Source organism: Flavobacterium sp. AG291 (assembly GCF_003350375.1).
GTDB lineage: Bacteria > Bacteroidota > Bacteroidia > Flavobacteriales > Flavobacteriaceae > Flavobacterium > Flavobacterium suzhouense.
In genome coordinates this window covers 57,672-288,357 of the sequence record NZ_QQAR01000002.1, presented here as the reverse complement: position 1 = coordinate 288,357, position 230,686 = coordinate 57,672, and the positions used below count along the sequence as shown (strand labels likewise).

At 35.5% G+C, this 230,686-nt stretch carries 216 protein-coding genes, 3 tRNA genes and 2 other RNA genes (2 of these 221 only partly in view); 109 read left to right on the top strand and 112 right to left on the bottom strand.

What is annotated here, in order from left to right:
* The 3 genes in view from DEU42_RS03365 to DEU42_RS03355 are tightly spaced (at most 30 nt apart) and all read left to right on the top strand, a layout consistent with a single transcriptional unit that may run on beyond the window.
* Window positions 1-261: the 3' end of a zinc ribbon domain-containing protein gene (locus DEU42_RS03365; protein WP_114756858.1), read on the top strand. The gene continues 906 nt to the left of window position 1, outside the view; only the last 261 of its 1,167 coding nucleotides appear in the window; its start codon lies beyond the left edge, outside the window; it ends in the stop codon at window positions 259-261.
* 4 nt (window positions 262-265) lie between these two features.
* Window positions 266-997: a hypothetical protein gene (locus DEU42_RS03360; protein WP_114756857.1), complete on the top strand. Its 732-nt coding sequence runs from the start codon at window positions 266-268 to the stop codon at window positions 995-997.
* Window positions 998-1,027: 30 nt separating this feature from the next.
* Window positions 1,028-1,198, top strand: coding sequence for a YodC family protein (locus DEU42_RS03355; RefSeq protein ID WP_114756856.1), 171 nt, complete (start codon window positions 1,028-1,030; stop codon window positions 1,196-1,198).
* A 136-nt stretch (window positions 1,199-1,334) separates the two neighbouring features.
* Here DEU42_RS03355 and DEU42_RS03350 read toward each other — a convergent pair whose 3' ends face one another.
* The 3 genes from DEU42_RS03350 to recG all read right to left on the bottom strand — a co-directional run bounded on the left by DEU42_RS03350 (window position 1,335) and on the right by recG (window position 4,871).
* Complete coding sequence (locus DEU42_RS03350) at window positions 1,335-2,126, bottom strand: glucose 1-dehydrogenase (RefSeq protein ID WP_114756855.1); 792 nt, start codon at window positions 2,124-2,126, stop codon at window positions 1,335-1,337.
* Between the two features lie 172 nt (window positions 2,127-2,298).
* Window positions 2,299-2,586 (bottom strand): hypothetical protein, encoded by a 288-nt coding sequence (locus DEU42_RS03345; protein WP_114756854.1) that lies wholly within the window; start codon window positions 2,584-2,586, stop codon window positions 2,299-2,301.
* Between the two features lie 185 nt (window positions 2,587-2,771).
* On the bottom strand, window positions 2,772-4,871 hold the full coding sequence (gene recG, locus DEU42_RS03340; protein WP_114756853.1) for an ATP-dependent DNA helicase RecG: 2,100 nt from the start codon (window positions 4,869-4,871) through the stop codon (window positions 2,772-2,774).
* Between the two features lie 158 nt (window positions 4,872-5,029).
* Here recG and DEU42_RS03335 point away from each other — a divergent pair, with 158 nt between their 5' ends.
* Window positions 5,030-5,260 (top strand): hypothetical protein, encoded by a 231-nt coding sequence (locus tag DEU42_RS03335; protein WP_114756852.1) that lies wholly within the window; start codon window positions 5,030-5,032, stop codon window positions 5,258-5,260.
* A gap of 33 nt (window positions 5,261-5,293) precedes the next feature.
* On the opposite strand, the gene DEU42_RS03330 is transcribed toward DEU42_RS03335, so the two are convergent.
* Window positions 5,294-5,479: a hypothetical protein gene (locus tag DEU42_RS03330; RefSeq protein WP_147278049.1), complete on the bottom strand. Its 186-nt coding sequence runs from the start codon at window positions 5,477-5,479 to the stop codon at window positions 5,294-5,296.
* Window positions 5,480-5,949: 470 nt separating this feature from the next.
* Between DEU42_RS03330 and DEU42_RS03320 the strand changes: the two genes are divergently transcribed.
* The 6 genes from DEU42_RS03320 to DEU42_RS03295 all read left to right on the top strand — a co-directional run bounded on the left by DEU42_RS03320 (window position 5,950) and on the right by DEU42_RS03295 (window position 10,834).
* Window positions 5,950-6,450 (top strand): DUF6934 family protein, encoded by a 501-nt coding sequence (locus tag DEU42_RS03320; protein WP_114756849.1) that lies wholly within the window; start codon window positions 5,950-5,952, stop codon window positions 6,448-6,450.
* A 124-nt stretch (window positions 6,451-6,574) separates the two neighbouring features.
* On the top strand, window positions 6,575-7,426 hold the full coding sequence (locus DEU42_RS03315; RefSeq protein WP_114756848.1) for an STAS domain-containing protein: 852 nt from the start codon (window positions 6,575-6,577) through the stop codon (window positions 7,424-7,426).
* Window positions 7,427-7,430: 4 nt separating this feature from the next.
* Entirely contained in the window at window positions 7,431-7,832 is a 402-nt protein-coding gene (locus tag DEU42_RS03310; RefSeq protein WP_114756847.1) for an STAS domain-containing protein, read from the top strand.
* Complete coding sequence (locus DEU42_RS03305) at window positions 7,810-8,226, top strand: anti-sigma regulatory factor (protein WP_114756846.1); 417 nt, start codon at window positions 7,810-7,812, stop codon at window positions 8,224-8,226. The genes DEU42_RS03310 and DEU42_RS03305 overlap by 23 nt, the downstream gene beginning before the upstream one ends.
* Window positions 8,219-9,235 carry a SpoIIE family protein phosphatase gene (locus DEU42_RS03300; RefSeq protein WP_114756845.1) on the top strand — a complete coding sequence of 339 codons (1,017 nt, stop codon included), beginning with the start codon at window positions 8,219-8,221 and terminating at the stop codon, window positions 9,233-9,235. Before DEU42_RS03305 ends, DEU42_RS03300 begins: the two co-directional genes overlap by 8 nt.
* Window positions 9,236-10,834, top strand: coding sequence for an ATP-binding protein (locus DEU42_RS03295; RefSeq protein WP_114756844.1), 1,599 nt, complete (start codon window positions 9,236-9,238; stop codon window positions 10,832-10,834).
* Between the two features lie 13 nt (window positions 10,835-10,847).
* Here DEU42_RS03295 and DEU42_RS03290 read toward each other — a convergent pair whose 3' ends face one another.
* Window positions 10,848-12,626 (bottom strand): mechanosensitive ion channel family protein, encoded by a 1,779-nt coding sequence (locus DEU42_RS03290; protein ID WP_114756843.1) that lies wholly within the window; start codon window positions 12,624-12,626, stop codon window positions 10,848-10,850.
* 141 nt (window positions 12,627-12,767) lie between these two features.
* On the opposite strand from DEU42_RS03290, the gene DEU42_RS03285 reads away from it, so the two are divergent.
* Window positions 12,768-14,837 carry a M1 family metallopeptidase gene (locus DEU42_RS03285; protein WP_114756842.1) on the top strand — a complete coding sequence of 690 codons (2,070 nt, stop codon included), beginning with the start codon at window positions 12,768-12,770 and terminating at the stop codon, window positions 14,835-14,837.
* A 177-nt stretch (window positions 14,838-15,014) separates the two neighbouring features.
* Here DEU42_RS03285 and DEU42_RS03280 read toward each other — a convergent pair whose 3' ends face one another.
* From DEU42_RS03280 to DEU42_RS03270, 3 genes are all read right to left on the bottom strand, one after another.
* A complete protein-coding gene (locus DEU42_RS03280; protein WP_114756841.1) occupies window positions 15,015-15,707 on the bottom strand; it encodes a diphthine--ammonia ligase in 693 nt (230 codons plus the stop codon).
* A gap of 15 nt (window positions 15,708-15,722) precedes the next feature.
* Window positions 15,723-16,235 (bottom strand): hypothetical protein, encoded by a 513-nt coding sequence (locus DEU42_RS03275; RefSeq protein ID WP_114756840.1) that lies wholly within the window; start codon window positions 16,233-16,235, stop codon window positions 15,723-15,725.
* Between the two features lie 101 nt (window positions 16,236-16,336).
* Entirely contained in the window at window positions 16,337-16,864 is a 528-nt protein-coding gene (locus DEU42_RS03270) for a hypothetical protein (RefSeq protein ID WP_114756839.1), read from the bottom strand.
* Between the two features lie 140 nt (window positions 16,865-17,004).
* On the opposite strand from DEU42_RS03270, the gene DEU42_RS03265 reads away from it, so the two are divergent.
* From DEU42_RS03265 to DEU42_RS03230, 8 genes are all read left to right on the top strand, one after another.
* The gene (locus DEU42_RS03265) at window positions 17,005-17,412 is read left to right on the top strand and encodes a DUF2809 domain-containing protein (RefSeq protein WP_114756838.1); all 408 of its coding nucleotides are present in this window, start codon (window positions 17,005-17,007) and stop codon (window positions 17,410-17,412) included.
* A gap of 31 nt (window positions 17,413-17,443) precedes the next feature.
* Entirely contained in the window at window positions 17,444-19,786 is a 2,343-nt protein-coding gene (locus tag DEU42_RS03260) for an ATP-dependent helicase (protein ID WP_233506608.1), read from the top strand.
* Window positions 19,787-19,929: 143 nt separating this feature from the next.
* A complete protein-coding gene (locus DEU42_RS03255) occupies window positions 19,930-20,601 on the top strand; it encodes a MarR family winged helix-turn-helix transcriptional regulator (RefSeq protein ID WP_114756837.1) in 672 nt (223 codons plus the stop codon).
* A gap of 4 nt (window positions 20,602-20,605) precedes the next feature.
* Window positions 20,606-22,099: a phytoene desaturase family protein gene (locus DEU42_RS03250; protein ID WP_114756836.1), complete on the top strand. Its 1,494-nt coding sequence runs from the start codon at window positions 20,606-20,608 to the stop codon at window positions 22,097-22,099.
* Entirely contained in the window at window positions 22,083-22,919 is an 837-nt protein-coding gene (locus DEU42_RS03245) for a phytoene/squalene synthase family protein (protein WP_114756835.1), read from the top strand. The genes DEU42_RS03250 and DEU42_RS03245 overlap by 17 nt, the downstream gene beginning before the upstream one ends.
* Before the next feature lie 113 nt (window positions 22,920-23,032).
* Window positions 23,033-23,365, top strand: coding sequence for a hypothetical protein (locus DEU42_RS03240; protein ID WP_233506607.1), 333 nt, complete (start codon window positions 23,033-23,035; stop codon window positions 23,363-23,365).
* Window positions 23,362-23,823, top strand: coding sequence for a sterol desaturase family protein (locus DEU42_RS03235; protein ID WP_233506606.1), 462 nt, complete (start codon window positions 23,362-23,364; stop codon window positions 23,821-23,823). The genes DEU42_RS03240 and DEU42_RS03235 overlap by 4 nt, the downstream gene beginning before the upstream one ends.
* Complete coding sequence (locus DEU42_RS03230; protein WP_114756833.1) at window positions 23,820-24,539, top strand: lycopene cyclase domain-containing protein; 720 nt, start codon at window positions 23,820-23,822, stop codon at window positions 24,537-24,539. Before DEU42_RS03235 ends, DEU42_RS03230 begins: the two co-directional genes overlap by 4 nt.
* On the opposite strand, the gene DEU42_RS17415 is transcribed toward DEU42_RS03230, so the two are convergent.
* From DEU42_RS17415 to DEU42_RS03210, 3 genes are all read right to left on the bottom strand, one after another.
* Entirely contained in the window at window positions 24,536-25,198 is a 663-nt protein-coding gene (locus DEU42_RS17415; protein WP_158537849.1) for a hypothetical protein, read from the bottom strand. The genes DEU42_RS03230 and DEU42_RS17415 overlap by 4 nt on opposite strands.
* A gap of 214 nt (window positions 25,199-25,412) precedes the next feature.
* On the bottom strand, window positions 25,413-26,231 hold the full coding sequence (kdsA, locus tag DEU42_RS03215) for a 3-deoxy-8-phosphooctulonate synthase (protein ID WP_114756830.1): 819 nt from the start codon (window positions 26,229-26,231) through the stop codon (window positions 25,413-25,415).
* Window positions 26,232-26,302: 71 nt separating this feature from the next.
* The gene (locus DEU42_RS03210; protein WP_114756829.1) at window positions 26,303-26,767 is read right to left on the bottom strand and encodes a 2-dehydro-3-deoxyphosphooctonate aldolase; all 465 of its coding nucleotides are present in this window, start codon (window positions 26,765-26,767) and stop codon (window positions 26,303-26,305) included.
* A gap of 157 nt (window positions 26,768-26,924) precedes the next feature.
* Between DEU42_RS03210 and DEU42_RS03205 the strand changes: the two genes are divergently transcribed.
* A complete protein-coding gene (locus DEU42_RS03205) occupies window positions 26,925-27,488 on the top strand; it encodes a YeeE/YedE family protein (protein ID WP_114756828.1) in 564 nt (187 codons plus the stop codon).
* 9 nt (window positions 27,489-27,497) lie between these two features.
* Window positions 27,498-27,911: a DUF6691 family protein gene (locus tag DEU42_RS03200; RefSeq protein ID WP_114756827.1), complete on the top strand. Its 414-nt coding sequence runs from the start codon at window positions 27,498-27,500 to the stop codon at window positions 27,909-27,911.
* A 74-nt stretch (window positions 27,912-27,985) separates the two neighbouring features.
* Here DEU42_RS03200 and DEU42_RS03195 read toward each other — a convergent pair whose 3' ends face one another.
* The 4 genes from DEU42_RS03195 to DEU42_RS03180 are packed head-to-tail and all read right to left on the bottom strand — an operon-like array spanning window position 27,986 to window position 32,155.
* Entirely contained in the window at window positions 27,986-28,633 is a 648-nt protein-coding gene (locus DEU42_RS03195; protein ID WP_114756826.1) for an alpha/beta hydrolase, read from the bottom strand.
* A 3-nt stretch (window positions 28,634-28,636) separates the two neighbouring features.
* The gene (locus tag DEU42_RS03190; RefSeq protein ID WP_114756825.1) at window positions 28,637-28,981 is read right to left on the bottom strand and encodes a hypothetical protein; all 345 of its coding nucleotides are present in this window, start codon (window positions 28,979-28,981) and stop codon (window positions 28,637-28,639) included.
* Window positions 28,974-30,227 (bottom strand): dihydroorotase, encoded by a 1,254-nt coding sequence (locus DEU42_RS03185; RefSeq protein ID WP_114756824.1) that lies wholly within the window; start codon window positions 30,225-30,227, stop codon window positions 28,974-28,976. Before DEU42_RS03185 ends, DEU42_RS03190 begins: the two co-directional genes overlap by 8 nt.
* A complete protein-coding gene (locus tag DEU42_RS03180) occupies window positions 30,224-32,155 on the bottom strand; it encodes a vWA domain-containing protein (RefSeq protein ID WP_114756971.1) in 1,932 nt (643 codons plus the stop codon). Before DEU42_RS03180 ends, DEU42_RS03185 begins: the two co-directional genes overlap by 4 nt.
* A 118-nt stretch (window positions 32,156-32,273) precedes the next feature.
* Here DEU42_RS03180 and DEU42_RS03175 point away from each other — a divergent pair, with 118 nt between their 5' ends.
* Window positions 32,274-33,380, top strand: a complete 1,107-nt coding sequence (locus DEU42_RS03175) for a lactonase family protein (protein WP_233506605.1) — start codon at window positions 32,274-32,276, stop codon at window positions 33,378-33,380.
* Between the two features lie 59 nt (window positions 33,381-33,439).
* Here DEU42_RS03175 and DEU42_RS03170 read toward each other — a convergent pair whose 3' ends face one another.
* Together DEU42_RS03170 and DEU42_RS03165 are read right to left on the bottom strand one after the other, a co-directional pair.
* The gene (locus DEU42_RS03170) at window positions 33,440-33,769 is read right to left on the bottom strand and encodes a YegP family protein (protein ID WP_114756823.1); all 330 of its coding nucleotides are present in this window, start codon (window positions 33,767-33,769) and stop codon (window positions 33,440-33,442) included.
* Between the two features lie 152 nt (window positions 33,770-33,921).
* A complete protein-coding gene (locus DEU42_RS03165; protein WP_114756822.1) occupies window positions 33,922-35,268 on the bottom strand; it encodes a DEAD/DEAH box helicase in 1,347 nt (448 codons plus the stop codon).
* Window positions 35,269-35,410: 142 nt separating this feature from the next.
* On the opposite strand from DEU42_RS03165, the gene DEU42_RS03160 reads away from it, so the two are divergent.
* Both DEU42_RS03160 and DEU42_RS03155 read left to right on the top strand, forming a co-directional pair.
* Window positions 35,411-35,665, top strand: coding sequence for a hypothetical protein (locus DEU42_RS03160; protein ID WP_114756821.1), 255 nt, complete (start codon window positions 35,411-35,413; stop codon window positions 35,663-35,665).
* A gap of 113 nt (window positions 35,666-35,778) precedes the next feature.
* Window positions 35,779-36,045: a hypothetical protein gene (locus DEU42_RS03155; protein WP_114756820.1), complete on the top strand. Its 267-nt coding sequence runs from the start codon at window positions 35,779-35,781 to the stop codon at window positions 36,043-36,045.
* Between the two features lie 481 nt (window positions 36,046-36,526).
* Here the strand turns inward: DEU42_RS03155 and DEU42_RS03145 are convergent, their stop codons facing one another.
* Window positions 36,527-37,513: a hypothetical protein gene (locus DEU42_RS03145; RefSeq protein ID WP_114756818.1), complete on the bottom strand. Its 987-nt coding sequence runs from the start codon at window positions 37,511-37,513 to the stop codon at window positions 36,527-36,529.
* A 110-nt stretch (window positions 37,514-37,623) separates the two neighbouring features.
* Between DEU42_RS03145 and DEU42_RS03140 the strand changes: the two genes are divergently transcribed.
* Entirely contained in the window at window positions 37,624-38,751 is a 1,128-nt protein-coding gene (locus DEU42_RS03140) for a cysteine desulfurase family protein (protein WP_114756817.1), read from the top strand.
* Window positions 38,752-38,797: 46 nt separating this feature from the next.
* Here the strand turns inward: DEU42_RS03140 and DEU42_RS03135 are convergent, their stop codons facing one another.
* The 5 genes from DEU42_RS03135 to truA form a co-directional block, all read right to left on the bottom strand.
* A complete protein-coding gene (locus DEU42_RS03135; protein WP_114756816.1) occupies window positions 38,798-39,490 on the bottom strand; it encodes an OmpW/AlkL family protein in 693 nt (230 codons plus the stop codon).
* A 190-nt stretch (window positions 39,491-39,680) separates the two neighbouring features.
* The gene (locus tag DEU42_RS03130) at window positions 39,681-40,208 is read right to left on the bottom strand and encodes a nuclear transport factor 2 family protein (protein WP_114756815.1); all 528 of its coding nucleotides are present in this window, start codon (window positions 40,206-40,208) and stop codon (window positions 39,681-39,683) included.
* Between the two features lie 130 nt (window positions 40,209-40,338).
* Window positions 40,339-41,727, bottom strand: coding sequence for a dihydrolipoyl dehydrogenase (gene lpdA / locus DEU42_RS03125; protein WP_114756814.1), 1,389 nt, complete (start codon window positions 41,725-41,727; stop codon window positions 40,339-40,341).
* A 192-nt stretch (window positions 41,728-41,919) separates the two neighbouring features.
* Complete coding sequence (locus DEU42_RS03120; RefSeq protein ID WP_114756813.1) at window positions 41,920-43,674, bottom strand: ABC transporter ATP-binding protein; 1,755 nt, start codon at window positions 43,672-43,674, stop codon at window positions 41,920-41,922.
* Between the two features lie 9 nt (window positions 43,675-43,683).
* The gene (truA, locus tag DEU42_RS03115; protein WP_114756812.1) at window positions 43,684-44,418 is read right to left on the bottom strand and encodes a tRNA pseudouridine(38-40) synthase TruA; all 735 of its coding nucleotides are present in this window, start codon (window positions 44,416-44,418) and stop codon (window positions 43,684-43,686) included.
* A 157-nt stretch (window positions 44,419-44,575) separates the two neighbouring features.
* On the opposite strand from truA, the gene DEU42_RS03110 reads away from it, so the two are divergent.
* Complete coding sequence (locus tag DEU42_RS03110) at window positions 44,576-45,070, top strand: metallophosphoesterase family protein (protein WP_114756811.1); 495 nt, start codon at window positions 44,576-44,578, stop codon at window positions 45,068-45,070.
* A 178-nt stretch (window positions 45,071-45,248) separates the two neighbouring features.
* Here DEU42_RS03110 and DEU42_RS03105 read toward each other — a convergent pair whose 3' ends face one another.
* Complete coding sequence (locus tag DEU42_RS03105) at window positions 45,249-45,671, bottom strand: DUF4293 domain-containing protein (protein WP_114756810.1); 423 nt, start codon at window positions 45,669-45,671, stop codon at window positions 45,249-45,251.
* A gap of 190 nt (window positions 45,672-45,861) precedes the next feature.
* Here DEU42_RS03105 and rho point away from each other — a divergent pair, with 190 nt between their 5' ends.
* Window positions 45,862-47,718 (top strand): transcription termination factor Rho, encoded by a 1,857-nt coding sequence (rho, locus tag DEU42_RS03100; protein ID WP_114756809.1) that lies wholly within the window; start codon window positions 45,862-45,864, stop codon window positions 47,716-47,718.
* 99 nt (window positions 47,719-47,817) lie between these two features.
* The gene (locus DEU42_RS03095) at window positions 47,818-48,924 is read left to right on the top strand and encodes a serine hydrolase domain-containing protein (RefSeq protein ID WP_114756808.1); all 1,107 of its coding nucleotides are present in this window, start codon (window positions 47,818-47,820) and stop codon (window positions 48,922-48,924) included.
* A gap of 53 nt (window positions 48,925-48,977) precedes the next feature.
* On the opposite strand, the gene DEU42_RS03090 is transcribed toward DEU42_RS03095, so the two are convergent.
* The 3 genes from DEU42_RS03090 to DEU42_RS03080 all read right to left on the bottom strand — a co-directional run bounded on the left by DEU42_RS03090 (window position 48,978) and on the right by DEU42_RS03080 (window position 52,269).
* Entirely contained in the window at window positions 48,978-49,943 is a 966-nt protein-coding gene (locus DEU42_RS03090) for a D-2-hydroxyacid dehydrogenase (RefSeq protein WP_114756807.1), read from the bottom strand.
* A gap of 118 nt (window positions 49,944-50,061) precedes the next feature.
* A complete protein-coding gene (gene serC, locus DEU42_RS03085; protein ID WP_114756806.1) occupies window positions 50,062-51,132 on the bottom strand; it encodes a 3-phosphoserine/phosphohydroxythreonine transaminase in 1,071 nt (356 codons plus the stop codon).
* A 78-nt stretch (window positions 51,133-51,210) separates the two neighbouring features.
* The gene (locus tag DEU42_RS03080; RefSeq protein WP_114756805.1) at window positions 51,211-52,269 is read right to left on the bottom strand and encodes an acyl-CoA reductase; all 1,059 of its coding nucleotides are present in this window, start codon (window positions 52,267-52,269) and stop codon (window positions 51,211-51,213) included.
* Between the two features lie 71 nt (window positions 52,270-52,340).
* Here DEU42_RS03080 and DEU42_RS03075 point away from each other — a divergent pair, with 71 nt between their 5' ends.
* Window positions 52,341-52,694: a 4Fe-4S dicluster domain-containing protein gene (locus DEU42_RS03075; protein ID WP_114756804.1), complete on the top strand. Its 354-nt coding sequence runs from the start codon at window positions 52,341-52,343 to the stop codon at window positions 52,692-52,694.
* Window positions 52,695-53,206: 512 nt separating this feature from the next.
* On the opposite strand, the gene DEU42_RS03065 is transcribed toward DEU42_RS03075, so the two are convergent.
* Window positions 53,207-53,734: a hypothetical protein gene (locus DEU42_RS03065; RefSeq protein WP_114756802.1), complete on the bottom strand. Its 528-nt coding sequence runs from the start codon at window positions 53,732-53,734 to the stop codon at window positions 53,207-53,209.
* Between the two features lie 194 nt (window positions 53,735-53,928).
* Between DEU42_RS03065 and ychF the strand changes: the two genes are divergently transcribed.
* Window positions 53,929-55,023 (top strand): redox-regulated ATPase YchF, encoded by a 1,095-nt coding sequence (gene ychF / locus DEU42_RS03060; protein ID WP_114756801.1) that lies wholly within the window; start codon window positions 53,929-53,931, stop codon window positions 55,021-55,023.
* A gap of 67 nt (window positions 55,024-55,090) precedes the next feature.
* Here ychF and DEU42_RS03055 read toward each other — a convergent pair whose 3' ends face one another.
* Window positions 55,091-56,119 carry a tetratricopeptide repeat protein gene (locus DEU42_RS03055; protein ID WP_114756800.1) on the bottom strand — a complete coding sequence of 343 codons (1,029 nt, stop codon included), beginning with the start codon at window positions 56,117-56,119 and terminating at the stop codon, window positions 55,091-55,093.
* 109 nt (window positions 56,120-56,228) lie between these two features.
* Between DEU42_RS03055 and DEU42_RS03050 the strand changes: the two genes are divergently transcribed.
* The 5 genes from DEU42_RS03050 to DEU42_RS03030 all read left to right on the top strand — a co-directional run bounded on the left by DEU42_RS03050 (window position 56,229) and on the right by DEU42_RS03030 (window position 63,254).
* Entirely contained in the window at window positions 56,229-56,768 is a 540-nt protein-coding gene (locus DEU42_RS03050) for an NADPH-dependent FMN reductase (RefSeq protein ID WP_114756799.1), read from the top strand.
* Complete coding sequence (locus DEU42_RS03045) at window positions 56,752-57,435, top strand: TIGR02117 family protein (RefSeq protein ID WP_114756798.1); 684 nt, start codon at window positions 56,752-56,754, stop codon at window positions 57,433-57,435. Before DEU42_RS03050 ends, DEU42_RS03045 begins: the two co-directional genes overlap by 17 nt.
* A gap of 110 nt (window positions 57,436-57,545) precedes the next feature.
* Window positions 57,546-58,523: a transglutaminase domain-containing protein gene (locus DEU42_RS03040; protein WP_114756797.1), complete on the top strand. Its 978-nt coding sequence runs from the start codon at window positions 57,546-57,548 to the stop codon at window positions 58,521-58,523.
* A gap of 124 nt (window positions 58,524-58,647) precedes the next feature.
* Window positions 58,648-60,501, top strand: coding sequence for a DNA topoisomerase IV subunit B (locus DEU42_RS03035; RefSeq protein ID WP_114756796.1), 1,854 nt, complete (start codon window positions 58,648-58,650; stop codon window positions 60,499-60,501).
* A 92-nt stretch (window positions 60,502-60,593) separates the two neighbouring features.
* Window positions 60,594-63,254, top strand: coding sequence for a DNA gyrase/topoisomerase IV subunit A (locus DEU42_RS03030; RefSeq protein ID WP_114756795.1), 2,661 nt, complete (start codon window positions 60,594-60,596; stop codon window positions 63,252-63,254).
* Between the two features lie 83 nt (window positions 63,255-63,337).
* On the opposite strand, the gene DEU42_RS03025 is transcribed toward DEU42_RS03030, so the two are convergent.
* The 3 genes from DEU42_RS03025 to DEU42_RS03015 all read right to left on the bottom strand — a co-directional run bounded on the left by DEU42_RS03025 (window position 63,338) and on the right by DEU42_RS03015 (window position 65,703).
* The gene (locus DEU42_RS03025) at window positions 63,338-64,183 is read right to left on the bottom strand and encodes a flagellar motor protein MotB (protein WP_114756794.1); all 846 of its coding nucleotides are present in this window, start codon (window positions 64,181-64,183) and stop codon (window positions 63,338-63,340) included.
* A 63-nt stretch (window positions 64,184-64,246) separates the two neighbouring features.
* Complete coding sequence (locus DEU42_RS03020) at window positions 64,247-65,254, bottom strand: glycosyltransferase family 2 protein (RefSeq protein WP_114756793.1); 1,008 nt, start codon at window positions 65,252-65,254, stop codon at window positions 64,247-64,249.
* Entirely contained in the window at window positions 65,251-65,703 is a 453-nt protein-coding gene (locus DEU42_RS03015; protein WP_114756792.1) for a type I restriction enzyme HsdR N-terminal domain-containing protein, read from the bottom strand. The genes DEU42_RS03020 and DEU42_RS03015 overlap by 4 nt, the downstream gene beginning before the upstream one ends.
* Window positions 65,704-65,756: 53 nt before the next feature.
* Between DEU42_RS03015 and holA the strand changes: the two genes are divergently transcribed.
* Genes holA through ettA form a run of 3 tightly spaced genes read left to right on the top strand, consistent with a single transcriptional unit; the run spans window position 65,757 to window position 68,713 of the window.
* Entirely contained in the window at window positions 65,757-66,761 is a 1,005-nt protein-coding gene (gene holA, locus DEU42_RS03010) for a DNA polymerase III subunit delta (protein ID WP_114756791.1), read from the top strand.
* A 52-nt stretch (window positions 66,762-66,813) separates the two neighbouring features.
* The gene (locus DEU42_RS03005; RefSeq protein ID WP_169519004.1) at window positions 66,814-66,990 is read left to right on the top strand and encodes a CAL67264 family membrane protein; all 177 of its coding nucleotides are present in this window, start codon (window positions 66,814-66,816) and stop codon (window positions 66,988-66,990) included.
* A gap of 31 nt (window positions 66,991-67,021) precedes the next feature.
* On the top strand, window positions 67,022-68,713 hold the full coding sequence (gene ettA / locus DEU42_RS03000) for an energy-dependent translational throttle protein EttA (protein WP_114756789.1): 1,692 nt from the start codon (window positions 67,022-67,024) through the stop codon (window positions 68,711-68,713).
* A gap of 104 nt (window positions 68,714-68,817) precedes the next feature.
* Here ettA and DEU42_RS02995 read toward each other — a convergent pair whose 3' ends face one another.
* Entirely contained in the window at window positions 68,818-70,068 is a 1,251-nt protein-coding gene (locus DEU42_RS02995; protein WP_114756788.1) for an OmpA family protein, read from the bottom strand.
* 94 nt (window positions 70,069-70,162) lie between these two features.
* Between DEU42_RS02995 and DEU42_RS02990 the strand changes: the two genes are divergently transcribed.
* Window positions 70,163-71,524: an NAD-dependent succinate-semialdehyde dehydrogenase gene (locus DEU42_RS02990; protein WP_199509041.1), complete on the top strand. Its 1,362-nt coding sequence runs from the start codon at window positions 70,163-70,165 to the stop codon at window positions 71,522-71,524.
* Window positions 71,525-71,582: 58 nt separating this feature from the next.
* On the opposite strand, the gene DEU42_RS02985 is transcribed toward DEU42_RS02990, so the two are convergent.
* The 4 genes from DEU42_RS02985 to uvrA form a co-directional block, all read right to left on the bottom strand.
* A complete protein-coding gene (locus DEU42_RS02985; protein WP_114756787.1) occupies window positions 71,583-73,988 on the bottom strand; it encodes a thiamine pyrophosphate-dependent enzyme in 2,406 nt (801 codons plus the stop codon).
* Between the two features lie 179 nt (window positions 73,989-74,167).
* Entirely contained in the window at window positions 74,168-77,002 is a 2,835-nt protein-coding gene (locus DEU42_RS02980; RefSeq protein ID WP_317047560.1) for an aminopeptidase, read from the bottom strand.
* A gap of 95 nt (window positions 77,003-77,097) precedes the next feature.
* On the bottom strand, window positions 77,098-77,820 hold the full coding sequence (locus DEU42_RS02975; RefSeq protein WP_114756785.1) for a TIGR00730 family Rossman fold protein: 723 nt from the start codon (window positions 77,818-77,820) through the stop codon (window positions 77,098-77,100).
* A 36-nt stretch (window positions 77,821-77,856) separates the two neighbouring features.
* A complete protein-coding gene (gene uvrA / locus DEU42_RS02970) occupies window positions 77,857-80,688 on the bottom strand; it encodes an excinuclease ABC subunit UvrA (RefSeq protein WP_114756784.1) in 2,832 nt (943 codons plus the stop codon).
* A gap of 121 nt (window positions 80,689-80,809) precedes the next feature.
* Between uvrA and DEU42_RS02965 the strand changes: the two genes are divergently transcribed.
* The 3 genes from DEU42_RS02965 to DEU42_RS02955 all read left to right on the top strand — a co-directional run bounded on the left by DEU42_RS02965 (window position 80,810) and on the right by DEU42_RS02955 (window position 83,816).
* Window positions 80,810-81,466: a hypothetical protein gene (locus tag DEU42_RS02965; RefSeq protein WP_114756783.1), complete on the top strand. Its 657-nt coding sequence runs from the start codon at window positions 80,810-80,812 to the stop codon at window positions 81,464-81,466.
* A 74-nt stretch (window positions 81,467-81,540) separates the two neighbouring features.
* A complete protein-coding gene (locus tag DEU42_RS02960; RefSeq protein WP_114756782.1) occupies window positions 81,541-82,017 on the top strand; it encodes a GyrI-like domain-containing protein in 477 nt (158 codons plus the stop codon).
* Between the two features lie 176 nt (window positions 82,018-82,193).
* Window positions 82,194-83,816 carry an ABC-F family ATP-binding cassette domain-containing protein gene (locus DEU42_RS02955; protein ID WP_114756781.1) on the top strand — a complete coding sequence of 541 codons (1,623 nt, stop codon included), beginning with the start codon at window positions 82,194-82,196 and terminating at the stop codon, window positions 83,814-83,816.
* Window positions 83,817-83,873: 57 nt separating this feature from the next.
* Here DEU42_RS02955 and DEU42_RS17500 read toward each other — a convergent pair whose 3' ends face one another.
* Together DEU42_RS17500 and DEU42_RS02950 are read right to left on the bottom strand one after the other, a co-directional pair.
* Window positions 83,874-84,044, bottom strand: coding sequence for a hypothetical protein (locus DEU42_RS17500; protein ID WP_199509040.1), 171 nt, complete (start codon window positions 84,042-84,044; stop codon window positions 83,874-83,876).
* Window positions 84,045-84,121: 77 nt separating this feature from the next.
* Complete coding sequence (locus DEU42_RS02950) at window positions 84,122-87,727, bottom strand: leucine-rich repeat domain-containing protein (protein WP_114756780.1); 3,606 nt, start codon at window positions 87,725-87,727, stop codon at window positions 84,122-84,124.
* 120 nt (window positions 87,728-87,847) lie between these two features.
* Between DEU42_RS02950 and pyrR the strand changes: the two genes are divergently transcribed.
* The 8 genes from pyrR (at window position 87,848) to DEU42_RS02910 (ending at window position 95,123) form a co-directional block, all read left to right on the top strand.
* The gene (gene pyrR, locus DEU42_RS02945) at window positions 87,848-88,381 is read left to right on the top strand and encodes a bifunctional pyr operon transcriptional regulator/uracil phosphoribosyltransferase PyrR (protein ID WP_114756779.1); all 534 of its coding nucleotides are present in this window, start codon (window positions 87,848-87,850) and stop codon (window positions 88,379-88,381) included.
* Between the two features lie 24 nt (window positions 88,382-88,405).
* The gene (locus DEU42_RS02940; protein WP_114756778.1) at window positions 88,406-89,335 is read left to right on the top strand and encodes an aspartate carbamoyltransferase catalytic subunit; all 930 of its coding nucleotides are present in this window, start codon (window positions 88,406-88,408) and stop codon (window positions 89,333-89,335) included.
* Window positions 89,336-89,463: 128 nt separating this feature from the next.
* Entirely contained in the window at window positions 89,464-89,796 is a 333-nt protein-coding gene (locus DEU42_RS02935) for a ribonuclease Z (RefSeq protein WP_114756777.1), read from the top strand.
* A 57-nt stretch (window positions 89,797-89,853) separates the two neighbouring features.
* Window positions 89,854-90,762, top strand: coding sequence for a ribonuclease Z (locus DEU42_RS02930; RefSeq protein ID WP_114756776.1), 909 nt, complete (start codon window positions 89,854-89,856; stop codon window positions 90,760-90,762).
* 92 nt (window positions 90,763-90,854) lie between these two features.
* On the top strand, window positions 90,855-91,499 hold the full coding sequence (gene pdxH, locus DEU42_RS02925) for a pyridoxamine 5'-phosphate oxidase (protein ID WP_114756775.1): 645 nt from the start codon (window positions 90,855-90,857) through the stop codon (window positions 91,497-91,499).
* A gap of 98 nt (window positions 91,500-91,597) precedes the next feature.
* Window positions 91,598-92,119 (top strand): SixA phosphatase family protein, encoded by a 522-nt coding sequence (locus DEU42_RS02920; protein WP_114756774.1) that lies wholly within the window; start codon window positions 91,598-91,600, stop codon window positions 92,117-92,119.
* Entirely contained in the window at window positions 92,085-94,196 is a 2,112-nt protein-coding gene (gene ppk1, locus DEU42_RS02915) for a polyphosphate kinase 1 (RefSeq protein ID WP_114756773.1), read from the top strand. Before DEU42_RS02920 ends, ppk1 begins: the two co-directional genes overlap by 35 nt.
* Window positions 94,197-94,232: 36 nt before the next feature.
* On the top strand, window positions 94,233-95,123 hold the full coding sequence (locus tag DEU42_RS02910; protein WP_114756772.1) for a Ppx/GppA phosphatase family protein: 891 nt from the start codon (window positions 94,233-94,235) through the stop codon (window positions 95,121-95,123).
* 21 nt (window positions 95,124-95,144) lie between these two features.
* Here DEU42_RS02910 and DEU42_RS02905 read toward each other — a convergent pair whose 3' ends face one another.
* From DEU42_RS02905 to DEU42_RS02875, 7 genes are all read right to left on the bottom strand, one after another.
* On the bottom strand, window positions 95,145-96,038 hold the full coding sequence (locus tag DEU42_RS02905) for a bestrophin family protein (protein WP_114756771.1): 894 nt from the start codon (window positions 96,036-96,038) through the stop codon (window positions 95,145-95,147).
* Window positions 96,039-96,108: 70 nt separating this feature from the next.
* Window positions 96,109-96,711 carry a hypothetical protein gene (locus DEU42_RS02900; RefSeq protein WP_114756770.1) on the bottom strand — a complete coding sequence of 201 codons (603 nt, stop codon included), beginning with the start codon at window positions 96,709-96,711 and terminating at the stop codon, window positions 96,109-96,111.
* A gap of 3 nt (window positions 96,712-96,714) precedes the next feature.
* Complete coding sequence (locus tag DEU42_RS02895) at window positions 96,715-97,452, bottom strand: DNA polymerase III subunit gamma/tau (protein WP_233506604.1); 738 nt, start codon at window positions 97,450-97,452, stop codon at window positions 96,715-96,717.
* Window positions 97,389-98,474, bottom strand: coding sequence for a DNA polymerase III subunit gamma/tau (dnaX, locus tag DEU42_RS02890; protein ID WP_114756769.1), 1,086 nt, complete (start codon window positions 98,472-98,474; stop codon window positions 97,389-97,391). Before dnaX ends, DEU42_RS02895 begins: the two co-directional genes overlap by 64 nt.
* Before the next feature lie 50 nt (window positions 98,475-98,524).
* Complete coding sequence (locus DEU42_RS02885; RefSeq protein ID WP_158537847.1) at window positions 98,525-99,769, bottom strand: T9SS type A sorting domain-containing protein; 1,245 nt, start codon at window positions 99,767-99,769, stop codon at window positions 98,525-98,527.
* A 44-nt stretch (window positions 99,770-99,813) separates the two neighbouring features.
* Complete coding sequence (locus tag DEU42_RS02880; protein WP_114756768.1) at window positions 99,814-100,884, bottom strand: DNA topoisomerase IB; 1,071 nt, start codon at window positions 100,882-100,884, stop codon at window positions 99,814-99,816.
* Window positions 100,885-100,892: 8 nt separating this feature from the next.
* Complete coding sequence (locus tag DEU42_RS02875) at window positions 100,893-101,198, bottom strand: hypothetical protein (RefSeq protein ID WP_114756767.1); 306 nt, start codon at window positions 101,196-101,198, stop codon at window positions 100,893-100,895.
* A 175-nt stretch (window positions 101,199-101,373) separates the two neighbouring features.
* On the opposite strand from DEU42_RS02875, the gene rnpB reads away from it, so the two are divergent.
* An RNA gene (rnpB, locus tag DEU42_RS02870) (RNase P RNA component class A) lies at window positions 101,374-101,696 on the top strand.
* 8 nt (window positions 101,697-101,704) lie between these two features.
* On the opposite strand, the gene DEU42_RS02865 is transcribed toward rnpB, so the two are convergent.
* Genes DEU42_RS02865 through DEU42_RS02855 form a run of 3 tightly spaced genes read right to left on the bottom strand, consistent with a single transcriptional unit; the run spans window position 101,705 to window position 103,677 of the window.
* Window positions 101,705-102,250 (bottom strand): DUF3575 domain-containing protein, encoded by a 546-nt coding sequence (locus tag DEU42_RS02865; RefSeq protein WP_114756766.1) that lies wholly within the window; start codon window positions 102,248-102,250, stop codon window positions 101,705-101,707.
* Window positions 102,251-102,292: 42 nt separating this feature from the next.
* Complete coding sequence (gene rsmD / locus DEU42_RS02860) at window positions 102,293-102,877, bottom strand: 16S rRNA (guanine(966)-N(2))-methyltransferase RsmD (RefSeq protein ID WP_114756765.1); 585 nt, start codon at window positions 102,875-102,877, stop codon at window positions 102,293-102,295.
* The gene (locus DEU42_RS02855; RefSeq protein WP_114756764.1) at window positions 102,874-103,677 is read right to left on the bottom strand and encodes a DUF3822 family protein; all 804 of its coding nucleotides are present in this window, start codon (window positions 103,675-103,677) and stop codon (window positions 102,874-102,876) included. The genes rsmD and DEU42_RS02855 overlap by 4 nt, the downstream gene beginning before the upstream one ends.
* A 109-nt stretch (window positions 103,678-103,786) precedes the next feature.
* On the opposite strand from DEU42_RS02855, the gene DEU42_RS02850 reads away from it, so the two are divergent.
* Together DEU42_RS02850 and kdsB are read left to right on the top strand one after the other, a co-directional pair.
* Window positions 103,787-105,208: an ATP-dependent RecD-like DNA helicase gene (locus DEU42_RS02850; protein WP_114756763.1), complete on the top strand. Its 1,422-nt coding sequence runs from the start codon at window positions 103,787-103,789 to the stop codon at window positions 105,206-105,208.
* A 161-nt stretch (window positions 105,209-105,369) separates the two neighbouring features.
* On the top strand, window positions 105,370-106,095 hold the full coding sequence (kdsB, locus tag DEU42_RS02845) for a 3-deoxy-manno-octulosonate cytidylyltransferase (protein ID WP_114756762.1): 726 nt from the start codon (window positions 105,370-105,372) through the stop codon (window positions 106,093-106,095).
* Between the two features lie 62 nt (window positions 106,096-106,157).
* Here the strand turns inward: kdsB and DEU42_RS02840 are convergent, their stop codons facing one another.
* The gene (locus tag DEU42_RS02840) at window positions 106,158-106,820 is read right to left on the bottom strand and encodes a spermidine synthase (RefSeq protein WP_114756761.1); all 663 of its coding nucleotides are present in this window, start codon (window positions 106,818-106,820) and stop codon (window positions 106,158-106,160) included.
* Window positions 106,813-107,547 (bottom strand): phytanoyl-CoA dioxygenase family protein, encoded by a 735-nt coding sequence (locus tag DEU42_RS02835; RefSeq protein WP_114756760.1) that lies wholly within the window; start codon window positions 107,545-107,547, stop codon window positions 106,813-106,815. The genes DEU42_RS02840 and DEU42_RS02835 overlap by 8 nt, the downstream gene beginning before the upstream one ends.
* Before the next feature lie 63 nt (window positions 107,548-107,610).
* Between DEU42_RS02835 and DEU42_RS02830 the strand changes: the two genes are divergently transcribed.
* A complete protein-coding gene (locus tag DEU42_RS02830) occupies window positions 107,611-108,162 on the top strand; it encodes a 1-acyl-sn-glycerol-3-phosphate acyltransferase (protein ID WP_199509039.1) in 552 nt (183 codons plus the stop codon).
* A 206-nt stretch (window positions 108,163-108,368) separates the two neighbouring features.
* Here the strand turns inward: DEU42_RS02830 and DEU42_RS02825 are convergent, their stop codons facing one another.
* The gene (locus DEU42_RS02825) at window positions 108,369-108,860 is read right to left on the bottom strand and encodes a helix-turn-helix domain-containing protein (protein ID WP_114756758.1); all 492 of its coding nucleotides are present in this window, start codon (window positions 108,858-108,860) and stop codon (window positions 108,369-108,371) included.
* Window positions 108,861-109,128: 268 nt separating this feature from the next.
* Here DEU42_RS02825 and DEU42_RS02820 point away from each other — a divergent pair, with 268 nt between their 5' ends.
* From DEU42_RS02820 to DEU42_RS02805, 4 genes are all read left to right on the top strand, one after another.
* Window positions 109,129-110,286, top strand: a complete 1,158-nt coding sequence (locus DEU42_RS02820) for a M14 metallopeptidase family protein (protein WP_114756757.1) — start codon at window positions 109,129-109,131, stop codon at window positions 110,284-110,286.
* An 88-nt stretch (window positions 110,287-110,374) separates the two neighbouring features.
* Window positions 110,375-110,854 (top strand): Lrp/AsnC family transcriptional regulator, encoded by a 480-nt coding sequence (locus DEU42_RS02815; RefSeq protein ID WP_026300077.1) that lies wholly within the window; start codon window positions 110,375-110,377, stop codon window positions 110,852-110,854.
* 83 nt (window positions 110,855-110,937) lie between these two features.
* Window positions 110,938-113,514 (top strand): phosphoenolpyruvate carboxylase, encoded by a 2,577-nt coding sequence (locus DEU42_RS02810; protein WP_114756756.1) that lies wholly within the window; start codon window positions 110,938-110,940, stop codon window positions 113,512-113,514.
* Window positions 113,515-113,517: 3 nt separating this feature from the next.
* The gene (locus tag DEU42_RS02805) at window positions 113,518-114,036 is read left to right on the top strand and encodes a DinB family protein (RefSeq protein WP_114756755.1); all 519 of its coding nucleotides are present in this window, start codon (window positions 113,518-113,520) and stop codon (window positions 114,034-114,036) included.
* A 26-nt stretch (window positions 114,037-114,062) separates the two neighbouring features.
* Here DEU42_RS02805 and DEU42_RS02800 read toward each other — a convergent pair whose 3' ends face one another.
* From DEU42_RS02800 to aroB, 5 genes are all read right to left on the bottom strand, one after another.
* Window positions 114,063-114,542 (bottom strand): hypothetical protein, encoded by a 480-nt coding sequence (locus tag DEU42_RS02800; RefSeq protein ID WP_114756754.1) that lies wholly within the window; start codon window positions 114,540-114,542, stop codon window positions 114,063-114,065.
* 87 nt (window positions 114,543-114,629) lie between these two features.
* Window positions 114,630-115,106, bottom strand: coding sequence for a DNA primase (locus DEU42_RS02795; protein WP_199509038.1), 477 nt, complete (start codon window positions 115,104-115,106; stop codon window positions 114,630-114,632).
* A gap of 7 nt (window positions 115,107-115,113) precedes the next feature.
* Window positions 115,114-116,085 carry a deoxyhypusine synthase family protein gene (locus tag DEU42_RS02790; RefSeq protein ID WP_114756753.1) on the bottom strand — a complete coding sequence of 324 codons (972 nt, stop codon included), beginning with the start codon at window positions 116,083-116,085 and terminating at the stop codon, window positions 115,114-115,116.
* A 25-nt stretch (window positions 116,086-116,110) separates the two neighbouring features.
* A complete protein-coding gene (locus DEU42_RS02785; protein ID WP_114756752.1) occupies window positions 116,111-117,517 on the bottom strand; it encodes an arginine decarboxylase in 1,407 nt (468 codons plus the stop codon).
* Window positions 117,518-117,815: 298 nt separating this feature from the next.
* The gene (gene aroB / locus DEU42_RS02780; RefSeq protein WP_114756751.1) at window positions 117,816-118,883 is read right to left on the bottom strand and encodes a 3-dehydroquinate synthase; all 1,068 of its coding nucleotides are present in this window, start codon (window positions 118,881-118,883) and stop codon (window positions 117,816-117,818) included.
* Between the two features lie 89 nt (window positions 118,884-118,972).
* Here aroB and DEU42_RS02775 point away from each other — a divergent pair, with 89 nt between their 5' ends.
* From DEU42_RS02775 to DEU42_RS02765, 3 genes are all read left to right on the top strand, one after another.
* Entirely contained in the window at window positions 118,973-120,145 is a 1,173-nt protein-coding gene (locus DEU42_RS02775) for a proline dehydrogenase family protein (RefSeq protein ID WP_114756750.1), read from the top strand.
* Window positions 120,146-120,157: 12 nt separating this feature from the next.
* Window positions 120,158-120,535 (top strand): DUF4258 domain-containing protein, encoded by a 378-nt coding sequence (locus DEU42_RS02770; protein ID WP_114756749.1) that lies wholly within the window; start codon window positions 120,158-120,160, stop codon window positions 120,533-120,535.
* A 94-nt stretch (window positions 120,536-120,629) separates the two neighbouring features.
* A tRNA-Val gene (locus DEU42_RS02765) sits at window positions 120,630-120,707 on the top strand.
* Window positions 120,708-121,217: 510 nt separating this feature from the next.
* On the opposite strand, the gene DEU42_RS02760 is transcribed toward DEU42_RS02765, so the two are convergent.
* Together DEU42_RS02760 and ssrA are read right to left on the bottom strand one after the other, a co-directional pair.
* Window positions 121,218-122,294: a two-component regulator propeller domain-containing protein gene (locus tag DEU42_RS02760; RefSeq protein ID WP_114756748.1), complete on the bottom strand. Its 1,077-nt coding sequence runs from the start codon at window positions 122,292-122,294 to the stop codon at window positions 121,218-121,220.
* 436 nt (window positions 122,295-122,730) lie between these two features.
* Window positions 122,731-123,132, bottom strand: a transfer-messenger RNA (tmRNA) gene (gene ssrA / locus DEU42_RS02755).
* Between the two features lie 207 nt (window positions 123,133-123,339).
* Between ssrA and DEU42_RS02750 the strand changes: the two genes are divergently transcribed.
* From DEU42_RS02750 to DEU42_RS02705, 10 genes are all read left to right on the top strand, one after another.
* Window positions 123,340-124,560 carry an NAD(P)-dependent oxidoreductase gene (locus DEU42_RS02750; protein WP_114756747.1) on the top strand — a complete coding sequence of 407 codons (1,221 nt, stop codon included), beginning with the start codon at window positions 123,340-123,342 and terminating at the stop codon, window positions 124,558-124,560.
* A 96-nt stretch (window positions 124,561-124,656) separates the two neighbouring features.
* Window positions 124,657-127,359, top strand: a complete 2,703-nt coding sequence (locus DEU42_RS02745; RefSeq protein WP_233506603.1) for a histidine kinase — start codon at window positions 124,657-124,659, stop codon at window positions 127,357-127,359.
* A 241-nt stretch (window positions 127,360-127,600) separates the two neighbouring features.
* Entirely contained in the window at window positions 127,601-130,426 is a 2,826-nt protein-coding gene (locus DEU42_RS02740; protein ID WP_114756745.1) for a SusC/RagA family TonB-linked outer membrane protein, read from the top strand.
* 24 nt (window positions 130,427-130,450) lie between these two features.
* Entirely contained in the window at window positions 130,451-131,905 is a 1,455-nt protein-coding gene (locus DEU42_RS02735; RefSeq protein ID WP_114756967.1) for a RagB/SusD family nutrient uptake outer membrane protein, read from the top strand.
* 30 nt (window positions 131,906-131,935) lie between these two features.
* The gene (locus DEU42_RS02730) at window positions 131,936-132,862 is read left to right on the top strand and encodes a LamG-like jellyroll fold domain-containing protein (RefSeq protein ID WP_114756744.1); all 927 of its coding nucleotides are present in this window, start codon (window positions 131,936-131,938) and stop codon (window positions 132,860-132,862) included.
* A 165-nt stretch (window positions 132,863-133,027) separates the two neighbouring features.
* Entirely contained in the window at window positions 133,028-134,371 is a 1,344-nt protein-coding gene (locus DEU42_RS02725) for a glucoamylase family protein (protein ID WP_114756743.1), read from the top strand.
* 33 nt (window positions 134,372-134,404) lie between these two features.
* Window positions 134,405-136,642, top strand: a complete 2,238-nt coding sequence (gene bglX / locus DEU42_RS02720) for a beta-glucosidase BglX (RefSeq protein ID WP_114756742.1) — start codon at window positions 134,405-134,407, stop codon at window positions 136,640-136,642.
* 268 nt (window positions 136,643-136,910) lie between these two features.
* On the top strand, window positions 136,911-138,668 hold the full coding sequence (locus tag DEU42_RS02715; RefSeq protein WP_114756741.1) for a family 43 glycosylhydrolase: 1,758 nt from the start codon (window positions 136,911-136,913) through the stop codon (window positions 138,666-138,668).
* A 57-nt stretch (window positions 138,669-138,725) separates the two neighbouring features.
* Window positions 138,726-140,162, top strand: coding sequence for an MFS transporter (locus DEU42_RS02710; protein ID WP_114756740.1), 1,437 nt, complete (start codon window positions 138,726-138,728; stop codon window positions 140,160-140,162).
* A gap of 113 nt (window positions 140,163-140,275) precedes the next feature.
* Window positions 140,276-140,677, top strand: a complete 402-nt coding sequence (locus DEU42_RS02705) for a hypothetical protein (RefSeq protein ID WP_114756739.1) — start codon at window positions 140,276-140,278, stop codon at window positions 140,675-140,677.
* Between the two features lie 86 nt (window positions 140,678-140,763).
* On the opposite strand, the gene creD is transcribed toward DEU42_RS02705, so the two are convergent.
* The 5 genes from creD to DEU42_RS02685 all read right to left on the bottom strand — a co-directional run bounded on the left by creD (window position 140,764) and on the right by DEU42_RS02685 (window position 144,746).
* On the bottom strand, window positions 140,764-142,131 hold the full coding sequence (creD, locus tag DEU42_RS02700) for a cell envelope integrity protein CreD (protein ID WP_114756738.1): 1,368 nt from the start codon (window positions 142,129-142,131) through the stop codon (window positions 140,764-140,766).
* A 582-nt stretch (window positions 142,132-142,713) separates the two neighbouring features.
* On the bottom strand, window positions 142,714-142,839 hold the full coding sequence (locus DEU42_RS17720; RefSeq protein ID WP_255418235.1) for a hypothetical protein: 126 nt from the start codon (window positions 142,837-142,839) through the stop codon (window positions 142,714-142,716).
* A gap of 2 nt (window positions 142,840-142,841) precedes the next feature.
* Window positions 142,842-143,267, bottom strand: a complete 426-nt coding sequence (locus DEU42_RS02695) for a hypothetical protein (protein ID WP_114756737.1) — start codon at window positions 143,265-143,267, stop codon at window positions 142,842-142,844.
* Window positions 143,268-143,303: 36 nt separating this feature from the next.
* On the bottom strand, window positions 143,304-143,969 hold the full coding sequence (locus DEU42_RS02690) for a DUF1361 domain-containing protein (protein ID WP_114756736.1): 666 nt from the start codon (window positions 143,967-143,969) through the stop codon (window positions 143,304-143,306).
* A 315-nt stretch (window positions 143,970-144,284) separates the two neighbouring features.
* Window positions 144,285-144,746, bottom strand: a complete 462-nt coding sequence (locus tag DEU42_RS02685; RefSeq protein WP_114756735.1) for a hypothetical protein — start codon at window positions 144,744-144,746, stop codon at window positions 144,285-144,287.
* A gap of 169 nt (window positions 144,747-144,915) precedes the next feature.
* On the opposite strand from DEU42_RS02685, the gene DEU42_RS02680 reads away from it, so the two are divergent.
* The gene (locus tag DEU42_RS02680; RefSeq protein WP_114756734.1) at window positions 144,916-145,536 is read left to right on the top strand and encodes an L-threonylcarbamoyladenylate synthase; all 621 of its coding nucleotides are present in this window, start codon (window positions 144,916-144,918) and stop codon (window positions 145,534-145,536) included.
* Window positions 145,537-145,659: 123 nt separating this feature from the next.
* On the opposite strand, the gene DEU42_RS02675 is transcribed toward DEU42_RS02680, so the two are convergent.
* Window positions 145,660-145,744 (bottom strand) — tRNA-Ser (locus DEU42_RS02675).
* A gap of 592 nt (window positions 145,745-146,336) precedes the next feature.
* On the opposite strand from DEU42_RS02675, the gene DEU42_RS02670 reads away from it, so the two are divergent.
* Genes DEU42_RS02670 through DEU42_RS02655 form a run of 4 tightly spaced genes read left to right on the top strand, consistent with a single transcriptional unit; the run spans window position 146,337 to window position 155,350 of the window.
* Window positions 146,337-147,950: a T9SS type A sorting domain-containing protein gene (locus DEU42_RS02670; RefSeq protein WP_114756733.1), complete on the top strand. Its 1,614-nt coding sequence runs from the start codon at window positions 146,337-146,339 to the stop codon at window positions 147,948-147,950.
* A gap of 11 nt (window positions 147,951-147,961) precedes the next feature.
* Window positions 147,962-151,447 (top strand): hypothetical protein, encoded by a 3,486-nt coding sequence (locus tag DEU42_RS02665; RefSeq protein WP_147278048.1) that lies wholly within the window; start codon window positions 147,962-147,964, stop codon window positions 151,445-151,447.
* Between the two features lie 10 nt (window positions 151,448-151,457).
* Entirely contained in the window at window positions 151,458-154,994 is a 3,537-nt protein-coding gene (locus tag DEU42_RS02660; RefSeq protein WP_158537846.1) for a DUF6443 domain-containing protein, read from the top strand.
* A 2-nt stretch (window positions 154,995-154,996) separates the two neighbouring features.
* Complete coding sequence (locus tag DEU42_RS02655) at window positions 154,997-155,350, top strand: hypothetical protein (RefSeq protein WP_114756730.1); 354 nt, start codon at window positions 154,997-154,999, stop codon at window positions 155,348-155,350.
* Between the two features lie 422 nt (window positions 155,351-155,772).
* Here DEU42_RS02655 and DEU42_RS02650 read toward each other — a convergent pair whose 3' ends face one another.
* Window positions 155,773-156,159 carry a hypothetical protein gene (locus tag DEU42_RS02650; protein WP_114756729.1) on the bottom strand — a complete coding sequence of 129 codons (387 nt, stop codon included), beginning with the start codon at window positions 156,157-156,159 and terminating at the stop codon, window positions 155,773-155,775.
* Between the two features lie 55 nt (window positions 156,160-156,214).
* On the bottom strand, window positions 156,215-157,090 hold the full coding sequence (locus tag DEU42_RS02645) for a hypothetical protein (RefSeq protein WP_114756728.1): 876 nt from the start codon (window positions 157,088-157,090) through the stop codon (window positions 156,215-156,217).
* Between the two features lie 334 nt (window positions 157,091-157,424).
* Here DEU42_RS02645 and DEU42_RS02640 point away from each other — a divergent pair, with 334 nt between their 5' ends.
* The 9 genes from DEU42_RS02640 (at window position 157,425) to DEU42_RS02600 (ending at window position 164,057) form a co-directional block, all read left to right on the top strand.
* Window positions 157,425-157,622, top strand: a complete 198-nt coding sequence (locus DEU42_RS02640) for a hypothetical protein (RefSeq protein WP_147278047.1) — start codon at window positions 157,425-157,427, stop codon at window positions 157,620-157,622.
* Between the two features lie 23 nt (window positions 157,623-157,645).
* Window positions 157,646-159,382: a tetratricopeptide repeat-containing sensor histidine kinase gene (locus DEU42_RS02635; protein WP_114756726.1), complete on the top strand. Its 1,737-nt coding sequence runs from the start codon at window positions 157,646-157,648 to the stop codon at window positions 159,380-159,382.
* A 3-nt stretch (window positions 159,383-159,385) separates the two neighbouring features.
* On the top strand, window positions 159,386-160,051 hold the full coding sequence (locus tag DEU42_RS02630) for a response regulator transcription factor (RefSeq protein ID WP_114756725.1): 666 nt from the start codon (window positions 159,386-159,388) through the stop codon (window positions 160,049-160,051).
* A 147-nt stretch (window positions 160,052-160,198) separates the two neighbouring features.
* Window positions 160,199-160,369: a hypothetical protein gene (locus tag DEU42_RS17495; protein WP_199509037.1), complete on the top strand. Its 171-nt coding sequence runs from the start codon at window positions 160,199-160,201 to the stop codon at window positions 160,367-160,369.
* 75 nt (window positions 160,370-160,444) lie between these two features.
* Complete coding sequence (locus tag DEU42_RS02625; RefSeq protein WP_114756724.1) at window positions 160,445-160,675, top strand: hypothetical protein; 231 nt, start codon at window positions 160,445-160,447, stop codon at window positions 160,673-160,675.
* Complete coding sequence (gene yidD / locus DEU42_RS02620; protein ID WP_114756723.1) at window positions 160,672-160,956, top strand: membrane protein insertion efficiency factor YidD; 285 nt, start codon at window positions 160,672-160,674, stop codon at window positions 160,954-160,956. Before DEU42_RS02625 ends, yidD begins: the two co-directional genes overlap by 4 nt.
* A gap of 26 nt (window positions 160,957-160,982) precedes the next feature.
* The gene (locus DEU42_RS02615; protein ID WP_114756722.1) at window positions 160,983-161,183 is read left to right on the top strand and encodes a hypothetical protein; all 201 of its coding nucleotides are present in this window, start codon (window positions 160,983-160,985) and stop codon (window positions 161,181-161,183) included.
* 248 nt (window positions 161,184-161,431) lie between these two features.
* Window positions 161,432-162,955: a DUF6804 family protein gene (locus tag DEU42_RS02605; protein ID WP_147278046.1), complete on the top strand. Its 1,524-nt coding sequence runs from the start codon at window positions 161,432-161,434 to the stop codon at window positions 162,953-162,955.
* Entirely contained in the window at window positions 162,942-164,057 is a 1,116-nt protein-coding gene (locus DEU42_RS02600; protein ID WP_114756719.1) for a hypothetical protein, read from the top strand. Before DEU42_RS02605 ends, DEU42_RS02600 begins: the two co-directional genes overlap by 14 nt.
* Window positions 164,058-164,513: 456 nt before the next feature.
* On the opposite strand, the gene DEU42_RS02595 is transcribed toward DEU42_RS02600, so the two are convergent.
* Together DEU42_RS02595 and DEU42_RS02590 are read right to left on the bottom strand one after the other, a co-directional pair.
* The gene (locus DEU42_RS02595; protein WP_114756718.1) at window positions 164,514-167,009 is read right to left on the bottom strand and encodes a DEAD/DEAH box helicase; all 2,496 of its coding nucleotides are present in this window, start codon (window positions 167,007-167,009) and stop codon (window positions 164,514-164,516) included.
* Window positions 167,006-167,920, bottom strand: a complete 915-nt coding sequence (locus tag DEU42_RS02590; RefSeq protein ID WP_114756717.1) for a DUF1837 domain-containing protein — start codon at window positions 167,918-167,920, stop codon at window positions 167,006-167,008. Before DEU42_RS02590 ends, DEU42_RS02595 begins: the two co-directional genes overlap by 4 nt.
* Before the next feature lie 346 nt (window positions 167,921-168,266).
* Between DEU42_RS02590 and DEU42_RS02585 the strand changes: the two genes are divergently transcribed.
* The 8 genes from DEU42_RS02585 (at window position 168,267) to DEU42_RS02550 (ending at window position 179,116) form a co-directional block, all read left to right on the top strand.
* Window positions 168,267-169,169 (top strand): BRCT domain-containing protein, encoded by a 903-nt coding sequence (locus DEU42_RS02585; RefSeq protein WP_114756716.1) that lies wholly within the window; start codon window positions 168,267-168,269, stop codon window positions 169,167-169,169.
* Between the two features lie 15 nt (window positions 169,170-169,184).
* Window positions 169,185-171,122 carry a tellurite resistance TerB C-terminal domain-containing protein gene (locus tag DEU42_RS02580; RefSeq protein ID WP_233506602.1) on the top strand — a complete coding sequence of 646 codons (1,938 nt, stop codon included), beginning with the start codon at window positions 169,185-169,187 and terminating at the stop codon, window positions 171,120-171,122.
* Entirely contained in the window at window positions 171,119-172,432 is a 1,314-nt protein-coding gene (locus DEU42_RS02575) for an ATP-binding protein (RefSeq protein ID WP_114756715.1), read from the top strand. The genes DEU42_RS02580 and DEU42_RS02575 overlap by 4 nt, the downstream gene beginning before the upstream one ends.
* On the top strand, window positions 172,432-174,555 hold the full coding sequence (locus tag DEU42_RS02570) for a DEAD/DEAH box helicase (protein WP_114756714.1): 2,124 nt from the start codon (window positions 172,432-172,434) through the stop codon (window positions 174,553-174,555). Before DEU42_RS02575 ends, DEU42_RS02570 begins: the two co-directional genes overlap by 1 nt.
* A 4-nt stretch (window positions 174,556-174,559) precedes the next feature.
* Complete coding sequence (locus DEU42_RS02565) at window positions 174,560-175,762, top strand: hypothetical protein (protein WP_114756713.1); 1,203 nt, start codon at window positions 174,560-174,562, stop codon at window positions 175,760-175,762.
* Window positions 175,763-175,794: 32 nt separating this feature from the next.
* The gene (locus DEU42_RS02560; protein ID WP_114756712.1) at window positions 175,795-177,294 is read left to right on the top strand and encodes a hypothetical protein; all 1,500 of its coding nucleotides are present in this window, start codon (window positions 175,795-175,797) and stop codon (window positions 177,292-177,294) included.
* A 33-nt stretch (window positions 177,295-177,327) separates the two neighbouring features.
* A complete protein-coding gene (locus DEU42_RS02555; RefSeq protein ID WP_114756711.1) occupies window positions 177,328-178,050 on the top strand; it encodes a hypothetical protein in 723 nt (240 codons plus the stop codon).
* Between the two features lie 553 nt (window positions 178,051-178,603).
* Entirely contained in the window at window positions 178,604-179,116 is a 513-nt protein-coding gene (locus DEU42_RS02550; protein WP_158537845.1) for a calcium-binding EGF-like domain-containing protein, read from the top strand.
* 230 nt (window positions 179,117-179,346) lie between these two features.
* Here the strand turns inward: DEU42_RS02550 and DEU42_RS02545 are convergent, their stop codons facing one another.
* From DEU42_RS02545 to DEU42_RS02465, 17 genes are all read right to left on the bottom strand, one after another.
* The gene (locus DEU42_RS02545; RefSeq protein ID WP_114756709.1) at window positions 179,347-179,700 is read right to left on the bottom strand and encodes a hypothetical protein; all 354 of its coding nucleotides are present in this window, start codon (window positions 179,698-179,700) and stop codon (window positions 179,347-179,349) included.
* Window positions 179,701-179,706: 6 nt separating this feature from the next.
* Complete coding sequence (locus DEU42_RS02540) at window positions 179,707-179,991, bottom strand: helix-turn-helix domain-containing protein (RefSeq protein ID WP_114756708.1); 285 nt, start codon at window positions 179,989-179,991, stop codon at window positions 179,707-179,709.
* Between the two features lie 70 nt (window positions 179,992-180,061).
* Window positions 180,062-180,985, bottom strand: a complete 924-nt coding sequence (locus DEU42_RS02535) for a hypothetical protein (protein ID WP_114756707.1) — start codon at window positions 180,983-180,985, stop codon at window positions 180,062-180,064.
* Window positions 180,986-181,023: 38 nt separating this feature from the next.
* Entirely contained in the window at window positions 181,024-182,244 is a 1,221-nt protein-coding gene (locus DEU42_RS02530; protein WP_114756706.1) for a site-specific integrase, read from the bottom strand.
* A 248-nt stretch (window positions 182,245-182,492) separates the two neighbouring features.
* Window positions 182,493-182,580: transfer RNA gene (locus DEU42_RS02525), tRNA-Ser, on the bottom strand.
* Window positions 182,581-182,729: 149 nt separating this feature from the next.
* Entirely contained in the window at window positions 182,730-183,866 is a 1,137-nt protein-coding gene (ribB, locus tag DEU42_RS02520; RefSeq protein WP_114756705.1) for a 3,4-dihydroxy-2-butanone-4-phosphate synthase, read from the bottom strand.
* Window positions 183,866-185,326 (bottom strand): LptF/LptG family permease, encoded by a 1,461-nt coding sequence (locus DEU42_RS02515; protein WP_114756704.1) that lies wholly within the window; start codon window positions 185,324-185,326, stop codon window positions 183,866-183,868. Before DEU42_RS02515 ends, ribB begins: the two co-directional genes overlap by 1 nt.
* Window positions 185,327-185,332: 6 nt before the next feature.
* Complete coding sequence (locus DEU42_RS02510; RefSeq protein WP_114756703.1) at window positions 185,333-186,004, bottom strand: LolA family protein; 672 nt, start codon at window positions 186,002-186,004, stop codon at window positions 185,333-185,335.
* Window positions 185,985-188,495, bottom strand: a complete 2,511-nt coding sequence (locus tag DEU42_RS02505; protein ID WP_114756702.1) for a DNA translocase FtsK — start codon at window positions 188,493-188,495, stop codon at window positions 185,985-185,987. The genes DEU42_RS02510 and DEU42_RS02505 overlap by 20 nt, the downstream gene beginning before the upstream one ends.
* Before the next feature lie 37 nt (window positions 188,496-188,532).
* The gene (locus DEU42_RS02500) at window positions 188,533-188,907 is read right to left on the bottom strand and encodes a diacylglycerol kinase family protein (RefSeq protein ID WP_114756701.1); all 375 of its coding nucleotides are present in this window, start codon (window positions 188,905-188,907) and stop codon (window positions 188,533-188,535) included.
* 15 nt (window positions 188,908-188,922) lie between these two features.
* Entirely contained in the window at window positions 188,923-189,420 is a 498-nt protein-coding gene (gene tpx, locus DEU42_RS02495; RefSeq protein WP_114756965.1) for a thiol peroxidase, read from the bottom strand.
* Window positions 189,421-189,545: 125 nt separating this feature from the next.
* A complete protein-coding gene (locus DEU42_RS02490; protein ID WP_114756700.1) occupies window positions 189,546-190,304 on the bottom strand; it encodes a heavy-metal-associated domain-containing protein in 759 nt (252 codons plus the stop codon).
* An 88-nt stretch (window positions 190,305-190,392) separates the two neighbouring features.
* A complete protein-coding gene (locus DEU42_RS02485) occupies window positions 190,393-190,953 on the bottom strand; it encodes a helix-turn-helix domain-containing protein (RefSeq protein WP_114756699.1) in 561 nt (186 codons plus the stop codon).
* An 89-nt stretch (window positions 190,954-191,042) separates the two neighbouring features.
* The gene (locus DEU42_RS02480; protein ID WP_114756698.1) at window positions 191,043-192,707 is read right to left on the bottom strand and encodes a hypothetical protein; all 1,665 of its coding nucleotides are present in this window, start codon (window positions 192,705-192,707) and stop codon (window positions 191,043-191,045) included.
* 142 nt (window positions 192,708-192,849) lie between these two features.
* The gene (locus DEU42_RS02475; protein WP_114756697.1) at window positions 192,850-193,110 is read right to left on the bottom strand and encodes a DUF6952 family protein; all 261 of its coding nucleotides are present in this window, start codon (window positions 193,108-193,110) and stop codon (window positions 192,850-192,852) included.
* On the bottom strand, window positions 193,091-193,405 hold the full coding sequence (locus tag DEU42_RS02470) for a thioredoxin family protein (protein WP_114756696.1): 315 nt from the start codon (window positions 193,403-193,405) through the stop codon (window positions 193,091-193,093). The genes DEU42_RS02475 and DEU42_RS02470 overlap by 20 nt, the downstream gene beginning before the upstream one ends.
* Window positions 193,406-193,420: 15 nt before the next feature.
* On the bottom strand, window positions 193,421-194,059 hold the full coding sequence (locus tag DEU42_RS02465) for a peroxiredoxin (protein ID WP_114756695.1): 639 nt from the start codon (window positions 194,057-194,059) through the stop codon (window positions 193,421-193,423).
* Window positions 194,060-194,289: 230 nt separating this feature from the next.
* Between DEU42_RS02465 and DEU42_RS02460 the strand changes: the two genes are divergently transcribed.
* Window positions 194,290-195,984, top strand: coding sequence for an amino acid permease (locus tag DEU42_RS02460; protein ID WP_114756694.1), 1,695 nt, complete (start codon window positions 194,290-194,292; stop codon window positions 195,982-195,984).
* Here the strand turns inward: DEU42_RS02460 and DEU42_RS02455 are convergent, their stop codons facing one another.
* Both DEU42_RS02455 and DEU42_RS02450 read right to left on the bottom strand, forming a co-directional pair.
* Window positions 195,985-196,749 carry a TIGR02757 family protein gene (locus tag DEU42_RS02455; RefSeq protein ID WP_114756964.1) on the bottom strand — a complete coding sequence of 255 codons (765 nt, stop codon included), beginning with the start codon at window positions 196,747-196,749 and terminating at the stop codon, window positions 195,985-195,987. It lies immediately after the preceding gene.
* A gap of 66 nt (window positions 196,750-196,815) precedes the next feature.
* Window positions 196,816-197,484: an ABC transporter ATP-binding protein gene (locus DEU42_RS02450; RefSeq protein ID WP_114756693.1), complete on the bottom strand. Its 669-nt coding sequence runs from the start codon at window positions 197,482-197,484 to the stop codon at window positions 196,816-196,818.
* A 243-nt stretch (window positions 197,485-197,727) separates the two neighbouring features.
* On the opposite strand from DEU42_RS02450, the gene msrA reads away from it, so the two are divergent.
* The gene (gene msrA / locus DEU42_RS02445; protein ID WP_114756963.1) at window positions 197,728-198,273 is read left to right on the top strand and encodes a peptide-methionine (S)-S-oxide reductase MsrA; all 546 of its coding nucleotides are present in this window, start codon (window positions 197,728-197,730) and stop codon (window positions 198,271-198,273) included.
* 32 nt (window positions 198,274-198,305) lie between these two features.
* On the opposite strand, the gene DEU42_RS02440 is transcribed toward msrA, so the two are convergent.
* From DEU42_RS02440 to DEU42_RS02420, 6 genes are all read right to left on the bottom strand, one after another.
* Window positions 198,306-198,626 (bottom strand): DUF6787 family protein, encoded by a 321-nt coding sequence (locus DEU42_RS02440; RefSeq protein WP_114756962.1) that lies wholly within the window; start codon window positions 198,624-198,626, stop codon window positions 198,306-198,308.
* A 94-nt stretch (window positions 198,627-198,720) separates the two neighbouring features.
* Complete coding sequence (locus tag DEU42_RS02435) at window positions 198,721-199,155, bottom strand: DUF6146 family protein (RefSeq protein ID WP_114756961.1); 435 nt, start codon at window positions 199,153-199,155, stop codon at window positions 198,721-198,723.
* An 81-nt stretch (window positions 199,156-199,236) separates the two neighbouring features.
* The gene (locus DEU42_RS02430) at window positions 199,237-199,515 is read right to left on the bottom strand and encodes a YtxH domain-containing protein (protein ID WP_114756692.1); all 279 of its coding nucleotides are present in this window, start codon (window positions 199,513-199,515) and stop codon (window positions 199,237-199,239) included.
* 257 nt (window positions 199,516-199,772) lie between these two features.
* On the bottom strand, window positions 199,773-199,949 hold the full coding sequence (locus tag DEU42_RS17410; RefSeq protein ID WP_158537844.1) for a hypothetical protein: 177 nt from the start codon (window positions 199,947-199,949) through the stop codon (window positions 199,773-199,775).
* A gap of 180 nt (window positions 199,950-200,129) precedes the next feature.
* Window positions 200,130-200,672 (bottom strand): GNAT family N-acetyltransferase, encoded by a 543-nt coding sequence (locus DEU42_RS02425; RefSeq protein ID WP_114756691.1) that lies wholly within the window; start codon window positions 200,670-200,672, stop codon window positions 200,130-200,132.
* Between the two features lie 60 nt (window positions 200,673-200,732).
* Window positions 200,733-201,020 carry a VOC family protein gene (locus tag DEU42_RS02420; protein WP_233506601.1) on the bottom strand — a complete coding sequence of 96 codons (288 nt, stop codon included), beginning with the start codon at window positions 201,018-201,020 and terminating at the stop codon, window positions 200,733-200,735.
* A gap of 133 nt (window positions 201,021-201,153) precedes the next feature.
* Here DEU42_RS02420 and fabG point away from each other — a divergent pair, with 133 nt between their 5' ends.
* From fabG to DEU42_RS02400, 4 genes are all read left to right on the top strand, one after another.
* Window positions 201,154-201,900: a 3-oxoacyl-[acyl-carrier-protein] reductase gene (gene fabG, locus DEU42_RS02415; protein WP_114756690.1), complete on the top strand. Its 747-nt coding sequence runs from the start codon at window positions 201,154-201,156 to the stop codon at window positions 201,898-201,900.
* Between the two features lie 42 nt (window positions 201,901-201,942).
* Window positions 201,943-203,970, top strand: coding sequence for a hypothetical protein (locus DEU42_RS02410; RefSeq protein WP_114756689.1), 2,028 nt, complete (start codon window positions 201,943-201,945; stop codon window positions 203,968-203,970).
* 71 nt (window positions 203,971-204,041) lie between these two features.
* Window positions 204,042-204,473, top strand: coding sequence for an META domain-containing protein (locus tag DEU42_RS02405; RefSeq protein ID WP_114756688.1), 432 nt, complete (start codon window positions 204,042-204,044; stop codon window positions 204,471-204,473).
* A complete protein-coding gene (locus tag DEU42_RS02400; RefSeq protein ID WP_114756687.1) occupies window positions 204,473-205,141 on the top strand; it encodes a DUF2461 domain-containing protein in 669 nt (222 codons plus the stop codon). The genes DEU42_RS02405 and DEU42_RS02400 overlap by 1 nt, the downstream gene beginning before the upstream one ends.
* 15 nt (window positions 205,142-205,156) lie before the next feature.
* On the opposite strand, the gene DEU42_RS02395 is transcribed toward DEU42_RS02400, so the two are convergent.
* Window positions 205,157-206,533, bottom strand: coding sequence for an FAD-dependent oxidoreductase (locus DEU42_RS02395; RefSeq protein ID WP_233506600.1), 1,377 nt, complete (start codon window positions 206,531-206,533; stop codon window positions 205,157-205,159).
* Window positions 206,534-206,585: 52 nt separating this feature from the next.
* Complete coding sequence (locus tag DEU42_RS02390) at window positions 206,586-206,960, bottom strand: PH domain-containing protein (RefSeq protein ID WP_199509035.1); 375 nt, start codon at window positions 206,958-206,960, stop codon at window positions 206,586-206,588.
* Window positions 206,961-207,105: 145 nt separating this feature from the next.
* Between DEU42_RS02390 and DEU42_RS02385 the strand changes: the two genes are divergently transcribed.
* From DEU42_RS02385 to DEU42_RS02375, 3 genes are read left to right on the top strand one after another with little or no spacing between them, the layout of a single operon-like run.
* Window positions 207,106-207,471 carry a cation transporter gene (locus tag DEU42_RS02385; protein WP_114756685.1) on the top strand — a complete coding sequence of 122 codons (366 nt, stop codon included), beginning with the start codon at window positions 207,106-207,108 and terminating at the stop codon, window positions 207,469-207,471.
* A gap of 42 nt (window positions 207,472-207,513) precedes the next feature.
* Window positions 207,514-209,049: a YifB family Mg chelatase-like AAA ATPase gene (locus tag DEU42_RS02380; RefSeq protein ID WP_114756684.1), complete on the top strand. Its 1,536-nt coding sequence runs from the start codon at window positions 207,514-207,516 to the stop codon at window positions 209,047-209,049.
* Between the two features lie 21 nt (window positions 209,050-209,070).
* A complete protein-coding gene (locus DEU42_RS02375) occupies window positions 209,071-209,298 on the top strand; it encodes a hypothetical protein (protein WP_114756683.1) in 228 nt (75 codons plus the stop codon).
* A 12-nt stretch (window positions 209,299-209,310) separates the two neighbouring features.
* Here the strand turns inward: DEU42_RS02375 and DEU42_RS02370 are convergent, their stop codons facing one another.
* The 4 genes from DEU42_RS02370 to panB form a co-directional block, all read right to left on the bottom strand.
* Window positions 209,311-210,168: a neutral zinc metallopeptidase gene (locus tag DEU42_RS02370; RefSeq protein ID WP_114756682.1), complete on the bottom strand. Its 858-nt coding sequence runs from the start codon at window positions 210,166-210,168 to the stop codon at window positions 209,311-209,313.
* A 126-nt stretch (window positions 210,169-210,294) separates the two neighbouring features.
* On the bottom strand, window positions 210,295-211,668 hold the full coding sequence (locus tag DEU42_RS02365) for a DUF5723 family protein (protein ID WP_114756681.1): 1,374 nt from the start codon (window positions 211,666-211,668) through the stop codon (window positions 210,295-210,297).
* A gap of 183 nt (window positions 211,669-211,851) precedes the next feature.
* Complete coding sequence (locus DEU42_RS02360; RefSeq protein WP_114756680.1) at window positions 211,852-212,541, bottom strand: RluA family pseudouridine synthase; 690 nt, start codon at window positions 212,539-212,541, stop codon at window positions 211,852-211,854.
* A 2-nt stretch (window positions 212,542-212,543) separates the two neighbouring features.
* Entirely contained in the window at window positions 212,544-213,362 is an 819-nt protein-coding gene (gene panB, locus DEU42_RS02355; protein ID WP_114756679.1) for a 3-methyl-2-oxobutanoate hydroxymethyltransferase, read from the bottom strand.
* A gap of 123 nt (window positions 213,363-213,485) precedes the next feature.
* Between panB and DEU42_RS02350 the strand changes: the two genes are divergently transcribed.
* Entirely contained in the window at window positions 213,486-213,914 is a 429-nt protein-coding gene (locus DEU42_RS02350) for a nuclear transport factor 2 family protein (protein WP_114756678.1), read from the top strand.
* Between the two features lie 47 nt (window positions 213,915-213,961).
* Here the strand turns inward: DEU42_RS02350 and DEU42_RS02345 are convergent, their stop codons facing one another.
* From DEU42_RS02345 to DEU42_RS02325, 5 genes are all read right to left on the bottom strand, one after another.
* On the bottom strand, window positions 213,962-215,389 hold the full coding sequence (locus DEU42_RS02345; protein WP_114756677.1) for an L-serine ammonia-lyase: 1,428 nt from the start codon (window positions 215,387-215,389) through the stop codon (window positions 213,962-213,964).
* Window positions 215,390-215,661: 272 nt separating this feature from the next.
* Window positions 215,662-216,129: an acyl-CoA thioesterase gene (locus tag DEU42_RS02340; protein WP_114756676.1), complete on the bottom strand. Its 468-nt coding sequence runs from the start codon at window positions 216,127-216,129 to the stop codon at window positions 215,662-215,664.
* 61 nt (window positions 216,130-216,190) lie between these two features.
* Window positions 216,191-216,778 carry a Crp/Fnr family transcriptional regulator gene (locus DEU42_RS02335; RefSeq protein WP_114756675.1) on the bottom strand — a complete coding sequence of 196 codons (588 nt, stop codon included), beginning with the start codon at window positions 216,776-216,778 and terminating at the stop codon, window positions 216,191-216,193.
* A 46-nt stretch (window positions 216,779-216,824) separates the two neighbouring features.
* Complete coding sequence (locus tag DEU42_RS02330; protein WP_114756674.1) at window positions 216,825-218,042, bottom strand: RsmB/NOP family class I SAM-dependent RNA methyltransferase; 1,218 nt, start codon at window positions 218,040-218,042, stop codon at window positions 216,825-216,827.
* Window positions 218,043-218,106: 64 nt separating this feature from the next.
* Window positions 218,107-218,979 (bottom strand): AraC family transcriptional regulator, encoded by an 873-nt coding sequence (locus DEU42_RS02325; protein ID WP_114756673.1) that lies wholly within the window; start codon window positions 218,977-218,979, stop codon window positions 218,107-218,109.
* 92 nt (window positions 218,980-219,071) lie between these two features.
* Here DEU42_RS02325 and DEU42_RS02320 point away from each other — a divergent pair, with 92 nt between their 5' ends.
* Entirely contained in the window at window positions 219,072-219,434 is a 363-nt protein-coding gene (locus DEU42_RS02320) for a DUF983 domain-containing protein (protein ID WP_114756672.1), read from the top strand.
* Window positions 219,435-219,613: 179 nt separating this feature from the next.
* Window positions 219,614-220,663: a WD40/YVTN/BNR-like repeat-containing protein gene (locus DEU42_RS02315; RefSeq protein ID WP_114756671.1), complete on the top strand. Its 1,050-nt coding sequence runs from the start codon at window positions 219,614-219,616 to the stop codon at window positions 220,661-220,663.
* 195 nt (window positions 220,664-220,858) lie between these two features.
* On the opposite strand, the gene DEU42_RS02310 is transcribed toward DEU42_RS02315, so the two are convergent.
* The 3 genes from DEU42_RS02310 to DEU42_RS02300 are packed head-to-tail and all read right to left on the bottom strand — an operon-like array spanning window position 220,859 to window position 222,290.
* Window positions 220,859-221,299 (bottom strand): sensor of ECF-type sigma factor, encoded by a 441-nt coding sequence (locus DEU42_RS02310; RefSeq protein ID WP_114756670.1) that lies wholly within the window; start codon window positions 221,297-221,299, stop codon window positions 220,859-220,861.
* 4 nt (window positions 221,300-221,303) lie between these two features.
* Window positions 221,304-221,717 (bottom strand): hypothetical protein, encoded by a 414-nt coding sequence (locus DEU42_RS02305; protein WP_114756669.1) that lies wholly within the window; start codon window positions 221,715-221,717, stop codon window positions 221,304-221,306.
* Window positions 221,718-221,747: 30 nt separating this feature from the next.
* Complete coding sequence (locus DEU42_RS02300) at window positions 221,748-222,290, bottom strand: RNA polymerase sigma factor (protein ID WP_114756668.1); 543 nt, start codon at window positions 222,288-222,290, stop codon at window positions 221,748-221,750.
* 203 nt (window positions 222,291-222,493) lie between these two features.
* Between DEU42_RS02300 and DEU42_RS02295 the strand changes: the two genes are divergently transcribed.
* From DEU42_RS02295 to DEU42_RS02285, 3 genes are read left to right on the top strand one after another with little or no spacing between them, the layout of a single operon-like run.
* The gene (locus DEU42_RS02295) at window positions 222,494-223,150 is read left to right on the top strand and encodes an HAD family hydrolase (protein ID WP_114756667.1); all 657 of its coding nucleotides are present in this window, start codon (window positions 222,494-222,496) and stop codon (window positions 223,148-223,150) included.
* Entirely contained in the window at window positions 223,150-223,806 is a 657-nt protein-coding gene (locus DEU42_RS02290) for an HAD family hydrolase (protein ID WP_114756666.1), read from the top strand. The genes DEU42_RS02295 and DEU42_RS02290 overlap by 1 nt, the downstream gene beginning before the upstream one ends.
* A 58-nt stretch (window positions 223,807-223,864) precedes the next feature.
* Window positions 223,865-224,554, top strand: coding sequence for an aspartyl/asparaginyl beta-hydroxylase domain-containing protein (locus DEU42_RS02285; protein ID WP_114756665.1), 690 nt, complete (start codon window positions 223,865-223,867; stop codon window positions 224,552-224,554).
* Here the strand turns inward: DEU42_RS02285 and DEU42_RS02280 are convergent.
* Genes DEU42_RS02280 through DEU42_RS02270 form a run of 3 tightly spaced genes read right to left on the bottom strand, consistent with a single transcriptional unit; the run spans window position 224,551 to window position 228,072 of the window.
* The gene (locus tag DEU42_RS02280; RefSeq protein WP_114756664.1) at window positions 224,551-226,257 is read right to left on the bottom strand and encodes a carbamoyltransferase C-terminal domain-containing protein; all 1,707 of its coding nucleotides are present in this window, start codon (window positions 226,255-226,257) and stop codon (window positions 224,551-224,553) included. The two genes, DEU42_RS02285 and DEU42_RS02280, sit on opposite strands and share 4 nt — an antisense overlap.
* A 59-nt stretch (window positions 226,258-226,316) precedes the next feature.
* A complete protein-coding gene (locus DEU42_RS02275; protein ID WP_114756663.1) occupies window positions 226,317-227,600 on the bottom strand; it encodes a cryptochrome/photolyase family protein in 1,284 nt (427 codons plus the stop codon).
* 10 nt (window positions 227,601-227,610) lie between these two features.
* Window positions 227,611-228,072 carry an SRPBCC family protein gene (locus tag DEU42_RS02270; RefSeq protein WP_114756662.1) on the bottom strand — a complete coding sequence of 154 codons (462 nt, stop codon included), beginning with the start codon at window positions 228,070-228,072 and terminating at the stop codon, window positions 227,611-227,613.
* 147 nt (window positions 228,073-228,219) lie between these two features.
* On the opposite strand from DEU42_RS02270, the gene DEU42_RS02265 reads away from it, so the two are divergent.
* Entirely contained in the window at window positions 228,220-229,074 is an 855-nt protein-coding gene (locus DEU42_RS02265) for a DUF2911 domain-containing protein (RefSeq protein WP_114756661.1), read from the top strand.
* Window positions 229,075-229,138: 64 nt separating this feature from the next.
* Here DEU42_RS02265 and DEU42_RS02260 read toward each other — a convergent pair whose 3' ends face one another.
* Window positions 229,139-230,686 carry the 3' portion of a sodium:solute symporter gene (locus tag DEU42_RS02260; protein ID WP_114756660.1) on the bottom strand. The gene runs 159 nt beyond the window's last position, so 1,548 of the gene's 1,707 nt are visible here — the last part of the coding sequence; its start codon lies off the right edge, out of view; the stop codon is at window positions 229,139-229,141.

Here is a 230,686-nt window from a genome sequence, read left to right as displayed (position 1 = left end):
TATTCTGCAAAATTTACAATGAATAGCGATTCAGAAAAAACATTAGTTTTTATGTCTTATTTGCAAAATATTTTAAAGATACAACCAATTACTTATGATCATCTTTATACTTGTTATGATGAACTTAAAAATAAAATACCAGAAAATATGAAAAGCTGTGTAAGTAATGCACAAGTAAAAGGTTGGGTGAAATATGATAAAGTTTTAGGTTGGATAGTTTCTACAAAAGGTATAAATAAACTTAGAAATTGGAATAACTAAAGATATGTCTATAGAACAGTTTGTTGATAAAATTGAAAACTTTGATAAAATAACGATAAGTGCTAAAATAGATTATTTTATTTATTACCACACAATTATTAAAGGAATTAATGGGGTGAAAAGTAAAGATATTGAAGGTTATTATGATGCTCTCCGTATGCCAAAATATTCTAACATAGCTCAGTATTTAGCAATCAACTCTAAAAAATCAAAGAATAAATTACCAAAATATGTTCTGCAGCAAGGATTATATTATTTAGAGAGAATTCGAAAAAACGAAATTGATATAGAAGTTAATGCACCAAAAATAATTACTCCTTCATCTGATTTATTCCCTTTAGAGCTTGTTGAAAATACTAGGGGATATATAACAAAAGTTGCGAGTCAAGCAATTATTTGCTATGATTTACAACAATATGATGCATCTCTTGTGATGATAAGGAAATTACTTGAAACTTTGGTTATTGAAATTTTTGAGAAATATAATGTCTCTGACGAGATAAAAGATTCCGATGGTAATTTTTATATGTTAAGTGCTCTTATAGATGCTTTGTTATCACATAAAAATTGGAATCTCGGAAGGACAACCAAGCAATATTTTCCTCATATTAAAAAATTAGCAGATACAAGTGCGCATAATCGAAGATTTGTAGCAAAGAAACCTGATATCGATAAATATAAAAGTGAGCTTAGAATGATAATAGAAGAGTTGGTTCATTTGGCTGACTTTAAATAAAAATATAGTTAAAAATTAAATTTTATAATTATGAGTTTTAAAATTGGTGATGTAGTGCGACTGAAATCAGGAAGCCCAAGAATGTCTGTTTCTGAAATAAATAGTGGAAATTCCTATGTAAAAGTTGAATGGTATGAAGATGGTAAAATCAATGCATATGCCTTTCATGCTGACCAATTAAAATTAGATGAAGACAAATAGTATTTCAGATTGCCACGTCGTTCCTCCTCGCAATAACAGTTACAAGAAACTTTACAACTTTAAAAACTTCAACATTTCCATATAAAACAAAACCCCAAAGATAATCTCCGGGGTTTATACTTTATTAGTGTTGCTGTTATGAGTTACCGTACAGGTTAGACTCCCCACCATCTATGGCTATGGTTTGGCCGTTTACGTACTGGCAGTCGTCGCTAAGCAAAAAGGCAACGAGTTTACCTACTTCTTCCGGTTTACCCAGGCGTCGGGTAGGGTTGCGCTGTGCATATTCTTTTTCGGCAGCGGCAGGGTCTTGTGGGTTTACCTGCTTAAAGGCACCTGCCACCATTGGGGTCAAGATCGCTCCCGGCGCAATGGCATTGGTAAAAATATTGTCTTTTCCGTACTCAATCGCGGCATTTTTTGTCATACCGGATACGGCATGCTTACTCGCTACATACGGCATTTGGTTTACAACCCCTCTAATACCACCTACCGAGGCTACATTCACAATCTTTCCGCCGCCGTTTTTCTGCATCGCAGGGATAACATAGCGCAGCCCGTAATAAACACCCATAAGGTTAATGTCAATCACTTTTTTAAATACGTCAATATCATACTCCGTGATAGGCGCCTGTTTTCCTTCTATACCGGCATTATTGTAAAATCCGTCTATTTGTCCAAACTCGGCAATGGTTTTGTCAACGTAGTTTTTTACGGCCTCCTCGTTAGAAACGTCAGCCACTATAGTAAGTATTTTTGCGTTGGGCGCAGTTGAAAGTATCTCTTCTTTAGCTTTGCTTAAAGCTTCTTCGTTATAATCTACAAGGGTAAGGTTTGCCCCACGATCAGCAACAACTTTAGCTGCTGCAAGGCCTAATCCCATACCTGCACCGGTAATAATTACCGTTTTTCCATTAAATGTACTCATGATGTGTAATTTTGTTTTTACTAAAATTACGAACCACAAAATGCTGTAAGGGTTAACGCTTTGTTAATTAACTGAATAATTGATTTACCTGCATCGTCTCTATAATTTGGCATAAAATAATGAAGCGTTACAAGAAATTCACTACGAATTTTGTTGTGTTTTTTAGGCGGGATTAATTCTTCAGCAGTGAAGTATCAACCGTTTTTACGATGGCTTCAAAATCAGCCATAAGAGAGGTGCGAATGGTAATGCTTTTAGGGTTGGCAATATAACGGTCGCTGTTATAGTTCCATAAGTACATGGCGTCTTCAATGGCGTTCTTATCGTTAGATGACATCGGCAGGTGGGTCAGCTCGATGTAAATAAGGTTACGCATATGCGTTAAATTCTTTGGGTCCTTCTCATTTAGGAACTCCTGTATCATTTTTTTCAGTTGTTCCTTCTTTTCAGTTTTTGTCATGACGCACAGCTTTAGCTATGTAAGGTACGACAATAAAGCCACCGTTGGGGTAAATGTTTAAAGTTTAACTAATTTGTTGTCAGTATTTTGTATGATATTACTTCGTCAGTTCGGCTTTCAGCTTTGGCTGAACTGTGGATATGAGTAAGCAACTCTAAACCCCAAACCCGTAACCCGAAATAGCTTTAGCTAATGTAGTTCCAGATATTCTTCTTCTTGCTCATTTCAAGAAAAGCATTGCGTAGGGCAGTATGCTCAGGTTTTGCCAGGGCGGCATCGTCCTTAAGTATCTTAATGGCATACTGTCGTGCCAACTGCAGTATGTCGCGGTCTTTCACGAGGTCGGCAATCTGAAGGTTCAGGACACCGCTTTGCTGCGTACCCATAATGTCGCCGGGGCCTCGTAGTTTTAGGTCAACCTCAGAGATCTCAAAGCCGTCGTTGGTACGGCACATGGTTTCCATACGTATCTTGCTATCGTTGCTCAGTTTCTGGCCTGTCATGAGTATGCAGTAGCTTTGCTCGGCACCACGGCCCACGCGTCCGCGTAACTGGTGCAACTGCGAAAGCCCGAAACGCTCAGCACTCTCTATGATCATCACGCTGGCATTGGGTACGTTTACACCCACCTCTATAACGGTAGTAGCTACCATAATGTTGGTTTTACCTTTAGCGAAGCGTTCCATTTCGCTGTCCTTTTCGGCAGGTTTCATTTTTCCGTGAACGATGCTCACGCTGTATTGCGGCAATGGGAAGTCGCGCGAAATGCTCTCGTAACCGTCCATCAGGTCTTTGTAGTCCATTTTCTCGCTTTCCTGTATCAACGGGTAAACGATGTATATCTGACGGCCTTTGGCGATTTCCTCGCGCAGGAACGCCCAAACCTTAAGTCGGTTGCTGTCGTAGCGGTGTACGGTCTGTATGGGTTTACGTCCCGGAGGCAGCTCATCGATAACCGAGATATCCAGATCGCCATACAGGCTCATAGCCAACGTACGCGGAATAGGAGTGGCGGTCATCACCAGCACGTGCGGCGGAATCTCATTTTTATGCCACAGCTTACTGCGCTGCTCCACACCAAAACGGTGCTGCTCGTCAATAATGGCAAGCCCAAGGTTCTTAAATTGCACCTTGTCTTCGAGTAGGGCATGGGTACCTATGATGATATGCAATTCCCCTGATTCAAGCTGTTCATGGATGATTTTTCTTTCTGAAGTTTTAGTTGAACCGGTCAGTATCTTTATATTGATTCCTAATGGTGTAGCCAACTCACTTAGTCCTAAAAAATGCTGATTAGCGAGGATCTCGGTAGGTGCCATCAAACACGCCTGAAAACCATTATCCAGCGCCAGTAGCATACTCATCATAGCGACAATTGTCTTCCCTGAGCCTACATCTCCCTGCAATAGCCTGTTCATCTGCGCGGGTTGTCCCATATCGTGGCGTATCTCTTTGAGAACGCGTTTTTGGGCTCCGGTTAGGCTAAATGGCAGGTGGTTATTGTAAAAGTCGTTAAAGTAGGAGCCAACCTTATCAAAGGCGTGGCCTTTTATCTTATGCCTACGGATGATGTTCTTGGTAATCAGCTGTAGTTGTATAAAGAACAGCTCTTCAAACTTCAGCCTGAACTGTGCCCTTGCCAGCAAGTCCTGGCTCTTAGGGAAATGTATGTTGAAAAGGGCAGCGTTCTTAGGAATTAGTTGTAGTTCGTTTACAAGGTGTGCAGGCAACGGTTCGCTGAACAACGCCTGTGTCTCGATAAATAGCTGCTGCATGATCTTGTTCACGACCTTGTTAGTAATTCCCCGCTGTATCAGTTTCTCGGTAGAAGGGTAGATGGGCTGCATAGCACTACGAAGGCTTTGTTCGTGTTCGGTTAGGAGTTCCATCTCAGGGTGCGCCATGTTGAACACGCCATTAAATGCACTTGCCTTGCCAAACACCACATACGGCACATTGATCTTCAGGTTCTCACGAATCCATTTCTGACCCTGAAACCAAACCAGTTCCATTTCGCCGGTACCATCAGTAAAGGTGGCTACAAGGCGGGTTCGTTTCTCCCCAACGGATTTAAGGTTAATCACTTTCCCCACAACCTGAACCTCACTGTTGCTGTTTAGCAGCTCCTGGATCTTGTAGTAGCGCGTACGGTCTATGTATCGGTTCGGGTAAAGCTTTATGAGGTCGCCATATTTATGTATGCCCAACTCTTTCCGAAGCAGCTCACCGCGCGCCGGACCCACACCTTTCAGGTATTCTATGGGAGTTTCGAGTAGGTTGTTCATTCAGGCTTATAGATTGAAGTACGAAGGTAATAAAGCGCCGGTAACTTACCAAAAGTATAAGAAGCGGTATTTTGCAAATACAATTCTATGTTAATATCCGTGTTATTGAGCAATTAAAAAGTATATTTATATAATAAATATTTAATTTTCAATACATTATGGATTTAGGTGGATTGGTACAGCAATTGGGTTACCCAATAACAATAAATACTGTAAAAAGATATTCAGATAGTATAAAGGCTGTAGAATGTGTACAGGGTATCTTAAAAGAAATCAAACAGAATTCAATTGTGATAGAACAATATTTTTCTGTATTTGATTATAGTGCTGATACATCAGCCGGAAAAATGAGGGAGTTTGTCAACGATGAGTTTGATCTCATTAATTAATAGATAATGCGGCGATATGCCGCATTATTAAATTTAATAGGGTGAAGCGTTAGCAATCAGCACCTTTACCTTTTCAAGGGTAAGTTCGGTTAGAATTTCCCTGTTTTGCAGGTATATAATAGTTTTTTTGTTTCTAATGTCTTCTGAAACACTGATGATAAAATCAATGTTTATGCTATGCAAAAGGTTGTTTTCTTTTATTTCAATGAATTTACTCATAATTACTTTTTTTATAATGTTAATGGTTTTCAATCGGCAATTAGCATACTATCCTAAAAAAAGATATCAGGTATTTTACTATTAACCCGCTTGATTATTGCTGATGGTTTATAATTGAGAGCAATCCCTATAACGCACATAAAAAACAGGGTAATCAGGCTGGAAAATAAAATCCAGTCGCCTAAATTACCAATACTTAAAACATTAATGATAATAAAAAAACTAATAATGAGAGCACCAGTAACTGATGCAGAAAACAAGAATAATTTCATGATAAATACTTTTTAATTAAAATTCTGCGAAAACATTTTTCAATAAGAGTATGTTATCTCCCGGTAGTTTTTTGGTATAAAATCCTGAATAAGAAACTATCTAATAAGCTTCAGGATGATAAAGGTATGGTAATTAAAGTTATAAGCGTGGCATTTTGTGATGGATGGGCTGCAATTTAACAGAATAATTTTGAAACTATGGAAGGATCTCAATATGAACTCTCTTCTAACGGGGACTTTACCGTCTTTGAATTTACCAGTGACGGTAAGAGCGGTAGCATATATAAAATTGTGAAATATTCTAAAACGCTAAATGAGAATGTGTATAACCTTGGTCTTGGGGATATTATCTTTAATGATGATACTACTGTTGAAGTAGACGATATTAACCTAAGTAATAATAGCGATTGGAATAAGGTTATCAATACGGTAGTATACTCGGTTTATATCTTTAGTTCGGTCTATCCTAAAGCCTATGTACTTTTTGGGAGCAATAACACGGTCAAGATGCGTCTTTACCGTATGTTTCTTTCCCGTAATCTTATCGAGATTACCAAAAACTTCGTGGTGTATGGTGCTGTACATAATGCAGAGGGTAAGCTTGTTAATGTTCCGTTCACCACATCGCAGGATGTTGAAGGGTATTTTGTGAAGAGAATTAATTTGAACAAAAATTATAATGTAATAAGTTATAAGTAAATATGTATTAAAAGTAACATTTGTGAAATCTAAAGGGGTATCTTTGTTAGAATATGTATCCCCTAAATTGAGGTCAACTCTTATTAAAACATCAGTTAGCTAATTTTAGAAACGATTAATACTAATGGAAGATAAATCAGTAAAAATTTTGAAAGAAAAAAAAGATGCCATTCTTGAACTTTGGGTTTCAAAACAAATGGCTCAGGACAGTTATTTTAACGCAGACGACCAAAAGGAAGATTCTGAAGATTTCGTCAGTGCTTTTTTAAGCGCGTTAAATGATACTAATATTAATGACCAGGATGCAAGGTCGTTTGAAAAAGTTCATGATGTACTCATGGGTATTTCTGTTTCAAGGGCTAAACGAGGTTTTACACCAAGGGAAACAGGAGTTTATATGTTTACATTCAAGGAAGCTCTTTTAGAAACGCTTTCAAAAGAAATTACTGATCCGGTAAGACTTTATGAAGATAGCTTAAAAGTAAGCAAGATCATAGATAATATGGCCATACTTACATTTGAAGCTTTTATCAGGGGACGCGAAGATGTAATATCAAGGCAAACGGATGAGATTACTGAAATTTCTACTCCCGTTATCCGTGTGTGGGATGGCGTTGTTGCTCTGCCAATAATTGGTACGCTTGACAGTGCGAGGACTCAGGTAGTAATGGAGAATCTGCTTCAACAAATTGTGGAGACGGGAAGTACCATTGCTATTCTTGATATTTCAGGTGTGCCGGCGGTTGATTCACTAGTGGCTCAACATCTTATTAAGACCGTAAGTGCAACGAGATTGTTGGGTGCTGAATGTATCATCAGCGGTATCAGGCCGGAAATTGCACAAATCGTTGTACATTTAGGTATAGATCTTTCTAATATCATAACAAAATCTACCTTGGCAAGTGCGCTTCAAACCGCATTTAATATGCTACAGCTTGAAGTGAATAAAAAGAAAGGAAATTTTATAAACAGCTAGATTAATGGAGAGAATTCCTATTTTAAAAATGGGTGATTTTTTATTAGTCACCATACAGGTAGATTTATACGATCAGCTAGCCGAAAATCTGGAGAGCGATCTTGTAAATGCTGTAAAAAAAAATAACTCTAAAGGAGTTCTTATTGACATTTCCTCGGTTTCAATCATTGATTCTTTTATGGGGCGTATACTTGGTAATATAGGTATTATGTCCCGAATTATGGGGGCTCAGTCCGTTATTGTAGGTATGCAGCCTGCAGTAGCAATGACTTTGGTAGAACTAGGGCTTACGCTTACGGGTGTTTCTACTGCGCTTAATGTTGAAAAAGGAATGGAACTTTTGCGTTCAAAAATTTTATTAAGTGAAGGCCAAAGTTATTATGATGAGAACAACAACACTGAATAAACTCGATTTTGTTATAGTTCGCGAACAGGATGTTGTTCCCTTCCGGAATAAGGTCAAAGAGGAAGCAGTAAAAATAGGTATGGGTATACTGAACCAGACCAAACTTATTACTGCTGCCAGCGAGTTAGTGCGAAACCTGCTAAAATATGGCGGTGGAGGTACTGTTGAGATAGAGTCTGTAACCAATGGTCGTGAAAATGGAATTTTATTGAGATTTTCCGATAAAGGCCCTGGTATAAAGGATATAGACCTGGCCATGAAAGATGGATACAGTACAGGCAAAAGTCTGGGGTTAGGCCTGCCCGGAACAAAAAGGCTTGTAAATGAATTTGATATTAAATCAGCTGAAGGTGAAGGAACCACAGTGACAATAATAAAATGGAAGAATGGCTGATAAAGTCTTATTGAACTACAAAATAGATGACAGGAGTTATGTGTCTTATGTGAAAAGAGAAATACATACTCTTGTGGTTGGCGAGGGATTTAGTTCACAGAAAGTAGGAGAAATTGATATTGTAGTTTCGGAATTAACATCCAATCTTGTAAAATTTGCAGAAGAAGGTGAGCTTTTATACAGGGTAAGTTCTGATGAAAACGGCCCTTTTTTTGAAATATATTGTATTGATAATGGTAAGGGGATTTCTAATCTTGCCAGGATGCGACAGGACGGAATATCTACGTCAGATACCCTTGGACAAGGACTTGGTGCAATTGAGCGCTTAAGCCATACATCAAGTGTTTTTACAAATAAAGGGTGGGGGACATTAGTGCATAGTAAAATATATGCAAAAGATTTCAATCCTTCCGCCTTAAAAAAAAACATAGATATTGGTGCAGTACAGGTGTGTTGTCCCGGAGAGAAAGTGTGTGGTGATGGCTATGCCGTTAAAAGATTTGGTAATGGATATCAGTTTTTTATGGGAGATGGGCTGGGGCACGGTATAAATGCACACGAAGCTGCTGAAGAAGCAATTAAAGCATTTAAGGATTGTAAAGAACAGAGTCCGTCAGAAGTATTAAGGTATATTAATCAACAGGTTAAAAAAACACGCGGGCTTGTTGCAACGGTAGTATATTTAGATTTTGAGGCAAAAAAATGGATGTTATGCGGTATAGGTAATATATCCACAAGTATTTATACAGGATTATCAGCCAGGAATTATACACCTTACAATGGTATAATAGGGCATAACATTCCCCGGACTATTAATGATTCTGTACAAGATCTTGAAAAGTACCAGACGCTTATAATGCATTCCGATGGCTTGCGTACAAGATGGAATCTTTCCGAGTTAGCGGGAATCTTAAAATTTGATCCTAATGTAATAGCTGCTGTACTTTATAAAGATAATGCACGACACAATGATGACATGACAGTATTTGCTGCCAAAATAAATCTATAAATGGAAGAAATAGTACGTATAAATCTCGATAATGAAATGGATCTGATCATGGCGCATAAACGCACCATGAAGCTGGCAGAATTGTGCGGACTAATGCTTTCGGCTCAAACGAGGTTTGCTACTGCTGTTTCTGAAATTGCAAGATGTTCCATTGCTTACGGAGAAAACTCTAATCTTAAATTAGGAATTACTTTTTTAAGTGGAGGAAAGAAGGAAATTACGGCTGTAATAACTGATGGGGTTGATCTTGAAAAATGCAACCCTGAGGCTTATGCCTATGCCTCCCGTTTATCAAAGGAAATTGTAAAAAGGCATCATAATGGGGTTTATGAGATACTGCTAAATCTTAAAATTCCTTTTTCAGGTATAATTTCTCCTGTTAGAATAGCCTCTTTTATTGACTATTTTAAAAAAGAAATATCATTTTCTCCTTATGATGAGCTTCGTAAAAAGAACATACAACTGATTGAGCTTTCAGAAAAACTCAGCGAAAGCGAATCTAAATACAGGCAACTTACAGATACACTGCCGTTATTGGTGTTTTCGGTTACTGCAACGGGCGCAGTTACATTATCCAACAAAAGAGTTAATGAGGTTTTTGGTTCAGGTTTCAATAGCTTTACGCAAACTTCCATAGCTACTGTTTTTCATCCCGATGATATTGCAATGATGAGTAATGCATGGGATACTGTGAAACGAAGAGGTAGCAGTTTTTCAGGACAGGCCAGAATAAGCAGTAAAGATGAATACCTTTGGCACCTTATTTCCATAGTACCTGATAATAATGAAAACGGAGATGTTTTTGGTTACATTATATCGATGGTTAATATCCATGCCCAAAAACTTGTTGAAGAAACATTAAAAGACAATAAAGAGTTAAGGCAGGCACAGGAAAATCTTAAAACTTCAAATGCCGAATTGTCCAAAAAGAATAAGGAACTGGAACAGTTTGCTTATATAGCAAGCCATGATCTTCAGGAACCTTTACGTAAAATACGAAACTTCACCTCTTTAGCTGAGCGTAACCTGTCTGAAGAAGAGAAAGAGAAACTGTATTTTAATAAAATTAATTCTTCTGCCGAACGTATGTCGCGCCTTATAACCGATGTACTTAATTATTCTAAGCTTTCTGTTGATGACAGAAGCTTTTCTGCAGTCGACCTCAATGTTGTACTAAACGAGGTTATAGGTGATTTTGAATTTCAGATTGAAGAAAAAAATGCTGCTATTACAGTAGCAGAACTTCCTGTTATACAGGGTATACCTATACAGTTAAGCCAGTTGTTTTATAACCTTATAGGCAATTCACTAAAATTTGTTGAGGGCAAGCCAAAGGTTGTTATAAACTATGATAAAGTTGAAAAAAAACAACAATTTTTTCATAAAATAGCTGTGATTGATAACGGTATAGGTATAGAAGAAAAACACCTTTCTAAAATATTTACCATCTTTAAAAGGCTTCATCACCAGAGTGAATATGAAGGTACGGGCATCGGTCTGGCTTTATGTGAAAAGATCATCGAAAATCACCACGGTAGTATCGAGATTTCAAGTATTCCAAATCAAGGCACTACCATAGATGTTTATTTGCCTGTTTAAGTATATCTAATATTTATAATTCGTTCTCTTCGCTCGGTTTCACTACACTCCCTTCTTCGGGATATCTTATACTTCCTTTGATTTCCGCGACGTGTTTTGGATCAAATTTAGGGAGTTGGAGTTCGCCTTTTTCTTTCCATTGTTTTACGGTGTCTTCGGCCTGAGAGGTTTTTTCGGCAGAATTGCCTGAGTCTTTTGCAAAATAAATAGTTTGAGAAGGGTAGGCGAGTCCTGTACCGCTTTTATCAATGATATCTAAAATACGAAGCAAAAGATCTTCCTGTACTTCCTGAGAATCGTCAAAGTTGTTGGCTTCAATATATGAAGTAACCTCAACTTTCATGGCATCGGCTGTAATTCCTGTAAAGCGTACGATTGGGGGGGTATTTAAGATTCCGGGGTGAGAATACAGTAATGCTCTAATTTCAACTAACAGAAATCGTAATTGGTCCGGTGTGGTTTCCATCCTGAATGTAAGAACAGGATTGAACAAAAAACGATCACGATGGGCCATGTTCTCTATTTTACTGGCAGCAAGTTCGCCATTAGGAATGGTTACTATCGTTCTGGCGGCTGTTCGTAGTGTTGTTGAGCGCATCCCAATACTTTCTACTGTTCCTTTGATATCACCTACCTTGCAAAGATCGCCTACCCTTAAAGGCTGGTCGGCAATAAGCGAAACGCTGCCCACAAAGTTTTCCATGGTTTTTTGTGCCCCCAATGCTAATGCGATACCCCCAATTCCCAATGCTGCAAGTCCTGCAGTAACGTCAACGCCTATTGCACCTAATATGGCAATGATTCCGGCAATTACTATTGCGGCTTTGGTTGTACGCCTTAGGAAGAGTATTACAGATATGGCAGAGATACGCCCTCTTTCGGTCATTCTCCTTTTAGTATAAATACTCAGAAGATCGGCAAGTCTCCATAGCAGCATCAAAAACGATACGATGGCTATGGTAACGATAATTACACTAAAACGCTGGCGGACTATAATTGAAATTCCCATACGTTGTGTTGCACTTATAAAAATCCATACCGCAAGGTATAAGCGTACAGGCAGGTTGAATGCTTCTATAATTGCGGTTATCTTTTCGGTACGGGCTTTTGGCCATACTAATGTCAGGATAAAACTAATTAGTGAAACAATACCCCAGGCAACCATATAGCATAGTAATGTCATTACCACAACCACAAGCCAGTGACCAACCGGAACTCCGCCAAGCTTACGTTCTTTTAATGTAGTGGGTAAAATCCTGTCTAAAAAGGTGTCATCGTCAATAGTGGCGTTGGCAATGGCACTAACGGTTTCATCGGAGAATAACCAAAGCGCCGGTTTATCGTCTTCAGATTGGTTTTCTATGTAAATATTGATAACTGTATTGTTGGTAGTAATGGTTCCTACTTTGTCAATTCCGGGAGGTAGGTCGTCATCGGTTTTGCCGCTTTCTTTATTGCTTATGGATGATGTTACTTCCATGTCGCCTCTCTGATCCAGTAAGCGCTGAAATGCCTGTGCTATACGAATCCTTTCTTTTTCTTTCCTGTAGGAACGCCTGCTTAATACCAGATACTGACTTGCCCTGACATATTTTTCTTCTGAAATCGCTTTTATAAAACCGTTTACGGTGCCCTGTGGCGTACGTCTGCCTAATGAGTCCGGTTCAGTTTTAGGGGTTTCCTCAGTTTGCGATTTTGTAGCACTCAATAACTGGGCTGCAGTATTATAGGGTAGCAGGCTCAGTATTAATAAAGCGATAAAGTATATTGTTCTTTGCAGGTAAGGTCTCATAAGGATGTAATAAGGGTGCAATAGCTATAAATTTATGAAAATATAACGGTCATGATAAAGTTTTTAACGAGAAGTTGAGAAAATAAAGCATTGTCTATGCTTTGCCAATTGTGTAGCTTTGTATAAATATCATTCCCTTATATGAGATACTTTCTTTTACTGCTGACTACTGCCCTAACCTTCGCACAGCAAACCAAAAAGGTTGATTTTATTACTGCTGATGCTTATTTGTCTTTTGATGTTCCCCTTAAGAAAGTTATGGGTAGGGTTGTTTATTCCTTTGAAGTCATAGATAAAAAAACGGATACCATTTTTATTGATGCGAAGAATATGCAGTTCAGCGATGTGAAGATCAATGGAAAGAAGGCAGGTTGGGTTAGCTCAGCGAAAACCTTAAAATTATATAAAGGGTTTAAAAAGGGAAAAAATACGGTTGAATTTAATTATACGGCACTACCAAAGCAGACACTATATTTTGTGAAAGATGGTCAGGATGTACAGTTATGGACCCAGGGTCAGGGCAAGTATACCAGTCACTGGCTGCCAAGCTTTGATGATGTAAACGAAAAGGTTATTTTTAATATATCTGCTTCATTTGATAAAAATTATACTGTATTATCTAATGGAGAACTTAAAGATAAAGCTATCAAAGGAAATGACCAGCAATGGAGTTATAAAATGGAAAAACCCATGAGTAGCTATCTTGTTATGCTGGCTATTGGCAAGTACAGAAAATGGCAGATGGGAACTGCTTCTAAAACTCCTTTGGAATTTTACCTGAGAGAACAGGACAGCAGTATGTTTGCAACCACATACCGTTACAGTTGGGATATTTTTGATTTTTTTGAGAGGGAGATAGGTTTTAAATATCCATGGAAAGTTTATAGACAGGTTCCTGTGCTTGACTTTTTATATGCCGGTATGGAGAATACAACCTCAACCATCTTCGCACAGGACTTTGTGGTAGATTCCATAGGGTTTAATGATCGTACTTATACCAATGTAAATGCCCACGAATTGGCCCATCAGTGGTTTGGCGATATTGTTACTGCCGAAAGTGGTAAACATCACTGGCTACAGGAAGGTTTTGCGACTTATTATGCACTATTGGCAGAACAGAAGCTTTTTGGGGATGATCATTTCAATTACGAAATGTACCAGATGGCAGAGCGTTTACAGCAGGTAGCAAAGACTGATACTATTCCGGTTATGAATGAGAAAGCAAGCAGCTTGTCTTTTTATCAAAAAGGCGCATGGGCACTACATGTATTGCGAGAAGGTGTAGGGTATGAGAATTTCCAAAAAGCAGTAAAGAGCTATCTCGAAAAATATGCTTTTAGCAATGTAAATACCGATGAGTTTCTGGCTGAAGTGAATAAGATAAGCGACTATGACACGAACAACTGGAAGAAACGCTGGCTTGAAACCGGAGGCTTTGAAGTACACGAGGCAATAGAGTTGCTTAAAAAGAATGAGTCAATGGCATTATATTTTGAACTGGGGGAATTGATGGACAACACCTTTGAGCAAAAGAAAGAAACATTTATGCAGTTGCTCAGGTCAAATGCATATTATGCTTTGAAGGAAGAGGCAATATACCAGACGGCTGAAGTACCTTTTGAACAGAAAGCTGATTTTGTCCGCCTTGCGATGCAAAGTAAGGATTTAAGGATTCGTCAGGCGGTAGCACGAACAGTTACCAGTTTTCCGGCAAGTTTTACTGATGAATACAAAACCTTTCTTTATGACGAATCTTACATTACCCGTGAGATTGCGATTAATGTATTGTGTAAAAACTTTCCAGACCGTAAGGCTGAGTTTTTAGAGGTAGGTAAAGACTGGGTTGGCTTTAACGATAAGAACCTGCGTATATTATGGCTTACTCTCGCTTATACAGCTAAGGATTACCGTACGCAGGAAAAAGAAAGTTTTTATGGTGAACTCCTCAGATATGCTGCTCCTGAATATGAAAGTACTGTACGTACGAATGCATTGGCAAACCTGATATATATTGGCAAACCTGATACTGTAATGTTGCAAAACCTTGTAAATGCAACCTTGCACCACAAATGGCAGTTTGTGAAATTTGGTAAGGATAACATCCGTAAGCTGTTGAAGAAAGAAGGGTATCGTCAGCAATTTGAAAACTTATTGCCATCATTACCTGAAGCTGAAAAGAAAAGTCTTGAAAAGTTATTAGCGGAGAAGTAGTTATTTAAGCCTCGGAGAGGTGGAATATTTATAGAGGATAATTGTAAACAATTTTAAAAGCTCCGGAGGAGCGGCATAATAATATGTCGCTCCTCCGGAGCTTTTATAGTATAAAAAGAATATAAACTATAAATATGTCGCTTCTCCGAAGCTATTATAAAGCCTTACAAATATGATTTAAGGCAACAAATCACAAAACCATAATTGCGATTTGAAGCCATTAGTGTGATATTCTTTCATTATAACCTCACCTTTAGTAAACTGTACGGGCTGTTTAAAGTAAGGCCCGTCAAAGCAAAAGGTATGAAACTCGCCATTCTCTCCGCATATATCAACATTTTCCGGCAGATCATTAATAAAATCATGGTCTACAAGACGGCCAACAAATGAGCTGTCGAGCTTGCTGCCATCTACACAAACGGTAATGGCTTTAAAACCGAAATCTATGAAATTTGTAAGTAATTCTTTTGTGTCTTTTTGCCATAGCGGAAAAATAGTTTTAATACCGTAAGGTTCTAATTGTTTTTCGCGGTACGTTTTCAGGTCTTCAAGAAATATATCACCAAAGGCAGTACACTCATAGCCATCAGCTAATAATTCGGAAACTGTTTCTTTCATTAGCGCTTCATACTCGGCATTGGTAGGATGGGGAGGAAGTTGGATAATTTTTGCAGGAATGCCAAGGGCTTCTGTCTGTTTTTGTAAAAGTTCCTTGCGAAGTCCATGCATGCTCACCCTGTCATATTCTGAACTTATGGATGTGAATAGACACTCAATGCTGTAATTTTTATCCTGTAGCAGGTAATGTAGTGCCAGCGCACTGTCTTTACCGCTGCTCCAGTTGAAATAGGTTTTTAAAGTATTTGGCATTATGGTCACGCTAGATTATGAAGCAGTATATTTTATTTTTTTTCCGTTATTATATGTGCAACTATGCTTAACATTGTTTTTATCGATACTATAAATGGTGCCATGTTTCTTTCCGTTAAAATATTCGCAATGATATATAAGCTTATCTCCCAGGTATTGCTCTTCAAGTGTTTTTTTGCCATTCAGGTCAAAATCAGTAATGGTTTTTAAAGGGTAGTCGGAGCTTGATGCAAAGATGATATGTCTTTTCTTAATATTATTTTCATAATATAATGTTTCGTCAGAGACTATTTTTTCATCTGTATTATAATACAAAGTATATTTAGTTATATATCCATTTGTATATTCTTTTTCAAAGACAAGATGACCGTTATTTTTTCTATATTCTGCTATACCTGTAAAAATCGTATTGTTGCTTTCTTTATAAGCAATTTCTTTAGAAATGTAAATTTCTGAAGTTTTTATTCTTTCCTGTACCTGGCTGAAAACGGTTGTCAAAAGAAAGATGATTACGTAAAATAATTTCATTTATAATTGACTGTGTTACGTAGTTATATACCCAACAAACATAAATAAAAAAGCACTTGCTATGGCAAATGCTTCTAAATATCGAATGATCTAATAATCTGTTACTCGCTCCAAAGGCCTGATACCTCATTCTTAAGGTGAGCAATGGCAACACTGCTTGGACTTTGCTTGTCGAAAAGATTTTTTAATAGTGTTTCGCGCAGTTCCTGTGCTGTTGCGATTGCAGGATCGGCAGTCGTTTTTCGTACCATCTGTATGGTAGCATTCTTGGCAGTAGTAACAATGTCCCAACTTTCGGAAGAGATATAAATCTGCTGTGAAAGGTTATGTTCGTATTCTACCTCAATTTGTGACACAAGATACTCTTCATAATCGTGTTTGTTTGACGACTGAGGAGTTATTCTTATCAATATCTTCGCAGGGTTTATCCTTTCAAGGAATAAAGTAAGTCTTTCATAAGCCTGCAGGCGAAGCGGTAGAGCATTCTTTTGTGCTTCTTTGTGTATCAGGTAACGGCGACGGCCTTCTTCGTTACGGGTATGCATGCTAAAAAAGTAGTAAGCAACTCCTCCTGTTATAAGTGCCGGAAGGGTATAAAAAGCAAGTTCAATAATTTTGTCTGAGCTCATAGGTTTATAGTAATGTGTTTTTGGTATAACGTTACAATAGGGTTTCAAATTGCAGAAGCGAAAATAAGGAAATAAGTTTTTTCCGTAAGTGTGCAATTCAAATAATTTGCAATTATATTTGAGGCTAAACATGCCCAACCATGAAAAACAAAAGGATTATATTTTTAATCGTCAGTTTTCTGACTATAGTAACGGGTCTCTTTGTAAGGCTTAAAAAGCATTGGTTTCCTGATATTCTGAATCTTTATCTGGGCGATATATTGTATGCATTTATGATGTTTTATATCGTCAGTTTTTGCGTGCCTCATAAAAATATAAAAGCAAGAGCAGTTGCAGCATTGCTTATCTGTTATTGTATTGAAGTATTACAGCTCTATCAGGCAGAGTGGATCACTGCAGTCCGGCAGACCATTCCCGGAAAACTGTTGCTTGGTTCAGGCTTTTTATGGAGTGATATACTGGCATATACTATTGGCGTAATAGCTGCTTTTCTTTTTGAAAAATTTATGCTTTTCAAAGGAAGGCCGGACGATAAGAATATCAGTTAAAATAGCTATTTTTGCGTTGTAAATCGTAGAAATGGATATTCGTAGTTATATAAGCCAGTTAAATGAAGCCCAGCAGGCACCAACGCTTCAAAAAGACGGTCCGATGATCGTTATTGCGGGAGCAGGTTCGGGAAAAACCAGGGTACTTACCCTTCGTATCGCATACCTGATGAGTCAGGGTGTTGATGCATTCAATATTCTTGCACTGACCTTTACCAATAAGGCGGCGAAGGAGATGAAGAAACGTATTGCCGACATTGTAGGTAACTCAGAAGCTAAGAATCTTTGGATGGGTACATTTCACTCGATTTTTGCTAAAATTCTTCGTTTTGAGGCTGACAAACTGGGCTATCCGTCAAACTTTACGATTTATGATTCTCAGGACAGTGTTCGTCTTATCAGTTCTATCATTAAAGAAAAGCAGCTTGATAAGGATGTGTATAAGCCTAAACAGGTTTTAGGACGTATTTCTTCGTATAAGAACAGCCTTATTACCGTTAAAGCTTATTATAACAACCCTGAATTACAGGAAGCTGATGCGATGTCTAAAAAGCCACGCCTTGGCGAGATATACGAAGCTTATGTAGAGCGTTGCTTTAAAGCCGGAGCGATGGATTTTGATGACCTGTTGCTTCGTACAAACGAATTACTGAACCGTTTCCCGGATGTACTTGCGAAGTATCAGGATCGTTTCCGTTATATACTGGTAGATGAGTACCAGGATACCAACCACTCGCAGTATCTTATTGTTCGTGCGCTCTCAGATCGTTTTCAGAATATTTGTGTGGTAGGGGATGATGCACAGAGTATCTATGCTTTCCGTGGAGCTAACATTAATAACATCCTGAACTTCCAAAAAGATTACGAGAATGTACAGATGTACCGCCTTGAGCAAAACTACCGCTCAAGCAGGAATATTGTAGAAGCGGCAAATGCAATTATAGATAATAATAAAACCAAGCTTGATAAGGTGGTTTGGACTGCCAATGATGAAGGTCCTAAAATCAAAGTGCATCGCAGCCTTACCGATGGCGAGGAAGGTCGTTTTGTTGCCAGTACCATTTTTGAACAAAAAATGCAGCACCAACTGACCAATAATAAGTTTGCTATTCTTTACCGTACCAATGCGCAGTCACGCGCTATGGAAGATGCCTTACGTAAACGTGATATCCCGTATCGTATTTATGGAGGTCTCTCATTCTATCAGAGGAAAGAGATAAAGGACATATTGGCTTATTTAAGGCTGGTGATAAACCCTAAGGATGAGGAAGCACTTATTCGTGTTATCAATTATCCTGCAAGGGGAATAGGGGATAGCACTGTTGAGAAACTTACGGTTGCAGCTAATCACTACGGTCGTTCTATTTATGAAGTAATGGAGAACATTGATCGTATAGATCTTAAACTAAACAGTGGTACTAAAAATAAGCTGAATGACTTTGTAACTATGGTTAAGAGTTTTCAGGTAATTAATGAGACGCAGGACGCCTTTTTCCTTGCAGATCACGTTACCAAGAAAACCGGACTTATTCAGGAGCTTAAAAAAGACGCAACACCCGAAGGTATTGCCCGTATAGAAAATATTGAGCAATTATTGAGTGGTATCAGGGACTTTATTGAGGGTCAGAAGGAAGTAGACGATGCTCGTGGTGCCTTATCTGAATTCCTTGAAGATGTTGCCCTTGCCACTGATATGGACAACGATACCGGCGATGATGACCGTGTAGCACTTATGACCATTCACCTTGCAAAAGGACTTGAATTCCCTCATGTATTTATAGTAGGGATGGAAGAGGATCTTTTCCCGAGCGCCATGAGTATGAATACCCGCAGTGAACTTGAAGAAGAGCGCAGGCTATTCTATGTAGCGCTTACCCGTGCAGAGCATCAGGCATATTTAACCTATGCACAATCTCGTTACCGTTGGGGTAAACTGGTAGATAGTGAACCTTCACGCTTCATTGAAGAGATTACCGATAAATACTTAGAATATCTTACACCGGCTGAGTCGAATTATAAATACAAGCCAATGATTAATGCTGATATCTTTGGTGATGTAGATAAATCGAAACTAAGGCTAAATAAACCAACCAATACAGCTCCGCCAAAATGGGTTACTGATAATGAGCCTAAACCGGATATTCCTATCCGTAAGCTAAAGCCTATGAGCAGTAATGCACCTGTTTCGTCAGGGCCTGCAATGCCTGACACCAAACTGGTAATAGGTAACGTAGTGATGCATGAACGTTTTGGTAAAGGTAAAGTATTGAATCTGGAAGGCGTTGGCGCCGACAAGAAAGCTGAAATTCACTTTGAAGTTGGCGGTATCAAAAAGCTATTATTACGTTTTGCCAAGCTGGATATACTTGGTTAATTATTCTTTAATAAATATTAAAAAGCTGATTTCGAACACAAATCAGCTTTTTTTTTGTAACTTTTAATTTTAAGAAAATATTAATAGTATTTTTTTATACTATATTTTATATAATAAGTATATTTGAATACTAATTATATGGTATGAATTATACTTTATTAAAAGAAGTTATAGAGCTTATAGAAGATTTTGAAGCTTCCAAAGCATCAAAAAAACATTCTCTGAATTTAGAAGGATTTAAAGAATGGATTGCTGATTCGTTTCTTCAGGAGGGTAAAAAGTATCCGGAGCCTGAATGGGAAAATAAAAATTACGGGCGCACTCCTGAAAGTGCTATATCTACAATGCTTATACATATGAGCAGGTATGCTAAAATGTATTCCAAATCCGCTATATCAGATTCTTCTTTTTCTACTCAGGAAGATTTTATTTATCTCATAAATCTTAATGCGTTTGGAGCGATGTCCAAGATTGAATTGATTAAAAAGAATATTCAGGACAAGCCAACAGGTATGCAGATTATTGGCAGGCTTATCAAACAGGGATGGGTCATTCAAATTGATTCTGATAATGATAAAAGGGCAAAAGTGATAAGTATTACCGAAGAAGGTAAAAAAGCTTTGGATGCGCTGATGGGAAAAATACGTCAGGCGACATCTATTGTTTCGGGAAATCTTAGCTATTTAGAAAAAATGGAGCTAATAAGAATACTTAATAAGCTTGAAGATTTTCATAATCCAATATTCAATAGCAATATTTCTGTGCCTGAATTGCTTGATGAGGTAAATAATAATTATTTACAAATTCAAAATTAATAGTATGCCTAACAAGATCGCGGTTATTGGTTCCGGTATTTCAGGTCTGTCTGCAGCAGCTTATCTGTCTAAATCAGGGAACGAGGTTCATGTGTTCGAAAAGAATAGTACACCTGGAGGACGTGCAAGGCAGTTCCACACTAATAATGGTTATACTTTCGATATGGGGCCAAGCTGGTATTGGATGCCAGATATAATTGAAGATTTCTTCAAAGATTTTGGCTATAAGACTGGTGATTTTTATGAATTGGTACGTCTTGACCCTCAATTTGAAATGATTTTTGCCGATGGTAAACTCAGTTTGCCTGATAGTTATGAGGATATGCGTCTTCTTTTTGAAGAAGTTGAGCCTGGTGCAGCAAAACAACTTGACCGTTTCATGGAATCTGCAAAATATAAGTATGAAATAGGTATGCGCGACTTTGTCGTTAAACCCTGTCTTTCATGGTTTGAGTTTATATCTTTAAAAATCGCAAAAGGTGCATTAAAACTTGACTTGCTTTCAGATTATCGATCTTATGTAAAAAAGCATTTTACTAATCCAAAACTCATTGCTTTAATGGAGTTTCCGGTAATATTTCTTGGTGCATCACCCAAAAACATACCGGCACTTTACAGCCTTATGAATTATGGAGGGTATATGCTTGGTACGCACTATCCCATAGGAGGATTCTACGAGTTGGTTAAAGCGATGAAGTCTGTTTCAGAAGAACAGGGAGTTAAGTTTCATTTTGAAGCTAATGTAGACAGGATAATTACAGTTGATAATAAAGTGACAGGAATTTCAGTTAATGGAGAATTTATAGAATTTGACAGCATAGTGTCTTCCTCGGATTATCATCATACAGAAACGCTTCTGGATGCTAAGTACCGAAACTATAACGAGGAGTATTGGGAGAGCAGGACTTTTGCTCCTTCATGTCTTATCTATTATCTGGGTTTTAATCAGGTTATACCAAACCTAAAGCATCATACATTGTTCTTTGAAAACGATTTTGATTCGCATATTGCTACTATTTACGGAGATAAAAAATGGCCAAACGAACCGCTGTTTTATTCGTGCTGTCCATCTAAGACTGATACTTCTGTAGCACCTCGCGAACATGAAAATGTATTTTTATTAATGCCATTGGCAATCGGTATAGAAGATGAGGAGGCAATAAGGGAAAAATACCTTGAAGAAATGCTGTCAAGGCTTGAGAGGCATACTGGTACTACAGATTTGTTATCAAAAATAGATTTTAAAAGAAGTTATTGTGTTAGCGATTTTGTTAGTGATTATAATGCTTATAAAGGTAATGCTTATGGGTTGGCTAATACTTTAAAACAAACAGCCGTTCTTAAACCCTCAATAAAAAATTCTAAACTGAAGAACCTGTATTATACCGGACAGCTTACGGTTCCCGGACCCGGAGTACCACCTTCTATTATTTCAGGAAAAATAGTCGCTAAAGAAATTAATAAACAAACACCATCCCACTATGAAAAAACTATTTGATGACCTCTCGTATCAGGTTAGTAAGGCTACAACCCAAAAATACTCCACAAGTTTTTCGTTGGGGATCATGGCCCTTAAACCAGAGATAAGACCGGCTATTTATGCTATTTATGGATTCGTACGCTTGGCGGATGAAATAGTAGACAGTTTTCATGATTATGATAAAGAAGCTTTAATAGCCCGTTTAAGGTTACAGACAACTGAGGCTCTTAATGAAAAGATCTCACTAAATCCTATCCTTAATTCATTTCAGGAAACAGTTCATAAATATGAAATTGGTCTTGATCTTATAGATCAGTTTTTGAAAAGTATGGAAATGGATCTTAATCCGGTTGATTATAATACCGAACTTTATAAGGAATATATTTTGGGATCAGCTGAGGTTGTTGGGCTTATGTGTCTAAAGGTTTTTGTAGAGGGATGCCAGGAAAAATATGATGAGTTAAAGCCTTTTGCAATGAAGTTAGGATCGGCGTTTCAAAAAGTAAATTTCCTAAGGGATCTTAAAGATGATTATTCCGTTTTAGGACGCACTTATTTTCCTAATGTTGATATGAATGAATTTAATAACGAAGTAAAATGCTGTATTGAGAAAGAAATAAAACAGGAATTTGCCGAAGCGCTTATTGGTATAAAGAAGTTACCGGTTTCATCGCGTTTTGGGGTTTATCTGGCGTACAGATATTATCTGTCGCTTTTAAAGAAAATATGCAATACTCCGGCTCAGCAAATTCTAAATGCCCGTATAAGGATACCTAACACGCAAAAAATTTCATTGATGATGAGAAGCTATGTAAAGTATAAAGTAGCTAATGTATGAGGATATTTTGTGTATTATTGTGTAGTTTGATTTCCGTTTGCTATTCGCAGGAATTGGAGGATATCCGATATAATTATTCGCAAGCGGCAACTAATAAGTTACTGTGCAAAGAAATGATATATAAACTTAGAAATGATAGAGAGCCAATCAGGATTGCTTATCTGGGTGCGTTTCAAACTATTTGGGCTAAACATACGCTAAACCCATTCGAAAAACTAAAAACTTTTAAGGAAGGTAAAGCAAATATTGAAGAGTCTGTAGCTCAGTCTCCGTCTGATACGGAAATACGTTTTATAAGGCTTTCAGTTCAGCTTAATGCCCCTAAATTTCTTGGTTACAGTAATAATATTGAAGAGGACAAAAAAATTATCAGATATAGCGGTTCAGACATAAAATCGGAAACACTTCAGAAGATGATTAAAGAATGCTTAAAATCTAAAGAATGATGGGATTTTTAATAATAATAAGTGTGTTTTTTATTATGGAAGGCTTAACCTGGGTTATTCATAAATATATAATGCACGGATTTCTATGGGTACTACACAGGGATCATCATGACCATAGCACTGATGGTCACTTCGAGCGTAATGATTATTTCTTTGTAATTTTTGCTGTGCCTGCGATTGCTTTAATGTATGTAGGTGCAATTCAGGGCTATAATTACTTATTTTACATTGGATTAGGAATTTCAATTTATGGGATGGCCTATTTTTTTGTTCATGATATATTCATACATCAAAGAATTGGTTTTCTAAAGAAAACAAAAAATCCTTATTTATTAGCTATCAGGCGTGCTCACAAACAGCATCATAAACATACGGGGAAACATGATGGTGAATGTTTTGGGTTTCTTTGGGTTCCTGTAAAGTATTTTAAAATGTATTTTAACAAAGACAACAAATGAAACCATACACATATTTACTCATTAACTTCCTGACTATTGTTGTCTGTTTTATATTCTCATTTCATCCAAAGATAAGATTCGATAAATATTTTGGTGCTTTTATAAAAACAAGTGCAACTGTTGCTATACCGTTTATACTTTGGGATGCTTGGTTTACAAATTCAGGGGTATGGTGGTTTAATCAGGATTATGTTTTAGGAATAAGTATAATAGGGATGCCTGTTGAAGAATGGCTTTTTTTTATTTGTATACCATTCTCCTGTGTTTTTACATATTATTGCCTTCTAAAGTTTTTCGATTTAAAGTGGGCTGAGAAATTGAGTAAACTAATAATCTTTGTAGTGCTAACAGTAAGCATTACGGGTTTCTTTATTTTTTACAATAAAATATATACGGCAGTTACGGCAATAGTAACAATTGTTACTGTTGCTTATTTAGGTCTGATTACCAGATATGAATTATTTGGCAGAGCTTCACTGATATATCTTATATTAATGCTAGGGTTTATTCCTGTAAATGGAACTCTTACAGGTACAGGATTGGAAAGTGCTATTGTAAATTATAATTCTGAGGAAATAATTGGGTTACGTATACTTACAATCCCGATTGAAGACTTTATTTACGGCTACGTTATGTTTTTGTTGAATATTTACATTTTTGGATTACTAACTAAGTTTCCTTCATCAATTCAAATCAATACTGATTCAGATAATTAATTACAATTTAAAGCAGTGCCTTGTTCTTTAAGTTTGCTAACAATTTCGGTAGTATCGGAGAGATCAACGAATTCAAATTTAGTATAAGAGTAGAAGTAGTTATAAACTTCCTTTTTAAGATCATATTTTCGATTATAATCAGCACTGTTAAGGCCAACATAAATTGTAGGTGTTTTAGATGCGATGTATAATGCTGCAATAGGATTGGCTGTAAATCTTCCTTTTCTCTCGACATTTTTTTTAAAGCATTTAGTAAGTTCTGAGAGTGTAGATTTGTCTAAATCGCGGAATAGGGTAGATGTTTTGCGGATAATCACCCGCCCTTTTACAAAGTCTTCTTTACTGAGATTTGTATAAACATCATCGGTTATATTGTTGCCCTTTCTGTTTTTTGCTGCAACCCGATATACATAAACAGGACCGAAAGGTAATCCCCACCACCCCCATATAAGATTGATGAGGTTGTATTTAGCATAATATCTTTTAGAATCACCTTTTTTTACAAAATAAATCTTTGATACTGCACGACCGGGAGCAATTATAGGTCTGGGGATTACATATTCATAATATATGAACTGCGCACCATTTTCCCGCTGGTCCATGATGCTTTCAAAGGTTTCGCCCTTTGGAATTTTTAATTTGTAAACATGCTCTTTCATAAGGTGTTGGTTGGCAGTGTACAAACAAATATAATTAATTGTTTTTTTATTTTCAATACCCTTTGACTGTTTGAAAAACAGCTTAAAAATACTGTCGATGAAACATTGATTTTAATTGTTTTATATAAAAAATGAGCCCAGTACTAAACCGGGCTCATTTTTAATTATAATCTTTGTTTTAGATTGTAGTATCGAATTGACTAACCAAATGCTATTAAAATTGGTTTATCGTTTTACGTATAGCAACCAGTTTTTGCATTAATCCTTCAAAATAATCAAGGTGAAGCATGTTTGCACCATCACTTTTTGCATTAGCCGGATCAAAGTGTGTTTCGATAAAAATACCGTCAACACCTACAGCAATTCCTGCTTTAGCGATTGTTTCAATCATATCAGGGCGTCCGCCGGTAACACCTACTGTCTGGTTAGGTTGTTGTAGTGAGTGTGTAACATCAAGCACAGTTGTTGCATATTGCTGCATTGTAGGTATTCCTCTGTAGTCAACAATCATATCCTGGTATCCAAACATGGTACCACGATCGGTAACCATTACGTTTTCATTATTAGAATCCAATACCTTTTGAACAGCGTGTTTCATAGCCTCAGGGCTCATAAACTGACCTTTTTTAAGGTTAACTGTCCTTCCTGTCTCGGCTGCAGCTACAACAAGGTCGGTTTGACGAACAAGGAAAGCAGGAATCTGAAGTATATCAACATATTGTGCGGCCATAGCAGCATCTTGCTCAGTATGGATATCTGTAACGGTTGGCACACCAAAAGTCTCAGATACTTTGCGAAGTATTTTTAAAGCCTTTTCGTCTCCAATGCCTGTAAAGCTGTCTACACGCGAACGGTTCGCTTTTTTAAAAGAACCTTTAAATACGTAAGGAATTTGTAGTTTGCTGGTGACCTCTACGGTTTTTTCAGCTATGCGAAGCGCCATCTCTTCTCCTTCAATAGCGCATGGGCCTGCAAGAAGGAAAAAGTTACCGCTCTCGGTATTTTTAATTTGTGGTATATTATTTAAGTTCATTGTTGTGTTATAATTTGGTGCAAAGATAACGATAAAAAGCCATTGCTGTATACAAACACCATCGAGAGAATCTATGGTGTTATAGTTCGAATTGTGAAGCCCTGAGGAGCTATGACCTTACCTTTTTCATAAAGATTAATATAGATACGTTTTGGTTCATTTAATCCTTCCCAGGTTACCTCATAAACATCAAGCAAGCCTGCACCTGCATCAAATTTCTTAGTAGGAAAGGGGCAACAGCTTTCTATTTTTGTATAAGTTAATTTTTCGCCTTTTGGTCCTGCTAGTGCACCAAAATAGCGTTGAACATTTATTTCACCGGTTGCCAGCGGAAGAAAACCAAGGTTTACAGGATAATCCTGATCATAACCATATTTTTTATCCTTACTTATTTCTGTAATGATAAATGTTTTTTCTTTACTCAAAGCGGGCATGAGTGCAGTGTCATCTATATTTTGTATTGTGTTTCTTGTACTAACGCAGGATGTAGTTGCAAGTGCTAAAGCCATAAGGCCAGCGAACAGTTGTTTTTTCATTGATGGTTAATTGTTGATCAAAAATAGTAATTTTTTTGGTTGTCTGTTACCGGTTGATGATTGTCAGAATCTGTATTAATAGTCTTTTATCTATTATCTAAAATCTATTATAGCAATACTAACTAAATCGTTACTTTTGTGAAAAAAATAAAATAACATGGAGAGTTTATATGGTACCTGGCCGTGGTATGTGTCGGGATTCCTTATTGGGGGTGTAATGCTTGCCCTATTGTATTTCGGAAAAACATTCGGAATGTCATCGAATCTACGTACAATGTGTACTATGCTTGGTGCGGGAAAAACATCAGAGTTTTTTAAATTCGACTGGAAAACACAACGCTGGAACCTTACAGTTGTACTTGGTGCCATGATAGGAGGATACATCGCAGTTAACTTTATAAGTGACCCTGCGCAAATGGTACAGATCAATCCTAAAACTATAACTGAACTTCAGGCAATGAACATTGATGCTCCTGATGGTAAGCTGCTTCCTGATGCGCTTACAAGTACAGAAGCTCTTCAGTCGCCTAAAATATTGGGTATATTATTACTTGGTGGTCTCCTTGTTGGTTTCGGAACACGTTATGCCGGTGGCTGTACTTCAGGCCATGCTATTACCGGATTAAGTAACTTGCAGTTACCATCACTTATAGCAGTAATCGGATTTTTTATTGGTGGGCTTGTAATGTCATGGCTGCTGTTACCATTATTCTTTAATTAAGATCATCTCATGAAGTTTATAAAATTTTTATTTGTAGGTATAGTATTCGGTATAGTGTTAACCAAATCGGAAGCGGTATCGTGGTATCGTATTTATGAGATGTTCCATTTCCAGTCATTTCATATGTTCGGGATCATTATGACTGCCGTAGTGGTTGGTGTGATTGGTGTGCAAATTATTAAGCGTACTAATATGAAAGATATAACAGGAGCGCCTATCGTAATTCCGGATAAAGAAAAAGGTTTTACCGGATATCTTGTAGGCGGTACATTGTTTGGTTTAGGATGGGGACTTATCGGTACCTGTCCGGGGCCTATGTATATCCTTATAGGTGCCGGTTTCTACGGAATTGGGGTTATTTTATTGGGAGCTTTGGTAGGAACGTATTTGTACGGAGTATTGAAAAATAAACTACCTCATTAATTAATATGATTCTATAAAATAGAAAAAGGGATAAGTCATAAACTTATCCCTTTTGTGTTATATGCTGTGTAAAGTTATTTATTCAGCCAGTTTACCATATCATAAAAGTTCTGAGGAGCAACACCGTGTCCGGCATTGTACTCATGATATTCTACATCAAGGCCTAAGTTTTTCAGGAATTCAGGTGCTTTGCGTGCCCATTCTACAGGAATAACCTGATCTACCGTTCCATGTGAGATAAAGAAACGAACTTTAGACACATCTTCGGCATGAAGGCTTTTACCAACAATATCCATATTCAGGTAACCGCTCAATGCCAGTACTCTTGATACTTTTTCAGGATAGGTTAGTGCTACGGCATAGCTAAGTATTGCTCCCTGACTAAATCCAACAAGTGTTACATTGTCAGCATCAATAGGGTAGGTGGCAATAATCTCGTCTATGAATCTAACGATAAGATCACGTGATTCTATGGCTTGTTTGTCGTCTGAGAATTTATTCATGTCACTGTCAAACGTAATGGCATACCATGCATGTCCACTATATTGAGGCAGGTTATAAGGTGCCCTTGCAGACACGATAAAATATTCATCGGGCAGGTGCTGGGCAAACGAAAAAAGATCTTCCTCATTGCTTCCGTAACCATGAAGCAACAATAGTAATGGATTCTTATCCTTTTTTACTTTTGGTTCTCTTACGAGATGATATAATGATAAATCCATTAATTATAATCCTTTAAACAGTTTTTGAAAGAATGGCCCAAGTAATGGAACAGCATTCATTTGTCCTTGTATTGCACCGATAATTCCATATGTCCACAAAACAAAAAAGAATAGGTAAAAAGGCCCTGTAACTAACCAACTGTCAAAGTTTGAAATCGTAGATCCCAATAACATTGACAATAAGGTTAAGCCTAAAGATTGTCTTATATGAAAAGATGCGAATGCACTTTTCTTTTCGGCATCACTATTCATTACCATGGCTATAATGCAGCCAATGATGTGCAGGTAAGATATAATGGCGTTAGTTTTGCCTTTTTCTATATCGGAGATATTATTGTAATTAGTCATTTAAGATAAGTTTTCCCTGATTGTATATTCCATATGCTTTACCCTTCATGGTTTGTCCAAGGAAAGCTGAATTTTTCGATTTCGATTTGATATCCTCTTTGCTAAATGTCCAGTGTGTTTCAGGATTAAATAAAGTGAAGGATGCTACAGCTCCTTCTGTAATATCCTGGTTTGCAAAGCCAAATATTGGTTTGCCGGCAGTGAATTTTTCAACAATAACTTCAAGTGGAATTACAGTCTGTAAAGCTCCAAAAGCACTTTCAAGGCCTATTGTTCCGTCTTTTGCCATATCAAACTCCAGTTTTTTAAGTTCAATATCAAGAGGGTTGTGGTCTGATGTTATCATGTCAATGGTACCGTCAAGAACAGCTTCAATAAGTACTTTTCTTTCTGAATCAGGACGTAACGGAGGCATTACCTTATAACGGGTATCAAAGTCTGTTAGCACTTCGTCAGTCAGTAAAAGATTATGTATAGCAACACTACAAGTCACGTTTAGTCCTTTTGCTTTAGCTTCTTTAATAAGCTGAACCGACTTTGCAGATGAAATTGTAGGGATATGCATTTTGCCGCCTGTATATTCTAACAAGTACAGGTTGCGTACAATTTGTAGTTCTTCAGCAAGGGTAGGGATTCCTTTAAGGCCTAAGCGGGTGCTAACCATACCTTCGTGAACCACACCTTTACCTTTAATATTATTATCCTGGGCAAATGCTATTACCAGCCCGTCAAAATCCTGAACATATTGCAGTGCAATTTTTAGGATACCTGCGTCAGTAATAGATTTGTTATAATCACCAAAAGCAACCGCTCCGGCATTTTTCATATCAAAAAGCTCGGCAATGTCTTTTCCTTCGCTATTTTTTGTAAGTGCACCTATTGGGTGCAATTTTGTCGCTGCAGTAGCCGATTTGGTTAATAAGAAACTAATATCTGCCTGTCTTTCGGCAATTGGGTTTCCTGTAGGCTGAAGTGCAATATCGGTAAAACCGCTTTTAGCAGCAACATTAAGTCCGTTGGCCAGGGTTTCCCTGTCTTCATAACCGGGTTCACCCAGACTCACAGAGCTGTCAAACCAGCCTTTAGAGATATGCAGGTTATCCAGTTCTACTGTATCAAAGCCATCAGGAGCGATGTTTTTAGCTATCTTTTTAATGATGCCATTCTCTACCTGTATATCAACAGCCTGTTTATGGAAAGGGCTGTTTTTGTCTATAATAACGGCGTTTTTGAATATCAGGTTCATTTTACAAATTTTTGGATAAGAAGTTCAGTTAACAGGAACAGCAGTGTGCCAATGATAAACCATTTCCATAGTTCATCGGCAGTGCGTTCCGATTTAATATCGTTGTAAACCGTAGCAACAGAATCAGCTTCGGTAAAATCGTCAGCAAGGGCTTTATTCTGCAGGGCAAGATTACTTTCTGTCCTTGCATGATTAAAGCTTATGTTCTTTAAATTTTGATCATTTTTATATACTGCAAAGTTACCTGCTTCTTCCGGATAATCACCAAAAGAAAGTTTTACTTTGTTATTCAGCAGTTGCTGCATTGGGATAAAATCTGATGTCTCATTCTTTACTGTCAGCACTTCATCCTTAGATAACAGTACATCAAGTAAAAGACTTTGGTTTTCTCCAATGGTTATAGCACTAATTCCTGTTTTACCACTGTTTTGTGCCATGTTATAGAATGTAGGTACAATAAGAGGGGAATTCTGGAAATTACTGTTGGTTTTGTTTATAGCTGCAGTAAATACATATACGTTACCAAGCTTATTGCTTATTGAAGCAAGGAACGGAGTCTGGTCATCATAACTAAGTACCGGAAGAGCGCTTCCACCAAGAGTAAAGCCAGTGTTTACCTTTGGATACTGGAAATTATCCGTCTTTTTCTCAAAAACAGTTGCATATAACGGATGACTAAAAGCAATTTTAGTGATTTGCCTTTCATTAGCATTTGTGCTTTTAAACTGGTTTCCGCCAAAAGCCGCCATTAAAGCATTAAGATTTTGAAGGCTACTGTCTGAAGCCGGTATTATAACAACATTTCCGCCTTTCGCATAAAAATCCTTAAGCGTAGTAATAAGAGCCTGCGGAATATCCTTTATTTCATTAAGGATTATAGCATCCTGTTTACCAAGACTGTTGTAATCCAAAGAGCGTAATTCAGATGATGTAAAATTAAAATCATCATCAGTATATATTCTGGAAAGAAAATTGTTTTTAGCAGTATCGCCAATCGCGATCACATTTGATTTTTGCGGTTTACTAATGCTGAAATAGTAGTTGTTGTCATAGGTCAAGCTGTTATCGTTGATGGATACATAACCGTGAAAATCTTTTTTCGGAATTGTAAATGTACTTGACTTTTTCTTGTTGCCATCAAATTTCACAAGGGTCTTCGCAGAAAGACTTTTACCATTGTAAAGTGAAATTGGAATGTCGTTCTCAATATCACCAAAAGCTTCCATATCAACTTTAATCTCATAAAAGTTATCCATAACCTGAGAGATGTAAATGCTGTCGATTGCTACATTTGCTTTATTTTCAGCTTCAGGAACTATGAAATAAACAGGAGCTTCACTATTAAATTTAGAAATGTATTTATTATCAAGGTTAACAGCGTCGGTAATTACAACAACGTCTTTTCCTGAATGAGGATTTTTAGCTTCAGCTTTTGTCAGCAAAAAATCAGGTCTAAAAGATGCATCACTATATTTTAAATTTTGCAGGTCTTTTTGTATGGATTTTATATCGGTATCCCACCATGCATTGGTATTGGTAATTAACGAAAATTGTTGATTTTCAGGAGTGTTTTCAAGTATGTCCTGTACAGCTCGTTTAAGTAATTCTCCTTTATTGCCTTTAGCCTGCATAGAAAAAGAGTTATCAAGCAAAATAACCATTTCATTGCCTTTATGATTATCATCTTTAGCTTTAAAGTATGGTTGGGCAAATGCGATGATAAGGAAGGTTAACAGCAATAATCGAGTAGCAAGCAATAGCCATTTTTTTATGACAGAACTCTTGCGGGTTTGCATGCTAAGCTCCTTAAGAAAGCGTACATTGGTAAAATATTCTTTTTGGAAACGGCGCAATTGAAACAAATGAACCAGTATGGGAATTACAAGCAGGAAAAGAAAGTATAGAATTTCCGGGTGTTTGAATTGCATTTCGTTTGAAAGTTTGTCAAAAATACTAATTTTTCCTGTAAACCCCATAGCAATTATACAGGATAAATTTCACATGATATTTAAATACTTTACTTTTGTTCTGTATAAATAAATTAGGATGAGAATAACCGGATTACTGTTGTTACTTTTTAGCATGACTGCTTTTTCACAGGATAATTATAACCTGATAGTTGGTACTTATACTAATGCCTGCGAAAGTAAAGGTCTTTATGTATATGATTTTAATGTAAATACCCTTTCGTTCAAAGAAAAGAATAGTACGGAAGGAGTTGTAAACCCTAGTTATTTTACAGTAAATAAATCAAATAATGTTATTTACTCAGTAAACGAAGATGGTACAAAAAGTGATGTAACTTCTTTCAAATATAATCCTGCTACAGGAAAGCTTCAATATTTGAATAAAAAAGATTCAGAAGGAGCAGACCCATGCTATATTATTAATGATGATAAAAATGTAATTGTAGCTAATTATTCAGGAGGTAGTATTGCTGTTTTTGGAAAGAAAAATGACGGTGCACTTACCGATGCCAAGCAGGTTATTCGACATACAGGAAGCAGTATAAACAAAGATCGTCAGGAAAAGGCACATGTACATATGGTATATTTTTCTCCTGATAAAAAATATATTTTCTCTAATGATCTGGGTGAAGATAAAATATACATATATAGTTATAACCCTGATGGCGGAGCTAATACTTTAACTTTTAAAGAATCCATTTATGTTAAACCGGGCAGTGGACCAAGACATTTAGTCTTTAACCCGAATGGGATATTCTTTTATGTTATAAATGAGCTTTCTGCTACGATAGGTGTATATAGTTATAGTTACGAAAAGCCTCAGCTTATCCAGGAGCTTTCGTTATATGCTAAGGATTGTACCGATTTTAATAGTGCTGCCCATATCAGCTTCTCTAAAGATGGCAAATATCTGTATGCGACAAACAGAGGAGATGCTAATACTATTACTGTTTTTAAAGTGCATTCAAACGGAATGATCAATCAGGTTCAGCAGATTACAACAGGAGGAGAAGGTCCGCGTAATTTCGTAATTGATCCAACAGATAATTATTTATTAGTAGCGCATCAGTATACGCACAACATAATAATTTTTAAAAGAGATAAAATAACGGGTATGCTTACTGAAACCGGAAAGAAGATAGATGTTTGTTCTCCGGTTTGTCTTAAGTTTACAGCGAATAAATAGAAAAGAATTTCTTTATCATATAAAAAGGCGATGCACAGCATCGCCTTTTTGTTTATATTTTAAGATTCATCTTCAACCGATGCGTCCGGTGCATTTTTCTTGACAGATTCAATGCCGTTTTCTCTTGATGCTATACTTTCATACATCTCGCTCGAACCAATAATTTGGCCGTTTGTAGCTTTAAGGTTAAAATACGGCTTTCCATTAGAAGATTCTTTTCTGTCGTATCTCTCGTCAATTGGTGCATTTTTCTTTACAGATTCAATGCCGTTTTCACAAGACGATTTTGTTGTGTAGCCTTCACTGCCAAGAATTATCTGGCCATTACCGGCTTTAAGGTTAAACTGATACTCACCGTTTTTCCTTTTAGAAATCACAAATTTTCCCATAATTTAAAATCTAGTTTTATTAATAAAGATCTACTGGTATTTGTAAAGTTATAAAAATAGCTCTTTAGGAGGTGAAAGAAATCATGAAAACAATTGATCTGTAGGTTTTAGAAATAAAAAAAAGACGCTCAATAAAGCGTCTATAAAATATTCTATTTTCCTTTTTTCTTTTTTGCAGCTCGTTTAGCTTCAACAGCACGGTTGCGGGGAGCGGTTTTTCTTGGCTTGGTTTTACCCGGACCACCAAGGTTAACTTTTTTATTTTTATCTTTCTTATCATGAAAGGCACCGGCACTTTCCTGCTTTGGTTTCTTAAGCAGGATTTTCATCTTCTTTTTGTCTTTCTCAAAATCAAGTCGACGTTCGGCTATTTCAAGTCCTTCAGGCAGTTCAAGAAATTTCACCTCTTTTTCCATTAATACTTCTGCTTCCACTTCGATGTCTTCTTCCGATGGAGCAATAAAGCTTATCGCTGTTCCGGTTTTATCGGCACGTCCTGTACGTCCAATACGGTGAATGTATTGTTCAGGAACTTCGGGAAACTCCATATTAATTACATGGCTGATGTCTGATATATCTAGTCCACGGGCCATAACGTCTGTGGTTACTATACCTCTAATGTCCCCTTGCTGGAAAGAAGCCATTGTATTTAGCCTGTAGTTTTGTGATTTATTGGAATGAATAACTCCAAACTCACCCTGGTATTCTTCTTCAAGAGAATCCATAACAAGGTCGGCTGTTTTTTTGTTGTTTACAAAAACAAGGATTCGACTTAAATCTTCATTTTTTAGAAGTTCCTTCAGTAGGTTTATTTTAGTAAGGAAGTTTGGTACACGGTAGCCTAATTGGGTTATTTTTTCTAACGGTGTACCGCTGGCAGCTAATGAAACCTCTTCAGGAAAATCGAAGAAATCATTAAGCATATCATCAACATCATCGGTCATAGTTGCCGAAAACAGGATATTCTGCCTTTTTGTTTTCATCATTGAGAGGATTGAGGTAATTTGGAAGCGAAAGCCAAGATTCAGTATCTCGTCAAACTCATCAATAACCAGTTTTTTCACTTCATCAAAACGTACAACGTTGTCAAGCGCAAGGTCCATCATCCTACCGGGAGTACCAACAAGGATATCTACACCTTCATACACTTTAGTTTTTTGGGTATTGATATTAACACCACCATAAACACCTAGTGTTCTGACCGACATATAAGCTGTAAGTTTTTCAACTTCTTCAACTACCTGTACAACAAGCTCGCGTGTAGGTACTACTATTACTACGCGTGGTACATGTACGTTGGCGAACTTCCATTGTTTAAGTATTGGCAGCAGGTAAGCAAATGTTTTTCCTGTACCAGTTTGCGCAATACCCATCATATCACGTCCGGAAAGTATAACAGGCATTGCCCTCTCCTGAATAGGAGTTGGGTTTGTAAAGCCAAGTTCGTCTATGGCTTTTTGTAATGCTTTTGGGAGATCAAGGTCGTGAAATGTGGCCATGTAATGCTATATTTTATGCAAAGATAGTTATTTTAAAGAGAAGGATTGGTCATTATATTTTGTAGGCAAGCATATATAAATTAACAAAACCTTTTCAAAATTTAATTTTGGGCTTTTTAAATTAGCTAAATAAATAAAAGCCATGTCAGAATTCGTAATCATAGGAGACCATATTTCAATTGCAACAATCAGAAGTTATCTTTTTGCAAAGAAAATTGACCAAGGTGATTCTCTTGTACTTAATGCTGTAGATTTTGAACATATTCTTGATGAAATAAGACATTCTGAAGAATCTGTTGACATACCGCTTAATGTGTTAGGAGTATTGCTTTTAAAAGATACATCAGGCGACATACCTATTGGGAAAGTCCAAATTTTAAAGAATGAGAAATTATAATTAATATCTCATTTACTTTACTTTTATAAATGTTGTGAAAAAAGCTTCGTAGTAGTGCCCGGAGCTTTTTTTGTATCCTATACTTATTACTATGATATTTAAAAATCATAATCATGAAAGATAAATTAAATCTCATTACAGATGCATTTCATGTAGCAGGTATTGACAATAAAAATGTTGAGTTCAGTATAACAGAATATTCACTTAATTCTAAGCTAAGTTTTAAGTTTAATAATATAAACGAGTTATTGCTGTTTCTTGACGTTTTGCCAACATCAGAGAAGGGAAAAGTTGTCAATGCAAAATTTGTAGAATCAGGTATTGATCCAGAAAAATTCTTCTATGTGAATTTTTTTAAACCAAAGATTAATGAATTATAATAGCTGAATTTTAAACTTTGCTAGAGCAATATTTAAAATAAAAAAGGCACTGTTGTTCGTTAAATTCCTTATTTTTGTTGGAGTTGAGGCAATATGGAGGGATGTTTACAAGTTATTGATTTGTAACAGTGAATATGAGCTTATAAAATAATTCATCTTAAAAACGATTCTGTTTGCAATAAAACTACACTATTTTTTAAAGTAAGAGGGGGATGAAATTATTTTCACTAATATTATCTATAATTGTATTTATAGTATCATTATATTTTTTTGTACTTAAGATTGACGATATCGACAGCGTTAATGATATTATTTATGTATCATTGCTTTTAGTACTTATGGCAATTTGTATTGTTGGAGTTATTATAAACTGGGAGTTTTTCAGGCAAAGAAAAAATAAAACCTTTATTTTCTTTGTTAATAATAGCTTTTCAAAGAAGAGAGAAAAAAAATAAACCCCAGCTTTTGCCGGGGTTTATTTTTAATATCGACCAAAATAGTATCCGCTATCAGGTACTTCTATAATATCATTGAGTAAGAATACATCACCCAGATTATTTCTGAATACAGCATCCTTCAAATAGATGTCGTGGTTATATAAGCCACCTGTTTCAGTTGTGGTAATTAGAACTTGCCCTCCAATCATTTGCCACTTCTGAATTGGCAAAGAAGGTACCTGAGATCCCTGATTACATATATTAGCTGAAGTAGCGGTGCTTTTATAAATATTAAATAATACTATATCCTCTGTATTTCCCTCTAGTTCAATTGTATCTGTCTCTACTTCGTTATCAAAAAGAGTATCAAAATTCGCAAGATCAAGCGAAAGTGTTCTTTCTGCTTTACGTGTATAAATAAGTTTGCTATTATTGGTACATGACTCTACATTAGGTACGTCAGTACCCTCTTGTATAAAATCGAAATCAAAATCAAAATCTTTATCTATATCACCAAATTCGCTGTTAACTATGGTAATTTTTTCATCACCCTGATTAAACGAAATATTTTCAAGTGTAATTGTGTGTCTGTAGCCTAATAGTTTACCAGTGTCTTTATCAATATTAGGAAGCGTAAGGACTGATAATGTTCCTTGTCCAGTCCAAATCCCATTTTCTTTGGCAGCAGGTATGTCTGATTTTGTACAAAGCGTGCCGGTAGGTTTGCTAACAAAATCGTAATAAGTAAGTGTGTTTGCAGTTCCAAGAGTTATTATTCTTGGTAGATTTTCTCCTGTATTAGGGTCTGGGTTAGTTGCATTTATAAGAGTTCCTTTAGCAATAATAAGTATGAGACCTTCTGTACCGGTTATTTTATAATAGGTTTCAGTGGTGGCAGATACATCGTCAACATTATTAGTGCAAGAAACAGGATCAACATCAGTAAAATCAAATGTTTTGTATCCCATGTCGCCATCGTCGCAACCGGCAATAAGTATAAGAGTAGCAACCAGGCAAAAAATCTTTTTCATATAAGAGTATTTTAAACAAAAATAGTGTTTTTAATCAGTTTCGGAAATGTTTTATAAGTACGAATGGTAAAATAAAAACGGCGAGCGTTTTTTTCTGTAATTTTGCAGCAATGAAAAAAGTATACCTTGATAATGCCTCTACTACTGCTTTACGTTATGAAGTAATACAGGAAGTAACGCATATACTTACAGAAAATTATGGAAACCCTTCTTCTACACATGCTATTGGCCGTAGTGCTAAAGTAATTGTAGAAACTTCCCGTAAAACAATTGCCGGATTGATTAATGCTGAAGCAAGGGAAATTATATTCACTTCGTGCGGTACAGAAGCCAATAACTGGATTGTTTTTAGCGCTGTAAAAGACTTAGGTGTTAAGCGTATCATCAGTAGTAAAATTGAGCATCATTCCGTTTTAAATGCTGTTGAGGAAGCCGGAAAGCAATATGAAATAAAGGTTGATTACGTTAATCTGTTGCAGGATGGAAGTGTAGACCTAACACATCTGGTTCAGTTGCTTTCTGAGGATTTACCTACTTTGGTTAGCCTAATTCATGTAAATAACGAAACCGGTACTGTTCTGGATCTTGAAAGAACAGGACGTATTTGTAAGCAGTACGGAGCTTACTTCCATAGCGATACAGTTCAGTCAATGGGTAAAACAGCACTTAACTTGAGGGAGCTTCCTGTTGATTTTATGGTTGCCAGTGCCCACAAATTTCATGGGCCTAAAGGCGTTGGATTTGCCTTTGTGAGAAAGAATACTATTTTAAAACCCATGATTTATGGAGGAGAACAGGAAAAAGGTTTCCGTGCCGGAACCGAAGCTGTTCACCAAATAGGAGGGATGGCGAAGGCATTAGAATTATCTTATGCTAATCTTGAAAATGACAAGACTCACATAAGTGATTTAAAATCCTATTTTATCACTCAACTCGATAAATGTTTTCCGGGATACAAAATCAATGGACAAAATGAAAATCTTTTTTACAATATTATTAATGTGATGCTTCCTTTATCAAATGATAAGACATCTATGATATTATTTCATTTAGATATGCAGGGTATTGCCGTATCTCGCGGTAGTGCCTGCCAGTCGGGGAGCGTTAAGCCATCGCATGTACTTAAAGAAATATTATCTGACGAAGATGTAAAGAAACCATCACTCCGAATTTCTTTTAGCCATTTTAATACCAAAGAAGATATTGATTTACTGATTGCAGCATTAAAGACACTATAACAAAAGCCACCTCAAGGTGGCTTTTTCTACAAATAAACTGACTGGATTAGAACTTCATACCAAAACCAAAACCAAGTAACCACGGGTCGATGTCCACGTCGGCCGGAATACTCAGTCCTGCTGCAAGATTTGAAGCATCTACTTTTACATCCGTATTAAGGAATAGTTTTTTAGCGTCCATATTAAAAAAGAACTTGTCATTTATCATATAATCAAAACCTAACTGAAAAGCATAGCCTAATGCGTTGTCATATTCCACTCCTTTTACGGTGTTCCCAGGTTTTACATCATAAAATATGGTATAATTGATACCGGCGCCAACATAAGGTTTAAAATCCTTATCGGCTAATGGATAAAAGTGGTATTGGAAGGTTAGGGTAGGTGGCAGTAAGCGCACGCTGCCAAGGTCTACATTCGCTTTTGTCGGACCCCCAACGGCAGAGATATCCGAACCTGTTGTGCTAACATCATGTTTTGAAGTACCAAGAATAAGTTCGGCAGCGAAATTTTTAGTAAAGAAATAGGTAAAGTCAAGTTCAGGGATAAAGGTAGACGATATAGAAGAGTTTCCTCCTATAGTGCCTATAGAAGCATTTTCATCAGGTACTACAGCCAACCCACGAAGGCGTATTTGCCATTTGCTGTAGTCGTTTGAAAGGTCTTCTTTTTCGGTTTGTGCTGATGCAGTTGTGATGCTTAATAATGATAATGCAATTGCAGATAATATCAACTTTTTCATTTGTGTGTGTTTTGAATTACACTTCAAATGTATGTTAGATAAACCCCGTGAATCCTGATATAAGTCATGGTTTGAGAACTACTTTTTGCTTTAAATATAGTTTTAAGATTTTTATTTAAAAACTGCTTTATACTGTAAATAAAAAATCCGTGAGGATTATTCACGGATCTTTATTTCTAAGTATTTTATTTTATTGCTCCTGAAACGCAGCCATGTTAACGGCAGGTAATACATCATTTTTAGGAGTCATTGATAGTGAAATGAAATCAAATTTCCATAAACCATCTTTTTTTATCAGATGTGATGTCATTCGCCACGGGATGTATTGTGTAAAAGCGATTGGAGTAAACTGATCTACCAAAACAGCAGATTGTCCGTTTTCAGCAATGTTAACTTCACGTCTGTCAATTTTGTAATCAATAGTTCCAATAGCAGGGTTGGTAAGTTTTTCTAAAAGGTATTTTTCAAAAGCCGTAGGGTTGAAAACTTCTTCCGGATCAGTACCCATATAAAAGCCGTTTTCAACGATAAGTGCTTTTATATCCTGGGACTTTTTAGTTTTAAAAGCTGTATGGAATTTATCAGCGACAGCAAATATTGCATTTTTTTCTGTTTCCGGATATGAAGATTCGGTTTGCACAGAAGCTTTATCGTTTTTACAACCGATAGCAGCCGACAGAGAAAATGCAAGTAGGATTAGTGTAATAATTTTTTTCATGGGTTTAGCTAAGTTTAGAAGGCTAAAATATGGAATTGTTTTTTAAATAAAAATCCGCCCTGAAAACTCAAAGCGGATTTTTATTATTTAGACAGTCGCATTACTGCTAACTGTGACTGTAAACTGAACACTATAAATGGATCACTTCATCGTAAGCAGCCGCAGCAGCTTCCATGATAGCCTCACTCATAGTAGGGTGAGGGTGAACCGATTTAATGATTTCATGACCTGTAGTTTCTAGTTTTCTTGCAACAACAGCTTCAGCGATCATATCAGTAACTCCGGCACCAATCATGTGGCAACCTAACCATTCGCCGTATTTAGCATCAAAGATTACTTTTACGAAACCGTCAGGAGTACCCGCAGCTTTTGCTTTACCTGAAGCTGAGAATGGGAATTTACCAACTTTTATCTCGTAACCTTTTTCTTTAGCTGCTTTTTCAGTAAGACCTACAGAAGCGATCTCAGGAGTAGCATAAGTGCATCCAGGGATATTTCCGTAATCAAGAGGTTCTACGTGAAGACCTGCGATTTTCTCAACACAAAGAATACCTTCAGCAGAAGCAACGTGTGCCAATGCCTGACCCGGTACGATATCACCAATAGCGTAGTAACCCGGTATGTTTGTTTGGTAGTAAGCGTTAACCAATACTTTATCTCTGTCAGTAGCAATACCTACTTCTTCAAGACCTATGTTTTCGATGTTAGATTTGATGCCTACAGCAGAAAGAAGGATATCTGCTTCAAGGATCTCTTCGCCTTTAGCTGTTTTTACAGTAGCTTTAACTCCTGAACCTGAAGTATCAACTTTCTCAACAGAAGAGTTAGTCATGATATCGATACCCGATTTTTTAAGCGAACGCTCAAATTGTTTTGATACCTCTTCATCCTCTACAGGAACGATGTTTGGCATAAACTCAACGATAGTTACTTTAGTGCCCATTGAGTTGTAGAAGTGAGCAAACTCAACTCCGATAGCACCTGAACCTACAACGATCATAGATTTAGGCTGCTCAGGAAGCGTCATTGCCTGACGGTACCCGATAACTTTTTTACCATCCTGAGGAAGGTTTGGAAGTTCACGTGAACGTGCACCTGTAGCGATGATGATATGGTCTGCGCTGTATTCGGTAGTAGCACCGTCTTTTGCTATTACATCAAGTTTTTTACCAGGCTTAAGTTTACCAGCACCTTCAATAACATCAATTTTATTTTTTTTCATAAGGAACTGAATACCTTTGCTCATACCGTCGGCTACGCCACGGCTGCGTTGTACTACAGCACCAAAGTCTTTGTCAAATTCGTTTACGGTAAGACCGTAGTCTGAAGCGTGTTTCAGGTAATCAAAAACCTGTGCACTTTTTAAAAGTGCTTTAGTTGGGATACAGCCCCAGTTAAGGCAGATACCGCCAAGGTTTTCTTTTTCCACAATTGCAGTTTTGAATCCTAATTGTGCTGCCCTGATTGCGGCTACATATCCGCCAGGACCACTTCCTAAAACAATAACATCGTATTTCATCAGTGTATAATTTCTGTATTAATTTGTGCCTACGAAAGTAAGTATTTATTTGGTTATTCTAAAATGTTTCAATATTTGATTGCTCATACTCCCGAGTGTTTGACACCCGGCTATTATATTTGACCCTTTCAGGGTCGAACTTGTATAACATTATTCAGGTGCGACTGAACACTGAACACTGAACACTACTGGCTAAGCCTCCTCTTCAGCTACAAACTGCGAATAATAAAGATTTTTGTAATAACCTTCTGCGCGGTTTATCAGTTCGTAATGTGATCCTGCTTCCACGATAAGGCCTTTATCCATCAAGATAATTTTATCAGCATTTACTACAGTAGCGAGCCGGTGGGCAATGATAATTGAGGTTCTGCCTTCGGTAATTTTGTCTGTAGCGTTTTGTATCAGCTCTTCTGAATAGGTGTCGATAGAAGATGTTGCTTCGTCTAATATCAATATACTCGGGTTACTTACCAATACACGAAGAAAAGCAATAAGCTGTCGCTGTCCTGATGAAAGCATTACTCCACGCTCTTTTACGTTATAATCATACCCTTCCGGCAAACTCATAATGAAATCATGTACGCCAATCTCTTTCGCGGCATTGATAACAGTTTCTCGGCTTATAGATGGATCATTCAGCGTAATATTGTTCAGGATAGTATCAGCAAAAAGGAAAACATCCTGTAATACAATACCAATCTGTTTTCTAAGGCTTTCAAGGGTAAATTCATTGATGTCAGTGCCATCAATCGTAATCTTACCACTACTTATTTCATAGAAACGGTTGAGCAGGTTAATAATAGTTGATTTACCCGCTCCGGTAGATCCTACGATTGCAATGGTGCTGCCGGCGTCAATCTTAAGGCTGATACCTTTTATCACTTCTTCGTTCTCAATATAGCTGAAGTGTACTTTTCTAAATTCAATTTCACCTTTAAAGTGGCTTGCTACCTGAGTTCCCGTTGTCTGTACAAGTTCTTCCATTTCAAGTAATTCAAACACCCTGTCCGAAGCAATTATACCCATCTGCATCTCGTTGAATTTATCAGCGATCTGTCTAAGCGGGTTGAAGAGCATGCCTATATACATAATGTAGGCAAACATATCTCCCGGTTGTGTTATGGTATCTCCGTTTAGGATATTGAAACCTGCATACCATATTACCATCCCCAGTGTTAAAGAAGAAATGGTATCGGCAACAGGGAAGAAGATGGAGTTGTAAAGGATGTTTTTTTGCCAGGCATCATTATGCTTTTTGTTTATCTCCTTGAATTTCTCGTATTCGATATCCTCACGGTTAAACAGCTGAACGATACGCATACCTGTAACACGTTCCTGTATGAAAGTATTTAGGTTGGCTACCTGTGTACGTACTTCTTCAAATGCGCCTTTCATCTTTTTCTGGAAAATACGGGTTGCATATACAAGTAACGGCATTGCAAGTAACACGACAATGCTCAGTTTCCAGTTCATATAGAACATAAATCCAAGGATAACAATCATTTTAAGAAGGTCACTCACGATCATGAATAATCCCTGACTGAAAATCTTTGAAATGGATTCGATATCAAAAACGGTACGTGTAACCAGTCGGCCTACAGCTTCGTTGTCAAAGAATTTCATCCTGAAGCTGTTGATGTGTGCGAAAAGTTTTTCACGGATATCTTTTACGATATCTTGCCCAAGCCAGTTTGCCAGATATACGAAGTAAAATTGTGATATTACCTCAAGCATAAGCACTATTGCCATCAGCACCACATAAAATAGTAGTCCTGAAGCATCCTTAGGTATAAGGTAAGCATCTACGGTCTGCTTTAGCAGGTAGGGTCTGGCTGCAGCAAATATTGAAAGGAATATTGAGAATAATATAACCCATATAAAACGGGACTTGTAAGGTTTTGCATATTGCATAACCTTTTTGAATGATGACGATTTTTTGGTTTTCATAATAATGGCCTAAAGATAGGGATAAATTACCTTAGTAAGATATAATCCATGTGCTGGAACTGAAAATCCCGCCCGATTTCTGTCACGGCTTTCTATAATGGTAGCTACGTCATTAAGGCTTATTTTACCAAGACCAACATTTACGAGTGTCCCCACAATGGCACGTACCATATTTCGCAAAAAACGATCGGCACTAACCGTAAACACAAGCTTATTGCTGTGTTGCTCCCAGCGGGCTTCCATAATATCGCAATTGAATGTCTTTACATCGGTATGCGTTTTCGAGAAGCATTTAAAGTCTGTATAATTGAAAAGAAGCTGCGCCGCTTCATTCATCTTTTCAACATCGAGTTTATGAAAATTATACCAGCTGCCTTCATGATCAAAAGCATCTTTAAAAGTATGTATATGGTATTCATATGTGCGTCGGGTAGCATCAAAACGGGCATGGGCGTCGTTATGCAGTGGAATAAACCTGTATACCACGATATCAGCGGGAAGAAATGAATTTAATCGTTTGACTAACTGTGCCGTGTCAACGATTTCTTCATGATCAAAATGGGCAAACATTTGTTTTGCATGAACCCCGGTATCGGTACGTCCGGCACCTACTACATCTATCTCTGTTTTAAGTAATGTTGATAGTGCTCTATTGAGTGTTTCCTGTACAGAGGGACTGTGTGGCTGAAACTGCCATCCGCAGTAGTTTTTACCGTTATATGCAAATTCTATAAAGTATCTCATGAGGATGCAAAGATAATTATTAAGTTATAAAGTTAGAAAGTCGAAAGTTGTAAAGTTTTAGTAGCAAAGTCACAAAGTAGCAGTGTTTCCGTAAAGGTGTTTTGCAGCCTGAATAAAACTTTGCAACTTTGTAATTCTGAAACTTTGTAACTCAAAAATGAAAAAGATCCTCCTTCTTAGCGATACCCACAGTCATATAGACGAAACAATACTTAAATATGTACGCCAGGCCGATGAAGTTTGGCATGCAGGGGATATAGGAGATCTGTCTGTTACCGATGCCCTGAAAAAAGAGAAGCCCTTAAGAGCAGTGTATGGTAACATTGATAGTAATGAAGCTCGTTTGGAATTCCCATTGAACAATCGTTTTATGTGCGAAGGTGTCGATGTCTGGATTACACATATTGGTGGTTATCACGGAAAATACAATCAGGCAGTGAGGGATGAAATCAATGCTAATCCACCGAAGCTCTTTATTTGCGGACATTCACATATATTAAAAGTACAGTTTGATCAAAAACTGGGATTATTGCACATGAATCCCGGAGCGGCAGGAGTGAGCGGATTCCACCAGGTACGGACTATGCTGCGCTTTGAAATTGATGGGGATAAAATTCAGAATCTTGAAGTGATAGAGATTGGGAAAAGGTAGTATTTATGATTTCAGATTTCAGATTTCAGATTTTCAGATTGAGCTTCACTCCAATTTTTAAGCGCTTGTATTACATCGTCTTTTCTAAGCACTAATGAAGAAATGGATAAAGCATAAAAACAAAAAATCCGGATACTATCCGGATTTTTTTACGCACTAATAAACTAAGTTAAAAGGTTTATCTCAGTCGGTCTACTGATTTTACGAGGTCTTCATCCTTCTTGATAGCTTTATTGGCTAAGCTTAGAAAAACGATAGAAACAATCGGGAGGATTACCCCAATACCCTTCTCTGAAACTACCCTGTCAGGGTCTGTCTCTCCGGATAAATTAAATAGCCTGAAAATAAATAATCCTAATAAAATTACATTTAATATTATGTTCAGCCTGCCCATTACAAACTGATTTTTTCTCTTTTTATAGGTCATGATGCTAACAATGCTAAGGGTAGTACTGAAAGCAAACAGCAAAACAAAAGCAAGATCACGGATAAAATAGTAATTTTCACCGTTTTTGGTTACCCAAAGAGGAAATGCAAACGGCAATACTCCCGTCGCGATTACCGCTATAATAAGATAAACTGTCTGTATTCTTTGTAACATTCTGCCTTTATTTGCACGACAAAAATATAGTTTCTTTTTGTAAAATACTATTGCTTACTAAAAATAAATTTGTATTATTGCAATACCAAATCATAACTGCTTCATTCTGAAGTAAAGGCTATTCCTAAAAATTGCTTTCCACCAAAAAAACATTGCGAGTTACACTATTTAATTTAACCAAAAGTTATTCATGTTTGATATTTCCGAGTTAAAAGAAATGAAGCTTCCTGAGCTTCAGGAAATTGCAAAAAAGGCAAAAATAAACAAATACAGAGGGCTTAAAAAAGATGAGCTGGTTTACCAGATTTTAGACCATCAGGCTGCAAATCCGGCAACTATAAAACCTCTATTTGACGACACTGCCGCTGCTCCCATAAAAGATGCTGCTGAAAAGCCTGCAGAAAAAACGAAAAGAGCAAGAATAGTTCCTGATGGGACTAAAAAAGATGTTCCTCAAAAGAAATCTACTCCGGTTAAAGAAACACCGGCACAATTACCTTTTACTGAGCCTGTATCTGAAGAACCTAAAGCCAAAGCAGAATTAAAAAAACCTGCGATAGCCAAAAAAACTTCAGAAGTGGAAGAAACTGTTACTGAGCCTGTTCAGGAAGATCTAGCTAAGACAGTACAGCAGCCTAAAAATGTTTCTCCTAAAGAAAAAGAAGATAACAAGAAAAATATACCTGTAAAAGACAATACACAGGCTAAACCTCAGAATGCTGAAATAAAGCCCAAACGACCACCTTTGACAGAGGAGGAAAGACTGGCGCAGATTGAAAGGGCTAATGCCAACAATCCTAATCACCCAAGTTATAAGGGTAACAAAAACAAAGAAAACACGCAAAACACCACAAACAATGCGCCGGCTGCCGAACAGGTTGTTTCGCAGCAGAACAAAAAACAAAACTTCCGCGAACCCGATTATGAGTTTGACGGAATTATAGAAAGCGAAGGTGTTCTTGAGATGATGCCGGACGGATATGGTTTCCTTCGCTCTTCAGACTACAACTACCTTGCATCTCCGGATGATATTTACCTTTCCAATTCACAAATACGCCTTTTCGGTCTTAAAACAGGAGATACAGTAAAAGGTGTGGTTCGGCCTCCAAAAGAAGGCGAAAAATACTTCCCATTAGTAAAAGTACTTAAAATTAACGGTCACGATCCTCAGGTTGTGCGCGACAGGGTGTCGTTTGAACACCTTACACCGCTTTTCCCTGAAGAGAAATTCAACCTTGCTGATAAGCAAAGCACTATTTCTACACGCATCATCGATTTGTTCTCGCCAATAGGTAAAGGACAAAGGGGTATGATCGTTGCACAGCCTAAAACAGGTAAAACAATGCTTCTTAAGGATATTGCTAATTCAATTGCTGCTAATCACCCTGAGGTTTACCTTTTGGTATTACTAATTGATGAGCGTCCGGAAGAGGTTACCGATATGCAGCGTAGCGTTAGGGGAGAGGTTATTGCTTCTACCTTTGATGAGCCTGCTGAGCGTCACGTAAAAGTGGCTAATATTGTTCTTGAAAAAGCAAAACGCCTTGTTGAGTGTGGGCACGATGTGGTTATCCTTCTGGATTCAATTACACGTCTTGCAAGAGCTTACAACACAGTACAACCTGCATCGGGTAAAGTATTGAGTGGTGGTGTTGATGCCAATGCATTACAGAAACCGAAACGTTTCTTTGGTGCGGCACGTAATATTGAAGGTGGAGGTTCGCTTAGTATCATTGCTACTGCACTTACGGATACTGGTTCTAAAATGGACGAGGTTATCTTTGAAGAGTTTAAAGGTACAGGTAACATGGAACTTCAACTTGACAGGAAAATCGCCAACAAACGCATTTTCCCTGCTATCGACCTTACGTCGTCAAGTACAAGAAGGGATGACCTTCTTCTTGATCCTAAGACGATACAGCGTATGTGGATTATGAGGAAATATCTTGCCGATATGAACCCGGTTGAAGCCATGGACTTCATTAACGACCGCTTCAAGAAAACAAGAAACAATGAAGAGTTCCTGATTTCAATGAATGACGATTAATAATTGAAATATATTAGTAATACAAAAGCCCGTTTAAAACGGGCTTTTGTATTTGATTTTTTTGAGTAATTTGCTGATTTTATCCATTAAACCAATTCAATGAAAAGGAACTATACTATTATTCTAGCTTGTTTCCTAACCGCTTTACTTTTTTCTTCCTGCAAAATGGGCCGTTTTGTGTATTACAATTTTGCCAATATTACCGATCATAAAATTTTCCCTTCAAGGGAATTACATAATGATTCTGTAAAATTTCATTTTGAAACCGCGGCTATACCCAAAGCACCTAAAAAGGCTACGATAGGAGAAAAGGAAATTACTTTTGAAGAATACCTGGCGCAAAACAAAACAGTCGCTTTCCTGATCATAAAAAATGATACTATTCAGTACGAAAACTACTTTAATGATTACAGCAGGGAGTCGATAGTGGCTTCGTTTTCAATGGCGAAGTCGGTTACCTCTATTTTAATTGGCTGTGCGATTGATGATGGTTTTATACAATCGGTAGATGAGCCTGTTGTAAAGTATGTCCCTGAGCTAAAAAAGAATGGTTTTACCGAAACACTTACCATAAAGCATTTGCTTCAGATGATGAGCGGAATTAAATTTAATGAGAGTTATTCTAATCCGTTTGGTGATGCGGCTACATATTATTATGGTACCAATCTTAGAAAAGCAATAAGTAAAATGAAACCCTTAGATGAGCCAGGAAAAGTATTTTCGTATAGTAGTGGTGATACACAGTTGCTAGGACTGGTGTTGGAACGTTCGTTGAAAGGCAAAACGATTACGTCTTATCTTGATGAAAAAATATGGCAACCATTAGGTATGGAATATGAAGCATCCTGGAGCCTTGACCGAAAGAAAAACGGATTGGAAAAAACGTATTGTTGTATTAACGCCCGGGCTTTGGATTTCGCTAAAATAGGAAGGCTTTACCTTAATAAGGGTAACTGGAATGGTAAACAGATACTTTCAAAAAAGTGGGTTGAAGAATCTACCGTAGCGGATAAAGGACCGAATGATGTTAATTACTATAAATATCAATGGTGGTTGTCGGGAGATGGTGCATTTTCGGCTGAAGGTATACTGGGGCAATATATTTATGTGAATCCTGCTAAAAAACTTATCATTGTGCGTTTAGGAGAAAAACGAGGTAATGACCAATGGGAAAGTTTGTTTAATAGTATTGCCAATCAGTTTTAGTGCTTAAAAATAAAAGCTCCCATTGGGAGCTTTTATTTTATATGAAGTCCTTGTTAGGAATTTTCAGTTTTCAATAAACTACTTATCTGTTCTGCGAGTTCTGTACCTATACGGTCCTGAGCCTCTAATGTAGCCGCTCCGATATGTGGCGTAAGCGATACTTTAGGGTTCATCAGTACCTGGATAGCAGGTGTAGGCTCTTCTTCAAATACGTCAAGGCCGGCAAAAGCAACTTTTCCTGAGTCAAGAGCATCAACAAGGGCAACTTCATCTACAATACCCCCACGTGAAGCATTAACAATACCAACACCATCTTTCATAGCATCAAGTTCTGCTTTACCAATTACGTAACCGGCATCCTGAGCAGGAACGTGAAGCGTAATAAAATCAGCATGTTTAAATATATCTTCCATTGGCTCGGTAACGATATCAACGTTGATGAACTGTCCGTTGTAGAAATCAACACGAATTTCTGCCTGACCCACAAATTTATCTGAAGCAATAACGCGCATTCCTAACCCAAGTGCTATTCTGGCTACAGAACGCCCTATACGGCCAAAACCAATAATTCCAAGGGTTTTTCCACGAAGTTCGATACCGTTAGCGTATGCTTTTTTCAGGCCTTCAAAATTGGTTTCGCCTTCAAGAGGCATATTGCGGTTTGAATCGTATAGAAAACGCACTCCGCTAAAAAGGTGTGCAAAAACAAGCTCTGCAACTGAGTCAGAAGACGAAGCAGGTGTGTTTATAACATGGATGCCCTTTTCACGTGCATAATCTACATCAATGTTATCCATGCCTACACCGCCACGGCCTATGATCTTAAGTCCCGGGCAGGCATCAATAATATCTTTGCGAACCTTTGTAGCACTACGTACCAACAGAACACTAATATTATTCGCGTTTATATAATTAGCAACCTGTTCCTGTGCTACTTTTGTTGTTATAACTTCAAATCCGCCATCTTCAAGGGCTATGATACCGCTTTTAGATATACCGTCATTTGCTAATACTTTCATAATGAGATTTTAGATGTTAGATTTCAGATTTAGACTGAGCTTAACTCATATTCTGTTATCCAAAACGTAAACGTATTATTTATTTGTTGCTATTAGCAACCTTAAACTTTAAACAAAATTAAACGCTTTTCTCAAGCTCCTGCATTGCCTCAACAAGTACCTGAACGCTTTCAATTGGCATAGCATTGTATATAGAAGCTCGGTAACCACCTACAGAACGGTGTCCGGGAAGTCCGCTAATACCTTTAGCTTTCCATATTTTGTCGAATTGCTCTGTATTGGCTTCCTCTTTAAGCAGGAAAGTAACATTCATTTTAGAACGATCCTCTGTATTTGCAGTTCCCTGAAATAAAGGATTACGATCTATCTCTGCATAAAGTAATGCGGCTTTTGCATCGTTTTTCTTTTCCATAGCTGTAATACCGCCATTTTCTTTAAGCCACTGTAATGTTAGGTAAGAAGTATAGATAGCAAATACTGACGGAGTGTTGTACATACTCTCTTTGTCAATGTGCTGTTTGTAATCAAGAATGTTTGGTATCTGTCTTCCTGTTTTACCCAGTATTTCTTCTTTTACGATGATAAGTGTAGTTCCTGCAGGCCCCATATTTTTCTGTGCACCGGCATAGATAAGGTCAAATTTAGAGAAGTCAAGCTGACGTGAAAATATATCAGAACTCATGTCGCAAACGACTGGTACTTTAGTTTCGGGGAAACTAAACATTTGTGTGCCAAAAATGGTATTGTTGCTTGTACAGTGGAAGTAATCAGCATCTTCCGGAATTGTATAATTCTTAGGGATGTAGGTATAATTATCAGCTTTAGAAGATGCTACCACAACTGTATCGCCAAATTGCTTTGCTTCTTTAATGGCTCCTGCTGCCCATGTTCCTGTATCAAGGTAAGCTGCTTTGCCGTGAAGCGTCATCAGGTTATAAGGGACTCTTAAGAATTCTAAGCTTGCACCTCCCGAAAGGAACAATGCCTGATAACCTTTGCCGGTAAGGCCTAAAAGCTCAAGTGCAAGTGCACGGGCTTCTTCCATTACGGCAACGAAATCTTTACTGCGGTGTGAAATTTCCAGCAGCGACAAGCCTGAACCATTAAAATCCAGTACTGCCTGTGCGGCTTTTTCGAATACTTCTTGTGGCAGGATAGAAGGGCCTGCGCTGAAATTATGTTTTTTCATTGAATGAGATGAATTTTGGTAGCACAAATTTCCAAATTAAAGCCCGAATAACAGCAAGAAAAATTATAAATAATTCAGCTATATTTTTGATAAAAATGCAATTGTGTCAATATTGTCAGCATAATCTAACAAGCCAGGTTTTTGAGTCTGTCCAAAAGGACTGCTGTTTTCTGTTAGGTTGTTACTTACAACACACTGAAGCTGATCTTGTTCCGCTTCAAGTTTTTGTTTAAGTGTATCTAAATTGTCATAGTACTCATAAAAAACGCTCGAAATAGGCGATGCATATCCGGAATCTTCTTTTATAGTCAAAAATTCGTTGTCTAACAGTTTGAAATTACTCATCAGAAAAACGGCTTTATTATAATCATAATTGTTAGCATATTTATCGTAATGGATAACATCCCTGTATTCATACATGGCTTCAAAAAAGTCTTTGAAGTCATAGCCTGTCGGCACAAAAAGTTTTGATACGTTTCGGCACCCCAAACCAAAATAACGGAAAATATCCTCACCGAGCCCGATAAGATCCTCACGTGATTCGTTACCTGTAAGTATGGCGGCAGAATTTCGGTTTTTACGGATAATTGATGGTTTGTCTTTAAAGTAATATTCAAAATAACGTGCTGTATTATTACTTCCTGTGGCAATAACAGCATCAAAGCCTTCAAGTTTTCCTTCGGTAAAGTTTATAAAATCTTTAAATTCAGGTTCTACGGTAATAAGGTACTTAGCTAAGAAAGGAAGTAGATGCTGATCGTTGCTTGATGTTTTGATCAGCGCTTTGTGTCCTGTTATAAGTACAGATAAGAAATCGTGGAAACCTACCAACGGAATATTTCCGGCAAGCACGAGTCCAACAGTTTTTGGTTTTATATTATCCAAATCATAATTGGAAAGCCATTTTTCAAGGTTTTCAGGAGTCAGTGCCTCTGCCCATGACTCCAGTGAAAAGAATACCTGTTCCTCAGTATACCAGCCATTATGAGATCTCGACGCCTGTATAAGGTTAAGCATATTTTCATAATAAGTATCATTATAAAGTACACCCTCTTTTTGCTGGCTATTGTCTAAATGGAACTGGCTTAAAAACTTTCCAAGCTCAATAAAAGCGTTTTTTCTTTTCGTTAACGTCATTATGTTTGCGTATGAATGGATTTGCACGTAATTTTGTCGCAAATTTAAGCTTTTAAATACTAAGATACGCTATGGCAATCATTATAACAGACGAATGTATTAACTGTGGGGCATGCGAGCCTGAATGTCCAAATACGGCAATTTATGAAGGAGCTGATGACTGGAGGTATAAAGACGGTACAAGCCTTCGAGGAAGAATAGTACTTCCTTCAGGAGAGGAAGTAGATGCTGATGAACCACGCACACCGGTTTCTGATGATATTTACTATATTGTTCCTGATAAATGTACTGAGTGTAAAGGTTTTCATGATGAACCGCAATGTGCTGCCGTTTGTCCGGTAGACTGTTGTGTTCCTGACGATAATCACGTAGAGAGTGAAGAAACACTTCTTAACCGACAGGCTTTCCTTCACGGAGACGAGTAATAAAAAAATCCTGAGTTTTAGCTCAGGATTTTTTATTTTAGCAATATGGCGAAACAATTCTTTATTCTGATTCTCATACTTACTTTAGCTAACTTTTGTTTTAAGGGTATTTACTATGCAACTTTTAATACCGTACAAGGTATTGTGACAGGATATTATGGATCCAGTGAAGTGAAACATTTAGAAGTTCAGGAGGGAAAAGATTTACAGAGGAAATTACTAAACCAATTATTGAATATCAGATTGAGGGAGTGAGTTATAGCGAGTCTCTTAAAAAATGGGGAGGTTTATGTCTTCCTGATTTAAATGAAAAGGTTACACTTCTTTATAAAGGAGATAAACATAATCCCGAATTGAACCGTTTTTTTTAATATTGGCTCACCCTAAGAGATGTGGGTCTGATCTTTTTGGGAAGTGCCCTTTTAAATATCATTTACCAACTTATAAAACTCTATAAAAAATCCTGAGCTAAAACTCAGGATTTTTTTATTTCATAGCAAATTTTAAAACGATTATGGAGTTTTGGTATAAACCTGTTTCGTCATGGTGTCAGTTTTGTCATCATAGCTTTCGACTACAAAATTTCCATTAGCATCAAAATAACCTATTGATGTTCTGTCCTGGGTTTTGTAGATGTAACTATTGTTTGATGTTCTTCTTATGATAGCATAGTTGGTATTGTTGGGTGAAGATATTCTATATCCCGCATTATCGGTAAGGAATTGATATCTTGTATTATCCATAGTGTAATAACTCGTGCTACTTACCTGTCTTGGCACACCGTTGGTTGATACAGTAGTAGTTGCAGTTACCTGGGTAGGTGTGGGTTTAATATCTTTATTCAGTTTTTTAGATTCAGCATCTTTAAGTTCAATGTTTTGTTCTGTGGTTACCTTTTCGGTTTTAGTAACTGTTCTGGGTGTAGAACCGTTATTTACAGTTGTGGTAGTTATCTTCGTTTCGTCTGTGACATTCTTATTCACCTGCGCATTAAGCCCAAAGCCTAATGATAGGAAAACTATTAAAGCTATATTTTTCATGACATTCTTGTTTTTAGGATTATTATACTTACAAAGTTATCCTGTTTATGTTAAACAAGTTTTTAGAAAAACATAAAGTATTGGTAAAGTTAGAGATATTAGATTTTAGATAATAGATGAGGGACTTTGTAACTCTGAAACTTTGCAACTCAAAACCAAAAGCCTATATTTGCACCCTCAAAAAAAGCCAATTCATGAAAGCAGGTATAGTAGGATTGCCAAACGTAGGTAAATCAACACTTTTCAATTGTTTGTCTAACGCTAAAGCACAGAGCGCTAACTTTCCGTTTTGTACTATCGAGCCTAATATCGGTGTGGTAAACGTACCGGATCCAAGACTTGAAAAACTGGAACAGCTTGTTAGCCCTGAGCGTGTACAGCCTGCAACTGTAGATATTGTTGATATCGCGGGTCTTGTAAAAGGAGCAAGTAAAGGTGAGGGGCTTGGTAACCAGTTCCTTGGTAACATCAGGGAGTGTAATGCGATCATCCACGTACTGCGTTGCTTTGATAATGATAACATAGTTCACGTTGACGGAAGCGTAAACCCTATCCGTGATAAAGAAACTATTGATATAGAGCTTCAGCTAAAAGATCTTGAGACCGTTGAAAAACGCCTTGAGAAAGCTAAGAAAACTGCAAAAACAGGAAACAAAGAAGCTCAGGTAGAAGCAGGACTTCTTGAAAGAATAAAAGATGCTTTATTACAGGCAAAATCGGCGAGGACTGTAGTGCCTCAGAATAATGATGAAGAGATTCTTATGGAATCTTTCCAGTTGATCACTACAAAACCGGTACTTTACGTTTGTAACGTAGACGAAAGTGCTGCTGCAACAGGTAACAAATATGTTGACCAGGTTCGCGAACTTGTAAAAGACGAGAATGCAGAGGTTATGTTCCTTGCTGTAGGTACTGAAGCTGATATCACTGAACTTGAAACATACGAAGAGCGTCAGATGTTCCTTGAAGATCTTGGTCTTAAAGAACCGGGAGCTTCTGCACTTATCAGAGGTGCTTATAAGCTACTTAACTTACAGACATACTTCACAGCAGGTGTAAAAGAAGTTCGTGCGTGGACTATCAACATCGGGGATACTGCGCCACAGGCTGCAGGTGTTATCCACACTGATTTTGAGAAAGGTTTCATCCGCGCAGAGGTTATCGCTTATGATGACTATGTGACTTTTGGTACTGAGGCTAAAGTAAAAGAAGCAGGTAAACTTCGTGTAGAAGGAAAAGAATATATCGTTAAAGATGGTGATGTAATGCACTTCAGGTTTAACGTGTAATTAGTATTGAAATTTTAGTACTGAGTATCGAGATAATAAAACGCCCTGCATTTGCAGGGCGTTTTATTTAATTACAATTTTGATTATAGGAATCACGTCCTTTTACCTGGCCTAGCTCGTTTAACAATTTCCAGTCTTCACACGCTTTAGTTTTATCACCATAATGAAAATTTATTGCAGCCCTACTGTATAGAGCATCAATATTATATTTGTCATAATTATACGATTGTGTAAAATATTCAATAGCTTTTTCAAGATCAGAATTTTGAATTGCAGTAAGTGCTTTATTATAAAATTCCTTTGAAAGCTGTATGTTTTCCAGTGAATTAGATTTTCTTGGTTCATTGATAAATGAAACAGTAATACCAGTTAACTTTGGTCCTCCTGATTGTTTCTGATCTATTCCAGAGATATAAAAAGGTATTTCTATAGTTTTGAATTGTTCAAAATCTGTAAAATCCCAGTTTTTATAACTGTCTTCTAGTTCTTTAGTAATACTTTTTAATAATTTATCGCTATTATTATCTGTTGAATCAATAATAGTATTTATCTTTTTATTTACTAAGTCAACTACTAATTGTCCCTTAATATTAAAATTAATTACAGGAACGTTTTTAAATGAAAATTGTTCTTTTAAAGTGGGGGTGAAAAAAGAATTCGCTATGTATGAGTCTTGCACCATTTCTGTTGTTTTTATTTTTTGAGCAATACTTTTCTGATTAATCAAATAAAATCGTTTAAGCTTATCATCGGTTCCTTCAAAATTTTCAGAAAGAATCAATGTGTCTTTGGTTATCTTTTCTACTGAATAGCCACTTATTGGTGAAGTTTGAATAGAACTTCCTCGTGTTGTAAAATCAATTTTAAAAGTAGATTTTTGGTTATTAGTTGGGTCAGACTCATGAGTTAAAGTATTATTTTTGAAAATAAATTTTATATAAGATTTTTCGCCCATTAACCTACTATAAGGTTTACTTCCATCTTTCATTTCTAATTTATAGCTAACCCATTCACCTTGGAGTTTGTTAGATAAATTTTGTGCATAAAACAATTGAATGTTCATTAGCAAACTTGCAATAATAAAAATATTTTTCATGGTTGAATTTTGTGGGCAAAAGTATTGTTTTTAATAATTACCCAATGCTTTTAGTTTCTGCTTTCTTAAATATTATTTCTACTTTTACCCTTCAACCAAAAATCACTCTATGAAACTACTAGCCTTTGGAGGAAGCAGCAGCAGACATTCTATCAATAAGCAGCTTGCAACCTATGCCGCATCCCTTTTTAATGCCGATGAAACCGAAATACTGGATCTTAACGATTACGAACTGCCTTTGTTTAGTGTAGATAAGGAAAAATTGATCGGTGCGCCGCCTATCGCAAAACAGTTTTATGAAAAGATAGAATGGGCAGATGTACTCGTAATTTCTGTTGCTGAGCATAATGGTGGGATGACGGCTGCTTTTAAGAACATCTACGACTGGGCTTCTCGTCAAAAGAAACTGGTGTTCAATAATACGCCATTGTTATTACTTTCTACTTCGCCAGGTAAGCGCGGTGGTGCAAGTTCGCTTGAGGCTGCACAAATCAGCATGAAATGGTATGGCGGTAATATTAAGGCGACCTTCTCATTGCCATCTTTCTTTGAAAATTTTGATACAGAATCCGGTAAAATATCCAATAAAGAATACGACGACGCGTTAAATGAAATTATACGCAATTTCGACTATGAACAAAAAGCTTAAGCAGGTTTTCCGTTTTACAGGCAGGTTTGTACTTGCCATCGTATTGTTTATTGTTGTTTATGTACTTTTTGCGTTTCTGTTGGCACACATTCCGGTAAATTCCAATCCTGAAAAAAGTGACGAAGTAACTATCTATATCAATTCCAATGGTGTACATACGGATATACTGGTTCCGGTAAAGAATGAGGTCAAAGACTGGGCTACCGAAATCAAATACGATCAGACCAAATCAAATGACAGCATAATGAATTTTGTAGCTTTTGGATGGGGTGATAAAGGCTTTTATCTTGATACCCCTGAGTGGAGCGACCTAAAAGCCAGTACGGCGGCTAAAGCTGCTTTTTATTTAGGAACATCAGCTATGCATACCCGATTTTATAATGCCGTTACAGAGGATGAGGAATGCGTAAAAGTTACTATCAGTAAGAAAGATTATGCCGATATGGTAAAGTACATAGAGGATAGCTTTCAGTTGGATGAAAACAATCATGTACAATGGATAGCCAATCGAAGCTATGGTAAATATGATGCTTTTTATGAAGGCAAGGGTAAGTACAGTCTGTTTTATACCTGTAACACCTGGGCTAACAACTGCCTAAAAGCCGGACATCAAAAAGCTGCATTATGGACGGTTTATGACAAGGGGATTTTTTATCATTATAAGTAGCAAAGTAGCAAAGTAGCAAAGTAGCAAAGTTTATTGCTAAAAGACTTTGAAACTTTGTCTCATTGAAACTCTGTAACTCAATTTGGCACTCTTTTTGTCTTGATTAAGGCATGAAAAACATATCTAAACGATTCAATATAATGCTTTTGCTTTTTCTTGCTCTTACTGCGAATGCCCAGGATTATGCAAAAGTAGATAACATTGTCAAAGCTTATTCAAAATCCTTTTCTTCGCCGGATAAATTAGCAGAACAGATCAATAAAGATTTTACGCGCGATGATGAGAAGGCCCGCGCTGTTTTTACATGGATCGCTACCAATATAAAATATGATTATGCTGCCTATGGCGTAAATGAGCGTCCTGTTGGTTTTACATACAAAACGCAGGCAGAAAAAGAAGCGAAGCAGAAAGCCATGAAGCAGGAGTTGGCTCAAAAGACACTCAAATCTAAAAAAGGAGTGTGTCAGGGGTACTCTACTTTGTATCTTGTTGTGGCAGAAAAGACCGGACTTGAATGTGAGATCATTCCCGGGACATCTAAATCCCATCCTTCGAATATTGGTAAGGCACCCGGTGCCAGTGACCATGCGTGGAATGCCGTGAAGATTGGCGATGAGTGGAAGCTGCTCGATGCTACCTGGGGTGCCGGTACGGTAACAGGAGAGAAACCTGAGTTTAAATTCAAGTTTAATGATAAGTATTTCTTTAGTGATCCGGATACTTTTTTTCTCAACCATTTCCCTGATGATAAGCGTTGGTTGCTAACAGATAAAACCGAAAAAGATTTTGCAAATCTGCCGTTGTATTATGGTGATTATCTGATGAAAGGTTATGAGTTTATGGCTCCCGAGGCGGGTGTTTTTAAAGCAGTACCTTCCGGATTTATTGAGTTTAAAGTGAATAATCTGAAACCTGATGATATGGTGCATTATGCATACAGCAGGGATAGGGTTATCAAAGAAATTAAGCCTGAATTCAAGGGTGAAACAGCCATATTTAAAGTGCCTTTGAACAATGGTTCTGTAGGTACACTTACAATTTATATCAATCAAAAATCAATAGCTTCTTACAGGATAAATAAAGCTTAGGATTAAAATATTTGATTAGTGCTTAAAATTGGCCGGATTGTATTGGAATCTTAATAAGTTTCTGCAATCCGGCTTTTATTTTTTACGTAGAAATGCTACATTAGCAGAAAATCCATAAAATTTTATGCTGGAGCAGAATCAGTACACTGAAGATAATATCCGTTCACTCGACTGGAAAGAACATATCCGTATGCGTCCGGGTATGTACATCGGTAAGCTGGGCGATGGCTCTTCTCCCGATGATGGTATCTATATCCTTATAAAAGAGGTTATTGATAACTCCATTGATGAGTTCGTCATGGGTACCGGAAAGACCATTGAAGTTACCCTGAAAGACAAAACCGTTAGCGTTCGTGACTTTGGCCGTGGTATTCCATTGGGTAAAGTGGTAGACGTAGTGTCTAAAATGAACACGGGTGGTAAGTATGACTCCAAGGCATTTAAGAAATCGGTTGGTCTGAACGGTGTCGGTACCAAGGCAGTAAATGCGCTGTCGAATTATTTTCGTGTTGAATCGGTACGTGATGGCATCATTAAAGCTGCCGAATTTTCTGCAGGTGAACTTACAAACGAAGAAGCAGAAACCGAAACCAGCAAGCGTAAAGGAACTAAAGTAACCTTTATTGCGGATGATACAATTTTCAAGAACTACAAATACCGTAATGAGTACATCATCAAGATGCTCAAGAATTATTGCTACCTGAATACAGGTCTGACGATAATTTATAACGGTGAAAAATATTTTAGCGAGGATGGTCTTAAAGACCTTCTTGCAGAAACTATAAGTGAAGAAGACAGGATCTATGATATCATCCATCTTAAAGATGATGATATTGAGATTGCTATGACCCACAGCAAGACGCAGTATAGTGAAGAGTATTATTCTTTCGTAAATGGTCAGAATACTACACAGGGTGGTACGCACTTAGGTGCTTTCCGTGAAGCTATAGTGAGAACGATCAAAGAATTTTACAATAAGCCTTTCGAAGCATCAGATATTCGAAAATCTATCGTTAGTGCAATAAGCGTTAAGGTTGAGGAGCCTGTATTCGAATCACAGACCAAAACCAAACTGGGCTCTACCGATATGGGACCTGATGCACCAAGTGTACGTACATTTGTAAATGACTTTATCAAAAACAAACTGGATAATTTCCTGCACCGTAATCCCGAAACTGCGGATGCGTTGCTTAAAAAGATACTACAGGCAGAACGTGAGCGTAAGGAACTTTCGGGTATCCGTAAGCTGGCAAGGGACAGGGCTAAGAAAGCGTCACTTCACAATAAGAAACTACGTGACTGTCGTGTACATCTTACCGATGCAAAGAATCCGCGAAGCCTTGAGAGTACGCTGTTCATTACTGAGGGGGACTCAGCTTCGGGTTCTATTACCAAATCGAGGGATGTGAATACCCAGGCGGTTTTCAGTTTGAGGGGTAAGCCTTTGAACTCGTATGGTATGACAAAGAAGATTGTGTACGAGAACGAAGAATTCAACCTGCTTCAGGCAGCATTGGATATCGAGGAAGAAATGGAAAACCTGCGTTACAACAATATTGTAATCGCTACCGATGCCGATGTCGATGGTATGCACATCCGACTGCTATTGATTACGTTCTTCCTGCAATTCTTCCCTGAACTGATAAAGGAAAACCACCTGTACATATTACAAACGCCATTATTCAGGGTTCGTAATAAAAAAGAAACCATTTACTGCTACTCAGAAGATGAGCGAAAAGCTGCAATAGAAAAGCTAAAAGGCAAACCTGAGATAACACGATTCAAGGGATTAGGTGAGATTTCACCAGATGAGTTCAAGCACTTTATAGGACAGGACATACGTCTTGATCCTGTTTTGATGGACAAGGCAACCTCTATAGAAACCTTATTGGAGTTCTATATGGGTAAAAATACCCCGGACAGGCAGGAATTCATCATCAATAACCTGAAGGTAGAACTTGACGCGGTTGATGAGTAAGACTTCCTGATCAGTCACAATTTGTAGTGGAGACGTAGCATTGTTACGTCTGTTGTGTTTAAAATCAAATTTCAAAATTCGGTAGTTAATACATGGACGAAGAAGAAGATATAAATTTCGAGCCTTCAAACGGAGAAGGAGAAGGTAACGGAGATCATTTTTACGATAAGGAAGAAAATCCTGAATCTGGCGATACGATTACCAAGGTAACCGGTATGTATAAGGATTGGTTCCTTGATTATGCTTCGTACGTAATCCTGGAGCGTGCGGTACCTGCTATTGAGGATGGTTTTAAACCCGTTCAGCGCAGGATCATGCACTCGCTTAAGGAACTTGATGATGGCCGTTACAACAAGGTTGCCAACGTAGTAGGGCATACTATGCAGTATCACCCGCACGGTGATGCGAGTATTGGTGATGCTATGGTACAGATAGGTCAGAAAGACCTTCTTATCGATACGCAGGGTAACTGGGGTAATATTCTTACCGGTGACGGTGCGGCAGCATCCCGTTATATTGAGGCCCGACTTTCTAAGTTTGGGCTTGAGGTGTTGTATAGCCCTAAGATTACTCCGTGGCAGCTATCCTATGATGGTAGGCGAAATGAACCTATCAATCTTCCGGTTAAATTCCCTTTACTATTGGCTCAGGGAGCCGAAGGTATTGCGGTAGGTTTATCTACCAAAGTACTTCCGCATAACTTTAATGAACTGATTGATGCGTCTATCAAGATACTAAAGAATAAACCATTTACGCTTTTCCCTGATTTTCCAACCGCGGGTATTGCCGACGTTTCTAATTATAACGACGGTATGCGTGGGGGACGTGTAAGGGTTCGTGCAAAGATTTCACAATTAGATAAAAGTACATTGGTTATCACGCAGATACCATTTAGTACTAATACTACTACTTTAATTGACAGTATCCTTAAAGCAAATGAAAAAGGAAAGATCAAAGTTCGTAAGATTGAAGATAATACCGCTGCTGATGTTGAGATTTTGATACATCTACCGGCTGGTGTTTCCCCGGATAAAACCATTGATGCGCTGTTTGCATTTACAGGCTGTGAAACATCAGTTGCGCCGCTTGGCTGTGTTATCGAAGACCATAAGCCGCGTTTCATTGGCGTAAGCGACATGCTTAAAATTTCTACCAACAGAACGGTAGATTTGCTGAAACGTGAGCTTGAGATACAGCTTGATGAGCTGGAAGAAAGCTGGCATTTTCAGTCATTAGAACGTATATTCATTGAGAATAGGATCTATCGTCTTATTGAGGAAGAAGAAACCTGGGAAGGTGTTATAAAAGCTATTGACGAGGGATTAAAACCTCATACAAAACATTTACGCCGTGCTGTAACTGAAGAAGATATTGTAAGACTTACGGAAATCCGAATCAAACGTATCTCTAAATTCGATATTGATAAAGCACAAGAGAAGATTGAGGCATTAGAAGGTGAGATCGAACAGGTAAAATACAACCTTGATCATATCATTGACTTTGCTGTTGATTATTTCCAGGGACTTAAAGACCGTTATGGTAAAGGACGTGAGCGCAAAACCGAACTTCGAAGCTTTGACAACATTGAAGCCACTAAAGTAGTTCTGCGTAATACCAAGCTTTACGTGAACCGCGAAGAAGGTTTTGTGGGTACAGGGCTTAAGAAAGATGAATACGTTGCCGAATGTTCTGATATAGATGATGTTATTGTATTCCTGCGTGATGGTAGTATGATGATTACCAAGGTTGATGTGAAGACCTTTGTGGGTAAAGATATCATCCACGTTGCAGTATTCGATAAGAACGATAAGCGTACAATCTATAACATGATTTACCGTGATGGTAAGTCGGGGCCATCGTATATAAAAAGATTCAATGTTTCCGGGGTTACGAGGGATAAGCCTTATGATCTCACTCAGGGTAATAAAGGTTCACAGGTTTTATACTTCTCAGGTAATCCTAATGGGGAAGCAGAAGTGGTAACCATACTATTGCGTCAGGTAGGTAGTGTGAAGAAACTCAAATTTGACCTTGATTTTGCTGATATGGCTATTAAAGGGCGTGCCTCAAGAGGAAACACCGTTACTAAATACCCTATTAAGAAAATTGAACTTAAGGAAAAAGGTATATCTACACTGAAACCGAGAAGGGTATGGTTTGACGATACTGTTCACAGGTTGAATGTTGATGGCAGGGGTGAGCTTTTAGGTGAGTTCAGGCCAAACGACAGATTGCTTATCATCAATCAGTCAGGTAAGCTTAAGACCATTATCCCTGAGCTTACAACGCACTTTGATGAGGATATGATAAAACTGGAGAAATGGAATCCTAAAAAACCGATTTCAGCGATCTATTATGATGGTGAAAAAGAACGTTACTATGTGAAGCGTTTCCTTGTGGAGAACGAGAATAAAGAAGAGACTTTTATTACAGAGCATGATAATTCCCAATTGGAGATTGTTTCTACAGATTACAGGCCTGTTGCTGAAGTTATATTTGCAAAGGTAAAAGGTGTGCAAAAAGACAATATTACGGTTGACTTGGAGAATTTTATTGCTGTAAAAGGTATTAAGGCACTTGGTAACCAATTAACAACTGATAAGGTAAAGCAAATTAATTTGCTTGATCCGTTGCCTTATGAAGAGCCTGAAGAAGAAATACCTGAAGAGATAGAGGTTAGTGGTGATACAGAAGTTGAAGAAACTAATACTACTCTTGAAGATGATGGACAGATTACATTATCATTAGATTAAAAACATACTCCCGCAATAGCGGGAGTTTTTTTATTGCATAAAAAAGGCTTCCATTTGGAAGCCTTTTTTGATTTGGAGATATATTATTTGGAAGCACCAGATTTCTGGTTTTTCATTTCTTTCTCAATCATGTCGTAGAACTGGTCAATTTTAGGAAGTACAAGGATTCTTGTTCTTCTGTTTGTAGCTCTTCCTTCAGCAGTATCATTAGAAGTTAAAGGTACATACTCGCCACGTCCTGATGCTACCAGACGCTTAGGGTCAATACCGAAGTCAGTCTGAAGTAATCTTACGATAGAGGTAGCACGCTTAACAGAAAGATCCCAGTTGTCCTGAAGTACAGGGTTTTTGATAGGCACGTTATCAGTGTGTCCTTCAACCATACATTCGAAGTCCGGTTTATCCTGAACGATTTTTGCAACTTTACCAAGGATTTCTTTAGCTCTGTCGCTTACCTGGTAGCTACCGCTTTTGAAAAGAAGTTTATCAGCAATAGAGATGTATACCACACCTTTCTCAACATTAACTTCAATATCCGGATCGTTTACACCAACTGCTCTCTTAATACTTGTAACAAGTGCAAGAGTAACAGAGTCTTTGCGTGTAAGTGCATCCTGAAGTCTTGTGATTTTAAGATCTTTCTCTTTAAGGCTTTCAAGAGATTTCTCAATGTTTTCAGCTCCTTTAGAAGATAGTGTGGTAAGATTACCTACAGTACTCATAAGGTCTGTATTGTTCTTTTTAAGATCATCCATGTGTTTTGCCATAGCATCTTTTTCAGCAAGGCAGGTGTTAAGCTTAACAGTAGCACTGTTTAGCATGTCCTGGATTTCTTTGTTTTTAGCTTCAAGCTCGGCAATCTTCTTTTTAGAACCGCATGAAGTCAGCGTCATCGCTGCTAACGTAAGTACTAGAATGGTTCTTCTCATAAAAATTCAAGTTTAGATTTCTAACAAAATTAAGTAATAATCAAAAAAATATAACGTACTTGTCTATAAAGTATTGTTAAATTTTTCATCAAATATCTTGCCTTTTCTTATGAAATACAAGTATACAATACTCTTTACTCTGAAATAATTATGGTATTGCTTTGAGCCTCTTTTGTTTATGAACCTGAAAAATTTTAAATAAAAATAAAAATGTGATTTTAAAATAGCCCAAAGATGAGCAAATTCTCCTTTCAAGGCATGTCTGATACCCGAAATTCCATCTTGTGAGAGTCTCAGAAAGAGTACAGGAAAGAGTTTTGAAGTGGGTAAATTCTTTAGCATCATCCATAGAGAATTCCTGTAATTAAGGAATGTTTTTTTTGGGTTTCCAGTGTTTAACGTTGCACCTCCCACATGGTATACAACGCTTTCACTACAATACATTGCCTTTAAATTATTGTTATACGCCCTCCAGCATAAATCTATTTCTTCCTGATGTGCAAAGAAATCTTCATCAAAGCCATTAAGTTTTCGGTAAACTTCTTTGCGGATAAAGAAGCATGCCCCTGAAGCCCAAAAGATTTGTGTAGTATCATTATATTGGCCTTTGTCTTCTTCAATAGTATCAAATATACGTCCCCGGCAGAACGCAAAACCATATTTGTCGATAAAACCTCCGGCAGCTCCGGCATACTCAAAGTTGTTTTTATTTTTATAATCCAGTATTTTTGGTTGAATGATGGCAGTTTCATTATCTTTCTCAAAAAGAGAAAGAATTGGCTGCAGCCAGTTTTGGGTTACTTCAATGTCAGAATTTACAAGAGCGTAAATATCTTCTTCAACCTCTTGTAAAGCCTCATTATATCCTTTTGCATAGCCAAAGTTACCTTTGTTCTGAATGATTTTCACTTCCGGATATGCTGCTCTGATAAACCCGACCGAATCATCTGTTGATGCATTATCGGCTATATGTATAGTTGCTTCAGGTGAATATTTTGTTACAGAAGGTAAAAACTGTTCAAGCAGGTTTTTTCCATTCCAGTTTAAAATTACTACAGCGATACTTTTCATTGATTAGTGGTGTATTCGGGTAAATCCTGAAGGAAAAAATACTTTTCCTGTTCATAGTCCATTTGACAAAAATAATGATTTAGGCCATTAGTGACCATCATGTAAATAGCATTTAACGACATATTATAACGTGCAATCTGATCGAAAGTATTTTGAGAGATAGTAACAGCGGGAGCTTTACACTCAACTAAAAGAAATATAGATCCATCCGGTTTAAAAACAACTATATCATATCGTTTATTTAAACCGTTTATTTTAACTATTTTTTCTACATTTACATGAGATTTTGGATATTTTTTCTCTTCCAGAAGAAAGCGAACTACATGTTGTCTTACCCATTCCTCGGGAGTGAGAATGATGAATTTTTTACGTATCTCATCAAAAATGGCGACCTTATTTTCACTATTTTTGAAACGGAATGTATAGTTGTTGAAGTTTAGCTTTTGCATAGAGCAAATGTAACTTTTTTAGTGCTACTTCCATATCTAATCAAATAAGCATAGTGGACGAAGTTATTAAGATCATAAACGAAATAAAACAGGGCAACATAAAGCCCATTTATTTTTTTATGGGTGAGGAGCCCTATTATATAGATAAACTTACTGAATATATTGAAGATAATGTTCTTTCGGAAGAAGACAAAGGTTTTAACCAAATGGTACTTTACGGAAAGGATGTTACAATTGAAGATGTAGTTTCGAATGCAAAACGCTATCCGATGATGGCCGACAGGCAGGTTGTTATAGTAAAAGAAGCACAAGAGCTTTCAAGAAATATTGAAAAATTAGAGAGCTATGCAGAAAATCCTCAGCCTACAACGGTGCTTGTTTTTGCTTATAAATATAAAACGCTTGATAAACGTAAAAAGGTAACTAAGGTTTTAGAAAAGAAAGGCGTGGTTTTCGAGAGCAAGAAAATGTATGAAAATCAGGTAGGTGAATGGATCAAGCGTGTATTGCAGGGTAAAAATTACACGATAGAACCTAAAGCAGCCGCAATGCTCGTTGAATTTTTAGGTACTGATTTGAGTAAGATAAGTAACGAGCTGGATAAGCTCATGATCATTTTGCCTAAAGGAAGTACAATAACTGCTCACGCAATTGAAGAGAATATAGGGATAAGTAAGGATTATAATGTATTTGAATTCCGTAAAGCGATAGGCGAACGCGATCAGCTGAAAGCTTACAAGATTGCTGATTATTTTTCCAACAATCCCAAGGACAATCCTATTGTAATGACAACAGGATTGGTATTTGGTTTCTTTTCCCAGTTGTTGCAGTATCACGGGCTAAAAGATAAGAATCCATCTAACATAGCAAAGGTTTTAAAGGTGAACCCTTATTTCGTAAAAGATTATGATGTCGCAGCACGTAATTACCCTATGAAAAAGGTCAGTGCTATTGTAGCTGCCCTAAGGGATGTAGATGTAAAAAGCAAGGGGGTTGGAGCAAATGCTATTCCGCAATCGGACCTGCTTAAAGAGATGCTTGTAAAGATTTTTAATTAAGCATTTTAATCACGATATTTGCGGGCTATAAAAATGAAGAAACACGATGGGAATGAATAAGAATACCATTTTAGGATGGGCAACTTTTATAATGATACTCATGGGCCTTTTGCTCATTGGGCTTGGCGCATTCAGGTATAACGATATTGCCGGTTATGGCTTTGCAGCTGTTGGAATAGGCTTTTTTGCTATTGCTTGGGTATTCAGTTCTTTAAAAGGGAGAGTGTAATTATACATTATTAAGAATAAACAACAAACATATGTCAGACGATAAGAAAGTAATATTTTCAATGTCCCGCGTAAATAAAACCTACCCGGGCGCACAAAAACCTGTTTTAAAAGATATTTATCTGAGTTTTTTCTATGGTGCCAAAATTGGTATCCTTGGTCTTAACGGATCGGGTAAATCATCACTACTAAAGATAATTGCAGGGGTTGATAAAAACTATCAGGGTGATGTAGTATTTTCTCCTGGATATACTGTAGGTTATCTTGAGCAGGAGCCACTTCTTGATGAAAATAAAACTGTTATTGAAATCGTTCGTGAGGGTGTTGCTGAGACTGTAGCGCTTCTTGATGAGTTCAACAAGATAAATGATAGTTTTGGCGATCCTGAGGTATATGAAGATGCTGATAAGATGCAGAAACTCATGGATCGTCAGGCAGAACTTCAGGATAAAATTGATGCTGCCGGCGCATGGGAACTGGATACCAAACTAGAGATTGCAATGGATGCTCTTCGTACTCCGGAAGCTGATACTCCAATTAAAGTACTTTCAGGTGGTGAGAAAAGAAGGGTGGCTTTATGTCGTCTTCTTTTACAACAGCCTGATGTATTACTACTGGATGAGCCTACCAACCACCTTGATGCGGAGAGCGTACTGTGGTTAGAGCAGCATTTAGCACAATATTCAGGAACTGTAATTGCCGTTACGCACGACCGTTATTTCCTTGATAACGTTGCGGGATGGATTCTTGAATTAGACAGGGGTGAGGGTATTCCTTGGAAAGGGAACTATTCATCTTGGCTTGATCAAAAATCTAAACGTATGGAGCAGGAAGAAAAAGTTGCTTCTAAACGCAGAAAAACCCTTGAGCGTGAGCTTGATTGGGTAAGACAGGGCGCAAAAGGACGTCAGACCAAACAAAAAGCGCGTCTTCAGAATTACGACAGGTTATTGAATGAAGATCAGAAAGAGCTTGACGAAAAACTGGAAATCTATATCCCGAACGGGCCAAGGCTTGGTACGAACGTAATCGAGGCCAAAGGTGTTGCTAAAGGATTTGGAGATAAACTTTTATATGATAACCTGAACTTTACTTTACCTCAGGCAGGTATCGTAGGTATTATTGGGCCGAACGGTGCCGGTAAAACTACCATCTTCAAAATGATCATGGGTCAGGAAACTCCTGATGCAGGTGAGTTTAGTGTAGGTGAAACAGTTAAGATTGCTTATGTAGACCAATCACATGCGAATATCGATCCTAACAAAACTATTTGGGAAAACTTCTGTGATGGACAGGAGCTTATCATGATGGGTGGAAGACAGGTTAATTCACGCGCTTACCTAAGCAGATTCAATTTCAGTGGTAGCGACCAGAATAAAAAGGTGGCTACATTATCAGGAGGGGAGCGTAACAGGCTTCACCTTGCGATTACACTAAAAGAAGAAGGAAACGTACTGTTACTGGATGAGCCTACGAATGACCTTGATATCAACACGCTTCGAGCTCTTGAAGAAGGTCTTGATAACTTTGCAGGTTGTGCTGTAGTAATTTCTCACGACAGATGGTTCCTTGACAGGATTTGTACTCACATCCTTGCTTTTGAAGGAAACTCTGAGGTATATTTCTTTGAAGGTAGTTTCTCTGAATATGAAGAGAACAGAAAGAAACGTCTGGGTACTGATATCACACCAAAACGTATCAAATACAGAAAGCTTATCAGATAATGATAATCTGATAAATATAAATCCCGCTTTAGGCGGGATTTTTTATTTGAAGCATAAAAAAATCCCCCGCCTAAGCGAGGGACCAGTCTAACCTTTGAAAGTTATTATTTAATGATAAATGTAACTCTTCTCACTACCTGACGGGCTTGTTTATTATCTTTATTTACTGATGAATCTTCACCATTTGCAATAATATTCAGTCTTGAACCGTCTATACCTGAATCAACAAGTATCTTCTTAACGTTTTCAGCTCTTCTTTGTGATAGTTGTTTGTTGTAATCACTGTTACCAATTTCGTCAGCATATCCTATAACATCAGCTTTAGCAGATGGATTCTCTTTCAGGTATTTGATCAGGAAGTTAATACCGGCAGTTGATTGTGCATTAGGCATATCTTTATTGAAATCGAAATATGCGTTAACATAACCTCCGTTGATAAGCCCCTGTAAATCTGTACCTGTAGTTGTTGTGTTAGTTTTTGTTTTGTTCTCAATGTAAGATTCTAACTCATCAGGTACGCCATTGTTATTAAGGTCAACAGCTCTACCTTTAGTATCAACAGCTACACCTGTTGTTGAATTTGGCTCTACATCAAGATAATCAGGAACACCATCTTTATCAGAATCGTTCATCATAGTTTCTACAGAACCAATTCTTTCTTCAAGTGCTGCTAGTTCATCTGTCTTAACATCTGTTGCCCAGTCAGCATGTTTTTCATGACCACCCAGATAAAAAGTAAGACCAAGTGTACCGTTCAGAATAAGTCCATCAACAGTTGTGCTAGTTTGAGACATTCCATCGAAATTCCAGTTTTGGAATCCATTTGCAATTCCTGTTACATCACCTGTTAGAACAACGTGGTCGGATAGTTTAAGTTGAGCTGTAAAACCTCCGATAAGATTAGCTCCCCAGTCTTCTCCGTCAAAACCATTATCGGCTTTTAACTGATAAACACCTCCACCCGCGTGCATTAATAAACCGATGCAACTCGTCCAATCTTCAAAATTTAATACTCTTCCCAGATTTACAACCCCCTGGATATCTCCTCTTAGGTAAGTACTTTCAAATTCAGGAGTTTCATCGTTGTTTTCAAATTTGTTATAACCAAAATCCAGTTTTAAACCGAATTTATTGTTAAACATGTACCTTGTTCCAAGATCTACAGTAAAGAAATTTACACGGTCTGTTCTAAATCCCGGTGTAAACGTCCTGAAGGGTTTATTTGCACCGCCGCTTACCTCAATAGACCATTTATTAAAGTCTTGGCCATCTGCAGTCATTTCCTGTGAATCCTGTGCTTTTAAACTTGCCGATGTAAGGCAAACTAATAATAAAGGGAATGCAATTTTCTTCATAATATTGGTTATTGTTTTGATGATTTTTTTTGTAAAAGTAGTAATTTAGAAAAATGAAAAAATCACGGTTTCTTAATGTAAAATGCTGTTAATCATGCAAAAAATCATAAAAACAATAAACCCTTTTAACAATAATTTCCTAGCGAACTACCAGTATTTAAATGAGGTAGAGATTTCGGAAGCAGTAAACGTTAGTCAGATAACCTTTACAGGCTGGAAAAATACAAATGTTAAAGAGCGGGTAGATTTTATCAAAACTTTAGGATTTGTTTTAACAAAACAACAACATTTGTTGGCTAAAACCTGTGTTTTGGAGATGGGAAAACCTTTAAAACAGGCTCTTGCCGAAGTACAAAAATGTGGAGTATTGTGCGACTTTTATGCCGAAAATGCAGAAGATTTTTTAGCTCCTGAAACCATAAAATCTGATGCTGCCGAAAGCTATGTTACTTATGAACCTCTCGGTGTTATATTGGGCGTAATGCCGTGGAATTTTCCTTACTGGCAGGTGTTCAGATTTGCTGTTCCTGCAATTCTTGCAGGTAATACCGTTTTGGTTAAGCATGCATCAAATGTTGCCGGTTGCGCTCAATTATTGGAAGACATTTTTTTGGAGGCTGGATTTCCGAAAGGAGTATATCAAAACTTACTGATAGCGAGTGGTCAGGTAGAAGAGGTTATCAATAATCCAATCATAAAAGCTGTATCCCTTACTGGAAGCGAAAAAGCAGGCGCTGCTGTGGCTTCTACAGCAGCTAAACAAATTAAGAAAGCTGTCTTAGAATTGGGAGGCAGTAATGCTTTTATCGTCTGTGAAGATGCTAATGTAGAAGATGCTGTATCGGTTGCTGTTACTGCCCGAATGCAGAATACAGGTCAAAGCTGTATAGCAGCTAAGAGATTCTTGGTACACGATTCTGTATTTGATATTTTTGTTGAAAAGTTTAGAAGTAAAGTAGAAGCATTACAGTCAGGAGATCCAATGTTGGAAACAACTGATATTGGTCCATTAGCTCGTGTAGATCTTGCGGAAGATGTTGAAAAACAGGTAAACAAATCAGTTGAAATGGGAGCTAAGGTTGTGACAGGCGGTACTAGAGAAGGAGCTTTTTACAGCCCTACTGTTCTTATAAATGTTACAACTGACATGCCGGTATTTAAAGAAGAAGTTTTTGGTCCTGCTGTTCCTGTAGTACCTTTTTCATCTTTTGAAGAAGCAGTAAATTTAAGTAATCAATCTGAATTTGGGCTTGGGGTAACAATTTTTTCCAAAGATGTTGAAAACATTAAACGCAAAGCTCATTTGTTTGAAGAAGGTGCAGTATTTATCAATGCAATGGTTAAATCAGATCCGGCATTGCCTTTTGGTGGAGTAAAGCGTTCAGGGTATGGACGAGAGTTAGCTGAAAACGGAATCAAAGAATTTGTGAATGTAAAAACAATATACATTAAATAGATAAAAATAAAACGCCCAACATATTGTTGGGCGTTTTATTGTATTCAAATTGTACCTATTAGTATAATTTAGGGAATTCATTAGGTTTTGCTTCGTGCATAATCGCATATACTTTCTCGAATATGTCTTCTGAAGAAGGCTTAGAGAAATAATCACCGTCTGTTCCGTATGAAGGGCGGTGCGCTTTAGCGGTAAGTGTTTCAGGTTTGCTGTCAAGGTATTTGTAAGCATTTTGTTCTTCAACGATTTGTTGAAGTATATAAGCAGATGCACCTCCGGGAACATCTTCATCAATAACAAGAAGCCTGTTTGTTTTAGCTACGCTTTTAACTATATCATGATTAATGTCGAAAGGAAGTAATGACTGAATATCTATAATTTCAGCATCAATACCAACTTCAAGCAATTCCTTTGCAGCCTGCTCAACGATACGTAATGTTGAACCATAAGAAACAAGCGTAATATCTTTACCTTCTTTTAGTGTTTCAACAACCCCAAGAGGTGTTTTGAATTCACCTAAGTTAGATGGCATCTTTTCTTTTAAGCGATAACCGTTAAGGCATTCAACTACAAGAGCAGGTTCATCAGTAGTTAATAAAGTATTATAGAAACCGGCAGCTTTAGTCATGTTTCTTGGTACAAGTACATGGATACCGCGGATAGCATTGATGATCATCCCCATAGGTGAACCTGAATGCCATATCCCTTCCAGTCTGTGACCACGTGTTCTGATGATAAGTGGCGCTTTTTGTCTTCCTGCTGTTCTGTACTGAAGCGTAGCAAGGTCATCACTCATAATCTGAATTGCGTAAAGCAAGTAATCCAGATATTGTATTTCAGCAATAGGACGAAGGCCTCTCATTGCCATACCGATTCCCTGTCCAAGGATAGTAGCTTCACGGATACCTGCATCACAAACACGGAAATCACCATATTTTTCCTGCATACCTTCAAGTCCTTGGTTTACGTCTCCAATATTTCCACAGTCTTCACCAAATACAAGTGCTTCAGGGTATTTGCTGAATATCGCGTCAAAGTTATTACGCATAACCATACGACCGTCAGCATCTTCAGCATCATCGTTGTATTGAGGTAGTACTTCTTTAATATTTAGAGCATTCTTATCTGATTGGGAGAATAAGTGAGAGCTGTACCTTGGTTGTGTCTTTTCTGTGTAATCCGTAATCCACTGTCCAAGGGTGTCTTTTCCAGCTTCTTTTACGATAAGGCGAAGAATTTTTCTTGCAGTAACCAACAGGTCTTTTCTTATCGGTTCTTTGATTGCTGATAACTCAGCCACATATTTATCAATAAAGACTTTATTTGGACTTTGAGCGGCAATGCTGTTAAGTACAGCTACAAGTTCTTTTTGTTCTTCTTTTATCGGATTAACATAAGCTGCCCATGCTGCTTTTTTACCTTCAAGGACTTCTTTTTTGATTTGTTCATCAAGAGAATCAAGTTCTTCTGTGGTAGCCATATTGTTTTCAAGCATCCACTTTTTCATTTGAGCGACACAGTCATATTCTGCTTCCCATGCAAGGCGGTCAGCATTTTTGTAACGTTCATGTGAACCTGATGTTGAGTGCCCCTGAGGTTGTGTTAGTTGGTAAACGTGAATAAGTACCGGTACATGTTCTGTACGTGCTATTTCGGCTGCTTTTTCATAAGCTGCTATAAGCTCAGGATAATCCCATCCTTTTACCTTTATAATCTCATAACCTTTACCATTCTCATCTCTCTGGAAACCTTTAAGGATTTCAGATATGTTTTCTTTGGTTGTCTGGTAGCGTGCATGAACAGAAATTCCATATTCATCATCCCATATACTCATTACCATAGGAACTTGTAGAACACCTGCAGCATTGATAGTTTCGAAAAATAAACCTTCAGAAGTACTTGCATTACCTATAGTACCCCATGCAATTTCATTTCCATTGATTGAAAAATTGGTTTTATTTTCTATACCTGTAACGTTACGGTATATTTTAGATGCCTGTGCTAAACCAAGAAGTCTTGGCATTTGTCCTGCAGTAGGAGAGATGTCAGAACTTGAGTTTTTCTGTAACGTAAGGTTTTTCCAGTTACCGTTCTCATCAAGACTATGCGTAGCAAAGTGCCCGCCCATCTGCCTTCCGGCAGACATTGGATCGTGATTTAGGTCACTGTGTCCGTAAAGTCCGGCAAAAAATTGCTGTATATTAAGTTGGCCAATAGCCATCATAAAGGTCTGGTCTCTATAATAGCCGGAACGGAAGTCTCCGTTCTTAAAAGCTTTAGCCATTGCGAGCTGTGGTACTTCTTTTCCATCACCAAATATTCCAAATTTGGCCTTTCCTGTTAGTACTTCACGGCGTCCTAAAAGGCTACATTCCCTGCTGGTTACAGCAATCTTATAGTCGTTTAGTACTTCAGTTTTGAAGTCTTCAAATGAAATCGATTTTTTTGTTTCTGTATCTGTCATAAAACCGGTTTAGTGGAAGTACAAATTTAGTTAAAAGAATGATATAGTAGCATAACATCAAAAAAAAATGATTTCAGTTTTGATAATAAAAGTTTCGATGTGTATGTTTTGAATGTTTTTATCTCATCAAAAACACATAAAAAATGTTTTTTGTGTAATTTTTAGAGGCTATTTCGTGTTTAGAGCCATTTTCTGGTAAACAATCCTACAAGTGTACTTGGACTTATGGTTACGACAAAACGTATCTTTTGGTCATAATTGCCTAATCCGGGCTCAAAACCATTACTTGAATATACAGGGAAATACAATTCGAAATAGTCAGGAAGAATATTCAGGCGTACACCACTATCGTAAACAAACTCAGCATCGGTATAATGACTCTTTATAAATCCTGCATCACCATACACTTCAATCCAGTTCCATATATTAAAACTGGCATTAGCTGTTGTCATCCATTGATTAGCATATCGGTTATCAAGTTTTGATTTAAAACCTCCTTCGGCCATAACATATTGCTGACTGAACAATCCAGTGGTTTCTGAACGTCCGTAGAGACTATAGTCAAACATATAATCAGTAGGTCTGTCCAATCCGAAACTAAAGAATTCAGAATCAGTGCTGCGATATATGAATGCACCGGCATACAATCTCAGGTTAATGCGCCTGTTGTCATTAAACAGCCTCCTGTATTGTATTTCTCCCGAAACCTTTCCGAAAGATCCTGATAATTGAAGATCAGTAAAGAAATTGTAATGACGTATTATTTCGGATTCATATCTGCTGTATCGAAGATTAAATACAGAATAGTTTTCATTTTGTTCATCAGTGGCGATGTAAGCAGACTTTTCCCTATTAACCAGTACCTGCCTAACTAAAATGCTCTGTTTTTTATTCTCACGATAATCGTCTTCGCGTAAACGGAAAAGTACCGATGGGTTGAATTTCAAATAACGGGCATCAGGAGCATAATGATATGTAGAACTACCTACTGCATATCGTATGCTGTATAGTTGTCCTATTCGGATGTATTGATTAAACAATAATGAAAACGAACCTATAAGCTCATTGGTTTTGATAGAGTAGGTTGGTTCGATGTCAAAGATAAATGGCTTGTCAAGTAATGATTTATTGTGAAAGCGTAACCCCGGCGAGAATCCATCATATATATTAAATACAAAGCTCGGTACGTAAAATATCTGATTATAATTTGGATCTTCAATATCCTGGAAGAAAGTAAATTTTAAAGGTTTATTGTTGGGGAAGAATTTATCCAGTCTTTTCCAGTTATTACGCCTGTTGAATTCCGGAATTTCATTATTAAAGTTAAGTGCAAGCCTGTCGGCATCCTGTCTGGCTACGGTTAAAGTAGTATCAGTCTTTATGCCTTCTAACCATTGTTTGAAAACAACTTTTCCTTTTTTAAGACCATATAATGAGACTGGAACCTCAGTTTCTTTCCTGTTTTTAATAGTTATTTTAAGTGAGTCCTTTTCTTCGATAACCCTTTTAAATTTAAAATCAATTATATCCCTTGTATCGACAACAGTATCGAAAAACCAATCGGTATTTTTTGTGGTTTTGCTATTAAGTATATTTTTAAAATAATTCCTGTTTGTAACTCTGCTGCTCAGGTTTACTTTGTAAAAATCAGTGAGTGTAGCGGGAACTATATTTTCGCCAAGGTAATCGTCCAGATAATATATACTCAGGCCAGCCCTGTATTTTCCTGATATTTGTTCATTGAATTTTATGAAAGTATTTTTAGGATCACCTATTGGCTGATCAAGGTTTTTCCTTGCTGTAAGCAGATAAACATAGCTATACTGATCATTAAAATCCATTTTAAATATCTTATGCCCTTTTAAGATACCCCAATTAGACAGCTTGCCCATCATTTTTCTGTCAGGGTGGTATTGTTCAATGTACTTTATCATTAGCTCAATCTGGATGGCATCATATATCCAGTTATCTTTACGAGGATCGAGTTTTAAGGTGTTTTTCAGGTAATTATTTAGATATGTCTTAAGGAATTTGATCTCAAAAATAAAAGAGTCAGGATAGGGGCTGATAAACGCAGGTAGCTGATTAATACCATACATAGGGTTACGGTCGTAATCAGTTTGGGTCACCATTATCTTTTCAAAAGGATATGAACCCAGTTTATCCTGCGTAAATAATGCTATCTGATTAATGATCGTATTTTTTTGAACTTCGGTAACACGGCCATCCCAAAAATTACAAACTACAGTAGCGTTTTCGGTTTTAAAGTCTTCAAACCTGTCAAACTGATCTAATGCAATGGTGAAACCTAAACGGTTATTCCCTTCAAGTTCATATACCCATAAACCTTTCTTATCATATTTGTCGTGTTCATTAAGATCAGTGGTGAGATAGTAGTTTTTTGGAACCGTAAGGTTTATATAGTAATCAGACGTTGCGTTGGCAATGTCGTCAAGGTTTTCGTTGCTGTATTTCGCAAACTGATTGTTTTCAAAACGGGCAGGAGTAAGAAACCAGTCTTTGAGTATTAATGATTTTGTTTTGTCATTGTAGCCATAGCGAGTAAACCTGTCAGCGGGGATCTTAACATGATAGTTAACTGTAATTTTAAATTGCCTTCCCGGAAGGATAGGTGAATTAAGACGAAGTTCAACCAAATCAGGATGTCCTTCAGGTCTTTGCCATGGAATACTAAGGCTGTATTGGTCGCTTACAGAATGTATGGTTGTATTACCACGATCATTATCACTTGCTAAATGAAATGCTCTTACAAATTCATCGGAAAAACGCTTTGCCAAAGGGGTGTCTTTAGCTGAATAAGCATTATTCCAGTCGTTAAGAATAACGGAGTGTAGTGTATCGTTTGTTTGATTATTAAAAGTTATTTCTTCTTTTACTGCCAATACCTGCTTTTCGGTATCTACTTCAGCAAACATCCTGACAAGATGCTGTGAATGTAGCTGTACCGAACATAACAGTAGAAGTATGAAAAAAAAATGTTTTTTAATTTCCAATTGCACTTAGAGATTTACCCGTTAAACTTTTTATAGTAGGTGTAAAATCAGGCGAATGGTTGCTTCGCCTGATGTTAAATATATAGTGCAATATATTAAAAGTTAGGGCTAAGGCTGTATTTCTTGTAAAAGTTATCAATAATCTCTACAACTTCTTCGGCAGTGTCTACAACTTTTATAAGGTTAAGGTCTTCAGGATTAGCATTATGGTGTTTCTCAATCAAAACGTTTTTTATCCAGTCCATCAGGCCTCCCCAAAACGAAGATCCAACAAGTATAATTGGAAATTTAGCAATCTTTTTTGTCTGGATAAGCGTTAATGCTTCAAACATCTCGTCGAGTGTACCAAAACCACCAGGCATTACCACAAATGCCTGTGAATACTTAACGAACATCACCTTTCTCACAAAAAAGTAGTCAAAATTTACGTTCTTATCCTGGTCGATGTAAGGGTTAAAATGCTGCTCAAAAGGAAGCTCAATATTAAGTCCTACCGATGGGCTGCTACCCTGGCTTGCACCTTTGTTACCGGCTTCCATAATACCGGGTCCTCCACCGGTAATAACGCCATAACCTGCATTAGATATTTTACAGGCAATCTTTTCGGCTAAAAGATAAGTAGGATCGTCAGGTTTTGTCCTGGCAGAACCAAATATAGAAACACAAGGACCTATCCTGGCCATGGTTTCGTAACCATTTACAAACTCGGCCATTATCTTAAAGATAACCCACGAGTCATTGCTTCTTATTTCATGCCAGGATCTTTGCTTTAGGCTGTCATTAATCCATTCGTCGTCGTTTTCAAACTTTTCTTTCATGGCTTTTTTAACTAAAAAAATGAGTAAAACAGGTTTCTAAGATAGTTCTTTTTTCAGGAAATGCGCTGTGTAACTCTTTTTGTTTTTGGCAACTTCTTCGGGTGTTCCTTTAGCAATAAGCTGTCCGCCGCCTTTACCACCCTCATAACCAATATCTATGATATAGTCTGCCAGTTTAATAACGTCAAGATTATGTTCTATGATCAGTACAGTATTTCCTTTGTCAACCAGTTTATTGATAACTTCCATCAATACGCGGATATCTTCAAAGTGAAGTCCCGTCGTGGGTTCATCAAGGATATAAAAGGTATTTCCGGTATCTTTTTTTGAAAGCTCTGTAGCCAGTTTAATACGCTGTGCCTCACCACCCGAAAGGGTAGTACTCTGCTGTCCAAGCGTTATATAGCCAAGCCCCACATCCTGTATGGTTTTTATCTTTCTATAGATCTTCGGGATGTTCTCAAAGAATGGAACAGCCTCGTCAACTGTCATATCCAGTACATCAGATATTGATTTGCCTTTATAACGTATTTCAAGCGTTTCACGGTTAAAACGCTTACCCTGACAGGTTTCGCACTCTACATATACATCTGGCAGGAAGCTCATCTCAATAACGCGTAATCCTGATCCTTCACAGGTTTCGCAACGGCCACCGCTTACGTTAAAGCTGAAACGTCCCGGTTTATAACCACGGATCATAGCCTCAGGTGTTTGTGTAAATAGTGAGCGTATCTCTGAGAAAACATCAGTATAAGTAGCAGGGTTAGACCTTGGCGTACGCCCGATAGGCGACTGGTCTATATCAATAACCTTGTCAATATGCTCAAGGCCTTCTATTTTTTTGTATGGTTGTGGTTTTTTAACCCCGTTGAAGAAGTGCGTATTCAGGATAGGGTATAGCGTTCCGTTGATAAGTGTTGACTTACCACTTCCCGAAACACCTGTAACACATATCATTTTTCCTAACGGAATTTCTATAGAAACGTTTTTAAGGTTATTTCCTGTTGCGCCGATAAGTTTTAAGGTTTTACCATTGCCCTCACGACGTTTTTTAGGAACTGCTATTTCTTTCTCACCGTTAAGGTAAGCAGCAGTAAGAGTGTGTTCTTTCAGTAATTCGGCAGGTGTACCTGCACTTACGATCTGTCCACCAAAACGTCCTGCAGCAGGGCCGATGTCAATAACATAATCAGCGCGCTCTATCATGTCTTTGTCGTGTTCTACCACAAGTACCGAGTTACCTATGTCACGAAGTGATTCCAGCGATTTAATAAGTTTCTCATTGTCGCGCTGGTGAAGTCCGATGCTCGGCTCATCAAGGATATATAATACACCCACAAGCTGTGAGCCTATCTGTGTTGCCAGCCTGATACGTTGTGCTTCACCTCCTGAAAGTGTTCCAGAACCGCGGTTTAGTGACAGGTAATTTAATCCCACGTCAACAAGGAAACTAAGGCGTGCCTTGATTTCTTTTACGATTTCCATCGCAATGACTTTCTGCTTTTCAGAAAGTTTATTGTCAAGTTCTTCAAACCATTCAGCAAGATCTGAGATATCCATTGATGAAAGCTCAGCAATATTCAGTCCGTTTACTTTAAAGTTAAGGGATTCCTGTCTTAGTCGTGTTCCGTGGCATACAGGGCAGTTTACCTCGTCCATGAAATCTTTGGCCCAACGCTTTAACGACGTACTGTTGCTGTCGTCATACTGGCTTTTGATGAAACTGGCAATACCTTCAAAATCAATTTTGTATTCACGGTTTACACCAAGTGATTTTGAATTTACAGAAAATTTCTCCTTACCGCCGTTCATGATCATATCCATTGCTTCTTCAGAGATGTTTTCGATAGGATCCGTAAGCTTAAAGCCAAATTTCTCACCAATCACTTCAATCTGCTTGAAGATCCATGAGCTTTTATATTCGCCAAGTGGCGCAAAACCGCCCTGCTTAACGCTAAGTTTAGGGTTAGGTATGATCTTTTTTATGTTGATCTCGTTAACTGTTCCCAGTCCGTTACAATGTGGACAAGCTCCTTTAGGGGAGTTGAACGAAAAATTATTCGGTTCAGGATTAGGGTAAGAGATACCCGAGGTAGGACACATCAGATTACGGCTATAATAGCGAGCCTCATTGGTGTCGTGCTCAATAACCATCATTACATCCTCACCGTGATACATCGCTGTTTTGATGCTTTCGGTAAGGCGTTTATCTGTATCATCCGAAGCATCAACAGCCATACGGTCAATAACCGTTTCAATATCGTGGTTTTTATAACGGTCGAGTTTCATTCCCGGTTCGATATCTTTTATTTCGCCATCCACACGTACTTTCAGGAAGCCCTGTTTCGATATTTGCTCAAAAAGTTCACGGTAATGCCCTTTACGGGTGCGGACAATCGGGGCAAGAATAGTAATACGTTTACCATCGAATTTCTCAACGATAAGCTCCTTGATCTGGTCGTCGCTGTAGCTCACCATCTTTTCGCCGGTAACGTAGCTATAGGCATCGGCTCCACGGGCATAGAGAAGGCGCAAAAAATCGTAGATTTCGGTGATTGTACCTACCGTAGAACGTGGACTCTTGCTCGTTGTTTTCTGCTCAATGGCAATAACGGGGCTAAGGCCATCGATCTTGTCGACATCCGGTCTTTCAAGGCCGCCAAGGAACTGACGCGCATAGGCAGAGAACGTCTCGATATAACGGCGCTGCCCTTCGGCATAAATGGTGTCAAACGCCAGTGATGATTTCCCTGAACCCGAAAGCCCGGTAATCACAACAAGTTTTTCACGCGGTATGGTAACATCTATATTCTTAAGGTTGTGCGCACGGGCACCTAACACTTCAATAGTCTCAGTAGTATCTAACATAGCATTTTTGTGCAAAACGCAAAGGTACTCATTTTTAAGCAGTTTTTATATATAGGTTAGGAGTAAGGAATTGTTAAAGTGGATGAGAAAATATTACTTTTAGTAAATAAAATAAAATGATATGACTAATGTAATACAGAGAATTGAAAAAGGGAAAGATACTGTTTACCATGAACTAGGCCATCTTTTGGGATATTGCTTATCTAATAAATTTAATATTACAGATTTAGGAGAAGTTGAGTTAATTCAAATAGGATTAAATATAAATTCTGTAAATCCTAAAAAACATTTTTACAATATCAAAAATTTTTTTGATCAAAGAAATGAAATTTTTGAGAATACTTCCAATATAGATAGAACTTTGGCTTGGTTTATAGAAGTTGTATCTGGATGTACTTTTCAGATTATTTATGAGAATACGAATTTTAAAAATTGTTTTGGAGCAGAGGATTATAAAATTGAGAGTATTGATTTTAATAATTTGAACGTTATTAGAAATATATCTTTTTTTAAATGGACATTTGATGATATCTATTCTCTTCAATCAGATTATCAAAATCTGATTGAAAGATTTAATATAGTTCCACTTTTACAACCTTTAGTTGAAAAACTAATTGAAAATATTAAAAATAGCGCTGATAATCAATTGTTAATAAAGGGAGATGAGTTGAAATATATTATTATAGAAATTAATAGTTTCTTGACGGAAGAATTTATTAATGAATATTTTGAGTTAATAAAAAAGTATAAATCAAAGTTTGATATATCAAATATTTAGTACTTCTTTCACTTTTTTCCAATCCTTAGGTATAAGAAGCTGAACTAATAATTATCAACCAATAATAAATTTAAATGACCCCAACCATCCAAACCATCCCATCCAAAAAACTAGTAGGCAAATGGCTTACCATGACCTTTGCCGAAAACAAAACTTTCGAACTATGGAGCAGTTTTATGCCGCACCGTAAAACTATTACCGGTGTGATCAATCCTGAGCAGATGTATTCACTTCAGGTATATGGGAAGGATTTTTTCAATCCGTTCAATCCAAAAGCTGAATTCATAAAATGGGCTGCTCATGAAACAACTGAAGATGCTGTTACGGCAGAGGGAATGGAAACTTTTACTATTCCTGCAGGGGAGTATGCTGTGTTTTATTATAAAGGTTCGCACAACAATGGGTTTGATGTATTCAGTTATATCTTTGGGGAATGGCTGCCTGTATCGGGTTATGAACTTGACGACCGTCCGCATTTTGAAATACTAGGCCCTAAATACAAAAACGGTGATCCGGATTCGGAAGAGGAGATTTGGATTCCAATCAGGTAGTAAAGTTATAATGTTCAAAGTTTTAAAGTAGTCTGAGGTCCGAAGTCCGAAGCTAACATAGTTGAGAATTCAGGCAGTCGAAAAATCAAAAAATCAAAAAATCTAAAATCCTTTGCAAGCAACCGACAACCTAAAAACCAATTTTTTTCACTACTTTTGCAAAAATTTTTCAGAAAATGCTATCAGTTTCAAATCTATCGGTTCAGTTCGGAAAGCGTATATTGTTTGACGAAGTAAACACAACTTTTACCCATGGCAACTGCTACGGTATCATTGGTGCTAACGGTGCAGGAAAATCTACTTTCCTTAAAATATTGGCAGGTGATATCGATCCTACATCAGGTCACGTACACCTTGAGCCTGGCAAACGTATGTCGGTGCTTAACCAGAATCACAATATGTTTGATGAGCATACTGTGCTTGAAACCGTAATGATGGGTAACAAAACCCTTTATGCGGTTAAGAAAGAAATGGACGAGATTTATCTTAAGCCTGACTTTTCTGATAAAGATGGTGAAAGGGTAGGAGAGCTTCAGGTAATTTTTGAAGAGATGAACGGCTGGAATGCTGATTCTGATGCGGCATCAATGCTTTCGAACTTAGGTATAGGTGAAGAATTCCACTATACATTAATGGGTGAGATGGACGGTAAACTTAAAGTACGTGTGCTATTGGCACAGGCGTTATTTGGTAACCCGGACGTACTTATCATGGATGAGCCTACCAATGACCTTGACTTTGAAACTATCGCATGGCTGGAGAACTTCCTTGCAAACTACGACAATACTGTAATTGTTGTATCGCACGACCGTCACTTCCTTGACGCAGTGTGTACACATATATCGGATATCGACTTCGGTAAGATCAATCACTTCTCAGGTAACTATACCTTCTGGTATGAGTCGAGCCAGCTTGCTGCAAGACAACGCGCTCAGCAGAATAAAAAAGCGGATGAGAAGAAGAAAGAGCTTCAGGAGTTCATCATGCGTTTCTCTGCCAACGTTGCGAAGTCTAAACAGGCTACAAGCCGTAAAAAAATGCTTGAAAAACTTAAGGTTGATGATATCAAGCCTTCAAGCAGAAGATATCCCGCAATCATCTTCGATCAGGAGCGTGAAGCAGGTGACCAGATTCTTAATGTAAAAGACCTTAGCGCATCTATTGATGGTGAGGTGTTGTTTAAGAATGTTGACCTTAACATGGCTAAAGGCGATAAGATCGTGGTATTCTCTAAAGATTCACGTGCTACATCGGCTTTCTACGAAATTATAAATGGAAACATGACTCCGGACAGCGGTTCGTTTGACTGGGGTATCACTACAATACAATCATACCTTCCGGCTGATAACCACGAATTCTTTGAAAACGACCTTACGCTTGTTGACTGGCTTCGTCAGTGGGCTAAGACAGAAGAAGAGCGTGATGAAGTTTATATCCGTGGATTCCTTGGTAAGATGATCTTCAGTGGAGAAGAGGCGTTAAAAACAGGAAGAGTACTATCTGGAGGTGAGAAAGTGCGTTGTATGCTATCGCGTATGATGATGCTTCGCGCTAACGTACTTATGCTTGATGAGCCTACAAACCACCTTGACCTTGAGTCAATCACGGCGTTCAATAACTCGTTGAAAAACTTTAAAGGTTCGGTACTGTTTACAACGCATGACCACGAGTTTGCACAGACTGTTGCTAACAGAGTGCTTGAGATTACTCCAAATGGTGTTATAGACCGTTACATGACATTCGATGATTATCTTGATGATGAAAAGATTCAGGAACTGAGAAAGAAAATGTACAATTAATATACAAAAACCCCGTAAGCAAGGCCTACGGGGTTTTTTATTACCAATAAAGAACGATTATTTTCTGAAGCGGCTAATTACCCAGACGATAAGTACAATTACGGCGATTACTATAAAAATTCCAACACCCATACCGGCCTGGAAAATATCTCCTACAAGTTCGCAGCTTGTTAGCATAGTACTGAATAACAGTGCTAGGAATCCTAATTTAAATATTCTGCTTTGCATGATTTTTGTTTTTTAGGTTATTAGTTTAAAGTTACCACTGCAAAAACCGAATTTTGTTAAAATTGAATCAATTGTATTTAATTTAATAAACTTATTATTTGATCAGTAACCTGACTAAATGCTTTACCTTTAAATTCCCACTCTTCAATAGCTTTAATAAAACGTTTAGACTGTTCATCTTTATCTTCAGTATAATAGGGTAAAAATTGATATTTTGGCAATTGTGTAAGTGCTATGGCAGCCTTATTTTCATTGTCCATCGCATCTTCTATCATTGAATTATCAATGCCAGAAAGTGTAAGAAGTTTTTCATACTTGCGCCAAGAAAATTCTCTAACTAAAATACAGACGATTTTTTTATTAGGATTGTTCTTCATTTCTAATAAAACTTTAAATAGTTCATCTTTTAATATATAGTCTGATGAAATGAAATTGATAGAGAGCATAAATACAACAATATCTGAACTTTTTAATTCATCCTGTATTTCATCATCCCAAAGACCTGGTGTAATTTCTTCACAACTCCAAGATTTTGCAAGTTTTAAATGTGAAAGTGGTTTTAAATGTTTTTCTAATTCCTTTTTGAAAAATATATCTTCGTTCGAATATGATATAAAAATTTTTTTCACTTTAGTAAATTTTTTATTAGTAAATATTTCAAATGGTTTTATTGGAATTTGCTTATATGCTATAAATTTATTGTCTTTATAATTATAAGTTTGGATAATACTTCTATTATCAATTGTTTCACCATTATCATCACCTTGAAGTTCAGAATGATTAACAAATTCCTTATCGTTAAATGATATATATAAGTCTTTTGGGTAATCAAAAAAGTCACAATAATATTCATACAACTTATTTTTAAAATCATCATTTATCTCTTTATCCGATAAGTCGTCGTTAGTATTATAATCTTTCCAGATTAAAAATTCTTCAAAAGTAAAAGGTGTATTTTTGTCTTTGTATAATGCTATAATCGTGTAAAATATATATTTTTTCTCCTCTAGGGTAATAGATTCGTTACAATGTAATCTTATTTCTAAACTTTCAATTTTTAATTCTATTAAGATTAATTTTTTATTGAAAGTAAATAATAACTGATCTCTCCAGAATTTTTTTTGTTCAGGATTGATTCCGAAAAAAATTGTAAGTAAGTTAATTAAACCAAATGGTATAAAATTTTTGAATTTGAGAATAAATATGGGAGATTTAATTGTATAAGAAAAAAAACTATAATCTCTATCATTTTTTGAAAGTTCTAAATAACTTGGTACAACATATTTAAATGTATTACCATAATGTGTTTTAAAAATTACTTTTTGACTTTCAAGTAATTGAGTTATTCCTGAACTTTCATGTTTTTCTAGGCTCTCTAGAGGCAATAGACCTTTGTTTCTTATTAGTACTTGTTTTTTTAGAACATCTGTATTTATATAATTGACTAGTGAGGATGGATTTAACCATATTTTGTCATTATCGTTATAATAGAGTATTAGTCCTTGCCTATGTAATTGCTTCAGATCATCTATGAAATAAATATGATCTCTTTTTGGGATTTTATATTTAGTAATTAAAAAATTTAAATTGACAGGATCGTGATTATAAACAGTCTCATCTAATATGTCTGTGAAAAGATTAATATACCACTTTTTCTTCCTTACTTCTTTTTTGTTTTGTTCAATTAATAAAAGAAGCATTGATTTAAAATGCTCCCTACTTTTTTCTAAGAGATTCTTAGTTTTTTCATTTCTTTTGTCATTCTCACTTTTTTTAAGACATAATTTAAATTCCCCCAAAATATTTAAATTTGTGCGTACTGAATTGCAAACTTCTGAATAAGGAACTTCCTTTGTGGAGTCTCTCTGAACCAATAAAACAGGGCTATTTTCAACTTCTTCAGCATTATTTTGTAAGTAAACAACTTTTGATTTAGTTTCTAAATATTTTTTTTGTTCTAACCAATACAAAAGATTATAGTTAATTGTCGCAACTTTATTCTTGTCAAAATCTATTATTTCGTTAAAATTACACTCTTCATTCCATAAAAGTATTTGTATAGCTCCAAAACTTAAAAAAACTCTGTATATGCCATGATAATAATCTTGTCCTCCGAAATCATAAAAAATAGCTTCAGGGATATTAGCATCTTTAGGATATTTTTCAATGTTTAAAATATGTGTTGAATTTGAATTGTTTAATAAAGTGTCATTTTGTAAAAAATTTAAAAGCGATGATTTACCACTGGCGTGATTTCCAAGCAACAATACTTTTGCGGGCAGTGTTAATTTTTGACTTTCTTTTGAATTAATCAAATTTAAAAGTGTAATTCTTTGATTTTCAATTTTACTAACAATTATATTATTGTTGCTGATTAGTGGGTTCTTTGCAATATTAATGAAGAAGTTTTTTTTATGTAATAAATTTTCTATGCTAAGTAAAGTGCGAATGTCTGAGATTTTATTGGAATGTAGCTCTAAATGATTTAATGCTTTTAATTTAGCAATAAACTCAATTTTTTCTATTAGATTATTACTTAAATTTAATTCTTGTAAATAATTTAAATGGATGTCATGGATTGTTTGAATGTAATTGTTGTTAATGTGTAATTTTTTAAGTTTTGTAAGACTTTTGAGAGTTTCAATATTTGAAAGATTATTATTACTGATATTAAGATGAATTAAATTTTTTAATCCTAGTAAATCGCTAACATCTCTAATTTTCCATTTTGATTTCTGCTTATCAGTATTCCAGTTCCCGCCTAAAATTAATTTTTTTAAATTAATTAAACTACTGATTTCATGAGGAATTCTGTTAATTACATTTGGTTTGTTTTTATTTTTACTAGTTATTCGATACCATCCTTGACTATTTCTCTCTGCCCATTCGTTACTCAATATCAGTTCTTCAACATGTTTACACTCTGCTAGTTCTTCTAATCCTATAAAATGTTGAATATTGCAATTTCCTAAATCAAGTAATTTCTTCTTCTCTTTCAGATTTTCTTTAATTAACTCTGCTGCATGTGCGTTACGATTCGCCGCCCATTTTAGAACTGTTATTGCTCCTTCTTTAACAACATCACTTGGAGGGTTTGCAATTGGGTTTTTATTTACAGCAATCATTTTACTTTGCCTACTAAAGAAGAAATCTACAAATTCTATATTTATACCATTTTGTAACAAGTGAAAAACTGGAGTCAAATCTGAAATTAGATTATTGGATACATTTAGAATGTCTAGCTTATTTAAATAAAATATTGGATCAAGATTTTTTATATTGTTGTTCGTTAAATAAAGATATTTTAATTCAGTTAAGTCTGAAATACTTTCGATGTTATGAATTCCATTATTTTCTAAATTCAATAAAACCAACTTTTTTAATCCCTTTAAGAAATTGGTTTCGATAATATCAGAGTTAGAAATATTTAAACCTTTTAAATTTGAGAGTCTTTCTAATTGAGTTAAGTCATTACCGCTAAAAATATTTAAAGATAAATTATTATTAGGTTCTAAATATTCTTTTTGTAAAGAGTAATAATTATGACCTAAATTTAGATTTTCTAGCCAATTGCATTCGAATAATTTTTCAGGTAATTCTCTGAGTGCACAATTTCCTAAATCTAAAAATTTACTTTTTGACTTAATATTCTCTTCAATTAATTTTAAGGCTAAATCTGACATGTAGTGAAGTTTGATTCTTACAAATATATTGTTTACTTCAATATAATCTTATAGTATAATTACCTGTTTTATTTTTTAAGATTTTTACCTACTTTTACAATCCAAACACAATACCGCATTATGAGCCACAAAATATTGCTTACTTCAAGAGAAGTCAATATCATTCTACACCGTTTGGCCTGCCAGTTGATTGAAAAACATCTAGATTTTTCAGATACCGTACTTATTGGTCTTCAGCCACGCGGACGTTTTCTTGCTGAGCGCATCAAACAGCTTTTGGAAGAAGAATACAATGTGTCAGGCATACAGCTTGGTTTTCTTGATATAACTTTCTTCAGGGATGATTTTCGCCGTTCAGACAAGCCTCTTGAGGCAAACAAGACTGAGATAGATTTTCTTGTTGAGAATAAAAAAGTGGTATTTATTGATGATGTTCTTTACACGGGGCGTAGTATTCGTGCCGCACTTACAGCAATACAATCATTCGGGCGTCCGTCAGAAATTGAATTACTGGTGCTGATTGATCGTCGTTTTAGCCGTCACCTGCCAATACAGCCTGATTATCGTGGGCGCCAGGTTGATGCTATCAATGATGAAAAAGTAAAAGTGACCTGGAAAGAAAATGAAGGGGAAGACAGTGTTTATTTAATATAAGGCTTAACTGCAACAGTAACAACAATGAAAGAATTAAGCGTTAATCATTTATTAGGTATAAAATATATCAACAAGAACGATATAGACCTTATTTTTGAAACTGCCGATCAATTTAAAGAAGTAATTAACCGACCAATAAAGAAAGTACCTTCGCTTAGGGATATTACAATAGCTAATATTTTCTTTGAGAACAGTACACGAACAAAACTGTCTTTTGAACTGGCACAAAAAAGGCTTTCTGCTGACGTGATAAGCTTTTCGGCAGCGCAGTCTTCGGTTAAGAAAGGTGAAACGCTTATCGATACTGTAAACAATATTCTTTCGATGAAAGTGGATATGGTGGTTATGCGTCACGAAAAGCCTGGAGCGGCACACTTTCTTTCGAGAAATGTTAATGCAAGTATAGTGAATGCCGGAGATGGCGCACACGAACATCCAACACAGGGTCTGCTTGATTCTTATACGATCCGTGAAAAGCTTGGTGGTGTTGAAGGAAAAAAAGTTGTTATTGTTGGCGATATCCTTCACTCAAGGGTAGCGCTTTCTAATATATTCGCACTACAAATGCAGGGTGCTGAAGTTAAGGTTTGTGGTCCAAATACGCTTATACCGAAGTACATTGAATCACTTGGAGTAAAAGTTGAACCAAATCTACGTAAAGCATTAGAATGGGCTGATGTAGCCAATATGTTAAGGGTACAGAATGAAAGACTGGATGTGAATTATTTCCCGTCTACGCGTGAGTATGCACAACAGTATGGAGTTGATAAAGCTTTACTTGACTCTTTGAATAAAGAAATAGTAATCATGCACCCGGGGCCAATTAATCGTGGTGTTGAGATTACAAGTGATGTTGCTGACTCACAGCAATCAGTAATCCTTGATCAGGTTGAGAATGGTGTTGCAGTAAGAATGGCTGTTATTTACCTTTTAGCTTCTAAGATCAAGCAATAAGTAAATTTTCAGCCTGCCTGCCGGCAAAGGCAGGTCACAGTCACAGTTTACAGCCCGGCTGTTTAAATTTATATTCAACTTTGTACCTTAGTAACTAAGAACCTAAGCTACTCAGTAACTCAAAAGAAATGAAAGTAGAACAAAAAGGACATACAGTTATTATTAAAGATACTCAGGGAGACGTAAAGGCCTTTTTGGATAAGATAACTGCCGAACATAATAATTATAAAGAGCAAAATATAATTCTTGATGTTAGTCAGGATAATGGAATAAGTCTGGATGTTTTGCTATCTTTCCTGCCTTTGTCCAATAAACACCGCAAAGCAAAGAAATCATTCGTTATGGTTGCGTCGGATATTGAATATTCTGATGTTCCTGATGAAATGGTAGTTGTTCCTACTTTGCTGGAAGCTCACGACATAATTGAAATGGAAGAGATTGAAAGAGATCTCGGCTTTTAAAAACTACAGGTTTTAAGTGTTTGGGCAACTTAAAGCCTGAAACTTGAAATTAAAAAAATGAATTTAACTATACTTGGCTGTTATGCCGCTACACCACGTTCGCTTACTAATCCTACTTCTCAGGTATTGGAAATGAAGAACAGAATGTTTCTTATAGATTGTGGTGAGGGTACACAGGTGCAGTTGAGAAAAAACAAGATTAAATTCTCACGAATTAATCACATTTTCATATCTCATTTACATGGAGATCATTTTTATGGCCTTATAGGGCTCATATCTACCTTTTCCTTATTGGGAAGGCAGAATGACCTTCATGTATATGGTCCTAAAGGTATAAAAGAGGTTATACTGCTTTTATTGAAAACGTCAGGTTCATGGACGAGCTACAATTTATATTTTCATGAACTTGATAGTAAAGAATCAGAAGTGATTTTTGAAGATGATAAGGTTGTTGTGAGTACTATTCCTTTAAAGCACAGGGTTTACACTAATGGTTTTTTGTTTCAGGAAAAAACCGGAGACAGAAAGCTGAATCCTGATGCTGTGAATGAGTATGGTATTGAAACCTGTTATTATAATAAAGTGAAAAGTGGTAGTGATATGACTCTCGAAGACGGAAGGGTTATACCAAATGAATTGCTGACTTTTGATCCTTATCCACCAATGAGTTATGCATTCTGTTCGGATACTTTATATGATGAAACTATAGTATCCCTTATAAGAGATGTTGATGTGCTTTATCATGAAAGTACTTTTCTGGATATTGATGAGCAGTATTGTGAGAAAACAATGCATTCAACAGCGAAACAAGCTGCTGAGATTGCTGTTAAAGCAAATGCAAAGCACCTGATTCTGGGACATTATTCTACAAGATACGGTTCTATTGAGCCTTTTAAAGAAGAAGCACAGACTGTTTTTGAGAATGTACATTTAGCAGATGACAGTAAGGTGTTTGAGTTTAATTAGATTCCTGATTATTCGATTGTTCGATTCTTAGAAGAAGATTATCCATAAATTTGTATTGCATAAAAAATCAAAAAATCTAATCATCCAATAAAATGACTGATTTAGGCAATTATCGTCGCTCTTATGAAAAGAGCGAACTTTTAGAGGGAAATCTTCCTGAAGACCCGATTAATCTTTTTAAAAAATGGTTTATTGAGGTTGAGGAATTTGATGGGCCCGGTGAGGTGAATGCCATGACAGTTTCGACCTTTGGATTGGATGGGTTCCCTAAAAGCCGTGTGGTGTTACTAAAGCAATATACCTACGAAGGTTTTATTTTCTTTACTAATTATGATTCTGAAAAAGGAAAAGCAATAGCTGCAAATCCTAATATTTGTCTTTCATTTTTTTGGGAAGGCATGGAACGTCAGGTTATCATAAAAGGAAAGGCTGAGAAAGTTTCTGAAAACATTTCTGACGGTTATTTTGAAAGCAGACCGGAAGGTAGCAGACTTGGAGCTTTAGTCTCTCCTCAAAGCCAGGTCATTCCTTCAAGAGAATTTTTAGAAGGAAATCTTAAAGATCTTGAACACGAATTTCATGGGAAAGAAATACCGAGACCGCTACATTGGGGAGGTTATTTAGTTCGCCCTGTTGAAATGGAATTTTGGCAGGGAAGGCCTAATAGATTACACGACCGAATCCGATATAGTTTGTTGCCTGATTACAGTTGGAAGACTGAAAGACTGGCGCCGTAATAGGTAGTGCTTAAAATTTAACAAAATTTATAGATAAAGGAGTAGTTATAATTCGGATATTTAATATGTAGATACATAACTATTTAAACCTTGACTCTATGAAAAACTTGATTTTAATCCGCCATGCTAAGTCGAGCTGGGATACTCCTTTGGTGGATAAAGACCGGCCTCTTTCTAACAGAGGCATAAATGATGCACATCTTGTGGCATCTGAAGTTGAGGGATATCTTCCAAAAACATATATTGTATGGAGTAGTACGGCTAAACGTGCTAAAAACACAGCGTATATTTTTGCAGAGAACCTTTCCATACCTTTGGATACAATTATTTTTAAGGATGATCTTTATACTTTTGATTCCAGGGCTCTGGAAAAAGTAATTAAAACCTGCAATAATCAATTTGATAACTTAATTCTTTTTGGACATAACGACGCTATTACTAATTTTGTTAATACCTTTGGGAACCTTGCTGTAGATAATGTACCTACTGCTGGTTTTGTTTCCCTTTCCTTTCAGGAAAATGACTGGAAGGATATACAAAAGGGAACAATAAAAAAAGTATTATTTCCAAGAGAATTAAAAAAGCATGATTCACCACTCACCGGTAAACCGATACATTGACAGAGAAAAAAGTTGGCTTGCATTTAACGCTAGAGTACTGCAAGAGGCAGGAGATGATAAAGTTCCACTGCTCGACAGGCTCAGGTTTTTAGGTATATTTTCAAATAATTTCGATGAATTTTTCAGGGTGCGTTATGCAGCCATAAGAAGGTTAAGCCTTACCGGACAAACAGGTGAAAAGATATTGGGTGGTATTTCTGCTCAAAAACTGCTTACAGAAATTACCGATATTGTTATTGAACAACAATCGGAAAGCTTACGCATTCTCAGCGTTATTGAAAAAGAGCTTGAGAAGGAAAACATTTTTATGGTAAGCGAAACACAACTTACCAAAGAGCAGGAAATATTTGTTAAAGATTTCTTCATCCAGAAAGTTAGTCCGGAGTTGGTAACCATCATTCTTAATGATCTTGATGAGTTTCCTCTTCTGAAAGATACTTCCGGTTATCTTGCAGTTAAACTCGTAATGAAGCCTAAGCCTATTGAAGGGCTTGAAATTCCTATAAGCGAAATAAGATATGCTGTTATAGAGATCCCTAAAACTATAAACAGGTTCGTTATACTGCCTTCAAATAACGAAAAACAGTATATAATTATGCTTGATGACGTTATACGTTACAATTTGCACAGTATTTTTAATATATTCAAGTATGAGAGTATTTCGGCTCACATGATTAAAATTACCCGTGACGCCCAGCTTGAAATTGATAGCGATCAGAGTAAGAGTCTTATGGAAAAGATTTCTACAAGTGTAAAAGACAGAAGAATAGGCGAACCAGTTCGATTTGTGTATGATCAGGCAATTGGGCAGGATACACTTGATTTTTTCCTTACACGAATGGAAATTGATTCTTCTGATAGTATTATTCCGGGAGGAAGATATCATAACAGGCGTGATTATATGGATTTTCCTAACATGGGCAGGCAGGATCTGCTTTATCAGCAAAATGTACCTTTACCTGTACCGGGTCTGAGCCTTGAGGGAAGCATACTCCATAGAATTAGACAAAAGGATTATCTTTTGAATGCGCCATATCAATCGTATGCCTATGTGATTAAGTTCTTAAGAGAGGCTGCGCTGGATCCTAAAGTTACATCAATAAGTATTACTTTATACCGACTTGCCAAGAATTCGCAAATTATAAGTTCGCTTGTTAATGCAGCAAAAAATGGTAAAAAAGTAACTGTTCAGATTGAGCTTCAGGCGCGTTTTGATGAGGCAAGTAATATATCGTATGCTGAGCAGATGCAAACTGAAGGCATTAATCTGATATTTGGCGTTAAAGGGTTGAAAGTACACAGTAAGATATGCGTTGTAGAACGTATGGAAAACAATAAAATTAAACGCTACGGTTTTATATCTACCGGTAACTTTAATGAATCTACTGCTAAAGTTTATACTGATGTGACCTTGTTTACAAGTCATCAGCATATACTTAGAGAGGTTCAGCGTATTTTCGAATTTTTTGAGGTTAACTATCGAGTGCACAGATATAAACATCTGTTCGTGTCGCCACATTACACCAGGACTAAATTCTATAAGCTTATAGACAGGGAAATATTAAATGCTATTGCCGGTAAGGAAGCCTATATCAAATTAAAAATGAATAGCCTTACTGACTATAAGATGATTGATAAGCTTTATGAAGCAAGTAGGGAAGGTGTCAAAATACAGTTGATAATAAGAGGTATTTGTTGTCTTATCCCGGGCATTCCGGGCATGAGTGAAAATATCGAAGCGATAAGCATCGTAGATAATTATCTCGAACATACAAGATGCTACATTTTTGCCAATTGCGGTGATCCTGAAGTGTTTATTTCATCAGCTGATTTCATGACGCGAAATCTTGATGCTAGGGTAGAAGTAACCTGTCCAATTTATGATGAAGATATTAAGGCTGAGCTGATTGATACTTTCAATATAGGATGGAAAGCTAATGTTAAAGCAAGACTACATTCAGAAAATCTGGAAAATAAATATAGGAAACGACCTGATGAAAAGCCTTTCCGGGCTCAGCTTGAAACCTATAATTATTACAGGAATAAGATGGATGTGATTTACGAACATATTAAATAAAAAAGCTTCCGCACTGCGTTAGTTAGGATTAAAGGAATGATTACTATAAAAAAATATGCTGCTATAGATATTGGCTCAAATGCCATGAGGTTACTTATTTCCAATATTGTAGAGCAGGAAGGTGCAGCGCCGCAATTTAATAAAAGCTCATTAGTAAGGGTACCTATACGTTTAGGGCAGGATGCTTTTACAGTAGGTGAAATAACTGATGAGAATATAGAGCGTATGGTTGATGCCATGAAAGCCTATAAGCTCCTTATGAAAGTTCATAAAGTTGAGAAATACATGGCCTGTGCAACATCTGCAATGCGTGAAGCTTATAATGGTAAGGAAGTAGCAGATTTAATAGAAGCTGAATCAGGCATCAAGATAGATATTATCGACGGAAAAAAAGAAGCAGCTATTATTGCTAATACCGACCTGCATCATTTGGTTAAAACGGATCAGACATATTTATATGTAGATGTAGGTGGCGGAAGTACTGAGTTTTCATTATTTGCCAATGGTAAGATCGTAGCGTCAAAATCATTCAAGAACGGTACTGTTCGTCTGTTAAATAACATGGTAAATGACGTGGTATGGCTTGAAATCGAGAAATGGATTAAAACTGTTTGTGAACCTTATGATACAATTACTCTGATTGGCTCTGGCGGAAACATCAATAAACTCTTTAAGATGTCAGGTAAACAACAGGAAAAACCACTTTCTTATTTCTATGTAAATAGTCAGTATCAATTTCTTAATGGTTTAAGCTACGAACAACGTATTGCTGAATTGGCACTGAATCCTGACCGTGCTGACGTTATCATTTATGCTGTACGCATTTATCTTAATGCAATGAAATGGAGTGGTGCGCGTAACATCTATGTTCCTAAGATAGGTCTTTCCGACGGTATCGTTAAGGCAATGTATTATGGTACTATATAGGGTGTAAAGTAAGTTGTGTAACTACATTATATAAAACTCATCTTTCGTTATTGGATCAGGTACATCATCTTCGTGAAGTAGTTGTCTGATATTAATCTCTATATTTCGTGCTATGGCAGTAACAGAAATGTCACTCGGCCTGTTCCTGAAGGGATCCTGCAAATAGTAGGCCGTTTTTTCAAGCATAAAGAATACTAAAGACAGAAGCATTAGTAAAGGGAGTTCATATAGTAATGTAACTCCTTTTAATGCTATAGAAAGTATGATTACGAAAAGGTAAATTGTAAAATGAAGGAACATCCTGTACGTTGTAGGAAATACGGTTGAGTTTATTCTTTCTGCAGCTCCCATACTGTCTGAAAAACGTACACAGGTATTGTTTAATTGTATATGCTCAAAATCACTTAAATTATTTTTATTTCTGATAGTACGAATATCTTCTACATTAAGTTGAAGGATTGCAAGAGTTTTATTTTTATGTGCATTTACCCTGTTTATCTCTTGTTCAGATAAAAATTCTTCGCAATTTTCCAATGCATTGAGTCCGCGTAATGACCGCCCAAGACAATAGCACCAAACTATTTGACGGTAACCGATTCTTTTAATGGTTTCTCTGTCGTTATCTTTCACGAATGCCTGAAGCTGTAGCACAAGACTACGGGAGTCGTTTACGATGGCGCCCCATATTTTACGTGCTTCCCACCAACGATCATACGACTGACTCATTTTGAAAGACAATAATACTGAAATAGCGGTACCTAAAAATGTTGCTATTGTAAGTGGCATTTCCGGAAGATAATCGTATATATGCTCAGTTATAAAATGAATACCTAAGGTAAGTATAAACACTATAAGCATTTCATATTTAACAAGGTTGAAAAGATATCGTATAGGTACACGTTTGTCTACAAGCATATAATAGTATTTTGGGTATACTATAAAGTTAGCGAAATGTTCAGTTAACTTTTATGTGCTTAATAAAATTTTACCAGTCTGATTTTGCTATTTGTGGTATCACATCCTGACGATGCTCTCCCATTTGTTTGTAAAACCTGCCATCAGGTTTAATAATTATGTAGTTGCAGTGTACTCCGTAAGGGAAAAGCATTTTTCTTATCTCATCATTTTTGTCTTCAAAAACAAACTTTTTAGAATATTTAAAGCCTATTTCTGTTATGTAAAATTGAGCGAATTGTTCTTTTCCTTTAAAAAAGTTTCTATATGATTTTTGAGAAGTGTAAAAATCTATACAATGTTTTTGATTTGGAATATCTTTCAGGAATGAAAAATTTATAATAATTGTTTGATTTTGATTTACAGTTGTACCTGTTACTTGTTTTAAGACTTTTAAGAGATTTCTTTTTTGTATCGTATCAATTCTGCCATAAGATTCCCTATAGATAAGCCTAATGTTTACAGAATCTTTAGTTTCATAATCAGTCCAGGTGTATTTCCCTGTTTTTGATTGATCATGAAATTTGTCTTGCGTTATTGTTTCTCCCTTCTCATTAAGAAAGTAACTGTGTTTCTTTTGATTTTGGCTAAGAGATTTATAGCTTAACAGTAGTAAGAATATTAATAATCTCATATGTTAAATATCAAGGTCAAACATTTTTCTAAGTGTTTCAACTGCTGGGTTTATTGATTTTAGCTTCTCGAACTTTTCAAGTGGGGTAAAAGCATGTTTAGAAGAAGTAACTTCATTTACATGTACTTCAATAGTAATGTCATGGTTATGAAGTTTGCCACGTAAATAACCCAAAAGTTCGTGCTTACCGCTGTCAAAGTCTACCTTAGAGCCTTCATTAGGTAATTCGAGTCTTATGGTGGTTCCATCGAGTACAGGGTCATTCATCTGCATATACGTAGATAAAATCTTTTGTCCCGAATCGCTTAATCGTTGAGCAAATTTGTTCCATTGCAGACGCATATCCGTCTCGTTAAACGCTTCACGAGGCAAATCGTCAGTGTTCCTGACCATATTTCTTTGGCTCTCCTGTAATTCTTTTTTTTGCTTAAGACCGGATAATGAAAAAGCAGATACTTTAGGAGTACCATCATCAGTAATTTTTGGTACAGGAGGCTTAACTATTTCGGGTGCTTCAACTTCCAGCTTAGTAGCCGGCAGGGGAGTTATAGGGGCAGGACTGATCTCTGTTGTTACATCTACAGACTCAAGTCTAATACTATCAGTTTGTACAATGGTTTCCTGTACCGATACTTTAACAAGTGCCGGTGCATTATCTTTAAAATAATGAGGAGGGATTATAAATTGGTCAGCTTTTTTTTTTCTCCATCGAATGTGATGGAGGCAAGCTGCATTAGGCAAAGCTCTACAAGTAATCTTTGGTTTTGACTTGCTTTGTATTTAAGATCACAATCATTAGCAATATCAATAGCCTTTAACAGAAAATCCTGAGAAGCTTTTTGAGATTGTTCCCTGTAAAGGTTTTGAGCTACTTCTCCGGCCTCAAGCAGAATAAGGGTTGCAGGATTTTGGCAAACCATTAAATCACGGAAATGTGAGGCTAAACCAGCTACAAAATGGTGACCGTCAAAACCTTTTGCCAATATTTCATTATAAGTCAGCAATAATTCAGGAATTCGATTTTCGAGAATCAGATCAGTTACCTTTATATAGTACTCATAATCCAGCACGTTTAGGTTTTCGGTTACAGCCTGGCGTGTAAGATTTGTACCGCAATAGCTTACTACCCTGTCAAAAATAGAAAGGGCATCACGCATCGCGCCGTCAGCTTTTTGAGCAATGATATGCAACGCATCATCTTCAAAAGTTATACCCTGACTACGGGCAACTTCTGCCAGATGCTCCTTAGCATCCTTTACCGTAATTCTTTTAAAATCAAATATCTGACAACGGGATAGAATCGTTGGTATGATTTTATGTTTTTCGGTAGTTGCCAGGATAAATATCGCATGCCTTGGCGGCTCTTCAAGTGTTTTTAGAAACGCATTGAAAGCTGCCTGTGAAAGCATGTGAACCTCATCGATGATGTATACTTTATATTTTCCTGTCTGAGGTGGTATACGAACCTGATCAATTAGATTACGGATGTCATCTACAGAGTTGTTTGAAGCGGCATCAAGTTCAAAAACATTAAAAGCGAAGTCTTCATACGGATCATCGTACCCCTCCTGATTAATCTTTCTGGCAAGTATACGTGCACAAGTTGTTTTTCCAACACCACGTGGACCGGTAAATAATAAAGCCTGTGCAAGGTGATTGTTGTCTATGGCATTAAGTAGCGTATTAGTAATAGCCTGTTGCCCAACAACATCCTTAAAGGTTTGCGGGCGGTATTTACGGGCTGATACTATAAACTGTTCCATAGGCTGTAAAGAGTTACAAATATAAAATTTTTACAGTGGGAACACTACTATTATAGCTTAATAATTTTTTCTTTTTTGCCATTTATTTCAGCGAAATATATTCCACCGGCTAAGTGGCTCAAATCTATTTTTATAGCATTTTCGTTTGCTTTATAAATTCCGGTTTCATGTCCGAGAGTGTCATAAAGTACTACTTTGATTTTATCGGAATTTTGTATTTCTATAAATAAAAAATCACTAATTGGATTAGGAAATAGTTGAACCGAAAACTCGTATGATGGGATGCTCATAACACTTTCGCAATATTCAATTCTCGGATTAAGATCATCTGAACATTTGAATTCGTAATTACTCTGATCAATTACTGCATGAGGATTTTCAAATTGCTGTAAGTTTGCCATACCTTCCGGCATAGTAAGTTGTGCAGCACTTCCATTTCCTAAGGCCATGTCTTTACCTGTTATATTTTCATTGAAAGTATAATCACTTATAGCATCAATAAAACGATAGTATGCATAGTAATCCAAAGCGTCAAATGCAGCGGATGTATTAGGCATATTATGAATCGCTGAATAGGTATAGCCATTTACTGTGGAAGATGGTACTAAAAGAAAATCTTTTTCTTCTGTAGAAACACTTATATGATTAAAAATGTCGATAGCCATTCTATGGTCATTAGTGGTGTCATCATTGAATACTTCTACAAGTACTTTTGTGTTTTCAGGGAAATCGTTAAGATTGTCCGGAGTTAAATTATAGGCATACCATTGAGCCAAAGCATAAATAAACCTTCCGTTTTCACCCCATCCGTCGACAGTAAAACATTCATGTGCAATACCAAAAGATGCGGCGCCTCCAAAAGAATGACCTAAAAATCCAACTTTTTGAGTATTTAAAATATCCGGATATAATTCAACAGCTTTACGGAAACCTGCAATTAGCTGACCGTAACGTTCTTCCACTGTAACATCTGTTGTAGTAGGGTAAGGAACAAATACTACTGCATATCCTTTTTTTGCTATAAATTCGAGTACGCCAATAATATTATCGGGATCGGTTCCACCATAGGCATGGCTATAAAAAATAGTTGGTACAGGTGTACTTATATCTTGCGGATGGTAAATTTTTATAGCATGTCCCGGAAAGTTGAGATTTACTATAGAAATTACATCTACTGTGTGAACACCATCTGAGCCATATCCTGATGTGGGCTTTGGGAAATTTGGATCGTTATATTGTGCATGAAGAATATTAGCTGCAAGTACAATAAGTAAAGAAACCAGTAATTTTTTCATTGTTTTTTGGAGTAAGAAATTACAGTAAAAATATGAAAAAAGGTTTATGCCAGTACCTCAGCGATGTCTTCGTTTATAAGAAGTTTTAATAATGCTTTTTCCTGTGAGTTAAATTCATCATTTTTACTATCCGGTTTGTAATTCCATATTGAACCTTTTTCATAAGATGCAATGACAGTAGGGTGAACATAATATTTTTTACAAACGGTACGTGTATTGCCTAGTTTTTCAGCGACTGAATCCAATACGGCTACAATTTTTCGTTTACAATCGGTTTCCGTTGTAAATTTACCTACTTCATGAAAGGCGCATAGTGCATTCAGGCTGCCTGCCCAGGCTCTGAAGTCTTTAGCTGTAAAATCTTCCCCTGTTATATTCTTTATGTAATTATTTACATCTGCCGAACCAATAGTATGCCTATGGTTGTTAGCGTCATAATATTGAAATAATTCTTGGCCAGGAATGTCCTTGCATTTTTTTACAAGATTAGCCATTTTACGGCTCTGTAGTTTTATTTTGTGTTTAATACCTTTTTTACCAATGAATTCAAACCACACAGTAGCACCGTCAAATTTTACATGTTTATCCCTTAGTGTGGTAAGGCCAAATGAACCATATAGTTTTTTATACGCATCATTGCCTATACGTATATTAGTCATTTCGATAAGACGTACAACCAAAGCAATTACTTTTTCATAGGGAAGTCCATTACGGTTTAAGTCTTTATCAACTTGCTCACGTATTTTAGGTAATGCATTAGCAAATCTTCTTAATCTAAAAAATTTAGACTGATTACGAATTTTATTCCAGTTGGGGTGATACCTGTATTGCTTTCTGCCTTTTGCGTCTGTTCCTGTAACCTGAAGGTGCCCGTTGTCGAAAGGTGATATCCAAACATGTTCCCATGCAGGAGGAATAACAAGTTTTTTTATCCTGTCAAGGATATCTTTGTCTTTTATGGTTTGGCCAGTTTCATTTATATAGCTAAAACCATTACCTTTTCTTTTTCTGTAGTATCCTATTTCAGAGTTTAAAGAATAGCGAAGACCAACAGCTTTTGCTGTTATTATAGGGTCTTTTCCTATTTTTTCGAGTTTTTTCTGAAGCCTGTTCATGGCTGTTTCTATTGTTCAGATCTTCCTTTGATAGACATATCCAGCAATATTTTTGCAGCTCCATTCTCAGTATATGCTCCCGGACTTGCAACAAATACTCCTTTTTCACCACTTTTAGCTTTTATTCCATAAACAGTAGCCTCATCTCCTGGGTCACTTTCACCTTCGTAACGATAGATATGTTGTATCTCAAAATCATCGCTATGTTTTTTTATACGATCTTCTTCAAGGTTAAAATCAGTAGTATAACCTTTATCATTTAATTCCTGTAATGCCTTTGATACTGTGGCATAATGATACATTTGCTGGTCCATAATGTTGTTATTTAAGTTAGTTTGTTTTATCAACTTAAAATTACTGCTTTAGCTTTTTTAGCCCAGCCAACGAAATGTTAAACATTTTCTCGCATTCTGAATACTACGTTAAAACTTAATCTTGTATTATAAATCAAGTAATTTTTTAAGTACGAATGAAAATACTACTTTTGCAGCCGCAGGCCATCTTATCGCTGCCCGCTCAGGCGGGGAGAGGAAAGTCCGGACACCATAGGGCAGCATAGCGGGTAATTCCCGTCACTCCGTTTCGGCGGGGGAGGACAAGTGCAGCAGAAAGTATGTACAGGTAATGCTGTAGTGAAACCAGGTAAACTCTATGCGGTGAAATGCCATGTATACCGGCAATTAAGGGCGGCTCGTCCGATGCCGGGGGGTAGGCAGATTGATCTCTCTCAGTAATGAAGAGACTAGATAAATGATAAGAAACCCCGCTTTAGGGCGGGGTTACAGAATCCGGCTTATAGGCCTGCTATTTTTTATTTTTTTTACAACTTGTAACAAAACATTATTCCTCCACGGTAAGGAAGCCATTCACCACTTTTGTTATAACCAGAATGCTCATAACGTTCTCCGGTATTGAGATGTCTGCCTACGTAATGGCCTTGTTGGTTTCCGCCACCAATAAACATATCAATCATCCATTTTTCATTAATTTTTATTTCATACCCTACTGAAACTCCAAAAAATAATGATTCTCCAGTTTGGTATTTATCGGAATTAATATAATTCCATTTTTGGAATTGAAACAAGCCACCTCCAATGTGACCACCTACATAAGGCCCGTTATATGCCTCCTTAAAATGATACCTTCCTTCAGCAAATACCATTAATACTTTAAGAGGTGCTCCATTAAAAGATTCCCAATAAGTACCTAAAACATCGCCTTCAAAAGTAATTTTTTTCCCTAATTTGGTTTCAACGCCAATTTGTGGAGCCCCCAGTAAGGTGGTAGGAGCATTAAATTTTATATAAGTTTGAGCTTGCGATAAAGTAACTACCAGTAAAACAACCAGTAAAAATATTTTTTTCATTAAATAGAAAAATAATTTATTAGCAAAATTTTTGCAGGAAAATTAAGCATTATCCTCATCATCGCCAACAATATCATCTTCTATTTCTTCGTCAAATTCAAAAAATGAAAATACTGAGCCACCATAATTTTTCTGGAAAGAAAAATTCATCATATGGCTGAGCTTAGTGTATTTAGAATGTTCAATAATCATCATACCATCCTGCTGTAACAATTCGTTATCCAGAACAAGAGTAACGATTTCTTCAAACAATGCCTGATCCATATCATATGGAGGATCGGCAAAAATAATATCATAAGAAGATTTACATCCCTTTAGGAACTTTATTACATCGCTTTTTACAGCTGTAATATCAAATTCAAATTCTGCACTAGTTTGTTTTATGAATTTTACGCAACCAAAATCGCCATCTACAGATGTAACGTCGGTCGCTCCTCTTGAAGCAAACTCATAGCTAATATTACCGGTGCCTGAAAAAAGATCAAGAACTTTTAGTCCGTCAAAATCAAAATGGTTATTGAGAATATTGAATAACGATTCTTTAGACATATCTGTCGTGGGACGCACCGGAAGGTTTTTTGGCGCGGTTATCCTTCTGCCTTTATATTTCCCTGAAATGATCCTCATGAGTTAAATAGTATAAAGTGTTGTAGTGATTCTTCTTTGTTTCTGTTCCATTTTTGTTGTAATGGCTGCGTATTGAATAAAGCCAAATGTCTTATATACGTATAAGCAATAGAATAGTTGGCATCATTTTCTTCTACTTTACCCAATAAAGCTACTTTAGCTGTTTCCGGATTTAGGAATAACTGCTCCATTGTAAATAATAAGAAATACAGGAAATCCTCAGGTGTTTTATATTCAAAAGAATTATAAAGCAAAAGCTTTTGATTACGTACAACAACTATTTCAAAATGATTTTCCTGAAAGTGAACAAATATGAGTTTGTCATCAATGTTTTTTGATGCGTCCAGTAATTTTGAAACCAGGACACTGTTGGCATTTTTATATTCAAACGCACCAAACTGATCTATTAAAAAGTTGTTTACATTCATCATAGGAACATAAACATTATGTAATTCATAGCTATCCAAATCGTCTACAGCAAAAAAATCGGTATCAAAAACCTTAGTATTATATTGCAGATAGCTGCCAGGGTAATTTGGGTCGAATATTGCAGCCGGTACGAATGTATTAAAGTTATTACTGTGTAGTACAACTATCTCATCATACTCATTGGTAAGTATAGGATTATTTACAAATACTTTCCATAGTTCTTCTTCAAGAGGGGAGTATTTAGAAAATGTCTCTGATATGCAATGTGTAACCACCCTGTTAAGCGTGTCAAAACAACAAAATGATATTCCATGTGCTGACACCAGTAGTGACAGCTTTTTGTAATTCTTGGAAGTTATGGTGTTGTTCATTCTTTAAGGAGGTTTCAATGCAAATTTACATTCTTTTTTGGTTTAGGACAGGTTACTCGTTAATTTCATGTTATCTTTGGGCTAATAAATATAATCCTTTCTTTTTTTAATGAATTCTGCCTCTTTTTATAAACTTCTGCGCCAGCGATTTCCGTTTGAACCAACAATAAAACAGGATATTTTTCTGCAGAAAGCGGCCGAATTTGTTACTAACAATAATAATGAAGAGATTTTTGTACTTAAAGGATATGCAGGTACCGGTAAGACTACTATAATTTCGACTATAGTGAATCATTTGGCTGAAGCCAGTAAAAAATATGTCTTGCTTGCACCAACAGGTCGTGCTGCAAAAGTAATTGCCAATTATTCCAATAAACCGGCTTTTACTATACATAAACGAATTTATTTTCCAAAAAAGGGTAGTGGTGGAGCAGTCGGTTTTACAATGCAGCCTAATAAGTTTACCAATACTATTTTTATAGTTGACGAGGCTTCCATGATTTCAGATACTATGCAGGAAACCAAAATGTATGAGAATGGTTCATTGCTCGATGATCTTATGTCTTATGTATACTCCGGTAAGAATTGTAAGTTATTATTAATAGGAGATACAGCGCAGTTGCCACCTGTGAATTCAGACATTAGTCCGGCACTCGATATTGATACACTTTCTATACATTATTTTAAGGATGTTCAACATATTGAACTCGACGAAGTAATGCGTCAGGAAGAAAATTCGGGAATTCTTTATAATGCGACAGAACTTCGTGAAGTACTTAAATCGGCTTTTGCAGATACTTTTCAGTTTAAGTTACGTGGATTTAAAGATATAATACGACTTGTAGATGGCTATGATATTCAGGATGCCATTAATTATGCCTATAGTAATTATAGTATTGAAGATACAGCATTTATAGTACGTTCCAATAAAAGAGCTAACCAATACAATCAGCAGATTCGTTCCCGCATTTTGTCACGTGAAAGTGAACTTTCTACAGGAGATTTCCTGATGGTAGTGAAGAATAACTATTTTTGGCTAGACGAAAAAAGTGAGGCCGGATTTATTGCTAATGGTGATATTATTGAAATACTGGAAATATTCAGGATAGAAGAACTCTACGGATTCAAATTTGCCAGGGTAAAGATCAGAATGGTGGATTATCCTAACCAAATTCCGATCGAAACCTATTTGTTACTTGATACTATTGAAACGGAAGCAGCTTCCTTGTCTTATGAAGATTCGAATCGCCTGTATCAGGAAGTGATGAAAGATTATGAGGGAGAGCCCCAATATAAAAAGTTCATGAAGGTGAAGAATAATCCGCACTTCAATGCTTTACAGGTTAAATTCTCCTATGCCATTACCTGTCACAAATCGCAGGGAGGGCAGTGGAATACTGTTTTTATAGAACAGCCATATTTGCCTGAAGGCATTACGACAGATTACATCCGCTGGCTGTATACGGCAGTTACACGGGCAAAGGATAAATTGTATCTTATTGGATTTAAAGACGATTATTTTGAAGAATAAGCTTTATGAGTAAGAAATGGAGAATTTTTCTAATTTGCTTAATTGTTACTGTATTGACTATAGTAGCATTTATAATTTATGGATTATTTCTTATGTCAATTGATGACTTTGGGAAATTGAATTAACTATACACAATTAAAGATTTAAAAAAATATACTACGATGAAAATCATAGCTGTTATACCTGCACGATATGCCTCGACCCGTTTTCCTGCAAAACTGATGCAGGACTTGGGAGGAAAAACCGTAATTACAAGAACCTATCAGGCTGCACTTGGCACAGGGCTGTTTGATGATGTGTTTGTTGTTACTGATTCTGATATTATTTATCAGGAAATAGTATCCAATGGAGGAAAAGCCATAATGAGCATCAAAGAGCACGAAAGTGGAAGCGATCGAATTGCAGAAGCCGTTGAAAGTCTTGATGTTGATATCGTTGTTAACGTTCAGGGTGATGAGCCTTTTATCAACAAAGAACCGTTGGCAGATGTACTCGAGGTTTTTAAGGGCGACACGGCTCATGAGATTGACCTGGCGTCGGTAATGATGCACATAACCGATTGGGATGATATTGAAAATCCTAACAACGTGAAGGTTATTGTCGACCAGAAAAAATTCGCATTGTATTTCTCACGTTCTGTAATCCCATATCCCAGGGATAAGGAAGCAGGTGTGAGTTATTATAAGCATATTGGTATTTATGCTTTTAGAAAACACGCTCTGATGGATTTTTACAATCTGCCAATGCAAACACTTGAAGCTTCAGAAAAACTGGAACAGCTTCGCTACCTTGAATATGGTAAGAAAATAAAAATGGTTGAAACCAGTCATGTCGGTATCGGTATTGATACTCCTGAGGATTTAGAAAAGGCAAAAAGGATGCTTTAATCAGTTTTCAGTCTCAGTCGCACAGTATTCAACAGCGACTGAGGCTGAAAACAGAATGTGGATTACCCTAATTTCTTTATCGTAAACAACTCATTATGTGTCTCTACTTTTGGGTACATTCTCACAGAATATTTACTACTGAAACGAGAGCGATAAGTTAAATTCCTGTCGAAATCTTTTTGCGTTAGTGTCATGGTATTGAATAAAATAAATCCATTTACATTAAGTAGAAAATTAATTCTGTCTATAAAGAATTCTTCAAACAAAAAGTTGGGCATTTGGGTATCCTGAAAGATGTCAATAATAATGAGATCATATTTTTCTTTTGTTTTTAAAACAAATTCAAAGGCATCATCAATAACGATTTCCAGATTTTCTATTTTATCAAGACCAAAGTACTTGTTAGCGATTTCAATTGCTGCAGGATCGATCTCAACTCCGGTAATTTTGCCTTGGAATTTTATTTCCTCAGCAAGGGTTTTTATAACACTCCCTCCGGCCACACCGAGTACAAGTATATTGTTAAACCCTCTTATTCTTTCAAATCCTATATAGTCAAGGCCTTTACGTAAAATACGCTGAAGGCTGCCGTAGGAATAGTTAGTGTTTTTTGAGTCCAGAACCAACTGCCCATTATTATAGGTAACTTCAAGTTTTTGGCTAATGGCTGAATTCTTTTTATAAATATTTACAGGAATGAAATAGCTGAGCAGCTTTTTAAACATGGAGTTCTATATTAGAGAAATTAATTCTTTCTGACCATTTTATATTTTCAGGCAATTCTATGTTACTGAATTCTATATGTATTACCCTCCTCCTCAAATCATTTACAGTTCTGCCGGAACTGTGTAGAAGAAGAGGCTTCATAAGCATTATTCCTCCTTTTGACACACTGCAGCTAACTTCTGTTTCTGTATTCCAATCAATGGTTTCAGGCCTGTATATCTTTTTTTTATGTGACTCAGGAATAACCTTTAGCGCACCATTTTCTTCATTGGTATCATCAAGATGAATTCGTATTGTAAAGATGTTTTCAAGAATATCTATCGGAGGCTGAACTGCAAACTGATTTTGTTTGACTGTCCAAGGACCAAAGCCTTCAATATCAGTTTTATTGTCTACTGAAATTGTAAGATCCTGATGATAAGCAACAAACCAATTGGAATCTCCTGGCTTGTCAAAATAAATTGATTTAACTGAAAAATAGTTTTTTCCCAGTGTATTTATAATTGCAGTAAGCTTGTTGTTAAAGATTATAGGTAATGTTTCCGGTATTTCTTTTAAAAATTGCCTTATAGCAAAAAGATTGGCAGATTTTCTAAAAGTATCCGAAGTGGTATCTGCGTGGTTAGTTATATTTAATAGATTATTTATCTCGTTACTACTATATATAGAATCAATTACCTGAAATCCATCTTTTTCAAACTGATTTAGCTTCTCTTGTAAGGTCATATTGCTTAGTTCGTTTGTATTTGTAAATATATGTTATTTTTACTGCTGTGTTTTTAGAAGATTATGAAAAAAATATATCAATTTATCTTTTTTAAGTTACTGGGTTGGCATATAAAAGGTTGGATGAATCCGGAAATTAAAAAGTGCGTTATTATAGTTGCTCCTCATACTAGCTGGATTGATTTTGCTATTGGGGTATTTTCAAGGGGAAGCATAGGTCAGGAGATGCACTTTGTTGCTAAAAAAGAGTTGTTTAAGTTTCCCTTCGGGGCTTATTTTAAATGGATGGGAGGCGCGCCACTCGACAGGCAGAAAAATGAGAATAAAGTAGATGCGATCGCGGCCATTTTTAAGGAGCGTGAAATATTCAGACTGGCAATCGCGCCGGAGGGAACTAGAAAAAAAGTAACAGAATGGAAAACCGGATTCTATTATATTGCCCTAAAAGCAGATGTGCCTGTTGTGGCAGTAGCTTTTGACTATAGTAGGAAAGAAGTTAAAATTGCAGCTCCGTATTACCTGACAGGGGATAAAGAAGAAGATTTTAAGGTGTTAGAGTCTAATTATAAAGGTGTCTTAGGATATGTACCACAGAATAGCTATAAAAATGATTAAGAATAGTTTAACTAACTATTTAATTTATTTAACATCAACTAGTTGTATCTTTACAATAAGAGAATAAGGAAAATAATTTATTGCCAATAAAGTATATATTGAATATCATTTCCCCGGGAAGAGGGGATTATCGAATTAAAGATAATTTGTGTTTGTTTTATTGGTTAATGGCCCCGGTCAGCTTTTTATAAAGCTATCGGGGTTTTTTAATTTTCAGGATTATAGTTTTTAAAAGTTCCATTTTTATAAAATACTACTATTCTTTCTATTGAGTTGGAATCTGTCGGTTTTATTGTTTCTGTTTGTTTTTGAACTGATGAAGAAAACAAGTCAGGTTCAGTTTTGTTTTCCGGGAACGGAACTTCTTTAGAAGAAAATAAATCAAATGCTTCCTCATTATTATTTTCAAAAAGAGAAGTAGAGGATAAAATAGGTACAGGCACTTCAGTTTTTGTATCTTTTGTTTCTTCGTTTTTTGGAAAATCACCGTCGCCATTCATTAGCCAGTAGAAATTAACTTCAGGGAAATTCTCAATTATTTTCATCACAAAATCTAAGCTAGGTTTATTTCGTCCGGACATAAGATGGGAGAGTCCTGAACGTTGTACGCCCATTTTATCAGCAAATACAGAAGCAGAAAGATTATAATAATCGAGTATTATTTCAAGTCGTTTTATAAAGTCATCGGTGTTTACCATTGTAACTTATTTTAAAAAGATTGTGATATTACAAATGTAAACAATTCAAATCACTTACAAAAGAAATCTTTAAATAATATAATATACTTAGACTAAAAGTTTACATTATATTGTTTAAATAATTGATTTTAAATAACTTAATATAGTATTTGATGCGGTAAGTATTTAACTAGAGTATAAATGGTTATAACAGTTTACAATTGTAAATAACTTTAAGTTTACAATTGTAAAAAATAAGATATTTACTTTTGTAACCAAATTAAAAACTATGAATCTACAGCAATTGCATAATCAATATAAAGAGGAAAGATTATTTGGACGTTATATTACCAATTCGCACATACAGCCAATTCTTGAGGAATTAAAAGAAGTTTTTGAATTAGATATTTTAGGCCACTCAGTATTAGGTGAACCTATATATAGTATTAAGGCAGGTAGTGGAACAACTAAACTATATATATGGTCTCAGATGCATGGTAATGAGTCGACAACCACTAAAGCTATTTTTGATCTCCTTAATCTTCTTAAAGGAGATTCTGATTTGGCTAAAGAGCTTAAAGATGCTTTTACCTTTTTGATTATTCCAATACTCAATCCTGATGGTGCGCGACTTTATACCAGAGCTAATGCCGTTGATGTAGATCTTAATAGAGATTCATTGAATCTTACCCAGCCCGAAAGCCAGATATTGCGTCAGACTTTTGAGTCTTTTAAACCTGATTTTTGCTATAATATGCATGATCAGCGTACCATATTTGGGGTTGGAAATATGCCGCTGCCTGCTACAGTCTCTTTTTTAGCTCCTTCTTATAATAATGAGCGTGATATAAATGAATGCCGACAAAAAGCTATAAATGTTATTGCAGCAATGAATGAAACATTGCAACAATATATTCCCGGGCAGGTAGGTAGATTTGATGATTCGTTCAATATCAACTGTATAGGTGATATGTTTCAGTCATTAGGAACTCCTACGGTGCTATTTGAAGCAGGTCATTATCAAAATGACTATGAAAGAGAAGAATCTCGTAAATATATCTTTTTTGCATTATTATCAGGATTTAATGCTATTTACGAAAACGTTATAGTTGTTAACAAAAAAACAGAATATTTCAATATTCCTCAAAATAAGATTATTTTTTATGACATCATCTACAAAAATGTTAAGATAAATTATGAAAATAAAGAAAAAATAACGAATTTTGCATCACAATATAAGGAAGTTCTATTTGAGAATTCTGTAATTTTTCAAGCTATAATTAGCGAAATAGGTAATTTGGACGGTTTTAGGGGTCACGAAGAATTTGACGTTTTAGACGAAGAATTTTCAGATTCAGAGCTTAATAAAATGCCAATAATTGGAAATAAAGCGGATTTTACAGTTGGTAAGACAAGAAAATTTGTTAACGGATTGGAAATAAAGTAGAACAAATCCTTATAAATGAATTTTTTAATAACAGGTTTTAAAAATTAGAATAAGAGAAACCAATTTTAACCTTTAAAAAGACACATTTATGAGCAAATTTCGTTTAGATGAAGTTGACCATCAGATTCTGGATATGCTGATTGACAACACAAGGGTTCCGTTTACTGATATTGCAAAAAAACTATTAATCTCTGCCGGAACTGTCCATGTAAGGGTTAAGAAAATGGAAGATGCAGGTATTATCATGGGGTCATCACTAACTCTTGATTATGAGAAGTTAGGTTATTCATTCATTGCCTATGTTGGTGTATTCCTTCATAATACTTCACAAACTAAATTCGTACTTGAAAGAATTAATGAGATACCTTTTGTTACTGTAGCTCATGTTACTACAGGTAAGTTCAATATCTTCTGTAAGATTAGAGCTAAAGACACTAAACACGCTAAAGAGGTAATCTTCATGATTGATGATATTGAAGGTGTTTACAGAACTGAAACCATGATATCTCTTGAAGAGAGCATCAATGATAAGAAAAGGCTTATGCATACGATATTTAAAGATCTGTAAGGATTTTTATTAAAATTTTAAACCCTCATGTTTTACTACATGAGGGTTTTTTATTAAATTGAACTACCAAAAAACATTTATATATGTATCCTTCTACATTGCTGGAGCGCTTTAATGAGCAAGTACAGCTCAAATATCAGATATTCAATAGTATATTCATGACTTTACCTTTTCAGGCTATAGATAATACCGGTAGTTTACTTCCGTTGTTTTCGGAAATGTGTGATGACGGTTTTAAGAATGAGCAAAGCCCTGAGCAGATTTTTAATGAGTTTGCCGAAAAGTATATGCCGGGCACAACTGAAAAGGAAAGGATAGGTATGATGTTCCGTTTTATTCAGTATGTTGAGCGTCAAATCGTATTATTCGACGCGATTGAGGATGCAGCTTTTACAAAAATGAATAATCTTGAAGGAAGTGGTTCATTGCGTTATAGCAGGGAAAAAGCCGAAAGTCAGGGGTTAATGCATGAATTACGTGATTTCCTGGATGATTTTCAGGTAAGAGCAGTCCTTACAGCTCATCCAACTCAATTCTATCCCGGATCAGTGCTTGGTATTATTACCGATCTGACTTTAGCAATAAAGAATAACAACCTTCCTGAGATAAAAGACTTGTTGTCTCAATTAGGAAAGACTCCTTTTATTAAGAAAGAGAAACCAACACCATACGATGAAGCAGTTAGTCTCATCTGGTATCTTGAGAATGTGTTTTATCACGCTGCGGGCGAAATGTCATCTTTTGTACAACAATCCGTTTATCGTGAGGGAGCATTAAGGCATCCGGTATTATCTTTTGGATTCTGGCCAGGTGGTGACCGTGATGGTAACCCTTTTGTTACTACTGAGATTACACTTAAGGTTGCTGATAGATTAAGGACATCGATTCTTAAATGTTATTATGGTGATATTCGAAAATTAAAACGAAAACTGACTTTTCCCGGGGTTGAAGCAATGATTACGGATATAGAAGGGAAGCTATACCGATCAGTATTTTATTCTGAGGGGGAATTGTATATAACTCTGGAGGAACTGAAACTTGCTCTTAACGAGGTTAGGGATTTAGTGGTTAATGAACATCAGGCGCTTTATGCTGACGAAATTGATGGGCTTATTAATAAGGTTAATCTTTTTGGATTTCATTTTGCATCTCTGGATATTCGTCAGAATAGCAGAATTCATGATGCAGTATTTAGTGATGTAATAAATTATTTAGCAAAAGAAAATACTGAAGCCGGGGATTATAAGAATCTGGATAATAAAGCTAAGATCCAATTATTAGGTAAGCTGAAAGGAAAAATTGAGCCTTCATTTTTTGAAAATGAGGATACGATAAAAACACTTGAATCTATTCTGGCTATAAAAAACATACAAGAAAATAATGGTCCTCAGGGAACCAACAGATATATTATAAGTAATAATGAAAGTGCGCTTAATGTTTTGGAGCTTTTAACGCTATTTAGACTTGTAGGTTTTGAAAACCCGCCGGTTGATATCGTCCCACTTTTTGAAACTGTAGATGATCTTAAAGATGCAGATGCTGTAATGAAACTTCTTTATGAAAATGAAGTGTATGCAAAACACCTGAAAAACAGGGGAAATAAACAAACTATAATGTTAGGATTCTCTGATGGTACTAAAGATGGCGGCTACTTAATGGCTAACTGGAGTATTTACAGAGCAAAAGAGAACCTGACGGCAATGGCACGCGAGCATGATGTTAAAGTTGTTTTTTTTGATGGCAGGGGAGGACCACCGGCAAGAGGAGGAGGTAAAACTCATAAATATTATGCTTCACAGGGAGCGACTATTGAAAATAATGAGATTCAAATAACTATTCAGGGGCAAACCATTAGTTCTAATTTTGGTACACTTGATACTTGTCGTTTCAATCTTGAAAATTTATTAAGTGCTGGTATAACCAATGGCGTATTTAATAAAGAGAAAAAACAATTTACCCAGGAGCAGCGTGAATTGATTGATCATTTATCGCTGTTAGGATATGAGAAGTATACTGATTTTAAAAACCATCCTAAGTTTTTATCATATCTGGATCAGATGAGTACGCTAAATTATTATGCGAAAACCAACATAGGGAGCCGACCTTCAAAAAGAAGTAAATCAGCTACTTTGGATTTCTCTGAATTGAGGGCAATTCCATTTGTTGGATCATGGAGTCAGCTAAAACAAAATGTACCCGGTTTTTATGGTGTAGGATATGCCTTGGGACGCTATGAAAAAAATGGGCAATGGGAAAAAGTACAGCAATTGTATAGCGATTCTTTGTTTTTCAGAACACTTTTAGAAAACAGTATGATGTCGTTGTCAAAATCTTTCTTCCCTCTTACAGCTTACATGAAGGAAGACCCTGAGTTTGGTGAATTCTGGCAAATCATTTACGATGAGTTTTTAGAAACTAAACGTCTGTTATTAAAAATATCAGGATACGATGAGTTGATGGATAATTATCCGGATGGCAAAGCATCCATAAAACTCAGAGAACATATTGTATTACCTTTGCTAACCATACAACAGTATGCCTTAAATAAAATTAGGGGTATTAAAAAGAACAATACCGATGATGCATTACTTGAGATTTACGAAAAAATAGTAACACGTTCCTTATTTGGGAACATAAATGCCAGCAGGAATTCTGCGTAACAAATGAAAATAAGTGATATTACACCAGATGAATATGCTCCTTATCAGGAATTATATATCAAGCTGGTAAATGATGAGTATAATCTTTTTGAAGAACTCGAAATTAGCGTTCATAATCTGGTGCATTTTGTCAGAGAGATTCCTATGGATAAATACGATTACAGATATGCAGAAGGGAAGTGGACTATTAAAGATATACTTCAGCATCTTATAGATACTGAAAGGATATTTGCCTACAGGGCATTACGTTTTGCCAGAGCTGATGAAACAGAACTCCCGGGATTCGATGAGACTTCATATGGTAATGCAGCACATGGATCGGAAAGGAGCATTAATGAACTGCTTACAGAAATGTCAGCATTACGCCATGCAAATATTATGATGTTTAAATCCTTTAGCTCCGAGGATTTACAGAGAAAGGGAACCGCATCGGGTTACAGGGTTTCGGTAAGAGCATTTGGTTTCTTGCTGATCGGTCATCAAAATCATCATATAAAGATATTTAAGGAAAGATATTTATAATAAAAAAGCCGCTTTAAGCGGCTTTTTTATGGACAATTAATTTTATTAATGTACAATGGTGTAGTTGATTTTAAGTTTTTATAACGATATACATCGTCATCTCCTTTGATCATTTCTCCAAATTTCACACCTGCTTTGTTATCTTCTATAGTGAAAACTATTTCCTCGCGAACAGATTTACCTTCACCTATAGCAGTGCCTACAGCGGTAACAGTATTGTCTTTCATACTTCCTCTAAAAACAATTGTTTTTTTGTCTTTTTCATAAGGGGTAGATTTGTATGTGCCAGATATTTTATCTCCGTTTTTTAGAACAGTAAGCATCAAAGTATCTTTTGAGACAATCTGCATAAAACACATTTCCTCATTTTCGGGTAAATTTTCGCTAGCAGAATCATTATTAACAACTTCTTCAACTGCTTTTTCAGTTTCAGTTTTTTCCTCTTTTTGCTGACATGAAGTAAAAAGTAAAAGGATTAAAGCTAATGATGTTATAGTATATTTCATTTTTGGTTTCTTTTTATAAAAGTAAGATATTACAAACAAAAAAAGAACTCTGTTAAGAGTTCTTTATATAATTATTGAAGCGATAAATTAATCCTCTTCATCTTCGTCATCTTCGTCATCTTCATCGTCGTCATCTTCATCGTCGTCATAATCACGATCTTCATCATCGTCCTCGTCATCGTCCTCCTCATCTTCGTCGTCATCATTTTCTTCATCTCCATCAGCTTTGACAGAACTACTTTTTTTACGGGATTTTTTTGAACTTGCATCGTCATCAGCGTCGTCATCGTCGGCAATTTCAAGGTCTTTCAATGTGTCGATATCATCAGCTGTGTCATCAATATCGTCATCATCATAATTTTCAATCCTGTCAGCAAGTTTAGTACTAACTTTCACAAGATATATAGTATCCTCAGTTCTTACCTCTACAGCCTCAATAGTTTCATTTTTGGCATTTTTAAAACGAATGATGTTAGAATCATCATAACCATCAGGAAACTTCTCAACCAAAAGGGTAAGAATTTCATTAGTTAGCTTGGCATAGTCAACTATAACTCTTTTCATAAATCTATTATAAATCTAATAAGTAAGCAAAAATTAGTGGGGCAACAATAGTTGCATCAGATTCAATTATAAATTTAGGGGTATTTATATCAAGTTTACCCCATGTAATCTTTTCATTCGGTACAGCACCTGAATAAGAACCATAACTGGTTGTTGAATCAGATATCTGACAGAAATAACTCCAGAATGGAACATCATGCATTTCCATATCCTGGTAAAGCATCGGAACAACACAGATAGGGAAATCTCCGGCAATACCTCCACCAATCTGGAAGAAACCAACACCTTTGCTGCTGTTCTTTGTGTACCAGTCAGCAAGGAATGTCATATATTCAATACCAGACTTCATTGTAGATGCTTTTAGTTCACCTTTGATTACGTATGAAGCGAAGATATTACCCATTGTACTGTCTTCCCAGCCTGGTACAATAATAGGTAAATTTTTCTCAGCTGCAGCATACATCCAGCTATCTTTTAGGTCAATTTCATAATATTCTTCTAAAACACCTGAAAGCAGCATTTTATACATGAATTCATGTGGAAAATAACGCTCTCCTTTTTCGTCAGCATCTTTCCATATTTTATGGATGTGCTTTTGTAGTCGACGAAAAGCTTCGTGTTCAGGAATACAAGTATCGGTAACACGATTAAGCCCTCTTTCTAAAAGATCCCATTCCTGCTGAGGCGTAAGGTCTCTGTAATTAGGAACACGCTCATAGTGAGAGTGAGCTACAAGGTTCATTATATCTTCTTCAAGGTTAGCTCCTGTACATGAAATTATCTGTACTTTATCCTGACGAATCATTTCGGCGAAAATTTTCCCAAGTTCTGCCGTACTCATAGCGCCCGCAAGCGTCACCATCATCTGGGCACCATCCTGCAGCTGTTTTTCATAGCCTTTAGCGGCATCTACAAGCGCAGCACTATTAAAGTGCAGATAGTACTTTTCAATAAACTGGCTAATTGGTCCTTTGCTCATTGTTTGTTGTATTTAAATTCAAGTATTATTTCTTTTCTCTGTTATAACCTAATATAGATAGTACTTCTTCAGCTTGTTGCTGTTCTGAGAATACTTCTGTTGCTAATATTCCGTTTTCGTCCCTGTCTATAAGGATATGTTTAGGTTGCGGAATAAGGCAGTGATGTAATCCTCCATAGCCACCAATTGTTTCCTGATAAGCACCTGTGTTGAAGAATCCAATATATAATGGTTTTTCTTTATTGTATTTAGGTAGGTAAATGGCATTCATGTTTTGCTCAGAGTTGTAATAGTCATCACTGTCGCAAGTTAGTCCGCCTAATAAAACCCTTTCATACTGATCATTCCATCTATTGATGGCAAGCATAATAAAACGTTTGTTTATCGCCCAGGTATCCGGAAGGGTAGTAATGAATGATGAATCAATCATATTCCATTTTTCCCTGTCATTTTGTTGTTTTTGATATAGAACCTGATAAATAGCTCCTCCACTTTCACCAACTGTAAACGAACCGAATTCTGTGTAGATATTAGGTACCGGAACTTCAGCATCATCACATGCAATCTTGATTTGATTAAGGATTTCATCAATCATATACTGGTAATCGTATTCAAATGCCAGTGAATTTTTGATTGGGAATCCTCCACCTATGTTAAGACTATCGAGGGTAGGGCATTCTTTTTTAAGATTAACATAAACCTTAAGACATTTTACCAACTCGTTCCAATAGTAAGAAGTATCTCTAATCCCTGTATTGATAAAGAAGTGAAGCATTTTAAGCTCTACTTTTTTATTTTCATGTATCTGTTTTCTGTAAAAAGGGAGTATGTTTTTGTAACCAATTCCAAGACGAGATGTATAGAACTCGAATTTAGGCTCCTCTTCAGCCGCAATACGAATACCTATTTTGAACTTGCCGTTGATTTGTTCCTGTAAAAGATCAAGTTCTTCGTAGTTATCAATAATAGGGATTGTTCGGCTGTGTCCGTTATTTATTAGTCTTGCAATGTTTTCTATATATTGGTCTCTTTTGAAGCCATTACAGATCACATAGGTATTCTTGTTGATTTTTCCTTTTTCAAGAAGCTTTTCAACAATATTTACGTCGAATGCAGCAGATGTCTCAATATGAATATTGTTCTTGAAAGCCTCATCCATGATATATTCAAAGTGAGAGCTTTTTGTACAATAACAATAGTAATATTTACCCTCATATTTGTTTTTTTCCATTGCATTTCTAAACCATCCTTTTGCTTTACGGATATTATTAGAGATTGCAGGAAGATATGTGAATTTAAGAGGAGTGCCGTATTGCTCAACAAGTTTCATTAAGTCAATATTATGAAACTGAAGATTGTCTTTATTAAGAGTGAATTCTTCCTGTGGGAAGTAAAAAGTTTGATTTATAAGGTCGTAATATTTTGTGTTCATTTGAAAATTAATGGATATTTTGATTATAAAAATAAGATTTATTCCTAAGATTATAATCTGATTTTCAAACTCTTATATTCGCATACATAATCTGTAGCTTTTCACGACAGGTAATTCCGGAATGAAATACAAACATGTCCGCAATTCTCCGTACAGCAAATACAGTACTGTTTGCCTGTGCAAAAGCCTTTAATTTACTGATGGTCCCAAAAAGGGAAAACATGCTTTGGTTCATTTTCATCAGGGCAAATGTAAAAAATATTAATTCGTATTTAAAAACAAATCTCTTAAAAAATTGTTAGGTTTTGTAGTCTGCGAAGGCCTTGACAATCAAAGAGTTTTCAACCGTTTTGTTGATTGCTGTTTTTCCAATTTTATCCAAAAGAACAAATTGAACCTCTCCGGATACATTTTTTTTATCATGTACCAGTAATTTAATGATTTCTGCTATATCGTTTTCGTTAAAATCAACCTTCTCAAAAATGTTCTCAATGACAGTTTTTATTTCGATATAGTCATTAATAGAAATAAGATTTTGTTGCAATGAAAGATATGCTTCTATAATCATTCCTATAGCAATGGCTTCACCATGTAGAAGAGGCTCTTTAGCAGAGTTTTGTAAAAAATAAGATTCAATAGCATGTCCGATTGTATGTCCGAAATTGAGCGCTTTACGAATTCCTTTCTCTTTAGGATCCTGCTCAACTATATTGTTCTTTATTAGTATTGATTCATGTATTAATTGGCCTAAATCATCAGTAGTCAGATTGTTCAGATCAAAGAATTGCGTCCAGTAATTTTTGTCGGCTATCAGCCCATGTTTTAGCATTTCGGCAAGACCTGACCGCATTTGATTGGAAGGTAAGGTGTCAAGAAAATTGATATCTATAAGTACAGCTGTAGGGTTATTGATAATGCCTATCTGATTTTTTAATATTCCCAAGTCTACACCGGTTTTACCTCCAACTGAAGCATCAACCATTGCTAAAAGGGAAGTAGGAACGTTAATAAAATCCATACCTCTTTTAAATGTTGAAGCAACAAATCCACCCAAATCGGTAACTACACCACCTCCAAGATTAATTACAATGCTTTTTCTGTCGGCACCAAGTTCAGTAAGCGCATGCCATACTTCAATACAGGTCTCGATGGATTTATTAATCTCCCCGGCTTCTATTTCAACAATTTCGATTGGTAGCTCGGTTGCTACCTGGGCTAAAAAATTTGGCAGACAATATTGTGAGGTATTTGTGTCGGCCAGGACAAATAAAGTGGAATAATTTTCGGGTAATAAAACCTCCTGCAAATAGGTATAGCAGTTCTCGTTAAAATATATAGTATAAGAGGATGTTTTGATGGCTTCCATAAAATTACATTAAAGAAAAAGCAAAATAAGGCAATTAATACTTTAAATTCTTGAACAGTCTTTATATTTGCACAAATTTTTTAAACACAATGGAAAAAATCTTCAATAATACTGCCGATGCATTTGCATTAAAAAGTGACACTGAACTTGACAGGGCTTATTTTCTATTTAAAATGATAGCTTCCCAACCATTGGTGAGGATAGGTACAGCGGTTACAAACTTTGCACTAAACCTTCATTTACCGGTAGAGGGGCTTATAAGGGCTACAGTTTTTGATCACTTTTGTGGTGGCACTACTGAAGAAGACTGTCTTCCGGTAGTAGATAAAATGTTTACTAAAGGAGTTTCTTCTGTACTTGATTATTCAGTTGAAGCGAAAGAGGATGAGTCTGAATTTGATAAAGCTTTAGAGAAGACTTTAAAAACTATTGAGTTTGCTAAAGAAAGAGCTGCAATTCCTTTTGCAGTATTCAAGCCTACAGGTTTCGGAAGATTTGATCTTTGGGTAAAACTTGGTGAAAGAAAAGCTTTTACAGCAGAGGAAACAACTGAATGGAAGAGGGTGGTAGAGCGTTTTGAAATTGTGTGTAAAACGGCTCATGATAATGATGTTGCACTTCTTATTGATGCTGAAGAGAGTTGGATGCAGGATGCTGCTGATGACCTTGTGGCTGATATGATGCGTAAATACAACAAGAACAAAGCTATTGTTTATAACACGCTTCAAATGTATCGATGGGACAGGCTGGATTATTTAAAAAAATTACATGAACAGGCTAAAACCGATGGCTTTCATATAGGTATGAAAGTTGTAAGAGGTGCTTATATGGAGAAAGAGAATAAGCGTGCTGAAGAAATGGGTTATCCAACCCCTATATGTGAATCAAAAGAGGCAACAGATATTAATTATGACAACTGTATAAAATATATGGTTGATCATATTGATTCTATGGCCATTTTTGCAGGTACACATAATGAAGACAGTTCATATAAGCTTATTGAACTTATGAAGCAAAAAGGCATTAGCGCTAATGATGAAAAAGTATTTTTTGGTCAACTTTATGGTATGAGTGATAATATCAGCTTCAATCTGGCTGCTCATGGTTATCATGTTGCAAAATATCTTCCTTTTGGTCCCGTTAGGGATGTTATGCCATACTTGATAAGGAGGGCAGAGGAAAATACTTCCGTTGCCGGACAAACTAGCCGTGAACTAAACCTTATTAGCGCAGAAAGAAAAAGAAGAAAACTTCAGGATTAAAATCTATATAAAATGAAATTAAAACACAGAATAGCTTATTATATCTTTGGACTGACACTTGGTTTTTTTCTTGTAGCTTTTATATTTAATAAACGAGGGCAAGACTTTTGTTACTTGCCAAATTGCCGGGTTTTAAAAGATTTTAAAACTAAAGGTTTAACCATTTCTAAAGAAGCTCAGGCTAAAATAAACGAGAAATGGGTAACTATGGAAGATATAAAAAATAGCCTTGAGAACGGAAATGTAGATTTTTCTAAAAGCAATAAGCCAAATCCGGGTGGTGGCAAAATTTACATATTAGAGTCTACTACTGCTAAAAATGAGATTGTTATATTTGAAATAATTAATCATACAGACAGGGTTATTTTAAAGGATATAAAAAAACAATAATTTTTTTTCGCAAAAGGCTTGCAAATACAAATACTAAGCGTATATTTGCACCCGTAATACTGAAACAAACAACGCTTCGGGATTGCAAAAAAAAGGGCGATTAGCTCAGTTGGTTCAGAGCATCTCGTTTACACCGAGAGGGTCGGGGGTTCGAATCCCTCATCGCCCACCACTTTTAAAACTCTTCAGGAAACTGAAGAGTTTTTTTTTATTTTAAGCATTCCTAATCTTGTTTAATCCAAGCGGAGTAAGGTTTATTTCTAGAACTTTGGAGATTCATCACAAACAAAAAAGACGAAGACTACATTTTGTTTTCTTACGCATTTAAGAATAGCCTTTAAGCGTTCATTTCATGATTTAATAGATGTCTAAAGCGAAAGGTTCTTGTTGTCCTAAATAAATTATTCTTTAGGCAGTATATTTCAAATTTAGATCTACATTAAAGTGTCTTCTGTCTAAAAACGAGTTTGGTAACTTTAAAAACGTTACTAAAGTCATCTGATTTTTTTAAGTCCATCCAAATTACTGTTCACTAAAATAACCACTAAAGTTTAAAAGCATGAGAAGTGCCGGTAATTGAAGCGCAATCTTTAACTCTGCACTAATGTGCAATCGGAGAAATGAATTTGAATTTAGCAGAACCCCCGGCATTTAAGCAAATTACTGTTGTTAGTTTGTGTTTTTAAAATTGCTTATCAAATGTCATTCCGTTGAATTTATAAACACAACCTTCTGCCATTCCAAAAAGCAAGTTTTTATTTTGGTCTTCATAAATGCTCCAAATCATTTGAGAGTTCAATTTTGGGTCAATTTTATAGTTCGTCAACGTTTTGCCGTCATATTTCCAAGCTCCAGAATCTCGATCTCCAAACCAGATGTTTCCTTTTGAATCTTCTTCAATGACAAAGACTGATTGCAACCCTGTATTTTTTGCAAATTGTTGCGTTTTAGTGTTCGCTTCAAACTCATTTATTGGGATGAATTTTCCTTGTTCTTTAGAGAAATGAGTTATGGAATCTCCTTCTTTTAATAATACTCCAATTCCATTATTTCCTATCCAAATTCGCCCTTTTGAATCTGCTAATACACTTCTTATGTGCAAAGTCTCATTGTCTTTAAGTTTTAAGGTTTTATGATCAAAAACAGTTACTGTTTTACCATCATAATTAAATAGTGCTGCATAGGTAGCAATCCAAACTTTACCGTTATGTTCTGTTGATATGTCTGTTACGCCATAAGAATTATTTTGGTTTTCATTTTTAGGTATTGGAAAAATTAGATAGTTCATATACTTTCCGTCAAAACGACTTATTCCGCCTTCTTCGTCTGCATAAAACCATAAATCCCCATTGGTTTTATTCCATTCATATTTTGGGTTATTAAAATTCGATGAATAAGTGACAAGCTTTTCTTTGTCATAAACATTTACTCCTTTTGAAGTCCCAATCCAAATTTTACCGTTATTGTCTTCCTGGATTGAACGAATTTGATTGTCTGATAAGCCGTCATTGGTTGTAAAGTATTCAAATGATATTCCGTTATAAATACTTACACCTTCATTATGACTTCCAAACCAATAATTACCTTTACTGTCTTGAAATATTGCACGTATGCCTGAGGTAAATTTCAATGTATCGATTTGTGAAGTCGCTACCAATTCTGACTTGTTTGTTTCCTTTTTAGTTAATTTTTTTTGGAAACAAGAAAAGTTGAGTGTCGATATGAGTATTAAGAAAATCAATTTTATTCTTTTATTCATTTTTGGTTTTATAATATATCGTACAATTGTTTAGATGTATGATAAAATTAAACATATTTGCTATAATATATTGGCTTGATGTACTTTTGATTCTGTTGTTTCCAAGAGCAACTTCTCCTTTTATGGTATACATATCAAAGATCATTGCTGTTTGAAATCTATTTTTCTTGAGGGGCTGTTTTTTTACATTAAGCTATAGAAATCCAGAAGAGATTATTAAAAGCTTGGTGTTCAGATTTTTAATACTTTTATTCAGAGTTAAGTGTATAAGTTAAACCCATTTATTTGACAAATGCAACAGAACAATTTTTGTGCGTTTTTGAAAATTTAGACAGAAATAAAAAAGCCTACAAATATGAAAATTTATAGGCTTAAAAGATTTTTGAGACGTTTTGTGTGTTTTTAGCAACTTTGAAAATTGTGCCTTAAACCGTCTTCGTGGAATCGCCGGGAATCGAACCCGGGTCCAAACAGGGAAGCAAAGAGCTTTCTACACGTTTAGTTTCTGCTTAATTTTTCGATGTTGTGCAAGGCCAGAAACTGCCACACAACACTTAGCTTCTAAAGTCTTGGGAATTTCGCGAAGCAAAAAACTCCCCAGGTCTATTTTTACGGTTCCCCATTACAAAACGCCATAAACCAGGGCTTTTTAGGAGAATCTCACTTTCCTGCCTTGCAGGACGTGGCTAAATCTTACTATAGTTCAGATTATTAAGCAGCAAGAGCGTAATTATTTTCGCCGTTTAAAAGTTCGGAGCTGATGAATTAACGAGAACCAACTCCTGTTCTCGACGTGCTTACTGTTCATTTCGGCCTGCTGTCAAAACCAGTCGACCCCATGTAAGTAGTTGGTAGTGATATTAAACAAAAATAATACCAAAACTATTGTGCAAATATAATGATATTTTTCTCCAATATTTATTGGCAAAGGAGAGAAATACTGTTATATTTGAAAATAATTTAAGCAATACTGTTATATAATTTAAAGGTAACGTTTGAAATTGACCTAAACTAACAATATACGTAGTAATAAACTTGACTTAAAATGAAATTTGGTATACTAAAGGAGAGAAAATCGCCGCCGGATAAAAGGGTAGTCTTTTCGCCTGAAATGTTGGAAAAGTTAAAAGAAAAATTTCCAGCTATCGAGATTAAGGTGGAGGCGTCCGATATTCGCATTTTCAATGACAGTGAATATATTTCAAAGGGATTTGAAGTAACAGATGATATATCAGATTGTGATGTGCTTATAGGTGTTAAGGAAATACCTGTCGATGCACTTATTCCTCATAAAAAGTATATTTTCTTTTCTCATACAATTAAGAAACAGCCTCATAACCAAAAGTTGCTTCAGGCAGTTATTGATAAGGAAATTGATCTCTACGATCATGAAACTTTTGTTGATGAAGAGGGTAAACGCCTTATAGGTTTTGGAAGATATGCAGGTAACGTAGGTGTATATAATGCTTTTAGGGCTTTTGGGCTTAAATATGAATTGTATAGTCTTTCTAAAGCCGAGACACTACCAGATAAAGCAGCACTTATTTCGCGCCTTAAGAAAATGATACTTCCACCCATAAAAATTGTATTAACAGGGCATGGCAAAGTTGGCATGGGAGCGAAAGAGATGCTTGATGCCATGAAAATTAAAGAGGTATCTATAGAAAATTATTTTTCTAAAAATTATAATGAGCCTGTATATGTTCATATTGATGTAGAGCATTATAATAAAAGGAAAGATGGTAAAGCTATGGATAAAACAGAGTTTTACAAAGATCCTTCGGCATACGAATCTGATTTTGGACGCTTTTCAACTGCATCAGACATGTTTATTGCAGGGCATTTTTACGGAACAGGAGCTCCTGTAATATTATCTGCTGATATGCTAAAGTCTGCTGATAATCGTATTAAGATTGTTGCTGACATATCATGTGATATCGCTGGCCCTATAGCCAGCACATTAAGGTCTTCAACTATCGCAGAACCTTTTTATGGTTATCACCCTTTTGAGGAAAAAGAAACCGATATGTTTCACCCTTCAGCAATTGTAGTTATGGCTGTAGACAATTTACCGTGCGAATTACCAAAAGATGCAAGTGTAGGCTTTGGTGAAATGTTTTTAGAACATATAATCCCGGCCTTTTTTAATGATGATAAAGATGGTGTATTAAGACGCTCCCAAATTACAGAAGGAGGGAAGCTCACAGAAAAATTCAGCTATCTCAAAGATTATATAAATGAAAAAGAAAGTGCGCCCCATATATAGGGGCCTTTTTTTTGGGTTCATTTTTATATATTTGATAAGCAAATCCCATACAATATGCGTTTAAAAGGCCTTCTTTTTTTATTGTTATTACAATTTATGATACCGGCATTCTCGCAGGAATTACTTCCTTTTGTGGAGAATTTTACGAAATCAGAATACAATGGCGATAATCAGGTATGGAATGTTGTACAGGGCAAAGATAATGCAATGTACTTCGCTAATAATCATTATTTTTTACGCTATGACGGTGTAAAATGGGAACGTTATTCTTTGCCAAACAAAACTATAATACGTTCTGTATTTGTAGAAGGTGATAAGATTTATTGCGGCTCTTACAAAGAATTTGGATATTGGAAAAGAGTTCATGGTAAGATGGAATATTTTTCCGTTTCAAAGGACAAAAACTTATTTCTTGGTAATGCAGACAACGAAGAAATATGGAAAATATTCTACCATAAGGGAAAGATATACTTTCAGTCTTTTAATGAGATTTACATATATAACGGTAAGAATGTTGACAAAATCAAATTCCCTGAACTCATCTCCTATTGCTATGTTATTGATGCAAGAATATATGTTGCAACGGTAAAGAGCGGAGTCTATATACTTGAGGGTAGGAAATTCAATAAGATCAAAAACTGGCAACAGCTTGACAACAATATTATTCACGGAATGGAGAAAAGGCATGGTGTCCTGTATGTTTTTACCAAAAATAATGGAATTTACACGGGAAATGAAACAGGTTTGTCTCCATGGAAAAGCAGTCTTAATAATCTCATAAAGGGAGATGTAATTGTTACCGCTAAATTCCTTAATGATTCTATTTTGGCAATTGGTACAGGTCTTAAAGGCTTATATATTATAAATATTAAAGATAACACCTTTAAAAACCTTAATAGAAAAAACAGTCTTAAGAACAATGCTGTACTTTCTTTAAGTCTTGATAATGAAAAGGATTTATGGTTGGGGCTGGACAACGGCATTTCTCATATTGAAATAAATTCACCTGTAAATATATTTTCTGATAATTTAGGCATATTGGGATCAGTATATTCTTTATCTACTATGCCTGAAGGCTATCTTTTTGTAACAAATCACGGAATATTTACCTATAAAAACAAAATTCTTAATGCGATACCTAATTCCCAAGGGCAGGTATGGGATATTTATAAGCATGGTAGTGAGTTTGTGATAGGTCACAATGATGGTACATTTGTTTATAATGATAACTCTCTAAAATGGGTGAATCCGGTTAATGGTGGGTGGAAGTTTTTAAAAAGCGATTTTGATAATGTTTACTTTCAGGCAAATTATTCTGGTATAGCCATTTATAAGGATATAAACGATTTGAGCAAATGGAAAATACTTGATAGTATTACAAAGCCAATCCGAAACATTGCTCAAAATAAAAAAGGTGAGCTTTGGGCTGCGGATAATTACAGGAGTCTTTACAGGATAACATATAACGAGAATTTCAAGGTTAAACGTGTAGAAAACGTTTCCAGAAGTAATAATATAACAAGTGACTTTGGTGTAAAAATATTTAACTTCAGGAATGAGATATTATTTTTAATAAATAATACCTGGTACGTATATAATGGTATTTCTGCTAAGCTTGAAAAGAATAAGATTTTCAACTCTGAATTCAGTAATATATCTGATATAATACCAATTGATGAGGATCATTTCATGGTTCTTAAGCAAGGTCTTCTTTACCTTATAGTACAAGACAAGAATGACTTTAAGTGGAGGCTGCTATCAGAGAAATATTATCAGGGTAGATTGATTATGGAAAATACTAGGGTCTATAAAGACGGTAATAAACTATTAATTAATCTTGATGATGGTTTTATAACTTTTGATCTTAGTAATGATAAACATAAAACTAATGACATTAAAATAGAGGCATACTACCTGGGTAATCTTATTGATGATGACACGGAAGTAAAATATAATCAGTCTGTAGATGTTCATTTGATTGCTGAATATTTTGGTTATGGGCGACCGGATTTGCTTTACAGGCATAACGATTCTGAACTCATTCCTGTAAAGGATGGGAATATAATTCTAAACAATTTGAGCAGTGGAAGGCAGTATTTAGAAATTTTTACAGTTTCAGGAAAGAACGATAATAAAGTTGCGGAATATTATTTTTATGTTTCCAGGCCCTGGTATTTTTCTATTTGGATGATATTGGTTTATATAGTAGTGATAAGTGGTAGTTTCTTTTTGTATTATCGATGGAATGCAATACGCTATAATCAGAAGCTAAAACTAAATGAAGAAGAGCTTAAACATCGAAAACAACTTCTTGAATTTGAAATGGAATCTGAAAACCGTTTGAGGCAACAGGAATTCGAGAAACATAGACTGGAAATGGAAGTGCAGAATAAAGCATCGGAAGTTGCCGGAAAATCACTTTCTATTGCTAAGCACAGTGAAATGATTGAAAGTATTCAGGAAGTTCTGAATAGTGAAATCAATGATGGTCAGCTTAAAACTAAGATAAGACAGATTATAAAAACGAATACTATCAGTAAAAACGAATGGCAGAGTTTTGAGAAAAATCTTTTCAAAAGCCACGAAGAGTTCGTTGAACGACTTTCTAAAAAACACCCATCCCTTACATCAAAAGATATTAAGCTATCCATATATTTAAAAATGAATTTATCTTCTAAAGAAATTGCTCCGTTAATGAACATTTCATTTAGAGGAGTAGAACTCCATCGATACAGATTGCGTAAGAAACTTGAACTTTCTCAGGATGAAAGTCTGTATAAGTTTATGATAAACATATAATTTTATTTAAAAATTTGCCTATTTAATATAAAAAAGCATTAATTTTTATATACTCTTTATACATCAATACTACATCATTAACACTTTTTATGATGTACAAAGGCTTGTTTCAATTATCTGTTTTTTAATATTTTATGTTGTTTTTATGGGTTTTTGATGTGTTAATGAGTACTGAATAGTTGATGTACTAAAACGTTTTAGTTCTTAATTTTGGGTTAATCATAATTTTTATAGCTAACCCATGAAGAAAACTTTACTCCATATTAGTTTCTCTTTACTAACGGTACCATTGTTTGCACAGGTGCCGCCTACTGCCCAACAACCCAATGATTCTATATTTAATGATTCCATCTTTTTTAAAAATCAGATGCAGGAAGTCGTTGTTATAGGTTATGGAACACGAAAGGCAGGTGCTGTTACCGGATCGGTTTCACAAATTAAAGCTGCCGACATTGTAAGAACTCCTGCACAGTCAGCAATGCAAGCAATTCAGGGAAAGGCTGCAGGTGTAAATATTGTTACTAATGATGAACCTGGACAAAATCCTACAGTACGTATAAGAGGATTAGGTACTATTACCGGTGCGAGAGATCCACTTTATGTAATTGATGGTATTGAAACTAATGGATTGAATGGCATTAATCCAAACGATATAGCTACGATAGACATTTTAAAAGATGCTTCTTCGCTTGCTATTTATGGTCAGAAAGGTTCCAATGGAGTAGTTCTTATCACTACCAAAAAAGGAAAAAAAGGAGACGTGAAAGTTTCAGTTGATAGCTACTATGGACAAAAGTACATTCAGCGAAAAGTAGATATGGCAGATTCATACCGTTATGCATACTACGGTAATGCTGCACTTGGTTCCAGCAGTTACTTTAATTTCAATCAACCTTATAACACTGATTGGCTTGACGAGATTACCAGTACTGGAGAAGTAATCAGTAATAGTATCTCATTGTCAGGTGCAGGTGAGAATGCTACGTATTATTTTGGAGCATCTAATTATAAGGAAAAGGGTATTCTAAATGGTTCTGAATACGAAAGAACTAATGTTATAAGTAAAAACGAAATCCGATTGCTTAATGACAATATTAAAGTTTCTCCATTCTTTAATCTTTCAATTGATCATACTACTCCAAAACCATTAAGTGCTTTTACAAATGCTTACAAGCAGGCTCCGATTATGCCTGTTCGATTTGCCAATGGAAGATGGGTACAACCTTTACGTGACCCTAATACAGGTCTTGTTTCTATTGACGGTTCTGACAGGTTTAATAATGTTGCTAATCCGGTCGCTCAATTATATTATAATAACGAACAAAATAAAAATGTTACTCTTATAGGTGCGGTTAATGTAGAAGCCCAAATAGTTGATTTCTTAAAATTCACATCTAACTTTGGAGCAACAGCACTTTGGGGTAAAGGATATTCTTATACTCCAACGCGAAATTTATGGTTAGTCGCGAATCCTACTCAGGAGGTTGCGGATTATATAGCAGCTAATCCCAATAATCCTATCATAAATACACTACAGCAAAGAAGAAATACTTCCTATAGATATAACTGGGATAACTACTTCACTTTCGACAAAACATTCGCAGAAAAACATAACCTGACAGTAGTTGCAGGTATGTCTAAAACATCATTCCAGATTTCAGAATATATGAATGCAACAAGGTATGATGTTCCGGTTCAGTCAAATTACTGGAACCTTAATCTTTCGTCAAACAATATTGAAGTTGCTCCGGGATCTGTGGTGCAAAATGTTACAGAGACTCCAATAGTATCAGTAGCTTATTTTGGAAGGTTGGAATATGATTTTGATAATAAATATCTGTTATCAGCTTCAGTAAGGAGAGAAGGAGTGAGCACATTTGATGAGGATGACAGATTTGCAGTGTTTCCATCAGTATCGGCAGGATGGGTACTTACATCTGAAGAGTTTATGCAAGGTGTAAAATTCCTGAATAATTTCAAATTGCGTGGTGGTTATGGTGAAGTAGGTAATGGTTATACAGGCCAGTCGCTTAACTCAATTGTGTTTGGCTCAGGTTATAATTATTCTTTTGGAGGTACAGAAGTAATTAATCCGGGAACGAATGTACCAAATGACATTGATCGTAATCTGACTTGGGAAACAATGAAAGAAATAGATCTTGGTTTTGATTTTGCAATGTTAGATAACAGACTTTCCGGTGTATTTGATGCATATAGCAGAAAACAGGAAAATGCAATTTTACCGGTAGCAGTACCCTCGGTGTTATCACCAATAGCGGTTCCTCTAAACGTTGGAACGGTAAGTAATAAAGGTATTGAAGTTACTTTAAAATGGCAGGATGCTATAGGTACTGATTTTAATTACTGGGTTGGAGGTAATTATTCATACAACAAAAATGAATTAACTGAAGTAAACAGCTCTTTATTCGGAAATTATACAGGAGGAGGTTTAGGTAACGGGCAATATACCAAACAAGTACTGGTAGGGCAGCCTTTAGGTAGCTTTTATGTATATGATGTTACAGGATATAACTCTGACGGATTCTTAACATATAGCGATAACAGAGTAGTTGCAGGTTCTTATCTTCCAACTTTTACTTATGGACTAAACCTGGGGTTTACTTATAAAAGAATTGATTTTTCAGTAGATGCTTACGGCGTGGGAGGGAATAAACTTTACAATGGTAAAAAAGCACAACGTTTTGGAGGTGAGAATATAGAAAATGAGCTATTGACAGACTTTTGGACTCCATCTAATCCAAACGCAAGCAATCCAAGACCGTCTAACGAAGTTCCGCGTGCTTCAACTTATTACATCGAAAAGGGTGATTATTTAAGGATCAATAATATTACCGTAGGTTATGCTTTGCCACAGGTATTTAAAGGTGTTGATAAAATCAGGTTTTATGCAACGGCAATTAATCCATTCCTGTTTACCAAATTTACAGGTTTCTCACCTGAACTTAAAGGAGATGACAATGGCAACCCGCTTGGTACGGCCGGTATAGAACTGGATGCATACCCAACTAATAAGACTTTTTTATTCGGACTTAATGTAGGTTTTTAAGCTATGAAAAATATAAAATTAAATATGAGATTTACATATAACGCTTTAGTAGCATTATCTCTGGCATTGGTAACGCTTGTTTCCTGTGATGATGATTTAAATGTGGATCCAAACAATGTGATAAGCGAAGAAGATTTTCTTAATAATCCAGATAATGCTATTCAGCTTGTAAATGGTGTTTACAATAAAATGCTCGATTACAACATGTATTCCTTTTCATGGATTGGAATAACAAGTATTACTTCAGATGATGCTGATAAAGGATCGACAGCCAGTGATACAGGGACAGATAAGGCTAAAATGGATAATCTGACTTTTGATGCGCAGGATATATCATTTGAAGATGTGTGGAAAGGAAGATATGAAGGAGTTTACAGGGCAAATAATGCATTGTATTACCTGAATTTATTAGAAGCTGATCCTACATTAAAAAATAGACTTATTGGTGAAGTTAAGTTTTTGAGGTCTTTTTGGTATTTTGATTTGGTGCGTTGTTTTGGCGGAGTGCCATTAGTTCTTGAAAAAATCGACCTGAATGACACGGAAGCCATTAACGAAATTGTATTCACAAAGAGAACTAAAGAAGAGGTTTATGCACAAATAGAAGCAGATTTACTTGATGCTATCGATAAATTGCCAGCTAAATCACAATATGCCCCCAGTGATTTAGGAAGAGCAACAAAAGGAGCCGCCCAGGCATTATTGGCCAAAGTATACCTGTATCAAAAAAAATGGACCGATGCATATAATATGGCCGGTAATGTAATAGGATCAGGAGAATATGACCTTCTTCCAAATTATGCAGATGTTTGGCGTGAAGTAGGCGAAAATAAACAAGAATCTGTATTTGAAGTACAGGCTACCTTAACCAATGGATTAAGAGATTATACCAATGTACAGGGGCCGAGAGGAACACCTGATTTAGGTTGGGGATTCAATATACCTTCACAAGCTCTGGTAAATTCTTACGCAACCGGTGACTTGAGAAAAGATGCTACAATAATGTTTGTACCATCTACACTTTGGGATGGTTTTGAAGCGCCAAGTTCATGGACAAATCCACGATATAACTATAAAGCCTACCAAAGCAGCATTGCAGAATCATGGAATAATGATAAAGGAAATACAGCCAAAAATCTTAGACTTTTAAAATACAGCGATGTATTACTTATAAGGGCAGAAGCCGGATTTGAATCAGGGCAAACATCTGATTTGTCTGATATAATGCATCAGATTCGTGAAAGAGCAGGACTTGAGGATATTACAGGTATCACATTACAGGATATTTACAACGAAAGGAGATGGGAAATGGCTATGGAACACGACAGATGGTTTGATATCATAAGAACCGGACAGGGTCCTTCTGTCATGAGCGCTGTAGGAAAAACATTTGTAACAGGGAAACATGAGCTGTTTCCAATTCCGCAATCGCAGATAGCGACCAGTGGAGGAAGATTAATTCAAAATAACGGATACTAATACTAACACTTAATTTAAATTTAATTTATTATGAAGACAATCAAAATTTTAGCGTTTTCACTGGTGGCTACATCAGGTATATTACTTACTTCTTGTGGTAGCGACGATGATGGAGGCTCAACATTACCTCCAATCGGAGGTTATAATACCGCTGATGAAGTAGCAGCGACTGACCTTTTAGCTTACTGGCCATTAAATGGAGATGGAAAAGAAAGTATTTCAGGAGCAATGCCTGCAAATTCTGTTGGAGCAAGTTATGTTACTGCAGTCAAAGGGCAGGGAGTTAAACTTACTTCAGGATATTTAAACTATGGTTCTATTTCTAACCTTAATATTCAGAGCAGCAGCCTTACAATCAGTTGTTGGGTTAAGATATCTAACACTAAAATGACAGCTGATGGGCCCAGCGTAATTTCTCCAATTATCTCATTTGCAGGAGGTCCGGATGCTAACGTAGGTAACTTAAGTATTTTTGGAAATACTCACGGGTTAGTATCAAGCGATTCTATTCAGATGAAGGCTCAATACCAGTTTTCGAGACCGGATGGAACTCCATTTGGAGGTGACTGTGTAAACATGATCAAACAAGAATCATGGATGGATAACACACATACATGGAATGCTAACAAAATTGGTGGACAATGGGCACACGTGGTTTATACGTGGGATGCAGCTACTGCTACGAATAAACTTTATGTGAATGGTGCAAAAATTTCTAACTCTGCATGGGAAGAAAGAAATAACGATCCAGATGGGAATACACAGCCTATGCCTATGAGTTTCTTTACACCCAATCACCCAATCATTGGAGCACTTAACTCTGTTGTAGACGGTACCAATGCTGAAGCATGGAATGCGGCTCTTAACGGAGAGATTGATGAGATACGTGTTTTCAAAAAAGTACTTATCCAGGCAGATATTAATGCACTTTACGAGCTTGAAAAGGCTGGCAGATAATTCAAATTTTTAAATTAATTACCGGTAGTATACCTACCGGTAATTGTATCCTTTTTTACTGAGCAATATTGCCCCCAATTATATTGCTAATTCCCAAAAATATCATCAATCTAAAAAACAACTGTTGTGAAAATAGTACACTTTTTTATTATCCTTACTTTTTGTATGTCATGCTCATCGTGTGACTCTAAAAGTGATGATAATGATACTACCACACCACCTGTGGAAGAAACCCTTACTGATGAGCAAATCCTTGATTTAGCTCAAAAAGATGCACTCAAATATTTTTGGGACTATGCAGAGACTAATTCTAAACTGGCACGTGAACGTTATCATGTTGATGATACTTCACTAGATAGAAACCTTGTAACTACCGGAGGTTCCGGTTTTGGTATCATGACCATACTGGTAGGTATAGAAAGAGGATTTGTTCCTCGTGGTGAAGCTGTAGCACGATTACAGACTTCATTGAACTTCCTTGAGGATGCAGATAGATTTCACGGGGCATGGCCGCATTGGATAAATGGTACAAATGGAAAGGTTGTACCTTTTGGAAACGATGATAATGGAGGAGATCTTGTAGAAACCTCATTTTTATGCGAAGCACTGATATGCGTTCGCGAATATTTTAAAAATGGTTCTGCCGAAGAGCAGGCTCTGGCTCAACAGGCCGATGAACTTTGGAAAGGTGTTGAGTGGGACTGGTATACTAAAGGCGGCGAAAATGTTCTTTATTGGCATTGGTCACCAAATTATGAATGGGTTAAGAATTTTAAGCTTGAGGGTTACAATGAATGCCTTATCACCTATATAATGGCAGCGGCATCGCCTACACATCCTATTACAGCGGCACCTTATCATGAGGGCTGGGCAAGGAATGGTGGGATTAAGCACTCAGGTTCACGATATAATATTCCTGTTATATTCAATTATAACGGAGCAACAGGTAATGTAGGGCCAATGTTTTGGGCACATTATTCTTATTTAGGACTTGATCCGAGAGGATTGTCTGATACTTATGCTAATTACATGGATTTGGTTCAGAACCACACAAAAATAATGTATGCCTATTGTGTTGCTAATCCATGGCAATGGACGGGTTATAGTGATAGCTGTTGGGGACTTACAGCAAGTTATTCGAGAAATTCTAACGGTACAACAGGTTATAATGCGCATTCTCCGGTTAGTGATAAAGGGGTTATTTCTCCTACCGCAGCATTATCATCATTTCCTTATGCGCCTGAAGAGTGTATGAAAGCGCTTCGATTCTTTTATGAGAATAAGGACTGGAAAGACAAACTTATAGGAGTTGCAGGACCATATGATGCTTTCTCTCCACATTATGACTGGGTAACAAAACGCTATCTGGCAATAGATCAGGGTACCATTGCACCTATGATTGAAAACTACAGAACCGGAATGCTATGGAATCTTTTTATGGAGGCTCCTGAAGTAAAACAGGGATTACTGAATCTTGGCTTTCAGTCGACACAGCATCCGTTGAATTAATTTCAAAAAACAAGACTATTCAAAATTCACACAATGAAATTCACAAATACCATTTTCCTTTTATTGGCATGTTCGGCATCAATACATGCCCAAAAGGCCAAACCGGCTAAGATTAAACCCCGCAACGAGTTTGTTTCTGAACTTATGGCTAAAATGACCATTGACGAAAAAATAGCACAATTGGTTCAGTTTACTGCCGATGGTACGGTAACAGGGCCTAAAGGGGGAGACAATTTTATAGAGGAGATAAAAAAAGGAAATGTTGGTTCGATACTTAATGCTACAGGTGTTGAATATACCCGTAAGCTCCAAAAATTAAATTTAGACAATTCAAGGCTCAAGATACCTTTGCTGTTTGGTTATGATGTTATTCATGGCTATAGAACTATATTTCCAATTACATTAGGAGAAACCGCAAGTTGGGATCTTGATATTGCAAAACGTTCATCGGAAGTTGCTGCTGCTGAAGCTGCTGCTTCAGGCATACACTGGACTTTTGCCCCGATGGTTGATATTGCACGCGATCCTCGTTGGGGACGTGTTTCTGAAGGTGCAGGGGAGGATACTTACCTGGGATCTAAAATGGCATTTGCAAGGGTAAAAGGTTTTCAGGGTGAAGACCTGATGGCTACCAATACAATACTTGCCTGTACAAAACACTTTGCCGCTTATGGTGCTGCTGAAGCCGGACGTGACTATAATACTGTTGATATGAGTGAAAGGGTATTAAGAGAAACATATCTGCCTCCATTTAAAGCAACGGTAGATGCAGGAGTTGCAACGTTCATGACTTCGTTTAATGAAATTGCTGGGGTTCCTGCAACGGGAAGTAAATTCCTTTTAAGGGACATTCTGAAAGGAGAATGGAAATTCAACGGATTTGTAGTAACTGATTACACTGCCATAAATGAGCTGATACCTCATGGTTTTGCTAAGGATTCTGCGAATGCAGGAGAATTATCACTCAAAGCGGGAGTTGATATGGATATGGTAGGCGGGATTTACCTTAAAAACCTAAAGAAACTTTTGAATCAGGGTAAAGTAACTCAGGCACAAATTGATGATGCCTGTAAAAGAATCCTGGAAGCTAAATATGACTTGGGACTTTTTAATGATCCGTACTTATACAATGATGAGAAACGTGAAAAATCGACCATTTATAAAAAGGAATTTCTTGACGCTGCGTTATATGCGGCAAATAAATCGATGGTTTTGTTAAAGAACAATGGAATACTGCCATTGCGTAAAGAACAGAAGGTTGCATTTGTAGGTCCATTAGTGGGTGATGACTGGAATATTATAGGGTCGTGGGCAGCAACCGGCGACAGGACAGGATATGCTACCAGTATTCAGGAAGCCATAAACAAAATGATTACCGAAAAGGGTAAAGTAACTTTTGATAAAGGTGTTGAAATTGTTGATGCCCGTAAGGACATGATGCAAAAGGCGCTTGACAATGCTCGTTCTGCTGATGTTATAGTCGCTGTTATGGGTGAGTTTGAGAATATGACAGGTGAAGCTGCATCACGTACTGATATTGATCTGCCGGGTATTCAGAAAGAGTTTTTAGCTGAACTTAAAAAATTGGGTAAACCAATTGTTCTGGTATTAATGAACGGAAGGCCATTAACGCTATCATGGGAAAACGACAATATGGACGCTATACTGGAAGCGTGGTATCCGGGAACCATGGGAGGGGAGGCTGTTGCGCAAACCCTGTATGGAATCAATAACCCATCGGGTAAGTTGCCGATGACATTCCCTAGAAGTGTAGGGCAGGTACCAATTTATTATAATCATAAAAATACAGGAAGGCCATATCTAGGGGCAAAAGATCCTGAGCAAAAATACAAGTCGAGGTATATTGATTCAGATAACAGTCCACTTTATCCATTCGGTTATGGATTGAGTTACACCAAGTTTGAATATTCTAACTTAAAGATTTCATCGAATACTCTTAATGCAAATGGAAAACTGAAAATATCGGTTGATGTGGCCAATACAGGAAATTATGATGGAGAGGAAGTAGTACAGCTTTACGTTAAAGATGTTGTAGGTTCAGTAACCCGTCCTGTAAAAGAACTAAAAGGCTTTAAAAAGCTTTTACTTAAAAAAGGAACGAAACAAACAGTAGAATTTGAAATCTCACCGGATGATTTGAGGTTTTATAACATAGATATGCAATTTGTCGCAGAACCCGGAGACTTTGAGGTGTTTGTAGGCGGTAGTTCTGCCACAGGATTAAAAGATAAGTTTGTGTTAGTTATGTGAGTTTAAATTTTGTTGATCTTCACTTTCAAGGCCATCTCTCACATGATGGCCTTTTATTTTTTAAATTATCCTCACCTCAAACGATAGAATTCCTTAAAAAAATAAAGACAAGTTTAAAATTCGATAAGTTTTTTAGCAGATTGATTTATTATAAAACGTTAACTAATGGTTATATTTAGAAAATTTTTGACGATGAAAATTTCTATTGACCATTTACTTAAAATCAAATCTGACTTTATGCTTGTCGGGCTAAAATCATTTTAATACGATGAAAAAGTATATCACAGCAATAGCAGTTTTAGCGTTATCTTTTGGCTATAGCCAGCAAAAAACCTACTGTAACCCTATTAATATAGATTATGGTTACTGCCCGATACCGGATTTTGTAAAACAGGGTAAACATCGTGCAACAGCCGATCCTGTAATTACTTACTTTCAGGATAAATATTATCTGTTCTCAACAAACCAATGGGGCTACTGGCACAGTGATAATATGCTGGACTGGACATTCATTCCACGCAAATTCCTGAGACCTGAACATAAAGTGTATGATGAGCTTTGCGCACCATCAGTTTCATTTGTAAATGATACTTTGCTTGTTGTTGGTTCAACTCATACCAAAGAATTTCCTATCTGGATGAGTACAAATCCAAAAGTAGATGACTGGAAAGAATTGGTGCATAAGTTCGAAGCCGGTGCATGGGATCCTTATATATTTTGGGATAATGAAAAAGATGAAGTGTACCTGTACTACGGCTCGAGTAACCTGTATCCGCTATATGGCGTTCAACTGAATCGCAAAACCTTTCAGCCGGAAGGCGAAGTTATTCCGGTATTAGCACTTAATGATGATGAGCATGGCTGGGAACGCTTTGGCGAACATAACGATAATACCTTTCTGCAACCGTTTACCGAAGGTGCTTTTATGACAAAACATAATGGTAAGTACTATTTGCAATATGGTGCTCCCGGAACGGAATTCAGTGGTTATGCTGATGGTGTTTATGTTGGTAATAATGCTCTTGGCCCATTTGAGTATCAGTCATTCAATCCTTTCTCCTATAAACCCGGTGGTTTTGCAAGAGGGGCAGGGCATGGTGCAACCTATCAGGATAACAATAATGATTACTGGCATGTTTCTACGGTAGTGATATCTACTAAAAATAATTTTGAAAGACGATTAGGTATCTGGCCTTCGGGATTTGACGCCAATGGAGAGCTTTATTCTAATACAGCATATGGCGATTATCCAACTTTTTTGCCGTCTGAAAACAAAAGTCATAGCGGTTTATCATCATTCTCAGGATGGATGTTACTAAACTATAATAAACCACTACAAGTATCATCTACACTAGGGGGCTATCAGGCTAATTATAGTAACGATGAAGATATAAAAACCTATTGGTCGGCTAAAACAGCGAATAAAGGCGAATATGTTATTTCTGATCTTGGTGAAACCTCTACTATTAATGCCATCCAAATAAATTATGCCGATCAGGACGCGGAACTAATGGGTAAACCTTCATCAACAACAGGACATAAATACATTATTTATTCATCAATGGATGGTAAGAAATGGACTGAGCTTGTTGATAAAAGTAAAAATACAAAAGACGCTCCGCATGATTACATAGAGCTTCAAAAGCCTGCGAATGCACGCTTTATAAAACTAGAGAATCATGGAATGCCTACCGGGAAGTTTGCTTTAAGCGGACTGAGGGTATTCGGTAAGGGATCGGGGCAAAAGCCCGGGATGGTTCAGAATTTTGTTCCTTTGCGTTCGTCACCAAGAATAAAAGGGGAGCGCCGAAATGTGTGGTTTAAATGGCAGCAGGAGCCCAATGCAGATGGTTATGTTATCTATTTTGGTAAATCTCCTGAAAAATTATATGGCTCAATTATGGTATATGGCAAAAATGAGTATTATTTTAGCGGGCTGGATAGAAGCGATGCTTATTATTTCAGGATAGAAGCTTTTAATAATAATGGCATTGGCCCATCAACAGAAATAAAAAAATCAGAATAAAAACGTAAACATCTATAACCCAAATAAACATTCACATTAACATTTTAAACATCACTTATGAGTTCTGAAAATTCACAAACCAAATGGGGCCAGTTTATTCCGCTGGTAACCGTTTTCTTCTTTTGGGGTTTCGTTGCGGCGAGTAACGATATCCTGATTCCGGTATTTAAGAAAGCCTTTAATCTTGGGCAAACAGAAAGTATGCTTGTGGCAATTGCATTTTATGTAGCCTATACTGTAGGTTCGCTTATTTACATCGCTATATCTGCTATTACAAAAAAAGATATTGTAGAACGTCTTGGTTATAAAAACTCTCTGGCACTGGGACTTCTTATTTCAGCAGCGGGAACACTATTATTTTATCCGGCAGCAAATATGGGGTCATTCCCATTAATGCTTTCAGGTCTGTTTATTGTTGCACTTGGTTTTTCTTTACAGCAAACAGTTGCCAATCCACTGGCGATTGCTTTGGGGCCTATTACTACAGGTTCGCAGCGATTAACCCTTGCAGGAGGTATTAATAATTTAGGTACAACGATTGGTCCGCTTATTGTGAGTTTTGCAATTTTTGGAGCCGTGTCTGAAGCTAGTGCTGACGTAAGTGTGGAAAGTGTAAAAGTACCTTATCTTTGTCTTGGGGCTGCTTTTGTACTGGTTGCAATACTTCTTAAATTTTCTTCTTTACCAAACCACCCGCCTTTAGAAGAAGGCGTGAAAGAAGAAACTGTTGAAACAAAAAAATCGGTACTTAACTATCCACAGCTTTTAATGGGTATGCTGGCTATATTCCTTTATGTTGGAGTTGAAGTATCTACAGCAGCTAATTTACCTGCATATCTTGAAAAAGATCTTGGCTTCTTAACAAGCAGTGTTGCTCCATATATATCTTTATATTGGGCAAGTTTAATGATTGGTCGTTGGGGAGGTGCTGTTGAGGCATTTACTGATAATGTGTCATTACAAAAGGTATTTAAATTCGTCGCTCCATATTTGGCTTTCGGTGTATTTTTGGGAGTGAATGCATTCATGGATCATGATCTTGCTCCTTTCTACGTTTATGGACTGATTTTACTGGTTCTTATAGCTGCAGACTTTGCCAGTAAAGGTAATCCTGCCAGAATGTTATTGCTTTTCTCAGGTCTTGGTATTGTAGCATTGCTAACAGGTATGGCTACTACAGGTATGGTATCTGTGTATGCGTTTACAAGTGTTGGATTATTCTGTAGTACTTTGTGGCCTTGTATCTTTACCCTTGCGGTAAGTGGTCTTGGACATAAAACAACTCAGGGAAGTAACTTCCTTATCATGATGATTTGTGGTGGAGGTATCGTTAGTCTTATACAAGGTGCCGTTGCCGATGCTACTAATATTAAAATAAGTTATATCGTTGGTGTTATCTGTTTCGCTTACCTTGCTTTCTATGCATGGAAAGTAAAAGGTATCTTAAGAAGCCAGGGTATCGACTTTGATAAAAAGATTTCAGGGGGACATTAATAAACTGTCTTACTGATAGATATAATAGCGGCTGCAATTTGCAGCCGCTTTTTTTATAATAAGCTAACATTCATTAATACGAAAAGCCTTATCTTTGAGTAAAAGAAGCTAATATGAAGATTAAATTTTTATCAATAGCGTTTGTAGCAGTTGCTATTTTAGCGGTATCGTGCAATAAAAAAGCAGAAGAAACGACAACAGCAGAACCAGCAGTTCAGGAAGTTGCAGATACAGTATCTATACCTACACCTGCAGCAGAACCCGTTACTGAACATATCGACAATGATATTATTGAAGTTACCGGGAAAGTAACAGAGATCAATAAGGGTAAAGATGGTTATACTGCAAAAATAACTACAGCTAAAGGAAGTAATTTTGCAGCTACCATAAGCATTCCTAATCTTGATGATCCTAAACAATACAGGGCTGTTAAAGTAGGAGATAACATAACCGTTAAAGGTGTTGTTACTAATCTTGAGTCTGATGTACTCATTCGTGTAAAAGAACTTAAATAGTTATAATTGTTATATATAAAGTGGGAAACCCTGACCGAATCCGGTCAGGGTTTCTTTTTTGAATGGATCAGGTTGATTGGTTAAGATTATTTCCATTCAATTTTACGGGAGAAGTACATTACCGCACCCAATATGGCGAATAGCCCGATACTTCCAACTAGTAATGCATAATTTTCGAGTTGAATAATTACATAAATAAAACTGTACAGTGCACTTAATGATATAGCGATAAAAGCCGGGAATTTTTTATTTTTTAAAATGGAGATTGAATAAAGTGCAATCATAACTACTACAGATATTCCTGCAATAATGTAAGCAAGTCTGAAGGTACTGTGTTCAGTGATCGAAATAAGCAAAGTGTAGAACATAATAAGAGCCAAACCTATCATGGAATATTGAAATATGTGTATTGCTATTTTACTTACCGACTGGATAAGGAAAAATACAAGAAAGGTAAGTCCAATAACAAGGAAACCATATTTTGAGGCTCGTTCGTTCTGTTGGTACTGGTTTACGGGAATAAGGAATTTTACATCAAAAGTATTTGCCTGAAGGTTGGGCAGGGATCCAAAATGTTGCTGACCGAAACTTCTGTTTAAGTGTGATACCTTCCAGTTTGCGGAGAAACCTTTTTCGGTTATATTGCTGTTTTCCGGTAGAAAACTGCCATCAAAGCTGGGTGAAGGCCAGTTAGAAGTCATTGATGCATGTGTCATTTTACCTATAGGAACGATAGCAATTTTTTCACTTCCCTTGTAATTGATGTTCAGGTCAAATGAAGCCGGGCCTGTAGTGAAGGCTGTTATTAGATTTACAGGTTGGGTTTCTAATGAAGAAAGAGTATCATTTTCTTTATCGCTTGGAGCCGGCTCAAATGAATATTTCTTTCCGCCTATATTTACAGTAACACCTCCGGTAATGCTTTTTATATTATTGGTTTTAATCAGTATAGTTGCTTTATCCCAATGTATGTTTTCCGGTAAAGCATTATCGCCAAAAGAAGGGTAGGTATAGTTGCCTTTAAATTTCATAGCGGAGTTGTATACCACAGATTCATAATTGCTTCTGTTCTTTTCAAGCGTGTTTACATTAACATCGGCATTCAGTTCGTTCGGCAAGAAATAAGCAAACTGATCTATTCTTGAACGCTGGATGGTTACCTGCTTGGTTTTTTCATCAATCAGTTTGTTTTCTGTATAAGTGCTATAGGGTACTTTTAGGATAGGACCGCAAAAGTAAACTTGTCCACCCCATTTGCTGTTAATCTCGTTTACAACTTCTTTTTGACGTTCTGAACGTTCAAAAATTAAGCTTTTAACGTATTGCAATGGAATAAGTAAAACAAGTGTAAGAAGCCCTACCATTAAAATTTTTGCAGTACTTGACTGAAAGAAGTTTGGATTGTCGTTAAATTTGGGAGTAGGAGATGAATTGTAATCCTGATTTGTTTCCATGATAGTATTGTTTTAATAATTAGTGATTTGAAAAGCTAGAATAAGAGAGCTGAAAAGATTATAAACATATACAGGAAGGCAAAAGGTATATTGATTAATAGCATTCCGGCTCTTAACAATATGGATCGCCTGTAATATGAATACATAAATGAAAACACTACAAGTAGTAAAACAGCAGTTATATTTAAGACAAATGAAATGATCATATAAAAGAGAGCAATGGTCATTAATAAAGGCTTTTGATGTATGAATAAAAAAAGCAGAAATAAAATCAAGCCAGTTCCCAAAGTAATCTTAAACAGCCAATTACTTAGAAGCAGTATAAGGTCAACCCTGTTTTCTATAATGTCTTCGAATGTTTCCATGATTGTTTGTTTTGTGATTAATAATGATTTTTTAGTCCGAAAGGATCGTTAAAAACGATATATGCATACAGTATGGCTACAGGTATGTTTACGAATAATATTGCCGCCTGTTGTAAAACTCTGTTTTGCTGTTCCTTAAAAATGAACGAACAAATAATCAATGCTGCAAAAACTGAGGCGTTAATAAAGGCAGCTGTTAGTATATATAAAATACCTATTAAGAAAGCTCTTTTAAGTCTTCATCTCCAAATAAATTCAGTAGAAGTATAAGTGTACCAAACGTAAAGGATATACCAAATAACCATACTGGCAGCCTTAATAACTGAGTTAATCTATACTCCATAATTATCGGATTAAAAAAGTGTCTTTAATTCTTGCTAGTGGTAAGTGGAGCATCCTGAAATGGTTCAGGTCATAAAAGCGCAGGGCATTTCTTCCATCCTTGTATCTTTTATAGAAATACCTGAGTTTAAAAGGGTAGAGCAGAGAACCCGTCAGAATTACAAAAAGATTCTTTAATGCTAGATCGCCATTACCAAACAGATAGAAATGCATAGCAATCTCTTCTTTATCTGATACTTCTTCATTGATGAGAACCCTCAATATATCAATCATTTCGGGCTGTGGTTGAGCATCATGGCTGTGATTGAAAAGAAAATTACCCACATGAAAACCCAGAGTGTCTTTTGGATAACTGATTAGCTCATCCATTGTGACGGAAGCTTTTTTGTTATCGATTAGCGTGTCAATTAAATTCGTTATTGCTACCATATTGATTATTAATTTACTTTGAAATGCAAAGTGTTGTTATAAATTTTTTTTAGTTTTTGGTGTATGATATAAATTGAAGAGCAGGAACATAAGTGTGCCAAATCCTAAAGTAATGCCCCATGCCGGCTTACAGGTTTCAGCATTTGTAAGGCTACATAATATATCTACGGTTAATGCGTACGGTTTTTGTAAAATGTCCCAGGTGTTGTATCTCAGAAATCGGCCAACATACATCACAAATCCGCAAAATATTGAGACGACTGCCAACGCAATCCATGCGGTTCGCTCAGTTGTACGTTTTGCTATCATAGTAAACATTTCTTTCATGGATGCAAGTCCGAAAAGCATTCCACATGTTGAAAATGATGCTATAAGCAGTACTTCGAACCATACCGGAACATTAGTCTCTTTTTTCAGATGAATGAAGTCTGTGATAATGTATGGCACGTTAGGAAGTAAGACAAGCCATAAAAGTAGTGCAGGAGTGAACCAATACCATTTTTTCATAAAATAGCTTTGCTGTCGCATCAGAGATGTTATTGCCAGTGGAGTATAAGCAAGAAACAGATTCCAAATCAGAAAAAAGAAAAATATTGACTCTGTGATCTTTGCCCTCACGAGTAAAAGCGCTATACAGAAAGCTGCCAAGGCAAATAAAATATAATGCCTGCTGAAAGTTTTGATGAAAGATGTTGTTTTCATGTTTTTAATAGTACTTTGATTTACAAAGTAAATGTTTAAAAAAATAGCCTTACTAATTGTGAGACCATAATTTATAATTAAACGTTGAGACGATAAAGATGCTGTAAAGAACTTTGTTTTGCAAAGTAATTAATAAAATTTCAAATGACAATGGAATTTTGAAAAAAAAAATTTTTGTAATTTCATGCTTAATTCTAATACTTTATACATAAGAAATAGAGCAGAAGCATAACTAATATAAATGCTTATATAACTTATGCTTCTGCGGAATAGATTTAAAATTTTAATCAGTACGTTTTAATTGGCTTGAAAGATTTAATTGATTTTCTTAAATCTCTCTCCCAGTATAATTACATAACCCTGATCATAGGCTACAGTAGCTTCAATGCGATCATAAGTTCCTGCGCTTTCTCCTCTCCATCCTGTTTCACCATTACTACCATATAAAAGAATAAGCACCACCTGGTAATTATTATTGACCTCACTTTTTACTTTTTGAATCACACCGTTTTCATCAGTCTGTATCCAGTATTCTACAGGATAAGCTTTAACACCGTGCTTCTGAAATTGTCCCATACCGTCTTCGTTAATTTCTACTATAGGCTGTTTGGTTTTTTCATATTGGTAATAGCCTTTAATTTCTTCAGGTATTGCTTTTGTCCCATAATAGGTTTTATTATTTATGGTGAATTTTTGTACGCTTTGAGCTGTTACGGATACCGAATTAATCACCACGATGAAAATACCTATAACTTTTAGTAATTGTCTTGTTTTCATAATATTAAATGTTTTTATAAAGCTACCAAGTTCCCGTAATAAATAAAATCCCAATAAATAGGTATTTTTAAAATTATGATTGGTAAACGTTTATGTTTGCTTTAACGTAACTATTCATACAGAATGACTAAATTTATTGTCTTAACCAAAACTACAAATTACTATTCCAATGGCTCAGTTTATAAAGATTTATCCAGAGAACCCAAATGAGAGAGAGATAGATCGCGTAGTAAAGATTTTACGTGACGGCGGTCTTATTATTTATCCTACTGATACCGTATATGGAATGGGTTGTGATATTACTAATTCTAAAGCTTTAGAGCGAATTGCCAGGATTAAAGGTGTTAAGCTCGATAAAGCAAATTTTTCTTTTGTTTGTAGCGACTTAAGTAATCTTTCAGATTATGTAAAGCAGATAAATACTTCGACTTTTAAAATACTTAAAAGATCATTGCCGGGACCTTATACATTTATTCTTCCAGGAAATAATAATCTCCCAAAGGAATTTAAAAAGAAAACAACAGTAGGTATTCGTGTACCTGATAATAATATAGCATTAGAAATTGTACGTCAGTTAGGAAATCCGATCGTTTCAACATCTATTTATGACGAAGACGAGGTGTTAGAATATTTAACTGACCCTGAACTAATATTTGAAAAATGGCAAAATCTTGTTGATGCTGTTATTGATGGAGGATATGGAGACAATGTAGCTTCAACTATTATTGATTTATCAGGTGATGAGCCTATTGTAATTAGAGAAGGTAAAGGTGATCCTGATATTTTTTAACAGTAACATTCAAGGCAGCTTAACAGTACTATCTTTTGTTTATGTTGTTGTCTATACTTTGTTATAGTTAGCATAAATTAAAAACCCTTTAAATCAAAAAGATTTAAAGGGTTTATTTTTAAGCGGAGGAAGAGGGATTCGAACCCCCGGACCTGTTACAGTCAACAGTTTTCAAGACTGCCGCAATCGACCACTCTGCCATTCCTCCAATATGTTTTGCAATTCGTTCCCTCATTGCGGTTGCAAATATAGTAAGGTTTTTTGGTTTTGCAAATGAATAAGCCTTTATTTTTTAATAAAAAATTACAGATCAAAAACTAAACTATTTGGTCAATAAATTATTTAAAATTTTAAATGTTGTTTCTTAATTATATGTAGTCAAAACAGCTAAAATAAAAAGCCCTTTAGATAAAAATCTAAAGGGCTTTTTTAAGCGGAGGAAGAGGCTCCGTAACCTTTATTTTAATCCCTTTCAAAATGGGCGTTTTTCAATATGTATTCAATGAAAAGTAACCGATAGGGTAACTAAGAAGTTATTTTTCCATAGTAAATGTAATAATTTAATATGATATATTCTGCATAAAAAATAATTTCAGTCGATTACTTCTGACTTATAATAAAAAGCCGTCAGAAACATTGAGACATTTTTACAAGAGATTATAATTATTACAAAACTTGATACAGATTAACAATTCTTATATCTAAACGGATATTGATTTGCTAATATAAAATTACGGTTTTACCGTAATTTTATGTGAAATTACCTTTATAAATTTGCGCCGATTTAATAAAATTTTACAATGTATTGTCTGAACAAAATTAACTTTTATTTAGCACTCTTGTGCTGTCTGAACCTGCATGCCCAAGATTTATTATGGGAAAAATCTTTTGGAGGTAAACATGGGGATTATCTTTTCGATGTGCAGCCAACCGCTGACTATGGATTTATTCTTGCGGGAAGTTCGGTTTCAAAAAAAACCGGCAATAAAACATCCGATAATGAGGGAGACCTTGATTACTGGGTGTGGAAAATGAATGAGGATGGAGAACTGGATTGGCAAAAAAGTTTTGGAGGTTCCGGTGCCGATTTTTTAAACAGTATTCGTAATACTTCAGATGGAGGATTCATTCTCGCGGGATCCTCAGAATCGGGTATTGGACTTCATAAAAAAGATTCTTGTCGAGGGAATTTGGACTTTTGGATAATTAAATTGAACGCAAAAGGTAATGAAGAATGGCAAAGAACAATAGGTGGAAGTGGTAGAGATTTGGTTAAAACTATTATCCAAACACCTGATAAAGGTTATATAGTTGGAGGTAGCTCTGATTCCGATGTAAGTCTCAAAATTCTTAATGGAGGAAAAGACAAATATGGAAAGACTGAAAAAAGTTTGGGAAATACCGATTACTGGATCATCAAACTTGATGAAAATGGAGAAATCAAATGGCAAAAGACTTATGGAGGACAATATGCGGATGTTTTAGAAAGCCTAATCGTAACTGAAGATGGAGGCTTTTTAGTTGGGGGGTATTCTAATTCCCCAGCCTCAAAGGATAAATCTCATTCGGGATATGGTGAAGGTGATTTTTGGGTTTTAAAACTCAATAAAGATGGAGATATTGAATGGCAACAAACCCTCGGAGGAAACGATGATGACCATTTGTATTCAGTAGTTCAAACTAACGACAAAGGTTATATTATAGCTGGAGATTCAGCTTCAGCGACCTCGGGAAATAAAAGCAAATCAAACAAAAAGGGGACAGATTTCTGGGTTATTAAACTTGATGAAAAAGGAGAAATCCAGTGGCAGCAAACGTATGATACTGGTAAGACCGATATCTTGAGTTCTGCTGTTGAAAATGCCGATGGGACTATTTTATTGGGAGGCTATGCTCAAAGTGAAACTATGGGTACAAACAAAAAAGACAAAAAAGAGATCAATGATTATATCGCTTTAAAAATTTCTTCTGAGGGTGAAGAATTATGGAAAGAAACAGTAGGCAGTAACGGGGAGGATATACTTAGAAAAGTAGTTGAAACCCGTGACGGAGGATATATACTTGCGGGCACATCAAAGGGTGAAGTTTCACGTGACAGGAATAATGCACAGGGCAAGGCTGACTTTTGGGTTGTCAAGTTAAAAGATAAAGAAAAGAAAAAAGAAGAAAAGAAACTCAATCTGGAAGCCATTCCCAATCCTGCACTTCAGTTTACCAACATTATTGTTGGGTTTGAATATATGAACGGCACCTTATCCATTTTTGATCTTGCAGGGAGACAGTTGCAAAGTTTTTCGGTCAAAGACCGAACCATACCCATTGACTTAGGTTCTTATCCGGAAGGTATTTACATTGTTGAAGTGAGAACAGATAAGGGTGACGAATCTGTTAAAGTAATGAAAGGAAAAAATTAGAAATAACATACATGAGATATTTATATATAATCTGTTTATTATTCTCAATAAATGTATTGGGACAGGTTAACAGCAAGACATTAGCACCTGATATGATGCCAAAAAATCCACAGGCATCACAATTTATGAGGTTCGGTGATATGCCCATAGGCAAATATACAGGTACTCCTCAGGTAACCATTCCTATATATACGGTAAAAGCCAAAGGGCTGGAAATTCCTATTTCCTTATCTTATACTTCAAATGGTATCAAAGTTGTTGAGGAAGCCGGTTGGGTTGGGCTAGGTTGGGCTTTACAAGCTGAAGGTAGTATAGTACAAAACGTTCAGGGCACGGATGATTTCGGATACTATAAAAATAGAAATTATTCCGGCATTGACTGTATGATTGCTTATCAAAGCCCTGTAAATCCTGAAAGCCTTTGGGCTTCAAACACCCCTTTTTTTTTAGAGCGTTCTAATTTAGATGATTTGCTCGCATTTAATGCTTGTGGTTTCAATGAAATGTTGGCTACAGGCCTTATGGACACAACGCCTGATAAGTTTACATTTTCAGTGCTTAACTATTCCGGTGAATTTACGCTAGATTGGAAGACCGGAAAATTTGAATGTGTAACGGATAAAAATATAACTATCATTCCTTCCAATTCAAATACATCCAACCTGCAACCAAGTTTTGTTATAAGTGTTCCGGATGGGCACAGATTTCTATTTGAATTAAAAGAAGAAACACAGGCAATCCTAAATTTTTCCAATACAGAAACAGCAGGGCTTTCTTCAGCTATTGATATAACAAAATCTGAAGAGAAAACATCAAGAGTTTACAAGTTAACCCAAATAACAACAAATAATGGAGATGTAATTACTTATAATTACATTACAACCGCTGTTAGTAAAAATTTACCAATGATCAGTAAAAATTTTACTGATTACCAGATTTCAATGACTACAGGTATGGGGGGCTTTCCCCTAACTGACGGTGAAGTCACATCAAGACTTGCTACACAGCAGAATTATACATATTTGTCATCAATTAATTTTTCAGCAGGTACTGTTAATTTTGCTTCTTCATCCAGAACAGATTTAAAAGAAGGGCGTAAACTGGACAAAATTGAAGTTAGAAATACTAAAGGAGAATATATAAAAGATTTTAATTTCACGTACGATTATTTTGTAGCAAATACATCAGGTACAAATTGGGATACAGAATTAAATTTTGGAGGATATTCTGCGGATAAGACTACTCAGGAATTAACTCAAAGATTAAAACTTGTAGCTGTACAGGAGGTAGGTATTAAGCCATATACGTTTGAATATAATTCCCAGACACTGCCCAAGAAAACCTCCTATGCTGTAGATTTTTGGGGTTATTATAACGGAATTTCTGGTAACACATCTTTTATGCCTAACATCTATAGTTTCAATTTGGAACAAAATAATCAAAAATTTGTAAAATATTACAACAATAACCGCAGCCCATCACCACAATACTGTAGGGCTGGAATATTGGAAAAAATTAATTATCCGACCGGAGGATACACAACATTTAATTGGGAGATGAATACCTTTGACAATGTAGGAATACCTGATATTTCTTATGATGCGAATAAGTATATCAGTGTTTCAACTTTAACCCCTACAACCACACAATCAGTTTATCTTACAGCAGATTATACTTTGTTTAAGGGTAGTGCACAGTTAAGTACTTTAGGATGCACGGATCCAAATGCTTATGCAAATTGTTATGTGAAAATTCAGGTATTCAAGCCGGAACTGATGGCTTACCTTGAAAGTTTAGGGGGGCTGAGTTCATACGGACTGAATGGTGTGATGGGAATTAATGGATTTATCAATGGTACGAATTCTCAGTATAATACCTATATAAATAATGTTATTTATGTTCAAAAAGCCTACAACGATCCCATTGAAAAATTTATAAATGATCTTACTTTCAATCTGCCAAAAGGTATTATTGTATTTGAGGTACGAGGAGGCTGTGGGACATACAGCTATCCTTCGAATACAAGCCAGGCAAATCTTCAGTTAACTTTTAAAGACATAACTCCTCTACCGGCACTTTCAAAAGGTGCAGGAATGCGGCTGGCTTCCGTAGTTTCCCAAACAGGCGCCGGACAGATTGCTATGAAAAAGAACTATACGTATGAAGGAGGGAAATTAATGTCGGCTCCAGTTTTTTTGAATAAAGCTTCATTCAAATATTATTGGACGGAATTTCAAAGTGAAAACCAAATCCCACCGATGCGTACTTTTATAGGTACTAAATGTGTATTGTCTTCTAATAGTTTTATTTCTGCTTCACAAAATGCAAAAGGATTTCTTGTAGGATATGATAAAGTTACCGAAATCCAGGTTTCAAATGATCTCCAGAATACTCCAAATGGTGCTGTTGTCGAGTATTACCAAAATCAGCCTGTAAGTTCAGCTGCAATAGGGTATGGTGCATATACTGATCTGTCTATTCCGGAACCAATTCAGCTTCCTTCAAATGGTTTAATAAAGGTAATGGAAATAAAAAATGCAAGTGGAGCACTCATTAAAAAGCAAACCAATGAATATCAGAAAGTAGTAAATGATGTCAATTGGGGTATGAAGGTTGGAATACAAGGTAATTTTTACGTATATACTGACGAAACATATTACTATCCTGATTACCTAATAGGGTTTTATCCTATTATAAGTGGGCAAAGCCTTCTTAAAAAAACCATTACTGAAGAGTATATAACGGGTTCACCTGCGCTTGTTGAAAATATAAACTATAGTTACGATAGTTATAATCAACTGAGCTATGAACAAAAAACATCGATCACAGGTGATATAACAGAGAAATATTTCAAATATCCTTATAATTTTAATAGTAGTGACCCAAATTCTAATACATTACAACAAATGGTCGCTAACAATACTATTAATATACCAACTGAAATTAAAAGCTATATTAATTCTACTTTAGTAAGTACTGAAAGGACTGAATATTATAGAAGACTAGGTTCAAATGGTTATCAATATCCGGATATATTTCATCCCACCTTAAAAAAGCTTTATAAAGGAGACGAAAATCTAGGTTATAAAGTAAATTATTTAAGATATGATGCCAACGGGAATTTAATTGAATATGAAATTGGAGGGAAACGTACCTGCTTAATTTATGGATATAATTTATCCCTTCCTGTAGCAATGATTGAAAATATACAATATAGCGCAATTCCTTCCGGACTTATTTCTTCAATACAATCGGCTTCTGATACAGGTACAGAAACTACTTTGTTATCGGCTTTATCAGCGCTAAGAAACGACATAGCGTTAAAAGACAGTATGGTAACTTCTTACACCTATAAATTATTGCTGGGAATTTCTACTATTATCGATCCCAAAGGATTAAAAACTACTTATCAATATGACAGCGTTGGCCGTCTCGAATTTATTAGGGATGCTAATAATTATATTATGTCCGAATATAAATACAACTATAAGCCATAATCTATTTAAAATGAAAAACAAAATAATATATATATTACTTGTACTCCCTTTTATAATGATTGGGCAAACTACATCTAAGAATTATGTTAAGACTCTAACCTACAGAAATTTTACATCTGTATCTAATCCTGATCTTGCCCAGGTTGATGTAGTATATCTTGATGGATTAGGGAGGCCAATTCAACAAATACAAGGCAAAAAATCTGCAAGTGGAAAAGACATAATAACTCACATAGAATACGATAACTATGGGAGACAGGATAAGCAATACCTCCCATATCCGTCTGCTAATTCAAATCTTGAGTTTGATATGTCTCCGGTTGGCAATACTAATGCATATTATACAATGAACGGATTTTATGCACCGAATCCCTATAGTCAGACCATTTTTGAGGAATCACCACTTAGCAGGACTTTAAGACAGGCTGCTCCTGGTGGTGAATGGCAAGTTAGTACAACTGATCAAAATGATCATACTGTCAAATACGCATATTTAACAAATATTGCTAATGAGACAAAAAAATTAAATGCAACAGCTACATGGAATTCATCCACAAAGCTGTATGATATTACTTTTGTTTCCAATGGTAATTATGAAGCAGGAAAGCTGTATAAAACCATTATTCAGGATGAGAATAAAGCCGCAGCAATATATACAGGTTCTTTTACTGCATCAAAGATGAATACAACTGAAGAGTTTAAAGATGCCGACGGTAAACTAATTTTAAAAAGAGTATATAATTCATATACAGCTTCCTCGGGATTAACTACATATTCTGCACGGAATACATATTACGTATATGATCAATTCGGAAACCTGACTTATGTTCTACCCCCGCTTTCATCGAGTGCGCTCAGCGATGGGACATGTTATCAATATAAATATGATGATAGGAACAGAAATGTAGAAAAAAGAATTCCAGGAAAACAATGGGAATATATTGTTTATGATGCGCAAGACAGGGTAGTGGCAACAGGTCCGGTATACTCACCATTTGGTACTGGTGAGGAAGGATGGATGTATAATTTGTATGATGCTTATGGAAGGTTAAGTATTTCGGGATGGTTTCCAGCGACCGGCATTGATTCTTCAGCACGTGCAGCTCTACAAAATAATAATAATTCAACTATAAATTTGACACGTTACAATCAAGCAGGTTCAACTACCATAGATGGGGTTACTGTTGATTATATCTTGCCGTCAAACTTTGTTTTACCAATTGGATTTAAAATACTGAAGGTAAATTATTATGATAACTATAAGTTTGCAGGTTCCCCCGGAAATCCGCCATTTCTTAGTATTGAAGGACAAAGTGTAGCTTCTGTTGTAACGGGGCTTCCAACCGGTTCATGGACTCGGGTACCAACTACTGCATCTGAGACTAAAAATGAAGTTTCTTATATAATGTATGACGTTAAAGGTAGGGTTATTCGTAACAGAACAGCAAATCATTTGGGAGGATATGCCATAGTAAGTAATAAACTTGATTTTGATGGTTCTTTGGTTTATTCAATAACAAGTAACAGGCGTACATCCCTTTCTAATACATACACAACGAGAGAAGATTTAGTTTATACGAATCAGGACAGAATCTTGAGTCATAGTCATAAAATAGGTACTTTAGCACCTCAGCTTATGGCTTATAACACCTATAATGAAATTGGTCAGCTTATCAGGAAAAATGTTGGAGGTACTGATATTAGCGGAGTAGCAGCCTTACAAAAAGTGGACTATAAATATAATATAAGAGGTTGGCTAAAAGAAATAAATAATACAAAGGATTTAGCTTTACCAAATGATCCACAGGATCTCTTTGCCTTTAAAATAAGTTATCAGGATACTATATCCCAAACAATGAATGGTAGGGTTAAATCACTCTATAATGGAAATATTTCCGAGACATTTTGGCGTACTCCAAGTGATAATATAAAAAGAGCATATGGATACTCTTATGATTCGCAAGATCAGCTTACCGGAGCATACTATTATATTCCAACTGCCAGTGTACCTATCAGGAACTCTTATAATGAAATGATTTACTATGATGGGAACGGTAATATTAGAAATATTGAGCGTAATGGCGAAAGCGACACATCATCCTCGACTATAGAGATAGATGATCTCACCTATACTTACGATACTACAATTAAAGATAGGTTATTAAAAGTTGTTGATGCATCTGCTCATCCGAAGGGTTTTAAAGATAGTCCAACTAATACTGTAAATGATTATACATACGATAATAATGGGAATCTGACTTCGGATCAAAATAAGGGTATCACGTCAATAACTTACAATCATCGGAACTTGCCTTTGGTAATTGTGTTTAATAATAGTAGTACACAAAAAATTAACTATATTTACAATGCAGATGGTGCTAAAGTACAGAAAGTTGTAACCGACGGGAGTTTAATTACCACAACAGATTATTTGTCAGGATTTCAATATACTAATAACGTACTAGATTTTTATCCAACTCCGGAAGGATACGTAAAAGTAACTTGGGGAGTTAGTGCTCCAAGTTTAGGTATACATAATTATGTTTTCAATTACAAAGATCATTTAGGTAATACGAGGGTTAGCTATACTGTTGACCCTGCTGATGGTATTCTTAAAATACTTGAGGAAAATCACTATTATCCGTTTGGATTAAAGCATAATGGTTATACAAGTGCACAGCAAATGTTGAGGGAATTTCAGACTGAGCCATTTGTTGTAATAACACCAGTAATAAATGCTTCAGATGCTACTTATAAGTATAAGTACAACGGCAAAGAGCAGCAAGACGAGCTGGGGCTTAACTTGTACGATTATGGAGCAAGGAATTATGACCCTGCAATAGGTAGATGGTTTAATATTGACCCGTTGGCAGAACAAATGAGGAGACACAGTCCCTATAACTATTGTTTTAATAATCCTATGAGATTCATTGACCCAGATGGTATGGGGCCAGAAATAATTCATCCAACCTTTGCTAATGCAGCAAGTAAAACAGCTTATGAAGATACTGTTAAGCAAGGAACTGGTGGTATGTATACTGTAGGATATGATAAAAATGGTAATGTAACATTAAATTCTACAGGATATTCAGGTACAATAACTGCTCAACAGCAAGCATTTATCGATGTATTTAAAGATGCAATTAATAGTCCTGCCGTAGCAGATGTAGAAATTGTAAACAACGATGCATCTGTTACCGTTGCCTCTCTACAAGATAATATATTAGATATTGGCGACATGCAAGAATTTGATAAAGCAGGTCCTGGTGGAGCAACAACTGCTGGAGTACTAGCGCATGAAACAAAGGAACAACAATTGAAAGCAGAGGCTGGTGACATAAAAGGAACCTATCCAGCTGGAGCCACAGCTATGCATAAAATCGCGGTAAGGACTGCTGAAAATAAAGTTAATGATAATTATAGAGCAGAGGACCATTTAACTGGTGATAATATACATTACGAGCGAGACGGTACCAAAACATCACAAGTAGTAACTCCGAACGCTTCTACTGGAGGTATAAATGTAACAAAAACTAAAATCCCATAATTATGAAAAAGATATTAATTACAATTTTAATTCCAATTTTACTTTCGTGTAAATCGTCTAACTTAAATAGATGTGATGAAAACGTGCTATTTAAAGAAACTTTTTTTAATCATGTTAAAAATATTGAGGATAATATTGGGGTTTTGCAAGATGCAAAATTTAGACAATCTGTAATTTTTATTTCAAATTATGCACCCGTTTCGACTAATCAAATTATGAATTACTCCAGAACTTATCCAATAGGTGTATTCGAACGAGACCATAAAAAATGGATAGAATGGTACGAAGAAAATAAGTGTAAAAATATTCAATTTAAAGATACTTACGTTATTCCAGAACCTTATAGAAACGACTAAATAAGTTAAGAATTTTCTTGCGTTAAATCAGGATGTTTAAAAACTATAAAAAGGATGAGCAGCAATGTTCATCCTTTTGTTTTATAACCGTTTCCAAGTCCAATGCAGAACCGCTCCAACAATAACCAGTAAGGCAATAATAAGTTGCAACACGGCACCAACCAGTCCTAAGTCATTACCTATCGAAACAGGTGTGTTTCGTTTATGGTGGTTTGAGATACCAGCCATAAACTTGCTGGCTACTATATCTCTCGATAGTTATCGGGATTGAGTTGTGTAAATTGCCTGTAACCAAACGTTATAAAGATTTATAAATAATAAACTCTCTCCGAATCGGAGAGAGTTTATTTATTTTAGCTTTAATAATTTCAGAATGTTATAGAATAATATTTGTTATAAATTATTATGTATTTAAAACTTTATTAATGTTTTTTGGATCTGCTTCTAGTGTGAGGTCTGACATATGTACCATCTTTTCTGGTATACCCTTTTACATGTACTGATCCTCCGGATGACATATTATTACTTTTTGTTTGATAGCTTGATGTTGAAGTTGTTGTTTTAACTTCATTTACACTCTCTGTATATATTGGATTAATTACCCATCCATAGTAATTGTCATATTTTATTCTACGATATTTTTTATTTCTCTTTGAAAGATAAACTTGCGTGTTTGCAGGAATAACATGCAAAGAGTCATTTTTCTTTTTTGTTTTATAAAGGATTACTTCTTTTTCAAGGGTAACAGTTAGATAGGTTGTACATGAGGTAAAAAAGATTACTACTAGCAATAAAATAAAGTTTTTCATAAAAAATAGATTTGAATTATATAATTCAAATCTATTTTTTTACTTAATAATGATTTTACGGTTTCCTTTTTCCTACATCATTTTTTCTATTGGTAACATATCCTTCAATCATATATGAAGTAATAGCTTTTAGGGTTTTACCTGTTTCAGGATGAATTCCAGGAGCCGTAAAATATTCTAGCTCATTATCAGATATTTTATAGTACCAAATACAAGCTGTACCATCCTTATTGAAAAAAGTAGTGCTTGAGTCTACTTTTATCTTCTTCATATTTGAAAGGAGATATTCATTTAATTTTATATAAGATTTTCCTAAAGTATCATCTTCTATGGTTTTACAATCCACTTTTTCGTAATGATCATTTTTCCATACCATAAGATTGCAATCCATAATAAAGACATTGAATGATAAAATTCCAATAATCAATACAATGATTATAAATAATGGTGTCCATCTTCTATTTGATTTATTTTGAATTATTATTTGAGTTTCCGTTTCTTTCGGAATATTCTCAGAGGTATTTATAATGTCTTCTGGTTGATTTTCATTTTTTGACTGCTCTAAAGGATCTTCATTAAGATACTTCCCATATGGTCTTGGATTGAAATCAATTAAGATAGCTGTAAGCTCAACTATATAATTAGAAGGAGAATTTGTAATCCCCATTAAAAAAGATCTTAATGATCTTAATTTATCCGGACTAGATTCTTCAATCTGTTTATGACCTTCTTTATCTGATTTTAAACCATAGAAACGGTTAAAAATTTCTTTATCCTGAGATAAAGACTTATCATAACAAATCAATAATAGATCTTTTAAAGTACCTGTACTTGGTGAAATTAATTGTCCTGCATATAGGTCATTTTTCTTTTTTTCAAATTCATTCCTTACCAGAATTTGATAGTTATCAAAGGTTTTTGGAGGGTTCATGTGTAGGTGATTTATGGAAACATTTGGATTTTTCAGGAATTATTGGAAACATCTGGAAATGCTGGAAAAGCAATCGTTTCCAGCGCTATATCAGTATTTACTTTGCCATGAAATTAGTTCGGAACCATTAGCGCGATGGAGCCATGTACAAAACTAAAATCATCATAGTGTCGCTGTACGGACTGAGATAATTATCCGGGAAGTATAAAAATTTCTTTCCGTTTCAGCACACTATCCACTTCCCAGAATTATGAACGAAATCGGAGGTAAGAGCCTCTATCCGGAAATACCCGGAGGTGATTTCCCATGTCTAAATTTTAATATTTCTAAAATTATGAAAACTTTCATTTTCAAGGGTATAATGATTACATTTTTTACTTATTCATTAATTTCATGCTCAGTTGATGTTCCTAATCAGGATGGTACTGGTACACACGAGGAATATGCTACAGATGATGGCTATCTACCTACACCTCCGCCACCTCCGCCGCCGCCGCCACTGAAGTCAGGAATCGTAAAATCTAAACCATAATTAATTTTTTATAACTTAGGGGAATGAAATCAACCTTACGATTTTATTCCCTTTTTTTATCTATTCTTATCACATTCTTCATTGGATGCGATAAGAAAAGTATTACAGTTGACCAGCAAAAAAAACTATCGGTATCACCGAAACGACTTAAGTTAGCCCAAGAAGAGCTCCAAAAAGGTGAATTTTTTCATAAACGTAATGTCTATGATAGTTCACTTTATTATTATAACAAATCTCAAAAGAACTTCTTTTTAGCAGGCGACAGTTTAAGAGCAAATTATTCACTTTTAAAAATAGCTACGCTATATCACGGAACTGGGGACTACTATGGTAGTGAGTCCGCCGTAACTCAAATATTACCATATTTTGAAAAAGCTAAGAACACAGAATACCTTGCCGCAGCCTATAACTTATTAGGAATGGTAAAAAGAAAGCTTAAGGACTACGATGAGGCTTTGCGATATTACAACAAATCAAAATCTATAATTACGGATTCCCTTAGAAAAGGTATTATTGATAATAATATAGCCATGATTTACATGGAACAGGGGCACTTCGACGATGCCTTGAAACTATTAAATGATCTCATTAGGTCTAAAGCCATTTTAGATAATCCTAAATATAAGTCTTTGATATTAAGTAGTATTGGTGAGGTTTATGTTAAGTTGAATGATAGTAGGGGTATACATTATTTTTTAGAAGCATTAAATATTAGAGAACAGCAAAATGATAGCCAGGGAATCATAGCAAGTTGTTTACATCTGGCGGAATACTATTCTGATAAAGACATTAAGAGAACATATACGTATGCTTCTCAAGCTTATTTAAAAGCTAATGAAATAAAAAATGGAGATGAAAAATTAAAGGCCTTAAAATTTCTGATTAATAGTAGTGAAGGAAATATAAGAGACTATTATATAAATAGTTTTATGTATGTAACGGATAGTATTAATTCTTACCGCTTAAAGGCTGATAATAAATTTGCTAAGCTAAGATATGATGTGAAAGAAGAACAGAATAAAAATGATAAATTAGAAGAAAAGATAAAAAGAAAGAATCTTGAGTTTGAAAATGAACAGATTAAAAGTCAGTTTCTTTTCGCAGTAGCAATTCTAATTATCATTATTTCAATACTTATTCTATGGTTGTTGAGACTAAATTATAAAAAAGGTAAGGCCAAGGAAGTTTATAAAACGGAACAACGTTTATCTAAAAAAATCCATGACGAATTAGCCAATGATGTATTTAGAGTCCTGTCTTTTGCTGAGACATTAGAGGTGGATGAAAATAATAAAGATAAGCTTATTACCGGGCTAGATAATGTATATGAAAGAACAAGAAACATATCGCGTGAAAATAGTACAATTGATACGGGTGTTGGTTTTGCCGATAGTTTAAAAGAAATGCTATCTGAATACAATAGTTATAGTACCAAGGTTATCTTAGTTAATCTTCAAATGGAGACCATCAATTCTTTAAATGAATTAAAAAAGGTGGCAATTTATAGAGTTCTTCAAGAATTAATGATAAATATGAAAAAGCATAGTAACGCCACTACAGTAGCGATTAGATTTGTAAAAGTGAACTCTAGCCTGAAGATTGAGTATAAAGATAATGGTGTTGGTTTTGATAAAAATTCACTTTCTAATACAAATGGTTTAGCAAATACGGAAAACCGTATTTCTGTAATAAGCGGAAATATTATTTTTGAAAGTGAGTCTAATGGAGGACTCTCTGTAAGTATAACTTTTCCAGTTTAAATTATGTTTAAAAAAATTATTATCGCTGAAGATATTGATAGTATAAGTATTGGTTTGAAATCATTATTGAATGATCTAAAGGCACATGAGATTATATTCTGCAAATATTGTGATGAAACCCTATTGAAAATTAGAAAAGCGGAACTTAATAACGACCCTTTTGACCTTTTGATTACTGACCTATCATTTAAAAATAACTATAGAGATGAAAAAATTACCTCAGGTGAGGAGCTCATTACATCTATAATTGATTTAAATGTATCTATTAAAATAATAGTTTATTCAATAGATGAAAAAGGCTTCAAAATCAGACATTTGATGGATGATCTTGAAGTAGATGCATATGTATCAAAAGGTAGGGATAGTGCGATTGAATTATTAAATGCTATTAATGAAGTTTCTAAAGGTGAAAAATATATTTCTCCTCATCTAGCCCATTTAAGAAAACCTGCTGAAATAACAGAAATTGATGAATTGGATATTGATATTTTAAAACTTTTATCAACTGGAATGAGTCAACCTGAAGTTGTTAAAAGTCTAAAGAATCTGGGGAGAAGATTTGTAAGTTTAAGTAGTGTTGAGAAAAGAATAACTAAAATGAAAGCTTCTCTTCAAGCTACCAATACAACTCATCTAGTTAGTATTGCAAAAGATATAGGTCTGGTTTAGATATAAAAATATGGTTATAGAAACGTCTTCATTTATGAAGACGTTTTTTTTATTTGATGTTATCAAATAAAAATCCATTATAAGGGAAACCGTAAAATCTTGGGTTTTTAGATGTGTAGGTTTGTCATATAATTTTAAATCAAATTTATGGAAAGAAAATCAATTGGTACGACAGCAAGGACAGGTGAAATTTGTCCGGAGTCCGGAGTTTGGAGAGTTGGAGGCAAACCTAGTACTACAGCTCCAATTGCAAAAGGCAACAGAATGCCACCTTACGGCGGTGGAGCAGTTACATGGCAATTAATCCAGTATGCATAATTCTATGGGGCTAATATTAGCCCCATTTAAAGTTAAATTAATTCATAATTATAAATCATTAAAGCAATTAGTAATATGGAATATAAAGTAATACCATTTGTTGCAGAAATTGATCCCAAAAAAGGAAATTCTGGTCATGTAGCTGATCAATTAGCTACATTAATTAAAACTCATGAGGATATAGGATGGACTTATGTACGCTTAGAAAGCGTTACGACTTTCGTGCATCCAAATCCGGGATGTTTTGGTATTGGAGCTCAACCGGGTTATACAACAACTAATCAAATGGCTGTGTTTAAAAAATGAAATATATCTTAATGTTTGTTATACAATTATATTGGTTGATTCCTAAGAGAATGAGAAGGAAATGTTTATTTAAGAAAACATGCTCTGTCTATGTATATGAACATACCAAAAATGCAGGGGTAATTGCTGGTATGAAATCACTGGTTTATCGTTTCAAAAATTGTAGACATGGGGTACAATTATTTATAGATCCTACTAGTGGTGAAAAGAAAATGATTTTGCCGGATAATTCTATAATAAATCAAGAATATATATCTGAAAATATCTTGAAATCTATCTAAAACAATATTTAATAAATTAAAGTATCATGAAAAAATATTACGTAAACAATCGTGCACAATCTAATGGAGATCATGAAGTGCATCAGGAAGGATGTCGATATATGCCTTCCGATAAAAAGTACTTAGGGGAATTTTCCACTTGTACAGGGGCAGTGAAGGAGGCTAAAAAAACATATTCTACTGCTAACGGATGTAAAACATGTAGTGAACCTTGTCATACATCTTAAAATGGGATTTAGAGTTCAAAAAAGAATTAAACTGGGAGGTGGATTAGGATTGAATGTAAGTAGGTCTGGAATCTCTCCCAGTTTGAGAACAAAATATGGTACTATAAGTAATAAACGAACGTCTGTAAAAACAGGTATTAAAGGTGTTACTTATAGTAAAAAGTTTTCTGGTAAATCCAATAGTGGGTGTATACTACAGATAATATTATTGGCTGTATTAGGTATTTATTGCTTTAAATTTCTTTAGTATGAAATGGCTTAGTTTTATTTGTGCGATAGCTCTAATTGCGGCTGTTTTTCCATTACCAATACATTATTATACATTTCTTCGTTTCTTGGTTACTTTGTGTGCTATTTCATTAGCCATCAAAACATATCGAGAACTGTCATATAAGATTGCAATCTTATACATTATCACTGCGATTATTTTTAATCCAATACTGCCAGTTTATCTGTATAATAAGATATTATGGATACCAATAGATATACTGGCCGGGTTATTATTTCTTTTTTATTCTTTACAAAACTATATCAACAAATCAACAACTAAAAAAATGGAAGAGATTCAAATTGAAAATATTGAAGAAAAAGATCAGATTACTTATCATGATTATGGTTTTCAATCTGCAGAATATGCCAAATCAAGGCCACAAGCAATTTTAAATTTTTTAGAAAATGTTTATGAAAAATTTATCCAGGAACAAAAACTGGATGCAAAAGGCATTAAAGATAGAGTTGCCAAACTGAAAGCAGAGGTGTTACAGAGCAAGGCCAGGAAAAATGAAACTCAGGCAGAGTTAACAACTAATGAAACTTTAAAATCAAATAAAGAAAAAGTAATAGAGGAACTCGAACTTGAAAAAGTAGATATTAAAAACGGAGATAATGAAAATACTGATACAATTCCTTTCGTTATTGGAGCATTCATAACTGTTCTGTTGACTCTATATTTGTTTGTGTTTTATTCTTCATCGGGATATTCAGCTTTCTATGGTGTAAAAGAGGGGAGTTTAGGGTTTATTAATCCAAATATATTTGGTGAGGCCAAAAGTGGAGGTGTTTTAGCTTTGATAATACTCTTTCCAGTTATTTTTCTTGGCCTCGAGTTTTTAATACATTATTCTCTTGAAAAAAATAAAAAGAATGTAATAGAAGGAAAGCCTAAAAAATATTTGACCATAATTTTACTGTTATCACTTACATTAATTGCAGATGCCTTTATAGGCTATAAAATTTCACAGGGTGTACATACTAATGAATTTAATAGTGGTTTGACTTCAGAGTTATGGCAATATTCAATGATTTTCAAGGATATAAATTTTTATTTGGTTTTGGTGCTTGGATTTGTTGTGTATGTAATTTGGGGGGGTCTTTTGAATTACGTTCTGAGCCATCCTTATTTGAAAACGGTAAATGAAAGGGATAAGATACTTATTGGAAATATTGATAGTAAAATTGATGAAAGACGAGTTGAGTTGAGTGCAATAGTTTCGAAAATAAATAGCCTTTCAACTCTAATTTTAACGTTAACCGATGAAATTGCAGGTAAAGACCAAGATATTATAGGATATGAAAATGGAGTAATCCCTGTAAATATTCCTTCTTTTAGAGCTGCAGTAGGAGAATTTATGGGTGGCTGGGGTGCTTATACTGTGGGAGCATTTAGAATTAAAAGCAAAGAGTTATTATCAGATGCAGAATCTATCAGTAATCAATGGTTGGAGGAAAAGATTTTAAGTATAAAAACTGAGTATTCAAATGGAAAATTCTAATGCAAAAAAGAATAATAAAAGGTCTAAGAGGCCTCTTATATTATTAGGTGCTTCTTTTATTTTCTTCATTCTTTTTATGAGTCTTCTTTCAATGGATTCTAGTAGTCAGGAAGCGATTGATGAATTAAAGTCATGTTACAATGTAGCTGAAGTTAAAGAGGTTTGGCAAAAAAATAAAAAAGAGCTTCATGAAGACGATGAATTTGTTAATGCTTTGAAGAAAAGACTTATTAGTTTTAACCTGAATGATAAAGAACTTGAAGATTGTATAAGTTGGCTTCCACCGGCCCCGATAAATACTAATGTTATTGTGGTTCCGGATTTGTCAAATAGAATAATTGATTTGGTCAATAATCCGGATCAAATCAAAACTGACAAAATATTAATTAGATATGTTTGGGAAATTTTTAGAAAAGCTACGCAATTCAATAAAGGAACCAATGATCGGATGATAATAGATGTTACAGATAGGGAACAGGCTGGAGGAGCATTTTTGACAATTGCTGATAGTTTGATTTTTGATCTTTCTAAGAACAAAAAAGCGCAAATTAATAAGTTCTATTTTGATAAGAAGGAAAGTATATTTCAATCATCACTTGATAAAATGTATTCATTAGCTCAAAAGAAACCGGTCGGAGCAAACTACTTGACATATTTTAATAACAGTTTGCCGGAACGAATTCAGAAACCTGATCTTTTCAATAACTATAGAAATGTTTTGATTATTCTGACTGATGGCTATCTTGAAGCAGAAACTAAAGAAGAAACTGGTAGAGCTTTTTATACCGGTAGTTATGAAGAGAGAAAAAATTACTGTTTAAATAGAAAGAATAAAATCGAAGCTATTAATGATTGTAGGCGACACTTTCCAAATCTTGAAGTTTTGGTTTTAGAAGTCAATAAACGCAAAAAAGGAAGTAAACAAGAGAAGAAGGATCAAGGGACTAGTTGTGATGAGAATATTTTGCAAGAACAATGGCAGAATTGGTTTAAGCTTTTGGAAATCAAAAATGCAACAGACGACAATTTTAAATTGCACGATAACACTATTGAAATCACTAAAGGAAATATAAAAAAGTTTTTATATCCGGAGTCGAAATAGGCTTTCGTTTTAACAACAAAGTTCAATATTTAAATTGGACTTTGCTATTTATAACACAAGAGTTTGCTAATTGCGATTTAGATTCAATTAATTTTAGTAAAAAAAATCAGGAGCAAGAGACTCTAGAACCAGCCTGAAAAAGCCGTGATGTATTGGTTTTAAAATACCCAAAAGAAAATGAGTAACCTATAAGGTAACTTTCAAATTTTAACACTTTCAGGTAATATACAGAGCTACAGCGTCAGAAATTTTCCGGCATATTACTATCACGATAGGAGATGGAAGTTTTTCTTAAACGTATAACAACCTAATAAGTGAATCTGAATATTATATTGTTGAAAAAGTAATCTTTAATGGTGCTAAGGAAAAGTAATTATAACCTAAAAAGAAATTCTTGGTTATAGGATTGATATATATCATTAAAAGGGAGATTTATCGCATGTAAATCCCCTTTTTTTAAATAGAATTGAGCTGGACCTGATGCCAATACAATAATTGCGGCTTGATATCCCTAAGTTGCTTTAAAACAGAATATTTGTTGTCAATATCAGTAAATGCAAAATTTTTTGATATATGTATGGCAGTTTCACGTGGTATATTGAGTTCAATTAGTTTTCTTGTAATCGGAAGAAACGCTCCCAGTTCGATAAATCGTATAAACATATTTTCAGGCTGTTTGATGTCATATAGTGGTTTTAACAATAATGGTAAGCCATAGGAAATTTTATTCTGTATGTCGCTGATTGTTTTTTCAATTTTTGAAGCATCGTCATAATATGGATCTGAAAATAAGTCAACCAAAGGCTTTTCCTTTAGCCAACTTTCGGCTAGTATAGACATTCTTAAGATGTGCTGGAAGCCATTAGTGTTATTTATACCAAAGTAACGATTATAATATACTGGGAAATCTTCCTTCAGCTTTTGCAAAATTGTGTTCAACTTGTAGGATATGTTTGCTTCTGAGGCACTCGTTGGCAGTTGGTATAATTGTGCTGTTTCACTTAAATTAGACAAATCTACAGGATCCCAATAACGGTTCCTCGAGCAAACTTCCCTTTTAACTTTAAGCTTATTAACCGATAGTAGTATTCGTTCAAACTCTTTGTCACTTAAATAGATGCCTACTCGTGATAAAAATAATTGCGTATTTGTGCCGTGTCGCAGTACCGCTTGTCTTAAATATGTAGTCAGATAAGAGTATTCCTGGTTATCAATTGTGTTACCAACATTATTTTCGATGTCTGACGCTATTTGATTAGCATGTTGAATATAACGGTCTCCATACCCCACTTTTATCTCTTTGCCCGAATTTTTGGATAGATCCAGCTTCTCTTTTTTATCATTTTTAAAACTCTCTTCATCTAGGATAAAAGTCCTGCCTACGAAGTCCTTTAATAACCTGCCTGCACGACCTCTCAGATTAGCTATTTCGTAGTTTGATAATTTTACGCTTTCGTCTTTTTTCCGAATAAATAGATTCGGATTACGAATAATTATATTTTGTACAGGGAGATTTACACCCTGTAAAAGCGTTGTTGTTGAAATGATTGTTTTGATCTTCTTTTGTCTAATAGCGTCTTCTACTAATACACGAGCATGGAATGGCAATTTTCCATGATGATAAGCAACGCCTTTTTTAATCGTTTGTGACAGCGGAAAGGTGGGATGCACACTACCGGCAATAAAGTCACCTAGCTCTTCAAGGAAAATGTCTGAGCCTGTATTTACGTCGCTTATTGATTCCGCTATTTTGCTGCACTGATCAGATGTAGGTGAAAAAATGAGGCTACATTCGTCATTTTTAAATGATTCCATGAGTGTTTTTACATAACCTAAAAATGGATCATTATATAGCACCTTTCCATAACCTTGGATTTTCTCAGGGTATTCTATTTTCACATTCTCAACATTCTCTAATAGATCAGAATAGACATTCAGATAAAAATCCTTTCCAATCTTAGAAATGGAGTAGGTTAGGTTCAATACGGGAGATGCGTCGGTTTCATTTTTCTTTGCCTCTACTCCAAACAATGCAGTACCCAGTTCATCTATCTTAACGATTTTTGGACCAGAGATTACAACATGGTCGATTGCCGATGAATTCGATAATTCAATGATTAAGTCATATAATACTTTAGACCGTTGGTCATCGGAGTCGGCCACTTTTTCAACATTTTGGATTTCATCGATAACCACCATACGTACATCTCCAAAAGGATTTTCAGTTTGAGCAAATGCTGCAATAGCTTTTTCCTGAGTAAGGACATATATTGATTTTGTAGTTGTGCCAGCACTGTTATATGTTGACTCTAATGAATATTCTATGTTAAACATATTAAGGGCATTCCTAAAATCCATCATTACCTGCGATACCAAACTCAAGGTCGGTACAACATATATAATTATCCCTTCACGACGGTGCAGTAAGTGAATAGCCTTTAGAAGGATTATGAAAGATTTTCCTGCAGACGTAGGTGCAGAAATGCCAGCCACATTATGCTGGTCAATAGATTGCCAAATTTGTTTTTGAAATTCGCTGACAAGGAATGTTTTGCTAGCTACTGTAATTTCACAAGTCGCCTGTTCATAGGTTATTGCAAATTGATTAATAAGGCTGGGTGAACCTGAATATTGTGATTCTTGATAATTATCATCTACCATGATGGAGGACGGCGCAAAACCAGCTCTCGATAAAAAGAGTACTAAATAATTCTTTAGTCCGTCCCATGAGGGATCACGGTAGGTCCATAACAAGGCGCTGATGGCGACAAGTTGCTTTTTCTGCAGCTCATTGGGGCGGATGGAAAGTTCATTTAGAATCGAAATAGCTTCGATCAATATTGTCTCACTTAAGATTAACGAATTTGAAGGAGCTACCAAATTAAGTTTTTGAGCATTAGCCAAAAGTTCAAATCGATAAAGTGTTTTGAGAAGATTTAATGGTTGATTCATTTGCCGATAAGATTTTGGAATTGAATTATAAGCTGATCCAGATCCCACACAGGAAATATGATATAATTGAATCTTGGGTGTAAGCCAATATCGATCATTTCAAATACAGCACGTTCTACTTTAGCGCCCCTATCGGCAACTATTTTTTCAATCTCTTCCTTAATTTGCTTTTCGGATTTTTTTTCAAAAGTTTTTGTCTCTGAGTAAGTAATAATTGAAACCAGATGGATTTCTGCTTCTTTGAGTGTGCCGTTTTTGTAACTCCGTGCAATTTCAATCAGTTCATCACTGATGAAGGAATCATAGATATACAATCCCATCTCCTTTCGATGATTTTTGTAAGTGTTAAGTATGCTCTCAATAGCATCTTTGATCGCCTGATTGAAACGGTAGTTGGCTGTATAGGTTTTCGCTTCGCCAAGAAAAAAAAGATTTTTTCCATCTTTATAATTGTAATGTATTGCATCCGCACCAAATCTTTCCATAGCAGTCGAGGTGGTAATAGGCATTTTTCGAAGCAATGGAATCGCGTCAAAGAAATGCTGTAGGAAGTTAAATAATAAAAGCTCGCCAAATTGTCCTTGAAGAGTAATATCCCGGCTGTCACTGTTCCTGAACTTTTTAAAAGTATTTTGTCGTAAGGCGCTTTGTGCATTAAGGGTCGAGCGCCCCTCGGATAGTAAATCATTTAATATACATTCAGCTTTTGTATTACTATATACCCATTCCGGAATAGTATTTATGAGCTCTTCGCAAAATTCATCTCTGAATTCCTGCAAGTCTAAAAAGTTAATGCTGGTACCAAGATGCTCACGATTCGGCAAAAGTCCAAACGACTGCTGAAACCAATAAACATGGTTCATAAACATTTTGGTGCACGAGCGAAGTTTATTTAGTTCTTCTGCTGTCATCGATAAGCTGAAAGGTTTAACCTTATTATAAGTTACGACTTCTGTTATAATTTCAAGTTCATACGTTGCTTAACCTTTAAAGGTAAAAGGCAATTCATTTTAAAAGGAAATTTGCATCCTTTTACTTTATTAAATTAACAATAACAAATCTTAGTTATTAATATATAAAAAAAAATACCCATTAATGGGTATTTTTTTTCAAGACGTCTTAACATATATTTAAGCTAATTTTTATTAATAAGGTAAACTGTCCTCCCATAACTTTAAAGGTTTATATACCAAACTAATGACTACAAAAAGTAGTTTACATATTTGATAACTAATACTAAATATAACAAACTTAATTATGAAAGACATAGATATTGCTACTTTGAATCTTTATACATCCAAAGCTAGAGCTGATAAAGCTATTAGTTCATTAAAAGGATTATTGCTTGGAATAAATTTAGATGGTGAAGTAAATGAGACCGAGATTAAAGAACTCAAACTGTGGGCAAATGACCATAAAGAATTAATCAATCGAAATCCATTTAAAGAATTTATGGATGTTATTGACAGTACTATTTCGAACAAAATTCCACCTAAAGAAACAATTGAGGATTTGTATTGGTTGTGTCAAAAATATGAAAATGACAATTACTATTATGATACGGTAACTTCAGACCTGCAGATCTTGCAAGGGATTTGCCATGGTATATTAGCTGATGGTGTTATAAACGATAAAGAGATTTACGATCTTCAAAGATGGCTCCATGAAAATGAACATCTTAATACATATTATCCTTACGATGAAATTAGAAGTTTAGTGCTTTCGGTACTATCTGATAAGAAAATTGATGAAGAGGAAAAAATTGTTTTAATGGCATATTTTAGTCAATTCGCAAAAATTCAAAATAATGAAATCAGAAAGAAAATAAACGAAGATACCATTGATGTAAATATATCCGGACTTTGTACAAGCGAGCCAAATGTGTCATTTGAAGGAAAGACTTTTTGCATTACAGGTGTTTTAAAAAGAGGAAATAGGGAACATCTGCAAAGGGACATTCTTAAACTTGGTGGTATTCCTACCGATACCATTACAAAGAAAACAGATTATTTAATAGTAGGAGATAATGGAAATCCCGCATGGGCTTTTTCATGTTATGGCAGAAAGGTCGAAAAAGCAATAAACTTAAGAAAGGAGGGGCATACAATTACCCTCATTCATGAATTTGATTTTTCTGATATTATTGATGATTTATTATAACATAGCTCAAAATCAATGACCACATTTATAATTATAGTTCTTATATTCTTTATCGTTGGTGCTGCCAGTTCTAAAAAAAGTAAGCCACAAAAACAAAGGAATTCCTATCAGCCAAAACCATCTAGGGAACCAGTAAGACATAATACTTCCACCCGCTCACTTCCTAAAGTAACAATATCAAATTCAAAACCAATGGACAATTCCATTATTGATATAACTGGTAAATCATACAATTTACCAAACACTTCATCAAGTAACTCCAATGTACCATATTGGGGACATCAGTATGTTTATTCATATTCTGAGATTAACACTGCTACAAACGAACAACGCACTTTTTACAAAACCTTCAAAGCTAATTTTTTAAGTGAAATTTTCACTGATCTGCATGGAAATAATAATTATGCTTTCATATTGCTTTTTGACCTTTTAAACGAATTTGATAATCATAGAAATGTTACGCTTTTAGAAAAACAATTGAAAGCATTGGGGGATAATTATCCCAAAACAAAATCCTATTGTATTTCATTCCTAATTAAAAAATTAGAAGAAAAAGGTGAGAATAGTGCAGTAGAAAGAATTAGGCAACAAGAAAGTTATTACAACAATTATTATGATTATGATTACTGGAAATTAGGTACCCAATATAAAGCAAAACTTAATCTTAACAATGAGGATGTAACATTGTTAAATAAACTTTGGAATCCAAGTAACAACTTCTTCAATATTGAATTTTGTGGTCTTGAGATCATAAAATTATATTTAGCTGTAATTAAGAAATTAGACGAAAAATATCAAAAAGAATCATCTTCGTTAAAAGATGAGCTTCTTAAAGTTGCCGACATCATAGCTCGTAAGCATTATAGTTATAGAAAAGGAAGTGGGAATTATACATATTCACTGGAGACAATTGTAAATGAACTCAATTCTCACATTTTCAAATATTGTGAGAACGCGGTTCGTGAAAACTATGGACATAAAAGAAAGCTTAATGTTGAGATGCCATATGCTTCAGCTGATGTAAAAGCAGAATATGATGACAAACTAGTAGTAAGATTAAAAAAAATTATTGAAGTTTATACCCCTACAATTTCTCAACTTGATCACAAGACGGAGCTCGAACTTAATACTCAAAACACAACTCGTTGGAAAATCAAATTTGATCAGTTAACTGATAAATACAATAATGATTCTAAGAAATTCATAAATGACATCATTAGCTTAGGGAATTCAAATAAAAATAATCCCTCAATTGAAAATATTTTCTATGAGGCTTCTAAATTTATTGCAAACCACGATAAGGAAGCATCCCTAACCCTGTATATTTACTATCTACATTATGATCTTAAATCTGTAAAGTTTGACAATAAGCAATTAAACAAGACAATACAAAAAAGTTTGTTTAAGACTAATGAACAATTACATGATTTTCAAATTATCATTAGTCAATTCGTACAGGATAAAGATTTAGAAAAGGCATTAAAAGCAGTCCCTTCTGTTTATGCCATTAAAAGAAAAAAAATACAATTAGATAGAAATACTATCCAGGAAGTTCACGATAAACACTCGGGAACCGTTGAATTACTAAACGAGTACTTAAAAGATGAGTATGAAGATGAATCCAATACTTTTAAAACTCAGGAAATCAATAATGAAGAGGTGGTAATGGAAATTATTTCCAAATTAGACAATAATGATGTTTCCCCTTTTGATAATTCATTAAACTTTACGAAGATACAACACGAGGTCCTTGAGATTTTCTCAAAGGCAAACTTGTCCATTCTGCAAACTGATTTAGAAATGTTTGCGAAATCTAAAGGAATGTTTAAAAATCAAATAATTGAAAGTATTAATGAGACCTGCTATGAAATATTAGATGATGTTTTGATTGAAGAAGATGAAGAGTTTTACACGATAAATGAAAATTACTACAACCAAATTTTAGCAAAATGATAGACAATATAAAACCAAAAGAAGCAACCGCGATTATAAATTCATTAATTGGTGGTGTAGTCCCTAAAATAGGCGTGCAACATATTACAGTAGGACGTTCTGAAGAAATAAATGCACTTGTGACTGCATTGGAAGATGTTAAAAATGGCCACAGTATGGTTAAATTTTGGATTGGAGATTTCGGATCCGGAAAATCATTTATGCTACACCTGTTAAACACAGTAGCCTTAAAACAAAAGTTCGTCGTGACTAACGCGGATTTTACACCTGACAACAGACTTTATTCGAATGATGGCAAAGGTGTAGCTTTATATTCTGCTATTATGGATAATATCGCCATACAAACCAAGCCAGAAGGTGGTGCATTGCCTACATTAATGGAGAAATGGATTGAACAGGTAGTTATGAAAACTGCTCAGGAAAACAATATACCATTGGAAAATGTTAGAGATGAACAGTATTTAGCTCTTATTCAAAACAACATAGTGAAAACCATTAATGAAATCACTGAAGTTGGTGGTTTTGATTTTGGAACGGTTGTGATGAAATATTATGAAGGTTATATAAAAGATGATGAGCAGTTAAGAAGAAATGCTTTGAAATGGCTGAAAGGTGAGTATCATACTAAAACAGAGGCAAAACAAGATTTAGGAGTAAGGGAAACTATAAATGACCTAAACTATTATGATATGCTTAAAAATTTTTGCAAGTTATTCGTAAGCATGGGATATAGCGGCTTTATGATTAATCTTGACGAGGCTATCAATCTGTATAAGATTTCAACTTCTGTAATGAGAGAGAAAAACTACGAAAAGATTTTATCTATCTACAATGACTGTTTTCAGGGAAAAGTAAGCAATCTGTTTTTCAATTTTGCCGGAACCAAAGAGGTTTTGGAAAATGAAAGGCGTGGCTTATTCAGCTATCATGCTTTAAAATCCCGTTTGGAAACAAATAAATTTGAAACTGCTGAAATAAGAGATTTTGCACAGCCTGTAATCAAATTACTACCACTTGATCATAACGAAATATTTGTTCTTTTAAAGAAACTAAAAGCAATCTTTGATTATAATTATAAAATCTCGACAAATATTTCAGATGATGAAATACAGAGTTTCATGGAAGAAATGTTCAATAAGCCTGGAGCATCTGAGTTTTTAACTCCAAGAGAAGTTATAAGGGACTTCTTAAATATCCTAAATATAATCAGACAAAATCCGGATTTAGATAAAGCAAAATTGTTTGGAGATATAGAGATTTCAGATGAGAGACCTGACACAGTTTTAATTGATAGTATAGAAGAATTATAATGTCGTTCGAATTACTTTCAGAACCGATCAGGAAATATATTCGTGATAAACGTTGGGAGCAGCTGCGTCCGATACAAAATGCCGCAATTTCAAGAATCCTGACTACTAATAATAACTATATTTTAGCATCAAGAACTGCTTCGGGTAAAACTGAGGCAGCTTTCTTACCTATTCTTTCCAAAGTAAACTTCAATGAAAAAGGTGTACAAGTATTATACATCTCCCCACTTATTGCGCTCATAAATGATCAATTCTACCGTGTTGAGGAACTCTGCAAAAACTTAGAGGTTAATGTTGTCAAATGGCATGGAGAAGCTAACAAAACTCTAAAAGACAGGTTAATTAAAGCCCCTTCAGGCGTTGTTTTAATGACTCCGGAATCATTGGAGGCAATGTTTGTAAATAAGCCTTACAACGTTAAGCAGCTTTTTTCAAATCTGAAATTTGTTGTTATAGACGAAATTCATTCTTTCATAGGAACAGATCGTGGAATACAATTGAAATCTTTATTGTCAAGACTTCAGGATGTCAATATAAGCTCTTTTAATGTTATTGGCCTCTCAGCTACAATTGGCGATTATAATGAAGCAAAAAAGTTTACCGGTAATGAATCAAACACAAAGGTTTTACTGGATAAGACATATAAAGAAATAAATGCAGTATTCAGGTATTTCAAAAGTGATAATAAGGAACTCTCTGTTGAATTATTCGATAACTTATATAGTGAGACTAAAGATAATAAGGTTTTAATATTTCCAAATAGCCGAGGACGCGCTGAAGAAGTTGCTGTAAAATTGAAAAAGATTTCCGAGAGATTTAAAGGCCATCCTCATTATTTTTCGCATCATTCATCTGTTGACAAAGAAGTCAGGGAGTACGTTGAGTATTTTGCCAAAAATAACGATCGTAAAAACTTTTGTATTGCATGTACTTCAACGTTGGAGTTAGGTATCGATATTGGGAATGTAGATGAAGTTGTTCAAATAGATGCTACACATAGTATTTCTTCTTTGATACAAAGAGTTGGTAGAAGTGGTAGAAAAGACGGGGCAACAAGTAATCTTTTCCTATATGCTACTAATCAATGGAGTTTGCTTCAATCTTTAGCTTGCTGGTTACTTTATAAAGAAGGATATATTGAACCACCTGCAATATGTAATAAACCTTACGATTTGTTATTACACCAAGCTTTGTCTGTTGTCAAAGGGCGTTCAGGTATAATTATATCTGATTTGGTTGAAAGCCTAAAAAGAAATTTTGCTTTTAAAGAGATTGAAGAAGATGAAATTACAGACGTTTTAAACTATTTGATAGAAACCGATTTGTTAGAAAAGATTCAAAATGAAGTAATAATAGGAGTAGAAGGTGAAAAGATAGTGAATGGGAGAGAATTTTATAGTGTCTTTAAATCTGAAGAAAATTTCAAAATAAGTCATGCTGGAAATACCATCGGAGAAATACCCATTTCTCCACAGATAGCAGAAGACGAAAACATTTTATTAGCCGCGAAAATATGGAAAATTACATTCATAGATTTTGCTGCTAAAAAAATTGAAGTTATTCCTGCAAAAGATGGTAAAGCACCTTCGTTTTCAGGTAATGGAGGAATTGTCGATTCTAAGATTAGGGAAAAAATGTTGGAGATATTATATAGTGATGATCAATATGATATTTTAGAAGATTCATCCTCTGAAGAATTAAGAATCCTGAGAGATGAATTCTCCGTTTTTAATATCAAAGATCTGCAAAGCCAAAGACCACTACTAATCTCAGAAAAGCATTTAGAATTCTATACGTTTACCGGCACAAAAATTAATCGTGCAATTCAACTACTTTTAAAACTATCTGGCATCGATAACCACTTTGACGACCCAAGCGTCTGCTTTAAGATAAATACAACCCCAGAAGCGCTTAAAATAAGTTTTACAAATATTAGCAACATAACTGATGGCATTGATGATGCTCTAAAAGAAATCATAGAAAAAGGCTCAATAGACTTAAATTCTAAATGGGGATATTTATTACCAATTGAATATCAGATAAAGTTGGTTAAGCAAAAGTATTATGATTTCACAGGTGCATTGAGATTTCTAAAACAAATAGAGGCTGTTGTAAATTATTAGTTATATGAAACATGAATCAAAAGGTGATGCCGGAGAAGACTATGTCAACAACTTAGCTTATAAGTCATACCTTAAATATTGGTGCTATCCCAATCCTAAAGATATTACGGGAGACAAGAAGGAAATTTGTGATTTACTAATAATGTTCAGAGATGTGCTTTTAATTATTTCTGTAAAAAACCATACGTTTGAGGGCAACTATGAAAGATACAAAAAACGAGTAATTGAAAAATCTTCCAATCAATTAAATGGTGCTGAACGTAAATTATTTAATTCTTCGAGGGATATTTTTATAAAACATCCTGAAAGAGAACAAGAACTTTTTAATCCCAAAACTTACACGAAAATATTCAAAATTACAATTAATGTAGGAGAACAATTTGAATTTTACGATTTAGGAGATAAAAAAGAATATAAGGGTATAATAAATATACTCAACAAAGAATCCTTTGAAAGAATAATCCAAGAATTAAATACTATTCATGATTTCACAGATTATTTGGAAGAACGTGAAAAACTTTTACAAGCTTATAAGCATATAGCCCTTAATTGCTCAGAAAGTGATCTTTTAGCAATTTATCTAAGGAACGTACGCAAGTTCCCTACCGAATTTTATAACGCAAGTACGGAAAAAATATCACTAAATCTAAAAGGAGAATGGCAGAAATATAATTCTGACGAAAGAGTAAAATTAAAAAGGGATGAAGACAAGTATAGTTATTTCATCGATAATCTTGTACAGACAGATGTGTTACCATTACCTAATGGAGAAATGCTTGCAAAAGAACTAATGGCATTAAGAAGAACAGAAAGAAGGTTTATATCTAAAGCACTTTTAACCTTAATTGCAAAATATCAAAAAGACCTGGAAACAGAGTTTGCGAGAAGGTATCTTGAATATAATGGCTTTGGATATCTTATGATTTACTACAGTAAGACGGTTACTAATCAAAAAGATTTAGATTTATTAATTTTTGAAATTGCCCCTGCTCTCTATGCTTACATGAGAAATTGCCAAGAAAAACAAATCATAGTTTTGGCGGGTAATGATTATTTAAAACAGTGGAAATTTGGCTTTTTTGTAGCACCAGAACTACCATATCCTCCGGAGGCTATCAGACATCTTGAAAATCTTAAAGCATCATTAGGATGGTTTACTAATATGAAAGGTTTTATTTATAAAGAAAATGAGTATCCCGAAAAATAACCTGTATCAGTTTCTAATCTTAATATAAAATTATGCAATTATTAAAGCCTACACCTTACAATAGAATTGAAAATCAAGACTATTCTGAACTAACTATAAAAATCTTAAAACAGGTATTTACAAGTGTAATTTTTACAGATGGCCAAATGACATTTAGCTTTTCGAATTGCAAGTTCAAAAAACTTATAATCGAAAATAATGAAGACATTGAATTTGAAAATATCAGTATTAGTTTTTTAAACTGCTATATTGAAGAACTTGAGGTAAAGAACATTCAATCTAAAAATATATCGATATCGTTTTATTCAACTTTATTGTCAGGCATCATAGAAAATGACAATATAAAATCAGTGCATTGTAACAATTGTTTGATTTTAGATAATTTATTTTTAATTAAAATAAAATCAGTACATATCTCTTATACTGAAGAAAATATTTTCCCTATAAGATGGCGTAGATTATTTAAAAGTTTAAGAGTCGATTACAAATATATTTTAAAAAGAAAGCAAACATATAGGATCTACGACTGTTCAAATTTACATTTTTCTTCAAATGAGAACCGTTTGGAAAAAAGGGGCGTATATCGCCGAAATCACGAAAATCTTCATGAATATAAAATTGGTTATTTCCTGACTGATGACCAAAAGGCATTGTTTGATATAAATCTACATATAAAATATTCTCCGGAAATAGATCATAAGGAAACAAAGATTATAAACACAAAATTGAATTCTCTCAGCTTGGCAGGGCATGTAAAAGGACATTTATCAATTGAAAGTACAAAAGTCAATAATTGGTATATCCGAGATTTTACAACAGAATTTGGTGCATCATTTTATAATATTTTACCATCTAATATTACTGATAGTAAAATAGAAATTCACAAAGCAAATCTGGACAAAAGTTGGTTTGACAATATTGCGTTCTCGTCATACAAAATCGTGTCTTTTTATAGAACCAAATTCGGGAAAACAACTTTTACGTCATGCGATTTTCCGACCAATTCAACAAGTTTTGAAAGTTTTAAAGCATTAGAAAATATACATTATCCCGATAAAAAACCTGATAAATATTATAAAGATCAATATGAAATTTTTTTACAATTAAAAGTACAATTAGAAGGAACAGGCAATTTTTATGAATCTCAAAAACTACAAGCGATTTCTAATGATGCTTTAATGAAAATTGAAGATATATCATGTTGGGATAAATTTATTCTTCATACAAATAGTTTATCCAACAATCATGGATTATCTATAGCACGTCCTTTAAAATGGTTTGCTCTGTTTTCATTTGTACTGTATATATTATATTTAATTAGTGTGAGACGAATACTTCTTAATACAGATTTCGACCCAACTTTAATAGGCTATTATTTTTCCTTTATTGACTTAACACATCGGAATGATTTTTTAGTAGGAAAAGAAGACTTTAGTGCCTGGACTTTATCGATTGACTATATAAATAAAGTTTTGACAGGTTATTTTATATATCAGTTTATTTCCGCCTTTAGGAAGTATGGTAAAAAATAAGGACGATGGCTATTAATCTAACTAAGAATACTAATGAATTATATTAAAAATATACAAGGCGAAACAGTTAAACAAAGTTATGAAAAAGCTGATTTACAGATCGCAAAATACTTATTTGGAACTGAGAAGAATATTGAAATTTTCTATGCTCCCTTTGAATATATCAATAAAGATGCAAAAATTGTTATTGTTGGAATAACTCCGGGATGGACACAAATGGAGGAATCATATAGATCAGCGATCAATACTTTCAATATAAGTCAAAATTGGGAAGAAGCCATCAAAGAAGTTAAAAAACAAGCAAGTTTTGCAGGAAGTATGAGAGATAACCTTATAACCATGTTGGATGGATTAGAATTAAACAAAAAACTAAACATTCAAACAACAGCACAACTTTTTGATGAGTATAATTCTATTATACATTCAACTTCAATAATTAAATATCCCACGTTCAATAAGGGTAAAAATTATAAAGGCGGAACTCCCTCACCTATAAAAACTGAAATACTAATTAATTTCATTAAAACACACTTTGTACCTGAAATAAATAATTTCGAAAATAAATTGATTATACCTTTAGGGACTTGCGTAAGTAAAGTTATAGCAAAGTTAAATGAGGAGAAGCTACTTAATAATAATATCTATTTGAGTCATTTTCCTCATCCATCAGGAGGTAATGGTCACAGGCATAAACAATTTAAAGAATATAAGACTCAAATGTTTAATCAGATTAAAGATTGGAAAATTGAAAATTGAAAATTGAAAATTGAAAATTGAAGATATTGTATTAGTTGATATAAAAAAAGTGATTATTACTACTTTCATCGGATGTGTTTTGATATTAAATCAATCAATTCAATTGATTCTTACTCAAAAATCAATCAGACCATTGATTTGATACAAATTAATACATCTCCATGCGCATTAAAACGTATTAATACGCTTAAATTCTCGAGTTTAAAAAAGTAATTTGTACCATGTATGAGACTAATTATATTTACTACATTTGAATCATTAAAATCAATGACATGAATTAAAAAAATCAATACATACATATAACATTAGCGTAAGCTATTAATCTCTGTAAACGAAAACCGCCAAATATTTCAATTTACCACAAGATTAATAAGTGTAACGCTCTCGCTATGCGTGGGCTTCTCTTATTTGTGGTAATGGTGCTTGGCGGTACCTCGTTGCAAGATTTGAGTTTGTCCCACGCTCTTGTTTTATACTAATCTTAAAACTCTTTGGGGCGAGGGTACAACCAACACAAATGAAAACAATTATTTTAAGGTCATTTCTTTGGCTATTGTTCTTAACCGCAGTAATTGCATGTTCTTCAGATTCTGATTCAAAACCAATTGATTTATGTGCTTCTACTAACTGTCAAAATGGAGGGGAATGTATTGATGGCACTTGCCATTGTCCGGAAGGTTATTATGGAGTAAATTGTGAAACAGAAAAAAGGCCAATTTTCGTAAAAGTAACCAATGTGGTAGTTAAGAAATTTAATGGTAGTCCTGCCGACATCTATATTGAAATTTTACGACAAACATCCAGCGGATTTACCAGTGTATACGAAAGTGACACCTACTACGGAGATGCTTTTTCTCCCGGAGCCTATAATTTCGAAACTAACTTAAATATATCTTCTGTAGATACTCCCCACGTAATCTCATTATTTGACTATAATGAAGTAGCTGATGATCATATAGGGGACATTGCATTTTTTCCATATAATCCAGGAGAAAAATTCCCGGCTAAGACTACGATTTCATATCAAGGATTTGAAGCTGATGTGTACTTCTCATATCAATGGTAGCCAATTTGTTATTTTTAAAAATAACGATGTTATTTTAGAAAATAATTATGGGCCTGTTTAAGGCCCATAATTATTAGTTTGTTTCATCCCGATACTCCTTTATTACAAAGAAAACACCCATTAATGCTATTCCAATCATGGTATACATAAGTATTTTATTTTGAACTTTTAATGCTTTGTTTTCTCGGATCAAAATTTCGGGTGCTTCGTACGTTTTTATAAGTGATAAATCAGTCATTTTTTCTTACGGTTATTTTTTCAGTTGATATTTCAGTAATCATGTATTGATACAGGCATGGATAGTCTGTTCCTTCAAAATTATCGTAATGAGTCATAACAGTGAAGTCGAACCCTTTTCCTTTAAGAAACTCCCGATGAAATGTTACCTTAGTTTTGTTAGTCAATAATTCATCAAGAATTTTCACATTTTTGATCAGAGGTTTATTTATATAGTCGTGTTCTATTCTAAAATTACGAGCCTTTTGATTGTTGAACTTAATTCTATTAGCTGAATTTTCAAATATTTGATTCGACCTTTTGGGAATAAACTCTTTACCTGTCAAAGGATCAATCTTCATGTCCATATCAACCTATATTTGATTATCCTTTAGTATTTTCTCTATTTTGACAACTTCATATAAATAGATTTCCCCAAGTTTAGTAAAGGGTAAAATACCTGTTTCTCTGTATTTTATGATAGTATTGTTTGACAGCCCAAACAATCTTTTGAGGTCCTCATTCCTATAATATTTTGGACTAGTTGAAGTAGCCTTGTTTTGTACGTTGCCGTCAATGTTATCTAACCTGATAAGTATCGGCTCCAGCAATTTTTTAATCGCTGAAACCGATGGGATTTTGAATTCGTCGCTTTCCATAATGATATAATTTTACACGAAGTAATGTTGAATCGGGAAAAAGACAAGGGAATCTTAGGGAATTCCCTTATTATACTTTAGTATTATCGCGATAGTGAGTTATATTCTTAATTAATCGCGTTAGAAAAGAAACGTAATTTTTCTTATTCTCTCTATCGTTAATTATTGAAAACTGTTTATTAATATTTTTGATTTCAACAATTTCACCTTTTTTATCACGGTAATTGAAGTTGTCTTCAATAAATTGATTCATGAGACGTGCATTTCGATAAGGATCATTTTCATCGAAGAAGAAAATTTTTGACTCCTTCAAAAAACGAAATAGGTGAGCAAGGTCAATTTTTTGTAAGCTTGTATTACATTTCAAGTTGTTAATTACTCTATCAGCAATTTCAAAATCAATTTTGCTGAGGTCAGTAGTGGGTAAGTCCATTTGCCACTGGTATAAGTATCCATGAATTTCATAGACGGCTTCTTTATAAAGTTCCAAACAATACATTAACTGAACTTTTTCTAGATCTGTAGGTTTCTGATAATTGTTAAGCTCCTTGATATATCTTGTCAAAGTATAGAAATAATCCAGATCATCATTAAGCGCTAGAAATCGATTCTCATACTCTAGCATTTCCTCTTCAGTATAATCAATGAAAAACTCCGAAACAATTTTTTGTTCCGGAGGTATTGTATCCATTGATTTATTTTTTAGCGCTAAGCTATCTATATAAGAAACTTTATGTATTTCGGTTTCTGAAAGCCAGTTTACCGTATTACCGGTCATTTCAACTAAGTCATTCAGTACCGTTTCGTTATTTCTACCATGTTTCAATTGTTTATGAAACAATTGTTTAATTTCTGAGATTTTCTCATCAAAATAGCTTTTGTCTATTTCGTTAGCCCATTTATCGAAAAAGATATATTTGTTGTGTTCCGTATTAAATGAGATAGTATGTTTTAAAAACATATAGAGTTTATTGTTCAGATCAGTTGTATACATAAATTCATTTTTAATTGAATTAAATATACTACATTTTTTTACTGATATTTTGAATTTAATTTCATCATATCATTCATAACACTTGTATCTAAGACCTTGGCATAGTGCTGGGTTTGTTTGATATTTGTATGGCCAAGCATAGCTGAAACATTCTCAATTTTAATCCCATTTGCTAAGGTAATGGTAGTGGCAAACGTGTGTCGGGATACATACCAGGTTAAATTCTTCTGGATATTACATACGTCTGCAATTTCCTTAAGATATGCGTTCATTTTTTGGTTTGATATTTTTGGCAACAATCCTTGCTGCTGTTCCCTGTATTTATCAATAATGCGCAGAGTAGGAGGTAAGACAGGTACATTGGCTTTAATAGCCGTTTTAGCTCTAATTGTCCTTATCCATAGATTTCCTGAGTTATCTTGAAAAAGGTTCTCAGAAGTAAGATTTAAAGCATCAATAGGTGCGTATCCTGTATAGCAGCTAAAAAGAAATATATCCTTAACTTTTTCTAATCGATTCGTTGAAAACTGTTTTTGTTCAATAGCGTCCAATTCTTGCTGGGTCAAGAATTGTGCTTCCTTGATGTTTATTTTTCCTTCGTAAATATCAAATGGATTTTTAGTAACCAGATTCATTTTAATCGCATATGCACAGATAGTTTTGAAGTTTCGGATGTACTTAACTACGGAATTATTCTTGATACCTACCTTGCCTTTATAGACGCTCTCGTATTTAAGGAAGGATTCAAGGTTGTATACAAAGGAACTATTGATTTCATCAATAGGGTAATCATCGAAACTATAATACTTTTTAATATAGCTTTTAAGCAGGTCTTTTGATCTGGTATATTTCTGCATGGAGGCTTTTGTACGTTCGCCAGCTTCAACCTTTCTTTTGAAATAGGTATTATGCTTTTCAAAAGCTTCCATAATTCCTATTGATTTGGCTTTTGGGCGAAGGCGCTTGCCCTTTAATTCGGCTCTGAGATCATTTAATGATATATCTAATCCAAGCTTGGATAACTCGAGATATTTCTTCTCAATAGTTATTAGGAGGTTATCCAGATATTGCTTGATAACTTTTTCCTTTTCCACTTTCAGCGGATTCCTAAGTTTATTAGTAAACAGCCATCTCTCCCTGGAAATGAATTTACCGGTACTGATGGTGATTGATTTTTGATTATGAGATATCTTAATAAAGATAGGAGAGTCTCCGTTTGGAGTCTTTTCAGTTTTGAGGTAACAGATTGCTTTTAACATGACTATGAATTTAAATTAATACCAAATTGATTTAAAAACTTCGTATGTCCCTAGGAATCTCAGGGAATTCCCTGAGATCAGTTACCTTTTTTCATCCTTAAAAAAGATGTTTTTCAAAAGGTAACTAAAAAAGTAACTATTCTTTGAAATTATATGTGTCTGATGACAACTGCCATAAAATGAAAAAACCTCTAAATCAAGGGATTTAAAGGTTTTTTGACTTTTAAAGTTTCAGGTGAAACTCTATGTGGCGGAGGAAGAGGGATTCGAACCCCCGGACCTGTTACAGTCAACAGTTTTCAAGACTGCCGCAATCGACCACTCTGCCATTCCTCCAATATGTGTTGCAATTTGTTCCCTTATTGCGGTTGCAAATATAGTAAGGTTTTTCGTTTTCCCAAAAACTATTTTGCTTTAAAACACATTTTATTTTTCATTATTTCCTAAACATTTCATTACCTAATATTTAAGAATGAAAGTTTTTTTTAAAATTCTGCGTATTCTGTTATTTCAAGGCCATAACCTATCATTCCAACACGTTTTGTCTGTGCGGAATTGGTTAGTAAACGTATTTTAGAGATGTCAATATCATGTAATATCTGAGCGCCTATACCAAAGTCTCTGTCGTCCATTTTAGGCTGCGGTGCTTTATTTATGCCTTGTGACTGTAATTCTTTAAGCTCTTTTATCCGGCCAAGTAATTCAATAGGAGAGGTCTCCTGATTAATAAACAGAATAGCTCCTTTACCTTCTTCATTAATACGTTTAAACATATTGTCAAGTTTGGTATCGGCATTATTGGTAAGTGTACCAAGAATATCATTATTTATCTGGGTTGAGTTTATTCTCGTCAGTACCGGTTCGCCTATGTTCCAGCTGCCTTTTGTAAGAGCAATATGAACTTGCTTATTTGTAGTTTGTACATAAGCTCTCATACGGAAGGTTCCAAAGCGTGTTTCCACTTCAAAATCCTCTTTTTTCTGAATAAGACTGTCATGTTGCATTCTGTAGGCAACAAGATCTTCTATAGATACCAGTTTAAGATCAAATTTCTGAGCAACTTCATACAATTCCGGTAAGCGTGCCATTGTACCGTCTTCGTTCATAATCTCACAGATAACCCCAGCCGGTTTGAATCCGGCAAGTCTGGCAAAATCAATAGCCGCTTCTGTGTGTCCTGTTCTTCTTAAAACACCACCTTCTTTAGCAATTAGAGGGAATATGTGTCCGGGTCTTCCTAAATCATGTGGTTTTGTATCGGAATCAGTAAGTGCTTCAACTGTCTTGGATCTATCCTGCGCCGAAATTCCTGTAGTTACCCCTTTTCCTTTAAGGTCTATCGATACAGTGAATGCAGTTTCCATTGAATCGGTATTATTACTTACCATAGGATGAAGTCCAAGTTCTTTACAACGTTTTTCGGTTAGGGGAGTACATATAAGCCCCTTTCCATGTGTTGCCATAAAGTTTATCATTTCCGGTGTTACTTTGTCAGCAGCAGCAAGAAAATCGCCTTCATTCTCACGGTCTTCGTCATCAACAACTATAATGATTTTACCATTACGGATATCCTCAATGGCTTCTTCAATGGTATTAAGTTTAATTTTTATATCAGTCGACATTATTTCTGTTCTTTTGATTTTGATTTAAATAATTTTTCAAATGGAGTTGTTAACCAGTCGAAATTGATGCTTACTCCTTTATCATTAGTTGCTCTGTATGTTAAGAGTATTGCAAAAGGAGTTAGTACAAAAGATGACATCCACGATCCCAGGAAAGGAGGGATACCATTTTCGCTGGCTAATTTTCTTCCAAATGTATTTATGAAATGGAAAATAATAAATATTAGTACCGCAAATACTATAGGGAGTCCAAGTCCTCCTTTACGGATGATAGCGCCCAACGGAGCCCCAATAAAGAACATCAGCAGACATGAAAAAGCAATTACAAATTTTTCATAAAGAGCGAGCCAGTGTCCGTTAATGTTTTTAGTTTTATCAAAAAGCTGCGCTTTTCCGGAAACCATAAAAAATTCAGAGCTGTTGATGTTATTTTTTGCATTTTCAAGAACTCTTACTTTGTTTTTTTCATCTTTTACCAAATCAAGAAGATTTTTCGGCATACTGTTTTTGACAACAGAAGAATCTATTAAACCAATATTTTTAGATGTAATATTTTCATTAAGCGTTACATTATATCTTTGGTTAATGTTATCGGCAATGCTTTTTGATTCTTTGGTATAGTTTGTTTCAAGTGAATCGAGAGTATATCTCAATTCGTTGATATTTAACATTGTATTGGTGTTGGCAATTTTTTCATCGTCCATGTCATTAGAGTTAAGCATGGTAAGATCGATGTTCATCACCTGTTTAGAGAAGCTACTTTTAGCAAAAGGCTGTTTTTGGCGTTCAACTGGATTTTTAGAATTTACTTCTTCATAATAATAACCATCAAATAGCTCGAGCTGAAGTAAATTTGATTTATCATTACTTTTTAAAAGTCCGGTTTTAGAGCGTATGATAGTAGCATATGATGCTCCCGGATTTCTTTTGTGAATGGTAACGCCTGAGAGTTTTTCGCCATTTTCACCTGATTTTTTATCAACTTTTATATTAAAATTTCCAATTGCGTTGAACTGGCCTTCGGCTATTGCCATAGCGGGTTTACGCTGAATGATATTTTTGCGGAGATTTATAAATTTATATTCTGCTTTAGGGATCACATTATTTGCAAAAAAGAAAGCAACAATGCTAAGTGCAAAAATAAATATAGCCAGGCTACGCATGGCTCTGTTCAGTGAAATGCCTGAAGATTTCATGGCAGCAAACTCATAATTCTCTGCAAAATTACCAAAGGTCATGATTGATGCCAACAGGATAGAAAGCGGCAATACCAAAGGAACAATTTTTGGAGCATAGAAAGCCAAAAACTTAATAATTAACCATATATCAAGATCTTTACCTGCCAGTTCAGCGATAAAAAGCCATATAGCCTGTAATACAAAAATGAAAAACAGGATAATAAATACCGACGCAAAGGTCTGAATGAACGAAGTAAGGATGTAACGGTCTAATATTTTCACCAAAAATTAGTCTAATCTATTAATATAGTAGTTAGGGTATTTACTTTCGGTAAAGGTAAAATGATTTTTTGACAAAGGCTGATTTGTTTTAAAAGAATTTATTGTAATGAGTATTTTGGTACCATCCTTTTCTGTCTGAATAAAATTGTAAATATGTTTTGTCTGCACATCAACACCTATCAGCACTTCCTTTGTGTTATCTTTTGCATTTAATGGGTTTAACTTTACATATTGGATTTTTCTTCCCTTAATGTTTTGAAGTATATCCCATGAATATTTATAACCCGAATTAAAAAAAGTTAACATTTTAGCAGGAGTAAGGTCATCGCTTTTCTGATCATCATATTTTGATATTGATATCTCTTCATCTTCAGGAACGATGTTGTAGACCTTTTTACCGTCAAATATCCGGGTTGTACCCATGAAATCTAACTTATATAGATTTCCTTTTAGCGTAACGCTGCCTTTGCTTTCCTGATTAAGGTTTTGTCTGGAATTACTCATGGAGTATCTGAAATCTATGGCAATATTTTCATAGCTTTTTACCTTAGCACTTACCTGATCAAGTAATGCTTTGGCTTTATCAGAATTCTGTGCCTGAAGGTTTAAGGTAATTGTAAGTAATAAAAACAGGAATATCCCTTTAATCGTACGCATGCTAAAAGTTATTTTCTTCATTTTTGAAAAACTGCTCAAGAGCTGTAAGATCAGGAATTAATACATTTCGCGCTTTACTCCCTTCAAAAGGACCAACAATACCGGCAGCTTCAAGCTGATCGATCAGCCTTCCGGCTCTGTTATATCCTAATTTTAATTTACGCTGAAGTAATGAGGCAGAGCCCTGTTGAGCTGTTACAATTACTTCTGCTGCATCCCTGAACATCGAATCTCTTTCAGATATATCTATATCAAGATTGATGCCACTTTCTTCGCCAACATATTCAGGAAGATGGTAGGCCTGAGGATATGCTTTTTGCGAACCAATGAATTCAGTTATTTTTTCGACTTCAGGAGTATCAACAAATGCACATTGTACACGCGTCAGGTCATTGCCCTGAGTGTAAAGCATATCTCCGCGACCAATAAGCTGATCAGCTCCCTGACTGTCAAGAATAGTTCGGGAATCTATTTTTGATGTTACCCTGAATGCAATTCTTGCCGGGAAGTTGGCTTTAATAATACCTGTAATTACGTTTACTGACGGACGCTGTGTTGCTATAATAAGGTGAATACCAATAGCACGTGCAAGCTGAGCCAGACGGGCAATTGGGGTTTCAACTTCTTTTCCTGCAGTCATAATAAGATCAGCAAACTCATCGACAACCAAAACAATGTATGGAAGGAAGCGGTGTCCATTCTCAGGATTCAGTTTCCTTTGACGGAATTTCTCGTTGTATTCTTTAATGTTTCTAACCATTGCATCCTTAAGGAGGCTATAACGGTTGTCCATTTCAATACATAGTGAGTTAAGTGTATTGATAACCTTTGTATTGTCTGTAATGATGGCATCACCATCATCCGGTAATTTGGCAAGGTAATGTCTTTCTATTTTGTTAAACAGTGTTAGTTCAACCTTTTTAGGGTCTACCAATACAAATTTTACTTCAGCAGGGTGTTTTTTGTAAAGTAATGAGGTAAGAACTGCATTCAAACCAACCGATTTACCCTGTCCGGTTGCACCTGCCATAAGAAGGTGAGGCATCTTGGCAAGATCTACTACAAATGTTTCATTTGAGATTGTTTTACCTAAAGCAATAGGTAGCTCCATCTCTGCAGTCTGAAATTTAGGTGCAGCTATAACACTCCTCATTGAAACCATAGTAGGAGTCTTGTTTGGTACCTCAATACCAATAGTTCCTTTACCCGGTATAGGGGCAATGATACGGATTCCCAACGCTGATAACGAAAGGGCAATATCATCCTCAAGACTTTTGATCTTAGATATTCTTATACCTGCTTCGGGTACTATTTCATATAAAGTAACTGTTGGTCCTACAGTAGCTTTAATCTGAGCAATGTCAATTTTATAATTTCGAAGTGTTTCTACAATTCTGTTCTTGTTTTCTTCAAGCTCTTCCTGATTAATGGTAATTCCTCCCGAAGAATAGTCCTTTAGTAATTCTATAGAAGGGAACTGATAATTAGACAGGTCTAAGGTAGGGTCAAACTCACCAAAATCTTTTACTAGCCTTGCTGCAAGATTTTCTTCAACCGTAGATTCTTCTTCAATCTTTTCAATGACAAAATTTTTATCATTGGTTTCAATTATTTCGTGATGCGGCTCCGGCTGTTTTGTTTTGCCCGGATCAAGATTAATTTCAGAGGCGTGCTCAATGGTAGGTTTAAGTGCCTCTCTGTTAATCTCGAATTGAGAAGGAGCAGGAGGAGGGGTTGGAATTGTTTTTACCTCAATATTTGCAAGTTGTTCGTCTTCCTCATCTTCAGTGTAGTCACTGCAATTGTCTTCAGGGTCGTTGTTTTTTTCTGGTTGTAATGCAACAGCAGGCTTTACAGGACTCTGAACTGCAACAGGAGGGATTACAACATCTTTTTCAGTATTTTCTTCTTCGGTTTCTTCTTCTTCAAATTTACGCTCGAAGAAAGTTTTAATTGCATCAGGAGAAATTCTTACTTTAAAAATAAGGAATACAAATAGTGCAAAAACAAGTACAAGTATAGTACCTATTTTCCCAAGATAATCCTGCATGAAAAGATTCATCTCAAAGCCTATAACACCACCTAATTCAGGGATATATGCATTGAAAAAACCAAAAAGTATTGACACTATTATTACCAGGTAAAGATCCCAGAATAGAGTTTTCTTTAATTTTTTAACCGGAAGGTCTAAAACCAGGTAAGCACCGGTTAAAAAGAAAAAACGGATAAGGATAAAAGAGGCCACACCAAAGCCGTGGTAAAGGAAAAAATCCGCAAGCGAAGCTCCAAATTTTCCTAGCCAGTTATGTACGGTTTCTTTCCTGTCATCAAAAGCAGTTAAAGTACTCTGGTCAAATTCCCAATACAGGAAATATGAAATGAATGATAATAATAATGCTATAGAGAATAAAAAGAACAAAATCCCAATCAGCACTTTGTGTTGTCGGGATAGTGTCCATTTTTTCTTTTCTGATACAGGTTTTTCTGATGTTTCTTTTTTACTCTTCGCCATTTAGAATAAGTGTCTTGACTGTAAAAATATCAATAAATTAAAAAAGCAGAACTACTTTTGGGTAATATATAATTGCGCCCACTGCAATGGCAGCCATGGCAGCAAAAAAAACTGCCCCTGAAGCTATATCTTTAATGAAACCTATTTTTTCATGATATTCGGGATGAATGAAGTCAGCTATTTTTTCAGCAGCAGTATTCAGACCTTCTATTGAAAGTACAAGTCCTATTGCAAGTGTTTGCAGCATCCATTCTGTTGATGAGATGTTAAAACAAAAACCAGCTATAGTTACAACAATACCAATGAAAAACTGAACCATTACGCTGTGCTCAGTAGTAATAAGCTTATAAGCTCCTTTTACTGAGTACTCCATACTTTTCATTCTTCCTATTACAAACCTGTTATCTTTCATTCAGTTCAGGTTTTATTAAAGAGCAGCTAGAGCGTTTTCATAGTTTGGCTCATCTTTTATATCAGCCACCTGCTCTGTATATTTTACATTACCCTGCTCATCAAGTACTATAACTACCCTTGAATGAAGTCCCTGAAGCGGGCCATTAGCAACAGTAAGTCCATAAGCATTACCAAAGCTACCGTCTCTAAAGTCTGATAGTGAAATTACATTTTCAAGGCCTTCAGCTCCACAAAAACGATTTTGTGCAAATGGAAGATCACGTGAAATGCATAATACTTTTGTGTTTTGAAGGCTTGAAGCTTTCTCATTGAATTTTCTAACTGAAGTAGCACAAGTGCCTGTGTCAATGCTTGGGAATATGTTTAAAACCAGTTTGCTTCCGTTGAAATCAGAAAGCGATACGGTTGAAAGATCAGTTTTTACCAGAGTAAAGTCAGGTGCTTTTGTACCGGTTTGAGGTAATTCTCCAGTTGTTGAGATAGGGTTTCCACCCAATAAAATATTAGCCATTTTAGATTGTTTTAGAAAAGCAAAAGTAACAATTTCTGCTTTGGAATTATACATAAATTCTTAAGCTTATAATAAAAAACGCTTCCAAAATGGAAGCGTTTGGGTTCTTATTCATTTATAAGGGATTATAATAGCATTACCAGCATAATAACACTCATTGCTATCATAATACCATCTTCTATAATAGTCACAGTACTCATTGGTAAGTTAAATACAGCTCCAAGGCAGGCACATTGTATTTTTTTCTTATTCATAACGCTTTGTAGCACACCAATTAAGCTAACTGACATTAATATTGCAGTAAAAGCATTGGTAAAGACCGGACCAAAATTTATAGCAAAAGCTAATCCTAATGCCAATTCAAGAAAAGCGTAGATATAACCCCAACGATTGATTTTTTTTGCAACAATGTCATACATCGCATAACTTTCTGCAAAACCTTTTAAATCAAGCATTTTAAAAAAGGAAAACGTAAGGAAAAAACCTGCCATGAAAACACGCATAAATGTCATTCCTTTGAAAGATCCTTCAGCTAAAGAAACAATCAATGATATTGTAGTTATATATATAAATATCAACACGATAGGCTTGTAAGTTTCTATCCATGTTCTTTTATCTTCCTGTACTTCCTGTTGTTCTGAAAATATATTCCTTTCCGGTTTATGAGACTGCATTTCTATTTCAGAAAGCTGGTATTTAGGATACTCCTTGAGAGCATTTTGAAGTTCAGGAGTAGGTATGTGTTTACTCATAGAAATATCTGCCTCTCCTTTTTCAAGATTTATTGCAACATCAGTTACATTGGGCAATTGTTTTATGAGATGGCTCACTTTTGCTGAACATCCTTCGCATGTCATTCCGGTAATTTTATATGTATGTGTCATTATTAATTGTTAATTACGGTTTATAGTACAAATTTCGTCATAACAATTAAATCTATAGTTACGGAATTTTTCGAATCATTAACGAGATTTACAGTTCGTTTATATTTATACGTTTTGTTTCTTTTATAGATTTATAGAAGGTAGGAGTGAGCCCAGTTACTTTTTTAAACTGATTGGAAAGGTATGCAGCACTGCTATATCCTAAGGCATCAGCGATTTCTGCAAGTGAAAGTTCGTCATAGACTAATAGTTCTTTTACTTTTTCAACGCGTTGGGTTATATAATATTTTTCGATAGTAGTTCCTTCTACTTCCGAGAACAGATTACTTAAATAAGTATAGTCATATCGAAGTTTGTCTGCTAACCAAGTAGATAAGTTTGTTTTGATTATCTCGTCAGAGTGGTGAACCAGATACACTATTTCAGTTTTTATTTGTTCAATAATACGCCCTTTACGATCGCCTATAAGTTCAAAACCAAGTTTTTTGAGCGATTCTTCAAGTTTTTGTAATGTTTCTGCTAATATTTCACCTTCTATTTCTGCTTCGCCCAGTTCTACCGAACTGATTTTGAATTTCATTTGTTCGAGTTCATTTCTTACAGCCGTAATACAGCGAGGACAAACCATGTTTTTTATATATAGGTGCATTGTTGATAGTTTATGATTGTAAAAATAATGATTCTATAACAAAAAACGCTCCCGTTTCCGTAAGCGTTTTAGTAATGAGTATTATTTTATTACCTCACAAAAACGTCACCACCAATTTTAATTTTATCTGCGGTAATAAAAGTTATTGTTTCCTGGGCAGGCTCAGGTTCACCCGTTGTTGTAATTGTTATTATATTTCCATTTAGGATATATGTGCCATCTTCTGAATAATTATCCGTTGTTACAGTATCTGTTTCATCAGAAATGACGACGCAATTCTCATTAATACTAACATTACCATTAACTATAATATCTGTTCCTGTCTGGTTAAAGGTGGTTTCTGTGAAAGTTATTGTTAAATTTTGTGTGGTATAAGATCCTGTAACAACATTAGGGCACATTTCGAATCCATAATTTGTGATAGGTTCACCTGGTGCATGTCCATTTTCAAAAGACTCCATAATCCATACACCTACTAGCGAGTTTTCTTTTTCAACTGATATAGGTACTTTACCAGTAAATGAATTAAAGCTGTCACTATAACTATAGTTAAGATATGTTTCAATTGGACCCGCAGGAGGATTACCAGAAACTTTAACTTTAATGGTTAATTGATTCTGTTGATTTAGATTAACTGAAACAATTGAAATATATTCATTATTAATACTGAAACTAATCTTGTTGAATATTTCCTGATTTACAGGGGTGTTTTCTGCCTGACTTGAAGTCCCTAGACTTACTATTGGAGCTTTATTTATATTTACAAATGGAATAGTGTTCAATGCATCAATGACTGTATTAAGCTTAGAAATCCAACCATTGAATTTATCATGATCCTCAAAGTATTCTTTAATACCTTCAGCGTTGCTATTTCTGTCGCTTTCAACAATTCCTCTGTCAGAAGTACTTAAACTTATAGTTGCGGCAACATTATCTACAAGATTGATTCCGTTCCCTCCTCGATCATTAGTTCCTAATATTTCATCTACCACTAGTCCTACTGTATTTAAGTTTCTTTCTGCAAGTTGATTATGAAACTCTTTGGCTTTATGGCAACCTATTCTTGCTATGATCGCACAAGCAACTTTTTCCAGAGGGGTAGGAGTTAATATAACACCGGCAACACCCAGTCCTGCTGCACCGACAGCAAAACTAAACTTTCCAAGTAGTATAATATCATCAGCTGTAATCCTTCCATTTGCGTTGTCGAAATTATTAAGAATTAAACCATCAAACAACTGTTTGTTTGACTGATAGAATAAAGCCATTTGATTTTTTTCCTCATCAGTCAGACTTTCATAATAGGTGTTGAAATTCTCTATTGTTTCTTTAATTTCATTTGATTCAGTATCATCAGCAAGTGAAGCTGAAAATGTAGCCATATTAGTTTGAAGCCCTCCAATGATTTCATCCGCGGATCCATTCAATGTGCTTTGATGGCTTTCATAGCTTATATTAGCATTAAGTGCAGGTATTGAGAGGACCGAATCGCCTGTTTGTGTTGAAGGAACATAAAATGTTAACTCAAATTCACCTGTTTTTAAAAGTTTAACTGGTACTGTACCAAAAGTGCCTTCATATTCATCTTGTGATAGCTGGGTATTAGGCAGATTGATTTTTACAAATTGAGATGTAAGTATTTCACCTCCATTCTGATTTACAGGCTCAGTATTGGTATCGTCGTCCTTTGAACAGGATACAGTTAATAAAATTACCGCTGTAGTGACTAAAATTTGTAGTAATAATCTTTTCATATTGTGTCGATTTTGCTTTATAAAACAAAATTATGGCAACTTGTGAATGCCTACAATCCCTATTTTTAGGGATATTTAGAAACTTCACACAATAAAAAAACGCTTCCGGAAACGGAAGCGTTTTTAGTATTTAAAGTAAGCTTTAGTCTTTATCGATGGCACCAAGAACCCTTTTCATAAATGTATTCAGGGCTTCTTTTTTGTCGGTTCCGTCTTTAATCATTTTGTTTACCTCGAGTGCACCATACATGTTCGAGATAAGTTCACCAATAACATCAAGTTCTTCATCTTTTAATGAGGGAACTTCTGTGAGTGCTTCAAGTACCTCAAGAGTTTCTATGATGTAATCCTGGTCGTTGTCCTCAATGAATTGGGTAAGGTGTTTAATTACTGGTAACTTCATTGACTAAATCTGTTAAAACTTCGACTTTATTTGTTTGTACCTGATTTACAAGCGCACCATTTTTAAAGGTAGCAAATGTAGGCAGGTTATCAACCTTTGCAAGTTTCCTTGATTCAGGGAAATTTTCAGCATCGGCAATTACAAACGTTACATTTTCATTTTCAGTAGCCATTTTTTTGAATTTTGGCTTCATGATCCTGCAGTTACCGCACCATCCGGCTGAGTACTGTACTACAACAGTTTCATTACCGGCAACGATCTCTGCTAAATTATCCTTTTCAAGTTCTTGCAACATGATCTTTATTTTTAATTAGTTGGCAGAAAGGTAAGCAGCTACACCTGTACGGTCAGCAGTCATTGCTTCTTTTCCTTCTTCCCAGTTTGCAGGGCAAACTTCACCTTTAGTTTGTACGTGGGTATAAGCATCGATAAGTCTCAGGTACTCAGCTACGTTACGCCCAAGAGGCATATCGTTAACGCTTTCGTGGAAAATTTTTCCTGTTTCGTCAACAAGGTAAGTAGCTCTGTAAGTTACATTAGAACCTGTAAGGATTACTGAATCCGTTTCGTCATTGTACTCTGAAGATTCGATATCAAGGATACCAAGTACATTAGAAAGGTTTCTGTTAGTGTCAGCAAGAAGAGGGTAAGTTACACCTTCGATTCCACCTTTATCTTTTGGAGTATTTAACCATGCAAAGTGAACTTCGTTAGTGTCACATGATGCACCGATTACAACAGTGTTTCTTTTTTCGAATTCACCAAGAGCTGCCTGGAAAGCGTGAAGTTCAGTTGGACAAACAAAAGTAAAATCTTTAGGATACCAGAATAGTAGTACTTTTTTGTTGTTGTTTACTGCTTCTTCGAAAATGTTGATTGATAGATTGTCTCCCATTTCAGAGATCGCATCAACAGCAATGCTAGGGAATTTTTTTCCTACTAATGACATAATGTAAATTTTAGGGTTATTAATTTTTTACCGTTGCAAAAATAGGTAATAAGGCCAATGTTTTCGTATGACATTAATCATAATTTCTTATGTATTCATAGAAAATGCCTATGTAATCAAAATGACGGTTTATATTATGAATTATGCAAAACCAACCTTTCTTTTTTCGATTAAGTTTATATATTTGTTAACTTCATTAATAAAGCATTTTAAAAATTATACCTAACTAAATGGCATTAAAAGATTTATTCAGGAAAAAGTCAATTCAAAAGATAGTTCAGCAGGGTGGTGACGGCGAACATGGTGGGCTTCAGAAAGTATTAACTGTTCGTGACCTGACTTTTTTCGGTATTGCTGCTATTATTGGTGGAGGAACTTTTAGTGCTATCGGAAATGCATGTTTTTCAGGTGGTCCCGGAGTAACGCTTTTATACGTAATATGTGCTATTGCCTGTGGTTTTACTGCTATGTGCTATGCAGAATTCGCTTCAAGAGTACCAGTTTCCGGTAGTGCTTATACATATGCTTATGTGTCTTTCGGAGAGCTTTTTGCATGGATAATAGGTTGGGCCCTTATTATGGAATATTCTATAGGTAACATTTATATTGCCTTTTCATGGAGCGGTTATTTTACAAATCTTCTGGAAGCGGTCAATATTCATCTTCCTGAATGGCTTACCATAAATCACCACGCCGCTCACGAAGCTTTTTTAGCTAATAAACCGGGAGAAGGCTTATCGGCATGGCAAACTGCGCCTATGATTGGAAGCCTTAAAGTAATATTCGATTTACCGGCCGTAGTAATCAATTTATTGATTACCTATCTGGTTTACAGAGGTACAAAAGAATCTAAGAACTTCAGTAATGCAATGGTATATGTAAAATTGCTTATCATATTGCTAATTATTGTTGTAGGAGCCTTTTATATTGATATTGAAAACTGGACTCCCTTTATGCCACACGGTTTTGGTGGTGTAATGGCAGGGGTTTCGGCTGTTTTTTTTGCTTATATTGGTTTTGATGCTGTATCTACACTAGCAGAAGAATCCAAGAATCCTCAGCGTGACCTGCCAAAAGGTATGATCTATTCGTTAGTTATTTGTACAGTATTATATATAATACTTGCTCTGGTTCTTACCGGAATGGTGTCTTATGAACTATTGGGAGTAAGTGATCCTTTGGCCGAAATATTTAAGCTTAAAGGGGTAAAATGGATGCTGTATATAGTATCTGTAGCTGCTGTGGTAGCTATGACTAGTGTTATGCTTGTTTTCCAGCTTGGTCAGCCCCGTATATGGATGACCATGAGCCGCGACGGTCTTATGCCTGAAAAATTCTCTAAAATACATCCTAAATACAAGACTCCGGGATTTGCAACTATTATTACGGGTATTGTTGTAGGATTACCAATTTTCTTTACCGATGAGAATTTTGTACTTGATTTTACCAGCATAGGTACACTGTTTGCTTTTGTACTTGTATGTGGCGGTGTACTGATGCTTTCTCCTCAGAGTGCTGAAGAAATGGCCGAAAGACAAACCAGAGGAAAATTTAGGATACCGTATATTAATTCGAAATATATTTTCCCTATACTATTAGTTCTGTCAACAGTAATTGTTCATTATGCTTTTCCTGATTTCTTTAGCAACTCGTTCGATTTTTCCGGAGATAGCAATGCTTTGACTGCTAATATATCAATGGATATATTCTTTTTATTCTGTATTGTAATGGCTGTATTGGCCTTTTTGAAAAACCTTTCCCTTATACCATTGTTAGGGCTTGTGTCTTGCTGCTATCTGCTTACAGGTATGGCATTGTCTAACTGGAAATGGTTTGGATTATGGCTACTTATAGGCTTAGTGATTTATTTCCTATACAGCAGGAATAATAGTAAATTGAATACAACAGCAGAGATAGCTGAATAATCAGAACCCTTCAAATACTCCAAGGCCAAACAAAGCAAAATCATATTTTACGGGATCATTAGCGTCCATAAGGCGTAGTTGAGTATCAAGTTCATGCAATGCTTTAGCATCATTTTGCTTACGGGTAAGAATTCCAAGCTTTCGGGCTACATTACCTGAATGTACATCAAGAGGGCATGATAGGGTAGAAGTAGAGATACTCTTCCAGATACCAAGGTCTACACCTGAATTATCATTACGTACCATCCATCTAAGGTACATGTTTATGCGTTTCGCCGCTGAACCTGCCAGAGGATCGGAAACATGTTTTTGTGTACGGTTTTGATGTTCTATCTCAAAGAAAACCTTTTTGAATTCATGTATGGCTTTCTGCATGCCTTCTTTTTGCTGATGTTTTGCAAAAACGGCTTCCAGTCCGTTATGATTTTGGTAGATATTTTGGAGTGCCTTAATGAATGTAGTGAAGTCAGAACCGTTAAATGTACGATGAACAAAATTTTCTAAATCATCAAGATGATGGTCTTTGTGATTAATGATAAAATCATATGGACTATTTCCCATTAGATTCACCATCTTTTTAGCATTATTGATAATCATTTTTCTGTTGCCCCACGCTATGGTAGCAGCCAAAAAACCTGCAATTTCAACATCTTCTTTTTGGGTAAATAAGTGTGGTATTTGTACAGGATCGGTATCTATAAAATCCTGATTGTTGTATTGAATTACTTTTTCGTCAAGGAATGAGCGTAACTCATCGGCATTCATTTTCATTTCCATGAGGCAAAGATATTCAATAAAGACTTATCTTATGACTGCGACTGCGACTGAAAACTAACCTTGAGAAACAATCAGCCCATCGCTCATTACAAGCTTCCTGTCTGCCATATTGGCCAGCTCTTCGTTGTGGGTAACAATAACAAATGTCTGGCCCATTTCATCACGAAGTTTGAAGAATAGCTGATGTAGGTTTTCTGCAGATGCAGTGTCCAGGTTTCCAGATGGTTCGTCAGCAAATATTACAGCAGGTTTGTTGATAAGTGCTCTGGCTACTGCAACACGCTGTTGTTCACCTCCTGAAAGCTCCCCTGGTTTATGGTCAATCCTGTGTGACAAACCTAAGTATTCTAAGAGACGTTTTGCTTCAGTTTCCGTTTCCGTTTTTGGTTTTCCTGCAATGTAGGCCGGAATGCAAACATTTTCTAATGCTGTAAATTCTGGTAGGAGTTGGTGAAACTGAAAAATAAATCCAAGTTGCAGGTTACGAAACTTAGACAGGGTTTTATCCTTCATTTTAAGGACATCTTCATTATTGATAATAAGGTTTGTGCCGCTTTCTTTACCTGGTTTATCAAGTGTGCCTAATATTTGCAGCAATGTTGTTTTTCCCGCACCCGATGCACCAACTATAGAGACGATTTCCCCCTTTTTTATATGGAGATCAACGCCTTTTAAAACATGAAGTTTGTCGTAATATTTATGAATGTTTGAAGCCTGTATCATCAATGTTCGTTTTTCACAAAGAAACAAACAATTTAAAAGATAATAAATCTTTTTTGGCACAATATTTCGTATGTATATTTTAAAACATGGTTAATGTTTTTTCATAAAAAGCTTATATCATTAACTTAGATGACAAATATGAAAAATGTACTTGTAGTCGTGTTGGCATTGGTTTCTTTATCATGTCAGTCGAAACAAAATCCTGAAACGGGAGCAATAAAATCTAAAGAGGGAGATTTAAAAATGGATAACAAAAAAATGGAAACTGCTATTTTTGCAGGTGGCTGCTTTTGGTGTACAGAAGCATTTTTTACTGATCTGAAAGGGGTTGAAAAGGTTACTTCAGGATACATTGGTGGTAAGACAGAAAATCCTACTTACAGAGAGGTTTGTACAGGTAATACAGGGCATGCAGAAGCAATTAAAATTGAATTCAATCCGGATGAAGTAGCTTATGAGGATTTACTGGAAATCTTTTTTGCAACTCATGACCCTACCACCTTAAACAAACAAGGGGCTGATGTTGGTACGCAATACAGAAGTGAAATTTTTTATACTTCAGAAGCACAAAAGTCTGCAGCTGAAAACTTTATAAAGTTGCTGACAGATCAGCATATTTATGGTAAAAATATTGTTACAAAAGTAAGTAAGGCATCAGTGTTCTATCCTGCGGAAGATTATCATCAGGATTATTATGCTCAAAATCCTAATCAGCCTTACTGTTCAGCTGTAATTACACCTAAACTGGATAAGCTTAAAAAGAATTATAAATCAAAACTTAAGCAGTAATCAGTTATAGTAATGTTGGTTTTAAAAGCTCTCTATTCAGAGGGCTTTTCATTTTTAAAAAGAAAACCAAGTCCTAATGATTTCAGCATTTTTTTTTCAAACCACCAGAAAAATTTAAATTGGCCAAATATAAATCCATAAGATAATAATAATACCTGATAGATAGGGAAGATTAGCACAACATAAAGAGGCCAATAGAGCAAAGGCGAAAATGTATCCCTTGTAATTCCTATCCAGGCTAATACAGGTTTAGCCAGGTAAGCTGATGTAGATCCTGTAAGTGCAAAAACAATTAATATTATAACAAACTGAAAATTGTTTGTAATTCCCCAACGCTGTTTTAAATTTCCCATTTCGGCTATTAAAGTAGCAAATATACCGGTTTTGGTCTTGCTTAGCAAGCTTTTAAGAGTATTATTTATAATTATTCCAAATTATAAATTTATTCTATTGTGGGATTATTCCACCTAGTTTTTGGTTATTAGTTACCTGAAAGAAAACAAGATAATTGTAAAGAAGATAGTTTACCTCATAACCATAATTTATTTGTGGTTTATAGTCTATCTGCATTTGATAAAGTTCTCCAAAGCGCTGAGGATTCATAGCACGGGCATTCCATTCGTTGACCCAAAACCTGTTTTTATTCTCAAGATAAGGTTGTCCGTAAAATCCTCTTGGTTTGGCACGGGATGCAAGCCAGGAATTAAACCCCGGATCAATAATTATTATTTCATACTCAAGAGAATCATTTGCAATACGGATGGTATCATTTTTAGATCTGATCTCACTTAAATCTTTATTATTGGAAGCTACATTGTTTTTGGTGCTACAGGCTATTATTAATGCAATTAAACCTGAAAGCAGTAAGATATTATATTTCATAGCCATGATTTTTATATAAATGTAAAAAACAAAAGCTCCTTATTCTAGAATAAGGAGCTTTTATTAAGTATGCAATTAAAATTATGCTCTTGCTGTAGGTGTAGTTTTAGCGGTATCAACTGCTTTATCAGCTTGAGACGCTAATTTGTCTGCAATTTCGCCACCTTTTTCTACAACTTCATCAAATTTTTTGCGTGCTGATTCTTTAATGTTAGAATATTTATCAGCAAGATCGCTTCCCAACTCTTCAGCTTTACCGATGATGCCATCTAAATGTCCTCTTCTTTTAAGGATGATACCTACAACTGCTAAGGCTGCAACTCCCGCTGCAATACCTAAAATCATTTTTTTGTTACTCATAGCTTTACTTTTTAATAGATATTTATTGAACCTGAAAAGATTCTTTTTTATTATATTCACTAAGTTAACTATTGTAAAACCAAAGCTTTCCTAAGGTTGTCTTAAAGTTTCAGGATTTAACTTTTTGTTTAGTAAAGGGCTTAAAATCAATATTTTTTGTTAAATATTTCGATTTTAAAATTCAGAATTGAATGGGTTTAAAAGGGTATAGCACCCCAAAAGGGGTGCTTATTTTGGTTTAGTTATTTTGTTGTTGATTAGACAAAAAGAGGATATTCGTCTTCGTCATAAACATCAAAATCGCCTTCTTCGTCAAATTCAGCTTCAGTTATGTAACCAAAGAATTTTACCAGCCCAAAACCAGCCACGGCTGCCAGGATAAATTTTAAGTATTTCATGTCGCTCTCGTTTTTTAATTTGATTTCTTTTTTCATGGCTTTTACAATTTTTAACCGATTTATATGCTGAATTTACGAAAAAGCCACGTTTCGAAAGGTATGTTTTAGTAAAATTTTAATAGTTAATCCTTTAATTTGAAGCGAAAAGGAAATTTCGTGTAACGAAATTTTTAATAGAGAAAGCTTGAATAATATAAATAGGGGATAAAGCTGTTTTTACAAATGTTTTACCATTGTGATTTTGTCTGCCGGATTTTCTTTTTCAAAGAAGTTTTTTATCAGCCCGCATTGCTCAAATCCAAATTTCTCATAAAGCTTAATGCCTCCAATATTTGTACTATATACTTCAAGCCAGATGATGCGTAATTGAGATTTTGATGTAGCCCAATTGATTAAGCTGTCCATTAAAAAACTTCCAATTTTTTTGTTCTGCCATTGATAAGCTATCCCCATGCCAATCATACCGGTGTGAAATAACTTTTTACGTTGGTTGCCATTAAGATCAATGTTACCAATGAGTTTATTCTCGTGCTCAGCTACGAGTAAAAGACTGTTAGATTCATTGGTAAATCGGTTTATCCATTCTTTTTCCATATGAATATCGTTTTTATATTCAAATTCATATAAAGGAATACTCATGGTGTTTTTAATATAACTTTTTTTGAGCTCGATTAACTCAGCAGCATCTTCTTCGGTAGCTTCCCGAATTATGATTTCTTTACCGTCTTTGGTAAAGCGGATTACAGCTTCTGTTTTCATATCAGGGAAGTTTAAATTCCAAGTTGTAGATTAATCCAATAATGTTATCCCATGGATCTTTTACTGAGGCAACAATAATTTCTCCTCCAATATTTTGTGGTTCTCATGTTCTGTCGATTCTAAGCTCAGGAATTTTTCATATTCATTATGAATGTTTTCAATTCCCCCATATGTAACAATATTATCACCTTTAATACTATCAATGGGCTGTAAGCCTAATTCATAACCGGCAATATTGAAGCCAACATAAAAAGGCTCTGTATTAAAGGCCTTTGCGTACCATTCTTTTGCTTTATTAATATCGCTTACTTTATGTACAACGGTTCTTAATCCTAGTATGGTTTGCATGATTGATGATTTTAAATGAATGTATTACAAATTTAATTAAGATAATTAAGGCAAAAACAAAAAACGACTCCTTTTAAACAATAAACATTTTGCTATATTTGTCACTTTGTAAAGAAACAAACTGAAACAAATTATGAAATTATTAGAAGGAAAAACGGCAATTATAACTGGTGCTAGTCGTGGTATTGGCCGAGGTGTTGCTGTAGTTTTTGCTAAGCATGGTGCTAATGTAGCTTTTACTTACAGTGCATCTGCAGAAGCAGCAAAACAACTTGAAGAAGAACTTAAAGGTTATGGTGTCCAGGCAAAAGGTTATCAGTCTGATGCAGCAAAATTTGACGAAGCTCAAAAACTTGTTGACGATGTTCTTGAAACATTTGGCACCATTGATATTCTTATAAACAATGCAGGTATCACTAAAGATAATCTGTTGATGCGTATTTCTGAAGAAGATTTTGATAAAGTGATTGAGGTAAACCTTAAATCGGTTTTCAATATGACCAAAGCTGTTCAGAGACCGATGCTAAAACAACGTCACGGATCTATCATTAATATGAGTTCTGTTGTTGGTGTAAAAGGAAATGCAGGACAGTCTAACTATGCTGCTTCTAAAGCCGGTGTACTTGGATTTACTAAATCTATCGCATTAGAGTTAGGTTCGAGAAACATTCGTTGTAATGCAATAGCTCCCGGTTTTATAGAAACAGAAATGACCGCAAAGCTTCCTGAAGATGTTGTAAAAGGATGGGCTGAAAGTATTCCGCTAAAAAGAGGAGGTTCTACTGAAGATGTTGCTAATGCATGTCTTTTCCTTGCTTCAGATATGTCAGCTTATGTAACCGGTCAGACACTTAACGTGGATGGTGGTATGCTAACATAATAAACTTATAAACTAAATTCGTAAAACACCTGATAATTAAAAATGACTGCATCTACAATTCTATTGTTAGTATTATCTGCATTTGCAGCCATTGGATTGTCGTTTTACCAATATATTTTTAAAGCCAAAAAGCCAGGGCGATTGCACTACTTTTTGGCTTTTCTTCGTTTTATCGCATTCTTCTTGGTCTTTTTGCTTTTAATCAATCCTTTTATAACAACAAAAGACCTTGAAACAGTAAAAACTCCGCTACCTATACTTGTTGATAATTCGCAGTCTATTAAAGAACTTGGAGCTGACAGCATTGCAAAGCTGATTTCTGAGAAGTTAGCTCATAATAAGTCGCTAAAAGATAAATATGATGTGCAGCTATATAGTTTTGCAGATGGTTTTGAAAATGCGGATTCTTTAAATTTTAAAGGGAAACAAACGCATATAGATCAGGCGGCTCAAAATCTTAAGCAACTTTACAGAAATACAAACTATCCTGTTGTAATGCTTACTGATGGTAATCAGACCATAGGTAATGATTATGTGTATAGTTTTAGAGAAAATACTGCAGTATACCCGTTGGTATTAGGGGATACAACCACTTTTCTTGATTTGAAAGTAAATCAGGTTAATGTTAATAAGTATGCTTTTTTAAAGAATAAATTCCCTGTTGAAGTTTTTTTGCAGTATAGCGGAAATAAACCTGTTAATGGTGTGTTTAATATTACTCAAGGTAATTCGGTACTTTATAAGCAAAATGTAAGTTTTTCAAAAGACAAAAAAGCGATTTCGTTATCACTATTGCTAGATGCTGATAAAGTAGGAGTAAAGACCTTTAAGGCGCAGATTACCTCTTTAGAAGCGGAGAAGAATCGTTATAACAATATTAAGAATTTTGCTGTTGAAATTATTGATCAGCGCTCTGAAGTTGCAATAGTTTCATCAATTAATCATCCGGATCTTGGAGCGCTTAAGCGTGCCATCGAAACTAATCAGCAGCGTAAAGTAACTATTCTTAAACCTGCAGATGTAAAATCACTTCAGGATTATAATGTACTTGTTTTATATCAGCCTGATGCATCTTTTAAGACTATACTTGAGGAAAATAAAAATGCCGGATTAAATACACTTATCATTACGGGATTGAGTACTGATTTTAATTTGCTCAATCAATCTCAAAATGTGCTTAGTTTCAAAATGACATCTCAAAGTGAAGACTATCTGGCAGATTTTGTTCCAGGATTCAATTCGTTTGCAATAGACAATATCGGTTTTGAGCAGTTCCCCCCATTGGAGAATCCTTATGGAACGGTTACTCTCAAGTCTAATGCAAACACGCTTTTGCAAGCAAGAATAAGGAATGTAAAAATGGATAGCCCGCTAATGGTGTTTTCAGAAACGGGACCCTCACGAAATGCATTTATTTTAGGAGAAAATATTTGGAAATGGAGACTTGAGAGTCATCTGAATACAAAATCTTTTGAGCAATTTGATATTTTTATTGATAAGACCATTCAATATCTCGCTTCTAATTCAAAAAGGAAATCATTGGTTGTAACTCATGAAAGTTTTTACAATTCGGGTGAAGTTATTCCTATATCAGCTCAGTATTTCAATAAAAACTATGAATTTGATGAGAACGCAAGATTGACTATCCAGTTAAAGAATAAAAAAGATAATACATCAAAAACATACGATTTCTTAAAAGGAACAGGAGAATACAAAGTAAATCTTGACGGTCTTAATGCCGGAGTATATATCTTTACAGTAACCGAAAACACGTCTAAAACCAGCTATAATGGTTCCTTTGAGGTGCTTGATTTCGAGATAGAAAAACAATTTGTAAATCCAGACCTTACAAGGCTTCAGCAAGTTGCAGCTACTACAAATGGGAAAGTATTTTATCCGGATACCACGGATAAACTTATTGAAATGCTGCTTGCGAATGACAGCTACAAAGCGATTCAAAAAGTTATTACTAAAAAGTCACCTTTAATTGACTGGGTTTGGATTCTTGTATTGCTTGCAATAACGCTCGCAGCGGAGTGGTTTATACGTAAATATAACGGACTTCTTTAAAAATTTACTAAAGATTTTATTTCAGCGTTTTTTGTTCTTAAATTTGATTCTCATATTAAAATCTGAATCAGATGAAAAAACTAATGTTTGCTTTTTATGTAGTTTTTGCCACATTAATTATAACAAGTTGCAAGTGCACTAAAGGTGCGGTCTCTAAAGATACTTTGGTATCTTCAGGTTGGGTATTGTCCGCAATGAATGGTAGTAATGATCTAAAATCTAAATTTCCTAATAAACTGCCTAATATAACTTTTACTGCTGATAACAAAGTTTCCGGTAACGGAGGATGTAATCAGTATGGAGGAGCTTATACGCTTGATGCCGATGGTAGATTATCACTAGGACAGATGATGGCTACAAAAATGTTTTGTCAGGGCGTGGCTGAAGATGAATATTTAAAAATTCTTTCAAAAGCTGATAAAGCAAAAATTGAAGATAAAAACCTTGTTTTATATTCTGGTAATCAAGCCGTGCTGGTTTTTGTTCCAAAAACTGCTGAGTAATGGTTTCAAAAGAAATTTTAGATTTTTTAGACTTACTAAGTAAGAATAACAATCGCGAATGGTTTACTGCTAATAAAGCTGAATTCCAGAAAATTGAAAAGCAGGCCAAGTTTTTCTTTAATGATATTGGAAATGAATTGCAAAAATCAGATTCCATAGAAAACATCCAGATGTATAGAATATATAGGGATGTACGCTTTTCAAAGGACAAATCTCCTTATAAAAATTATCTGGGAGCATGGTATTCACGAACAAAACCTTTTTTTAGGGGAAGCTACTATGTTCATCTGGAACCTGGTAATTGTTTCGTTGAAGGAGGCTTTTGGATGCCTAATGCAGAAGATCTTAAAAGGATAAGGAAAGAATTTGAGCTTGATGACAGTGAGATCCGTGAAATCATAAATTCATCAGATTTTAAAAAGTATTTTGGAACCATTAGGGGAGAAGAGCTAAAGACTGCTCCAAAAGATTTTGACAAAAGTCATAAAGCAATTGACCTGATTAGGAAAAAACAGTTTTTGGCTGTGAGGAAATTTACAGATGCAGAAGTGCTGGATAAGAGTTTCAATAACGAAGTTTTTAAAACCTTTGCAGCAATGCGCCCTTACTTTGATTATATGAGTGATGTATTAACAACAAATCTTAATGGTGAGAGTATTATAAAATAGTGTCATTAAATCAGTTTAAACATCATTTATTAGTTTTCTGGCAGCTGTTTGTACAGGATCCCAAACGGGTGAGAAGGGGGGAGCGTAGGAAAGATCCAGATCAATTATATTTTGAAGCGTCAGGTTATGAGTAAGAGCCATTGCTAATACATCTATGCGTTTTGCAGCACCTTCTTCTCCGATAATCTGCCCACCTAATAATCTGCCACTGTTTTTCTCAGCTAATAATTTTACTGTGATATCTTTTGATTTAGGATAATAATGTGCTCTTGTTCTGCTTTTTATTGTGCCTTTTACGTATTCTATTCCGAGCTCTTTCAGATCTTTTTCAAGCAGTCCTGTTCGGGCTACCTCATAGCTGCAAATTTTACAAACGGCGGTTCCTACAACACCGGGGAAATGTGGATTTTCTCCGGAAATACTACCTCCTGCAACCACACCTGTTTTATTAGCGATTGTTCCCAATGCTATATAAGTATGTTTATGACTAATAAGATGTAGTGATTCAGCGCAATCTCCCGCTGCCCAGATATCTTTTATATTGGTTTGCATCTGAGAATTTACTTTTATAGCATTCCTGACGCCAAACTCAATTCCGGAACCTTTTAAAAAATCAGTATTTGGGGCACTTCCCATCCCAAAAACAACCATGTCAGCAGGAATCGATTGTCTATTAGTTATTACAGCATTAATAGTATTATTATTCAAGTCAAATGCTTTTAACTCTTCCTCACAATAAACCGTTACTCCAAGTTTCCGCATTGCTTCAGAAACCATTTCACCCATATCAGGATCAAGGGTATTCATCAGCTGCTTACCGCGATTGATGATCGATACTTTAAGACCTCTTATGAGCAACGCTTCAGCCATCTCAAGGCCAATATATCCTCCACCAATAATTACGGCAGACTGAGGCTTTTTATCTTCTATAAATTTTTCAATATTAATTCCACTTTTAAGTGTCGAAACGCCAAAAGCATTTTCGGCATCTTTGCCCGGTATATCCGGACAATATGATTTTCCTCCTGTTGCTATTAGTAACTGATCATAAGGCTGCCAAAACTCTTCATTTCTTTCTTTATCAAGAACTTTTATTTTCTTATTTTGGGTATCAACTTCCAGTACCAGATGCATTGTCCTCACGTCAATATTATACTTTTCCCTAAATGTTTCCGGACTACGCACAACAAGTTCATCAATCGATTTGACCGTCTCAGATATAAAATAGGGAATTCCGCACGCAGAGTATGAAGTATAGGCCGATTTTTCAAAGACAATAATTTTCCTCTCCGGCTGCGAACGTCTGACCTTTGATGCTGCAGACATCCCGGCAGCATCGCCTCCAATAATTACTAATGTGTTTTCTGTCATATGTCTGAAAAAAATAGCCAAAACTTCAGGTGTTTTGGCTAAATATTATATAAAAAGTTTAGGTGATGATTGGTTACAGAATATGTTGGCTCAAAATCATGTAAACTTCATTGATGTTATTGTCTTTACCAAACTGCTTTTTTATAGGCATTGCTTCACCACGTACCCATATCTTCAATTCAGCATCCAGATCAAGCAGACCGGCGCTTTCTTTTGAAAATTTAGTTATGCTGTGATAAGGAATTGACTGATAATCAACTTTTGAACCGGTAAGACCTTGTTTATCAACTAATATTAGCCTTTTATTAGTAAAAACAAACATATCTCTTATTAATTTAAAGGCTTTTTCAATCTTCTCTCCTTCAATAAGCATTGGCTGGAATTCTCCCTGGATTTTTTCAGTATCTACAGCTGAAGCATTGCCCATAATGGCATTAAATAGTCCCATGTGTTATATAATTGGTGTTATAAATTTCCTTAAAATTAAGGAGTAATTTTCGATTAAAGAAATTTGTTTCTTTATTTTTAGATGGACACTAAGAGTTGCGTTTAATTCCGTATTTTCGATTTTTAAACCAAATCAATTTATTTCAATGAAAAATGTAATTAAAGTATTCTCTACTATCCTTATCATTGTACTAAGCTTTATAAGTGCAAATGCCCAGGAGCCAAAACAAAAAACTACTCAAACGGCTGTAATCAAAACCGCTATTTATTGTGATCATTGTAAGGCGTGTGAATCTTGTGGAGACCGACTGGAAAAAACATTACTTAAAGAAAAAGGGGTACAGATGATTACGCTTGATGAAAAAGCAATGACAATTAAAGTAGTTTACAATTCCAGGAAAACAGATATTACCAAAATAAAAACTGCGATCAGTAAATTGGGCTACGATGCTGATGATATAAAAGCTGATGTAGTTGCTTACGAAAGTCTTGATGGCTGTTGTAAGAAATAAGATTTTAAAATAGAATTATATACGCCATTCAAAATAAATTATATGCTGATAAAAGTCTTTGGTAGTGCCGTTTTTGGTGTAGAAGCTACCACTATTACTATTGAAGTCAATATTGACAAAGGAGTAGGGTATCACCTTGTAGGCCTTCCTGACAGTGCTATTAAAGAAAGTAGTTACCGAATAGCTGCTGCACTTAAAAATAACGGATACCAGTTACCTGGAAAGAAAATTACAATAAATATGGCTCCGGCCGATTTGCGTAAAGAAGGTTCTGCTTATGATTTAACGCTTGCTGTAGGTATACTTGCCGCTTCAGGACAGATCGTTTCTGATGAAGTGGATAAATATGTTATTATGGGCGAATTGTCCCTTGATGGTAGCCTTCAGCCTATAAAAGGAGCACTGCCAATTGCAATAAAAGCAAGAGAAGAAGGCTTCAAAGGTTTCTTTTTGCCAAAACAAAACGTAAAAGAAGCGGCAATTGTTGATGGACTTGATGTATACGGAATAGAAAATGTTCTTGAGGTTATTGATTTCCTTGAAGGAAGAGGCGATTTGAAACCTACTGTTTTTGATACGCGTGAGGAATTCTATAAAACGCTTGATTTTCCTGAATTTGACTTTAGCGATGTAAAAGGACAGGAGTCAATAAAGCGTTGCATGGAAATTGCTGCTGCAGGTGGCCATAATATTATACTTATAGGACCACCGGGAGCAGGAAAAACAATGCTGGCTAAAAGATTGCCAAGCATTTTACCTCCAATGACCTTGAAAGAAGCTCTGGAAACAACTAAGATACATAGTGTTGCAGGAAAGGTCAAGGAAGGCGGACTAATGAATCAACGCCCATTTAGAAGTCCACACCATACGATTTCAAATGTAGCATTGGTAGGAGGGGGGAGTTATCCCCAACCCGGTGAAATATCTATGGCCCATAATGGTGTATTATTTCTTGATGAGCTTCCAGAATTCAAGCGTGAAGTACTTGAAGTTATGCGTCAGCCGCTCGAAGACAGGGAGGTAACCATTTCAAGGGCTAAGTTCACCATAACTTATCCTTCTTCATTCATGCTTGTTGCAAGTATGAACCCAAGTCCGGGAGGATATTTTAATGATCCGGATGCACCTGTTAGTTCTTCACCTCATGAAATGCAGCGCTATTTAAGTAAAATATCAGGCCCTTTGTTAGACAGGATTGATATTCATATTGAAGTGACACCTGTACCTTTTGAAAAACTGTCAGATAAACAAAAAGCTGAAAGCAGCATAGAAATTCGTCAGCGTGTAACAAAGGCAAGAGAGTTACAGACAATGCGTTTTGCGCATCTTGAGAATGTACACTATAATGCGCAAATGAACACAAAGCAGATACGTGAATACTGCGAACTGGATGAAACTTCACTACAACTTCTTAAGACCGCTATGGAAAGGCTTAATCTTTCTGCAAGGGCCTATGACAGGATTTTAAAAGTATCGCGTACTATTGCCGATCTGGAAGCCTCTGAAAATGTACAACAACATCATATAGCCGAAGCCATACAATACAGAAGCCTTGACAGAGATGGATGGTTAGGTTAATAATAAAAACCCGAAGTGATTATGATAAAACAGCAATTAGAAGAACTTTTTAATGGGATGCCCAATATAGTTCAGGAGAAATTAAAGCCGGTGATGGAAAATTTACTGGAAAGAGCAGCCGACCTTGATGCTGCAGGAATGGAAGATCCCGATTACGAAGATGAACTGGAATCTATTACTAAAGAAGTAAATAAGGTAAAGTACTTAAATGACCAGTGGCAGATAATGAATGCAAAAAAGAACAATTAATATTGTTCTTTTTTATTTTATAGTTGAAAATTCTCCCTGATTTATATCTCCGGTTTCAAATCCTTTTTTAAACCAATACATTCTTTGTTCCGAACTACCATGCGTAAAAGAGTCGGGGACTACATGCCCCTGCATACGTTTCTGAATCGCATCATCACCTACGGCGTTTGCAGCACTTAAAGCTTCTTCTATATCACCTTCTTCAAGGATATCATGCATTTTTTGGTCATAATGCGCCCATATACCTGCATAAAAATCAGCTTGCAGTTCTAGTTTTACTGATAGTTTGTTAGCACCGGCTTCATCAGTTTCTGTCTGAAGCTGTCTCATTTTAGAAGACGTTCCCAATAGCGTCTGAACGTGGTGACCAATTTCATGCGCAATAACGTATGCAATAGCAAAATCTCCACCTTTAGCACCAAAACGACTTTGTAATTCATCAAAAAATGCTAAGTCCATATATACCTTACGATCTGAAGGACAATAAAACGGACCTGAGGCGGAAGATGCTCCTCCACAGGCGGTCTGAACAGCATCACGGAAAAGTACAAGTTTTGGTTCTTCGTAAGTCATGCCGTTTTCAGCAAAAATTTTACCCCAAACATCTTCAGTATCTGCCAACACAGTAGCAACAAATTCTCCCATTTCCTTGTCATGGGCACTAAGCTCTACGGGTTCACCGGAAGCTGCATTTTGTTGCTGTATCTGGTTGTTTATATCATTCAGTATAGCTGAATTATCGCCACCCATAAACATGTTGATCAGCAATATAATAACACCAATTACACCACCACCGGCAACTAATTTACCTCCGGAAATACCACGGCGGTCTTCCATATTATCACTTTGTCTTCTTCCTGACCATTTCATATAACGATGATTTTATTTAATGAAGTTACTTAATAAATTTCATTCATAATATTCTTTTACAAAGAATTAGTAAAATAAAAAGCCGTATCTGTTTGGGATACGGCTTTAAAATAAAATTATTCAATTTTAGAATCCGAAACGGAATCCAAGATAAGCATCAACTTGTTTTGAATCACTTATTAAAGCAGTAATTGCTGAACCTGATCCCATATAAAATCCACCTACGCGGAATCCTACACCTGTTGTGAAACCAGATATCTCATTAGTTGAGAATGGAACATATGCTTCAAATTTTTCTGTAGAATATCTCGGGGTTACTGTAAAAACATTCTGGACCGCAATCTGAGCATTATTATTCGCTTTATTCAGCTTTTGCTGAAGGAAACCAGTAACATACCATTGGTTGTAAACTTTTACATCTCCGTATACTGATAATACTGATGGTAATTTTACTTTGAAATCCCTGTTTGTTTCATCAAGAGTAACTAAACCGCTTTGAAGTAAAAGATCTTCAACTTCTTCAATGGTTTCTACATCTTCAAACTGGCTAAGGTTTAACTCATCACCAGGTTGCATTGCTAATGTATAATTGTTTGAAACATTATTATCATCTTTAAATGTCATTTTACCAAGGTTTCTAACCGATACACCTGCATTAAGTTTATAGCCATTATCATCAGAGTTAACATCTTTCCAACGGTAATTGAAACCCAGATCTGCAGCAAAACCATTCAGGCCTCCTGCAAAGAAATCAGTAAAATTACTCATATCATTAAAACCATTTGCTAATGAACCGGAATAAGCAAAGTTTAGGTTTGCTTCACCATCTTTTAATACCATATCACCAACATTTTCAGGATGATTAACTACATCAGTACCGATTGTAACTCTACCTTTAAATTGATCAGCAGACATATTTGCATACGATCCAGGGAATAACAGTTTAAAAGTTACACCTCCGGAAATTTTGTGTTCTTCAGTTTCGTAAATATCCCTTGCTACAGAAAAACCAATTTCTCCCCATGCAGTACCGGAAACACGTTGGTTATAGTTTGTATTGATAATATCTACAGCGTCGGTAATAGTAGGGTCGGTTGTTAATGCTCGACCTAATTCCGGGCTAACATCAATAATATTAGCTTTTATTTTAGCAGCAGTAGTGACCGCAAAAGCCCATTTTTCGTGTTTAAATGCATAAGCAGGCCCAAGTATTTCGACATCGGTACTCATATTTACAGGCTCACTGCCTGAAAAAATTAATTCTTCAAAATCAGTATCGCTATCGAAGAGATCACTCATTTTAACCTTATTATTAGAAACATTGACGCTTAAATTCAATACGTTAACCTCATGATCATTTTTTAGATTAGTCAGTTCAGCCGGATTGACCACTGCGTTAATAATACCAGTCCTTCTGGAAGTATTAATACCCGAAAAATGTTCCTGGGCATAAAGTCCTGTACTTAAGAGAGTAAAAATAAATAGTAATGGTCTTTTCATAGAGGGTGATTGATTATTTGTTTGTATTATATCTTTAAAATGGCTACATAACAAAAGTTAAAAATTTGTTCTCGTTGTGGCATAGTGTTAAAATGCATACAAATATTAAAAAATATTAACCAAAAAAAAATACCCAGATTTGGGTATTTTATTCATATATTAATTATCGTTGAAATGATAACTTTAAATTGCTTTCCAGATAACATCATCGGGGACCGGAGCTGTTATTTCAATGTTTTCTTTAGAAACAGGATGGATAAATTTCAATTTCCGGGCGTGAAGATGTATCCCTCCATCTGGGTTACTTCTGTCAAAACCATATTTTAGATCTCCTTTGATAGGAGAGCCAATAGCTGACAGTTGTGAACGTATCTGATGGTGCCTTCCTGTATGCAGATTAATTTCCAGAGCTGTATAATTATTTAGCTCTTTTATTATAGTATAATCTAAACTGGCCTGTTTGCTATCAGGTACTTCTTTAGTGTGAGCTTTAGAAGTATTGGACTTTTCGTTACGCTTAAGGTAGTGAACCAGTGTAGCCGATCTTTGGGATGGCTTGTTTTTAACTACCGCCCAATAGGTCTTCTTGGTTTCACGGTTTTTGAATAATTCATTTAAGCGTGTCAAAGCCTTTGAAGTACGGGCAAACAAAACAATACCGGTAGTAGGCCTGTCCAATCGGTGTACAACACCTAAAAACACCTCTCCTGGTTTGTTATACTTGTCCTTAATATATTCTTTTACCACCTCACTAAGCGGCTTGTCACCGGTTTTATCTCCCTGTACAATATCACCCACACGTTTATTAACCACAATAATGTGGTTGTCTTCATAAAGAACCTGAAGGTTGGTTTTATCTGAAACGATTTTCATTATTAATACGATTCATTCGCATTAGGGAAATCTTTCGATTTTACGTCGTCTGAATATTGAGATATAGCTTTGGTCATATCCTCATAAAGGTTCATATATCTTCTAAGGAAACGAGGGCTAAATTCATTATTCATTCCAAGCATATCATGAATAACCAATACCTGGCCATCAACACCTCCTCCGGCACCAATACCAATAACAGGTATAGAAATACTTTCCGCTACTTTCTGAGCTAATTGTGCAGGTATTTTTTCAAGAACAACAGCAAAACATCCAATTCGTTCCAGCATTTTAGCATCCTCAATCAGTTTTTCAGCTTCTGCATCTTCTTTAGCACGAACAGTATATGTTCCGAATTTATAGATAGATTGAGGAGTAAGTCCCAGGTGTCCCATTACAGGGATACCAGCGTTAAGTATTTTTTTAATAGAATCTTTAATTTCACTCCCGCCTTCAAGTTTTACAGCATGTCCTCCGCTTTCTTTCATTATACGAATAGATGATCTTAATGCTTCTTTAGGATCTGACTGATAGCTTCCAAAGGGTAGATCTACTACTACAAGCGCTCTGTTTGCTGCACGCACAACTGAAGAGGCATGATAAATCATCTGATCCAGAGTAATTGGCAATGTTGTTTCATGGCCGGCCATCACGTTTGATGCTGAATCACCCACAAGAATAACATCAACACCGGCAGCATCAACAATGCGGGCCATAGTGAAGTCATAAGCAGTAAGCATAGAGATTTTCTCTCCATTAGCCTTCATTTCAATCAGTGATCTTGTAGTGATTCTTTTATAATCTTTTTTAGCAACAGACATAGTTTTTGTTTTTAGAAATGTAAAATTAATGAATTGAACCAACAATACCCCGAAACTTCTAATTTTATTAGCCTATTGTAACAAAATGAGATTCGTGCTACTAATAATAAAATCATTTGAATCATGAAGAAAATAATTGTTATCCTGTTGCTGTTTTGTGTTCAAATAACTGTTGCTCAGGAAGCTGAAATTAAGAAAAGCATAGCTGCTTTTTTTGAAGGACTGCATACCGCTGATACACTAAAAATTAAATCAGTATGTAAGGATTTAATCCTTCAGTCTGTTTCAGAGAAAAATGGAATGATAAAACTTCACAACGAACCCATAGATGAGTTTTATAAATCGATTGCTTCAATACCGAAAACAATGAAAATAGAGGAGAGGCTGCTGGATTATAAAATACAAGTTGACGGAGCGATGGCTCATGTTTGGACACCCTATGAATTTTATATAAATGGAAAACTAAGTCATAAAGGCGTGAATTCATTTCAGCTCTTTAAAGATGGTGAAACATGGAAGATCATTTATATAATTGATACAAGGAGAAAATAAAAATAGCCGCTATTATGCGGCTATTTTTATACTTTAAATAATAAAAGTTAACAATCTGCATTGTTGACAGTTACAGCAAGACCACCTTCTGATGTTTCTTTGTATTTATTATTCATATCCTGGGCCGTTTGCCACATAGTATTTACAACCTTATCCAATGGTACTTTAGCATTTTTAGGATCGGTTTCAAGGGCAAGCTCGGCAGCATTTATGGCTTTAATTGCACCCATAGTGTTACGCTCAATACATGGTATCTGTACCAGTCCGCCAATAGGATCGCACGTCATACCTAAATGATGCTCCATGGCTATTTCAGCAGCCATAAGACACTGTTCTGGAGTACCTCCCATAACTTCACAAAGTGCTGCTGCAGCCATTGCAGATGATACGCCAATTTCTGCCTGGCATCCTCCCATTGCAGCAGAAATAGTAGCTCCTTTTTTAAAGATACTTCCAACTTCTCCTGCTACCATAAGGAATTGTTTGATGTGGCTTTCGTCTGCATCATGGTTTTCAATTACCATATAATACATCAACACAGCCGGTATTACACCAGAACTACCATTTGTAGGAGCCGTTACAACACGACCAAGTGCAGCGTTTACTTCGTTTACCGCAAGTGCAAAACAGCTTACCCATTTTAATATCTGGCGGAATTTAACCTCCGTTTTACGAATTACCTGTAACCATTCCTGCGGCGAGTTGTATGGCAGTTCGCCAATAAGGTTTTGGTGCATATCAAAAGCCCTGCGGCGTACATTCAATCCACCCGGCAATATACCGCCAGTGTGGCATCCTGTATACATACACTCAAGCATGGTATTCCACACACGCATCAATTCATGATGAATCTCTTCTTCAGTACGTATGGATTTTTCATTCTCATACACAATTTCTGAAATACTTTTGTTTTCAGTCCTGGTATAAGCCAAAAGTTCATCAGCCTTATCAATAGGGAAAGGGAAGGCACATTTTATAATAGCGTTTTCTTTTGCGTTTGTACGTTCTTCCTTAACCACAAAACCACCGCCAATAGAATAGAAGGTAGATTCATATTCCTGTCCATCTTCGGTATATGCAGTAAACATAAAACCATTAGCATGGAAAGGTAGGAAGTTTTTATTGAAAACGATATCTGTATTTATAAAGAAAGGAATTGTTCTTTCCCCACCCAGATTAAGCTGGTATGATACACTTATCGTATCTATGATAGATGAAATACTATCAATAGGCACATATTCAGGATCAGCACCGCTAAGGCCAAGCATAACAGCAAGGTCAGTTGCGTGGCCTTTCCCTGTAAGGGACAAAGAACCATAAAGGTCAACCTTAACACGGTTTACCGAATCAAAAATACCTTCTTCGCGAAGTTCTTTCAAAAAGCGTTCGGCACCACGCCAAGGTCCAAGGGTATGAGAACTGGATGGTCCCACACCAATTTTGAGCATATCAAAAACGGAAATACATTCGTTCATAGCAGTTTATAGCAATTCTTGTAAAGATAGTTTATTTGCAGCCTGTAAAGGTATATAAATTGTCAAAACTACAACGATGTAGCAATAAAATTGTTTATTTAATAAAATGGAAATAACAAAGAGGTTTGAAGATGTTATATTAGTCGATTAATTATCGACAAGTATAAACTTCAATTCTTTCATTGGAGGACAATAATAATGCAAAAGGAAATTATTATAAATAAAACTTCCGATTTCCCGGGAGTCACGATTTAAAATAGAGGAGACTAACACTATCTCCTTATAAGCATCGCAAGCTTTTCGTTAAGCGAATTGACTTCCTGCAATGTTGTGTTTTCAATGGGTTTAGCAAGCTGAATAAACCAATCGGGATGTTTATCACGCTTACCTGTCTGCATATTTATATGAATGAATTTTGTCCATAATAATGCTTTAAGTTGTGTTTCCTGCTCGTTCCACATAGACATTTCTACAAGTAAAGTATCGTCAGAAAGTTTTAAAAGTAAGGACTTAATACAAACGTTTTCATTATACAGGGCAGGAGCAAGGTATACTATCTCATGTTTATTGACCATCCAGCCACAGCCTTTTTCATAAAGCATTGTCATACTTATATCATGAAAATCTTTGAGATGATCTTCACGAGCATTGAGCATATAATCTATATAGCCCGAATTATGTAGGTGTTTGAAAGAATCACAGTCGGTAAAGCGAATTTTGTAAAACGTTTTTGGTTCCATTTGCAGTTGTTTTTAATACCACAAATTTGGATTGTTGCCTAATCTTTTCCTTTGACAAATATCAAAAAGTCACTTTGGCCCGGATTCTGCTTAAAGTTTCCTGGGTAATACCCAGGTAAGAAGAAATAATTCCAAGCGGTACACGCTGAAATAGGGAAGGGGTGGTTTCTAAAAGAGAATTATAGCGCTCTTCAGCTGATTTAAATTGCAGATTACTAAGCCGGTTTTGAAGCTCAACAACATCTTTTGTGATGATATACCTGCCGAGGCGTTCTATCTCGTGGTGCTCGTCATAAAGTTTTTCCAGTGTTTCGTAAGGCATAGTCCAGATGATTGAAGGCTCTAACAATTCAATCTGTCTTCCATCAGGTGTATTAGTCAGGTATGCTGCCATGGAACAGGTAAATGAATTCTCAGCACAGAATCTTTCAGTAACTTCTTTGCTGTCTTTTAGGTAAAAGGTTCGGGTCAGGCCTTTTTCAAGATAATATACACTTTTGCATATTCCATTAAAAGGAACCAGTACATGGCCTTTTGGCAGCGAAAGCTTGGTCATATTAGACAATACTATTTGCCTGCTTATAGGGTTAAGCTTTACAAAAGGTGCAATGCTATCAAAAAAACTGACTGGTTTTATCGTATTTTCCATACCCAAAGTTAGAAAATAAAAAACCTCCCGATTGGGAGGTTAGATATTATTTATTCTTTCTTTCAAGCAGTGCCATATAAAAACCGTCAAATCCGCTTTCTGATGCTAATACTTTCTGGTCTTTTATAAAGGTAAATTCTTTTCCGATTTCAGTTTTAAGGAATTTTTCAACCTGTTCCTGATTTTCTGAAGGTAGTACCGAACATGTAGCGTATACCATTTTCCCTCCCGGTTTTACAATTTTAGAATAGCTTTCAAGCACTTCTGCCTGTACTTTTCTGATATTGTCTACAAACTCAGGCTGAAGTTTCCATTTACTGTCAGGGTTACGCTTAAGTACTCCTAATCCGCTACATGGGGCATCGATAAGTACACGGTCAGCTTTTTCATGAAGTTTCTTAATAACCTTTGTGCTGTCAATAATACGGTATTCAATATTGAAGGCACTATTTCTTTTTGCGCGAAGCTTAAGTTGCTTCAGTTTACTTTCGTAAAGATCCATTGCAATAAGCTGACCTTTATTCTGCATTAACGAAGCCATGTGTAATGTTTTACCTCCTGCACCGGCACAGGTGTCAACTACACGCATACCAGGTTCTACTTCAAGAAAACGGGCTACAAGCTGCGACGATGCATCCTGAACTTCAAACAATCCTTCTTTAAAAGCATCGGTAAGGAATACATTTGCTCTTTCTTTAAGGATAAGTGCATCAGGATAATCCTTTTCAATTATAGTATCAATGTTTAAATCCATCAGGATAGCTCTAAGCTTCTCTCTGGTAGTTTTAAGTGTGTTTACCCGAAGTATTACTTTAGCCTGTTCATTTTGTGCTGCAAGCTCAGTTTCCCATTTCTTTTCGCCAAGTTCTTTTACACCAAGTTCGTCCATCCAGTCAGGAATAGACTCCCTGAATTTCCTTATCTTAGAAAGCTCATCATAACGGCCTTTGATACGACGCACAGGAGTTTCCTCGAAATATTTCCAGTCCGGCAGGGTGATACCTCTTAGTACCGCCCAAACGGCAAAAATCCTCCATAATTTATCACGATCTAACGGATCCTTTACTTCAGCAATTTCCATGTAAAGTCTTTTCCATCTCACGATCTCATATATAGTTTCGGCAACGAACTTTCTGTCGGCGCTGCCCCAACGTTTATCTTTTTTTAGCGCACGGGCCACAACTTTATCAGCATATTCGCCATCGTTAAAGATAAAGCCCAGTGAATCGATAACCGTAAAAACTAAATTTCTGTGTAATCTCATTTTTGTAAATTGAAGCTGCAAAGGTATCAATTTTTAAGGAGATTGCCTAAGCTGTTGACAAGGCTTAATACCTTTTCAGAAAAGCCGATGGGGTAGTACCTGTTTTCTTTGTGAAAATTCTGGAAAAATAAGCATAATCATCATAACCTAAAGAATAGGCAATATCAGCAAAACCTTGTTTTTGAAGTATTATTTCCTTTTTAGCTTCCAGTATTACACGTTCCATTATTACATCCGAAGCCGTCTTGCCAACCACTTCCTGTGATATCCTGTTAAGATGTTTAGATGTTATACTCAATATATCTGCATAGGCTGAAGGTAACTTAATATTTCTGAATTCTTTTTCTACAAGCTCCTCAAAAGCCCTGAATTTACTATAATATTTATCCTTATTATTTATCACTCCGGGATTACTGAGAATATAAGTACGAGTCGATAAAGAGTAAATAATATCTATATAGCTAATAAGCATTTCTTTAGCCAAAAAGGCGTTGGCAAGATATTCTTTCAGCAGCATTTCAAAAAAAGGCAATAGTGTTTTAAGCTTTACATTGTTCAGATAGATACATGGATTACTATATATACTATAGTAAAAAGGAAAAGAACTTATACTATTGTTAGTGTAGTGCAAATCGTAGAAGCTTTGTGTATGAAGGAAAATATACCCATCGGTATCATCCGACAATTCCCAGTGATGAGTCTGTCCCGGATTTAGAAAGAACAGAGCCCCTGGCTTTACCTCATAACACGTGAAATCGACTTCATGAATGCCTGCTCCTTTAGTAAACAAAACAGTTACATAAAAATCATGTTTATGTGGTAAATGAATATCCTTATGTCGGGTAACCAAATGATCTTTTAGGGTGTTAGTATGAAATTCCTCGGTAGCGTCATCAAGATGGAACTGCTGTATATTTAATATGCTTACTTTTTTCATAATACTATAGAATGTCCTAAAAGTACAAATTATTGAGTAGATATACTATTTATTCAAAACTCTGTCATGACTAAATTTGTAATAAAAAAAGTATGTCACAGTTAACAGATATAATGAGCGAAAAATGTCCTAAATGTGGTGTAGGACATGTGTTTTCAAAAAAGGGAAATCCTTTACTTTTTCAAATCCCCAAAATGAATGAACACTGCAGTGAGTGCGGGCATAAATTTGAACGCGAACCAGGGTACTTTTTTGGTTCAATGTATGTAAGCTATGCTCTAACAATAGCAGAGATGGTAGGGGTGTTTATAATATCACGTTTCATTTTTGGTTTGAGTTACGTAAATATTGTAATCGCAATTGGGATTATATCATTTCTTTTAGGAGCTTTTAATTTCAGGTTATCAAGAATGCTATGGATTTACATGTTTGACGGAAGACATAAGCAGGCTTAACAGCATTTTTTTTCGACGAATTACATGTTTTAAAAGGAGCTCTTGATGGCTCCTTTTATTGTATTCAAAAGCTTTTTTTACGACTTTTTCACAAAATATAAGTTATTTGTATATAAAATTCACTTAACCTTAGATAAGTATGTTGTTTTTTTAGTATATTAGCAAACCAAATTTATCTGATGAAGAAAGTGTTATTTTTTTTAGTGACAGCTTCTTTTTTCTCTTGCAAAAAGGAAGAAAACAAAGATTTCAAAGCTTCTTTTACAGCTGTTACTATTGATACACTTTTAAATGAAGAAATTAGCATAAGGGCAATTACTCCCGATAACGATAAACTTTGGTATGCCGGTAGTAATGGAAAATATGGATGGGTGTCACTTAGTGGCGGCACTAATTTTAATGGTGTAGCAGTTCAGGACTCTATACTTCCCGAATTCCGAGCCATTGCCCAAACAAAATCTGATATATTTATAATAAATGCCGGCTCTCCTGCATTACTTTATAAAATATCTAAAAATGGTAAGCAGGTAAAACTTGTTTACACAGAAATGGGTGAGAAGGTGTTCTATGACAGTATGCAATTTAGAAATGATAGCGAAGGGATGGCTATTGGCGATCCAACAGATGGATGTCTTTCTATAATTATGACTAATGATGGAGGTAACACCTGGATAAAAAAGAATTGCGGTACAATACCAGGAACAACTGAAGGTGAGGCCGCTTTTGCTGCCAGCAATACAAACCTGATTTTAAAAGGAAATAAAACCTGGATAGCATCAGGAGGAAAAAAGTCGAGGATTTTCTTTTCTGATGATAAAGGAAATAACTGGAACGTGTTTGGTACACCAATAGTTCAGGGTAGTGAGATGACCGGTCTTTTTTCTGTTGATTTTTATAATGATAAAATAGGTTTTGCTGTAGGCGGTGATTATGAACAACCTAATAAAAACAACGCGAATAAGATAATTACTGAAGATGGAGGTAAAACATGGAGACTTATCGGAGAAAACAAAGGTTTCGGGTACGCATCATGTGTTCAGTATTTACCCGATAGTGACGGAAATGAATTAATCACAGTAGGCCCTTCAGGCATTTACTATTCCTTTGACAGGGGAGAAAACTGGAAAAAAATCGCAGACGATACAACACTGCACACCATACGATTTAAAGATAAAAAAACTGCTTTAGCAGCAGGTAAAAATAAAATTATCCGATTATCATTTAAATAAATTTAATTATAATCGAAATTACAGGCGGATTGACGGTTGAGAAGGTTTCTTTGAAAAGGCTGAAAATTGTAGGTTATGAGGTTATATAAAAAGAGAAAGAGAAGCTGTAACTTCCCTTTCCCAAACTTAAACTAAACATAAACTAACTAATTGGATAATCATCCCGATTACGCCAATTAACTTTCATAAACTACTTTAATCTTTTTTGCCTTTGTATTTACTAAGAAGAAGCTTGTTGAAATCGTCTTCCGCTTTTCTTAATTTTAATATCTTTTTTGGACCTATAACAGGTTTTAAATCATTAATCAATTTTTTGTGAAGATTAAATATTTCTTCTTCCGCTGTCTCAAGAAGTATTAGGTTAGTAAGAGCTTCTTTTTGAGAAAGAGCATCAATACCACCCTTTTCTTCTAACTTATTGTTTATAGGACGTATTTTATTATGCCTTATTTCATATTCTCTTTCTTCACTATTCAGGTACAAAGGCCAGAATTTTTGAGATTCAGCAGCCGTAAGATTAAGGGCTGCAGCAATCCTTGCAGATTTTAACTGCTTTATCTGATCTCTCTTATCGGCCTGTCCAAAAGAAAGGAGTGTAAGTAAAACTAGGATTGATAATATTTTCGTTACTTTCATAGTTTTAATTTGTTTGATTAGATAGGTATTCAAAGTCAATATTTTCTTCTATCAGCTCATCACTGATATTTTCAACAGCCTGCTCATTTAATTCTTTAATATCATCAGTACTAAGATTAGCTAAAATATCAGATGCTTCAATCCCTGATTGATTTAAAATATAATCTTCAGAAATTGATACAGATGACAAAGAAGGTGCTTTCGACTCGTGCTTTGTGAGTATTAAAGAAAAAGATAAGACTAGAGCTGCCGCTGCAGAAGTAACCCATACCGGTTTTCTTCTGTACAAAGGAATTACTTTGACCTCTTCAACAGGGATATTCATCATTATCCTTTCGGAAAGATTTTCGAAATATCCATCAGGGGTTTTAAAACCTGATTTAATTGTATCCCTATTATCTAATTTAAAATCGTTCATACTTCTTAGACTGAATTAAATTAAAAAAGTTTAATTGCTATTAATAAAATCTTCAATTTTTTTTACTGCATGATGGTATGAAGCCTTCAAGGCTCCCACGGAAGTGCCTAATATCTCGGATATTTCATCATATTTCAGGTCTTCAAAATATTTCATTTTAAAAACCAGTTGTTGCTTTTCCGGAAGTGACGCTATAGCTTGCTGAAGTTTTAATTGCATTGCATCACCTTCAAAATATTCGTCTGCCTCTAAATTTTTTAATACTTTTTGCTGAACCTCCTCATTAGTAATGTTACTTTTTTTTGCTTTGGAGCTAATAAAGGTTATGGCTTCATTAGTTGCAATGCGGTAAACCCAGGAAAAAAGTTTACTTTCTCCTTTAAAGTTTTTTAAATTCTGAAATACTTTAATAAAAGTATTCTGCAGGACATCATCTGTATCGTCATGATCGATAACTATATTTCTTATGTGGCTATACAGAGGCCTGCTGTATTGGGATACAAGTTGCCTAAACGCTGATTCCTGCGTTTTTGGATCTAGCAATAAAGCTATAAAGGCCTTCTCGTCCTGCAAGTTTAGAATTGTTTTTAAGTAAGACTAAAAATAGAATAAAAGGTTTAATTATTAACGATATTCCATTTTAATCACAAAGGTTTAACAAAGCACTAAATATAGGGCTTTTAAAAATGGTAAAGCTATTAAATTAACATCAGGTTATAGGATTGATTGTGACTTTTTAATTTTGATGTTGTACTTTTGCGCTTTATAATATATTTATGATTAAGACAGTAATTTTTGATATGGACGGCGTTATAGTTGATACTGAACCTGTTCATCATTATGCTTACCATCAACATTTTAAACATCTTAATATTGATGTTACTCAGGAAATGTATGCTTCATTTACAGGTAACTCGACTAAGAATGTTTACCAACGCCTAAAGGAAACTTTCGATATTCTTGACGAAGTTGAGGATTTGGTACAAAAAAAACGCTCACTTTTCAATGATGCTTTTGATGAAAAAGAAGACCTGGATTTACTTCCCGGTGTAAGAGAGCTTATAGTGGATCTTCATTCAAACGGAATTCAGCTTATCCTTGCTTCATCAGCGTCTAAAGTTACTATTGAACGTGTTTTCAACCGTTTTGACCTGCATAAATATTTCACTCATATTGTAAGTGGTGAAGATTTCCCTAAATCAAAACCGCATCCTGCTATTTTTGAACATGCAGCTTCACTTTCGATTGCTCCTAAAGAAGAATGTATCGTTATTGAAGACAGTACTAACGGTATCAAAGCAGCTAAAGGTGCAGGTATATATTGTGTTGGCTACATGAGCGAGAACTCACACTTACAGGAACTTGCAGAAGCAGATATGGTTATAAATCATTTTAATGATCTTAATGCTGAAAAAGTAAAAGCACTTAAATAATGGTAAAAGCAGTAATCTTTGATATGGATGGGGTAGTGGTAAACACCGAGCCTATTGGATATCGCGCTAATCAGGAATTATATAAATCATTAAATATTAGAGTTTCCGATGATGTTTATGGAACTTTTATTGGCAACTCTGACAAAATGATTGTGCAAAAACTAAAGGATTTGTATTCAATTTCGCTTAGTCATGAAGAATTGCTTAACGAAAAATACAGACATTACTTTAATGCTTTTGACACGGCAGAAGATCTTGAAATGCTCCCGGGTGTAAAAGACCTGATTGTTGACCTTTATGAAAATGGAATCAGGTTGATCCTTGCATCTTCAGCTTCTAACAGAAAAATTGAAAAGGTTTTTACACGCTTTGGATTACATCAATATTTCGACCATGCAATAAGTGGCGAAGACTTTGAAGAATCGAAACCAAATCCTGCAATTTTCATAGAAGCCGTTCATAAGTCGGGATTTCCTAAGGAAGAATGTATTGTTATTGAAGACAGTACCAACGGCATCAAAGCAGCCAAAGCAGCCGGAATTTTTTGTATTGGCTATAATAGTGGCCATACAATGGGTCAGGATACTTCACTTGCTGATATGGTAATTACCGACTTCGCCCAATTAAGTGCTGATAGCATTAAAAAAACTTTATAATTGTTAAAATATTAATCCAAAATACTATCTTTAATCATAACAAGATAAAGATAGTATTATGGATAAATTAGTGCGTTCTATAAAGTTTCCTTTCTCTTTCGATACTAAAAAACTAAAGGATGATTTTAGAAAAGTAGTTAACTTTGACTGGGTAGATCATTATAATAAGAGTGATTATAACGGCAAATGGGCTTCGATAGCACTACTTTCTAAAAATGGAAATTACGACGCCATTAATGCCTTAACTAGTAATGAACCTTTATTACCGACAGAAGTATTACAGTCCTGTGCTTACTTTAACGAAATCCTGAATAGTTTTCTTTTTGAAAAAACAGCTGTTCGCTTAATGCAACTTGACCCAGGTGCAATAATAAAACCTCATACAGATCATTGTCTTGGTTATGAAGATGGCTCTTTCAGGCTTCACATCCCTGTAATTACCAATGCCGGAGTAGAATTCATTCTTGATGGTAATCGATTGATAATGAACGAAGGGGAATGCTGGTATATTGATGCTAATTTTACACATTCTGTTGCAAACTATGGTACTGAAAGCCGCATACATCTTGTAATTGATGGTATAAGAAACGAATGGACCGATACAATGTTTTATAAAGAAGCTGAAAGCGAACGATTCGTTAAACCACAAAAAGTATCAAGCCCAGAGGAAAAAGAACTTATAATAGCCGAACTATTGAAAATGAATACACCTGCGGCTAATGCTATAATAAAAGAAATGGAAAATTAAGACGTTCGTTTTTCTAGAACATAGTTCTCCATAACCAATATGTCTAAAGCCGTTATTTTAAATAAATCGATAGCTTCTTGGGGGGTTTCAACAATGGGCATTCCTTTTTTATTCAGGCTTGTGTTGAGGACTACTGCTATTCCGCTTTGCTTATAAAACTCTTCGAGAAGTCTATTAAATAAAAGATTCCAATCTTTTTCAACAGTCTGAACCCTTGCAGAACCATTTCTGTGGGTTACATTACAAAGTTTAGAAATAAATTCAGGTCGCGTTTTATCAACCAAAATCATGTAAGGGCTATTCCTTCCGTTTATAAAATATTCACCAACCTTATTTTTTAAAACGGCTGGAGCAAAAGGACGGAAATCTTCTCTGAATTTTATATTTAGATTAATATGATCTTTCATACCTTCAATGCCCGGATGGGCAAGAATACTTCTTCTTCCTAATGAGCGAGGACCAAATTCACATCCTGACTGAAACCAACCAATTGTTTTACCATCAACAAGTTTTTTGGCACAATATTCCAACAAATCAGTTTCGTTAGAAAAAATTTGATTGCTGGTATTTTCAGTTTGATTATTCGTTATTGCTTCACTGATGTCCTTATCTGTATATTTCTTCCCAAAACAGGTGCTTCCATCATGAGTTACTTTAGTCATTCCTAAATACTCAATCCAGCCATAAAAAGCACAACCCAATGCAAGTCCATTGTCAGCAGCTGCCGGTTCTAAATATAAATTTTCAGATATCCTACTATCTTCAAGAAGGGCGTTAGCGACTGCGTTTAACGCAACACCTCCAGAATAACATAAATTTTTATGGTAGAATTTACCTATTCGATTCCCAATACATTCTAAAATGGCTTTTTCAACTTGTTCCTGAGCCCAATACGCTACGTTAGCATAGTACTCAAAGTTTTGTTTAAAATATTCATAGCCTTTAGATGGGTTAGTAAATTCTTGTTTCCAGTTATCTTTTACAAATAAAGAATTGTCAACAAATTCAAATGCTTCTGATTTAAAAACTCCGGGATTACCATAGGGAGCAAGTCCCATCAGTTTTCCCACATCATCCATATCCCCAAAAACATAGTTACTTATTGCTGCATAAAACCCTCCAATAGAATGTTCTGTAGTGGGTAAAGAAAATGTATTATTTTTTAAATCAGACATTTTACTGAAATCTTTCACTAAAGGGATTAATTTTTTACCATTAAAGTGATAAAAACTATCTTTTTCACAGACCATTTCTGTCTGATTTAGAAAAGCTTTTTCTATAAAGTCTTTCTGTTCAGGATGAATTTCTAAAAATTGATCCAAGGGACTACCACATCCATCTATCACCATAACATTACATTCATCAAAAGGGCACGTTCCAACAGCACTGTAAGCATGAGCAAGATGATGAGATATATTTATTACTTCAGGTAAATTACTTTCGGAAAATATTCGTTTACCGTTATAGTAGTTCCTTTTAGGGATCTCAAAATTAGCACATTGAACAACAAGAGTTACATCGTCAAGCGTGATACCCTCAGTGTCAAGACAATACTGAATTGCAAGAGAATCGTTGCCGCCATCATGTTTTTTACGACTAAGACGTTCCTTTTCAATACCTACACATATACGTCCATCTTTTAGTAAAACTGCAGACCCATTATGCGAAAGTCCGGTACCTAATATATATACAGGAGATTTCATTAAATTTTAATAGAAGTTTAGTTAATATTTAGTTGTACGTAAATATATACAAACCAATATTATTGTACAGCTTCTTTATAAATTTTCAAGGCTCTTTCTCTTGCCATTTTATGATCAACTATTGGTAGATAATCAAGCGATTCAAACTCCGGTACCCATTTACGAATATATTTCAGGCTTTTATCAAATTTTTTAGTTTGTTCTGTAGGATTGAATATCCTGAAATAGGGTGCAGCATCCACACCACTTCCTGCAGCCCATTGCCAGTTACCAACATTACTTGATTGTTCATAATCCAGAAGCTTTTCTGCAAAATAAGCCTCACCCCAGCGCCAGTCTATAAGCAAATGCTTGCATAAAAAACTAGCCGTAATCATCCGAACACGATTATGCATTAATCCTGTAGTGTTCAATTCACGCATTCCGGCATCAACCATAGGGTAACCGGTTTTCCCTTCGCACCATGCTTTAAATTCAACTTCATTATTTCGCCATTTAATATCATCATATTTTGGTCTGAAGCTTTTTGTGACCGTATTTGGAAAATGCCATAATATCTGCATGAAAAACTCTCTCCAGATAAGTTCATTAAGAAATGTTTCTTTTTTATTTTGGTAAGCAACACTTACTATTTCACGCGTACTTACAGAACCAAAACGCAAATAAGCACTAAGATGGGACGTGCCATCTAAAGATGGAAAATCACGCGTTTCCTGATAATCTGAAATTAATGAATCTGAAATATCAAAAGAAGGAGGTTGAATATCACTCTTTTTAAATCCAATATCGTCAAGGCTTAAAAAAGGGTAGGAGTGTTCGAAAATATTTGAGATATGTTCTATCGAAGATGATTTTTCAATGTTTTCATTTTTAAATTTTTCTTTCCATTTTTTCATGTATGGCGTATAAACAACATACGGAGTACCATCATCCTTTACTACTTCATTCTTTTCAAAAATCACACTGTCTTTGAATAGTTTAAATTCAACATTGTTATCAGATAATAATTGATTAATCTCATTATCCCTTTTTAATGCATAAGGCTCATAATCCTGATTTGTATATACTGCACTTATTGGGTTTTCATTTATTAGTTTTTTGAATACTGCTTTTGGTTCATCAAAAAAAACAGCCAGCGATTTATTATGTTCCTTTAATTCATTATTGATAGTTTCCAGGAGTTTATGAATAAACATTACTCTGGCATCATCAGGCGGTAAATCATTCAGTATATTTTTATCAAATATAAAAACAGGAAGAGTTTCTTTATCAGAGCTTAAAGCTTTATAAAGACCTACGTTGTCATTGAGGCGTAAATCACGCCTGAACCAAAATATGTTCATTTAAAATATATTATTCTATTTCTCCAAAAAGTTCTTTAAGCTTAGTTTTTCGGTAGTCAAAAATTGCTTTAAGTTTAGGTTCTACTAAAAACGGGTGCACGATTCTACCTATAAAACCAAATGGTAATTTATAATGGATTATATCCTCCATGATAACACCTCCGGGAATTTCTTTTAAAAAGTGTTTATGATGCCAAAATTTATATGGTCCGAAGCGTTGTTCATCAACAAAATATTCCTTGTTTTGAAGATGAGTTATTTCAGTTACCCATTCCACACTCATTCCAAAAAGAGGAGTTACTGTATAATGAATTACCTGACCGCTAAACATTTGCCTATCATCTCCGGATAAAGTTTTAAATCCCATTGAAGGGGGTGTAATTACGGCAAGGTTTTTGGGAGAAGAAATAAATTCCCATACTTCCTCTAAGGAAGCGCTAAGTTTTTGCGTTCTTTTAAAAGTATATAGCATAGATTTGGTGACTAAGATATAAAGGTAAGAAGGAGAATGAGATTATAACAAATATAGACTCTTATTTTTAATATTTTTTAACAATCATACACCGTAGAATTATTAATTTCGCATAGATAACAATGTAACAAAATCACAACAAATTTTATGAAAAAAATATTCATTACCGCGGCTTTTGTGCTGGCATTTATGGCAAACGGCTCGGCTCAAATAACGACACCTCAATTGAGTCCAAAAGCTGTTATTGAGCAGAAAGTAGGATTAACAGATGTTAAGATTGAGTATTCTCGCCCAAGCGCTAAAGGCAGATCTGTTTACGGAGAACTTGTGCCATTCGGAAGAATGTGGAGAACAGGTGCAAATGCTAATACAATAATTACATTTAGCAATGATGTGGTTATTGGAGGTAAAACACTTAAAGCAGGTAGTTATGCATTATACACACAACCAAAAGCAGATGCATGGGATGTGGTTTTCTATGATGACACCAATAACTGGGGACTTCCTGAAAAATATGATGATTCGAAAGAAGCTTTAAGAACATCTGTAAAACCTGAATTTTTAAGCAGAAACGTAGAAACACTTACTATCGGCGTTAACAATCTTGATACAGATTATGGATTCCTGGAAATTGCATGGGAAAAAACTATGGTAGCTGTTAAGTTTGAAGTACCTACTAAGGCTATTGCTATGAAAAGTATAGATGCAGCAATGTCAGGACCTTCTGCAAATGATTATTTTGCTGCAGCGCAGTACTACTATCAGTCAAATGGCGATCAGACAAAAGCTTTAAACTGGATTAATCAATCTATAGCAAAATCGGGAGGTCAGGATGCACCTTATTACATCTTAAGACAAAAATCTCTTATCCAGGCAAAAATGGGTGATAAAAAAGGAGCAATAGAAACTGCACAATTATCACTTGCCGGTGCTGAAAAAGCCAAAAACCTTGATTACGTAAAAATGAACAAGGACTCTATTCAGGAATGGAGTAAAAAATAAACCAAACATTATAAATAAAATGGCTGCCAATTCTGGCAGCCATTTTATTTATAAGTAGATTGTACTATTCTATGTAGGAACTTTCAGGATCATTTTTTGTCCCTATTAGCAATTGTAGTAACAATGCTATAACTATTGTTAATGAAGCTCCAATTACATTAAGCCATAAATAGCTAAGTATATCCAGCTTATAAATTATCAATACAATAGTTTGGGTTACAACAGCACTCCAAAAAATAGCTTCTGCTTTAATGAATTTAATGTAGAAGGCTACAAGGAAAATTCCAAGTACAGTACCGTAAAATATCGAACCGATGATATTCACCATCTGTATAAGATTATCAAAAAGAGAACCCATACATGCAAACAGAATAGCTATAACACCCCAAATTAGTGTAAATAATCTGGTTGAGTTTACAAAATGTTTATCGGTTTTGTCGCCTTTAACATGGCGTTTGTAAATATCTATTGTTGTGGTAGAGGCAAGGGCGTTTAATCCTGAAGCTGAAGATGACATCGCAGCAGATATTATAACAGCAAGCAATAAGCCTATTAGTCCCTTAGGTAAAAAATTAAGTATGAAATAAAGAAAGACGTAATCTTTGTCATTAGTTTCAGCTTTTTTATCAATCTGATGGATTAGTTCTTTGGCCTGATCCCTTAAATCTTTTTCCCTGCTATTCAGGGCTATCATTTTGTTATGCAGCTCTTTATTATCAAAATCTTTACTTAATTGATCGACATAAAGCATGCTTATTTCTTTTTTCTCACCAGCCACAGCATCAAGTTGTTTCTCAAGGTTATTATATTTAGACTTGTAAGCTGAATTCTCAATTAGCTTTGTATTGTTTGGATTAAAATGTAATGGTGCAGAATGGAACTGAAAAAACACAAATACCATTACTCCGATAAGTAATATAAAAAACTGCATCGGCACTTTTAAGAAACCATTCATAATAAGTCCCATTTGGCTTTCACGAACTGATTTCCCCGACAAATAACGCTGTACCTGCGACTGATCTGTTCCAAAATAAGCCAGTGCAAGAAAGAAACCTCCGGCTATCCCACTCCAAATGGTATATCTTTTCTCCGGATCGAATGAAAAATCAAGAATATTTAGCTTTTCATTTGCTCCTGCAATATGTAGTGCATTGTTAAAATCTAGTTCTTCAGGAAGCAGATCTAAAATGATAAAGAAAGCTATTATCATTCCTGTAAAAATCACAAACATTTGTTGCTTATGCGTAACATTTACGGCCTTGGTTCCCCCTGACATAGTGTAAATAATAATCATAACACCAATGACAACATTCATCAGATTCAGGTTCCAGCCTAATAAAGATGAAAGTATAATTGCTGGAGCATAAATGGTAAAACCAGTTCCCAAACCTCGCTGAACTAAAAAGATAAGTGCTGCCAATGATCTGGTTTTTACATCAAATCGCTGTTCAAGATACTCGTAGGCTGTATATACCTTAAGTTTATGATAAATAGGAATAAAAGTTATGCAGATAACCACCATAGCTAATGGTAGTCCGAAGTAAAATTGAACAAACCCCATACCATCATGATAAGCCTGTCCGGGAGTAGAAAGGAAGGTAATGGCACTTGC

Bases quoted from the DNA above. Each gene is read 5' to 3' on its own strand.
- DEU42_RS03360 (WP_114756857.1), top strand. From the start codon at position 266: ATGTCTATAGAACAGTTTGTTGATAAAATTGAAAACTTTGATAAAATA.
- DEU42_RS03355 (WP_114756856.1), top strand. From the start codon at position 1,028: ATGAGTTTTAAAATTGGTGATGTAGTGCGACTGAAATCAGGAAGCCCA.
- DEU42_RS03350 (WP_114756855.1), bottom strand. From the start codon at position 2,126: ATGAGTACATTTAATGGAAAAACGGTAATTATTACCGGTGCAGGTATG.
- DEU42_RS03345 (WP_114756854.1), bottom strand. From the start codon at position 2,586: ATGACAAAAACTGAAAAGAAGGAACAACTGAAAAAAATGATACAGGAG.
- recG (WP_114756853.1), bottom strand. From the start codon at position 4,871: ATGAACAACCTACTCGAAACTCCCATAGAATACCTGAAAGGTGTGGGT.
- DEU42_RS03335 (WP_114756852.1), top strand. From the start codon at position 5,030: ATGGATTTAGGTGGATTGGTACAGCAATTGGGTTACCCAATAACAATA.
- DEU42_RS03330 (WP_147278049.1), bottom strand. From the start codon at position 5,479: ATGAGTAAATTCATTGAAATAAAAGAAAACAACCTTTTGCATAGCATA.
- DEU42_RS03320 (WP_114756849.1), top strand. From the start codon at position 5,950: ATGGAAGGATCTCAATATGAACTCTCTTCTAACGGGGACTTTACCGTC.
- DEU42_RS03315 (WP_114756848.1), top strand. From the start codon at position 6,575: ATGGAAGATAAATCAGTAAAAATTTTGAAAGAAAAAAAAGATGCCATT.
- DEU42_RS03310 (WP_114756847.1), top strand. From the start codon at position 7,431: ATGGAGAGAATTCCTATTTTAAAAATGGGTGATTTTTTATTAGTCACC.
- DEU42_RS03305 (WP_114756846.1), top strand. From the start codon at position 7,810: ATGAGAACAACAACACTGAATAAACTCGATTTTGTTATAGTTCGCGAA.
- DEU42_RS03300 (WP_114756845.1), top strand. From the start codon at position 8,219: ATGGCTGATAAAGTCTTATTGAACTACAAAATAGATGACAGGAGTTAT.
- DEU42_RS03295 (WP_114756844.1), top strand. From the start codon at position 9,236: ATGGAAGAAATAGTACGTATAAATCTCGATAATGAAATGGATCTGATC.
- DEU42_RS03290 (WP_114756843.1), bottom strand. From the start codon at position 12,626: ATGAGACCTTACCTGCAAAGAACAATATACTTTATCGCTTTATTAATA.
- DEU42_RS03285 (WP_114756842.1), top strand. From the start codon at position 12,768: ATGAGATACTTTCTTTTACTGCTGACTACTGCCCTAACCTTCGCACAG.
- DEU42_RS03280 (WP_114756841.1), bottom strand. From the start codon at position 15,707: ATGCCAAATACTTTAAAAACCTATTTCAACTGGAGCAGCGGTAAAGAC.
- DEU42_RS03275 (WP_114756840.1), bottom strand. From the start codon at position 16,235: ATGAAATTATTTTACGTAATCATCTTTCTTTTGACAACCGTTTTCAGC.
- DEU42_RS03270 (WP_114756839.1), bottom strand. From the start codon at position 16,864: ATGAGCTCAGACAAAATTATTGAACTTGCTTTTTATACCCTTCCGGCA.
- DEU42_RS03265 (WP_114756838.1), top strand. From the start codon at position 17,005: ATGAAAAACAAAAGGATTATATTTTTAATCGTCAGTTTTCTGACTATA.
- DEU42_RS03260 (WP_233506608.1), top strand. From the start codon at position 17,444: ATGGATATTCGTAGTTATATAAGCCAGTTAAATGAAGCCCAGCAGGCA.
- DEU42_RS03255 (WP_114756837.1), top strand. From the start codon at position 19,930: ATGAATTATACTTTATTAAAAGAAGTTATAGAGCTTATAGAAGATTTT.
- DEU42_RS03250 (WP_114756836.1), top strand. From the start codon at position 20,606: ATGCCTAACAAGATCGCGGTTATTGGTTCCGGTATTTCAGGTCTGTCT.
- DEU42_RS03245 (WP_114756835.1), top strand. From the start codon at position 22,083: ATGAAAAAACTATTTGATGACCTCTCGTATCAGGTTAGTAAGGCTACA.
- DEU42_RS03240 (WP_233506607.1), top strand. From the start codon at position 23,033: ATGATATATAAACTTAGAAATGATAGAGAGCCAATCAGGATTGCTTAT.
- DEU42_RS03235 (WP_233506606.1), top strand. From the start codon at position 23,362: ATGATGGGATTTTTAATAATAATAAGTGTGTTTTTTATTATGGAAGGC.
- DEU42_RS03230 (WP_114756833.1), top strand. From the start codon at position 23,820: ATGAAACCATACACATATTTACTCATTAACTTCCTGACTATTGTTGTC.
- DEU42_RS17415 (WP_158537849.1), bottom strand. From the start codon at position 25,198: ATGAAAGAGCATGTTTACAAATTAAAAATTCCAAAGGGCGAAACCTTT.
- kdsA (WP_114756830.1), bottom strand. From the start codon at position 26,231: ATGAACTTAAATAATATACCACAAATTAAAAATACCGAGAGCGGTAAC.
- DEU42_RS03210 (WP_114756829.1), bottom strand. From the start codon at position 26,767: ATGAAAAAACAACTGTTCGCTGGCCTTATGGCTTTAGCACTTGCAACT.
- DEU42_RS03205 (WP_114756828.1), top strand. From the start codon at position 26,925: ATGGAGAGTTTATATGGTACCTGGCCGTGGTATGTGTCGGGATTCCTT.
- DEU42_RS03200 (WP_114756827.1), top strand. From the start codon at position 27,498: ATGAAGTTTATAAAATTTTTATTTGTAGGTATAGTATTCGGTATAGTG.
- DEU42_RS03195 (WP_114756826.1), bottom strand. From the start codon at position 28,633: ATGGATTTATCATTATATCATCTCGTAAGAGAACCAAAAGTAAAAAAG.
- DEU42_RS03190 (WP_114756825.1), bottom strand. From the start codon at position 28,981: ATGACTAATTACAATAATATCTCCGATATAGAAAAAGGCAAAACTAAC.
- DEU42_RS03185 (WP_114756824.1), bottom strand. From the start codon at position 30,227: ATGAACCTGATATTCAAAAACGCCGTTATTATAGACAAAAACAGCCCT.
- DEU42_RS03180 (WP_114756971.1), bottom strand. From the start codon at position 32,155: ATGCAATTCAAACACCCGGAAATTCTATACTTTCTTTTCCTGCTTGTA.
- DEU42_RS03175 (WP_233506605.1), top strand. From the start codon at position 32,274: ATGAGAATAACCGGATTACTGTTGTTACTTTTTAGCATGACTGCTTTT.
- DEU42_RS03170 (WP_114756823.1), bottom strand. From the start codon at position 33,769: ATGGGAAAATTTGTGATTTCTAAAAGGAAAAACGGTGAGTATCAGTTT.
- DEU42_RS03165 (WP_114756822.1), bottom strand. From the start codon at position 35,268: ATGGCCACATTTCACGACCTTGATCTCCCAAAAGCATTACAAAAAGCC.
- DEU42_RS03160 (WP_114756821.1), top strand. From the start codon at position 35,411: ATGTCAGAATTCGTAATCATAGGAGACCATATTTCAATTGCAACAATC.
- DEU42_RS03155 (WP_114756820.1), top strand. From the start codon at position 35,779: ATGAAAGATAAATTAAATCTCATTACAGATGCATTTCATGTAGCAGGT.
- DEU42_RS03145 (WP_114756818.1), bottom strand. From the start codon at position 37,513: ATGAAAAAGATTTTTTGCCTGGTTGCTACTCTTATACTTATTGCCGGT.
- DEU42_RS03140 (WP_114756817.1), top strand. From the start codon at position 37,624: ATGAAAAAAGTATACCTTGATAATGCCTCTACTACTGCTTTACGTTAT.
- DEU42_RS03135 (WP_114756816.1), bottom strand. From the start codon at position 39,490: ATGAAAAAGTTGATATTATCTGCAATTGCATTATCATTATTAAGCATC.
- DEU42_RS03130 (WP_114756815.1), bottom strand. From the start codon at position 40,208: ATGAAAAAAATTATTACACTAATCCTACTTGCATTTTCTCTGTCGGCT.
- lpdA (WP_114756814.1), bottom strand. From the start codon at position 41,727: ATGAAATACGATGTTATTGTTTTAGGAAGTGGTCCTGGCGGATATGTA.
- DEU42_RS03120 (WP_114756813.1), bottom strand. From the start codon at position 43,674: ATGAAAACCAAAAAATCGTCATCATTCAAAAAGGTTATGCAATATGCA.
- truA (WP_114756812.1), bottom strand. From the start codon at position 44,418: ATGAGATACTTTATAGAATTTGCATATAACGGTAAAAACTACTGCGGA.
- DEU42_RS03110 (WP_114756811.1), top strand. From the start codon at position 44,576: ATGAAAAAGATCCTCCTTCTTAGCGATACCCACAGTCATATAGACGAA.
- DEU42_RS03105 (WP_114756810.1), bottom strand. From the start codon at position 45,671: ATGTTACAAAGAATACAGACAGTTTATCTTATTATAGCGGTAATCGCG.
- rho (WP_114756809.1), top strand. From the start codon at position 45,862: ATGTTTGATATTTCCGAGTTAAAAGAAATGAAGCTTCCTGAGCTTCAG.
- DEU42_RS03095 (WP_114756808.1), top strand. From the start codon at position 47,818: ATGAAAAGGAACTATACTATTATTCTAGCTTGTTTCCTAACCGCTTTA.
- DEU42_RS03090 (WP_114756807.1), bottom strand. From the start codon at position 49,943: ATGAAAGTATTAGCAAATGACGGTATATCTAAAAGCGGTATCATAGCC.
- serC (WP_114756806.1), bottom strand. From the start codon at position 51,132: ATGAAAAAACATAATTTCAGCGCAGGCCCTTCTATCCTGCCACAAGAA.
- DEU42_RS03080 (WP_114756805.1), bottom strand. From the start codon at position 52,269: ATGACGTTAACGAAAAGAAAAAACGCTTTTATTGAGCTTGGAAAGTTT.
- DEU42_RS03075 (WP_114756804.1), top strand. From the start codon at position 52,341: ATGGCAATCATTATAACAGACGAATGTATTAACTGTGGGGCATGCGAG.
- DEU42_RS03065 (WP_114756802.1), bottom strand. From the start codon at position 53,734: ATGAAAAATATAGCTTTAATAGTTTTCCTATCATTAGGCTTTGGGCTT.
- ychF (WP_114756801.1), top strand. From the start codon at position 53,929: ATGAAAGCAGGTATAGTAGGATTGCCAAACGTAGGTAAATCAACACTT.
- DEU42_RS03055 (WP_114756800.1), bottom strand. From the start codon at position 56,119: ATGAAAAATATTTTTATTATTGCAAGTTTGCTAATGAACATTCAATTG.
- DEU42_RS03050 (WP_114756799.1), top strand. From the start codon at position 56,229: ATGAAACTACTAGCCTTTGGAGGAAGCAGCAGCAGACATTCTATCAAT.
- DEU42_RS03045 (WP_114756798.1), top strand. From the start codon at position 56,752: ATGAACAAAAAGCTTAAGCAGGTTTTCCGTTTTACAGGCAGGTTTGTA.
- DEU42_RS03040 (WP_114756797.1), top strand. From the start codon at position 57,546: ATGAAAAACATATCTAAACGATTCAATATAATGCTTTTGCTTTTTCTT.
- DEU42_RS03035 (WP_114756796.1), top strand. From the start codon at position 58,648: ATGCTGGAGCAGAATCAGTACACTGAAGATAATATCCGTTCACTCGAC.
- DEU42_RS03030 (WP_114756795.1), top strand. From the start codon at position 60,594: ATGGACGAAGAAGAAGATATAAATTTCGAGCCTTCAAACGGAGAAGGA.
- DEU42_RS03025 (WP_114756794.1), bottom strand. From the start codon at position 64,183: ATGAGAAGAACCATTCTAGTACTTACGTTAGCAGCGATGACGCTGACT.
- DEU42_RS03020 (WP_114756793.1), bottom strand. From the start codon at position 65,254: ATGAAAAGTATCGCTGTAGTAATTTTAAACTGGAATGGAAAAAACCTG.
- DEU42_RS03015 (WP_114756792.1), bottom strand. From the start codon at position 65,703: ATGCAAAAGCTAAACTTCAACAACTATACATTCCGTTTCAAAAATAGT.
- DEU42_RS03005 (WP_169519004.1), top strand. From the start codon at position 66,814: ATGAATAAGAATACCATTTTAGGATGGGCAACTTTTATAATGATACTC.
- ettA (WP_114756789.1), top strand. From the start codon at position 67,022: ATGTCAGACGATAAGAAAGTAATATTTTCAATGTCCCGCGTAAATAAA.
- DEU42_RS02995 (WP_114756788.1), bottom strand. From the start codon at position 70,068: ATGAAGAAAATTGCATTCCCTTTATTATTAGTTTGCCTTACATCGGCA.
- DEU42_RS02990 (WP_199509041.1), top strand. From the start codon at position 70,163: ATGCAAAAAATCATAAAAACAATAAACCCTTTTAACAATAATTTCCTA.
- DEU42_RS02985 (WP_114756787.1), bottom strand. From the start codon at position 73,988: ATGACAGATACAGAAACAAAAAAATCGATTTCATTTGAAGACTTCAAA.
- DEU42_RS02975 (WP_114756785.1), bottom strand. From the start codon at position 77,820: ATGAAAGAAAAGTTTGAAAACGACGACGAATGGATTAATGACAGCCTA.
- uvrA (WP_114756784.1), bottom strand. From the start codon at position 80,688: ATGTTAGATACTACTGAGACTATTGAAGTGTTAGGTGCCCGTGCGCAC.
- DEU42_RS02965 (WP_114756783.1), top strand. From the start codon at position 80,810: ATGACTAATGTAATACAGAGAATTGAAAAAGGGAAAGATACTGTTTAC.
- DEU42_RS02960 (WP_114756782.1), top strand. From the start codon at position 81,541: ATGACCCCAACCATCCAAACCATCCCATCCAAAAAACTAGTAGGCAAA.
- DEU42_RS02955 (WP_114756781.1), top strand. From the start codon at position 82,194: ATGCTATCAGTTTCAAATCTATCGGTTCAGTTCGGAAAGCGTATATTG.
- DEU42_RS17500 (WP_199509040.1), bottom strand. From the start codon at position 84,044: ATGCAAAGCAGAATATTTAAATTAGGATTCCTAGCACTGTTATTCAGT.
- DEU42_RS02950 (WP_114756780.1), bottom strand. From the start codon at position 87,727: ATGTCAGATTTAGCCTTAAAATTAATTGAAGAGAATATTAAGTCAAAA.
- pyrR (WP_114756779.1), top strand. From the start codon at position 87,848: ATGAGCCACAAAATATTGCTTACTTCAAGAGAAGTCAATATCATTCTA.
- DEU42_RS02940 (WP_114756778.1), top strand. From the start codon at position 88,406: ATGAAAGAATTAAGCGTTAATCATTTATTAGGTATAAAATATATCAAC.
- DEU42_RS02935 (WP_114756777.1), top strand. From the start codon at position 89,464: ATGAAAGTAGAACAAAAAGGACATACAGTTATTATTAAAGATACTCAG.
- DEU42_RS02930 (WP_114756776.1), top strand. From the start codon at position 89,854: ATGAATTTAACTATACTTGGCTGTTATGCCGCTACACCACGTTCGCTT.
- pdxH (WP_114756775.1), top strand. From the start codon at position 90,855: ATGACTGATTTAGGCAATTATCGTCGCTCTTATGAAAAGAGCGAACTT.
- DEU42_RS02920 (WP_114756774.1), top strand. From the start codon at position 91,598: ATGAAAAACTTGATTTTAATCCGCCATGCTAAGTCGAGCTGGGATACT.
- ppk1 (WP_114756773.1), top strand. From the start codon at position 92,085: ATGATTCACCACTCACCGGTAAACCGATACATTGACAGAGAAAAAAGT.
- DEU42_RS02910 (WP_114756772.1), top strand. From the start codon at position 94,233: ATGATTACTATAAAAAAATATGCTGCTATAGATATTGGCTCAAATGCC.
- DEU42_RS02905 (WP_114756771.1), bottom strand. From the start codon at position 96,038: ATGCTTGTAGACAAACGTGTACCTATACGATATCTTTTCAACCTTGTT.
- DEU42_RS02900 (WP_114756770.1), bottom strand. From the start codon at position 96,711: ATGAGATTATTAATATTCTTACTACTGTTAAGCTATAAATCTCTTAGC.
- dnaX (WP_114756769.1), bottom strand. From the start codon at position 98,474: ATGGAACAGTTTATAGTATCAGCCCGTAAATACCGCCCGCAAACCTTT.
- DEU42_RS02885 (WP_158537847.1), bottom strand. From the start codon at position 99,769: ATGAAAAAATTACTGGTTTCTTTACTTATTGTACTTGCAGCTAATATT.
- DEU42_RS02880 (WP_114756768.1), bottom strand. From the start codon at position 100,884: ATGAACAGGCTTCAGAAAAAACTCGAAAAAATAGGAAAAGACCCTATA.
- DEU42_RS02875 (WP_114756767.1), bottom strand. From the start codon at position 101,198: ATGGACCAGCAAATGTATCATTATGCCACAGTATCAAAGGCATTACAG.
- DEU42_RS02865 (WP_114756766.1), bottom strand. From the start codon at position 102,250: ATGAAAAAAATATTTTTACTGGTTGTTTTACTGGTAGTTACTTTATCG.
- rsmD (WP_114756765.1), bottom strand. From the start codon at position 102,877: ATGAGGATCATTTCAGGGAAATATAAAGGCAGAAGGATAACCGCGCCA.
- DEU42_RS02855 (WP_114756764.1), bottom strand. From the start codon at position 103,677: ATGAACAACACCATAACTTCCAAGAATTACAAAAAGCTGTCACTACTG.
- DEU42_RS02850 (WP_114756763.1), top strand. From the start codon at position 103,787: ATGAATTCTGCCTCTTTTTATAAACTTCTGCGCCAGCGATTTCCGTTT.
- kdsB (WP_114756762.1), top strand. From the start codon at position 105,370: ATGAAAATCATAGCTGTTATACCTGCACGATATGCCTCGACCCGTTTT.
- DEU42_RS02840 (WP_114756761.1), bottom strand. From the start codon at position 106,820: ATGTTTAAAAAGCTGCTCAGCTATTTCATTCCTGTAAATATTTATAAA.
- DEU42_RS02835 (WP_114756760.1), bottom strand. From the start codon at position 107,547: ATGACCTTACAAGAGAAGCTAAATCAGTTTGAAAAAGATGGATTTCAG.
- DEU42_RS02830 (WP_199509039.1), top strand. From the start codon at position 107,611: ATGAAAAAAATATATCAATTTATCTTTTTTAAGTTACTGGGTTGGCAT.
- DEU42_RS02825 (WP_114756758.1), bottom strand. From the start codon at position 108,860: ATGGTAAACACCGATGACTTTATAAAACGACTTGAAATAATACTCGAT.
- DEU42_RS02820 (WP_114756757.1), top strand. From the start codon at position 109,129: ATGAATCTACAGCAATTGCATAATCAATATAAAGAGGAAAGATTATTT.
- DEU42_RS02815 (WP_026300077.1), top strand. From the start codon at position 110,375: ATGAGCAAATTTCGTTTAGATGAAGTTGACCATCAGATTCTGGATATG.
- DEU42_RS02810 (WP_114756756.1), top strand. From the start codon at position 110,938: ATGTATCCTTCTACATTGCTGGAGCGCTTTAATGAGCAAGTACAGCTC.
- DEU42_RS02805 (WP_114756755.1), top strand. From the start codon at position 113,518: ATGAAAATAAGTGATATTACACCAGATGAATATGCTCCTTATCAGGAA.
- DEU42_RS02800 (WP_114756754.1), bottom strand. From the start codon at position 114,542: ATGAAATATACTATAACATCATTAGCTTTAATCCTTTTACTTTTTACT.
- DEU42_RS02795 (WP_199509038.1), bottom strand. From the start codon at position 115,106: ATGAAAAGAGTTATAGTTGACTATGCCAAGCTAACTAATGAAATTCTT.
- DEU42_RS02790 (WP_114756753.1), bottom strand. From the start codon at position 116,085: ATGAGCAAAGGACCAATTAGCCAGTTTATTGAAAAGTACTATCTGCAC.
- DEU42_RS02785 (WP_114756752.1), bottom strand. From the start codon at position 117,517: ATGAACACAAAATATTACGACCTTATAAATCAAACTTTTTACTTCCCA.
- aroB (WP_114756751.1), bottom strand. From the start codon at position 118,883: ATGGAAGCCATCAAAACATCCTCTTATACTATATATTTTAACGAGAAC.
- DEU42_RS02775 (WP_114756750.1), top strand. From the start codon at position 118,973: ATGGAAAAAATCTTCAATAATACTGCCGATGCATTTGCATTAAAAAGT.
- DEU42_RS02770 (WP_114756749.1), top strand. From the start codon at position 120,158: ATGAAATTAAAACACAGAATAGCTTATTATATCTTTGGACTGACACTT.
- DEU42_RS02760 (WP_114756748.1), bottom strand. From the start codon at position 122,294: ATGAATAAAAGAATAAAATTGATTTTCTTAATACTCATATCGACACTC.
- DEU42_RS02750 (WP_114756747.1), top strand. From the start codon at position 123,340: ATGAAATTTGGTATACTAAAGGAGAGAAAATCGCCGCCGGATAAAAGG.
- DEU42_RS02745 (WP_233506603.1), top strand. From the start codon at position 124,657: ATGATACCGGCATTCTCGCAGGAATTACTTCCTTTTGTGGAGAATTTT.
- DEU42_RS02740 (WP_114756745.1), top strand. From the start codon at position 127,601: ATGAAGAAAACTTTACTCCATATTAGTTTCTCTTTACTAACGGTACCA.
- DEU42_RS02735 (WP_114756967.1), top strand. From the start codon at position 130,451: ATGAGATTTACATATAACGCTTTAGTAGCATTATCTCTGGCATTGGTA.
- DEU42_RS02730 (WP_114756744.1), top strand. From the start codon at position 131,936: ATGAAGACAATCAAAATTTTAGCGTTTTCACTGGTGGCTACATCAGGT.
- DEU42_RS02725 (WP_114756743.1), top strand. From the start codon at position 133,028: ATGTCATGCTCATCGTGTGACTCTAAAAGTGATGATAATGATACTACC.
- bglX (WP_114756742.1), top strand. From the start codon at position 134,405: ATGAAATTCACAAATACCATTTTCCTTTTATTGGCATGTTCGGCATCA.
- DEU42_RS02715 (WP_114756741.1), top strand. From the start codon at position 136,911: ATGAAAAAGTATATCACAGCAATAGCAGTTTTAGCGTTATCTTTTGGC.
- DEU42_RS02710 (WP_114756740.1), top strand. From the start codon at position 138,726: ATGAGTTCTGAAAATTCACAAACCAAATGGGGCCAGTTTATTCCGCTG.
- DEU42_RS02705 (WP_114756739.1), top strand. From the start codon at position 140,276: ATGAAGATTAAATTTTTATCAATAGCGTTTGTAGCAGTTGCTATTTTA.
- creD (WP_114756738.1), bottom strand. From the start codon at position 142,131: ATGGAAACAAATCAGGATTACAATTCATCTCCTACTCCCAAATTTAAC.
- DEU42_RS17720 (WP_255418235.1), bottom strand. From the start codon at position 142,839: ATGGAGTATAGATTAACTCAGTTATTAAGGCTGCCAGTATGGTTATTT.
- DEU42_RS02695 (WP_114756737.1), bottom strand. From the start codon at position 143,267: ATGGTAGCAATAACGAATTTAATTGACACGCTAATCGATAACAAAAAA.
- DEU42_RS02690 (WP_114756736.1), bottom strand. From the start codon at position 143,969: ATGAAAACAACATCTTTCATCAAAACTTTCAGCAGGCATTATATTTTA.
- DEU42_RS02685 (WP_114756735.1), bottom strand. From the start codon at position 144,746: ATGAAAACAAGACAATTACTAAAAGTTATAGGTATTTTCATCGTGGTG.
- DEU42_RS02680 (WP_114756734.1), top strand. From the start codon at position 144,916: ATGGCTCAGTTTATAAAGATTTATCCAGAGAACCCAAATGAGAGAGAG.
- DEU42_RS02670 (WP_114756733.1), top strand. From the start codon at position 146,337: ATGTATTGTCTGAACAAAATTAACTTTTATTTAGCACTCTTGTGCTGT.
- DEU42_RS02665 (WP_147278048.1), top strand. From the start codon at position 147,962: ATGAGATATTTATATATAATCTGTTTATTATTCTCAATAAATGTATTG.
- DEU42_RS02660 (WP_158537846.1), top strand. From the start codon at position 151,458: ATGAAAAACAAAATAATATATATATTACTTGTACTCCCTTTTATAATG.
- DEU42_RS02655 (WP_114756730.1), top strand. From the start codon at position 154,997: ATGAAAAAGATATTAATTACAATTTTAATTCCAATTTTACTTTCGTGT.
- DEU42_RS02650 (WP_114756729.1), bottom strand. From the start codon at position 156,159: ATGAAAAACTTTATTTTATTGCTAGTAGTAATCTTTTTTACCTCATGT.
- DEU42_RS02645 (WP_114756728.1), bottom strand. From the start codon at position 157,090: ATGAACCCTCCAAAAACCTTTGATAACTATCAAATTCTGGTAAGGAAT.
- DEU42_RS02640 (WP_147278047.1), top strand. From the start codon at position 157,425: ATGAAAACTTTCATTTTCAAGGGTATAATGATTACATTTTTTACTTAT.
- DEU42_RS02635 (WP_114756726.1), top strand. From the start codon at position 157,646: ATGAAATCAACCTTACGATTTTATTCCCTTTTTTTATCTATTCTTATC.
- DEU42_RS02630 (WP_114756725.1), top strand. From the start codon at position 159,386: ATGTTTAAAAAAATTATTATCGCTGAAGATATTGATAGTATAAGTATT.
- DEU42_RS17495 (WP_199509037.1), top strand. From the start codon at position 160,199: ATGGAAAGAAAATCAATTGGTACGACAGCAAGGACAGGTGAAATTTGT.
- DEU42_RS02625 (WP_114756724.1), top strand. From the start codon at position 160,445: ATGGAATATAAAGTAATACCATTTGTTGCAGAAATTGATCCCAAAAAA.
- yidD (WP_114756723.1), top strand. From the start codon at position 160,672: ATGAAATATATCTTAATGTTTGTTATACAATTATATTGGTTGATTCCT.
- DEU42_RS02615 (WP_114756722.1), top strand. From the start codon at position 160,983: ATGAAAAAATATTACGTAAACAATCGTGCACAATCTAATGGAGATCAT.
- DEU42_RS02605 (WP_147278046.1), top strand. From the start codon at position 161,432: ATGAAATGGCTTAGTTTTATTTGTGCGATAGCTCTAATTGCGGCTGTT.
- DEU42_RS02600 (WP_114756719.1), top strand. From the start codon at position 162,942: ATGGAAAATTCTAATGCAAAAAAGAATAATAAAAGGTCTAAGAGGCCT.
- DEU42_RS02595 (WP_114756718.1), bottom strand. From the start codon at position 167,009: ATGAATCAACCATTAAATCTTCTCAAAACACTTTATCGATTTGAACTT.
- DEU42_RS02590 (WP_114756717.1), bottom strand. From the start codon at position 167,920: ATGACAGCAGAAGAACTAAATAAACTTCGCTCGTGCACCAAAATGTTT.
- DEU42_RS02585 (WP_114756716.1), top strand. From the start codon at position 168,267: ATGAAAGACATAGATATTGCTACTTTGAATCTTTATACATCCAAAGCT.
- DEU42_RS02580 (WP_233506602.1), top strand. From the start codon at position 169,185: ATGACCACATTTATAATTATAGTTCTTATATTCTTTATCGTTGGTGCT.
- DEU42_RS02575 (WP_114756715.1), top strand. From the start codon at position 171,119: ATGATAGACAATATAAAACCAAAAGAAGCAACCGCGATTATAAATTCA.
- DEU42_RS02570 (WP_114756714.1), top strand. From the start codon at position 172,432: ATGTCGTTCGAATTACTTTCAGAACCGATCAGGAAATATATTCGTGAT.
- DEU42_RS02565 (WP_114756713.1), top strand. From the start codon at position 174,560: ATGAAACATGAATCAAAAGGTGATGCCGGAGAAGACTATGTCAACAAC.
- DEU42_RS02560 (WP_114756712.1), top strand. From the start codon at position 175,795: ATGCAATTATTAAAGCCTACACCTTACAATAGAATTGAAAATCAAGAC.
- DEU42_RS02555 (WP_114756711.1), top strand. From the start codon at position 177,328: ATGAATTATATTAAAAATATACAAGGCGAAACAGTTAAACAAAGTTAT.
- DEU42_RS02545 (WP_114756709.1), bottom strand. From the start codon at position 179,700: ATGGACATGAAGATTGATCCTTTGACAGGTAAAGAGTTTATTCCCAAA.
- DEU42_RS02540 (WP_114756708.1), bottom strand. From the start codon at position 179,991: ATGGAAAGCGACGAATTCAAAATCCCATCGGTTTCAGCGATTAAAAAA.
- DEU42_RS02535 (WP_114756707.1), bottom strand. From the start codon at position 180,985: ATGTATACAACTGATCTGAACAATAAACTCTATATGTTTTTAAAACAT.
- DEU42_RS02530 (WP_114756706.1), bottom strand. From the start codon at position 182,244: ATGTTAAAAGCAATCTGTTACCTCAAAACTGAAAAGACTCCAAACGGA.
- ribB (WP_114756705.1), bottom strand. From the start codon at position 183,866: ATGTCGACTGATATAAAAATTAAACTTAATACCATTGAAGAAGCCATT.
- DEU42_RS02510 (WP_114756703.1), bottom strand. From the start codon at position 186,004: ATGAAGAAAATAACTTTTAGCATGCGTACGATTAAAGGGATATTCCTG.
- DEU42_RS02505 (WP_114756702.1), bottom strand. From the start codon at position 188,495: ATGGCGAAGAGTAAAAAAGAAACATCAGAAAAACCTGTATCAGAAAAG.
- DEU42_RS02500 (WP_114756701.1), bottom strand. From the start codon at position 188,907: ATGAAAGATAACAGGTTTGTAATAGGAAGAATGAAAAGTATGGAGTAC.
- tpx (WP_114756965.1), bottom strand. From the start codon at position 189,420: ATGGCTAATATTTTATTGGGTGGAAACCCTATCTCAACAACTGGAGAA.
- DEU42_RS02490 (WP_114756700.1), bottom strand. From the start codon at position 190,304: ATGACACATACATATAAAATTACCGGAATGACATGCGAAGGATGTTCA.
- DEU42_RS02485 (WP_114756699.1), bottom strand. From the start codon at position 190,953: ATGCACCTATATATAAAAAACATGGTTTGTCCTCGCTGTATTACGGCT.
- DEU42_RS02480 (WP_114756698.1), bottom strand. From the start codon at position 192,707: ATGAAAAGATTATTACTACAAATTTTAGTCACTACAGCGGTAATTTTA.
- DEU42_RS02475 (WP_114756697.1), bottom strand. From the start codon at position 193,110: ATGAAGTTACCAGTAATTAAACACCTTACCCAATTCATTGAGGACAAC.
- DEU42_RS02470 (WP_114756696.1), bottom strand. From the start codon at position 193,405: ATGTTGCAAGAACTTGAAAAGGATAATTTAGCAGAGATCGTTGCCGGT.
- DEU42_RS02465 (WP_114756695.1), bottom strand. From the start codon at position 194,059: ATGTCATTAGTAGGAAAAAAATTCCCTAGCATTGCTGTTGATGCGATC.
- DEU42_RS02460 (WP_114756694.1), top strand. From the start codon at position 194,290: ATGGCATTAAAAGATTTATTCAGGAAAAAGTCAATTCAAAAGATAGTT.
- DEU42_RS02455 (WP_114756964.1), bottom strand. From the start codon at position 196,749: ATGAATGCCGATGAGTTACGCTCATTCCTTGACGAAAAAGTAATTCAA.
- DEU42_RS02450 (WP_114756693.1), bottom strand. From the start codon at position 197,484: ATGATACAGGCTTCAAACATTCATAAATATTACGACAAACTTCATGTT.
- msrA (WP_114756963.1), top strand. From the start codon at position 197,728: ATGGATAACAAAAAAATGGAAACTGCTATTTTTGCAGGTGGCTGCTTT.
- DEU42_RS02440 (WP_114756962.1), bottom strand. From the start codon at position 198,626: ATGGGAAATTTAAAACAGCGTTGGGGAATTACAAACAATTTTCAGTTT.
- DEU42_RS02435 (WP_114756961.1), bottom strand. From the start codon at position 199,155: ATGAAATATAATATCTTACTGCTTTCAGGTTTAATTGCATTAATAATA.
- DEU42_RS02430 (WP_114756692.1), bottom strand. From the start codon at position 199,515: ATGAGTAACAAAAAAATGATTTTAGGTATTGCAGCGGGAGTTGCAGCC.
- DEU42_RS17410 (WP_158537844.1), bottom strand. From the start codon at position 199,949: ATGAAAAAAGAAATCAAATTAAAAAACGAGAGCGACATGAAATACTTA.
- DEU42_RS02425 (WP_114756691.1), bottom strand. From the start codon at position 200,672: ATGAAAACAGAAGCTGTAATCCGCTTTACCAAAGACGGTAAAGAAATC.
- DEU42_RS02420 (WP_233506601.1), bottom strand. From the start codon at position 201,020: ATGCAAACCATACTAGGATTAAGAACCGTTGTACATAAAGTAAGCGAT.
- fabG (WP_114756690.1), top strand. From the start codon at position 201,154: ATGAAATTATTAGAAGGAAAAACGGCAATTATAACTGGTGCTAGTCGT.
- DEU42_RS02410 (WP_114756689.1), top strand. From the start codon at position 201,943: ATGACTGCATCTACAATTCTATTGTTAGTATTATCTGCATTTGCAGCC.
- DEU42_RS02405 (WP_114756688.1), top strand. From the start codon at position 204,042: ATGAAAAAACTAATGTTTGCTTTTTATGTAGTTTTTGCCACATTAATT.
- DEU42_RS02400 (WP_114756687.1), top strand. From the start codon at position 204,473: ATGGTTTCAAAAGAAATTTTAGATTTTTTAGACTTACTAAGTAAGAAT.
- DEU42_RS02390 (WP_199509035.1), bottom strand. From the start codon at position 206,960: ATGGGACTATTTAATGCCATTATGGGCAATGCTTCAGCTGTAGATACT.
- DEU42_RS02385 (WP_114756685.1), top strand. From the start codon at position 207,106: ATGAAAAATGTAATTAAAGTATTCTCTACTATCCTTATCATTGTACTA.
- DEU42_RS02380 (WP_114756684.1), top strand. From the start codon at position 207,514: ATGCTGATAAAAGTCTTTGGTAGTGCCGTTTTTGGTGTAGAAGCTACC.
- DEU42_RS02375 (WP_114756683.1), top strand. From the start codon at position 209,071: ATGATAAAACAGCAATTAGAAGAACTTTTTAATGGGATGCCCAATATA.
- DEU42_RS02370 (WP_114756682.1), bottom strand. From the start codon at position 210,168: ATGAAATGGTCAGGAAGAAGACAAAGTGATAATATGGAAGACCGCCGT.
- DEU42_RS02365 (WP_114756681.1), bottom strand. From the start codon at position 211,668: ATGAAAAGACCATTACTATTTATTTTTACTCTCTTAAGTACAGGACTT.
- DEU42_RS02360 (WP_114756680.1), bottom strand. From the start codon at position 212,541: ATGAAAATCGTTTCAGATAAAACCAACCTTCAGGTTCTTTATGAAGAC.
- panB (WP_114756679.1), bottom strand. From the start codon at position 213,362: ATGTCTGTTGCTAAAAAAGATTATAAAAGAATCACTACAAGATCACTG.
- DEU42_RS02350 (WP_114756678.1), top strand. From the start codon at position 213,486: ATGAAGAAAATAATTGTTATCCTGTTGCTGTTTTGTGTTCAAATAACT.
- DEU42_RS02345 (WP_114756677.1), bottom strand. From the start codon at position 215,389: ATGAACGAATGTATTTCCGTTTTTGATATGCTCAAAATTGGTGTGGGA.
- DEU42_RS02340 (WP_114756676.1), bottom strand. From the start codon at position 216,129: ATGGAACCAAAAACGTTTTACAAAATTCGCTTTACCGACTGTGATTCT.
- DEU42_RS02335 (WP_114756675.1), bottom strand. From the start codon at position 216,778: ATGGAAAATACGATAAAACCAGTCAGTTTTTTTGATAGCATTGCACCT.
- DEU42_RS02330 (WP_114756674.1), bottom strand. From the start codon at position 218,042: ATGAGATTACACAGAAATTTAGTTTTTACGGTTATCGATTCACTGGGC.
- DEU42_RS02325 (WP_114756673.1), bottom strand. From the start codon at position 218,979: ATGAAAAAAGTAAGCATATTAAATATACAGCAGTTCCATCTTGATGAC.
- DEU42_RS02320 (WP_114756672.1), top strand. From the start codon at position 219,072: ATGTCACAGTTAACAGATATAATGAGCGAAAAATGTCCTAAATGTGGT.
- DEU42_RS02315 (WP_114756671.1), top strand. From the start codon at position 219,614: ATGAAGAAAGTGTTATTTTTTTTAGTGACAGCTTCTTTTTTCTCTTGC.
- DEU42_RS02310 (WP_114756670.1), bottom strand. From the start codon at position 221,299: ATGAAAGTAACGAAAATATTATCAATCCTAGTTTTACTTACACTCCTT.
- DEU42_RS02305 (WP_114756669.1), bottom strand. From the start codon at position 221,717: ATGAACGATTTTAAATTAGATAATAGGGATACAATTAAATCAGGTTTT.
- DEU42_RS02295 (WP_114756667.1), top strand. From the start codon at position 222,494: ATGATTAAGACAGTAATTTTTGATATGGACGGCGTTATAGTTGATACT.
- DEU42_RS02290 (WP_114756666.1), top strand. From the start codon at position 223,150: ATGGTAAAAGCAGTAATCTTTGATATGGATGGGGTAGTGGTAAACACC.
- DEU42_RS02285 (WP_114756665.1), top strand. From the start codon at position 223,865: ATGGATAAATTAGTGCGTTCTATAAAGTTTCCTTTCTCTTTCGATACT.
- DEU42_RS02280 (WP_114756664.1), bottom strand. From the start codon at position 226,257: ATGAAATCTCCTGTATATATATTAGGTACCGGACTTTCGCATAATGGG.
- DEU42_RS02275 (WP_114756663.1), bottom strand. From the start codon at position 227,600: ATGAACATATTTTGGTTCAGGCGTGATTTACGCCTCAATGACAACGTA.
- DEU42_RS02270 (WP_114756662.1), bottom strand. From the start codon at position 228,072: ATGCTATATACTTTTAAAAGAACGCAAAAACTTAGCGCTTCCTTAGAG.
- DEU42_RS02265 (WP_114756661.1), top strand. From the start codon at position 228,220: ATGAAAAAAATATTCATTACCGCGGCTTTTGTGCTGGCATTTATGGCA.